We start from the raw sequence: 192,315 nt of genomic DNA on the forward strand, positions 1-192,315 counted from the left end.
GACGGGACGAGGCAGGGATGCTGGTCGCAGGCGCGGCCGAGGAATGCCAGAGCTCGTCCGCAGCGCTGCGTCGTGCCGAAGCGATGTCGCGCTTGCCGGACAACATCGGCGCCATTGCCTTCAGCCGCAGCGGAGATCCCTTGCTGGGGGAATTCTGCGACGCCCGGCTGCTGCACAAGTTCGGCGAGTTGCCCGACGATCTCGGCGAGTTGTGAGCGCCGTGCACAGCTCTGTCATCGGAGCGGACGGCCCACGAGCGTCACCGCTGGTCGCCCGACAGGGCCGTGCCGTGCGCGGGGCTCTCGTACCTCCGCTGGGCCTTGCGCATATACATCGCACGGTCGGCTTCCTCCAACGCACGTACTGGGTTGACGCGCTTGTCGAGAAGGGCAATCCCGGCCGACGCGCCGGCACGCACGGTCTGATCGCCGAAGGTGAAGGTCAGGCTGTCGATGGCCTGTTCCAGCTCCGTCGCCTTGGCATGTGCGTCCGCCGCGCTGAGGTGCCAGAGCAGCACGCCGAACTCGTCGCCGCCGAGCCGACCGATCACGTCGGAGGATCGGACATGCTCGCCGAGGACACGCGCAACCGCCTTCAGGACCTCATCACCGGCGGCATGGCCGAAAGTATCATTGATTGGCTTCAGCCGATCGACGTCCAGCACGACAAGAGCACCGGTCGCGTCGTAGCGCTTGATGAAGGCGATGGAACGATGGAGTTCGCGGGCGAAGCCGCGACGATTAAAGATGTCGAGCAGGAAATCGCGCTCAGCGGAGGCCGTCAGCTCGGCGATCCGGGCCTGTGCTGTCGCCAACTCGGCCTTGAGGCGTCGGATCGTGTGCCGCGCGCCTGCCGGTACGGAACCGGGTTCAGGAGCCCGCGCGCGCCGCGAAGGCCGATGACGGTAGCGGGTTCTTCGCTTCCCGGCTCGCCACGCGGCCGCCATGCGCTTCTTTTTCATCGGACACCTGCCGCGCCATCGTTTGGGCTTGCCGGGCTTGACCAAGACAGGATAGTCCATTCGGACCTCCATGCCATGGCTTGCCGCTGTCAGGACCGATCCTATACTCCGGCCCATGCTGATGGATTCCCGAGAAGAATTGAGGTCATGACCGCCCCGATCGCCATCATCATGGGAAGCCAGTCGGACTGGGATACCATGCGCCATACCGCCGAGACGCTTGACGCCCTGGGCGTGAGCTACGACGCCCGGATCGTCTCGGCGCACCGCACCCCGGACCGGCTGTATGCTTTCGCCAAGGGTGCCAAGGCGGCGGGCTACAAGGTCGTGATCGCCGGTGCCGGCGGCGCCGCCCATCTGCCGGGTATGACGGCCTCGCTTACGGAACTGCCCGTGTTCGGCGTTCCCGTCGAGTCGAAGGCGCTGTCGGGGGTCGATTCGCTGTATTCCATCGTCCAGATGCCGGCCGGAATTCCGGTCGGAACGCTCGCCATCGGCAAATCCGGCGCCATTAACGCAGCGCTGCTGGCGGCCAGCGTGCTCGCTCTCTCGGACTCCGCGCTCGCCAGCCGTCTGTCGGCTTGGCGGCAGGCGCAGACCAATGCGATCGCCGAACGTCCGGAGGGCACGGCGTGACCGACTCCAATCGGGTGAAGCTCAAGCCCGGCGACACCATCGGTATTCTCGGCGGCGGCCAGCTCGGCCGCATGCTGGCGCTTGCTGCGGCGCGGCTCGGGCTGCGCTGCCAGGTGTTCTCGCCGGACCCGGACTCCCCCGCCTTCGACGTCGTGCTGAACGCAACCTGCGCCGAATATGCCGACGTCGAGGCGCTCGAGCTGTTCGCCAATGATGTCGACGTCGTCACCTACGAGTTCGAAAACGTCCCCTCGGCTGCGGCCATGGTGCTGGCGGCCAGACGCCCGGTGCTGCCGCGGCGTTCGGCGCTCGAGACCACCCAGGATCGCCTCACCGAGAAGGATTTCGTCACCTCGCTGGGCATCGGCACCGCGCCCTATGCGGATGTGTCCTCGGTCGCCACCTTGCGCGAAGCTGCGTTCCGGATCGGCTTACCGGCCGTGCTGAAGACGCGGCGATTTGGCTATGACGGCAAGGGTCAGATCAAGATCCAACAGGGTGACGATCTCGAGCGGATCTGGGCCGAGCTCGGCACCAAATCGGCCATCCTCGAAGCGTTCGTTCCGTTCGAGCGCGAGATCTCGGTCGTGGCGGCCCGAGCGGCCGACGGTCAGGTCGAGTGCTTCGACGTGACCGAGAACGAGCATCGCGATCACATCCTGAAGGTGTCGCGGGCGCCGGCGCGTATCCCTGATGCGCTCGCCGACGAGGCCAGGGACATTGCCAGCCGGATCGCCACCGCCCTCGACTACGTCGGGGTGCTGGCCGTGGAGATGTTCGTGGTGTCGGACGGACCCACTCCAGGCGTCCTGGTCAACGAAATTGCCCCGCGGGTGCATAATTCCGGCCACTGGACCCTCGATGGCGCCTCGATTTCCCAATTCGAACAGCACATCCGGGCGATCGCCGGTTGGCCACTCGGCAAGCCGCTGCGCCACGGTCACGTCACGATGACGAACCTGATCGGGGACGAGATCGACAGCTACGAGCAGTGGCTCACGGTTCCTGGCGCCACCGTGCATCTCTACGGCAAGGGCGCCGCTCGTCCGGGCCGCAAGATGGGGCATGTGACCCAGGTCTCGCCACTGCCGCCGAGGCAGGGCTGAAATAAACCGCTCCGGCGAGGTTAAACTTGCGGTCAAGAGCCCGTCAGCGGGTGGACAGCGAGGATGTCCTCTGATACACGGGCGCGCTCAAGGTCAAGGGCGCGGCCATCTGCCAGCCCTGGCTTCACCAGATTTCAAACCGATAGACTGAGAAAGAGGATGCCGCGTGCAGGTTCTCGTTCGCGATAACAATGTCGATCAAGCCCTCAAGGCGCTCAAGAAGAAGATGCAGCGTGAGGGCATTTTCCGCGAGATGAAGCTTCGCGGCCATTACGAGAAGCCGTCCGAGAAGAAAGCCCGCGAGAAGGCCGAAGCCGTGCGTCGTGCGCGCAAGCTGGCCCGCAAGAAGTTGCAGCGTGAAGGCCTGCTGCCGATGAAGCCGAAGCCGGTGTTCGGCGCTGGCCCCGGCGGCGACCGTGGTGCTGGTCGTGGTCCGGGTGCAGGTGCCCGTCCCAGCGCGCCGCGCTGATCTGGCCAGATTGATCTGACGTCGTCTGAAGCGCGGGCCTTTGGCTCGCGTTTTTGTTTTGGGCGCCTCTCTTTGATTTCACGCCTCCTGCCATCCGGCGACCGGGGTCAATCCGGGTTGCGCCGCCACTCCTCGCATCGCTGCAGAGTTCGCCACTCCAAAGAAAAAGCGGCAGACCGCCCGGGCCCACCGCCTCGATCACGTCGGCGAACGATTCGGTCAGCTATTTCGGCAACACCGAGTGGAACACCGATTTGGCTGCGGACATCATGTCCTGCGCCACGTTGGACATCTGGTCCTTGATCGATGGATCAGTCCTGTCGGCGCGCAGGTCGAGCGGACGCAACTGCTGGACAGGGATCTCCGCCGGAGGCGTCGGGCGCCCGTCCGGCTGCAATGATCCCGTGTAGGGCGGGCTCGAGGCCGACGGCAAGGCAAAGCCCTGCTCGACCGGTGGCGCAGACACCGTCACGGGCGGCGGCAGCGGACGGACCGGCGACACCGGTGGCGCGACGGTCGCGATGCGCGGCGCCTCGCCAGCGCCCCGGGGTGCGTCGCTCGACGGCTTCTCGACAGCCGTCTTGCCGGTACCTTCGCTCGCGCGCAACCGCTCGATCGCCGCGCGGGCGAGATCAGCGGCATCCCGGCGATCTTCCTGCTGGGTCGCTGGGGCCTCGGCCGGAGTACCGCGCGCAATCAGCTTTTCCCGCGGCGACGCGGGATGGCGCGAGGCCTGCGGATCGGCCGGGAGGCTCGCCGTTTCGGCCGGCTTCACTTCGACTGCCTTCTCTGCAGCCTTGTCGGCCAGCGACTTCTCGGACACGCCCTTGGCCTTGATGCCGGGAGCGGGAATGCTCGAGATCTCGTTCGACGTTTCCGCCGGCTTGGCGTCAGACTTGGGATCGGCCTTCGCTTCCAGCTTGGCAGGGTCGGTCCCCTTGCCCGTGGATTTCGGAGCGTCGCTCTTTGAGCCGGTGAGCTTGGCGTAGGCAGCCGACGCCACCGACGCCACGGTCGATGGCGGCGAGTCCGGCTTGGTGTTGATGTAGTGATTGACGATGTAGGCCCCGATGATGGTGGCAACCACCGACGGGATGATCTCCATGGCGAACTTTGTGAGATATTTCAGCATGCTGACCACTCCCGCGCGGTATTTGCGGGAACTTTGAGGCACAATTAAGGGACCATCCCACACCTTCCGAAGCTCGCAGACTGCACTCCGCGCAGACGCGACCGCCGAAAAGTCGATTCCTGAAATCCTTTGAAACCGGAGCCAGCAATCCGAGGGTGTTGCCACAGCTTCCGGATCGCCGGCTCAAGATACCACAATCAGCGGCATCCCGGTAAACAATTGGTTACGGCTTCAATTCAACTTCGAGGAAAACGATCTCGGAACCGGTCTCGTTCAGCACATCGTGTTCGACACCGGCCTTTCGGAAATAGGATTTGCCGACCGCGAGCTGCGCCTTCGAGCGCTCGCCGGACGGCGCCACGATCGTCATCTCGCCCGCGGTGACCGGCACGATCACGTAATCCATCTCATGAACGTGGCGCCCCGTGGCACTGCCGGGCAATAGCCGCCACTCCGTGACGCGGACTTCGGGCGTATCGACCTGGACGTCGGACTGAGCGCTGAGCATGGGGGATCTCTTGAATCAGGGAACGAAGAGCAGGAACACGAATATCGCGAACACCACCATGTGCACCAGCCCGAACAGGATGTTCGTCCGTCCGGTGCCGAAGGTCAGCATGCTCAGGACGAAGGTCAGGACCAGCAGCACTGTTCCCTGCGGGTCCAGCCCGAGGACGAGCTGCTTGTCGAGCACATGGGCGGCGACCGCCACTGCCGGGATGGTCAGCCCTATGGTGGCGAGCGAGGAGCCAAGCGCGAGATTGATGCTCTTCTGAAGGTCGTTGGCGCGGGCGGCCGAGAGGGCGGCGACACTCTCCGGCAGCAGGATCAACAGCGCCACCAGCACGCCTGCGACCGCCTGCGGCGCCCCCGTTGCGGCAACGCCGGCGTCGACCACCAGCGAGAACTTCTTGGCAAGCAGGACCACGGCGAGCAGAGCGACCAGCAGCAGCCCGACACTGAGCAACAGCTTCGCACGCGGCAGCCGGACATCGTCATCGGCGAACCCAGCCGAGCCGCCGACGAAATAATCCCGATGGCGGGTGGTCTGCGTATACAGGAACACCGCGTAGAGCAGGATCGTCACGACGCTGACGAAGGCGATCTGCACGGCAGAATACACCGGACCAGGCGAGGTCAAGGTATAATTCGGCAGCACCAGTGTGATGGTTGCCATCGTGAACAGTACGCTGAGATACAGATTGGCACCGGAGACCAGCACGTCCTGCTCGCGATAGCGCAGACCGCCGATGAAGATGCAGATGCCGGCCAGGCCGTTGCACACGATCATGACGACCGCGAACACGGTGTCGCGGGCCAGCGCGGGCGCAGCCTTGTCGCCGAGCATGATGGTGGCGATCAGCGCCACCTCGATCACCGTCACCGCCAGGGTCAGGAGCAGCGTGCCGAACGGCTCGCCGATCTCATGCGCGATCACCTCGGCATGGTGCACGGCCGCGAACACCGTGCCGAACAGGATCACCAGCAGCACCGCGGCGAAGACCACGCCGGCGGCCGAAGGCGTGAAGTCATAATGCGTCGCCGTGACGATCGCGACGAGCGCGACCGCCAGGCCGGGAAAGATCACCGATGATGCGGGCGTTGCGCCCTTCACGCTCATGATTCGCGTCCTTCGATCCGTTCTGTCCGACTATGCGCGACCGCGAGGCGATCGTCACGCGGTCCGGCCGTGACAGGGTCAACCAGGACGGTCTCTGAAAGTGCCGTCGATCAGGTCAATGCGGGCTGAGCAGCGGATGGATCGGAAGCACGGTCAGCAGCACGAACAGCGGAATGAGGACGGCACCTGCCCGCAGCATGTAGCCGAAGAAACTCGGCATCTTGATGCCGCGCTCATTGGCGATCGCTGCGACCATGAAGTTCGGCGCATTTCCGATATAGGTCAGCGCGCCCATGTAGACTGCGCCCATCGAGATCGCCGCCAGCGTTCCCGAGAGCTCGCCCATCAGCACCTTGGGATCGCCGCCCGCCAATTCGAAGAACAAGAGATAGGTCGGGGCATTGTCGAGGAAGGCCGACATCAGCCCGGTGAACCAGAAATAGGCGACCTCCCGCGGCGCGCCGGCGGGTGTCGTCACGGCATCCAAGAGCCAGCCGAAAGAGCCACTGCGCCCCGCATTCAGCATGGCGATGACCGGGACGATCGCGGTGAAGATCGCCGCGAACAGTTTGGCTACCTCTCGAATCGGCTCCCAGTTGAACCCGTTCGCCTCGCGGTGCTCGTCCGGCGTCAGCCACAGCGACAGTCCGGCGATCGCCACGAGGACGGCATCGCGCACGAGGTTCTGAAGCTCGACATGCGTGCCGACGACGTCGAAGGAGATGCCCGGCTTCCAGGTCGCCGATAGCAGCGTATTGGCAACGATCGCGGCGATCAAAACGACATTGATGAGGCCGCGAATGCGCACCGGCTCCCTTGTTACGGACGCTTGCGACGCAAGCTTCTCCGCGCGGAAGCGCCACCAGTCGGTAGCGGCAAAGACGATGAGCAGCAATCCGGCGACGATCGCGGTCTGCAGCCAGAGATGTTGCGTCGTCCAGAAGAAGTCGACACCACGCAGAAAGCCGACGAACAGCGGTGGATCGCCGAGCGGGCTCAGTGCACCACCGACATTGGCGGCCAGAATGATGAAGAAGATCAGCACATGCACATTATGCGGCCGGCTCAGATTGGCGCGGATCAGGGGGCGCACCAGGATCATCGCGGCGCCCGTCGTGCCGACGACGCTCGCGATGATCGTGCCGAGGGCCAGGATGGCCGTATTTGTCGCAGGTGTACCTCTGATGTCGCCGGTCACCAGGATGCCGCCGGCCACCGTATAGAGAGCGAACAGCAGCACGATGAAGCTGAGATACTCGGCGAGCAGTGCGTGGACGAAGGCGGCGAGCGCCGTGCCGAGCCCTGCATTCCAGGTCAACGCCGCCAACGTCACCAAGGCCCATGCCGCGGCGATCTTTCCGTAGTGATGATGCCAGAACCTGGCAAACAGCAGCGGCCCGAGCGCAATCGACAACAGCAGTCCCGCGAACGGCAGCGCGAACGGCCAGGTCATCGCGGAGCCGTTCAGCCCGGCCGCATGCGCCTGCACTGGCAGGCTCGCAAAGACAAGGAGCAGGATGGTCCCGCGCAGGGCCGGCCACCGCGATCCACGGACGTTACGGATTGTCGATGAAGCTCTTTGCCGTCTCAGTCGCACCAAAAAGATCCAGGTCGTTATGTCCGCCGTCGGGAAACCGTACGAAGCGCTTTGGGTCATGCGCAAGTGCGAACAATCGTTCCCCGAAGCGGATCGAAATCGCCGGATCCCGTTCGCCGTGCATGATCAACAGCGGCACATGCACATTGGCGATGCGCTGGTCGGAATGGAAGCGGTCGAGCATCAGCAGGCTGACCGGGACGACCCTGAGCATCGCGGAGGCGACGTCCACGGTCGACGTATAAGGGGCTTCGAGGATCAACTTGGAGATCGGATGCTCCGCCGCGATGGCGGTGGCGACACCGCTGCCGAGGGAAAAGCCCCAGGCGACGATCCGTCCCGCCTCGTAGCGCTCTGTCGTGAACGCATAGGCGACTGCGGCATCTTGCAGCAGCCCGGGCTCACTGGGACTGCCGCTGGACCCCGCATAGCCGCGATAGGAAAGCGCAACGAGACCGGTGCCGTCGGCCGTGAGCGTCTTTAAGCGCGACGCCACGCCGGCAAGAAAATCGCCATTGCCCGGGAAGTACAGAACGACCTTGCGGCCAGGCTTCGCCGGCACATGCCAGACGATGACCCGCTCGCCATCGGCCGAGGTCAGCACATGCTCCTCAGCCTGAGGAAACCCGGCTGCAGCCGGTGCCGTGCGGCCCACCGGCGGAATGGGAAACAGCATCGCACGCTGGCGGACGAACAGGGCCGCAAGCACGATGCCGTAGACCGCCGCCACGACGATCAGGAGCCATTTCAGAAACGTCATGGCTCCCGACGCCGTGGGCTACATGCCCTTGACGATGTTCTCGGTCATCTTCTTGGCGTCGCCGAGCAGCATCATCGTGTTGTCGCGGTAGAACAGCGGATTGTCGATGCCGGCATAGCCCGAGGCGAGCGAGCGCTTGATGAACATCACGGTGCCGGCCTTCCAGACTTGCAGCACCGGCATGCCGTAGATCGGCGAGGACTTGTCCTCCTCGGCCGCCGGATTGGTGACGTCGTTGGCGCCGATCACGAAGGCGACGTCGGCCTGGGCGAATTCCGAGTTGATGTCCTCGAGCTCGAACACCTCGTCGTAGGGAACGTTGGCTTCGGCGAGCAGCACGTTCATGTGGCCGGGCATGCGGCCCGCGACCGGATGAATCGCGTATTTCACCTCGACACCTTCCTTCTTCAGCGTGTCGGCCATCTCGCGCAGCGCGTGCTGCGCCTGGGCGACCGCCATGCCGTAGCCGGGGACGATGATGACCTTGGAGGCGTTCTTCATGATGAAGGCGGCGTCGTCGGCCGAGCCGAGCTTGGCCGGCTTCTGCTCGCCTGTCGCCCCGCCGGCCGCTGCGGTCTCGCCACCGAAGCCGCCGAGGATAACCGAGATGAAGGACCGGTTCATCGCGTGGCACATGATGTAGGACAGGATCGCACCGGACGAGCCGACCAGCGCGCCGGTGATGATCAGCGCCGAATTGCCGAGCGTGAAGCCGATGCCCGCGGCCGCCCAGCCGGAGTAGGAGTTCAGCATCGAGATCACGACCGGCATGTCGGCGCCGCCGATCGGGATGATCATGAGCACGCCGAGCGCCAGCGCCAGCAGCGTGACCATCAGGAAGTCGAAGCCGCCGCCGGTCATCACCAGGCGGATCACGAAGAAGACGAGCGCGACCGCGAGCGCAATGTTGATGATGTGGCGCGCCGGCAGGATGATCGGTGCACCGCTCATCCGCGCGGACAGCTTGAGGAAGGCGATGACCGAGCCGGTGAAAGTCAGCGCGCCGATGGCGACGCCGAGCGACATTTCGACCAGGCTCTGCGGATGGATGTTGCCGGGCGTGCCGATGTCGAAGGCTTCCGGCGCGAAGAACGCGCCGGCGGCGACCAGCACCGCGGCCATGCCGACCAGCGAATGGAACGCCGCCACGAGCTCGGGCATCGACGTCATCGGCACCCGGCGCGCAATCACCGCACCGATACCGCCGCCGATCGCAACGCCGAGGATGACGAGCACCCAGGCGATCGCATCCGCCGGTGGATGCCCGGCCAGGGTGGTGGCGACCGCAATCGCCATGCCGGCCATGCCGAAGAAGTTGCCTTGCCGGCTGGAGGCCGGGCTCGACAGCCCGCGAAGAGACAGGATGAACAGCACACCTGCCACGAGATAAAGGAGTGCCGACAGATTGGCGTTCATTGCAGATGCCCCGTTGTGCCTGTCATCCCGCGTCGTGCGGCGTTGTTACCTGGACTTCTTCTTGTACATCGCCAGCATGCGCTGGGTGACGAGGAAGCCGCCGAAGATGTTCACGCAGGCGAAGATCAGCGCGACGAAGCCGAACGCTCGCGCCAGACCGCTGCCGCTCGAGAGCATGGGAACGCCGACCGCCAGCAGCGCGCCGACCACGATCACCGAGGAGATCGCATTGGTCACCGACATCAGCGGCGTGTGCAGGGCCGGCGTCACCGACCACACCACGAAATAGCCGACGAAAACCGCCAGCACGAAGATCGACAGCCGGAAAACGAAGGGGTCGACGGCTTGGACGACATGTTCCATGGCTCTGCTCCTTAGGCCTTCGGCTGGAAGTTCGGGTGGACGATGGCGCCATCCTTTGTCAAAGCCGTGGCCTTGACCAGCTCATCGTCCCAGTTGACCGCCAGTGTCTTTTCCTTCTTGTCGATCATCGTCTCGATGAAGGAGAACAGGTTGCGGGCGTACAGGCCGGAGGCGGACGCTGCGACCCGGCCGGCGAGATTGGGGTAGCCGATGATCTTGACGCCGTCGATCTCGACAGTCTCGCCGAGCTTGACGCCCTCGACATTGCCGCCGCGCTCGACCGCGAGGTCGACCAGCACCGAGCCCGGGCGCATCGACTTCACCATCTCCATGGTGACGAGGCGCGGCGCCGGACGGCCGGGGATCAGCGCGGTGGTGATGATGACGTCCTGCTTCTTGATGTGTTCCGCCGTCAGCGCCGCCTGCTTGGCCTGGTACTCCTTGGACATCTCCTTGGCGTAGCCACCGGCCGTCTGCGCGTTCTTGAACTCCTCGTCCTCGACCGCCAGGAATTTGGCGCCGAGGCTCTCCACCTGCTCCTTGGTGGCGGGGCGCACGTCGGTGGCGGAGACCATGGCGCCGAGCCGGCGCGCGGTTGCGATTGCCTGCAGGCCGGCGACGCCGACGCCCATCACGAAGACCTTGGTCGCCGGCACGGTGCCGGCCGCAGTCATCATCATCGGGAAGGCGCGACCGAACGCCTCGGCGCCCTCGATCACGGCGCGGTAGCCGGCGAGGTTCGCCTGGCTCGACAGCACGTCCATCACCTGGGCGCGGGTGATGCGCGGCATCAGTTCCATCGCGAACGAGGCAATGCCGGCATCGGCCATCGCCTTGAGCGCGGTATCGTTGCCGTAGGGATCCATGATCGCGAACACCAAGGCGCCACGCCGGTAGTTGGCAAGCTCGGAGGCTTCCGGCCGCTTCACCTTGATGATGATGTCGGCGTCCTTGAGCGCATCGGCGCTCACGGTTGCGCCCGCCGCCGTGAACTCCGAATCCGGCAGGCCGGATTTGATGCCGGCGCCGGGCTCGACCGCGATCTCGGCACCCAACGCCTTGAACTTCTTCACCGTGTCGGGAGAGGCGGCGACCCGCGGCTCCAACGGGTCGATTTCCTTGGCGACGGCAATCTTCATGAGGCCTCCGGCGCGAATGCGCGCGCGAGCTTTAAGAGGGCGGGACGTCCATGGGCTACAGCGTGACGCCTGGTCAGCAATCGGCTTCGGCAGTCAGCTGAAGGCCCGCCAGCGGGGATGCCGGCGGGCCAATCGCGACATTAAGCGAGGAAAATAGCCATCAAGATGACGATGAGAGCGACGCTGATCGTGCCGTACTTCACCAGCCTGATGAAGCCCTCGTAGGTGGCCTCATGCGCCAGATAGTCGTTGCCGTCAGCCGTCGAGTAGGCGATCTCGCCATGGTTTGCCATCGGGGTCCCCCAGAGAAAATATGCTTTGTTAAGGTCGCATACCCCAAAGCCGATGCAAGGGCAACGGCTGGCATGCAAGGCAGTTTTATCACCTTTTCCGATCGCCCTATTGGCAAGGCCAATTATCACGGATCCAGCGCGTCAGGCTGGTCTCGCTGACCTCGCCGGCGCGCCTCTTCGACCCGTTCAACACATGTTATACGCCCCTACCCCATCCGCTCCAGCTCGTCGATCATCCCGGCGATGACCGAGAGACCACCGTCCCAGAACCTGGGGTCCTTGGCGTCCAGGCCGAACGGGGCGAGCAGCTCCGAATAGTGCTTGGTGCCGCCGGCCGCGAGCATCGCCAGATAGCGCTCGGCGAACCCCTCGGCGGCATGCTCGTAGACGGCGTAGAGCGAGTTCACGAGGCAGTCCCCGAAGGCATAGGCGTAGACGTAGAACGGCGAATGGATGAAGTGCGGGATGTACATCCAGAAGTTCTCGTAACCCGGCTTGATCTCGATCGCCTCGCCGAGGCTCTCGGTCTGCACCGACAGCCAGATCTGTCCCAGCCGCTCCGCGGTCAGCTCGCCGTTCTTGCGCTCGGTGTGGACAGCACGCTCGAACGAATAGAACGCGATCTGCCGCACCACCGTGTTGATCATGTCCTCGACCTTGCCGGCGAGCAGCGCCTGGCGCTGCCTCGCGTCCTTGGTCTCGGACAGCAGGCGCCTGAAGGTCAGCATCTCGCCGAACACGCTCGCGGTCTCGGCCAGCGTCAGCGGCGTCGGCGCCATCAGCGCACCGTTCTTCGCTGCCAGCACCTGGTGCACGCCATGACCGAGCTCATGCGCGAGCGTCATGACGTCGCGCGGCTTGCCCTGGTAGTTCATCAGCACGTAGGGATGCGCCGAGGGCGTGGTCGGATGCGAGAACGCGCCCGGCGCCTTGCCCGGCCGCACCGGCGCATCGATCCAGCTCTGGTCGAAGAAGCGCTGGGCGATGTCGGCCATCTCGGGCGAGAAGCCGCGATACGCCGTCAGCACCATGTTCTTGGCCTCGGGCCAGGCGATGGTGGCATTGGCGGCGAAAGGCAGCGGCGCGTTGCGGTCCCAATGCGCGAGCTTCTTCTTTTTGAACCAGCGCGCCTTGAGCTGATAGTAGCGATGCGACAGCTTCGGATAGGCCGCGCGCACCGAGGCCACCAGCGCATCGACCACCTCGCGCTCGACGCGATTGTTGAGATGGCGCGAATCCGCAACGTCCTGGAAGCCGCGCCAGCGGTCGGAGATGTCCTTGTCCTTGGCGAGCGTATTGGTGATCAGCGCGAACGTTCGCTCATTGGCCTTGAAGGTCTTGGCCAGCGCCTCGGCGGCGGCCTTCCGCTTGGCGCCGTCACGGTCCTGCAGGAAATTCAGCGTCGGCTCGATCGCGAGCTCCTTGCCACCGACTGGAAACCGTAGACCGGCGATGGTCTGGTCGAACAGCCGGTTCCAAGCCGAATAGCCGGTCTGCGACTTCTCGTGGAACAGCTGCTCCACGCGATCCTCGAGCTGATACGGCTTGTCCTTGCGCAGATCCTCGATCCACGGCCGGTAGTGACCGAGCGCGGGCGTCTCCATCGCGCGCGCGATCACGGCGTCGTCGATGCGGTTGAGCTCGAGCGGAAAGAACAGCAGATGCGTCGACGCGGCCGTCAGGCGCTCCGAGATGTCCCCGTAGAATTTCGAGATCGCGGGATCGACGCTGTCGCCGGCATGCGCGAGACCCGCGAAGGAGCCGAGCCGTCCGGCGAGGTCGTCGATGGCCTCGTAGCGCCGCACGGCTTCTGCGAGCCATTCGCCACCGTCTTCGCGCGCCACATGCTCGGCAAGCTTGCCCTTGTAGTCGGTCTCAAACGCGACGCATTCGGCATCCATCTTCGCGAGATCGTGAGCGATCTCCGGCGCGTCGATGCCCATATAAAGATCGCCGAGATTCCATTCGGGCAGCGTCCCGATCCCCGTCTTGGCCGCGACCACCTTCTTCGCCGGCTTTGCAGACGATTTGGCCGTCGCGCCACGCTTGGTCTTGGCGGCTGCCTGCTTCGACGGAGTCTTGACGACGGACTTCTTGGCCGGCCTGGCCTTGGCAGTCTTTGACGCGGTTTTGGGCGGAGGAGCAGCTTTGGTCGGCTTGCGAAGGGCAGAAGAGGCGCGCGAGGTCATCGGATGGGTAACCTGTTGTTCGAACGTTTATCCCGATCAGCGAGGTTTAAGGTTGCGTTAATCGGCGTCGGCGAGAGTGCCCCGATTCGAGACAGATAGTCGTAGCGTGCAAGGAAAGCCATGGCTGCCAGCATTTTGATTGCCGATGATGATCCGGTCCAGCGCCGGCTGGTGGAGAACATGGTGCAGAAATGCGGCTACGAGGCGGTCGTCGTCGAGACCGGCGACGCCGTCATCGAGAAGCTGACGAATCCTGATGCCGGCCCCATCGACGCCATCGTGCTCGACCTCGTGATGCCCGGCCTCGACGGCATGGGCGTGCTCTCCAAGATGCGCGAGACGGGGATCTCGATACCCGTGATCGTGCAGACCGCGCATGGCGGCATCGACAACGTGGTCTCCGCGATGCGCGCCGGCGCGCAGGATTTCGTCGTCAAGCCGGTCGGCATCGAGCGGCTCCAGGTCTCCCTGCGCAATGCGCTCAATACCTCGGCCCTGAAGGGCGAATTGCAGCGCATCCGGCACAGCCGCGAGGGGCGCCTGACCTTCGCCGACATCATCACCCGCGCCGAGGCGATGGCGCCGATCCTGCGCATCGCGGAGAAGGCCGCGGCTTCGTCGATTCCCGTGCTGATCGAAGGCGAATCGGGCGTCGGCAAGGAGCTGTTCGCCCGCGCGATCCACGGCACCAGCGAGCGCAAGACGAAGCCGTTCGTCGCCGTCAATTGCGGCGCGATCCCGGACAATCTGGTGGAATCGATCCTGTTCGGCCACGAGAAGGGCGCATTCACCGGCGCGACCGAGCGTCACATGGGCAAGTTCGTCGAAGCCCATGGCGGCACGCTGTTCCTCGACGAGGTCTCGGAGCTGCCGCTCACCGCCCAGGTCAAGCTGCTGCGCGCCCTGCAGGAGGGCGCCGTGGAAGCCGTCGGCGGCCGCAAGCCGGTCAAGGTCGACGTGCGCATCATCTCGGCGACCAATCGCAGGCTGCTCGACCGCGTCAAGGAAGGCCACTTCCGCGAGGATCTCTTCTACCGGCTGCATGTGCTGCCGCTCACCGTTCCGCCGCTGCGCACCCGCCGCGAGGACATCCCGCATCTGTTGCGGCATTTCCTCGCGCGGTTTGCGGCTGAGGAGAACCGCGCCATTTCGGGCATCACCGGCGAGGCCGTCGCCTATCTGACCAAGCTCGACTGGCCCGGCAATATCCGCCAGCTGGAAAACGCGGTCTACCGCGCCGTCGTCATGGGCGAGAGCGACCAGCTCGGCGTTGCCGATTTTCCGCTGATTCCCACCCACGCGCCGCCGGTGGAGCCTGCGCCGGCCCTCACCGTGGAGCGGCCCGTTCCTCCCCTGCCTGCGATGGTGCCGGGGAGTGAAGTCCCCATTGCCCCCCTGCCCTCGCATGGGTTCCTGCCGCTGCTCACCGCAAGCGGCGAGGTGCGGCCGCTCGAGGAGATGGAGCATGAGATCATCCGTTTCGCCATCGCCCATTACCGCGGCCAGATGTCTGAGGTGGCGCGCCGCCTCAAAATCGGACGCTCGACGCTCTACCGCAAGCTCGACGAGGCCAATGGCGAGACGCCCGCGACGGAAAGCCCGCCGCTCGGCTGAGCCGCTCGGATCCTCACCATGGTCGCGCTCGGCTGTCGTCCGAAAAAGGCCGCAAGTCTTGGCAACACTGGAACATCTGAACCGTTGCCTTGCGGTGACAGACAAAGGAAATAACGCGTGGCACAAACGCACGATCGGTTTGGCCGGGGTTTCCCAAGAGTCAGTTTGTCGTGAGTTGTCCCGTGTGGCGCTGGCCGCAGAAGTGGGGCTTGAGTATCGTTTGGGCGTGAATCATTGCGTGCAGACGTGAACCATCCTCACCGGCGGTACCGACGCCGAAGCTGGCAGATCGACCTTGTTACACCTGTTCCAGCCGGGACAGATCATCCGAGGGATTGACGATGCGAGATTGTGTGACCACCCGTGGCGGATATGACCGCGTGCTCATGGCTGTCGCGGCGACCTTCCTCGCGGTGTCCTCGACCTCTGCTTTCGCCCAGAGCGATCCGCCCCGCAGCAGCGCGGCCGAGCTCGCCATCGATGCTGCGATCCCGTTCCCCGAGCCGGCCAACGTGCCGCCGCCGACCGCCAGCGACTTCAAACTCGACACCACCGCCACCGTGTCGCCCGACCCGGCCAAGGCGCAGGAGACGACGACCAAGCCGCTCGACTCTGCCGCGGCGCCTGCGGCCGATCCCGCCAAGACCATCGCCACGCCGCCTGCAGCAGCCCCTGCGACCGCGACAGTCCCAGAGCCGGTCAAGGCCGCCAGCACCGTTCCCGCCCCCGATCAGCCGGTTGCCGACCGTCTGCGCGACCTGATGGCGACCAAGGCGACAAGGTATTTCGACCGCAAGGCCGAACGCGCCGCCGTCGAGAAATTCTACACCGGCCGCGACTACGCGCCGATCTGGACCCAGGGCGGCAACCTGACGGCCGCCGCGAAGGGCGTCATCGCCCGTCTCAAGGATGCAGCAGCCGATGGCCTCAATCCCGGCGACTATCCGGTGCCGGACTTCGCGGCCGCAGCCTCCGCACCGGACGCACTGGCGGAGGCCGATCTCAGGCTCACCGAGAGCATGATGGACTACGCCCGCCAGGCGCAGAGCGGCCGCATGCACTGGTCGCAGGTCTCGGCGGACATCCAGTATCCCGAGCACCCGATCGACCCGAACGAGGTGCTGGCCAACGTCACCGGCGCCAAGGACGCCTCCGCGGCGCTGGAGAGCTACAACCCGCCGCACCGGCTCTACAAGCTGTTGAAGGCCAAGCTTGCCGAGCTGCGCGGCGTCACCGACGGCGCGCCCGTCATCATCGACGAAGGCCAGCCGCTGAAATACACCCCGGCCCGCGGCAAGAATGCGCAGGAAGCCGAGGCGCAGATGTCCGACCCGCGCGTGCCCAAGCTGCGCGCCAAGCTCGGTCTCACCGAGAATGCCGACGACATCCGCTACGACGCCAAGGTCGCCGCCGCCGTCCGCAAGTTCCAGGAGAGTGTCGACCTCAAGCCGACCGGGGTGCTCGACGACCGCACCGTGAAGGCGCTGAACACGCCCAAGCGTGACAAGCAGATCGATACGGTCCTCGTCAACATGGAGCGCTGGCGCTGGTTGCCGCGCGACCTCGGCGCGCCTGCGATCGGCGACGCCTATGTGATCCTCAACATTCCCGACTACACGCTGAAGGTGATGCAGCACGGCGCGCAGGTGTGGACCACCCGCGTGGTGACCGGCAAGCCCGGGCAGCATGCGACGCCGCTGCTCAGCGAGACGATGAAGTTCATCACGGTCAATCCGACCTGGAACGTGCCGCCGTCGATCATCTACAACGAGTATCTGCCGGCGCTGCAGCAGGACCCGACGGTGCTGGACCGCATGGGCCTGCGGCTGGAGCGCGCGCGCGACGGCTCGATCCACATCTCGCAGCCGCCGGGCGAGGCCAACGCGCTCGGCCGCATCCGCTTCAACTTCCCGAACAAGTTCCTGGTCTATCAGCACGACACGCCGGACAAGAACCTGTTCGCCCGTGACGAGCGCGCCTTCAGCCACGGCTGCATGCGCGTGCAGTATCCGGATCAGTACGCGTCGGTCCTGCTCAACATCACCATGCCGAACGAGCGCTACACGCCAGAGCGCATCCGCAGCATGTACGGCCGGAGCGAGATCGACCTGAAATTCCCGACGCCGATCCCGGTCAACATCACCTACCAGACCGCCTTCGTCGACGATGCCGGCAAGCTGCAATTCCGCAAGGACATCTATGGCCGCGACGCCACCATGATCGCGATCCTGAAGAACAACCGCGGCAAGGATCTCGAGAACGTCGTCGCCCACGCCCAACCCAGCTACGCGCGTCCGAAGGGGGCGCTGCCGAACTCGGTCAGCCTCAGCGACAACAGCTTCTCCTCCGGCCCGAACTTCTTCGAGCGTCTGTTCGGTGGCGGTGGCCCGCCGACGCCGCCGGCGCCGGTCGGCCGCCCTGCCCGGCGGGTCTTCACCCGCTGATCGGGCCGCCAATCACGGTCACAATTTCCATTTGGAGATCAAAGGCCTCGCCGATCGGCGGGGCCTTTGCTTTAGGTTAACCACAAGGATCAACCAAGATTCGATGGCTCTTTTTCGCCACACTCAAGAGTATATGTTAAGGGTAATTGGGGGGCGGGCCGGTCAGTATCCCTTAACCATCCCGCCTTAGGTAAGCGTTTCCTCTCTCTTCCGCCGGACGGGCCGCAAGAGGGTAATCGAGTAAACGCTCGTCGACGGGGTGGGCTGCATCTTGCTGTCTGTTTTCGCGCGCCAATCTGTTTCGCTCACGAGGGCGGGTTGGAAGGCTGGATGCCAATGCGGGCTGGCGGCGCTGCTGCTGCTCATCGGCGCCGGCTCGGTGCATGACGCAGCGGCGCTGAATGAAACCCACACCCTCTCCTTCCACCACACCCATTCCGGCGAGGACCTGACGGTCACCTTCAAGCGCGAGGGCCGCTATGACGAAGACGCGCTGAAGAAGCTCAATCACTTCCTCCGCGACTGGCGTACCCAGGACGAGACGGTCATGGACCGCCGCCTGTTCGACATCCTCTGGGAAGTCTATCGCGACGTCGACGCCAAGCAGCCGATCCAGATCATCTCGTCGTACCGGTCGCCCGCCACCAATTCGATGCTGCGCCGTCGCTCGGCGCATTCCGGTGTGGCGCGGCACAGCCAGCACATGCTGGGCCACGCGATGGATTTCTACATTCCCAATGTGCCGCTGGAGCAGATCCGCTTCGCCGGCCTGCGCCTGCAGCGCGGCGGTGTCGGCTTCTATCCGACCTCCGGCTCGCCTTTCGTGCACCTCGACACCGGCAACATCCGGCACTGGCCGCGGATGACGGCTGACCAGCTTGCCCGCGTCTTCCCGGACGGAAAGACCGTTCACGTGCCGAGCAACGGCGTTCCGCTCAAGGGCTATGAGCTGGCGAAGGCCGAGATCGAGAAACGCGGCAATGGCGATGACGCGTCGTCCAGCCGCCCCAACCTGTTTGCACGGCTGTTCCGCGGTCGTCCGAGCGAGGATGACGACGAGTCTGGCGAGAGCGAGAGCAAGGCCGACGCCAAACCGGTCCAAACCGCGGCACTCGCCGCCAAGCCGGCTGACAAGAGCTCCGACAAGGACAGCCGGACCGCCGAGCGAGCGGTGGACAGCAAAGCCGCCACCGCGCGTGGCAAGATCGCCAATGCGCTGCAGTTGGCCTCCGCGGATGCGCAATCTGCCGCTCAGCCCGTGGCGACCAGGCCCGAGACGAAGTCCGAAACGACGGGCGCTGTCGGCAGCAAATCCAGGGACGGCGCGCCGCAGAGCGTCGCCGACATCATCAATTCGCGCGGCTTCTGGGGTGACAATCCTGGGACGCCGAAGCAGGCAACCCCCGAGCAGGTTGCCGCGATCACGGCGCGCCGTGCGCTGTCGTCGATCGATCAGCAACAGACCGCGAGCCTGATGCAGGCCATGGCCTTCGCGCCCCCGGCCTCCTCTCCGCTCGATCGCGCCAATGCCGCCTCCACGACCGCCATCCCGGTGCGAAACTCCCGCCCGGCGACCCGCAGCGTCGCACCGGCGCCGGAGGCCGCCCCGGTGGCGGCGAAGAACGGGCAAGGTCAGGACGGCGCCATCACGATGGCGACGCGAATCTCGGCGGCCAAGGGCCCCGATTCGACCTGGATGCGGGCCATCATGCTGACGCCGAGCGCATCGTCATCGATGTCCGTGACGAAAATGGGCGAGGTCGACCTCACCGTGATGCGCAGCTATTTCGTCAAGCCGCAGGTCGCGCTGGCGATGAGCTTCGCCGCCGAGCCGACGCCGGGACTGAGCTATGACCAGTTCACAGGGCCGGCGATCATCAAGCTCGAAACCAAATCCTTCGCCATGCGCGCGGCAGCCTTGCGCTGACGCCGCGGCGGCCGGCTCGTCCTTCTCCTCAGCATTGACGCGTTTGGAGTGCGGCGTCGATCGCCGCAGCACGCGCATGCCGCCGGCGCGCCGAGCCGAATCGCGAGAAAGCGAATGCCCCGTCAGGGGCCGGCGGAGGTCTCCTGCTGGTGAGCGAGGCCGGCTGCTCAGATCATTCCGAGCGCCTGCATATAGGTCTCGAGGATGCTTTCCTCTTCCTGGCGCTCGTTCGGGTCCTGCTTGCGCAGCCGGATGATCGTGCGCAGCGCCTTGACGTCGAAGCCATTGCCCTTGCTCTCGGCGTAGACGTCCTTGATGTCTTCGGAGATCGCCTTCTTCTCCTCCTCGAGACGCTCGATCCGCTCGATGATCGACTTGAGCTGGTCTACGGCAAAGCGGGTCGCGGGCGAGTCGTCGTCCTTCGCGGCGGCGGAGGTGGCCATCTGATACTCCTGAGTGGAACTCTGTGTCCAAGGAAGGCGCCAAAGGGCGCTGCGTGTTCGCCGCGACCCTCAAATCTGGCGTGCCCTGCGTCAAGGCGACATCGACCTCATCCACAGAGCGCCCACATCTTGTTGGCCTGTGCAGCGTCAAGCCCGCACAAGCCGCCCGCGCCGCTTGTGTTTCGTCGCCATCGCGCGCAGCACCCGATTCGCCGTTCGAAGCCCCTGCCAAGTCTCGGCTCGCGCGTGCAAAGGCAATGCAGCGCGTCTCCTGCGCGCTCGTTCCGGACTCAGTGGCCCGGATGCGCCTTCTTGAACGTTTCGTGCTGCTCGGCGCTCGCCTCGCGCTGGTACTTCGCCTTCCATTCCTCGTAGGGCATGCCGTAGACCGCCTCGCGGCTCTCGTCCCTGGTCATTGGCGCCCCCTGGGCGTCGGCGGCGTCCTTCAGCCAATTGGAGAGGCAGTTGCGGCAGAAGCCTGCCAGATTCATCAGATCGATGTTCTGAACGTCGGTTCTGGTCCGCAGATGCTCGACAAGCCGGCGAAAGGCGGCGGCTTCGAGCTCGGTCCGGGTGGTGCTGTCCATCGTCATCTCTTTGTTCCCTGTTCCGCGCCGTGACGGATGTCTGCTATATAATGAGGCTTCGTCGCAGATTTGGCCATATCGCAGCACCGTCAGGAGGAGCGAGGCGCTGGATCGCAGCGGCTTCGCACGAGATCGTCATGACGTTGACAGCCGCAGCCAAGCCCAGCGACATCGTTCAACGGTTGATATAGCGTCGCGCAATGATCCCGAAAATCTCCTCTCTCTTGCATCGCAATCCCTTCCGCCCCGGTTACGGACTGCTTTCGCTGCTTGGGTTGGCCGCGCTCTGTCTGTGGTCGTCCCCGGCGGCCGCCGATTTTCGGCTCTGCAACAACACCTCCAGCCGGGTCGGGATCGCCCTCGGCTACAAGGACGCCGAAGGCTGGACCACGGAAGGCTGGTGGAACGTGTCGTCACGCAGCTGCGAGACGCTGCTCAAGGGCACGCTGGTGGCGCGCTATTATTACATCTATGCGCTGGACTATGACCGCGGCGGTGAATGGTCGGGACAGGCCTTCATGTGCTCGCGTGACAAGGAATTCACCATCAAGGGCACCGACAATTGCCTGGCCCGAGGCTTCGACCGCACCGGCTTCTTCGAGGTCGACACCGGCGACCAGCGTGCCTGGACCGTGCAGCTCACGGAGGCCAATGAGCAGCCGGCGCAGCAGCGCGTTCCGGGTATCCCGGGCACGCTCGGGCCCGGAGGCAACGTCCCCGGTCTGCCGAATGGGCCGCAGGGCACGCCGCCGGCGGCCGCGCCGGCCCTGCCGCCAGGGCAAGCACCCAAGCCATGAGGCGGCTGCGACGCATCAAGATCCTCGCCACGCTCGGTCCCGCCTCCTCGGACAGCACGATGATTCGCAAGCTGTTCGAGGCCGGAGCCGACATCTTCAGGATCAACATGAGCCACACCTCGCACGACAAGTTGCGGGAGCTGGTGGCCACGATCCGCAGCGTGGAGGCGAGCTACGGCCGCCCGATCGGCATTCTGGTCGACCTCCAGGGCCCGAAGCTCAGGCTCGGCACCTTCGCCGAGGGCCCGGTTCAGCTCAACAACGGCCAGAGCTTCGTGCTCGATTCGGACAAGACGCCGGGCGATGTGACGCGGGTCCACCTGCCGCATCCGGAAATCCTGGCCGCCCTGCAGCCGGGACATGCGCTGCTGCTGGATGACGGCAAGGTGCGGCTGATCGCCGAGGAGACCTCGCCGACCCGCGCCGTCACCCGGGTCGTGATCGGCGGCAGGATGTCCGACCGCAAGGGCGTGAGCCTGCCGGACACCGACCTGCCGGTCTCGGCGATGACGCCGAAGGACCGCGCCGACCTCGATGCAGCCTTGAACGTCGGCATCGATTGGATCGCGCTGTCCTTCGTGCAGCGCGCGGACGACGTGCTGGAAGCCAAGAAGATCATCCGCGGCCGCGCCGCGGTGATGTCCAAGATCGAGAAGCCGCAGGCGATCGACCGGCTCAACGACATCGTCGATGTCTCCGATGCCTTGATGGTGGCGCGCGGCGATCTCGGCGTCGAGCTGCCGCTGGAGCGCGTGCCCGGACTGCAGAAGCAGATGACCCGGCTGGCGCGCCGCGCCGGCAAGCCGGTGGTGGTGGCGACGCAGATGCTGGAATCGATGATCCAGTCGCCGGTGCCGACCCGCGCCGAGGTCTCCGACGTCGCCACCGCCGTCTATGAAGGCGCCGACGCCATCATGCTGTCGGCCGAGTCGGCCGCCGGCAAATATCCGGTCGAGGCGGTGTCGACCATGAACCGCATCGGCGAGGAGGTCGAGCGCGACGTTGTCTACCGCTCCGTGATCGCGGCCCAACGGCCGGAGCCGGAATCGACCGCGGGCGACGCCATCGCCGAAGCCGCGCGGCAGATTGCGGAGAATCTCGATCTACCCACCATCATCTGCTGGACCTCGTCAGGCTCCACCGCCATCCGTGTCGCGCGCGAGCGGCCGAAGCCGCCGGTGGTCGCGATCACGCCCAACCTGGCGACCGGGCGCCGCTTGTCGGTCGTCTGGGGCGTGCACTGCGTGGTGGCCGAGGACGCGCGCGACCAGGACGACATGGTCGAGCGCGCCGGCTCGATCGCGTTCCGCGACGGCTTCGTCCGCGCCGGGCAGCGCGTCATCATCGTCGCCGGCGTGCCGCTCGGCACGCCCGGCACCACGAACATGGTGCGGATCGCCTATGTCGGGCCGTCGAGCGACGCCCATATCTGAGACGACCTATTGGATCGTATCGATCGCGCCCAATCCGGCCGTGGACGGGGGCTTGAGCCGCGCGATCACCGGACAGGCCTCGATGGCAATGCCGGCGGCGCCAGGAATGCGCTCGCAGCCACGCGACGCATCGATCTGGAGGTCGTAGTCGGCGAGCACCTCGAGCCGCGGCGGGTTGTCGGCCGGGCTTCTGGACAGATACAGCGCCCATACGCCTCCCGGCAGCGGGTTGGCGAGGCCGTTGCGAACCCGGCGGTCCAGCACGCCGCCAGGCACGATCGGCACCACGAGCTCGGACAACTGATAGACGCGCGAGCCCTGTGGCAGGAACGACGTGACGTAGCCGAGCGGCTTCTGCAGCAGCAGGAATGTCGCCGGACGCTGCAGGTTGGCCGCGAGCTGCGGCCGATAGGGGTCCGACCACGACCGCCGCATCCAGTCGGTCGGCTGCGACGCCAGCGCGATGCCGAGCGCGGCCATCACCGTGACGGCCTGCGTCGTCCGCCGCGATGGTGACGCGACCGGCCCAGCGTCTGCACGCCAAGCATCGACCAGGCGGATGAGCAGCAGCACGATCAGCGGCGCCGACAACAGCTCGAGCGGCATCAGATAGCGCTGGATCGAGAAGGCCAGCATCCACAGGACGTAGCTGAGCCAGAAGAAGATCAGGAGGCGCCGCTCGCGCAGCGGCAGCACTTCACGCCGCTGCCATAGGCCGGTGACGATCAGCGCGATGAGCAGCACGATCACGACGGCGAAACGCGGATCGCGGAACGGCCATTCCGACGAGGGATGCTTGCCGATCACCCAGTAGAACGGATAGGCGAGCGCATCGAGCACGCCGGACGGCATGAAGCGCGTATCGGCGATCGAGATCTGCGGCGCTTCGGACGAGCGGAAGACCGTGTTGTAGAATGGAAACAGCGGGCTGCCGTAGTCGCGCGCCATCTTCAGCGCCCACGGCCCCGCGGTCACGATCGCGCCGGCCGCACTGCCGGCCCCGAACGCGACGATCGCGCGCCACGGCCGCGCCACCAGCAGCAGCGACACGCCCGCTCCGACCAGAAACGTCGCATTGGTGAGCTTCAATCCCGTGGCCGCGCCGATCAGCAGGCCAGCGGCGACGAAACGTCGGCCGCGCTCATCGTCCTCCCCGAAGATCAGCGCGATGCCGGCGAGGATCGGAATGGTCGTGAGAATGTCGGCGAAGCTGGTGCCGACCTCGGACAGCGCCATCGGACTGAGGGCGGCGATGATGAGCGCGGCGCCGAGCGTGAACGCGTCAGCCGCGCGCCGGAGCAGCACGCGGGCGACCCAATAGACCAGCGCGAGATTGAGGCCGTGCAGCGCGCCCAGTGCGACGCCCCACCACGGCGCATCGAGCCCGTGGCGGACCGCGTAAGGCAGCAGGTAGATCAGCGGATTGAGGAAGCTCTGAAAGCCGCCGGGCGCCACATCGACATCGAAGCGACCATGCAGCAGCGCGAAGCCGGCATAGTCGTGATAGTTCTGCCAGTCCCAGTTGATATCCTCGCCGGCGAGATACGCATAGACGGCGCCGGCGGCGGCCGATCCGGCGATGACGAGGCGCGTCGCCAGAGGGTTGCGTGCAATCGACATCGTCCGAGGAGACACCTGGAGTGAGGCAAGGGCGGCCTCTCGCAGCGCGCCAGCCCCCACCATCGCCGCGACGGGTGAATCCTTGCTTAAGCGCGGCATTGCCCGACAGGCACGGGTGACGCGGACTACGCGCCGACCAGGCTCCTGACCGGCAGCACGGCCTGCACGACGAGACCGCGCGCACGCGCATCCATGACGCCGACCGCGCGCAGCGCCAGCAGGGTGACCGCCTGAACGGTGTCGCGGAGTTTGGCAGGGTCGTCGGGATTCTCGGTCGCCAGCGGCCCCACCAGCGCCTCGTGCAGCGCGCCGAGCAGCGCGGTCGCGGCCAACTGGGTGTCCTGCGCCGGAAGGTGGCCGGCACGGACGGCCGCGTCGATCCGCGAGGCGATCTCGCCGACGATCTCGCGGCGGCTCGCGATCCGTGACGCCGTCACGTCGACGTCGACCGGCTCGGCCAGGATACCCCAGGCAAGCTTGCGCTGCGACAGGATGTGCACTGCCACCGTGGATACCGCGGCAGCCAGGGCCGAGGACGGACCGGGCGCGGCATCGGCGGCGCGCCGGACGGCAGCGAGTTCGTCGCGCGAGACTTCCGCGATCAGCTCCGAGATCAGATCGGCCTTGGAAGGAAAGTAGCGATAGACGGTGCCGGCTGCGACATTGGCACGGATCGCCACCGGGGCGATCTGGACGGCCGACATGCCGCCTTCCGCAGCAGTCTCGCGAGCGGCTGCGAGAATCGCACTGCGGCGGGCCGCCAGCCGCTTCACGACCTGATGGGTTCGCCGATAGACCATGGCGTTTCTCGTCCCGGACGCGCTCGTCCAGGGCACCCGGCGAACGCTGGTTCAGTGTTTTTGGAGGATCGACCTCACAAATGGCTGGGAAGAACTGAACACTTGTTCACGCGATAAGACAAGAGAAATCATGACCCTGTGCCGCGTGATCGATACGTCAGGCGTGCGCGAGCGCCATGCCGGCGGGCGCCGGCTGCCGACGCCACCACGAGCCGGCGCGCGCCAGTACCAAGCCGGCCATGATCAGATTGGCGGCGAGCCCGAGCGGAATCCCGGACAGCATGAACGTGATCTGAAGCGCCGCGATGCTGCCGAGCGCGGGCAGCTCGTAGCGGCGAAAGCCCTCGGCGAGGCCGATCCGCACCAGCCACGCCACGGCGATGGCCTGAACCATCATGTCGTACATGAACAGGTAAGGCGTCGTCAGCAGCAGTCCGACGGCCAGCGCGGCCGCCTTCAGAGCATAGCGCACGGGGCTGCGCCACAGCATCACCAGCACGATCGCAACGGCCGCGGTCAGCACCCATTGGAAGGTCCAGCCGAGCGCTTCCGAGCCGCCGAAATAGCGGACCAGCGAAAACAGGCTCTGCAGCTTCCACCAGGTCGCCTTGCCCTCGGTCAGGAACGCCTGCGAGAACATCGGCAGCCAATGGAAGAAGGCCTGCCAACTCTCCAACCCGAAGGCGAGCCATGACAGCAGCGCCAGCACGATGGCGGTGACGCTCGCAGAGATGAAGGCTGTCCAGCGCTGGGTGGCGATCAGCACGATCGGGAAGAGCAGGCCATATTGCGGCTTGTAGGTCAGCAGGCCGAGACAGATCCCCGCCAGCACCGGCCGCACCGGCAGCAGATAGAGTGTGCCGCCGACGAGCGCGGCGGTGAGGCATCCGTTCTGCCCGACCAGAGCGTTCGAGAACAGGGCCGGAAAGCCGGCTGCGAGCAGCAGGCCGAAGCCGCGGCCGACGATCGCGCGCATCGCGAGCGCATAGGGAACGAAGCTGGCATAGACCCAGCCGACAAAGGCGAGCGTGTAGGGAAATTGCGCCAGGAACGCCGCGACGAACAGGAATGGCGGCGGGTAGTGCCAGGCGAAGTAGCCCGGAAAATCCTGCCGCAGCAGAGCGAGCTCGACCTGGCGCTGCACGTCCCAGTCCCAGGCCAGCGCCGGATGTCCCTGCAGCGCGAGCTTGCCGGCCGCCCAGACATTGACGAAGTCCGTCGGAATGCCGAGCCCGGCCTGGTCCCAGATCCAGGTGCCCGACCACAGTCCGGCCGGGAAGAACGAGGCGTTGATGCAGGCGAGCGCAAAGCAGGCCGCGAACAGGCCGAGCGGAACGTCACGACGCTGCGATGGGATCGCGGCGGCATCAGGATTGTCGGCCATCTGGACCTCGCCCCGCGCTGCATGGATGCATTCCCGATCGAGACATAGGCGCGGACGCTTGAAGAAGGCTTAAACGCGGGTAACGGCGCGCGACTGCCGGCGCCGCACCGATTGTTTACTCGCAAACTGTATCGCAGGGTCCGAATGCAACCAACGGCGGCAGGCCGGGGAGATCCCATGTTCGTTCATCGCGCTCTCATCGCACTGCTCGTCTGCGTCATTTGGCCGGCCGCAACCCGCGCCCAGGACAAGGGGCCCGTGCGCGTCTCCTCCGACGTCAGCTATGAATATCTGGCCCGCTGGGACGTCGCCCGGCTGAACACCATCCTCACCGTCGACACGCCGAAATTCGCGGGTCTTTCGGTGACCTACACCCCGGCCCGCAACGCCGTCCGGCTCTATCGCGTCACCTATGCGTCCGTCATCCCCGAGCGCGGAAACAAGCCGATCACGGCGAGCGGCCTGCTCGCAGTGCCCGAGACCGGCGAGACCAGCCTGCCGATGGTGTCCTATCAGCACGGCACGGTGTACGGGAAGCAGGAGGTGCCGTCGTTTCCGGAGCAGTCGCCCGAGACCCAGCTGATGATCGCGCAGTTCGCGGGACAAGGCTATCTGCTGATCGGCGCCGACTATTTCGGGATGGGCATCTCGACCGAGCCAGAAGGCTACATGGTGAAGGCCAGCCATCAGCAGGCCACCTACGACATGCTGCGGGCGAGCCGCGCCGTGCTCGACCAGATGAAGCTGACGAGCGCCAGGCTCGACATCGCCGGCTGGTCGCAAGGCGGCTTCGTGACCATGGCCTTTCTCGAGAAGCTCGAAAGCGCCGGCGTGCCGGTGACGGCGGCGGCGACCGCGAGCGCCCCTGTCGACGTGTCCGTGGCGCTCAACGGCTTCCTCAGCTTCCCGCGCAAGAACGACGCCGCCTGGGTCAATTCGCTGTTCATCCTGTCGGCGTTCGCGTTCGAGAACTACTATGCGGTGCCGGGGCTGGCGCGCTCCGTGATCAGCGACAGCTACTACGATGTGGCGCGCAAGGCCTATGAGCGCGAGCCCTTCAACGTCGCCGACGTCCCGACCGATCTGCACAAGCTGCTCAAGCCCGACTATTTCGATGCGGAGTATTTCGCGGCGTCGGCCTACGGCCGCCTGGTCGCGCAGACGCAGGCCTATCGCTGGATCATCAAGACGCCGGTGCGCAACTATTACGGTGAGACCGACGAGGCGATCTCGACCGGTCTCGGCCGCCTGGCGATGACCTACCAGCAGGCGATCGGGGCCGGTAACAGCAAGGTCGAGGCGGTGTCGACGGGACCGACCAGCCATCGCGGCACGTTCGCGACCGCCGTCCCGCAGTGGAAGGCCTGGTTCGACAAGCCGTGATGCGCGCGGCGCCGCTGGATGCGGTCCGCGGCAACCCCGTCAACACACGGACTTCTCCCACGCTCATAACCGCGGTTCGGACCACCGCCGGCACCGATCTCCAAGCAAACAAAAGGCCCGGCTGCAAGCCGGGCCTGTCGTTTCTCTTAATCTTCCGGATCAGACGGGCTGACCGCCGGATGTCCGTTGCATATCAACCCTGGCTCACGCCTGAGGCTGCGGCTCCAGGCCCGGATCGGGCCGCGGCCGCGGCTTGCCGGCCGGCGGCACGGCCGACGCGCGCGGCGTCGACGGCTCGATCGCCGATTCGCGGTTCGGCTTCTTGCCCTTCAGGAGGTCGTTGATCTCCTCGCCGGTCAGCGTCTCGTATTCGAGCAGCGCCTGGGCGATCGCTTCCCAATCGTCGCGCTTCTCGGTGATGATGCGGCGCGCCTCCTGCTCGCCGGCCTCGATCAGGCCGCGAATTTCGGAGTCGATCAGGCGGGCGGTATCGTCGGAGATGTTGGTCGAGCGCGCCACCGAATGGCCCAGGAACACCTCCTGCTCATTGCTCTGGTAGCGGACGCGGCCGAGCTTGTCGGACATGCCCCATTCCATCACCATCGCACGAGCGAGGTTGGTGGCCTGCTGGATGTCGCCGGTGGCGCCGTTGGTCACCTTCTCCGGACCGAACTTCTGCACCTCGGCCTCGCGGCCGCCGAACATCATCGCAAGCTTCGAGACGCACCACTCACGGGTATGCGAGTGACGGTCGGCCTCGGGCAGCGACTGCACCATGCCGAGCGCGCGGCCGCGCGGAATGATGGTCGCCTTGTGGATCGGGTCGTGGCTCGGGACGTTGAGGCCGACGATCGCATGTCCCGCCTCGTGATAGGCGGTCAGCATCTTCTCTTCCTCGGTCATGACCATCGAGCGGCGCTCGGCGCCCATCAGCACCTTGTCCTTGGCCTCCTCGAACTCGGACTGCGTTACCATCCGCTTGTTGCGGCGAGCGGCGGTCAGAGCAGCCTCGTTGACGAGGTTCATCAGGTCGGCGCCGGAGAAGCCGGGGGTGCCGCGGGCGATGGTCTTGAGGTTGACGTCCGGCGCCAGCGGCACCTTGCGGACGTGAACCTTGAGGATCTGCTCGCGGCCGATGATGTCGGGGTTCGAGACAACGACCTGGCGGTCGAAGCGGCCGGGACGCATCAGCGCCGGATCGAGCACGTCGGGCCGGTTGGTGGCCGCGATCAGGATCACGCCCTCATTGGCCTCGAAGCCGTCCATCTCGACCAGCAGCTGGTTGAGGGTCTGCTCGCGCTCGTCATTGCCGCCGCCGAGACCGGCGCCGCGATGACGACCGACAGCGTCGATCTCGTCGATGAAGATGATGCAGGGCGCGTTCTTCTTGGCCTGCTCGAACATGTCGCGGACGCGGCTGGCGCCGACGCCGACGAACATCTCGACGAAGTCAGAACCCGAAATGGTGAAGAACGGCACGTTGGCTTCGCCAGCGACGGCGCGCGCGATCAGCGTCTTGCCGGTGCCGGGAGGGCCGACCAGCAGCACGCCGCGCGGGATGCGGCCGCCGAGCCGCTGGAATTTGCCGGGATCGCGCAGGAATTCGACGATCTCCTGCAGGTCCTGCTTGGCCTCGTCGACGCCCGCGACATCCTCGAACGTCACCCGGCCATGCGCCTCGGTCAGCATCTTGGCGCGCGACTTGCCGAAGCCCATCGCCTTGCCGGCGCCGCCCTGCATCTGCCGGGAGAGGAAGATCCAGACGCCGATCAGCGCGATGAAGGGCAGCCACGACACCAGCAGCGACACGAACCACGGCACGTTGTCGCCGGGCGGCTTGGCCTGGATGTTGACCTTGGCGTCGTACAGGCGCTTCACGAGGTTCGGATCGCTCGGCGCGTAGGTCTGGAACGACGAGCCGTTCTTGAAGGTGCCGTGAATCTCCGGCCCCTGGATCACGACGTCGCGCACATTGCCCTGATCGACCTCGGTCAACAGCTGCGAGAAGTTGATGTCGGTCGACGACGCGCGTTGCCCCGGGTTCTGGAAGAGTGTGAACAGCGCCAACAGCAACAGGACAATAATGACCCAAAGGGCGAAATTGCGCAGATTGGCGTTCATCGATTTTCCTTCGTGGTCGCGCGGATCGCGGCCGTTCGTCCTCGGACTCATCCCTGGGTAGCCACGAGGGAATCCCCCGGTCGACCATCTCGTAATCTAGGTACCACTCGCCGCAATGCCAAGGGAACTAGAAAGGACTATTTATCGCATCCTAGCCCGATTCCCGCTCAAAAAATGGCGCGGGAAAGCGCCGCCAAGGCAGGTGGTTAAGCGTCCGCGAAGGCGGTGAACCGCTTCAGACCCCGCGCGACCGCCGCGGCGGCGCGGGCGTGATGCGGATCGTCTCTCTCGTCATGCTTACCAGTGCACCAGCCAGGGTCTGTTTTAGCCTGCCCGGAGCAGACGTACCACCATCTGCGATCTCCGCAAGAGTCCGGTCCAGCCGCGCCAGCAGCGACTCTGCCTTGCCGAGTTCCACGGGACCTTCGGTTCCAACGCGGTTGATCGCGCGCATCAGCAGCCGCAGCCTGATTTCGGCTGGAAGTGCGACAAAGGCGCGCGCCTCGAAGGTCTCGCCGTGAATCGCGCCCACCGGCCTGCTCCCGGCCGCGCGCAGTGCAAGATAGCGTTCGGCGCCATCCACCATCAATTCGATCGCGGCATTGGCCCGTCCGAGCCGGTCGGCCAGCGTCGCCAGCGTCCGGGCATCGCCGCCCTCGGCGGCCAGAGCCGGCATCAGGGCGCGCAGCCGCGGCCGGGTGAAGGCGGGATCTTGATTGGTCGGGTCATCTGCGAAGGGGATGCCGGCCGAGCGCAGCGTCGCCACCAGCCTGGCCTTGGCAACGTCGAGCAGAGGCCGCGCCAGCAACAGCCCTTCACGCTCGCTGAGCGGTGCCATCGCCGCGAGCCCCGCAATGCCGCTGCCGCGCAAGAGCCGCATCAGCACGGTCTCGGCCTGGTCGTCACGGGTGTGGGCGGTGACGACGTGTCCGGCGCCAGCCTGCCGCGCGGCGCGTGCCAGCAGGCGATATCGTGCCAGGCGCGCCGCTTCGGGAATCCCAGTGTCCGGCTTCTCATCGTTCCAGCGCAGGGTCCGATGTGGAATTGCCAGCCTGCGCGCGGTCTCCTTCACCATGCGGGCTTCACGGGCGGACTCGCGCCGCAGCGCATGGTCGACCGTCACGGCCACAAGGCGCGGCCCCTGCGCGAGCCCCGCGCGCCACTGCGCCGCGAGCCACATCAGAGCCATCGAATCCGGACCGCCCGACACGGCGAGCACCAGCGCGGGCGCCCCCGAAAGCGGGGCGAACAGGCGCTCGGCTTCGGCTGCGGAGATCGCAGGATCGGCTTCGGAACGGGCCTTGGACATGGCGCCGCAGCCTACCCGCCCCGCCGATTATAGGCGAGAGGCTACCCTCGCCCGGGGACGTTCAGCACTTCACCCGCTTCTGCTCGCGATCGACGGTCGCCTTCACGCCCGCCGAGGCGCGCGGATATTTACGCGTCACTTCGCCGAACGCGGCGCAGGCGGCCTCCTTCTCCTTCAGCGCGGCCAGCGACTGGCCGAGCCGGAGCAGCGCATCCGCCGCCTTGCCCGACTTCTCATATTTCGTCGTCACGGCGAGGAAGACCTCGGCGGCATCGCGATATTGCTGACGCTGGTAGAAGCTCTCGCCGAGCCAGTATTGCGCGTCGCCGACCATCGGATCGTTCGGATATTTCTGGGTGAAGTTGCGCATCGTCTGCTCGGCCAGCGCGTAGTCGCGGCGCTGCATGTAGCCGATGCCGAGGTCGTATTCGTCGCGCGGCGTCTGCCGCGGCGGCGCGGTCTCCAGTCCGCCAGCGCCGGGAGCGGCGGCCGGCGGAGCACCCTGGGGATAGCGACCGCCCGTGTTGGCGAGAGTCGTGGGATCGCCGGCGGGACGGCCGGCGGGCTGGCCGCCACCCGGCTGGATCGGCAACTGGCCGCCGCCGAGCGCTTGCGGGGCGCCGGGAGCCGTCGGATTCTGGCTCGGATCGAACGCATCGCCGCGGCGGCCCCGGCCAGGGGCCGCGGGCTCCTGGACGATTTGCACCGGCGCGCCGGCCTGCGGCTGCGCGTAGCCCGGCTGCTGCTGGGGATAGGCCTGTTGCGGCTGGCCGTACGGCTGCTGGCCATATTGCTGCTGGCCGTTGGCCGGCTGAGCAGCCTGGCCGTAGGCGGGATTGGCCTGCGCCGGCGCGGCCGCGGTCGGCTGCGCCGCGGCGGCGCCCCCAGGTGCTGCGCCCTGCAGTTGTCGCAGCCGGTCCTCGAGCTGGCGATTGCGATATTGCAGCTCCTCGTTCTGACCGGTCAGTTGCCGGAGCTGATTTTCGAGCCGCTGAATCCGGATCTCGGGATCATCATCATCGGTCTGGGCGAGCGCCCGCGACGAAAATGCCTGGCACGAAAAAATGACGAGCGCGGCGAGGATCGCGGCGGCGCTCCGTGGAAGAAACATGAACGACATGCTGCCCTGACGACCAGATCGGCGAGACGTTGAAAACAGGCCTGTGAGCGTGGCTGTAAAGCAGAAATGCGACGGATACAAATGACGTTCAAGCGAAGAAAAAACCAAGTCCGGCCGAGACCCGCCGACAACAAACGACGAAGCCGGCGTCGATGGGCGACGCCGGCTTCATCAGCAACGGATTCGTTCAGCTTTATGAACTGGCGTTCAGGACCGTGACCGCACGGCGGTTCTGCGACCAGCACGAGATGTCGTTACAGACCGCCACCGGCCGCTCCTTGCCGTAGGAGATCGTGCGCATGCGGCCCTGGTCGATGCCGCGCGACGCCAGGAAGTTGCGGACCGACTGCGCGCGCCGCGCGCCCAGCGCAATGTTGTACTCGCGGGTGCCGCGCTCGTCGGCGTGGCCCTCGATCGTGAAGGAGTAGCGCGGATAGCTCTGCAGCCACTGCGCCTGCTTCTCCAAGGTCGCGATCGCCTGCGGCGTGAGATCGGTCTGATCGCTCTCGAAGAAGACGCGATCGCCGACATTCACGACGAAGTCCTGCTGGCTGCCTGGAGTCGCAGCGCTGGCCATCGCCCCGTCGGCCCCGGTGAGATTCTTGTTGGCGCAGGCGCCCATCGACAGCGCCACGGCCAGCACGGCGGCCAACTTCAATCCCTGGAGGATACGCATCTGATATTTCATTCCCGGAGCCTCCACGCTCACGTTCTTAGACTGCCATCCGGTCTACAGGGCGATGGTTAAGCGAACGTTCCGTCAACCTTGATAGGGTCTTGCCGAACCCCGTCAAATGCTAACGAAACCCGAAAAGCGACCGCGATGGTTAATGGGTTGTAAATGTGGCGCCAGGGTGAAGGCAAGCCGCTCAGCGCCTGCAGCAGGGCGCTTTTTCGCTGATTTTTGCATCGCTGCCACGGTGCGAACCGGCCGGACGGCCGAACTGGCCCCGATATCGGCCGACGATCAGCCGGCCCTCGCGACCGCGTGAATCCTGAACGAATCAGTGAAGGCGTCCGGCGCCGGACGATCGAACAGCATCCGTCGCTCGAACGCGCTCGATCGCATGAACGGAAAGCGCTGGAACACGCGATCGCGGATCGAAGGATAATGCGCCGCCACCAGGCCGACCGGCTTGGTGAGGCCGGAGTAGAGCCGCGGTTCACCCCATGGTTCCTGCAGGAACACCTTCTTGTAGAACGCACGATGCTCGGGGCGCACGTTGGCGAGACCGATATCCGCATTGAAATGGGCGCAGGCAACGTAGCCGAGCCGGACGGTCACATAGGGAAGCGCCGGAAACAGCCGCGCCTTCTCATGGTCGGCGACGAACCGAGTCGGGTCGATGATGACCTTGCCGCGATCGAGCTCGGGATGCAGCAGGTCGGCGAACATGTCCGAGGACAGCGATCGGCGCCATTGCGAGTTCAGCACGCTGATGCGGATCGAGCTGTAGAGCTCGCCATTGACGTAGACGCCGAAGATGAAGCTGTTGGGAAGATCGTCATATTCGTCGCTGACGCGTTCGCTGGGCGACGGCAGGATGGCGCCTTCACGCAGGTAGGCGCGGTAGCGCAGCCGATAGATCTCGTCCTTGTCTTCAGCAGTCAACGCCAGTCGATAGTCCACGTTCTCCAGCACATCCGACTTCTGCTCAGCAACGGCACTCACTCTAGCCGCCGACTTCATCCGCAACCCCTTTTCACACAACTCCTACGAGCAGTATGAGCTTAACAGCGGGTTAATGCCGACGCAAAGCTTTCGCCGGTACAAAGTTAACGGCACGTAGAATCCCGGAGGCGTAACCGTGACTTACGGGATTGGATGCTACGCTGGACGATTGCTTCGGATCACTTGCGTATCAAATCGAAACGGATTCGCTTGGCATGCACGTGCGATGTTTCCGAACGATGCGACGTGGGGTTGTTACATTGCCATTCCCATACGAGCCATGCTCGGACCGGCGGGATGCTGCGCACAGAGCCGCCTTCAGCACTGGTCGGTCTTTCCCGGCACCACCGCATCAAGGCGGAGGTCGGGCGATCAAGCGATCGAACGTGTCCCGCCGGCGGCCGCGATCGCCCCGTCGCTCGAACGACGCCCATGCGATGCATTCAGGAGCTGCCGGATGCGGATGGCGGGGACGGGCCGGCTGAACAGATAGCCCTGCGCCTCGGTGACCGTACCGTCGGCGCTGACCAGTTCGAGCTGCTCGTTGGTCTCGATGCCCTCCACCACCACCGACATGCCGAGATCGGCGGACAATCTTGCGACACCGCGCAACAGGGTCAGCGGCCGATCGCTGTCGATGCCTTCGAGGAATGAGCGATCGATCTTGACCTTCTCCAACGGGAAATTGTGCAGATAGCTGAGGCTCGAATAGCCGGTGCCGAAATCATCGAGCGAAATACGGACCCCGAGCATGTGGAGCTGCGACAGCACATCGTGGGTGAGCTGAGTGTTGCGCAACAGCGAGGATTCGGTGATCTCGATCTCGAGCCGATGCGGCGGCAGCCCGGACACTTCGAGCGCGTAGCGGACCTCACTGAGCACATCGCGCTGATGGAACTGCTGCGGCGAGAAGTTGACGGCGACGCTGACCGCATCCGGCCATTTCATGCATTCCAGGCAGGCCTTGCGCAGGATCCAGCGGCCGAGATCGACGATCAGGCCCATGTCCTCGGCGACGGGAATGATGTCGACCGGCGAGACCGTGCCGCGCACCGGGTGGTTCCAGCGCAGCAGCGCCTCGCAGGTCGAGATCTTGCCGGACTTCAGGTTGACCAGCGGCTGGTAGAACAGCTCGAACTCCTCGTTCGCCAGCGCCTTGCGCAGGTCGAGCTCGAGGATGCGGCGTGCTTCCACCGTCTGGGCGAGTTCATCGCGGAAGAAGCAGAAGGTGCCGCGTCCCTCCGCCTTGGCGCGATACAGCGCCATGTCGGCATTCTTCAGCAGGGTGTCGGCGCTGATCCCCGGCGCGGTCATGGCGATGCCGACACTGGCGCCGATCTCGACCAGGTGATTGTCGATCTTGTAGCGCTCGCTGAGCTGGTCGACGATCCGGCGCGCCAGCATCGCCGCGTCGTCGTTGGAGCGGATGTTGCGCTGGAACACCACGAACTCGTCGCCGCCGAAGCGCGCGACGAAGTCTTCAGGACGCAGCATGTCGCGCAGCCGCTCGGAGACCGCGCAGAGCAGTTGATCGCCGCAGGGGTGGCCGAGCGTGTCGTTGACCTGCTTGAAGCGGTCGAGATCGACGAACAGCAGCGCGGACAATTCGCCGTGCCGCTGCGGAATCCTGAGCAGCCGTTCGATCTCGTCGCGGAAGCTGACGCGGTTCGGCAAGGTCGTGAGCTCGTCGTAGCGCGCCAGATGCGAGATGCGCGCCTCGGCATGCCGGCGCTCGGTGATGTCCTCGAGCAGGACCACGGCGCCGCCGTCGGCCATCGGCTGGAAGGTCCAGGACAGCGACCGGTCGCGCGCGACGTCGGGATCGCTGGTAATGACATTATGGGTCTTGGTGTGCTCGATCTCGGCCAGGATCAGCCGGCCGCTCGAAGCGGAGATCGAGCCTGCAATCACGCAGGCGTTGATGATGTCGGCCGCCTTGCCGCCACGCTGCAGGATGTCATCCGGCAGGCTCATCATCTGGCCGAAGCGATGGTTCATCACGGCCAGACGCCCGTCGGAGCGGAACATGCACAGGCCGTGCGGCATGTTGTTCAGGGCCGTATCGAACTGCTTGGCCAGTGCGGCCTCGCTTTCGCGCGCCACGAAGGCCTGGACGAAGATCCGCTGCAGGTTGGTCGAGATGTGTTTCAGCGACACGAAGAACAGGACGCAGAACGCCGCCATGCCCAGGTAATAAGGGCTGCCGTGGATCGCGAGGGCCACTGCGAGCGGTCCGCAGGCGAGCAGGATCTGGACGTGGAAGATCCAGGGCCGCCCGTAGGTCCGGCCCGCGCCCGCCGACATGTAGCAGAGCGTCACCGTGATCGCGATCAGGTGCACCACCGGGTCGCTGTTGTCGACCAGGGCGACCACGCACCAGACGCCGAGCACCAGCGCATAGATCATGGCGCCGATCTGGTAGCGAACCTCCCAGCGCTCGACCGCCTCCTGCGTGAGGCGGCCGTTGTCGCACAGGCTTCGATAGTAGCGCATGTCGAGCGAACGGAACGCCCCTGCGATGATCAGCATCGCGGCACACGGCCACAGATTGACGTCGCCGCTCTTGATCGCGGTCATGACGGCGGCGACGGCGGCGCAGAGTGCGCCGGCGAACATCGGGCCGGGATCCTGGAAGAGGGAGTCGACGAGAGCCGCCTGGATCGCAGGCGACAACTTTCGATCGTCTTCTCCGTTCTGAGTGGCAAGCTGCATTCGTGCGCACGCGTCCTGTTCGGTGCACAAACATTACCGCTCGCAGGTGAAGTCTTTCTGAGGGAACATCGTTAGCGGAGCGTTTCCGCGTTCGCGAAGTGCACGAATTCGCTCGAAAATTCAGAGAACTAGGCAAACACTACCCGGCTACTACAACTAATAGTTCTGCCTTTCCATAGAACACGCATCGCGCGACTGGAAAAATCGCGTCCACCACGACGTGAGCGGGCCCAGAGGCTCGCTCCATCACGACAGCAGCGGCGACCAGGCCGGATCCGAGGCGAAGCCCGGCGTCGGCACCTTCTGCTCGAAGCGGCCGGAGACGTCGATCGAATATAGCGACGGACCAGCGGTGCCGCCGGGGTCACGGAAGAACATCAGCACGCGGCCGTTGGGCGAGAAGGTCGGCCCTTCGTTGTGGAAGCCGGCGGTGAGGATGCGCTCGCCCGAGCCGTCCGTCTTCATGATGCCGATCGCGAACTGGCCGCCGCCCTGCTTGGTGAAGGCGATGAAGTCGCCACGCGGCGACCACACCGGCGTCGAGTAGCTGCCCTCGCCGAACGAGATGCGCTGCGCTGCGCCGCCACTGGAGGACATCACGTAGATCTGCGGTTTGCCGCCGCGATCGCTTTCAAAGCAGATCTGGCTGCCGTCCGGCGAGTAGCACGGCGAGGTGTCGATCGCCGGCGTGTCGGTGAGCCGCGTCGTCGTGCGCGAGCGCAGATCCATCACGAACAGGTTGGAGTTGCCGCCCTGCTGGAGGCTGAGGATGATGCGCTGGCCGTCCGGCGAGAACCGCGGCGAGAACGACATGCCGGGGAAGTTGCCGACGATCTCGCGCTGGCCGGTCTCGATGTTGAACAGATAGACCCTCGGGTCACCCTGCCCGAACTCCATGTAGGTGATTTCCTGGCTCGACGGCGAGAACCGCGGCGTCAGCACGAGGTCGGCGCCGCGGGTGAGGTAGCGGACGTTGGCACCGTCCTGATCCATCAGCGCGAGCCGCTTGACGCGCCGCTCGGACGGGCCGCTCTCGTCGACGAACACGACGCGGCTGTCGAAATAGCCCTTCTCGCCGGTCATCTGGGTGTAGATCTGGTCCGAGATGATATGTGCGATGCGCCGCCAGTATTCCGGCGCCGTCACATATTGCTGGCCGGTGAGCTGCTGGCCCGAGTTCGGGTCCCACAGCCGAAACTCGGCCTTCAGCCGCCCGTCCGGCTGCCGCGTCGCGCGGCCGGTGACGAGCCCGCGCAGATCGAGCGGCTTCCAGCTCGCGAATTGCGGCGGGGCCTCGAAATTGCTGATGCGCTCGGGAAAGGCGGCCGGGTCCACCGGCGCGAACAACCCGCTGCGCTTGAAATTGTTGGTAATCACCTGTGCGATACCGTTGCCGACATCGGCGTCACCGGCACCGCCGGGCACGAAGGGCGGAATCGCGATCGGGATCGGCTTGAACTCGCCGGGGCCGATAATCACACGTTGCGCGAACGCGGGCCCCGCGCCCAAGGCTGCCATGGCGGCTCCTCCGCCCAGCAGAACCTGGCGCCGCGTGGTGGATCCTGTCTTGCGCGTCGGAGGTGTCGTCAAGTTCGGCCTCGCATCGAATTCATCATTTTGAGGTTGAATGTCGCGGGTATCAACTTCCACTCATTGTACCGGTTCTTCGGCAGAAACGCGTAGGGCGCACAGTTCTCGACCGCACGCTTGGCATTTTCCGCCATGGCCAGGCTGACGGTACGGGACGGTCCGGTCATGCCGACGACGGCGGGAGCAGCAAAGAGCGATCCATCCGGCCGTAGCTGGATATCGAGATCAACGGAGATCTTGTCTTCATCCACGCCGCTATAGGGCGCATTGAAGCAGCGGGTGACCGCCTCCTGGAACGCGGCCTGCCAGCTCGCGACATTGGCCTCTGCCGTTCCTCGCACCGAGCCCAGCGCCGCATTCGCATTGATCTCGGATCCCGTGACCGCCTGCCGCGTCGGATCTTTCTGATTGATCAAGCTCGCCATCTTCTCGGCGTCGAACTTGCGCTCGCTCTTGTGCTTGGGCGGCTCCGGCGGCGCGGCGGCGGCCTGCGGCTTCGGCGGCTGCTTCGCCTTGTCCTTGTTGAGCACGCTGGCGATCTGGTCCGGATTGAACGGGTCCGGCTTCTTCTCCTCCGGCTTCGGCTTCTCGGCCGGCGCGGGCTTCGGCGGCTCCGGCTTCTTCTCGGCCACCGGCTTCGGCGTATCCGGCTGCTTCTCGACCGGCTTCGGCGGATCGGGCTTCTTCTCGACCGGCTTCTCCGGCTTGGGCTGCGGCTCAGGCGCGGCGTCGGTCTCGGTGACCTGCTTGGTATCGACCTTGCCGACGATGTCCTCGGTCGGCTTCTTCTCGCCGATCTTGTCGGCCAGCAGCTTCTGGGATTCCTTCTTGCCCATCAGCGCGCCGGCCTTGGCCTTCGAGCTGTTGTCCTCCGAGATCACGTCGACCGGCACAAGGTCCTCCGGCGGCGCCACCATCGAGCGCGCGGAGAAGCTGAACAGGCCCCAGCACAGCACGAGCACGTGCAGGGCGACGGACAGCACTGTCCCCTTGCGCGTGCGCACGAACCGGATGAGGTCCTTCGACGTCATGAGCCCTGATCCGGCAGCACGACGATGCTGGCGCGATAGCCGGCATCGCGCGCCAGGCCCAGCACCTTCATCATGTCGGAGTAGCAGGCGTCGCGATCGCCGCGGATCTTGACGACGTTGTCGCCGCCGCCGGCGCCCGCCTCCTTCATCGCCTTGATCTTCGGCCCAAGCTCGTTGATCGCGATCGGCGAGTCACCGAGATACACGTCCACCTTCGACGCGCAGCCGCCGCCGGTCTTCTTCACGGTGACCTCGAGCGGCGGCTTGGCGTCGGCCGTCGAGGCCGAGCCGCCTTGCGCCTGGGGCAGGTCGACCTGGATGTTGACGGTGAGCAGCGGCGCCGCGACCATGAAGATGATCAGCAGCACCAGCATGACGTCGACCATCGGCGTGACGTTGATCTCCGCCATCACGGCCGCCTTGCGCCGACCGCGGCGACCACCGCCGCCGGACGCGCTGCCCATGCTCATGCCCATGCTGTGGTACTCACGATCCGGATGCCACTATACCTGCCCTCATCCCCGCTCGTCGATCTGACGGGACAAGATGGCCGAAAATTCATCTGCGAAGCCTTCCAACCGCTGCGCCTGCCGGTTCACCTCCGAAGAGAACTTGTTGTAGAAAATCGTCGCCGGGATGGCCGCGATCAGGCCGATGGCAGTGGCGAACAGCGCCTCCGCGATGCCCGGCGCGACCACCGCCAGCGAGGTGTTCTTGGAAGCCGCGATCGCCTGGAAGCTGGTCATGATGCCCCAGACCGTGCCGAACAGACCGACGAACGGGCCGGCGGAACCGACCGTGGCGAGCACCAGGAGACGGCGTTCCAGCCGCTCGACCTCGCGCGCGATCGACACGTTCATCACCTTCTCGATGCGCATCTGCAGGCCGGCGAAGGAGCGCGCGTGGCCCTCGAACGAGCGCTTCCACTCGCGCATCGCCGCCACGAAGCACGCCGCCATGGATTGCGTCGGCTTCGCCGATAGCACCCGGTACAGCTCCTCGATGGATTCTCCGGACCAGAAGGCCTGCTCGAACCGGTCCATCGAGCGACGGGTCCGCGAGAACAGGAACATCTTGTCGATCGCAATCGCCCAGACCCAGATCGAGCAGGAGATCAGGCCGAGCATGATGATCCGAACTACCCAGCCGGCATTGCCGAACAGATCGATCAGGGACAGGCCGCCGCTATCGACAGACATCTGCAGTATCCTCTCAACCAATCATCCCGGGATGCCCGGGACCATGCAGCCGCCGTTCCATGCCGGATGCCGTCGCGGCGGAAAGCGCCTGCGCGAGAAAACCCTGAACTGATCGCTTTAAGAGGCCCGCCGAAGCCATAAGCGGCCTGCTTCCTCTGCCAACGTGTCAAAACAAGGGCTCTTGGCGCGCGTAAGCGCCCCTTAACCAAACCCCCTCCGGGGTTAAGGCGGGGTTACCGCGGAGTATTGCCGAGGTCAAAGGTCCAGCCGGACCAGCCAGATAGAGCCTTTGTGATCAGCCGCTTGACCGTTTTGGCCGGCGGCGGACAGCGGCCAGCCGCCGCAGGCGGGCGGTATCGGAGAACGCAAAACGCCCGCCGGCGGGGGAACCGCAGGCGGGCGTCTTGTGCCGTCAGGGCGGGGGCTGAAAGCCCTGCGGCGTCAGGTGAGAGGCGATCAGCTCTGCGGCTGGTCGTTCGGCGGGGTCGGACGCGGCTTGTGCTGGGCCATGAACGCGTCGAACTCCTCCTTGTCCTTGGCGTGGCGCAGCCGGGTCAGGAAGTCACGGAACTCCTGCTGCTCCTCTTCGAGCCGCCGCAGGGTCTCCATGCGGTACTCGTCGAAGGCGCGGTTGCCGCTCGAAGCCGGCTGCGAGAAACCGAAGCCGAAGCCGCGGCGCTCCATCTTGTCGCGCATGCGGTCCATCTTCCACTGCATCCGTTCCATCTTGTTCGACCAGCGATCGCCGCCGTTCCAGCACGACATCTTTCTGCTCCCGAGTGTGAAAAAGAGAAGGGCAAGTCCGATCGGCCACCAGATGATGAAGCCGAGCACGGTCACGGCGATCCAGCCGGGATGCCAGGGCGACTCCATCATGCGGGGCCGGTACCTCTGCTCCTCCTCCGAACCGCGCCAACGATTGACATCTGCGGTGTAGGCCATCTCCCTCTCCATTCGCGGCGCCATGCCGTGTGAATGTAAATAACATTTACATAGCTAGCTCAACCCGGGATTTTGTCAAGGCGACCGCCTGACGCGTCGCTCGAATTATTTTTCGGCGTTCTTTGAACCTTATTTCGGGCGGCCCCAGGGCCCTGCCGGCTTGTCATCGTCCGGCAGCGGCGGCGGCTCGGCAGCGGAGGACGGCGCAGGCCGGCGGTCGGTCGGGAAGCCGAGCCCGCGCAGATAGATCAGCAGCTCGGCCTCCAGCAGCTCCTCGGGCGACATCGGCAGCTTGCGCCGGGCGGCATCGCCGCGCGCGAACAGCGAGGCGATGCCATGCGCCATCGACCAGATGTGCAGCGCCATCATCAGGGCCGGCGGCCGCGGCATCCCGGGCGGCGCCAGCGCCGCCAGCCGCTCCGCCGCGGCCCGAATGACGCCGAAAGCGCGCTCACCCGCCGCCAACAGGCCCGCGGTGGAGTCCGCCGGCACGCCGGATTCGAACATCGCCGAGTAGAACGCAGGCTCCGAACGGGCAAATGCCAGATACGCCTTGCCGACGCGCTCGAACGCCGTGACGGTGTCGGGCCGGCCGTCGTCCCACGCCGCCGAGAGCTGCGCCTCGAACTGCTCGAAGCCGCGCTGGGCGATGCTCGACAGCAGTTCGTCGCGATCGCGGAAGTGGCGATAGGGCGCGGCCGGGCTGACGCCGGCCATGCGGGCCGCATCGGCAAAGGTGAAGCCGGCAGCCCCCTTCTGCGCGATCAGGTCGAGCGCCGCCTGCAGCAGCGCCTCCTTGAGGTTACCGTGATGATAGCCGCGCTCGGCGCGGCGCTCTTCCTTGCGCCAGCTCATGTAAATGGCTTTTACATGAGCCGGGTCGAAGGAAGCCAGCGACTTTTGGGCGGGGTCAGCCGCCGACTTCCGGGACGCTCTATCGCGCCGTTCGGTTAAGCCCCCGCGAACAGGTGCCACCCTCGCCCCTTGAGGGCCCCCGCAAGGGGCAGGGTGGCACCGAAGTCGCCGCGGGATCAGCGCGCCCGGCACAAACGCCGGGCGCCCGCAGCAAGCGGGACGTTCACCTCAGCCGACGTGCTCCGCCCTGCAGGCCGCTCAACTAGCCGCCCGGAATCGGCAGCACCGGCATGATCTCGACCCGCTCGCCCGGGAAGATCGCAAAATGCGGATGGTTGACGAACATCTTCGCGGCATCCTCGTGCGACGCGGCGCGGACCACGGTGAACGCGCCCATCTCGTTGGCGATGTCGTTGACGCCGCCCTTGTCGACCCGCTTGGTCTTGCCGAGCGGCCCGCCCATCGCGACGATCGCGTCCTTGTGTTGGTCCACCCAGGCATGCCAGGCCGCCATGCCCTGCTGTCCCCTGGCATTGCGCTCCGTCTCGGACAGCGCCTCCCAGGCTTTCCAGACCGGACTGGTCTTGCTGCCGAGAAAGACGGCGAGATAGGTGTTGCTGTTGTCGCTCATTGCACTTCCCTCTCCTGCTGTGAAACGGATCGATCAGACACGGCCGGCATGCGGCAGCTCGGCGAAGCCCGCCGCCGCCTGCTGCACCTCCTCGGAAAAGTCGGCCATCTCCTGGACCTGGCGAATCTCGATGATCTCGTTGTCCGAGGCCGGGCACTGCCTGGCCCAGGCGATCGCCTCGTCGCGCGAGGCGACCTCGATCATCCAATAGCCGCCGAGCACCTCCTTGGCCTCCGCGAACGGGCCGTCGGTCACCACAGGCTTGCCGCCCGCGAACGAGACCCGCGCCCCCATCGACAGCGGATGCAGGCCCTCCAACGTGATCAGCACGCCGGCGTCCTTCAGGGCCTCGTTGTAGCGCATCATCGCTTTGACACGCTCGGGATCGAGCTGCACGTCCGGCGGCGCACTCTCGTAGCCGAGCGGGATCATCAGCATCATGAATCGCATCGCGTTTCTCCTCCTCTCCTGATCAGGGTCGGTTCAGCTCCTGGCGGCCTGCGCACGCAGCCGTTCGACCCGCTCACGCAATTCGGGCGTGAACGTCTCGCCGAAATCCTCCGCGGCATAGACCTGGCGGATCTCGATCTCGCCGCTCGGGAACGGCGCCCGCTTCATGTGCTCGATCACCTCCTCGAGCGAGCCGGCCTTGAGCATCCAGAAGCCCGCCGCGAGATCGCGGGAGAGATCGAACGGACCGCGCGCGACGCTCGGCGTCCCGTTCGAGAAGTCGATGCGCGCCCCCTTCGCGGTCGGATGCAGGCCCTCGCCGGCCTCCATCATGCCGGCCTTCACCAAGCCCTCGTTGAACCGGCCCATCGCCGCGAACTCCTCGGTGGTCGGCAGGATTCCGGCTTCCGTGTCCCTGGTCGCCTTCACGATCACCATGAACCGCATGGTTGCTCTCCCCTGATGCTGTCTGGCAGGACTGCCCTGCCCTCATCAGTAGGACGATCCGGCCCCGGTACGGCCGACACGCTCCCGCAATTATTTTGGCCGGGTTCCCGGTTCAGCCCGGCTCTTGCGGGAACATGTGGAAATAAGGCTCGGCCTCGGCGAGCACCCGCGCGACGGAGGGCCGCGTCTTGAGCCGGTCGAGATAGGCAGTGACCCCAGGCAGCCCATCACCCAGCGGCTCCACTCTGTCGGCGTAGAACAGCGCCGGCAAGGCCGCGCAATCCGCCAGGGTGAAAGGGTCGCCCATCGCCCAGCCACGCGGCGGCAGCTCGGCCTCGAGCATGGCGTAGGACGTGCGCAGCCGGCTTCGAGCGTCGGCGACGCCGAGCGGATCGCGGGCATCGGCCGGCCGCAGCCGGTCGAACACGACGGTCTGCGTCGGCATGTGCAGATAGAGGTCGAGAAAGCGATCGCGTAGACGTGTCCGCAAGGCGAGATCGGGATCATCGGGAATGAAGCGCGTCCTGCCCGCATAGTGCTGGTCGAGATACTCGATGATGATGCTCGATTCCGGAATCGTGCGCTGCTCATCGCGCAGCACGGGAAATTTACCGACCGGCCACAGCTTCAAGAACGCCGCGCGCTCATCCGCGTCCCCGAGATTGATCAGCTTCGGCGTGAACGAAACGTCGTTCTCATATAGCGCGATCAGCACCTTCCAGCAGAACGACGACAGCGGATGATAGTAAAGGGTCAGGGACATCGTACGCTCCTGCTGAGTTGAGTGAGAACAAGTCGTTTGGTCCCGAACGCGCGGCCGCAGGGAGGTGCGCTCCCACGGACCGTTGTTCACGGGGAGAGGGTTGAGCTGAGGCGCTAGAGGCACGGGTGGTGTGAGTGGAAAGACCTGCGCTGCCCCCGGAACCCGGAGCGCGCCGCGAGATATGGGCTCACACGCCCCGAACGGGGGCATAGCGCGCGATGACAACGCCGTTGGACAGCGCCCGGCTGTCGATCAGGCTGAGCTTCAAGGCCTGCCCCGGCTTGAACAGCGGCCGTCCGGCGCCAAGCACGCGCGGATTGATCGCGATTCGAAGCTCATCGATCAGGTCGTGTGCCACGAGCGTCGAGCCGAGGTCGGCGCTGCCGAACAGGAACAGGTCCTTGGCATTCTCCTGCTTGAGCTTGTCGACCTCGGCCGCGAGCTGCGGACCCAGCAGATGCGCGTTCGACCATGCCAGGCGAGATAGCGTGCGGGAGGCAACATATTTGGGGATGCTGTTCATGACGTCGGCGATCACGCCCTTCTCGGTCGGCCAATAGCCGGCCATCAGATCGTAGGTCACCCGGCCGAACAGCAATCCGCCCGCCTCGTGCAGTTGCGTCTCGGAGATCTGCTCCAGCTCCGGGCCCCACACATCCTCGTGCCAGGAGATGTCGCCGTTCGGGCCCGCAACCATGCCGTCCAGCGTCATCATGTTCCACATCACCAGCCTCGCCATCGACTGCCTCTCCCTAACTGCTTTCATTTTGCAAGCAGTTGGAGAATGCCCAGACCGGTGCAATATTGCAAGCGGTTTATGCGCGATCCCTGCTCACGAGACTTCGATGTCCGACCCTCAGCGCTCCCGCTGCCCGATCAACCTGTCGCTCGAAGTGGTGGGGGATAAATGGAGCCTCTTGATCATCCGCGACATGATGTTCGGAAATCGCCGGCACTATCGCGAGCTGCTCGGCGGCTCGGAGGAGGGCATCTCCTCGAACATTCTCGCCGACCGGCTGAAGACGCTGCTCGCGGCCGGCATCATCAGCCGTGCGGACGATCCGAGCCACAAGCAGAAGGGCATCTATTCCCTGACCGAGCAGGGCATCGAGCTGTTGCCGATCCTCGCGCAGATGGCGGGCTGGGGTTACAAGTATCTGCCCGTCTCGGAGGAGCTCGGCATCCGCGCCAAGCTATTGATGGAAGGCGGCCCGAAGATGTGGGCCGAATTCATGGACGAGCTGCGCGAAACCCATCTCGGCGCGAAACGGCGCAGGAGGGCTGGACCGAGCGTCGGCGAGCGGCTGCAGGCAGCTTACCAGAAGGTCGTCGCTGCCAAGAAGGCCGAGGCAGGCGGCCGATGATCGCACGCCTCGCGACGCGCACGGATCGTGCGCGCCGCTTCCCGCATCAGAACCGCGTGTTGTCGGCCCTGTAGCGCGATGATTTGCGCGGGGCGCGTTCGGGGGCCTGCTCGAGCTGCGCGATCGGACGGCGATAGGTCTCGGCGCGACGCAGCCAGCCCGCCTCCCACACGCGGTTCGAGGGCAGATTGCGAACCCGCTGCTGCAGCACGACCTGCACCGCGTCGGAATATTCGGCGAGCACGGCCTTGGACTCGGTGGTGGTGCCGTTCATCTTGAGCAGCACCTGCTTGAGACCCCAGCCCTGGCGCTGGCCCGTCTCCTTGTCCACGGCCGTCTCGGACGGATTAGTGCCCTCGCCCTTGAAGTTGATGTAGTCGATCAGCGGGTAGAGATCGTTGGAGGCGCGCACGACTCGCGAATATTGCGCGACGATGTGCTCGCGTTCGGCGCTGTCGGGCGTGTTGGCGAGGATCTTGTCCATCGCGCCTTGCGCACGCGCCACCAGGAACTGCGTCTGCTCCGCAATCGTGTCGAGCAGGAACTGCCGCAATTGCCGCATTTGCGGCGAGTTGAAATTCCGCTTGAAGTCGGCCCGGCTGGTCCACGGGCATGCCGGAATCGGCGTCTTGTCGAGCCATGCAGGCAACGGCGTCTTGCCCTTGCGCAGAAATGCGATCAGCCCCGGAAAACCCTCTTCATAAGGCGGCTTCGCGGTGGACGGGTACCAGATGAAATGCCCGATTCCCAGCGAGGCGAATTCTTCACCCGCATTCCACGACGTGATCGCGTCGCGCCGTCCCCCGGCCTCGTTGAGCCAGATCCTGCGGCCGATCATCTGCGCGACGTCGGCCGGCAGCGCGCGCTGAGGCACCGACAGATTCTTCGTGGTCTTGGCGTCGCTCCGCGGGTCGCCCTTGCGCTCGGCCGCGATCGGCTTCGCACGCTCGGTCGGTGGAACGACCACTTTCAGAGCCGGCGTCTGCACGTCCGACGGCCGCCCCACCGTCTCGGGCTCCGCCGTCTGCGGCTGCTGCGGCGGCGCGACATCGTGCGCAGCCTGCTCGGTCTCTGCCGGTTTCGCAGCAACGCTGCCATCCGCTCCGACGGCGCCGGACGCCGCGAGCCCGAGGACAATGCACGACAACAGCAGCGCGCCGCACCCGCGCCACAGACCATTCGACCCGTGCGACGAAGCGTGCAGCTCCGTGGTTCTGACGAGGGTGATTCGCCGGCTGATGAATAGATCGCCCATGTCGATTCTACCGAGACTCTTAAACTCTACGCCACCGGTTCAGATTCGTCCCGGACACGTCCGAGAGCCACCCGACGACGAGCAAATCAGCCGACGGCGGGACTGTCCAATTCCACGGGGGAACGCGCCTGGAGAGGCGGCTCTTTTCCTGAAGACTTTCAAGTCGATCACCCTTGTCCAGTGCTTCCCGTAAAAAATCCCTCTTTCGCCTTTCCGGAATTCATGCTCCTTTAGCCACGTCCTGTTCCCGATCGAGAGGGACGTTTCGCGGTCGTCACGAACGTGGGGAGCAGGATGCGGTGAACGCGTCGATGTTGCAGCGTGGAGCATGATTCGGAACCGGAGGCCGTTGACGGCTATTGCGCCACAGCTTTCCGACAAGATCATGCTCATATGAGGACACGCAGACGAACAACGCGGCGCGTACGGCGAAATCATGTGGTCCCTGGCATCCCGATGCTGATGCCGTGTCCGATGCGGGAGCGTATTGTGGCGGAAACGGGGGCAAAACAGCCGGTCCCCGGGCATCGCGCAGGGAGGGCCGGGATGTCTCAGCCGAATCTGTGGTTCCTGCCCCGTGCATTTTTCCCGCGGGGGCCATGGGGCGGGCAAGCTCCCGGTCTTCCCTGCGCCCTCCGACCCGAGAGGGAGGCCAGGGCGAGCATGACTCGGGTGCTTCGACACCGCGAGAACGCGAATTGACGTCGTCGTTACCACCCCTGGCTGTTTGACAACGCCCACGAAACTCGCTGGCTATACGCATCGCGCGGAGCTGGATTGAACGTACACTGACAGATGTGACGGCCTTCACAGCCGATCCGCGCAGCGCATGTTAGGACTCAACGACGAGAAGAGCCGGGCTGCCGGCCCGAGGAGTCGACCGCCGTGACGGAAACATCGACGACGACGCTGACTGACAAGGTCGCCCTGATCACCGGGGCGGCACGCGGCATCGGGCTGGCGACGGCAAAGAGATTTCTGCACGAGGGCTGGCGCGTGGCGCTTCTCGACATCGAGAAGACGCTGCTCGACGACGCCACATCGGCACTCAAATCCCCCGATCGAACGCTCGCGCTGCATTGCGACGTCGCGGACGCGGCGATGGTCGCCGATGCGTTGGCGCGCATTGCCGGCCGTTTCGGTCGTCTCGATGCACTGGTCAACAATGCCGGCGTGGCGCGTTTCGCCCCGATCATGGAAACCAGCGAAGCCGACTGGCAACGCATCCTCGACGTCAACCTGACCGGGCCGTTTCTGTGCACGCGCGCCGCGGTGCCGCTGATGCGCGAGCACGGCGGCACCATCGTCAACATCACCTCGATTTCAGCCGTCCGCGCCTCGACGCTGCGCTCCGCCTACGGCACCAGCAAGGCGGCGCTGGCGCATCTGACCAAGCAGCTCGCGGTCGAGCTCGCTTCCACCGGCATCCGCGTCAACGCGGTGGCGCCGGGCCCGGTGGAGACCGCGATGGCCAAGGACGTGCACACGCCGGAGATCCGCGCCGACTATCACGACGCCATTCCACTCAACCGTTACGGCCTCGAGGACGAGCTCGCCGAGGCGATCTTGTTTCTCAGCTCCGAACGCTCCAGCTATATCACCGGACAGATCCTGGCCGTCGATGGCGGCTTCGATGCCGCGGGAATCGGATTGCCGACCTTGCGCGGCCAACGCAGGAACACATGAAACGATGCCGAGCCGGACGCGCATCATCCTGACCTTGCTGCTCGCCGTCCTCTTGTGGGGGATCGCGACGATGCTGGCGCGCGCCGACGTCCGCATCATCTCCTCGCCCGGCGGCGAGGTGGGACCGTTCCTCGATCTGTTCGAGAAGGTGCGCGCCTCCGGGGAGCGTGTCATCATCGACGGTCCCTGCCTGTCGGCCTGCACGCTGGTGCTCAGCGTCGTGCCCGAGGACCGCATCTGCGTGACGCAGCGAGCCTCCCTCGGCTTCCACGCCGCACGCTCGGTCGACCGGCGCGGCCGCGTTTATGCGGAACCCGAAGCCTCCAAGCTGGTGCTGCAGACCTATCCCACGCCGGTGCGCGGCTGGATCGAGCGCCGCGGCGGCCTGACGTCGCGGCTTCTGTTGTTGCGCGGGCGCGAGCTCAAGGCGATGTACCCCTCGTGCCGCTAGCGGCGTCACGCCGCGTAGCCTTCCGCCGGGGAATTGATCATCCACGGAATGCCGAAGCGATCGACGCCCATGCCGAAGCCCTTCGACCAGAAGGTCTTGCCAAACGGCATGGTGACGGCACCGCCTTCGAGGAGCGCGTTGAACTTGCGCTCGGCCTCGGCCGGATCCGCGATCTGGAGCGAGACCGAGATTCCGTGCGGCTTGCCTTGATAATATTCGGGCGGCGAATCCGAGGCCATCAGGACGCCTCCGCCGATCGAGAAGCGGACATGCATGATCCTGTCCTTGTGCTCCGGCGCACACGGCATCTCCGGCGGCGCCTCGCCGTTGCGCATCATCATCTCGATCTTGGCGCCGAGCACCTCGCGGTAGTGCTTGAGCGCCTGCTCGCAATCGCCGTTGAACGTCAGATAGGGACAGATCATCGTCATCCTCCTTGGTTGAAAGATCATTCGTCAGCGCGGCAGCGGCAGCGGCAGCGGCAGCGGCAGCGGCAGCAGCGCGCGCAGCCGGCGATCGCGCAGCCACAAGCCGCCCCACAGCATCAGCCCGAGATAGAGGCCGAACAGGACGTGGCTGAACAGCGGACTGCCGATGCGGACATGAGAAGCGATGGCGCCGCCGAGATAGCCTGTCAGCAGGATCGCCCCGACGAACGACGTCGCCGGCAACGCATAGAGCACGGTGCAGACGATCGTGATCAGACCGAGCGCGCGGGCCGTGCCGTCACTCGCGCCATAGCCCATCTGATCCAGCGTCTGGGTGACGACGGACAGAGGGACGAGCTTGATCGCGCCGTCGAACAGCAGGAACAGGGTCACCAGCCCACTCAGGATGCGGCCGCTCCACAATTCGGCGCGCGAGACCGGTTCTTCCAAGGTGATCGTCGTCATCTGCAGCTCCTCCCCGTAATGCTGCTCCAAGGACGAATGAAGGAGCGTGCCGCCGACAGCCCGGTTCAAGATTTTGGATCGAATCTCAGCGGAATGTCACTGGCCGACCTGGACCTGAGCCGTTGCGCTGTCGCGCATCAGGCGATCGAGCTGCATGCGGATATGCGCGGCCTCCGCCGAGCTGTGCGCCAGCGCGATGGCGCGGTCGAAGGCGGTCCGTGCCTCGTCGGCGCGTCCGAGCTGCATCAGCAGCGCGCCGCGCACGCCGAAGAAATAGAAATAGTTGGCGAGCCGCCCTTCGAGCGGCCCGATCAGGTCGAGCGCCGCCCCGGCGCCGCGGACCTTGGACACCGCAACGGCGCGGTTGAGCGTCACCACCGGCGAGGGCTGCACCACTTCCAGCGCGCCATAGAGCAGGTCGATCTGCGTCCAGTCGGTGTCCTCCGGACGCGCGGCGCGTGAATGCAGCGCCGCGATCGCCGCCTGGATCTGGTACGGACCGCTGCGGCGATGGCGCATCGCCTTGTCGATCAGGGCTGTGCCTTCCGCGATCATCGGCTGGTTCCACAGCGAGCGATCCTGATCCTCCAGAAGAATCGGCAATCCCTCGGCGTCGAAGCGGGCGGCGGAGCGGGCGTGCTGCAACAGCAGCAGCGCCGTCAGCCCCATGATTTCGGGCTCGCTCGGAAACAGCCGCAGCAGCAACCGCGCCAGCCGGATCGCCTCCTCGGACAGCGGCTGGCGCTGCGCGGCGGTCTCGCCGCTGGCCGAATAGCCCTCGTTGAAGATCAGGTAGACCATGGCGGCGACCGCGGTCAGGCGCTCCGACCGCTCGACCGCGCCAGGGGTCTCGAACGGCACGTTCGCCTGCGCGACGCGCGCCTTGGCGCGGGTGATGCGCTGCTCCATGGCGGCCTCGCTGACCAGGAAGGCCCGGGCGATCTGCTTCACCGTCAGTCCGGACACCACGCGCAGCGCCAGCGCGATCTGCTGCGTCGCGGGCAGATCCTTGTGGCAGCAGATGAACAGCAGGCGGAGGATGTCGTCGCGATAATGCGAGCCGTCGAGCCGGTCGGCCAGCGCGCTCTCGGCGTCGTCGAGATCCGAGATCGCCTCGTCCTCCGGCAGCGGCTGCTCGCGGCGGACACGGCGGACGTCATCGATGGCCGCGTTGCGTCCGACCATGATCAGCCACGCCGCGGGATCGCGCGGCGGCCCATTCTGGGGCCAGCTCTTCAGCGCGCGCAGGCAGGCGTTCTGGAATGCCTCCTCCGCCGTGTCGAGGTCGCGGAAATAGCGCAGCAGCGCGCCGACGGCCTGGGGACGTGCTGATGTCAGGGCTGCATCGATCCAGGCCGTATCGGTCATGCCAGCGCTCCACCCGGCCTGAACGTGCCGACGGGACGGATCTCGTAGGAGCCGCCTGGATTGGCCTCACCGAGCTCGCGCGCGACCTCGAGCGCCTCGTCGAGATTGGCACAGTCGACGAGATAGAAGCCGAGCAGTTGCTCCTTGGTCTCGGCATAGGGGCCGTCGATGACGAGCGGCGGATCCTCCTTCCGGAGCGTCGTCGCGGCCGTGGTCGGCAGCAGCCGCGCCACCGGCCCGAGCCGCCCCTGCTTGGCGAGCTTCTCCTGGATGACCGCAAGCTTGGCCATGACCGCGGCATCCTGGTCCTTGCTCCAGGCGCAGACGACATCCTCGTCATGATAGCAGAGCAGCGCATACAGCATCGGAAGTCATCTCCATTCGTCTTCAAGACGGCGGAGTATGCCTCCGGCCGACAGACCCACGAAGTATTTTCGCGGGTTCCGCCTGCAGGAACAAGCCGCCTACCAAGAGATGCCGTACTTGGCCGCGATGTTGCGCGCCCGCGTCTCCTGCGCGCTCTCGCGCGGCTGCCTGGCTCGGCCCGTCTGGCGCTGCGACTGGCCTTGGCCCTGCCCCTGACCTTGCCCTGCGGCACCTTGGCCGCCCGCACCTTGCGCCATGCCGTCCGCGGCGCCCTGTTGACTGGCGGCCTGCGGCTGACCGCCGCCCTTGCCAATGGAAATGCCGTTGGCCGACAGGATCGACCCGACATCGATGGTCTGAGCCTGGACCGAGGCGGATGCGATGACGAAAGCGGCGGCGAGAAGCAATTTGCGCATGACGATGTCTCCGTGTTGATGGCTGGAGATTGGCCTGCGCGCGCGATCTGGTATGTGGAACACGTCACATAAGCTCGAGGACCCCCTGATGACCAAAGGCGCGCTGGCGCTCCTGATCCATGGCGGCACCGATAACTGGTCGCCGCAGCGCTGGAAGGCGCGTTTCGACGACGTCTGCGGCGACCGCCCGGTGGTGCTGCTGCCGGATGCGAGCCTCGATCCGGCGGAGGTGCACTACGCCGCGGTGTGGAAGCCGGTCCCCGGCGAGCTCGCCGGCTTCCCGAACCTGCGCGTGATCTTCAATCTCGGCGCGGGCGTCGACGCACTGATGGCCGACAAGACGCTGCCGAGCGTGCCGCTGGTCCGGGTCGCGGTCGATGATCTTACGGCGCGGATGACCGAATATGTCGTGCTGCACGTGCTGATGCATCATCGGCAGGAGCTGTATCTGCGCGAGTCGCAGCGCGTGAAGCGCTGGGCGCCCAAGTATCAATGGCCGGCGGCCGCGATCGGAGTCGGTATTCTCGGACTGGGTACGCTCGGCATCGATGCGGCCGAAGTGCTCAAGCGGCTCGGCTTCCAGGTCGCCGGCTGGAGCCGCAGCGAAAAGCAGGCGGACGGCATCGAGTGCTTCCACGGTGCGGCGCAGCTGGATGCGTTCCTGGCGCGGACCGACATTTTGGTGTCGCTGCTACCGCTGACGCCCGACACGCGCGGCATTCTCGATCGCAAGATGTTCGCGAGGCTTCGGCGCAGCTCGCCGCTCGGCGCCCCCGTCATGATCAATGCCGGGCGCGGCGGCCTGCAGAACGAGGCCGACATCCTCGCCTGCCTCGACGACGGCACACTTGGTTCGGTCTCGCTCGACGTGTTCGGCCAGGAGCCGCTGCCGGTCGACAGCCCGTTCTGGAGCCACCCGAAGGTGGTGCTGACGCCGCACAATGCGGCCGACACCGACGCCGACGCGATCTCGCGCTACGTCGCCGAGCAGATCGCGACCTTCGAGGCCGGCGGGGCGCTGCGCAATCTGGTCGATCGCGTCAGGGGATATTGAACCGCTATTTGTTGCCGACCATCACATCGATCGCGCCGGCGACGATCGCCTCCAGCTCCTGACGCGGCGCCCGCGCGCGCGCCCGGACAGCGATCGAGTGGATCGTCGCCGACGCCAGACGCGCCAACACGACGGGATCGGCGTCGGCCGGCAGCTCGCCTTTTTCCTTGGCGCGGCGGAAGCAATGCGCAAACGCCTTGTCGAGCTCGGTCAGCGCGTTCTGCACCATGGCGCGGATGTCGGGGTCGGCGACAGCCTCCGAGCCCGCCGTCATCACCGTGAAGCAGCCGCGCGGTCCCTCCTCGCCCGACAGATAGATGTCGAGCGCCGTGGCGAAGATCTGCTCGAGCTGCCGTCGCACCGGCCAATCGTTACTGAAGACGTCGCCCATGAGGGCGCGGGCATTGTCGCGATAGCGCTGATAGCTCTTGATGTAGAGCTCGCGCTTGTCGCCGAACGCGCCATAGAGGCTCGGCCGGTTCATGCCGGTGGCGGCGCTGAGATCGTCGAGCGAGGTCGCGGCGAAGCCGGTCGACCGGAACAGGTCGAGCGCCTTGCCGAGCGCGACATCCGGCTCATACGCCCGCGGCCTCCCGCGCCGCTTCGGCTGGTCGGGGGCACCCGCCTTTTCTATCGGACGGTCGCCTTGCGGCGGCCCTTTCTTTTTTTGTACCATTTCGCACTAAATTCCTTGACCGAGCCCATATTATGCGAGACAGTATAAAAATCAACCAATGCTCCGGTCCGGAGCCCGAGGGAGACGTCCATGGACCTGTATTTCTCGCCGCTCGCCTGCTCGCTCGCCACCCGCATCGCGCTCTACGAAGCCGGCGCGAAGGCGAACTATCTCGAGGTCGATCCCAAGACCAAGATCGTCCTCAACGACGGCTCCGATTTCCGCGCCGTCAACCCGCTCGGGCTCGTCCCGACGCTCCGCACCGATGACGGCGACCTGCTGACCGAGAACGCCGCGATCCTGCAATATGTCGCCGATCGCTTCCCCGAGGCGAAGCTCGGCACCGGCCCCGGCATGGACCGCAGCCGGCTGCATCAATGGCTCTGCTTCATCGGCACCGAGCTGCACAAGGGCCTGTTCATTCCGATCCTCGACAAGACCGCGCCCGAGGAAATGAAGGCTCATGTCCTGAAAAAAAACCTGTCGCGGCTCGATCATCTCGAGAACCATCTGCGGGATCGCGACTATCTGCTCGATCATTTCACGGTCGCCGACGCGTATCTCGTCACCGTGATCAACTGGACCATGGCAACGCCGCCGGTCCAGCTCGCGAGATGGCCGGCCGTGAAGGCGTACTACGAGCGCCTGCGCGCGCGGCCGTCGATCGCCCGTGCCATCGCCGAGGAGTTCGAGCTCTACAAGACGGAACTGGCGCGGCATAAGGCAGCGGCCTAGGAACAGGCAGCCTGGGAACATACGAGTCTCATCTCCCTCGATTGGGAGATGAGACCTCTTCATGGGGAAGATGAACCATCGCTCATTGACCGCTTCTCCACCGCGCCGGATGCTTGACCGCGATCATTCCGGGTTGCAATCCTCGAATCGCAGGAGGATTGCACGTGGCAACCACATCCGTACGAGACCGATTGCTGGCGGACCGGCGCGCGCTGCTCGATCTGGGCACGCGCAACCGGCTCGTGCACATCCCGCTCAAGACCAAGACCATCCGCACCATCGACATCGTCGGCGCGCGCTCTGCTGCGCTCTTCGAGCTTCTCGGCGAAGGCAAGCGCTTCACGTTCCTTCCGACGAAGGCAGAGACTGCGGAGGCGGAAGGCACCCTGCCCTTGAGCGTGCCGGCACCTCGATCCGACACGCCGACCACCAAGGTGGACCAGGAAGGTGATGATTCGGAGTCGCAGACGCGGCAGCCGGACACCCGGCTCAGGACCCGGCTGTCATCGGAGGCGCTGCAGAAGCGCCTGCTGGATATCTGGTACGACGCACGAACGCTCGAGGAAGAACAGGGCGTCAATATCCTCTATCTCGCCTTCGGGCTGCTGAGATGGTTCGAGGACGACAAATCCGATGTCGAGCGCTTCGCACCGCTCGTCCTGCTGCCCGTCCGCCTGGAACGCAGCAGCGCCGCCGATCGGTTTCACCTGGTCTCGCGCGCTGAGCCGCCGTCGCCGAACCTCTCGCTCCAGGCCAAGCTCGACGCCGAATTCGGACTCAAGATCGAGGATTTTGGCGACGAGGACGACGTCGACATCGCGACCTATCTTGCCGGCGTCGCGGAGACGGTCGCCACCAAGCAGCGGTGGGAGGTCAGGGCGGACGCGATCGTTCTCGGCTTCTTCTCGTTCTCCAAGTTCCTGATGTATCGCGATCTGGATCCCGAGAATTGGCCGGCAGATGGTGGCCTTGATCGTCACCCCCTCATCGCAGCGCTGCTTCAGGACGGCTTCGAGGGCGCGGAGCCGATCGTGGCCGACGACGGAAAGATCGATTCCGTCATCCAACCAGTGGCGATGAACCATGTCGTCGATGCGGATTCATCGCAGGCCGTGGTAATCGAGGAAGTGGTCCGCGGACGCGACCTCGTCGTCAAGGGACCGCCTGGAACCGGCAAATCGCAGACCATCACCAACATCATCGCGTCGGCTGCCGCCGAGGGGAAAACGGTGCTGTTCGTCGCCGAGAAGATGGCGGCGCTCGAGGTCGTGCACCGGCGGTTGAAGCATGTCGGTCTCGGCGCGCTCGCGCTGGAGCTGCACTCCAACAAGGCCAACAAGCGCGTTCTGCTCGAAGAGCTGAAACGCTGCAAATCGGCTGAGGTCCCGGTCCCGCGCGGCGAAGCCACGCTGGTGCAGCGCCTGACCGACAGCCGGGACGGCCTCAACCGGCATGCGGAGATGATGCACCAGCCGCATCAGCCGAGCGAGCTGACACCGTTCAGGCTGCTGGGTCATCTCGTGCGCTCTGGGGACAACTCCGCGCAGCATCCCTATCCGTTGCAGGGCGCCCCCTCCTGGTCTCCTCTGGATCTGGAGCGGCGGCGTGAGCTGATCGCCGAACTCGCCGAACGAATTGCGGCCGACGGCGCGCCGCACCTGCATCCCTGGCGCGGTGTCGGCCGCGACGCGCTCGATCCAGCCGAGATGACCGAGCTGCGAAAATCGCTCGACGACATTTCGAACGTTGTCGGCAGCGTATCCACTGGCGCGGCCCGCCTCGGCACGCTGCTCGATCTCCCGCCGCCCGCCACCTTGGCCGATGCCGCGGCGATACTCGCCTTCGCCGAGGCCGCGGCCGCGATGCCGGAGTGCGATCGGACGTCCTTCCGCGACGGCGTCTGGAGCCAGACCGGACTCATCACGGACATCATCGACAAGGGGCTGCGTTACGCGAAATTGAGGACGGCCTTCGAGAGCGCCTTCGTCGAGGCCGCCTGGGATGCGCCGATCGCCGAGTGCCGCAAGGTCATCGCCGAGAAGGGCCGCTCCTGGCTGCGCCTGCTCAGCCCGCGCTATCGCGAGCAGGTGGCGCTGCTGGCCTCGTACCTGAAGGTGCCGATGCCGAAAACGCTGGAGCAGCGGCTCCTGCTGCTCGACGGCCTCATCGCGGCGCAAGCCGCACGCCGGTCCTTCGCGGAGGTCGAAGCTGCCGGCAGCACCGCATTCGGAACGGCGTGGCAGAAGGAACGGTCGGACTGGGATGCGTTGTCCAGATTGGCGACCTGGTGGAGTGCATTCCCCAAGCCGTTCGCAAACGACGAAACGCGCCAGCGGCTGACGCAGCTGGCCTTGTCGGCCGATGATCGGCAATCGATCGAACAGCTCAACCACGACCTCGCAAGTCTGAGGTCCGGCCTCGGCAGGCTGATCGACTCTCTCCAGCTGGAGCCTGCCCGCATCCCGCTCGAGGCCGGCGACCAGATCCGGTTGGACGGCCTGTCGCAGACTTTGTCGGAGTGGCAGAACGCGACCGAGCGCCTCACCCGCTGGATCGCATTCATGGACCGGGTCCGCCTTGCGCGCGCGCAAGGCCTCGCCGCGCTGGTCGACCGCACGCTCGATGGCTCCTTGCCAGGCGAAGCGCTCGAAGCCGCCTTCGACCGGTCCTATTACGACGCCATGCGCAGCGTGATCTTCGCCGACCATCCTGAACTGAAACGTTTCGACGGCGAATCGCACGATCGGCTGGTCGATGGCTTCCGCAAGCTCGACGTCGCACGGATGCAACTGGCCCGCGATCAGATCGCCCACGAGCATGCCGCGGCCCTGCCGCGCAACGCCGGCGGCATCGGGCCGCTCGGTGTGCTGAACGGCGAGCTTGCCAAGAAGCGCAATCATCTGCCCATCCGCCAGCTCCTGGAACGGGCCGGTCCGGTCATTCAGCAGATCAAGCCGATCTTCCTGATGAGCCCGCTGTCGGTGGCACAGTTCCTCAAGCCTGGCGCGATCGCCTTCGATCTTCTGGTGGTCGACGAGGCCTCGCAGATCGAGCCGGTCGACGCGCTCGGCGCGGTCGCGCGCTGCCGGCAGATCGTGGTCGTCGGTGACGAGCGGCAGCTGCCGCCGACGCGCTTCTTCGCGAAGCTGACAGGTAACGACGACGAGGACAATGACGACGAGGATCAGCCGACCTTCCAGGTCAAGGACGCCGAGAGCATTCTCGACCTCTGCCTTGCCAAGGGCCTGTCGCATCGGATGCTGAACTGGCACTATCGCAGCAAGCACCAGTCGCTGATCGCCGTTTCCAACAAGCAGTTCTACGACAACCGGCTGTTCATCGTGCCGAGCCCGTACGACGCCGTCGCGGGAATGGGATTGAAGTTCAACTACACCCCCGATGCGCACTACGAACGCGGCAGCAGCCGGACCAACCCCAGGGAAGCGCGGCTCGTCGCCGAGGCCGTCATGCGCCATGCGCGCGAGACCCCGGACCGCAGCCTTGGCGTCGCGACCTTCTCGGTGGCGCAGCGCCAGGCGATCCAGGATCAGCTCGAAATCCTTCGTAAGGAAAACCCGGCAACGGAGAGCTTCTTCGTCCGCGGGGCCAGCGAACCGTTCTTCGTGAAGAACCTCGAGAACATCCAGGGCGACGAACGCGACGTCATCTTCATCTCCATCGGCTATGGGAGAACGAAGGAAGGTTTCGTCTCGATGAGCTTCGGCCCCCTCAACTCGGACGGAGGCGAGCGCCGGCTGAACGTGCTGATCTCGCGCGCCAAGCTCCGATGCGAGGTGTTCTCGTCGATCACCGGCGACGACATCGACCTGTCGCGCGCCAAGGGCCGCGGCATCGCGGCCCTGAAGACGTTCCTGACCTTCGCGCAGACGGGGCAGCTCGGCATCGCGCAGGAGACCGGGCGCGATCCCGACTCGGTGTTCGAGGAGCAGGTCGCCGCAAGGCTGCGGGCGCTCGGCCACGACGTGAAGACCCAGATCGGCACCGCCGGATTCTTCGTCGACCTCGCCGTCGTCGATCCCGACAAGCCGGGCCGCTTCCTGCTCGGAATCGAATGCGACGGCGCCCAGTACCATGCGTCTCGTTCGGCGCGAGACCGCGACCGCCTGCGGCAGAATGTGCTGGAAGCGCATGGCTGGGTGCTGCATCGCATCTGGTCGACCGACTGGTTTCTCCGTCCCAAGGAGGAAACCGAGAAAGTCCTCCGCGCGATCGACGCTGCGAAGGCGCATTGGCGGGACATCGACCAAGGGGCTGCGCGAGCTCAACCCGAGCCTCCGGCAACCTCTGATGTGCCGGCGCCGGAGCAGACCGAGCAGCGCCCTCAGGAGATCCTCGCACAGGCACCGACGGTGGCCCCCTATGAAGAGGCGAAGCTGCGCGTCCGTCGGGAGATCGAGCCGCACGAGACGCCGCTTGCCGACATGACGCGGCATGTCGTCGAGATCGTCGCCATCGAGGGGCCGGTGCATGAATCGGAAATCATCGTCCGGATCAGATCGGCCTGGGGCCTTGCCCGCGCCGGCAACCGCATCCGCGATGCCGTGCGAGCGGCGCTGACATCGGCAGTTGCGAGGGGACAGATCGCCGGAGGTCCGTTCTACGCCGTGCCGGGACAGGCGATCGTCGTCCGAACGCGCGAGGACGTGCAATCGCAGTCCTTGCGCAAGCCCGAGATGTTGCCGCCGGAGGAGATCAAGGCGGCCATCATGCAGATCGTCGAGCAGAACTTCGGCGCCGAAGAGGACCAATTGATCCAGGCGGTGGCCCGCTTGTTTGGCTTCGGGTCGACCAGCGCCCAGCTGCGGGAGACCGTGCAGGGCAGTCTCAGAAGTCTTCTCGACGCAGGACACCTGCGCCGCGAAGGAGCGCTGCTGACCAAGCCGCAGGAGGCCTCGCCGGCGGCGCAGGACTGACCGGCTGAATGCGTGCCGGGAATCAGGCTCGAACGCCGCGTCACAGCCGCCCCGCGGAGCGCACGTCGCACCGCGTTGCGCAGAGGCGCTGGCAACGACGATCTCGCGATCCATCCGCGTCCTGCAATGGCGGTGGAGCGCCGACGATGTCGGAGCTGACGCCCCGCAGGGCGGAATGTCGCCCCTCCGGCTGTCACCGCAAACCCGCGGAATCGCTGAAGGAACGGAACAGGCGAGGTCAGAATTCGTTCAGCACGGACGCTCGTCCCGGCCAATGCATCGGACCAGGATTGCACGGGTCCATCCCGGCCACTATCCTTGAGGTGAGACACGCGCTGGCCCGCATCCCGATAGGAGCGCCCCATGCCGACTGCGACCCCGGCTCAGACCCTGGCTCCCCTGGACGAGACCATCACCATCGCGGAGCTGACGCGCGATCCCTATCCGATCTACCGGCGCCTGCGCCGCGAAGCGCCGGTGTTGCGGGTCAAGTCGGTGGGCCGGACGTTCCTCACCAAGGCGGCCGACACCAAATATGTGAAGGACAATGCGGCGCTGTTCTCGTCCGACGATCCGAACACGCCGATGAAGCGCGCCTTCCTCGCGCATACCCTGATGCGCAAGGATCACGACGAGCACCGCGCCGAGCGCATGGCGATGATGCCGGCCCTGATGCCGAAGACGATCGAAGCCGTCTGGGAGCCGCTCTACACCAAATTCGCCACTGATTATCTCGACCGGCTGCCGCGCGGCGAGATCGTCGATCTGTTCCCCGCCCTCGCCGGCCCCTTGGCCGCGCGCATCCTCGCTGAAGTGATGGGCATCCCGGACGCCAGCGATGCCGACATGCAGCGCTGGTCGCAGGCCCTGATCGACGGCGCCGGCAATTTCGGCTGGACGCCGGGGCCATTCGACGCGTCCGATATCGCCAACGCGGAGATGGACCGCTGCATCCGCGCCAACATGGAGCGCGTGAAGGCGGAGCCGGATTCGTCCGCGCTCTCCTTCATGGTCAACGCGAAGAATCCGATTGCCGAAAGCCAGATCATCGCCAACATCAAGATCGCGATCGGCGGCGGCATCAACGAGCCGCGCGACGCGCTGCTGACGATCCTCTACGGCCTGCTCACCAATCCGGAGCAGCTCGCCGCCGTGCGCGCGCAGGACAAATGGCGCTCCGCCTTCGAGGAAGGCGTGCGCTGGGTGGCGCCGATCCAGGCGAGCTCACGCCTGGTGATGGAGGACACCGAGATCCGCGGCTGCCTGATCCCGAAGGGCGACACCGTGATGACCATCCAGGCCTCCGCCAACCGCGACGAGGAGCTGTTCACCGACGGCGAGCACTACAACGCCCTGCGCGACCCCAACCCCCACCAGGCCTTCGGCAACGGCCCCCACCACTGCGCCGGCGCCCACCTCTCCCGCCGCACCGTCGGCGCCATCCTGCTGCCGATGCTGTTCGAGCGCTTCCCGAAGATGACGCTGCCCGATCCCGCGAGCGTGCGGTGGCACGGATTCGGCTTCCGCGGCCCGCTCAATCTGCCGGTACGGCTGCAATAGGACCGGCACGAAGGGCGTTGTTCTTCGCGTTGTCTCAGTGCACCTGAGCCGGGCCCCGGGTTGGTTGGAATCACCACGTTCGAGTTATCGCGCTTTGGCAGGCCCGGAGGCGATCTCGACGACGGCCTTCGTGAACCTGCGGTAGATGTCGATCTGTCTGCCGGCAAACGTGGTCGCGACGCCGAACATGCTGAGAGGCGAGCGCATCGTGACGAGGCTGGCCGCCAAATCGAGATTGTCTCGCGTCATCTCCATAAGCAGGGTCTGGCAGGCCTCCATGCCGGCGAGCGCCGGCGGCGGTCCGCCCGCCACGGGCGAGGGATCGGCCGCCCTGGCTTCAGCGATCGGGGTTGGCTGGGCTTCGTGCGAGTCCGTCCCAGCGCCGACAGGCTGAACGGCATCGGGCTTCAGCTCGCTGAGAGGCGGCAGGCGCGCCGGCCCGGGTTCGGGCTCAAGAGGCGGGAGCGGCGGCAGGATCGTTTCCGTCTCCTGGGCTGGTCGTCCCGGGAGCCTCGTTTCGGTCTCCGGAACTGCCTGCAGTTCGTCTGCGTCCGAGCTTACGAACTCGGTTAGCACGCGAGCGCGCTTCTGCCTCGCTGTCGCGTCGGCGTGTTTGGGCATTGATACCGGCTTCGCCACGACGGGTTTCGCGCTGTTCCCCTTGTGGGAGCCATTTGATTTGCGCTTGTTCATTGAAAGGCCTTCCTGTGCGGCATCGCCGGAGTGGGGCCAGCCCGGTCTCGATACCAATCTCCGTGTCGGACCGTTGGTTCCTTGCGATCAGGACGCCGTCGCTCGAGCCCATCTGCACCCGGCCGCGGCCGGCATCGAGCCGCAGGAACTGATCGGTTTCCGGATGCGCCTCCAGGCCGATGTCGCCGCCGACCGGAATCGACATCAGCGTCACCTGCAGATAGCGCCCGCTCCAGGCGACCGACCGATAATTGGCATTGTCCCGCGTCGCCCGCTCGATGTCGAACGCCTGCGGCTGCGGCCCGATGTCGGTGATCTCGGCAAGCATGTCCATCACGGATCTCCCACCCGGCGGCCTTGCCGGCAAACCGTCCCGCCACGCGTCTAGCGATGATCCCGAAGCTGATCGGACACCGCCTCCTTGCCGAAGGCGTGGTCGAGCGCGCGCTTCAGCTTGTGGACCGCGCCACGCACGGCCTGCTCCATGAAGCTGTCCTGATGCGCCGCGACGATCGGCTCGCCGCCGTCACGGTGCACCTCGATCTTGCAGCTCTTGTCGTCGTGACTCGGCTTGTGGCTCACCGCGTCGCTGAGCTGCACGTCGATCCGCCTGACCTGATCCTCATAGCGGTGCAGCACCGCATGAAGCGACGCCTTCACGTCCTGCGACAACTGCTCGCCGTCCTCGACGTTTCCATCGGTTCTGACATCGATCAACATCCGTGTCTCCTTCAGGTGAAGCGTCAATCGTCACAAGATGGAATTCGCGATCATGATCAGCTCCCCGGCATGGTCGCCATCCAGGCTTCGACGTCGCCGCACGGCACGCGACGCCATGCGTCGTCCGCGGGCGGCGGCCACGAATGAACGCCCCGTGATACTGCGGGTCTGAAGCGACGCTTGATCCGCCTCGGGGCCTTTCAGGCGCGGCGAAGCGGCTGTTCAGGCGCGTCTCCCAATGTCTCCCGCAACCAGACTGCCAGAGGCGAACGCGCGCGGCTGATCAATATTGCTCAGTCAATACCGGAGAATCAGGCGCAACCTGCGGCGACCCAACTTTCGAGTCTGCACCGGAGATGGGATGATGGATTGTCCGATCACATTTCGCTGCCCCCAGACCGGGTCCGAGGTCGATGCCATCCTGCACCAGCCGAAGGACGACTGTCGGTTCGAGACCGTGACCTTCGAGACCGTGAGCTGCCCGGCCTGCACGAGATTTCACTTCATCCACGCCATGACCGGCGCGCTCATTCCTCCGACCCTGCTCGGCCCGGCGAACTGGACGCCGTAGCGGCGATCTCGAAAGGCGAACGTCCCGTCTCGCACATTCCTGTGCGGAGGCCGTTGCCGCGGCATCAACGAGCCGCGCGACGCGCTTGACGATCCTCTACGGCCTCCTCACCAACCCGGAGCAGCCTACCGCCGTGCGCGCGCAGGACAAGTGGCGCTCCGCGCTCGACGAAGGGTGCGGTGGGTGGCGCCGATCCAGGCGAGCTCACGCCTGGTGATGGAGGACACCGAGATCCGCGGCTGCCTGATCCCGAAGGGCGACACCGTGATGACCATCCAGGCCTCCGCCAACCGCGACGAGGAGCTGTTCACCGACGGCGAGCACTACAACGCCCTGCGCGACCCCAACCCCCACCAGGCCTTCGGCAACGGCCCCCACCACTGCGCCGGCGCCCACCTCTCCCGCCGCACCGTCGGCGCGATTCTGCTGCCGATGCTGTTCGAGCGGTTTCCGCGGATGGAGCTGGTGGATGCGGCCAGCATGCGGTGGCACGGGTTTGCGTTTCGGGGGCCGCTGAATTTGCCGGTGCGGATGCATTAGGATGGGCGCAGGAATTTTTGGCTACGTGACGACTCAGTGCACATGACCCAGATCCAGTCGCTGGTAATGGGATTACTCATTCACAGCGGACTATCGAGACGATCAAAAGGCCATCATTCCGAGCAACAAGTCTTCGTCACCTAACCCTTGGGACTGGATACGGCGCAACGGCATCATATGGGTGGCGCCGCTTTCTTTGCAAGCGACGACGAGAGACAGTGACTCCCGCCCCACCGTCATAGCTAGAAATACAGATCTATGCTTAGATTGATGACACAAATCAAGCGCCTGCCATTTCCAGCAACATCGTGAACTTGACGCTCCTAAGCGGCCTGCAACAACACCTCGGTTTCTCTGCTGAATATCCAATTATCATTGGCATGCGGCGCTCCGCCCCCAATAATTCCAAACCGTGCAGCGATGGCGTCTTTGAGGTCTAGCAACTGAGTTGGACAATTGTCCGACAGCTGTTGATATGTCTTATTAGCCTGAACCAATTGCCCCTGCCCAGCGTAGGCATGCAGCCTCAAGACGTTTGACAATCCCATTCCCCCAACATCTTTCAGGACATCGATTGCTTCAGCGAATTCGCCTCGACGCATTCTCGCGACGCTAAGACTCCTCTCAAAGTAACGCCGCTCCCTAGCGAAAGGCGTCTGAATCCGACCAGCCTCCAGGTGAGCAATGCCCTGCGCTATCTCTCCGCTCCTTATGAGGGCCATTCCACGGATATTCCATGCTATCCAATCATCCCTGGTCGATGGCTCTCCGCTCGGCAGCAATGAGAGCGCGGCTGCATACTCGCCGCGGACGACGAGAATGGCCGCTTTCCCGTTCTTTGCAGCAGCGAAGGTAGGTGAAACTCGAATGATCTGATCATATGCACCGAGCGCATCCTCGTACTGTCCAAGCCTTTTTAGAAGGTCCGCGCGCCCTGCCTTTGCCACCAGACTATAAGGAAATCGTCGCACATTTTCTTCGTAAAGGCGCAATGCCTCCTCAAGTTCATCGTTCACCTTTCGAATGTTCGCATATCCATTCGCAATATAAACGTCGGATGGAAACAACTTTCTAGCAGACTCGTAAGCCGCGATTGCCTCTGGATATCTCCGCATATCGCGCAGGACCTCTGCATATCCCGCATAGGCAACGGATATCGTTGGCGAGCTTCTTTTTGTTTCCTCGTAGAGCTGAAGCGCGGCCGGCAAATCTCCCCGCACGCGGTAAATTTCGGCTTGGGAGCATCTTGCTGACGGATCAGTTGGATGCAGCTCAATAGCGTAATTCGCCGCTTCTAAGGCTGCAGCAAACTTACCCATAGCTCTGAGAACCGTAGCCTTCCCACTAAGCGCGACCACCTCATCCCTCAACTGGGGAGAGCTATAGACCTCAAGGGCCTCACTTAGCTTACCGAGGTCCGATAGGACTGCCGCCATTCCACATTGAAGAAAGAGCTCATCTGGAAAGCGCTTGATTGCCTGACGATATTCATTCAAGGCGTCATCAAGCCTCCACATGTCTCGTAATGTCTCCGCGCTTCCGGACCACGCAAAAGGATCACCAGGATAAGAGCTTTGCGCAGACCGAAACGCAAGCAGAGCCTCATCCAACCGGCCCTGATGACGAAGGATTCGAGCACGCCCGGTCGCAGCAAAACCTGCATCTCCATGAGCCTCAGCCAAGTCAAACTCAGCCAATGCTTCGTCTAGTCGAGAGAACTGAATCAGGGCATCGGCAGCTTGGCCATGCGCCCAACTATCATCAGGAGCAAGCTTCACAGCCCTTTCAGCCCACTCCAACTGCAATGAGAAAAGCCCAAGCGATTTAGCTTTCTGCGCTAGGTTACAAAGCGACTTGGCAGCAAAATGGGGATCACTCGTTTTGAGCTGAGCGTCTACCAATTCATCAGTATACCGACGAGCGATCTTCACATTTCCGGCCCGCATCTTTTCAATGATCGCTTTCTGCTGCTGAATGGCATTTTGATATTCTTTGTATGCCGAAACCGTATCGATCTGTTCTTGAGACAGATCGGCTTCACGATCAAAATCCGGAACAATAATTGGTCGGATACTTGCTCGCTTAAAGTGCCTGGTCCACTCAGAGACTATTTCTCTCGAATTGGGAAGCGAACGTAGAATTCCATAGCATTCGAAGATTGCGATATTGGGATCTGTCTTGGTGGGATCTACGGACGCGAGAACTCTGAATGCCCCCCTCCTAATCGCCTCCTCTTCGAACGCTGGCTTCCCCTCAGCGAAAAGCTCTTCGCGAAGGTCGTCCCATGCACGGCGATGCAGCTCTATCGATGCCTGTTTTGCGACAAGGTCTTGGATCAAATCGGAAACCAAAGGCCAACGCTCGGGATCCCGCAAAAAAGTCGGATCGGCGTCGCTCGGCAGCACCTGTGAGTACAAGCGATTTTCTACGAATCTCTTTGCGTGACTAATGCCAATTAGTTCTTCGAGACAATCAGCAGCCTCATTTCGCAGATCGCTTTCCTCTTCTAGATCGAGGGCAATAAGCGACAAACGAAGCGCGCGATCGTCTTCCCACGCATCTTCCAACTGCGATCGAGCTTCCGATTCAGTTACTCTTGTTCTAAACACCGCATCGTTGCATCCTTGCAGAACATAGCCCGCATCCTCGCGCCGCACCAAAATCTCAGACCGGTCCCCCAATCGCACAACACGCGCCTCTGCGCCTTGCAAGAATATCAATGCCGCGGCTTGGCCAGACAGAACGGCGTCCATCACACTTCCTCCACGATAACGCCAAGCTTCTTCAGTTGGGACAGAACGCTTTTCCAGATTACCAGATCTGCTCGCTTCTTGGGTTTGGGACCGATCACCTTTTCGATGGAGGATCGGTGCAGAGGTCCAAAGATATGACACTCCACGAAGTCCGCGTCGCCAGCGGACGTACCTTGATTGAGCAAAATGGTCGCAAACTCCGCTGGAAGCGTGTTGGCGGAGATCTTGTCTGCGAGCTTCGCCATCGCGAGATCCTGCCTGCGCGTCCAATCAGCTCTAAAGCCCAGCGGAGGCCGCCTTCCAGCGACAATGTGATGTCGTTCACAGAATACGAACGGGTTCTCCTCGAAGACTGACGTACGACGTGCGATATGCGGGCTCCTCAATACAATTGAGTATTCACCCCACCAAAATACTCCTCTCCCGTCCAACGATAGGGCTGTATAATTTATTTTCTCAGTATAGTGCGGATGAATCGTACTCTCTGCCGCTATTCGCCCCTTGTCCCAGTCATTATCTTCTGGTATTCTTGAATTCGCGCGGACTTGGCTGTGGAAGCTTACATACAGCGACTTGTCGCTCTTTATGAACGAATCCAAATCGCCAAGTGAGCGAGCCAAAACTGCAGAAGATTGAGCTACCGCCAATCCGAACTCTTTGAGCCTCGCCAAGCTACCTCGAGCATTTGCTGCGGTTTGCACGTCTTGCAGACGCTTCTGCAGCGCAGAAATTTCCTCAGCGCTATCTGCAGCCCTTACGTTTGGAAATCCTACATCGGTACCGCAAACGTGGCACCTTTCCACGTGGGGGAGAACCTCCGTTTTACACGATGGTTCGGGGCAAAGCATAAACGTCTTCCCTCTAGAACACAGCCATTAGTTGCATGCGCGACGTAGATGAGCAAGAACAAGGCGAAAAATGTACCGCGAGGAAAAACTCATCTAGAACGAAATTGGGTCGTGCCATTCCGATCGCAGGTAGCTACCGACTCTGAGCTGAAGGCATCGCTTTTGCGGTCCCAAGCTGGCTAGAAGCTCGCTCCCGCATCCGCTCAGACTGCCCGTCGTGCCAGTTTGTCGCATTCCGTCGGGCAACTCCGGCCTTGTGTCGTCGGGCAAATCAGATCGATGCTCCCCGCCGTCTCCTGCTCACAGAAGGGGCGTTTCGCGATCGTCACGGACCGTGGAGCGGGAGATGCGGTGGCCGCCTGGGGTCGCAGTGCGCGTTTCGCGTGCGGACGAACGACCTCAAGCGGACGGTCAAGCCGTGTGGTCCCGACACCCCGACGCTGGTGTCTTGGTCGGCGACATCCCGATGACGGGGGCAAGCAAGCCCGGTCCCCTGGGAGAGCACGGAGCAGCCGTTCAACCCATCGCGCAGGGAAGGCCGGTTGTTCGGCCAATCCTGTGGTGACTGCCGCCTGCTTTTCTTTCTGCAGGCGGGCCATGGGTGCGGCCTGCACCCGGCCTTCCCTGCGCCCTTCTTTATGAAGGGCGTCCCGAAGAGCAAAGCTCGGACGCGCAAACGCGCCGCGAGGCTGAGGAGCCGCGCGTACAGGCCGGAGATTGAGGGGTGAGCGCCGGGAAATGGCGCTCCCTAGGGAAGAGTGAAAAAGCCAACAATTCAAGGCGTTTGCCAATTTTCCAGCCACGAGTTCCACCACTGAGCCACAACGGCTATTTCGGCGATTGGCAAACAGATTCGCTCGGCGATCTCACCCGGTTTGCCGCAACTCCGGCCCAGGCGCAGGCAACCTGCGACGCAGCGGATCTCAGCAGACTGCTGTGCCCTCAGCCCTCCTCTCGGATCCATGGCTCTTGAGCCCTTCCGGCGCCTCTGGGGGCTTCAACGGAGTTTGGCGGCAGACACAAGCCGCCAGAGCCGCTTCAGTCTCCTAGGCCCGCGCTATGGCCTTAGGGATATGGTCAGGGGCATTGAGGCGAGACACCAAGTCGGATGAAATTTCGTATCAGACTCGACGGCCTCGCCCCGCGCTCTGCCTGGCGTGGATCATCTGCAGGCCCCGCACCGGTCAGAACCGGTCAGGGGGCTCTGGAGCCCGACAGCAGCGATCACCTCTTACCCCGACGGCCACCCAGCACATGCAGGTATCGATTCCGGAGCTCAATGATCGCCGACCGATCGAGCTCACCCCGTCTGAAGCGTTGGCGCAGCTCAGCCCGTTCTTGATCCGGAAGCGCGGCCACCAATTCCCAACCTTCAGCGACGTCGTCGAAAAGCCCCACGATCGCCGGATCCAGCCGAGCCTCGTCGTCCTGGAGCTGGTCAAGCCGATCTTGCGTCACGCCGATGGCGTTCGACCAACCATCAGGTGCATAGGCCGCTGGTGGAGAAGGTCTGTTTTTATATAGTTCTTTATAGGCAGGTCCCTTAGGGCCCCGCGGCGAGTCTTTATACGCAGGTCCCTTTTGGACCCGCGGAGCCGCAGGTCCCTTTCGACCCCGCGGACGCAACGACTTATCCACAGGCACAGGCACGTCATGGACGACATAGTCGAGCTCGCCGAACCGGTGTCCGTCGACGAATCGTTGCGCTTCGCGGGCGACATAGCCGGCGGCGATTAACTCTCGAAAGATGCGCTGCAGCTTCTTGCGGCCAACAACCAGGGTCCGCCCGACGTGGTCCAGGCGGACGTGCCATTTGTGGGGACGCGACAGCAGATAGCCGAGCACGCCCTTCGCCTCGACAGATAGGCGGGGATCCGCGAAGACAGCGTTCGGGACGATGGTGAATTGCGCCCTGTGCTCGCGACGGACGATCGTCACTGGCGGTTGACCATCTAGGGGTGTCCGTCCAGATCGCTGCAATCTTCAGCCGGCCGGGGGGAACCCATTCTCCCTGCAGGATGGCGTGCGAGGCTTACACGAGTATTCGCCTCTTTCAGCAGTTTGCCGGATCTCGCATTCCCCGATATGCGCAACTCACTCCTGCAATGGCAGGGCGGCAACATAAGCCGATTGTGCCATATCCATTGCGGGCTGGCATATCGCCGAGTATTCGCTGTGCTCCGCCGCTATGCGATTGGGCTGTCCACGTCCAACCGAGGGATACGGACAGCATCAGCCGCATCGAAGCAGCCGGGACGAGGCCGGTGCGTAGAAGGTGAGCGGGCAGACGAATAGCCGCGTCGGTGGCCGGACGAGCCTCAAACTACGGCGCAGGTACTGCTCGGAGCGGGATCGACTTGCTGCCTAGCCTGCTCGTCCACCGCAATTCCAAACGTTCTCGTTTAGGAAGGCGGCTTCAGCAGATCGGAGGGCTCAACGCCCAGCGCTACGGCCAGCGCCTGGACGTTATCGAGGGTGAGATTAATCAGCCCTGCCTCAATTTCGCTGATGTGCGGCTGGTCGAGCTCGGTCAGCTCGGCCAAGCGTTCTTGGCTAAACCGTTTTGCTTTGCGAAGCCGCCTAACATTCTCCCCGAGAACGCCGCGCGCCGCCTTTGGGTCCGACCAGTTCATCTGGACGGTAGGACCAAAGCGGGGCTGGAAATTCTATAGGTTATAACCTATAATACGAAAATACCGCCACCTCTTTGGAGTTGTGGGGCGGATTCCGAATGGGCGCATGCCCCTGGATTTCGGAGACAGAGCGATGATGCAGGGGGCGCGAAGCTCAAAAAGTTAGACTCTCGAGGAGACCGGGGGGCCGGCACAACGGCCCGACAGCAGCAAGCAACAGCAGCCTGAGCGAATACATCATCGGAATCGCAGGGGCCCAGCGGCTAGGGGCGATACACGACTGTGAGGCTGTGCGCCGCACGCGACTCTTTCGGAGCTCAAATGGAAACGCGAACATCGTTTAACAGTCTTGATTCTGGGACGTCGTCGGACCCAGACGCTGGTCTCACAGCTCTTGAGGAACAGCTTATTGCGCTGGCGGCAGAACTCGATCGCAGCGTTTCCGACCTATCGAAGCAAGCTGACGAGTACGTTACGGCACATGACGAGGCGTTGCTGGCCCGCCTTGATCCTGTCGAACGAGCGATCATGGAGACGCCCGCCAGCACTTTGAAAGGCCTGAGCATAAAGGCGCGCCATTTGGCCTACGTCCTATCAGAGTATTGGGAATCTCCGATCGATCAAATTGATTGGCAAGGGCGAGCGGTACGGCTCCTCGTTGAGGAGATCTGTAAGATTGCGCACGTGCCCGTAGACATTCGCCAGCCGAACTTTGGCGAATAGTGCCGCCTGTCTCCTCGTCTTTGGCTAGCCGCGGCATAGCGAACATCCGCAAGGCGGCTAGTTGTTTATGAGGAGGGCGGAGTCGCCGTCGGCGGCTCGCCTGACGTTGCTCCCCGCCGGTCGGCCCTCCCCTGAGACAATCTCTACGCCGCTACTCGCCTTGAAGACGACCACCCCCTCCGATTTCGGGTAGTGTGATCTTCGTTGCCAATTCCTCAAACCGGCAGAACTCGCTCGCCCAGGCCATCTGGTCGGGCGTGCGGCAATCGGGTTCGAAGAGACGTGGATTCGCAACAACAATGACTATGCCGCGCGCCCGGCTAGTCGCCACATTGAACCGATGGGGGTCATAGAGGAACGCCATGCCGCGCGGCGCGTCCTCAGGTGAGGAACTTGCGCACGAATAAATCACTACTGGCGCTTGCTGGCCCTGAAATTTGTCAACAGTCCCGACGCGGACTACATCAAAGCTGGCGAGTGCACGCCTCAGCGCACTTACTTGAGAATTGTAGGGAGCGACGACTAGGATGTCCTCCGGCTCCAAAAAGCGGGCTTCCCCATCGGCGTTTGTCCACGTGTTGCCGGGTTGCAGCAACGAACGAGCGATCGCAACGACAGCCTCAACCTCCTCGAGGGATTGGGCTTGGTTGCCTTGATGGGCCACCTCCACCAGGAACAGACCTGCACCGGCGAACAGCGTGGCGCCATCGATACGTTGGCGCTCTAAACCGCGATTAGACTGCAGCCGCCCTTCGTAATAGGCCTCCGACGTGAACGCGCAAATGGCGGGGTGCAGCCGGTAAGTGCGGTCGAGGAACAGACCTTGGTCGGGGCGCAGGGTCGCCTGCCCGGGACCTAGCAGGTGCACAAGTGCAGCAACGTCCGCGCCGTCTTCGTGGGCGCCCCGCGTGGGCTGTTCAAGCTGCTGCGGGTCACCGAGTAACAGCAAATTGCGGGCCGCGCGCGCGGCCGCGAGCGCCTGTGCCAGAGCCATCTGTCCAGCCTCGTCGATGACCAGCACGTCCAGGCGGCCGATAGCGTCAGGATGCGCCCACAGCCAAGCGGTGCCGCCGACGATGGTGCCCGGGGCAATGCGATCGAGCGCGTCGCGTGACGACTTGGCAAATTCAATGCCGTCCACACCGTCGTGCTCATCATCCTTGTGTACCAAGTGCAGTTCTTGGACGCTCCGCGATGCATTGTTGGTGTTGCCTACGGCGATCAACAGGTTATCGATGACTTTGTGGCTGACGGCTGTGATGCCTATCTTCTTGCCCGCCGCGGCGAGCGCCAGGATGGCATTGGCACCTTGAGTCGTCTTGCCGGCTCCTGGCGGCCCCTGGACGGGCAGCACGCCGCCTTCGATTTCGCTAGACAGGCGTACCAGCGCCGGGCCAGCCTCTTCATCGGCACGGCGGAGCTCGTAGCCGACGCCAGCGATCCGGCGCGGCGGGCGTGCTCGCAAGAGTTCACCTGCAGCGGCGTAGGGGCTGTCGTGATCGAACCCGCTGTTGCAGACATGCTCGGCGAAAGCCAGCACGGCTTCTTCGAGCGGCTTGGCACCGACCACCGGATCTTTGAAAACCGAAATAGGGAGGGACTGCATAGCCTTTTCGCTGATACTCAGCACGATGGTTCGGTCATCAAGATCAACCGCTTCGACCGCAGCCCTGATCGTTTCGGGTTCCTGGCCCGGCTCTGCTGGGAGCGGCCATACGACGTTGTCTCCGGGCTCGACAGCTGTTTCCTGAATGGGGAAACGGAAACGGCATCGCGCATTCCGCTCGCGCCCTTTTTTCGGAAGACGTTCGACGAACTCAAGCCCGGCGAGCATATGGCGCTCGTCGAGGTGTTCATCGTCGGGAAGATCGCGAAGCCGAAAAAACTCCCACCAGGCGTTCTTTTCTTCCTGACGGTAGTACCCGAGCATCGCAGCGAGGAACGCCCGCGCCCTTTCGTCCGCCGTCCAGGTTTCGAGGTCCGCCGGCAAGCCCTGCCGCAAGACGTCCCTGATCGCCGAAATGCGCTGATCGCGGGCGCTGACGTCCTCACTTGGCGCCAGCGTACCGGGCACCGGCCGATCAATGTACTGGCCGCGCGCGAGACAATCGTCGCGCTGGCACTCGAGCCAGCCACGCAGGCTCTCCGTCGAGAGGCAGTCGTCCGCGTTGTAGGCGGCGACGCGGTCACGAACTTCGTCTGGGAGGACTTCGATATTGCCCAGTTCAAGCGCTAATTCGAGATTACGCCGTGCGATGCCGGCGTCTCGAAGGTCCAGCCGGCGCTGAAAGCCATGCAAGGCTTCCAGCTCCTTGAGACCGTAGCGCTCCACGCCTATGCGAAAGCTCTCGCGCACGACGGCGTGCAAGTCCACAAATCGCCGGCCGCGTAGCAGTTGGTCCAGCTCAGATCCCCGGGTCGCATGACGGGCTGAGAGCCTTTTCAGGGCCGCGGGCTCGTAAGCGCCGAAGTGATAGACATGGGTCCCAGGGTGCTCCTGCACGCGAGCCAGCGCAAAGTCGATGAAGGCCTCAAAAGCAGCCTTCTCCTCGCCCGTCTGTAGCGCCCACTGTTGGTTGAACTCGATGATTCCGGCCTTATTGGTGAAACACACCCCGGTGAGGTATTCCAGGCCATGCGGGGCAACGAATGGATCGCCCTCGAAGTCGAGGAAAATATCGCCGGCAGAGGGCTCTGGTAATCTTGCCAGTCCGCGGCCCGGCTCAAGCGCAAGCGCCTCGATCTGCGGCATCTCGGCACCTCGGCTTGCCACTTGCAACCGGGCTTGTTGTCCGAGCCGTCGGTAGGTTTCTTCAGCGCCTCGCTTGGGCTTGTCAGGAAGCTCTCCTTGGGCAATGGCAGTAACCGTGGGAAGTCCCTGCTGCTGGAACTCACGCACTTGAGCGCCGCTGATGCCTGCGACCAAGGAAGGGTGGTCGTCGGCGCGCCTCTGCTGGTCGCAATGGCGCCAATAGGTGCAGACGTCGCAGTGAGCCACAGGTTGCGGATACGTGCTCGGCGCCGGAACTGCGCTTACTGCGGTCAACAGGCGGGTACGTACCAGACGGTAGTACGCCGCAAACTGCGCAGTGCGGTAGGTTTCCTGCTGAAGCGGCGTGATGACGTGGATGGATTCGGGTTCAAGCCCCTGCATCGGCTTCAGCAATTCGGCGTAAGTGCACAGTTGGAGGATCGTGCCTGGCTTGGTCTGAAGTGAAAGCTTAGTGTCGGCCGGCTCGTAGGCGTAGCCGGGCAATGACGAAGTCGTGCTGCTAACGCGCAGCAACACGTCCGCAATGCCGCTGAAGACATCATTAGCTAATGTAGCCTGCACGATAGCGTCGAAGCCGGCCTCCATCGCTCGCTGGGTTGCCCTGGGATCGCGCTCGTCACGCAGGTCGCAGATCGAGCGGCCAGCACTCCGCAGCCGCTCGACGTAGGCCCCTTCGTGCTGGCGGCCTCGCTCACGCAGCGCCTCGAGGCGTGGGTCGGGGCTGTACTCGACAGACAGGAGCCCCTCACGCCTCTGGCGCTCGAGTTGAGTGAGGTGGGGACAAGCCAGATGGGCCGCGAGTTGAGTCGGAGTGAGGTGGCCGGGGCGTCCATTTGCCGACCGATTAAGGGTGACGAGCTGGTCCTCCAGCTCGTTCTGTGCCGGTGCTGTTCCCTGAGCGTCCCGCGTTTTTTCCATGGGCTCTCCCGGCCACAGTTAGGGCGCCAATCAAACTACAAAGGCGCTGACAGACTCTACCTCAAGCTCTCAGGGCTATCGACACCTTCTAGTCGTCAACAGCACCGCAAATTCTGCGCCGGCTCGGCCCGAAGTCGGACCAATCGAAATTGAGCCGCCGCCGGGATTGCTGGCTCGGCCGGCGCAGAAGGACCCCTGCTATGCCGGAGAATCGCCCTGACCAGCTGACGGATGAACCACCCAACCCTGCACTAGGGACCGAAGTTTTGAACCAGTGCCTTGGACATGGCAACGATGGCGTCTGCAGTTTCGGCCGGACTGAGAGTCGGGTGAAGATGCGTCCCGTCCAGCCGTACGACCGGCCAATCCCGATGCCGGGCTTCAGCAGCCGAATGATTGTGGATTGCTGATGTTTGAATGAACCCCGCCGGGATGTGGTCCCACTCGGAAAGCTCGATGATATCGTCGAACCATTTGATCGAAAACTCAGGCAGGTCGCTTTCGAAGGCAGCTAGCGCGGAGGGGTCGCGCCCTAAGATATCGAGCCCAAGGAGAGCATCGCGTCGTTGATCCCCCTGCCACCTGGACCAGATCGGAAGCGTCCCATCTGGTCTTGCAAACCTCTCGATGAGCTCACGCAATGCCGGTCTAATCGGGGCGGCCGCTCCCTTCGACGGCGGCACTTCGCCGTCGACCATGATCAAGCAGCGGCACGGCAGTCTCGCTGCCAGATCAGCGATCAATGCGGTGGCGGAGCTGTGCCCAACGAGGACGGCCCTGGGACTCAGGTCCACGACGGCCGCCAAATGGGAGGTCCACTCCCTCCAGGCGGGTGGCGTATGCCGATGCGCCAGAACATCGGGCAGCTGAATACGATGTCCCAGTCCCTCTAAATGGCGCGCGGTTGGCTCAAGGCTAGACGCACGAACCATGGGTCCTGGCACAAGAACAAATTCCATTGGCATAGACCTCGGCGGATTGCATTCGGCGTGCGGAAAGCTCCAATCATACCACAGAAAGTGAGCGTGACGCGCTGCCCGCTCGGCATCGGCTGCGGCCCCGTTGCGCCGGTTACGTCAGAAGGCAAATGGGCAAGCCGACTCCCTCTGTTTCATTGCTGGTGAGCCCTTGTGACGGCTCGGTCGTCACAGCCTTCAATGAGCCGTGGCCGTTGAACGTCCGCCGCTCGCGCTGAAGATCCGCACTATGAACGATCTATATGAAATGTGAACGGCCGCTCCGCGCGCCAATGAGCGATCTGCACCAACGTACGCACGACTTCGCCAATCTACTACGAGTGCCGTTCGGGAGCTTGAATCCTCATCGCTTTCTTCTGTTAGCAACACCACCATTCTCGGAATGGTGCCACGCTGTAAGAAAGCGAGACAAGAACTTACGACCGCCGATTCTACGCCGCGGAGAGGCGCTTTTATCTTGCCGGGAGTAATCGGGCGCTTCTCCGTGTTCTGCTCCGACATGATCGTCTCCTCTGCTTGATATTATACGGCTGCACACGAGCGGTCGACAACGTGGCATTGGTCCGGCTTTCGTCATGATCTGGGGGTGATGACATCTGGTGGTCCATCCAGGAGTTCGTGCTCAGCCCCGCCAGCCATGCGGGCGCACATGTCGTCGTCAGGATCGCGGGGCAACACAGACACAGTAGCGCGCTCGACGTCTCAATCGAGCTGTCGTCGCCGGCAAGATAGCGTGCTCTCCGCATCCGCTTCGATCCACCAAATGCCTCTCCGCCGATCGGCGGAAGCTCAGCCAATCTTCTGTCGTCGCACCGTCTGCCAGACGGCGCTCGCCAGAGCTCTCACATAGCGGCGGCGAGCGCCGTCGGGTTGTTAAGACTCGGTTCAGCGGCACTTTCATCTTCGGCTGCGAACCGGAACACAGATCCGTCGATCCACATGCGATGCATGACCACCGCCAGCTTACGCGCAACGGCCACCACCGCGCGCTTGTGGCCACGCTTGGCTGCGATCCGGACACCCCAGGCCTTGATGCCGCACCATTGCTTGGAACGCACCAGCATCGCGCTCGCCGTCTCGTAGAGTACGGTGCGAACCTCCCCATCGCCGCACTTCGAAATGTGCCCTTCGATGTCGATCGATGTGCCCGTCTGTATGCGCCGGGAGGTCAGCCCAAAATGCGCCCCTACGGTCTTGGACTTGCTGAACCGGTGCGGATCGTCGATCGCTGCCTTGAAGGTCAAAGCAGTCACGGGACCAACGCCTGGAATGGCGCAGAAGCGCCGGCAGAGCTCGTCCCGTCCGACCATTTGAACCAGCAAGTCGTGCAGCCTCTTGTACTCGGCCCATAGTGCTTCCCAGGCCCGTAACATGCATTCCGTTATGCCCCCAATCAGACTGTCATGAGCCACCAGGTCTCGCACCCGCGCCGTAAACGACGCCCGCTGAACCCGCGGTCCAACCAACAGACCGAACACCTTCAGCGACTGTCTGATTTCGTTTTCGATGTCGAGCAGCTTGCGCTTGAGCGTCCGGCGGTGACCGAGGAGCAGCCGTAGTTTATGGCTCTCCGGGCTCTTGACGTGGACCGGCCGATACCATCCCGCCCTCACCAGATGCGCCAGACCGCGCGCGTCATTCTTGTCGGTCTTGTTGCGCTGGGCCTGCAGGGCAGCCGCTGCCTGCCGTGCTTCCAACAGCACCATGGGAAGGCCCAGGGACACGAGCTCACGGTGCAGCCAAGGTGCTACACTGCCTGCTTCATGGCCGACCTTGTCGAGCCGCGGCAGATACGGCGCAAGCGCTTCAAAGATGATCGCCGGATCGGTCAAAACGCTGGCTTCGAACACAATGGTGCCGTCGCGGCTGTTCATGACGCAGATCGCGGTCTTCGTGCTCGAGGTGTCGAGTGCTGCTGAGAGTTTCATCGGCGGACGTCCTCTTCGGCGAATCAATGTTGATTCACCGCAATGCTGCGCCTTTGCCGCCAACACTGTCTCGTCTTGCGCGCGCCCGATTACGCCGACAGAGTAATCGGGCGCTCCTCCGCGTTCTGCTCCGACATGGTCGTCTCCTCTGCTTGATATTATACGGCTGCACACGAGCGGTCGACAACGTGGCATTGGTCCGGCTTTCGTCATGATCTTGCGGTGATGACATCTGGTGGTCCATGCAGGAGTCCGTGCTCTGCCCCGCTCGCCATGCGGGCGCAGATGTCGTCGTCAAGGATCGCGGGGCAACACAGGCACTCACGCGCGCTCGCAGCCTCGATCGGGCTGTCGTCGCCGGTGCCCTTGCCCCTGGAGCTTAATCCAGTTTGAAGTTCGTTCTGGCCCAACGAGGACCAGAGCATGAAGCGCAGCCGCTTTACGGAAGAGCAGATCATCGGGATTTTGAAGGAGCACGAGGCCGGCGTTCCGGTCGCCGATCTCTGCCGCAAGCATGGCGTGAGCGACGCCAGCATTTACAAGTGGAAGGCCAAGTTCGGCGGAATGGACGTCTCGGAGGCCAAGCGGCTGAAGACGCTGGAGGACGAGAACACGCGGCTCAAGCGGCTGCTGGCGGAGGCCATGCTGGACAATGCAGCGCTGAAGGATCTGCTGGGAAAGAAGTGGTGACGCCCGCTGCGAAGCGGAAAGCTGTCGCACATCTCGTGGGTGTTCACGGGTTGAGCGAACGGCGGGCGTGTAAAGCCATCGGATGTTGCCGCATGACGGTCAGATATCAGACGAGCCGGGCCGATGATGCCGGGCTGCGGCAGCGCATGAGGGCGATCGCCCATGAGCGCCGCCGCTTCGGCTATCGTCGCTTGCACGTCCTGCTCAAGCGGGAGGGCTACCTGGTCAATCACAAGAAGCTGTTCCGGCTGTATCGTGAGGAACGGCTCGCGGTGCGCCGCAGAGGTGGCCGCAAGCGGGCCCTCGGCACACGAGCACCGATGACGGTGCCGCTGCTCTCGAATGATCGCTGGTCGCTCGACTTCGTGTCGGATCAGATGACCGACGGCCGGCGCTTCCGCGTCCTGACCGTGGTCGACGACTGCACCCGCGAGTGCCTGGCGCTGGTGGCCGACACCTCGCTCTCGGGCGCCCGGGTCGCTCGGGAGCTGGACCGGCTGGTCGCCGAGCGCGGCAAGCCCAAGATGGTGGTGAGCGACAACGGCAGCGAACTCACCAGCAATGCCATCCTGACATGGGCCGATCAGAGCCGCATCGCCTGGCACTACATCGCGCCGGGCAAACCCATGCAGAACGCCTTCATCGAGAGCTTCAACGGCCGCCTGCGGGATGAACTGCTGAACGAGACGCTGTTCACCTCGCTCGCCCAGGCCCGCGTTGCGCTCCGATGCTGGCAGGCCGACTATAACGACGCTCGGCCGCACTCCCAGCTCGGATGGAAGACGCCATCCGAGTTCGCCGCCACCTGCAATCCGCGTCGGGATCTGGCGTTGCGCTATGCCGAGAGCTCCGCGCCAGCTCCCGCCGCTACCACCGCCCGGATGGGCACATCCAACCGCCCGAACGAACTCAGACCTGGATAAAACTTGGGGGCAAGGTCACGCCCTGCGGCAGACCGCTGTCATTGCAGCAGATGCGAGTCAGGATCTGTGCAACGCGATCGTCGATCCCCAACGCCTCGAAAAGGCCGCAGACGCGACGCTCCGTGATCGACGGAAAAAATCCCGCGACGTCCAAATTCATGACGAACTTGCTTCGGAGATGCGCCGATGCGTTCGACTTTACCGACCGTCCGTGGACGTAACCGTGCACCGTGCGTCTTGGCCGATATATCTTGTCGAGCGACGAGGCTATATTCCGCTGAAGCATTTTCAAGCGGGTATCCGGAGCCGCTATCGGACGTGTCTTCCCGTGCCGCTTTGCGATGTCGAATTGTGAATACATGCGCCCGCGGAACCACCAGATTTTCCTGAGCTCCGCCGCTGACAAGCCGAGAAATCTCAATAGTTCGCCTTCGCTGGCGAACTCGTCCGGAAGATCCACTCTGATGGTGGCGCCGAACAACGCCGCAAGGCTAGGCACGAGGTCCCCCTCCAATCACGCCAGGCAGTCCGCAGGCTTGGCGCGCAACGATCCTTACTCAGACTTTTGCTCTTACGCCGCAGTTTCGACAGCGCGTATGCGAGGGGAGACCTCGTGGGAGCACGCTACCAAGGTGCGCAGCGCTTGAATACGTGCCTGACTGGTTTGCACACATCTTTGCCCGGGCGAGAGAACTTGAGCCACTATCGACATGGAGCGTGCTGGCTGCTCCGATCAAGACTCTGCCTCGCCTTGCGCGGCCTTGGGGTCCCAAAGGACATATCCTTTCGCGAGGCGTCCTTCGAGATCGACTTCCTTTTCGAACCGATCGATCATCGACCTGTCGGTGGTCGCGTATCCGATCGCGAGATCCGAACTCGCCGCTATGCCGACTCGAACCGTGAAGGCCAGCACGCTCCCTGCCCTGATGAATTCGAGGCTCTTTGGAATGCGACGAGATCGCATCGAGCGGCTGCGCTCGAACATGTGTCGGAACCTGCGCATCACCTCGTTGTCAGTACCGTGAACATCCAAGAGCGTCGAGGAAACGGCGCTCCCCTTCGCTTCTCCGCGGACCGCGTTGTGCACTCTGGTGACCGCCGTCGGCAGATCGGGAGAAGCCCCCCATGATGTGCCGGCGGTCTTGCCCCAAATAACGCTGACCGCTTTCCCGGCGGGATCGTTGTGCCGAGATGCCAGGAGCGCGATCGCTTCGGCATTGTCGGGGAGATAGATCGAACCGATGATGCCGCGAATCGACTGCGGGGCGCCGGACGGTTGCTCGCGCTCGATCCACCTTTCGATATCGAAATATCCATTTCGCCGCAAGTATGCGGAAAACCGAGGCTCGCCCAATATTACGTCGACGAACTGCAGCGTCGCGTAGTCGGATAGCGGAGTGATCCGCGCGTTTCGAGCTGCCGACATGCCTTCGAGAAGAGGCCGAAAGCTCGCGAACTTCTCTATCCCAAGACCGTAATCCGTATCGATGCGCGGCTCTTCGGATAGATCGAGCAAATCGGAAGTCCGATACGTCGACCACCCATAGCCGACGGGCTCGACATGCCCGATCGAATAGAGGTTCACCGAGTCCGCGTCTCCTATCCCCTTCTGCGCCCGCACGAACTCCCGGAAATTCGAGCTGAAGGCCGTTTCGGCGAACCGACGCGGAATTTCTATGGACAGCGAAGACGGTTTGACCTCGATGAGGTGGCGACTACCGAAGGACCTTTCGGACGGAAGGATGGTGCTTGCCACCATGTCGAACGAGACTGTCTCGTTCCAGGTCTCGATGGAAACGATCCTGGGCATGCCGTCGGAAGACGAGGAGAAGAGCTCCTCCGCGGCGGGATCGAGAGACACGAGATCGCCATCGAGAAGGATGTGTCCGCGCGCGCCCAGATCCTTCAGCACGACCTCCATCTCCCTGACCGAGAACCCGAAGAACCTGCGCAATCTCTGGACGGGGATTCGATCGAACATCTTGAGCAGACGAAGCACGAACTCGTCCACCACGGGAAGCCGACGATCCCGCGAGACATTGAGCACGAACGAGAATCTTCGGCACGGAATTCTGAAGCCGGTGGTATCGACCAGGATCCGATCGGCGTCGGCGGTCATGGCGCACCGGACATGATGATTTCTCCGGCAGGTCGCTTCATGTCATCGATGTATTCCAGGACGAGCCGCATCGGGCTCGTCTTCGCGACTCTTCGCCACATGCGCGTCGCGCCGACGATGACCAGGCGCTCCTTCGCCCGCGACATCGCTACGTTGCACCTATTCATGCTGCCTACGTGTCCGACGTTACCCTTGGCGTTGCATCGTACGAGAGATACGATGACGATAGTGTTTTCCTTGCCCTGGTATGAATCGACAGTCTCTAGGCGGATCATCTCTCGGTACTCCGGAGTGAGATCGCTTTGCGATAGCAGGCGTTCGAGAAGCACCCGCTGCTCCTTGTACATGCAGATTATCCCGATCGGTTGATCGTCGCCGAGGCCGGCCAAGTGCGTAAACAACGTATGGTCCTTCTGGATGTCTCTCAGGAGTTTCACGATGGTGTTCGCTTCGGCGAGATTTGCGATGTCCCATGGACTTTGGGAGTCCGGCTTCTCGACGTGGGACCGCTGCTCGGAAGTATCTATCCACGTGACGCTTGATGGAAGTAGCTTGTCAGCGGCGGGGCCTGCGAAGAATGCATCTCCCTTTCTGTCCGGCGAGGTCGTTAGGACGACGCCGTTCGGTCTATAGAACACGTCCGAAACGAGATCGCAGATGGACGGCGCCATGCGATACTGCTCGTTCAGTATCTGACCTCTGTTGACCCCGTACGAAGAAATGAACGCGCGCTCGAACTCGCTCCTTTGGATATCGGCGAGCTGCGCGTGCGAGAATTCTCGACAGAGCTCGCGCGTCACCACATCGTCGACCATCGGTTTTAACTGAAAATGATCGCCGACCAGCAGCACCCTCTTCCCCAACTGCAGAGGGACGGCGAGCTCTCCTGGAGTGCAGCGGGCAGCCTCGTCGACGATGACCCAATCGAAATCCGCTTGGTCGATCCTAACGCGGGTCTGCCCGAGTCCGACGCATGTGCCGGTAACGATGGTCTTCGTCTTCGCAAGAAACTCCTCAAAATTTCTCGCGCTGGACGACAGCGCCTCGACCCACTCTCGGGAGATCCCGAGTAAGCGCTGCATGCTCGCGGCGTCGCCTTCCGGCACGTCGTGGGACGATCTGAGGTTTTCGAACGCCATTGCCAGCGCGGCGGGATTTCCCGATAGCTGCTCCGGAATTCCCGCGCTCTCCATGATCGCCGCGAAGGACTTACGGACCGTTCGCAGCGCTGTGTTGAGGCCCCTTTCGTCGTCGGATTGATGCCCTCCTCGCGCCAGCTCGTCGAGCAGATAGTGCAGTCGCCGGGATAGTGACCCAGCCTGGCGATCGAGATCGACAGAGGCCTGCGCGTAGTCTCTGTCGATACCGATCGAAGACGCCAGCGAAGAAACGCGTGATCGCATCGAGTTCGAGAAGGAGGTCGCATACCGCTCTCTGACCGACGCCGTGTGATAGGGCTTCACTGCCGCAGTTATGTTTTTGGAGCCTATTCTCAGCAGATTGGGACGATGACCGAACGCGCGAAACGTCCTCAGGATCGCCTCGATGACGTTGTTGACCGCTTCGTGCGATTGGCTCGCGATCAGAACACGATCCACCTTTCGGACAACCGCCAACCAGTGGACAAAGGCCGCGATGAATTTCGTCTTGCCCGTGCCGGGCGGACCCTGCAGCAATCCGACCGGGCCATGGCGCGTGATGTCGGCGAACGCAAGCTTCTGCCCCGCATTCAGGCCGTACTTCTCCAGATCGCCGGGCTCGACGGGATCTCCCAGGACTGACGGCTCGGCCGCCCCTCCCGTGTCGAAGTATTCGAGCAGCCCCTTGACCGGGGACTCTCTCGCGATGATTCTGTCGACCGCGCGCTTGCGTCTGTCGTACGACGTCTGCTGAAGGCGTTCCACCAGTTGAACGACGTCTCCCGGCCGGAGGTGCCACTCGAGTTCCCTGATCGCCAGTTGCGACGTATCCGTACCGGAAACATCGAGACGTCCTATTCTCCGCTTTCTGTTCGGGACATGTACGTCGACAACGTCTTCCGGATCGAAATCGAAATTTCCCCGCGAGAGATCGTACTTCGCGATCCAAGTTGAGCCCGATGGCGACATCTCCGATGCGATAATCACCTCTGGAACGAGGTTCTGCTCGAGCTCGACCGATCTCTTCCAAAATCGACCGGTGTCCAAGCGTAGAGGCGCTTGTACGGGATCCGAAACGACCGTCTCGGCGATCGGCGGCTCGACGAGTGCCTCCTCGCCTAGCGTCTCCTGCGCGCTGTCTTCGATCCTTATTTCCGAGAGTACGTCGATGAGCCGCTCTATTTCGGGTGCGTTCGACCTCCTGAATTCGAAGCTTGCCTCGAAGCGCTCGCATCTGTCGCTCTCTCGACGCATCGTTTCGAAATCGACGGCCGTGACCTTGACCTCCGGGACCGCGTCCGGGGCCCAGACGATATTCATCTGATATCCGAGGCCGAACACCAGATATCTGACGAGATTGCCGCCGAACCTGTACGCCCGTGAATAATAGAAGCCGCCGTCGGACGGAAAAGTCACGGCGGCGTCGGGCAATCCTATCGATATCCGCGGCGCAGGTGGCTTATCGAGGCTCGTAGCGAGGTCCGTCAGCAGATCGCGCACCGTGTCGAGTGTCTCGATCGCCGGCCGCCGTAGTTCCAAAGACAACCGCTGGCGGCAATCCTCGATCCGGTCGTCCTGAACATCGCCGAGAAGCTCGAGAGCGATCGACACCGCCGCGAAGCGATCGATATGTTCGATACTCAACTGCTCCGCATTTGGCGGCAAACGAGCGGCGCCGACCGCATTTTCGTCAACGAACTCTCCGGCCTCGAAGAGCTCACCGACGATCGGGAAAGGTTGGTCTCCTTCGATCCGGACGAAGACGGCCTTCGTATCGAGCTTTCCGTGTTGCAAGCCCGCGCGGTGCAGCGCCGCAATGGCCGATATCAGCCCGCATCCCGTCCTCGTGGCGACCAGCGGCGACATTGCCTCGCATTCGTCGAGTCTGGTTCCCACAATCTTGTCGTAGGTAACGAAAGCGCCCATCGCCGACAGGCCGCATGGCCCGAACTTCGGTAGTCCTTCCGACCTGGCCTCGCGCAGTTGCTTTACGCCTTCGAACAACCGGAGCAGCGCCAGGTCTGATTGTGCACTGCCTCCGCGAAACAGCCGCGGCCATACTTTGACCACGATCTTCTCGGAGTTGGCGTTCGTCGATTCGTAGACGATGCGGGGCCCTTTGCTCAATTGGAGCTCGGCGGGCCACTCGAAGACCGGATTAATTTCGCTCTCGAACGCGTCGAGAGCCGAGTGGTCCGCAAGCGGCGACACCTCGGCGTCCGATATCCGACCGAATTCATCAGACATCTCGACGACCGTCGAAAAGCCGACGGATCCCGTAGTCCCAACGGCCCTGGCCAGCCAATCCGCGGTCGGCTCGTGCTCCGGAGAACGATCGCTCTGAGGTAGGCCGCTCTCTTCCGTCCCGTGGAAGAGGATGGAGCGCGCGACCAGACCGACATGATAGACGTCGCGCTGCCAGTCGTCCTGCAACTCGACGTCGGCGGGAGGGGGCAACGCGTAGCCCGCGAGTTCGTCCAACCAATCTTGCGGAAGAGGATCGTCCGGCAGACTCGCCGATGAAAAGCCGCCGATCGCCAGACGAGTGGTTGACTCGACCCAGATGTTTCGGAGGCCGAGATCGCGATGCGCGACTCGCTTCGCGTGAAGCTCGGCAACCGCGTTCAGAAGGGTCCGAACGAGCGTCACGCGATCGTCCCATCCGATCTCGTCGCGGGTCCGCTCGAGATAGTTCGGTAGTGCGAGCAAGCCTTTGGGCAAGCGCCGGAGGTCGAAGTGATGGGTTAGGATTTCGGACCGCGAGCCACCTACCACCTCGAGGATACGTCCCTCGGGAATGAGCTTGCTCCGTACCGCGTTCAGATAGCCGATGGCTCGGATGTCGCGATTGGCGATGAGAAGCCGATTGTCGGGCGTGTTGAGATGGGGCGACAGACGATCGAAGGCCCACATCCGCAAGATGGCCGAATGCCTGGGATCCTGCTTCAGGACCGCCCGATGTTCGGACCACACCGATTTCGGATGAGTGAATATGTTCTCCTGAACGACTCGGTAGCCGTCCCAATCGATGTCCTTAGGCTTGAAGCGTCGGCCAGTCCTAGTCAGACGGTCGAACTCGGCTTCGTACGTATGAGCCTTCTTCGCTCTCAACGGCTGGCGTTCGAGCAGCGACGTCCGCCGGGTGGGATCGACGATGATTTCGAGCTGGTCGACGGTGAAGACCCTCGAGGCTTCTCCTGCCGGCAGCGTCGTCGGCCGCGCCGTGCCGGTCATCAGCACCCCGGAGTCCACGAAGAAATGGAAGCCTGGAATGGCCTCCCTTATGACCTTGCCCAGAATTCTCGCCTTGTAGGCGACCGAATGCACCGCGGATCTTCCGCGAGGCTTATCGTCGAGCAGCCAGACGTCGCCGTTGCATGTGAGCACTCCATCCCAATCCTTGACCTCGAGCAGAAGCACTCGATCGTCCATAACGATCAGTGCGTCGATGTCGATCGGTTTCTCGCGGGGCGGAAGATATTGGAAAGACGCGTAGAGCAGCCAATGTTCGGGAAGCTCCGAGGAAAGCGCGGCAAGCGCCGGGACCTCGCTCGGCGGGATTCCCGTACTGTTCAAGTACCTGATCCGACAACCCACGACGCGCCTCGAGAAATCGTCTCAACCGGCCGGAGCGATCGGCCTGAGGCCGGAGCTCCGGAATGACCACACGTTAGACGCATGGCTGCCCACATCTTCCCCTACCGCCGAGCACCGCAATTTATTGGATCTCATCGTGATTGCCTGATTTTGTCGCTTGTGGAGCCTGTCTTACCGGAGCCACGTGCGGTTGAAGAAATACTTTCGACTAACCTGAAGTCTGCTCCACAAGTATTTGGCGACGCCAACCGATCGCAGGTACGCCACCTCCTTCTTAGTGTTCTACCTTCCTCTCGGCCATTCCGACCGCCGCAGCGGCGATGACCCAGGAAAAGCAAGCGACTGCACGCCGCAGCCTGCCAAAGGGAAAGCGAGCGTCGACGGCTGATCGGTGCCGTGGGCAGGGTGTGATGGCTCCCGCGGTGCAACAAGGACATCATAGAGGGATCTGGCGGTCAGTTGGGCGCTACGTCACCCAGCGCACGATTCCCGACGTCATGTAGATGACTGCGCCGCGAGGCGCGCCGGTTACCCGAAGGTAATCCTCAAGCTGACTCGCGTGGTCACGCATATCCTTTTCCGAGGATGGACATCGCCTTTTCAGTCGACCACGACTTCGGCCCGACCCGATTCGTATGCGATCGCGTCGATGCGGCCGGCAAGCGCCTCGTGCGTCGTCTCGAAGTTGGCGTAGACGTGCCACTCCGGCACGAGCCGTTCGCGCAAAGCAGCGACTTCGGGGAGCCGCAGCGTGCGCAGACTGGTCGCGCAGATTTCTGCGGGATCGGGAAGTGAAGCGTCGCCCGAGGAGTCCATAACGAACTCTGCAAGCAGCTCGCGCGCGCGGACGAGGACCCTCTCGGCGTCGTCGGCGAGCTCGCCGGTCAACGCCTCGTCCATGATTTTATGTAGCAGTAGACCGCGGCTGCGACCGGCTCCGATGGGCGCTTCTGTCTCGGGGGCATCGCTCGGCTCGAGGGCCACTGATTCGATCATCTGGATCCGATCGGGATCGTGGTCGCTGGGACGGATCCAAGTCGTCGGAACCGCGGCGGTCTCGATGACGCTGCGCTCCGCCAGAAATCACTCGGCAGTTTGTCATTCGGTGGCTCGGGAGCGACCTCGCTCGGCGCGCGGGAAATCGGGACAGGCCGAGGGATTAGATCCCAGGATACAGCTCGTCGCTTAATCAACAAGGTTGGTCCGAAGGCCGCCCCAGAACAAGCCTGATCAAAGCGCAACGGACACGACGAAGTCGAACGAACACGCAGCAAATTCAACCAAGTTCATCGGTAGCCGACCGCTCATAACCACTGGTTGCAGGCCCAAACATCATGACAGCTTCGCGGTGGGAATAAGGGAGAGCAGGACCTGGACGCAATGATCCCGAACCATCCGGACGCCGGCGCGACGCGACACCCAGAGTTCAAGCGGCCAATTGTTTCAAAACATCGGCTCGCTCCAGAGCGGACCTCAAAGCATCGTCCGACACGTGGGTGTAGATCTCAGTGGTTGCAATACTAGAATGACCCAACAGCCTCTGCACGAAACGGATATCGACCCCGCGTTCGATCAGCAAGGTTGCGGCCGTGTGCCTCAGCATGTGTGGTGTGACCCGGCGTTCTCCGCCCTGGCGGTTGCGCCGCAAAGCTAGCCGGATCGATTGCGGCCTCATCGGCGCGCCGCGGCGATTCAGGAACATATTTCCCGCAACACTTCCGCACTCACGATGCCAAGCGAGCATCTCGACCATATCGAACCGCAGCGAGGCGTCTGAGACGTAAACCACCCTTTCGCGCGCACCTTTTCCGTAGATCCGGATCGAGCCCCCATCCGAAGCGACGTCCTGAACGCCGATCCTGCACAGCTCGCCAACACGTACCCCCGTTGCAATCATCAATCGCGCGGCTGTGAACGCATGGCGCGTACTTGGTGTCGCCTGCTGCAGCTCAGCTAAGCTCGACAGCAGCGCGGACAAGTCGGCTCGCGTCAAGGATCGCGGCAGCCGCTTGCGCTTGGGAAGTTGTAGCCGCCACCTCACAAACGGGTCCACTACAACCCCCGTCTTGGCAAGTCTCTTCATGAATGCCCGCAAGCAGGCGAAACGCCGTCGCACAGTGCCAAACGCAAGTTTTCTACGTTCGAGCAATTCGACGAGATAGTCGCCGAGCGTTTGCTCGGTAATCGATGTCACAAGCGCATCATCCGGCAAGAACCGCCGCAGCTCGCCGAGATCCGCGGTATACGCCTCGATCGTATGCACCGACAGCTGCCGTTCGACGGCACAATACCGGATGAATTCCTCGACAGCCCCCCTGACTTGCATGGCACTCCTCCAACTCCCGAATTCTACGCGGTCAGACTGAAACCCGTCACTGTCGCGGGGTTGCATCAAGCGGGTTGGTTAACTCGCGAATTTCGGGAACAGGAGAGGCGCCCCCCCGTAAGAGCACATAACTCGGAATTATGTATGCCTTCCGACCTCCCGATAAGTGAGGGATGCCTCGACGAGATTGAGAGGGAGGGGTTTGCTATCCTGGAAGTCCCGGATGCATTCCAGGAACTCATAAAGGCGGCCCTTGAAGCGGGAGATCGCTTCTTTGAGGCCGATCTAACCAGTAAGCTTCGCGACCGACTTCCTCTTGATAACGGCTATCGTCCCTACGGGACTGAATACTCCGCCTCGAGCAGTCACCCCGATGAGGTCGAATCGTTCACGGCGAGCTACCGTGTACCCAGCCCAGAGAGCAAGCTGTCTCCGCTAGGAAACTCGCTGCACATGGCAATGCTGCCGATCTTCGACAGCTTTGAGCACGTAGCAGAAAACATTGTCTCAAGACTCGCAGTCCGATTTGAAAACTACGACAATCAGACAGATCTTCTCGGCTCGTTCAAAAAATGGTCTTTGCTTCAATTCAACTACTCACGGCCATCTCTCACGAAAGCTGATTTTATAAATGACTTGCACGAGGATGGTTGCCTTCTTACGGTTATGTCAATCGCCGAAGCGGGCCTCGAACTTCAATCGGGAAGCGACTTCAGGCCAGTAACGCCTTCGGGACGACATATTCTAGTCATGGCTGGCGAAATTCTGTGGCTTATGACGGCCGGAGCGATTAGACCAGCCTATCATCGAGTTCGAACGATTGAATCGTATTCAAGCCGCAGGTCACTTCTCTTCTTTGCCGACATGAATCCAGCCCGATGTCGTCCTTGGCGAATATCTGACATTAATCGAAGCGTGAACATTGGCGATCGAGTGCTGAAAAACTCTAAGCGCTTCGGTCTCTCGGAATGGATTTCTGACCAATAGCGGCCATCGGATCATTGCGCCAAACTCAACGCTTTCGCCTCTGGTAGGACTGGGCGCCGCCGTCCAATTTTCCTTTGCTTACCCGCATTCCCGCCCCAGGGCAGATCACACAACTGCTCCCAGTTCGGAACGCACGCGAGTCGCCGAATAATTTCGTCGTGGGAAAGTGACAGCGAATACAGCCTATAGCGATCACGTCGAGCTAATGTCCCAGGCGCCAGCTGAAGTTTGAATCGCTGTAGTAGCTTGTCACCTTCTTCTGTAGCAGCTAGCGCAAATACCAAAACACTTGAACGCCCGTAATATCTATCCAAATACTTCAGCAGCGCCCAAACGAGAACGCTCGCACTACGCCGCCCGAGGTACGACTCGGGTTGCTTGGCGGCAATGCCGGAAACGAAGACATACTTGGACGCTTTCATCTCAGCCGGGGGGAGAACGTCCTCGTGAGTGATCTGGCTTTCTGTTACACGGCCCTGCAGAAGGGACTCTCCGAATGTCTCACGTAGCGGAATAACATCGAAATACCCCATAAATTGACCCTGTAGGTCAGTCAAACACGATAGAATGAGAGGGTTCTTTACGCGGAGCTGTTCGAACGTTGATGCCTCGATTGTAATACTGCCCGAGTAGCATTCTTCGGCGAGTTCACCTGCCTCTGTCGCTAGCTTGATGTCACACGGGCAATGCAAAATGTATGAAGTGGACTGCTCCGCAGGCCCGATAACATCGTCAACCGCGACTTGCGGAATTCCGAGCTTCCGAAAGTGGAACGTTCCTGACAGAATAAATGCCACGAAGGCTAAAGCCGATGTACCTAAAAGTCCGAAATGGACGTCGGCGATCCCCAGAACAGCCGAGATGCTGCCGATGATAGCAACCGTGGTTGCTAGTGTGGACAAGAGCGCACGCTTCTTGAGCGCCAGGACGATCAGCCGACGCGCTTTTCCCATAGGACAAAATCCTGGCGATACCAATGATCCGGTATGGTGCAAATCTGCCGGAATCCGTTATCAGCAAGTCTTGCCTTAGACTCCACATTATCAGTCCGTGAATCGCACCATAGCTTGTGCACTCCCATTGAGAGCGCGCGTCGATCGAGCGCCTGCAAGAGCTGATCACCGATCCCTCGTCTCCTGTAGACAGGATCTACGCCAAACCAAGACAACCAGATCGTCTCATCATCCAAATTGCTTATGACGAATCCGACAAGGCTAGTATTGAAGCGCGCGACGAGGATCGAACTTGAATCTATTGACGCACTCTGACGAAGTCGATTGGCGGAGTACTTGGATATCTCCGAGGTCTTTGCTCTTTCATTGTAGTACGGCAGCGCGTCGACAATCGTCCGGAACAAGGCGCTGACGCGCTCCGGTTCGTCGCTATCGTCGGCTATCGACATTGGTGCAATGACCAACTCTGCAACTGCGGCTGCGTGCTCCAGGATGATAATTCCGAGTTATGTTTCATTGAAATGCACTCTATGCTATCGCTTTGAGAGCAAAAAACAATCCCTCAACCACTAATTTTGGATAACCTCTCCTCGGCATATGGGCAAGCCTTGCGCCTCGTCATCAACGGTGCGGCGGGCACCGCCGAGCTCGCCCGGCGCGTTAAAATAGGACAGCGCCGTCAGATACGGATCGACCGGATCATCCTGGCTCCCACGCGACAGCGCCTCAGTTCCCGACAGCAAGGTCGGCAGCGCAAAAACACCAGCTTCGGGCCGCGGCCCGGCGAGCCGATGCCGAGAGATAGAGCCGCGACGGCTATGGGGCACGGCAAGTCGCGAGAGCATCAATTCGCAGCCTGGATGAGGATCGTGTCCCCAAGCGTGGTGTAGCTGGCGGCCCACCGCGTTCGCCGGCTGGAGCCGGGCCTGTCAGCTGGCGATAGCCGTGAGGCTGACGTTCGGATCATCGCTCAATGGCGCGATGGTTTCCAGCGTCATGTAGCGGGCGCGTTGGACCGCCCATTCATCGTTCTGTTCGAGCAGGACAGCTCCGATGAGGCGGACGATAGCGTCCTCATTGGGGAAGATGCCGACCACCTCGGTGCGCCGTTTGATCTCGCCGTTGAGGCGTTCGATCGGATTGGTGGAGTGCAACTTGGTCCGATGCTGCGGCGGGAACGTCATGTAGGCAAGCACGTCGGTCTCGGCCTCGTCGAGGAAGCCGGCAAGCTTGGGCAGCTTGGGACGGAGCTGATCGGCGACCTTGCGCCATTGGGTGCGAGCGGCCTCGGCATCGTCCTGGGCAAAGGCCGTGGCGATGAAGGCGGAGACCACGCGCCGTCCGCTCTTGCCGGCATGAGCCAGCACGTTCCGCATGAAGTGGACGCGGCAGCGTTGCCAGCTGGCGTTGAGCACCTTGGTCACGGTGGCCTTGATGCCCTCGTGGGCGTCGGACACCACCAGCTTGACGCCGCGCAAGCCGCGGCGGGCCAGCTTGCGCAGGAAGGCGGTCCAGAACGTCTCGGCCTCGGACGGCCCGATGTCCATGCCGAGAACCTCGCGCCGGCCGTCGCTGTTGACGCCGACTGCAACGATCACCGCGACGGAGACGATGCGCCCCTGCTGGCGCACCTTCACATAGGTGGCGTCGATCCAAAGATAGGGCCAGTCACCCTCGATTGGACGGCCGAGGAAGGCCTTCACTTTGTCGTCGATCTCGCCGCACAACCGACTGACCTGGCTCTTGGAGATGCCGGTCATGCCCATCGCCTGCACCAGATCGTCGACCGAACGGGTCGAGACGCCCTGAACGTAAGCCTCCTGAACCACGGCGGTGAGCGCCTTCTCGGCCATGCGCCGCGGCTCCAGGAAGCCGGGGAAATAGGAGCCCTTGCGCAGCTTTGGGATGCGCAGCTCCACCGCACCGGCGCGGGTCTCCCAGATCCGGTCGCGGTAGCCATTGCGCTGGGCCAGACGTTCGGGGCTCTTCTCGCCATAGGCAGCCCCGGTCTGGCTCTCGACCTCCAGCTCCATCAGGCGCTGGGCCGCAAAGCCGATCATCTCGCGCAGCAGATCGGCGTCTGGGGTCTTCTCTACCAGCGTGCGCAGGTTCATCATGTCTTCGGTCATCGGTGGTTCCTCGGTTGCGTTGGCGTGTCGCAACCCGATCCTACCGGAGAACTGCCGGTGACCACCGCAAAGCCGCCCGCCCGCTACGGCGCTATTTGGGAGCGCGCGTCCGGGCGGCTTTGCTCCACCGAGCTACACCACCTCCGGGGACACGACCTGGATGAGCGCCAGCCAACGCCCTTTCGCCGTCGGTAACAGCGACCTCGGGGTTCTCCCGTGCGCCTAGCGAGAATCCGGATGTCGCGACGGCTCCGGGCTTCGGCCTCCGCTCATCCAGGCTAAGATTATGTTCGTGGTCGGTGTGCAGCGCGAGAGCGAGTTATACTAGATCTGCGAACCAGCATAACTGGCACACCCGAGGGAGATGACGAATCTGCCCGATCCGATCTTCATCAGGAGAGGGAGAGCTGGCGCTACCGAGTGTTCCTCGGCGATCAAGAAGCCGGTCGAGCTTTTCGGCGTGATCTCCAGCAGAAAGGAAAGCAGCGCGACAGGTACGAATAAATCCAACTCTGCCGAACGCTCCTATTCTTTCTCAAACCCGAAGTCGGTGATACGCAGGCTCGCGGCGTTGTCGCGGACAATGTTCTCGATATCCTCCGAGAAGCCGTCGACCGTATCGGCGGCGATATCGAGCACGAGCGTGATTGTCGTTCCGCGCGCTCGGTCCAGCTCACTGAGAATCGACTGCGCGATGTTGCTGATCTGGGGCGTTGGACGGTTGGGATCGAGCGTCACCTTGGCATAGAAGCGCCGCGGACGAGCGGCCGGTGTTGGACTCGTTGGCAAGGCACCAGAGGGAGATGGCTGCCCTGTGGCAATCTCGACATAGTTGCCGGCGCCAAGCGAAGGTGTCTGCGGCACCTGCTTGGCCAGTTGCGCCTCTGCGGCCTCGCGGCGAACCAGCAGAACGTCGGAGTTGAGATCGATGGTAACCAACTGCGCGAGCCTTAGGCCGACATACTCTCCCCTGGCCTCATCGAACTGTTCTGCGATTGCGTACTTGGCGTCAGAGCGAGCCAATGCCTCGCTTATCGCTTTGGCCAAGACCTGCGGCTCGCGCAGCTTCGAGAGATAGGGAAACTGCGCAAACCAGTCGCGCAACTGCCGCACGGCGACATGCGGCTGGTTCGGCTGCCACACCTTGCTGAGGTCGTTGTCCAAGACCCCGAGGCGCGCAACGATGAGTCCATCGTCCTCGCACTTCTTCCACGCCAGTTGAGCCAATGGTACCGGGTCATTGCCACGATTGGTCAGTGCAACGGGTTCAAGGTCAAACCCACGCGCCGCGTACGAGCTTCCGGGATGGGGTTCCTGAGGCAACAACAAGTGCTTCCACCCACGACGCACCGCATTAAGAGCCGCAGCCTCTTGTTCGCCGAGCTTCTTTCTTGCATCACCCTCTTGCGCCGGCGGCAACTGCAGAACGCCGTGTGCATCCCGCACGATGGAAGCCCAAGCGAGCTTCTTGCGGACCACGTTCTGGATATCTTCGAGAGTTGCCTGGTCGGCAGCCAAGAAGGCGAGCCGATTTCGATTTCGGCGCTGGCCTGGCCCCTTATGTTCAACAATGTCGGCCGCGAGCGCCATCGCCGGGGTATCCGGGTCGCGTCCCCGCTGCCATGCCGATGGCGGAAGGAGCACAAGCGCGGCTTCATAGGCATCATCGATGCCGAGAGGATCGTCGGGCGCTCCGTGTACACGCAGAAAGCCGGTTCCCTTGTGCCGCTCCTCTGTGCGGATCAAGGTAATGATGTCTTCCTCGACGTCGTCGCTCAATATTGCTTTGGCACGGTCTTCGGCCTCCTGGTTGAGGGAGGCGATCGGCGAGAACCAGTAATTCTCGCCCGAGCTATAGAGGTATGCCGCATTTTCACCAAGCCGCCGTAGGGCTTCGGAAAACTGGGAGGGCTGCTCCCCGGGAATCGCACAGGCGAGCCGGAGACGGGCAATTTCCATTCCCTTGTTCGTCGAACCGTGGGGCGCGGTGGCCATGAGCAGCGCTGTCGCCGCACGGGTCACCGCCCTGTTCTTTCCAATCGCCGGAGATCGCGCCTCGATCTGCGCCGACTTCGAAAGGTCTCCGGCAACTTCCTTGGAAATTACCGCGTCGTATCCAGTCGGAAGCGGTACGAGGGCATTGGTACGAACCTTATCATCGGTCAGCGGCACGTCGCCCGGCAGGATCATTGGCGCTGCATGTCCGTCGCGCCATAGCCGATAGACGATCTGCGCCATCATCTTGAGAACGCCGCGGGTCTTCTGAAACCTTTCGAGGCCTGCCCAGTCGGTCTGCAACATCGAAAACAATTCGGGATGCACAGGGTATGCGGCGGTCAACTGAACCTCGTAGGCGCGTTCGCGGACGCCGCTCGGGAATTCACCCGCGTTGTTTCTATAGTAGCTCGTGAACGCCTTGACGGCTTGGTCACGCGCCTTCTCACCTTCGGGGTCGAGTTCCTGGAACAGGCGGCGGCGGATGATCTCATATGTTTCCGTGCCCTGTGCCGGAGACCAGGCCGACTGCACACGGCCGAAGACCTTCTCCAACGCCAGCAGTGCCTCGCGTCCGCGCTGGTTGCCAACCTCGGCGCCGCTCTCGGGCAGCGAGCCGACCACAAGCACACCACGTACCGCACTGGCGGCCTCGGTCAGCGATTGCAGGAACGAGACGAAGCCGTCGTACGAGATGCCTTCCAGATTCCGAGCGTAGGCGACGACCTCGTCGAGGAGGATGAGGCAAGGAGCGGCCTGCTTCAAAATGGCGATCATCGCGTCAGAGCCGGGATTGGTTCGCGCCTCGTCCGATGACTTGATAGTCTCGTAGGCCTTCCAGCCACCGAGCTTTACCGCGATGAGACCCCAAAGGGTCTTGACCGTGCGCGCGCCCTCGACTGTGAACGGCTGATTGGCACCAGCCGCCGTACCGACAAATACGACCGGCCTCGAACGTATCGGCAGTGTTGCCACAGCCGCGTCCTTGAAAATGTCGGCTAGACCTGGAAGCGTCTCGGGGTTCTTGGCACTCGCCAGATGATAGAGCGCCAGCATGGTGTGCGTCTTGCCACCACCGAACGAGGTCTGCAGCCCAATCACGGGATCGCCGCCCTTGCCGGCCAGCCGCTCAATCGCGCTCTGCAAGACCTTGCGCAAGCCGCCGGTGATATAAGTGATGCGATAGAATTCGCGGGGATCGCGGTAAGTCTCGGCACCCTCCCCCCGCGCCACGGTCGAAAGATCAGCCGCAAACTCCGCTTCCTGGAACCGTGCGGCCATCACATCGGCATGAGGTGGCGACACGTCGCGCCACGGCTTCCAACTGTATTTGCTGTCAACGAGATCGAGTGTCTGCTGTTGTGGGGCCGCGATCGTCTTGGCGGCCACCTCGGTCGTCACACCCATGGCCTCGGCCATCGCCTTGGTCTGGTCGTCGAGCAACGCCTTGATGCCCGCGACCGATTTCGGCTCGATCGCGTCCACCACTGCCTGGATGGAACGGAGGTACGAGATTGCGTCGGTGTCCGCAATCGTACCACTGGCATGCGCCATGTCGTTCCGCGCGGCAAGAGCCAGCGAGACGTGATTGCGCACGATAGGCTTCAGTCCATCACGGAATGCGTGCTGCCAGTTGTCGACCATGGTCTTCAACAGTGCGTAAGCGTCGAGCGGCTTCGATCGGTCGGTGCCGTCAGCCACCGACAGGTTCTGCTGCCAGTTGCCGCGATAGGCATCGCGCATCCGCTTTTCGACATAAGGCTGCAAGACCTTGGTCAGCAGGAGGAGCGCTTGATTGATGCGCTGGTTGGAGCCGAAACCACTCATGGCAATCCCTCTCAACGGCTGAACAGGTCGGAGTTGGATTCCGCCAACGCAGCCGCGCGCTTCTCGATTGCATCCCATTCCTGGTGAAGCCGGTTGTAAAATCGGCCCTCGGAAGCCCATTGCCTTTGCTCGCAGATATCGTAAAGGCGGCGGGCGAGCGCGTGGGCAGGCTCCGCTAGCGCGCCCAGGCAATTGTACAGGGCCGCGGCAGCTTCGATGCCGCCATCCTCTGCGCTGAGCCGTTTGATGAGGTGCTGACAAGCTTCCCAAACAGTGGCCCGGCCGGCCCTTACCGGCTCCCAGTCGTCTGGCAATTCGTCACGCCTTAGCAGACGGGCGGCGCCTCCACGCGCCTCAAAGAAGCCGGCCTCGTTCATACCGTTCAACGAAACGTTGACCGCATTTGTCATAACGATGGCATCACCCGATTTGCCATTTTCGAACCCCTTTGCGGCAAACCAATCTAGCGCGAAGCGGGTTTCGCTGTCGTAATCAGCGTCACCCGACGAAGTGATTTCCTCGCGCACCTGGTTGACGAGCCTCAAAGCATCTTTCACGATCATGGATGTGCCATCGGTGTTAAGCACATTCGCGTAGCGCGTGAAGACCCCGATGCCCGGGCCGATCGCGGCCTGCTGAATGTCGGTTGGACCCACACCAGCACGACGTATTTCGGCAAGCGCCTCCGGCAACTCGCGTCGCAACGCACGCACAAAGTCGGCGCGGGTGATTGTTAACGCTGAAGTCTCGCGGCGACGGCACACAAGGACGATGGATGACGCAAGGGCGTTGGCCTCCTTATTGCGAAATCCCCCCGCGCGCTCTGTCCTAACCGGCCATGTTCCATCGATTGCCAGTCCGCAATCGGTAACAGCTTGCAAGAAGGTCGACCAGCCGGCCGAGGTGATACCATCCTCACTAGCCTCAGATTGCTTGAATGCATAATAGATCGTCACTGGAGAACTCTCCGTTGCCGCAGCAAGGCCTCGCAGCGCAAGCTTCATTCCGTTCAAGAAGAACGCCTCCGCTTCATCTCTACCACCATGACGATACGGGGTAGCTATCAGCTCCTCCTTCTTGGGCGTTAGCACACGACGAAACAACGCTGGGTGAACATCACTCAGCGTCTGTCGAAGCCGCACGTAGAAGAAGTCAGAGAGATCGGCGTAACCTATGTTGTCGTAGTACGGTGGATCAGTTGAGATGAGTAGACCTTCGCCAAATCGATTCTCGCTGGCATTTTTCGGTTCAATAGCTCCTGCAACATCAGTTGCAATCAATGCCGTATCAAGAACCTTGGAAACCAAAACAGTCATTCGCTCAATATTGCCCGACGAAGTTGCAAACGGATTAGCTTCCGCATAATCCCAGACCATCGGCATTGCCTGTCTACCGAAAGCACTCACCACGTGAAGCTTTGTAGGAAGAGCGCTCCACGTACAAATTGTGTTACTTCCCTCGCTCACTTTGTCGACAGCGAACGCCAAATACGTTGTCACCGCATCTGCATAAGCCGCAGGGCCTAGACCCCCATCGGCGAGACGGCGAAGATCGTCGGAGTAGGCGCCGGACCAATGCTTCTTCGCGTCCGCCAGCACCTGCCCTCGCGCCTCTTTCACAAGGTCGGAGAATGTCGCCAGAGCTGTGAGCTGACGCGGAGTAAATAAATCTCTCCACCGCGAAATGCCATAATTCGGCGTCTTGAAATCCCGAGGATTGTCCGGCAAGTCCTGTTCCAGCTCCGGTACCTCGGGGGGAGAGACCAAGGCAGCATTGATGTGCTCGTCGTTCGGCGGCAGATAAATGCGAGCCCTGGAACCCTCGGCAACGATCGCCATGAGCCGTACGCCCATGCGCCCGGCCTGGCCCTCCGCTCGAATATGCGTAAACGGCATAGGCGTGCCTGTCAGTAGGCAAACGCCTCCCCGTCGATTGACCGTACCTACCTGCGCTACTTCTAAGTCCGACTTGGTCGGCTTGTCATCGATCTCGAATACCCACGTCATCTTAGCGCGGTCGACGACCGGCTTAACTATCGCTTCCTGACCCGGTCTCGCCGACAGCACGAACGAGGAGGCTAAAGGCACGTGCGTGCCCTTCGCGCGTGGATCTGGGCTGGGCACCGTGCGCGCCCACAGCCATGAGATCACGGTGGCTTCCGCCTTCCCGTCCTTCAGCTTTGCCTTGGGATAAAGATGACCGATCCTTCTCTCGGCCTCGGCACGCATCCAGCGGCCGTAGTAGCGGACGTCATCTGCGAGGCCCTGGGCGCCCTTCCATTGATGCAGCTCATTAACCTCTGGATTCACCGGCTTACGGCCGCAAAATTTTGGCGGAAACTCGATCAACGCCTTGCCAATCAAAACGGCCACAGGGTTCAGGTCCGACCCCGTTGCCTTGAGACCGAGCCGTTGAGCTTCGAGCGGGATCGAGCCACCACCCGAGAACGGGTCGTAGACCGGTGGCGCGTTGCTCTGCAGATACTCAATGATCGCTTGCGGCTTCATCTGCCCCAGCGGAGGTAGGACCTCGCCCCGCCCACGGGCCACTGATCGAGCAATCTCGTAGCGAGCTTCGGTCAGAATGACCTCGTTGGTGGATGCCTCCCATGGCACCAGACGCTCAATCAGATTGTGGAGCCGATCGCGCTCGGCCTTCTGTAGCTCGACGGTCGGAAATTCCTCCGGGCATGAGCTCGGGTCGTCGACAAGTTGCGCAAACAGTACCGCGCGGCACGCTGCAAGTGGACGCCGCGCCCACCACAGATGCAGTGTAGACGGATGCCCATGGCGTATGGATTTCTCTCGCGCACTCTCTCGGTTGATCACCTCCAGCGGGATCGAGACTTCGATGAGCTTTTTTCTGGTCTTTGCGGCTACAGCCATCAACTCTGTTCCTCGTGAAATGACCCGCCATTGAAATTCGCGAGCGCGGTCCAAAATGTGGCTTGCGAATTCTTGGCGCTCTTTCGTCTCAGCATGGCGCCGTCCCGCGACTCATAAGTTTATCGAGGTGAAAGATCGTGGCGCAAACGTCCTGCGCTGGCGCGCTATCGAAGGGCTTGCGCACGTATATCGGCTGGTTCGCGACCCCTTCTGCAGTAATAGGCACGATCGCCAGGACGAAGTGTTCCTCGGCATTCAGCGCCACAATCATCTCATTGGTCGTGACCGTGATCGTGTCTCCGCCCTCGATGCGTCCCTTCACCTCTATGAAGAGCAGGTGCCCCGTGACGGCGTCTCGGCTTTCGATATCGTAGCCAACCTTTGCTGCCGACACGTCAATCGGCTCCCGGCCCAGCGCGCGCTCGGCCGCGAACACCGCCTGCATCGCAAGACGCTCGACCTCGGCCCGCGCAAGCGCATCTTCCGCGAAGCCGTCAGGCGGTTGGGCTGTCCTGGGTCTCAGCAATCCTATTGGCACGATGAGGGCCGCTCCCTTGACCTGCGGCGGCAGAGCTTGGATGTCGCGCTCCTCGACAAGTTGCCGCAGCCGCCGGTCCAATCGCTCCGTGAGCGTTTGCGCGTACGCCCGCGCATTGCCGGAATTGAGCCGGCCACCTTTGCCAGCCTGCTCCTTGAGGGCCAGTTCCTCGGCCCGGCCATCCCAGAAATTGATCTCGCGCTTGAGCCGCGCCTTCACCTCTCCCTCCACCCGATCCACCTCCGCGAGCCTGCGCTCGCGCGTCTCCCTGAGGTGCTCCGGCACGAGATGGGCGATCGCAAAATGCATCGCCTTCTTCTCGATGTCGTCCCTGAGCCAGTCGGCTTCGAGCAGCTGACGTGCGGCATCGATCTCACCAGATTGGAGGGGTCGAAAATCGAGATAGGGTGCCGGACCGGCATCCTGGGCGTTGCCATGCTCATCGAGCATAACAAACTGCATTCTGCGGGACGCGATGCTCGGTTGCCCATTGCGGCCCGGGCGGCCGTCGCGGATCGCGTGCTCCAGCGTGACAAGCACGCGGGGGCCGCGGCCATCCTCGTTGGCTTCATCCACCAGGATGGCGCCGCGTTTCAGGACGTCGCCCGCCTCCTCAAGGGTAACGGCGATCGTGACATCGAGCAGCCCGTGGCCCGGCGTGATGATCGCGGCCTGCGGCTTATGCGTGTCGCGATATCCCTTGTCGAAGCAAACGCGTTCGTAGCGCTCGGCGATTGGCACAACGCCACCGGCAAATCGATCCCGGTCGCGCAGACGCCCAGGGACGCGGGCTATTTCATAGCGTCCGGTCTCACGCCGCCGGATCTGGCCGCCGAGCCGCACGAATGCCCTTTCGAAGAAGGCGCGGATGTAATGCGGCTGCAAGCGTCGCGCCGCAGCACGCTCCATCTTTTCCCGGATCTCCGTGACAGTTCGCGGATCGAGCCCTTCCGAGGTCAACTTCCGCTCGCGGATCAGCGTCTCGATCTTCTCCGTGTCGACGACGCCATCGACCGCCGTGAATAGCTTCTGCTTGTGCTTGGGGTCGTCGCCATAAAGTACGGCTTCCATGAGCAGCTCGCGCAGCGGCTTGCCCTCGAACAGCTCGCCGAGCACGTCATAGACGCTGTCACGTCCCCCCAGCGCCTCGCGAGCTCTCTCCAGCTTTTCGAGCAGCCGACCGTAGACCTCACCTTCCCGCGTATCGGCCGAGACAAGATTCCAGAGGTGGCAGACCTCCGTCTGGCCGATGCGGTGGATGCGCCCGAAGCGCTGCTCCAGCCGATTCGGATTCCATGGCAAATCGTAGTTGACCATCAGATGTGCGCCACGTTGCAGATTGACGCCTTCGCCTGCGGCATCGTTTGCAACGAGGACACGAACCTCGGGATCGTCGTTGAAGGCCACAATGTTCGCCTTGCGCACGTCACGGGGGACGCCGCCATGGATGACGACCACGGCCTCGGATTTGCCGATGCGCTGCCTGATCTTGTCCGCGAGGTATTCGAGCGTGTCGCGTGGCTCCGTGAAAATCAGAAGCTTGCGACGCAGGCCCGTCGCCTCGTCCACCATCGGCGGCTTGTCGAGGATTTCGCCAAGCTGGCGCCACTTGGCATCCTGACCGGATTTACGAAGTTGATCAGCGAGTCTTTCGAGCTCGCGCAGGACAACCAATTCGGCTTCAAGCTCGGGAATGGTCTGGGCTGCAGTTGCGCGATCCGCGATCTGCTGCTCGGCATCCTCCAGTTCGGCACCACCGGCTTCATCGAGGTCTTGATCTTCGTCATCGTCCAGAACGGAGGGAAATTGCTCCTGCTTCTGCAGCCGGCCGCCTCGAACGATGATGCGCTCTTCGGCCAAGCGAGCTTCGAGCCGTTCGCGGCGACGATGCAGCGAGCGATAGATCGCCGCGGGGGAGGACGCCAAGCGCCGCTGCAATATCTGCAAAGCGAAGCCAACATTGTTCCTTCGCTTATCGTCTCCGAGATTGTTGAGGTTGCGCATCTCATTGCGGACGTATTGGGTGACTGCCGCGTACAGCTGCGCTTCGAGGTCCGAGAGCTGGTATTGGATCGTGGATGCCTTGCGCTCAGGAAATAGCGGCGAGCCATCGAACTTTCGCAGTTCCTCCTTGGTCAGCCGCCGCATGAGGTCGGACACATCGACCTTGCGCGCTCCCTCACGCGGGCGTCCTTCGAACCGGTCGGCGTCGAGAAGCCCCATGAAAAGCTGGAAGTCGGCGTCGTTGCCGTTATGCGGCGTTGCCGACATCAGCAGAAAGTGGCGAGCGCGGCCGCCGACCAATTGGCCGAGCTTGTAGCGCTTCGTATATTTCACCTCGTTGCCGAACAGGCTCGCGGCCATCCGGTGCGCTTCGTCACAGATCACGAGGTCGAATTCTGGTGCGGCCTGCAGTTTGGCCTGCAATGCATCTGAGCGTGCAGCCATATCGAGCCGCATGATCAGGTGATTGCGCTCGATGAAGGGGTTCCCGGTGACCGAGGCCTCGATCTGCTCTCGCGATACGATATCGAAGGTGAGATCGAATTTTTCCTTCAGCTCATCCTGCCACTGCTCGACCAGGCTGCCGGGCGCGATGATGAGGCAGCGCTCCAGGTCAGCACGAATGATCAGTTCCTTGATGAAGAGCCCGGCCATGATTGTTTTGCCGGCGCCAGGATCATCGGCGAGCAGGAAGCGCAGCGGCTGTCTCTGCAGCATTTCGCCGTAAACGGCTGTGATCTGGTGCGGCAACGGCTCGATTCGGGAGCTGTGGACGGCAAGATAGGGGTCAAAGAGATGAGCCAGCCTGATTCGTTGCGCCTCGGAAGCCACTCGAAAGGCCTCCCCGTCGCCGTCGAAGCTAAAGGCTCGGCTGGCCTGGACCAGCTCCAGGCCAGGCTCCGAATCGCGATAGAGCAGCACCTCTGCCGGACCGTCTGCGCCTCTGTAAACGAGGTTCAGGGCATCCGAACCGATCCACTGGACGCGCACGACCTCGACGACCGCCGGGCCCGCCACCCCGCGAATCTTCGATCCCGCAACGACTTTCTCCAAAACCAGCATAGATAGTGCTCCCGCCTCCTGGCGACGAGATATCACGTTTATGTCGTTCCGGGGCTGCCCCGCGGACATCCATCGACAGGGATCTTTGACGCCCGGGTTTGGATTTCCAGAACCAATGGAGGTCTGACGGATCGGGGCGACCCCGGTCTCGCTCAGCACGTTGGCGCCGACGACCAGCCCTTCGGGCTGCAGATAATTCAGCCATTCCGAAGTTTCGTCCGGTTGGGAATGAAAGTCACCGTCGTGCGCGGTTCGTCGCCGGCCAGAGATAAACGGGACCGGCCGGCTCCAGGTGGCGCGCCTGCACCTCATAGCCCTGGCGGACTTTCTCAAGCTCGCTGTCCAGCTCCTGTGCAGCCGCAGCAGCTTGCCGCCCCAGACCGGCGATCGGCCTCGAACTGGCGCAGCTCGCGCACATGTTGCTTGCGGATGTCGTCGTCGCTCGGGCCGAACAGATCCATCTGCGCAGGGGCTCCCGGCAGCTGCTTGGTGCGCATCGCCTCGCGCGCCCGGTCGACCTGCCGCGGCCTAGCCGAAGCGCACTCGAAGCTCCTCAATTCTACGATCAAAGCGACCGGCACATTCAATACAGAATACGGGTTTGCCAGATTGGCGGGTGCCCAATCCGCCAGTCTTTGAGCAACCTCGACCGAAACCATGAAGCGCGCACCCTCGCGAATCGACATATTGCCACTTTTGCCAGTTGTATTTGGTCTTGGCGAAATCGAGGCGGCTGCGGCGATCGGCGTCTCAGCAAGTAAGTTCCGCGCACTCGTCAAAGAAGCTCGGATGCCGCGCCCTCGACGAATTGACCGACGCTTTGTCTGGGACGTCGATGAGCTGCGCGCAGCGTTCAAGGCTCTTCCTCATGAAGGAGAGAGCGAAGGATCCGATACATGGGCGGACGTGGTGTAATCCGGTTGAAGTATGTTCACGCATTTCGTGATCGTCAGGGCCGCATGCGTTACTACTTCCGCCGCGATGGAAGGCGGACGCCCCTTCCCGGCTTGCCCGGCTGTGGTGAGTTTATGGACGCATACGCGGCGCTGTTGGCCAACAGGCCAAAGCCTGCTGAGCTACGACGGGCAGCCGCCCCCAAGACCTTCGCCGCACTCGCAATCCTCTATTACGGCTCTCCACAGTATCGCTCGCTGTCCGCGTCCAGCCGCACCAATTATCGGCGAGTGATCGACGGCTTCCTGGAAGAACATGGTCATCGGCGTGTCGATCAAATGACCCGAGCGCACGTCGACGTCGTCATCGGCAAGATGGCCGACAGGCCGGGCGCAGGCATCATCTTGCTAAAGCGGATCCGAACCCTGATCCGCTACGCGATGGCACTGGGCTGGACAGATCGAGATCCAACTGCCGGCGTGCGGGGATACAAGTCGAAGGAAATTCATACCTGGAATGAAAGCGAGATAGCGGTCTTCGAGCGCCACTGGTCGGAAGGCACAAGGGAACGCCTGACCTTCGCGCTGCTCCTCTACACAGGCCAACGTGGCTCAGACGTTTATCGGATGACGTGGGCAGACATTTCGGGAGATGCGATCCGCGTTGCCCAGCAAAAGACTGCCGCGAAGCTCACCATTCCGATCCATGAGGCGCTGGATCGCGTCCTTTCGACTGCGAACCGCGATCACCCGACAATCCTGGCGACGGCTTATGGCGAGCGGTTCTCCGTGAAGGGCTTCGGCCAGATGATTTCGGCCGCGATCCGGGAAGCAGGGCTCCCCCAACGGTGCAAAGCCCATGGGCTCCGGAAAGCTGCCGCGCGACGGCTGGCCGAGGCCGGATGCTCTGCAAGCGAAATTGCGGCGATTACCGGACACAAGACATTGGCAGAGGTCGAGCGCTATACGCGCGCGGCTGACCAAGAGCGGCTGGCGAGAAAGGCGATCCAGCGACAGTCCGAAAACCAAATTGGCAAACCGCCAATCAGGGAAGTGGCAAACTCCACCGATGAAGCCTTAGAGATCAATAGCTTAGCGTGGAAAATGGCGCTCCCTAGGGGAATCGAACCCCTGTTTCAGCCTTGAGAGTTGGAGTTTTTCCTGCTCGACCAGTTCGCATCCATTCGCCGCAATCCAATATTATCATATACTTAGATGATCGAGGTTCGCGATCGACCGCCTCCGTACGCCCTCGCTTATTCGACGGATATTCGACGGTTTCGAGAAGGTTGGCATGGCGAAAACACTCTTAGAAGAACAGATCACGACGGCCAGGGCGCGCTGCAGGTTGGATCTAGGCGTACATTGGCGGCGCCTCGATGCCGAGGCGCATCTTGGCTATCGCAGAGGCAAACGAAGTGGGAAATGGCTGGTACGCTGGCGCAATCACCATGACGGAGCCAATTACAAGCAGGCGTCGATCGGGGTTGCCAACGACGTCAACGACAAACCAGCCGAAGGCACGCTGACCTTTGAACAGGCCGTGACACAAGCGCGAGAGCACGTCACCCGGTCAAGGGCAGAAGCGGCAGCGCTAGCTGCCGGACCGCCGCCCACAGTGCAAGCGGCAATTGAGATATACGTTCGCGAGCGCAACGCCCGTGACAGCCGGAGGGCCGGTCGCGAAATTCGCTCCGATGCTGGCCACCGACTGCGGCGCTACCTTCTTGGTCAAGAGCGCCGTGGTCGTCAGGAAGCCATCAAGGCTGCTCCCCTTGTCGCTGTCCGCCTGTACGCGTTGACCGAAAATCACCTTCTAACTTGGCGTGAGAGCCTGCCGGCAAAATTGAAGGCCACCACGAGGCGCCGCCTCGCAGCTGACCTAAAGGCTGCCCTGAATGCAGCATGGCTCCGCCTCCCCTCGGAACAGAAGAAGCTGAACCCGACATTCCCTTCCATTGTGAAAGACGGGCTCAAGGCTGAGCGAATCGACGATGACGACGAGACATCCGTCGCTCGAGACAACCAAATTCTCACGGATACACAGGTCAGTACCCTCCTCCGAGCTGCGCGCAAGATCGACGAGGAGCAAGGGTTTGAAGGCGACCTATATCGCATCGTCGTGTGCCTTGCGGCAACGGGTGCGCGATTTGCGCAACTGAGGCGGATGCGCGTGAGTGATGCGCAGCCGATAGAGCGACGCCTGATGGTGCCAGGGTCATACAAGGGGCGCGGCGGCAACGGCGGCTATGTGCCGGTACCCGTCGGTGAAGATGTCATTGACGTTCTGATGCCGGCAATTTCAGGCCGGCCGAAAGAAGCGCCATTGTTCGAACGCTGGCGGTACGAGCAGGCTGGTAACTTCGGGTGGAAACCGTCAGAGCGCGGTCCGTGGAGGACAGCTGAACTCACTCGGCCGTGGCAAGACATCCGCAAGCGCGCGGGGCTTCCAAAGGTCATCCCTTATGCGTTGCGGCATTCCAGTATTGTACGCGGCCTACGCAATCTGCTGCCCATTCAGCACGTTGCCAAAATGCATAACACATCGGTGCAGATGATCGAGCGCCATTATGCGAAGTACATTGCAACAGCCCTGGAAGATCTAGCCAGGGCCGCCATAATACCTCTTGTCCCCCGCGGAGAGGTGAGCCTATCGTCGATGGCTGGAAGCAGTAAGCCGCTCTCATTGCCGACAGACAATGCCTTAGATGGGCACGACTCTGCCGGCTCCGAAATGTAACGCTGCAGGCCGCTGGTTAGCTCGCGGCCATTTTCAGTTCGATACGTGAAGCGTGTACTTACTACCTTGAATATGTCCGAGCGAAACGACTATCTTCCGTTGGCGGGCGCCACATTGATGCCAAGCAGAGACAACAGAGATTGCACAACGACGAGCCTACGACGACCGACCGTCGTCGTCGTAACCCGACCATTTCCGATGAGTTCATAGATCTTGGTTCGCCCAAGCCCCGTTGCTTGACAGGCTTCCGCCACGGTACAGGTCAAGCGGTGCGCAAATGGGATGCAATCTGGCGGGGCACGGTTCGGCTCATCTGGAGCCGCAATGGACGCCGTTCGGGTACCGCATTCGAGGCGCCGGCCACGTCGCTTCAAGGTTGCGCCTCCTCCATTTTCGCAAGATTTTACCCTGAGGTCGCCTGCACTCGACGTCAACAGAGCCGAGCGAGCAGAGTGTCCTGGCGTACCCTAGAAAGCTGCGGAGGGGCTGACAAAGATGGATTGTATTTTTGGACCGAACTAGCCGAATTCGAGTCGCTCCCCTTCGTCTGCACCAATCATTAGCTTCTATGCGGTCGTCAAAGTCCAAGGCGTTATTCAGTTAGAGAGAGCGGGAGCGATGGCGCGACGATGACCTACCCTTCCAGCATCATTTCCAACCAATCTGGCACATTTCACTTATTCGATCAGGCGATGCCTGCTAAACGCCAAAGACCTAGCTCACTACGATCGCAAGACATTATCTGGCCGCCTTACCACTATTCGGCGTCTCCTGCATCTCGAGCTGGAATAAAACGCGGTTCATGCTTTTGACTACGCAGGTATTCATCAACGCGATCAGTGACCGCATATCTCATTGCCTTCTCACTAAATGCATCGAGGCGGGCCTCCAGCATCGCTATTCGCGCCTTCATCTCTGCCTCGCTCTTTGCACGATCTTTTTCTTGCGCTTCGAGCTTTTCGATCAGCCTTTCGTTCAAGCGCTTATACTCTGACAACGCGTTCTCAGTCGCATCCTTCAAAGAGTCAAAACGTGTTTTTACGACGATATGCTCATCGTAGATTTCCTTTAGCTTAGCCAGAACGGCGGCAGTCTTTTTCCCATCAAACATACGACTAGACCTTTAGCCGCGCTTGCTGCGCCCAAGATGTGAATTCCTTAAGTGTCTTGGAGAAATCGCTCATTTCCAAAAGCAATTCACGAGAGTTGGCTTTTGTCGCCTCTAGCGTCAATTGAATGTGATTTAGTATGGCTTCTTCGGCGGTCAGCTTCTTCTGCTCCCCCTTGTCGTAGATTTCAGAAGCGGGAGCCCTGGCTTGTCGCACCGGCGATCTCTTGTTCGCCGTGTCTTCGTCAAGCATAGTTGATAGTCTGATTTCATTCTCGAAAACATCTGGCTGCCCCTGTCTGGCACGATCAGAAATTTCGGATAAACCGTCACCAGTACTACTTTTCAACACCAGCCGGTTGAGCCTTGCCGTGAACTTGACCAGATCCTCCGGCAGCTCGCCGTCAAGGATCTGCGCCTGCTCCAGCAACAAGAACGAGAGATCGTCGACCTTGGCCTTGTCGGCCGCACCCATGGCGACCGCCATCACCAGCGGATGGCGTAGATTGATCTCCAAGATCGGCTTAGTGCGAGCGCCGGGCGCCTGCTGCGACAGGATCCGCTCCAGCTCGCGGTCGGGACCGTGGCTGCCGGCAACCAAGCACGAGGCGCTGGTAGTGAGCCGCGTCGAGACCTTCACGTCGGCGACGCGATCGCCGAGACTCGCCTTGATCAGCGCCACCGTGTTTGCCTCGTCGGCCGCCGGCTTCTCCGCCTCGCCGTCCTTCTGCTTATCGGCAAGCGGGATCGGATCGAAATCGATGTCGCCCTGGCTCAGCGACTTCAGCGGCTTGCCGTCGAATTCGAGCCGCGCCGAGGTCCAGAACGCATCGACCGGGTCGGTCAGCAGCAGCACCTCGACGCCGCGCGCCTTGGCCGCTTCGAGCCGGGGGTTGGACTTCAGCCGCTCGATGCTGTCGCCGACCAGGAAATAGATCTCGGTCTGGTTCTCCTTGAGACCCTCGACATACTGCTTGAGCGAGCGCCGCTCGCCTGACGTCGTGGTGAAGCGCGACAGCGCCAGCAGCTTGTCGCGCCGCTCGAAGTCCTCGTAGAGGCCTTCCTTGATCACCGCGGCGAACGCATCCCAGATCTTGTTGAAATTCTCGGGATCCTTGTCGGCGAGCTGCTCCAGCTCGCTGATGACCCGCGTCGTCACGGCTTTTCGGATCTGCGCCAGCTGCGGATTGTTCTGCAGCATCTCGCGCGACAGGTTGAGCGGCAGATCCTCGCTGTCGATTACGCCGCGGAAGAAACGCAGATAGGCCGGCAGGAGGTCGGCATCGTCGGTGATGAAGACGCGGCGGACATAGAGCTTGACCTTGCCCTTGCGCGCCGGCTCGAACAGGTCGAGCGGCTTGGTCGAGGGCGCGAACAGCAGCACGGCGTAGGAATAGCGGCCTTCGGCGCGATAATGCAGCGTCATCGCCGGATCGTCGAACGCGTGCGCAATCGACTTGTAGGCCTTGGTGTAGTCCTCCGCCGTCAGTTCGGATTTGGAGCGCTGCCACAGCGCGCTTGCCGAATTGATCTGGCGCGGCTCGCCCTCCTCCGGCACCAGCATGATCGGGAACTGGATATTGTCGGAATAGGCGGTGACGATGCGCTCGATCTCATAGGTTTCGAGATATTTCTTGGCGTCGTCCTTGAGGTGCAGCACAATCTCGGTGCCGCGCGCCACCCGCTTGGCATCCTCCTCGGACGCCGGCGCCACCTCGAAACCCGCGCCGCCCGACGAGGTCCAGGTCCAGACCTCGCTGCCGCCGGCGCGACGGCTGATCACCTGGATGCGGTCGGCGACCATGAAGGCGGAATAGAAGCCGACGCCGAATTGGCCGATCAGGCCGGTGCCGTCCTTGGCCTCGGCCAGCTTCCGCACGAACGCCTTGGTGCCGGAGCGGGCGATGGTGCCGAGATGGTCGATCAGTTCCTGGCGGTCCATGCCGATGCCGCTGTCGGCGATCGTCAGGGTGCTGACAGCCTTGTTCGGGATGATCCGGATCTGGGGAGCCTCGCCTTCGCCGATCAATTCGGGCTCGGCGATCGCCTCGTAACGCAGCCTGTCACAAGCATCAGAGGCGTTGGAAATCAACTCCCGCAAAAAGATGTTGGTCTCCGAATAGACCGAATGCACCATTAGGTGCAAGAGCTCGGAAACTTCGGCTTCAAAAGGTTGCACATCAAAGTCCGCTTTGACGGACATATCAACTCTCTTTCGGCTGCAATACTTAAGTGTATCTCGTGATGTAGTCGGGAGGAAGCATAATAAATTCGCTTGTTCCGAGACCGGAAAACTGAACCGTTTTTGGCGAGAGTCTTGCGCTGCCGAGTACCCTCGGCTGGGAGGAGCGGAAGACGATGAAAGCCTTGAAATTCTCGGACACCCCAGGCGTTCATTCTGAAGCAGGGCAATGACGGCCTGCCGGTTGCCGAGATCTGCCGCAAGGCCGGGATCAGCCAGGCGACCTATTTCAACTGGAAGAAGAGGTACGATGGGTTGCTGCCGACCGAGATGCGGCGGCTGAAGCAGCTCGACGACGAGTACGGCAAGCTGAGGAAGCTGGTGACCGATCTGTCACTCAACAAGGAGATGCTGCAGGAAGTGATCCGCCGAAAGCTGTGAAGCTTGGTCGGAAGCGCAAAGTCGTCGACAAGGTCTGTGGCGAGTGGCAGGTGTCGATCCGCAGGGCCTGCGACGCCCCCGAGTTCGACAGGTCGGCCCTCGAACAACGGATCAGGGAGATCTGTCAGGTCCGCGTCCGCCACGGTTATCGCTGCATTCACGTCGTGCTTCGTGGCGAAGGATGGCGCCACGGGCAGAACAAGACGCGGCGGGTCTATCGCGAGTTGGGCCTGCAATCGCGCAAGAGGACGCCGCAGCGTCAAGTCAGGGCCAAGCTGCGGGATGATCGGAGGCCGGCGACGCTGCGGCGAGCAGGCGGTAGGCGATTGCAAGAAGGTCCGAATGCTTCACGCAGAAGGTCCGTGCGAGGGTCCCCCGCCTTTCCGGAAAACGTGTGGAGGCGGCGCGGAGCGTTTGGATGCCTTGCGCACGCCAAGGTCGCTGCCCTTTAGAAACAGGAAGAACGTATGCGAGCGGCTCGCCGCTCTCAGAGCATCTTGCGCGAGGGATTGAAGCCGAACGACCAGGTCGCGTCTGCGGCCTAGTTCACGAAATCCCGATCCGCACTTGCGGACGCGCACGGCTAGAATCGACCAGAACTGCCTACTTATGTCTGGCTAGAACTCGCGGCTTCCGCAGAAGACTTTCTATCGCGCTGGTGTCGTCGGGCATGCGATCGGTTCATATTTGAAGCCAGCTGGCTCCGTGCATTGCCGAATGCCCTTGGCTAACGTCGCGCTCTTCTTCAGCTCGGCCAGCATATCTTTAGTAAAATAGGGCTGTTCGCACTCGAGCTGTTCGGCTGTCATCCCCGGCGCGCCAACGCAGGCTTTCTCCAGTTCCTCTACCTTCAGGCCGGTGACGCCCTTGAAGCTGACGCGTGAGATCGTTGCGTGGTCGAACTCTGCTCCGGTGAGCGTAGCGCCCGAGAAATCGGCACCTTGGATGTTGGCGTAGGAGAAATTTGCGTCCGTGAGGTTAGCATCGATGAAATGCGTGACGTAATGCCGTCGCTCGTCTCCATTCCACGTGCCCCGACACCGCGCGGGCCGCGTGTCATCCTCGGCCGGTTCGTTCAGGCGGTTGCCGATTGCCGTGCACCAGCCAGGGTTCTGCCAATCGCCCGCCTCGATGCCGATGAATTCCGCCCCCTGCATTTCCGCCTTCACGAAATTGGCGCGGTGCATCTTCGACGCCGACATGCGCGTATGGCCCAGACCTTTGACAACGCCCCATTCGTCTTGCAGGTCGAGGCCGACGTAGCAGCCGTGTTCGAGGTCAAAATGCTTTCCGGTCGGATCGTCCTGCGCTTTCCGCTCGCCGATGGCCCTCATCGCGAGTTGAATAGATCCGTCCAGTTTGAAACCCGGCTGGCGGTACTTTTCGCCGGAGCAGAGCTTGTCTGAGGCCGTCTTGACATAGGACGACAACGTATCGAATACGGCCCGATGGTAGGATCGGTCGCTTCGCGCGACAAAGGTCAGGACATGGATCGCCTCCGCCCGCGCGGGCTCCGAGCCAGCCGTCGCATCCGTCGCCAGCAGTGGCTTGATATTTGAGGCAAACAGCTCGGCTTTTTTCTGGTTGAACGCGTCTTCGGTCCCGCGGATGCCCTGCAGGCTCGTGATGACGGTCGCGAAGACGGCGAGGCCCCCTAGCGTCTGTACGACCGCTGATCGGACCTTGGATCGCATCTCGATGATCTTGCCGAGGTCCTCCGGCGGAATGGGAACGAGCCTGCCGTCGGCACCCACCGTGCGATCGATGGGCACCGCATAGACCGGAACGAGAATAATGAGGGTGATCGAAACGACCACATAGAACGCAATCGAGGTGAGGAGGACATCCACCGGGATGTACAGGCCCCACAGTGTCAGCCCTGCGTCCATCGCTCACCTATGTCTGTGTTGCGAGCTCATCAAGCGGCATCAATCTGCGAAGACACTATCGAGCAGATGCGCAAGGCGCACGCCCGCCTTTTGCAAGCGCTCCCGGATGATGACGTCGCTCTTTGCCAGATACGCCGCATCGATCGTCACGCTGCCACTGTCAGGTGGATCGCAGGATTTCCCATGGAAGGTGCAATAGCCGGTTTCGGCTGCCTCGCTGATGGCGAAGGATTCGTTCGCCCAGTCGTGAGGATCGGACGCATTCCACTCGGCGATTTGCTCGTCCGTGATCGCGTCGAACAGCTTGTCGGCCGCAAGCTTCACATCCGATCCGACCGCGTGCACCACGAGGCAATTGTCCCAGGCGGAATGAAGATTCCGGCTACAGGCGCCCGAGACGTCGATGGTGTTTCCGCCACGATCATCCGCGAACGAGACATGCAGCGGCTGGTGGACATCGCCGACCCAATGGCCCAGCGACTTAAGCGCGATCAGGCGGTCGGCGGTTTTGGAGGCCTTCGAGGCTACGTTCTCGGCATCGTTGAGAATAGCCGTTACGACGCATTCGCTCGCGCCTCCGCAGTCATCCGCGGTCAGTGGCTTGCCGTCACGGGGCAGATTGAGGAAGTGGCGCGGCGGGTGGATGCGCGGGTGGTCGGGGAAGATGCATGAATCCGCGAATGTATCGAATTCCGATCCTGATTTGATCAGTTTTCGAACAGCCGCACGCGTGTCGGGCTGAGCGAGGCGAAAGGCAATCTCGCAGACGATCTTGTGCCCCTCATCACCCCACGCGGCGGCCTGGCCGCAAAGCGCCGCCCATAGGATCACAGCAAACGAAAGAAGCCGCATGATACATCTCCCTTCGAGAGAAATAGTCGGATTTTGATCGCTCCTGCGATGGCCGCTCGGCGCCCTATTGCCCTGAGAAATAGAGGCGCCTGAGGGTTCGGTCCGTCCCCTTCGCAAAATAGCTGGCGCTCGGCCGTTCGCCGTCGATCCAGTTTGGATTGTCGATCAGGTATTTCCGCAAAAGAGCGGCGGCGGGCGTCTGATTGTCCTTGAACGAGAGCGATTCCCGGAAGGCATAGTGGGAGAAGAGCCGCATGAACTCCCCAAGATAAATATCCGCGAGGATTTCGTTGCCCTGGATCACCAGCATGTTTTCGTCGTTGGTGATGGCGGACGCATCGGAAAAGTTCGCCGACCCCACAACGATGACCGGGTTGGGACCGAGAGGATCGGAGATCATGTACTTGGTGTGCACATAGAGTACATGCTGCTCATCGGTGATCTTGTCGATCTCCGCAAGCCAACGATCGAAGTTATTGAGTTCGACCTTGTGCCCTACTGAAACGACCGTGTTGGGCAGCTTCCGAATACGGTCAATCTCGGCCGATTGCTGTTTCATCGTCTTACCGTTGCCCTTCTTCTCCATGAGGGCAAAACGCAGCACATCGTCCTCGCGATCGTAGACGTCGACGAAACGGCCGTTCATGCCGAAGGCAAAGGTCATGAAGAGAGCCCGCTCGCTCTTGCCGGCAATCTTCGCGTACCAGTCCATCGCGGCAAGCTCGGTCTGCGGCGAGAATACGGGCGTGACCTCCTTGTCCCAGGGATCCGCCGGCACGGGCGTCGCTTCGTCGTTGGCTTCGGCCGTGGGTTTCTTGGTCAGGTCCTGATCCAGCAACGTCCAGTACTCGAAATACTTCTCCGCGATGGCGGCGTCGCGCACGATATGGGCATTGTTGGAATGACCATAGATGCCGTTCTCGCTGAGATTGGTCGAGCCGGTCCAAACCTGTTCTGATGTCTCGTCTTTGCGGAGAACCAGAAACTTGTTGTGTGCGAACTGCCCGGTATGGATGCGCGGCTTGACCATCTTGCCAACGCCGGCCCCCTCCATCGCCTCCCGGTTTTTGTCGCCTTGCGTTTTTCCGTCGTAAAGGATTTTGACCGTCGCGCCGCGCTTCTTGGCCGCTTTAAGCGCAGTGTAGATCTCCTTGTTCTTGAATTCGAAGAACGCGCCGTAGAGTTCGTCGCCATCTCCTGCCTGCTCGATAAAGGTTTCGAGCCCCTCGATCAGGCCGCGCGAAAGCCAGTCGAACGCAGCTTGGCCGACCTCGTCGGGCGTCCTATTCTGAAAGCGACGTGCATATTCCTGGGACGCGACGGCCCCGCGGTTGAAGAACACGGCGTGCTTGCCGATTTTCGTGCCTTCGGTTTTGACCTTCAGCGAAACGTCGGGCCCGTCTGTCAGTGCCGTCGGCGTCCCGCAGCGCGGGACAATGCGATAGGTGTACTCGTGGACCTCCTCGACGGTATAGTCCGACCATTGGAAGGTCTGCAGCGGATGTTTGTAGGAGGTGACGGGGACCCCAGGCGCCGGGTTCGGTTCGACAGCTTGGAATGTCTTCATGCCCGGCAGCCAGATGACTTCGCCGTCCGAGTGACGGGTTCGTTGGATGGCGAACCCTAGAACCCTGTCCTTCCGGATAGAGGCGGCTGGATAATCCCATCCCAGCAGCACAACGTGGCTACCAGCGATTGCAAGAGCGGGAAAGGGATCGGTTGGCTTGCTACTTTTACGCATGGACCGGCTCAATGCTTTCCAGAATGAATTCAGGCAGAATAGGAACAGAAAGCCCCAAGCAAGCCCGTCAAGATGGGCCCTCACGGAGCTGTCAAAGAAACAACCTGTCCTCAGCGGACGGCTTCAACCGTGGATAAGCGCCCAAAAGCCCTGCACCGGATCCTCGGCGTCAAGATAATCTCAGTAGTTGTTCGGCTCTAAGCTCGGAGCCACAAAATTCTGCACAAACCACATTCAATTACAAGACGTGCCAGTGAATTTTGCACGCCTTCGATAGGTGGTCCAGTGGATTACTGGACGGCCCACGAAGTCGGATTCCAGCGCCGGTTCATCCCGTAACGTGCTGATCTCTAGGGGCTCGGCCGCAAGGGCATCGCTCAGATTTGCGCTGGGAGGGCTGCGGATGGTCTCGGAGCGTCGCGATGATACCGGTGATCAGTCGTAAAGAACATTTGCACGCATCCGCGTCGGCTTGGGCTGCTCGGCTGAGGCAAGGCCGCACGTGAGGATATTCCGAATCATTGGCTAGACGTTGACGCCGGCTTCGGTGCGCTCCCCGCGCATAGACCGGCTCCCCCCGCCAGTAACCATCCACTTCGAACAAGATGGTCGGCGTCAATTCGCCGAGTGTCTTGGCGTAGTAAAATCTCGCGAAGGGTGCCGCCGAGCGCTACGAAGCCATTCAGTCCATCCACAGCAACGCTACTTGGACCGTCCACGATGCAATACTACCGCCTCTGCTTGAATTACCAAAATCTGAAGATCACTTTCAGATAGCCCGCGACTTGCCAGACGAAGACGCTCGGTTAGCGCCATTCGATGGGACCCCTCCTTTCCGTCTTCTGATATCCCCAGTAAGGCGTTCGGTGTCGTGGTCAGCACCTTGCAAATCCGCAATAGAGTCGAGAGGTCCGGCTCACGATCGCCAGTGACGTAGAAGCCATAACGCCTTTCGCTCAAACCTGCACGGCGCGCTACCTCGGCGTTTGAAAAGCCGAGCTCTTTGGCGCGTGATCGAAGCTTTTGCCCCAGTACCTGCATAAGAACAATCTGTTCCGACGCAGCTTGTTTGGTCCATGTAACTGTTGTACTGTCTCACGTACAATACGTACCGATTACGGATAAGGTCGCGACCGGGGTAGTCGATGAACGCCAACAGCCCTCCAAAACGCCAGAAGCGAAAGTCTAGAAATGAAGGTGGCGAGGGCCCGAGTGCGCTCGACCAAGCGTCCCTGGGCGATTTCGCGCTTGTCCAGCTAGACACAGAGTTTGTCACGCTGCTGTCGGAGATATCCGCCTTAGACCCACAGCGCAGTGGCGGTCGGGGGCGACGCGCTGTGAGTGCCGGCTCTCAATTAACTAGCCGCACACAGAAGATGGAAGCAATCCTGGCTCGCTTGGAACCCGTTGAGCAAGCCATTATGGCTACGCCGGCGCGGACGATCGTAGGTCTGGGTATAAAAGCTCGTCACGCGGCATACGTGGTTTCAGAGCATTGGGAATCGCCGATCGAGCAAATTGACTGGGAGGCCCGCGCCATTCGGCTCTTGATTGAGGCGATATGCAAGGCTGCCGGCCTGCGGTTGCCGTTTCCTTGTAAAGCAGCGCAATAAGCGCGCAGGATCAGCGCAGCAGGTTGCGCATGACACGCTAGCTGGATCAAAGGCCGCCATGGTAAATTGCCAAGAGACATGTCGGAAGCGTTCGTACTATTGCCGAGCGTGATAACGAATCAATTCGCCCGACTTGTAATTTCACGCCTATTCCACGACTAACGGCAACATTCCAAAAAGAACCACAATGGGCAATCGACGTCTGCTCGGGGCGACGACCGAGCTCGTCAATGTCGTTCGTCGTTAGACATTCTGCATCTGGGCTCGCCAAATCTCCTAAAAGTTTGGTCATGCGAGACCAGAGAGGTCGGCTGAAGAACGGCCAGATCGGGCGAAGTGCCTAACACGATCTCGTGACCGATCGCCTCGGCAACTCTGTTGAGGCAATCTCATGACAGTCAAGACAAGACCAATCTCGATCCGTCTCGCAGCGAGTGAGATAGAGCAGATTCGCACACGCGCTCACAGGCTTTCAGCAAACATCACTGGCGTAGCCCGCGACTTAATCCGTACCGGACTTGCCGGCGGGGACAACAAGGCGCTCGCCGATCGCTTGATGCGGATCGAGCGTCGTATCGCCGTACTCGAACAGCAAAGCCAGCAAACGTACGTGCAGACTCAATCGACCGACAAAGCAGCGCGTGATCTGCTTGCGATGTTCGAGGCGCTTCTGAAGGCCCTGACCGGCGAAAGCTCTGGGAGGACAGCATGACCCGACGACTGCGGATCATTAGCTTTCTCTCTGCAATGGGTTGCTTTGCGGTCGCGGCGAGCATCTCGTATCTCGGATTTGAGGTCTGGCCGCCGAGCGCCACGCTGGCAGACGGAAGGAGCGCCGAATTCCAGCCAGCAGACATTCAAGCCTGCATCAGAGGGCGTGGCCTGGCCTGGCTAGCAGACCGCTCCGGCGAGGCCTATTGGCAGGCTTGCCGAGACTGGCTCGCGCGATACCAAGCTCTGAGCGGCTTCGAGCTTCGTTTCTGGAGCGTGATCGGCGCCAGTCTTGCGGGCCTGCTGGCGCTGTTCGGCTTTGCGCTGAGTCTTCGGTTAGACTCGGTCTCGCTCAAGGTCCTTCGCGGAGCACGGCTGCAAACCGGCCGTCAAGGTCTGAAGGCGTTCGCCCGGGCGGCCGCCGCGGAGTGCCAGGTCCATGGCAAGGGCGTTGAGTTGATGCCATCGGTGCCCCTTGGGCGCGAGCGGGAGGCGCGGCATTTCCTGATCGTGGGCAGCGTCGGCGGCGGTAAGACGCAGACAATGCTTCACCTGATCGATGAAGCGCTCTCTCGCGGAGATGGCCTCCTGGTGCTCGACACGAAAGGCGACATGATGGGCGGGCTCCCAGCCGATGGGGACCCCCTCCTTGTCGCGCCCCATGATCAGCGATCTCTAGTCTGGGACGTGGCAGCCGACTGCAGCATCAAGCAGGACGCCCGCGAGCTAGCCGCCCGCTTCATCCCGCCAAGTTCCGATCCGATGTGGTCCCAGGCGGCACAGGAGATCCTCGTCGCCTGTATCGTCTATCTCCAGTCGACCCGGGGCAAGGAGTGGGGGTGGGGTGATCTGCAACGAGTCGTGACCGCTGATGTCGGCACGCTCGCAGCGTACGCCAAGGATCACAATCCCAATGCGCTGCGACTGCTCGACCAGCCGGAGAGTAAGACCACGCTCAGCATCCTGACCACCTTCCAGACCCACATGCAGATCGTCTCGGTCCTGGCGGAGGCTTGGTCCGCCCCATCGGCGCGGCGGTTCTCGATTCGCAATTGGCTGCATCACCCAACACGGTATCGGCCATTGATCCTGCAGCACGACCCCGGGTATCCCGAGCTATCGCGGATCTGGATCGGCAGCATGCTCGGCCTGCTCGCCTCGGCGGTTGGAAGTCCCACCCTGGCCGAGAGCCGCGAGCGGCGGGTGTGGCTGTTCCTGGACGAATTCCCGCAGCTGCCGCCGATCAAGCAGTTCCCGACCTTCCTCGAGCTGGGCCGCTCCAAGGGCGTTGCGGTCGTGATCGGAGCTCAGGACACGGCCCAGATCCGCGCCGTCTATGGTCAGGACCAGGCCAAGTCTTGGTTCGGCATGACCGGCACCAAGATCATCACCCGCATCAACGCCAGCGAAGCGGCTGAGGACATCAGCCGCCTCATCGGCGAGCAGGAGGTCGAGCGGAGAACGAAGAGTTCAACCCATACCGGCGGCAAGACCAGCGTCACCGAGAGCACCCAACGCGAGATGCGCCGAGTGATCACGGCATCCGAGCTTGGCTCCCGCCTTGGACCGACCAAGGACGGCGTCCGAGTCCTGCTCATCGGTCTTGGCGAAGACGTCTACGAGCTGGAGCTGCCCTATCTCAAGCTGCGTCAATTGCGCGAGCCGATCATGCCGGCTGATTGGACTCGCCCCTTGTCCCGGGTGAGGCTGTCGGACCGCGCCGACGATGACACTCATCCAACTTCACCTCCTCCCCCTGCCCGCCTTTCAAAGGAGTTGGCGAAGCAGATCCTCAAACGGCGAGAGTGAGCCATGGTAGCCTCGATCTCCGCTCGCGGGAACGCCGCTTCGGCCTCGCGCTACTACGGTCATCTGCAGCGCGACGACTACTACAGCCGGGATGGCGATCCACCGGGCCGCTGGGCCGGCCGAGGGGCCGAGCGGCTCAGCCTGGACGGACCCGTCACGCGCATCGAGTTCGACGCTGCGCTGCGTGGGATCGATCCCAAGACCGGTGAGCGGCTGGCGCAGCTTGGCGGCCGCGGCCGCGAGCACGCGGCTGGCTGGGACATGACTTTCAGCGCACCTAAATCGGTCTCAGTGCTCTGGGCGCTCTCCGATGCTCCAGAGCGCCAGATCATTGCCCAGGCGCACCGTTCGGCGGTCCTCACGGCGACCGCTCAACTGGAAGCCACCGCCGGCTGGGCCAGGCGAGGCCGGGCCGGAACCACCCGAGAGCAGACCGCGGGGCTGCTGATGGCGCAATTCGATCATCACACCAGCCGCGAATCCGACCCGCAGCTGCACACCCACACCTTCGTTTTCAACCTGGCCCCGCGTCGCGATGGCAGCTGGGGCGCCATCGTCAGCCGTGAGCTCTACAAGGCCCAGAAGCAGGCTGGGGCCACATATCGCCGAGCGCTTGCCTCGGAACTGGAACGGCAAGGTGTTCGGCTGGAGCAGCAGAAGGACACGTTTCGCGTGGCGGCCATCCCGCGCCACATCGAGCGCGCATTCTCCAAGCGGCGCCAAGCCATCGAGGAAGCCGCGAAAGCCCACGGCTATAGCACGCCAAAGGGAATGGAGCTGGCAACCTTGCGCACGCGCCGCCCCAAGCGGGATGCCAAGCTCAGCGAACTCGCCAACCATTGGCGAGCCGAGGCCAAGGCGCTGGGCTTTGATCTCGGCAGGAGCCGCCATCACATACATACCACGGCTGGCGGCCGTTCTCACGTTGAGCTTGCGGGAGGGCTGGGCCAAGCCCGCTCGCCTTTCGGCCAACCAGCACCGGCGGCAGCCCGGGGCGCTGTGAGGCCCCAGCATCAAAGCGCCGCCCAACTCGGCTTTCGCCTCGGCCAGTTGCTCCGCACGATAGACCAGTCGGCCGGCATGTCTGGGATCAGGATCAAGCTCCGCCAACATGAGCATGAGCGGGATTGACCGAGAGTCGGGAAGACGATTGAACCCTCCTGGGTCAGCGGCGGCCTCTGGATCGCTGCAAGCGGAGTAGCCGGCCGGAGCAGCCTCGCCCGTCCGAATCGATCCGCGGCCACTGAGAAACAATTTGCGAGCTTCGAGTTCAGATCGCGACAGCTGACACTTTGGGACAGCTAGACCTGAACAAACTCATCACAGCTTGAGAATGAGACCGGAATTTCGTTCGTATACGCGTCCAAGCGCATGCAAGGTATTGACCACCTTGATCGATCGATCCTTCGAGAACGCAGCTGTATTCGCTCGATCCTTGTCTTGTAAACACCGCAGAACAGGATCTTTTTGTTTAATCCCAATGAGATAGCCGCATGCGGCTCGCGAAGCGTCTGCACCACAGGTGCATAGGGTGTGAAAAACTTCCTCCTTCTCGTCCCTGAACCTTACCTTGGCTTTTCATTGCCCTTCCCCGCTCGTGAAGTAGTCCAATCTCGGCCGCCAGAATGCGCAACTATTGCAATGGACGCGTTGATGAGGCCGGCGATCACGCCGCAAGCCATGGGCATTCCGAGTGCGCAATTCGTACAGCCTCGTTGCAGAGAATCGGCGAGAGTGCCAGCGTCGCCGCGACGTACGGGGATGGTATATCTTGGCAATCTTTCTGCAAACCGACTGCGGCTCAGGGCAACCCATCAATGCTAAAAATCGCGATCCCATAAAGTGCGGCTACGGGTATGCAGCGCGCCAAAGGCCAAGGTTGAAGCTGCTTCTAGCGCTTCGCGGCCGCGGCGCGGCTACCAACTTTTTGCCCGGCCTCTGTAAATCAGATGTCCGTACGCTGTCGGCCAGAAGCCAGCATAGACCTCGTCACAATGCGAGGTCGTAGACGATATCGTACCGTGCTGAATGCGCACGAAGCCGACGATCTTGAGAGATCGGCCAACCAGCGCAATCCAGAAACGTCGGACGAATTCGTCCGCCCGATTGGCAGTCGTAGCGGTCCCGCTCTCCACAATGGTTTCCACCAATTTGGCCGACATGATCGATCTCCCTTCTCTCGCTTGATGGGCGCAAAGCGCGCACACTCCGCGCCTGCGCCCCTGCCCGTCGGCCAGACCGGGGGGAGCAAGTGCCGGGGCGGCCCGAGCGGAGAGGGATCACCCGCCCGCAAGGGCCACTAGAAGAGCGGGTCTGCACAAGCGCATGCCAGGATTTCCAGTGTTGAGAATCTGAGAAAGCGCGGAAGACCGGGGAGACCGCTCGGATCGGCGCCGGCACCAGCCAGCGCTTTACCCTGGCGCGCGCGAGCGCGCGCGGAGCCCCTTCCATGTCCTTTTTCAAGTAAAAAGATGCGAAACACCGTCACCGTACCGGAGGTACGGCGTTGACGATGATTGCGAGGATTGCTGTCAGGTCGGGAGCAGAACGACGATGGCGACGGTCGATCAATCTTCCATCCGCGGATCAGAACCGCATGAGCGTTTGTCGTCGCAGGCCTACCTCGGACTTAGTGCGGGCGTCAGCATGCAAACTGGCCCGATGGGGCTCTCGAGGATTGCCTTGACCGTTCGTCCTGCTCCCGGCCAAACAGGCCGGTGGGCGCGACTATGAAGTCACCGGCTTCACCTCCCGGCTGATCGCCCAAATGAAGCCGCAGAACTCTCGCGCAATTGCGGCGACTACCACTGTCGGCTTCTTGCCTGCAGAGCTCAATGTACGAAATCGCTTGCAAAGGCGAAGCTGCGCCTTCCATGCAATATCGCGAATTGTCTTGGGAAGGCGCACGATGACTTCGGCCTTCTCCTTGGCAACACGGGGTGGATAGCGATAGCTCCAAGCGGCTTCGACGAGCATCCGCCGCACCTCACTATTGCCGGTCTTGGTGATACCGCCGCGCCAGATCCGTTCTCCGCTGGATTGCTCCGATGGCACCAGGCCGAGATACGACATCAACTGCCGAGCATTCTCGAAGCGGCCGAGATCGCCGATCGCCGCGACAAACGTCGCGGCGGAGATAAAATCGAGGCCTCGCAATCCACGCAGTGCTTCCACCAGAGGCCCCATCGACCAGTGGGCTGCCATCGCAGCTGATCCGCGCAATAAGCTGGTCGCGCCGGTCTTGGGCCGTCCAGACCGCTTCGAGGTAATCCTGAAAGACAATCTGATGCGCGGGTTGATCAAATGTCTGACCCGCGAGCCAAGAGCGATGTCGTTGGGTCCAATGCTTGCCGGCCTCGTAGGAACGACCGTGGCGCAGCAGGAATGCCAATAATTGCTGCCGAGCCCGCATGAGCTGCATCGAAGCATCCATCCGTGCCCGGGTTAGATCGCGCATTGCCTCATGCCCTTCATCAGGGACCCAAACGGGGGTGAGATTGCCGGAGCGGTGCAAAATTGCCAGCTTCTGAGAATCGCGCCGGTCCGTTTTAATCCGCTCCCCAGGCTTGCGTGGGATCATTGACGTCGCAACGACTGTGCAGCCGTGGCCCAAGCGGGTGAGCTGCCGGTAGACGCCGCACCCGCAGCAGCCGGCCTCATAGCAAAACTCCAGCCGGTTGTGACCCTCTTTGGCTAACCGCCTGGTGAGCTTCAATATGGCTGCCGGCGTGTTCGGGACGGCGCCAATAAAATTGACTGCCCCTTCGCGTCCGTCTTCAGCCGACTGACCGAAATGCTGGCTTTGTGAACGTCGAGCCCAACATAGAGAATCTTTTCCATGCCCCGTGCTCCCGATTGTCGAGACGCCGCGCCCTCATTAGCGCGGCGGCCCGACTATGCCGGAGACTGGCAGCGCCTGCTCCGGATGCCAAAGGACATACGGACTTAGATCAAGAAGACGGGGCATGTGGCTGGTGTAAGCCGTGCCGGCAGAGAACAAGGTAGCCGCAGGAGCGTCAGCATAGCGCCGATGCGGAACGCGGCGGGACGCGGGACCGACTGCAGTCGCGAGACCGGTTAACAAGGCACCCGAACGCGGAACAGTGATAGCGACGCCGGCCTGCAATGACGCCGGGGCCGCGGACGAGTGCCTCCGGCGAGCGACACACTATTCTGCGCGAGGGCTCGAAGCCGTACGGCCGAGACACCACGCGGCTCGGTTCACGAGAGTCCAATGCGGCCGATGCCGCACGCGCCTAACCGGAAAACAACGACGACTAAGCGCAAGGACTCTGGACCTCGCTACGAGCTTTAGTCTTGCGCCTCGTAGAATTGAAGCCGGAGCATTGGGAAACGCTTCTTCAGTTTTTCTCCACCTATCCTGGCACCGTCCCTGATCAAATTCGGCCTTCAGTGTCCCGCCTTCCTGACGCGGCCGCGGGCCGAAGACGATATGGCCGATGACAGCGGCAACCGCGGGCCCGCCCGGTCCGATGTTCCAAGCGTGGCACCGGCGGTCAGCACATCGCGTCACGGCCCCGGCGGCACGAAGGTGACCGAAAGGCGCGGCAGGCACGGCACCAACGCTTTGAAGATGCGGACTATTCCGCTACCGTGCATTCGTACACAGGTTGATTCCATGACACTCACAGCGATCGATCTCTTCAGCGGCTGCGGCGGACTATCTCTGGGCTTGAAAAAGGCCGGATTTCACGTGCTCGCAGCGGTCGAGCTGGATAAACTCGCGGCCGAGACCTACGCCCAAAACCTCAAAAAGACACTCGTTCTGCGCTCCGATATCCGCCGGATAACGCCATCCGCGATGATGAAAAAATGCGGCCTGAAGCGAGGCGAACTCGACCTTCTGGCCGGCTGCCCGCCTTGCCAGGGATTTTCGACGCTCCGGACGTTGAACGGACACGCCGACATCGACGAACCCATGAACGATCTCGTCTTTCAGTTTCGCCGGTTCGTCCGGGGACTTCTGCCGAAGACCATCATGATGGAGAACGTCCCCGGCCTGGCCAAGGATGACCGGCTCAAGTCGTTCTGCCGCTCGCTGAGGGCTCTCGGCTATTCCGTGAAATTCGACGTCATGGATGCTGCCGACTTCGGCGTACCCCAGCGACGCCGCCGAATGATACTGATCGGTTCGCGCCTGGGAGATGTGGCGTTCGCACCAAAGCGTAAGACGGCAGCGACGGTGCGCGACGCAATCGGCTCGTTACCAGCGCCCGGCACCGACGACGATGTGCTGCATGTCCGCGGCCCGAAGCGCGCCGCCAGGGTCGAAGCCCTGATAAGAAAGATTCCCCGAAACGGCGGAAGCCGGACCTCGCTCGGCGCGAAGCATCAGCTTCGCTGTCACAGGAAGTCCGACGGCTTCAGAGACATCTACGGTAGGATGGCCTGGGACAAACCCGCTCCGACGATCACGGGAGGGTGCATCAATCCATCCAAAGGAAGGTTTCTCCATCCCGTCGCCCACAGGGCTATCACCCTGCGCGAGGCTTCGCTCTTGCAGAACTTTCCGCGCCGGTATCGCTTCCCGCTTTCCCAAGGCACATATGCGGTAGCACAGATGATCGGAAACGCCTTTCCGCCCGCCTTCGCCGCATGCCACGCACGGAAGTTGGCGCGGCACATCCAATCGAGCGGCAAATCACGGGGCGAGAAAGGCGTTTAGCTTCCGCTTGAGCCTTTCGGGATCCCGTAGCTGGCATTCCCAAAGAATTAGTACGCTCCAACCTTCCGCGCGCAACGTTCGTACGATCCGCCTGTCTCTTCGTATGTTGTCGTCGAGCTTCTGCGACCAGAACTCGCTTCGCGTAGCCGGCCGTTTCGCGCGTCGGCATTTCGGATGCTGATGCCAAAAGCACCCGTGCACGAAAATGACCCGCCTCCTGCCCTTGAAGACGATATCGGGCTTTCCCAGGACATCCTTCGAATTCAGCTGGTATCTGATTCCGAGATCGGTAAGAGCCCGCCGCACGATCCTTTCGGGGCTCGTGTCCCTTCCGCGCACGCGAGACATCAGCGCGCTTCGCTCGGCGGCACTAAGCTTGTCCACGAAACACCCTCACGCCGAGGACCCGTCCAGAATGAAGCCCGATGATACGGGATTCCAGGTCCGGTCGGCCCAATCTATCGTCGCGCGACCCGCGATTCCCGCCACGAAGGCCGTGCGCAAACTTTCGATCTGTCCCACATTCGAGTCTAGCCTCACGTTGACGGAGCAGGTGTGCTGTAGCGCGTCGTAGTTCAGGCGATAGTCGTTTCCCGTCGCTTGTAGGCTGGTGACGAGCCACATCGCGAGTCGGTACGCCGCCCGGTCCGCGCAGGCCAAATCGGGATCCGTAAGAAGCAGCGACTTGATCTGCGCAACCACGCCCGGCGCCCCGGTCGTCAGGAAACCTCCCAAATCCGATCTGACCACGCGCGCAAACCGCTTTTTCCCTGTCAACCCACTGTGGAATCTCTTGACCACCATTACGTCCCCGTTTCCGGCGAGTGCCAAAGTCGCGAAAGCATCCCACAGTTGATCGATTCCCGACTCCAAGCGCATGAGGTCGCCCCCGTGGACGCAACTCTCCCATGCCAGCGACCAGGGGTCCTCCATCTCGCAGAGGGAAGACACCGTTCTACGCGCACCCATGGAATCTACGACCACCGTGTCCGCGTGAAAGGCACCAAAGGCGGCGCGCGTTCCGATGAAATGCTCGTAGACCACCGCATTCGAAGGAGAAACCGACACGTCCCGAGCAGACAGTCGACCGTGCCGATCGACGCCGACCGCGCTAACAGTCCCCGCTTTCGACGTTTCGATCCAGCCGCAGCAGGTCAGTAGTGTAGAGTGGGTCGTCAATACCGCCGATGGCATTATAGGCGTCTTTATTCCGTTCGATGCTGAAGCGGTCGATGAAATCCGCCAGGCCGATTCTGGCGAGCCGCGCCGCAAGATAGTAGGCCCTCGTCCAATCGCCCTTGCTCCCTCCCGGATAGAGCCGGTCGCGAATTTCCGAAATGTTGAGCTTTCCGGACGGCGGGATCATATCCAGACATTTCCGGAGAAGCACTGCGAATTCCGATCTTCCCTCGGTCGCGATGACTATCCTGAAGGGTTTCCCTCCCTCGCTCTCGCAGACGACCGCGTCCAGACGCCCGGACCTCAATTCGGCTCCCAGCAACGCGCTGAACGCCCTCTGCGAGATCTCATCGCGGGCTCGCACGCGCACGAGATAGCGTATCAGGCCGGGTACGAGCGGACCGTGCTCGCTGACCACCGCGAGTATGTCGGATCGAATGGCTTCGATCTTCGATTCCAATTCCGCTTCGCCGTATGCGTAGAGATCGATCCCGCCGAACCGGCGCTGCGCGACCGGCCTGGCGCCCTTGGGCGGCAGCCGCGACGTCGACAACGCGGTCTTGGGCCGTTTCAGGCTACGACTCCGGCCACGACAGGGACTTCAGAAGCGATTTGGCCGCGCTCGACGAGACGAGTTCGCCCGAAAGAAGATATTCGTCGTAGATCGCGGAAAGAGCCTGCAAGATGGTCCTCGGAATGAGCCTCGCATGCGTCTCCGTGGCGATGAACTCAATCGTCTCCCGAACCGTGTCCTCCTGAAGCGGATGAAAGGCGTCGCCAGAATAGCCCGGCGGGCGGAAGCCGGCGAGGCGGTCTTCGATGAAGCTTACCGCCTCTTCGACGTTCATCTCCGGCAGCGAGATCTTCGGACGAGGACCGATGAGAGTCTTGAGTTCAGCCGGCAGCAGGTCGACCGCCGTCTTTTCCAATCTCGTCGCGGCCGCAAGCACGACGGAAAGATTCGTCGGATTTTGACTGAACAGCGAACGGAGATTCGACAGCACCGGCCAACGATTCTTTTCGGCGAGCGTTCCGATCCGCTGGAACTCGTCGAACAGCAGAACGACCCTCAATCCGTGCCGGCCGAGACTTCCCAGCAGCTCGGCGAGCAAATCCGCCGCGCGCACATCGCTGTCTATGCGTGCCTGAAGACCGACGACCGTCTTGAGATCCCGCAGATTCACGGATCCCGCGAAAAGCCATTCGAATGCGAGCCCACGTTCATAATCGTTTCCGTGTTGGATCACGCGGGCGACCCGCTTTAGCTGCGAGGAGTTCGACAGATTTCCGTCCTTGCCGATGACCTCCGCGAGCCGGGTCCAGGGCAGCCGCGGCATGATCCTCTGGTAGAGATCCAGAAAGCCTCTCATGCGCTCCGGCACCTCGACGAACACGGGTATCGACGAAGGGGCCTGCCGTTGCACCGCGTGGGCGATGTAGAAGAGCACATGCGACTTGCCGCTGCCAAAGCTCGCCCATATCAGGTCAAGCGTGGAGTCGCTCCGCACGACAAACGACCGCGCCAACCGGTCGACCTTCGACTTCAGCTCGGGCCGCCCCGCCCACGTCGCTCCCGTCTCGGGCGTCGCGGTCAGCAGAAACGGCGATGTCGTGAAGCCCTCCATCTCGTCAAGCTCCGCTGCGCTTCCACAGGGCCGCGTCGATCGAGATGTACTCCGCCCTTCTCGTGGCACCCGCGGATAAGCGCGCTCGCGCGGGAAGCTCAACCGCATAACCCTCCAGACTGCGCCGGGCAGCCCCAAAGGTCACCGGCTTTCCGATGCGAAGTGAAAGCGCGGCCACCCCGTTCGCGACGACGTCCAGCGGAAGCGGCGACATCGGCCTCGACAGCACCGGCAGCAGGTCCGAGAGGAGCGGCTCAAGGTCGTTCGGAGCGATCCGGTCGTCCGACGCGCGCTCGCCCGTAAGGACGTCGACGAGATGCCGGTCGATCCATTCCGCAGCGCTCGCGGACGTTGCGAGCGCATGCTTGGCACGAAGGAGGTTTTCGGTCTGCCTGTACTTGTATTCGTACTGTTCGGAAGGCTCCTTCTTGAGCAGACCGAGATCGACGAGGTTTTCCAGCCGCGCCGCGATGCGGTGCCAGGCCGTCGACGTGATCTGATCGTCCCCGTCCCTCTTAGGCTTCACCTCGCGCCACAGAGAAAACAAATCCTGCCGGCGACCTTGCGACAGATCGCGCGAGGCTTCCGCCTTCTCGGACAGGAGGGTGACGGCCCTGACGTAGAGGCGCATCGCCGACTGCTTGCGCAAGGTTTCGTTCTCGACGGCGAGAAGATCGACCAGGGTCGCGAACATGTCGAAATCCTCACGGACGATCAGGAAGCCGAAGATCAGCCGTTCCTGGCCCAGAACGTACGGGTTCGCGTCCGGAGTGCCGACGACGTCGAAAAACTTCCCGATCAACTGCCCGAAGTTCGTCAGAGCGCCAGAATCGCTGAAGAGGCCCAGCATGCCGCCCCAGTCGAACAGATGCGACAGTCCCGTCTTCGAGCCCCGCTTTCCCCCGAACGATATCGCACCGACCTTCGAAGGCACGCCGGGATCAGCAAGGCTGACGTCCTGCCATTGTCCCCTAATCTCCCCGTCCTCCGACGCCACCGTCTCGCCCGGTTTGCCGGGATCGACGACCCGAAGCGCCGGATAGCGGTATTCGGTCTTCCTGTCCTGTACGCCCTTCGCGTTCGCCTCCACGGGGCTCAGACCCTTCACCCTAAGATAGCGGGCGAACGCCGGCTTCATCTCGTCCCGCACAGGTACGAGCTCGCAGAATTTCGATGTCACGGCCCGCTCGAACCTGAACGCGGCCCCCCCGTCCGTCGTGGCGACGCGACAGATCGCCGAGAGATGACCGGCACGCAGCATGAATTCATCGAGACCGGCGAGCGCCCGTCCTTCCAGGGGGATCAAGCTTCGTACCCTCCGTGCGCCGAAATCCGCGGCCGAACGGCGGCGACGCAGACGCGCGGAAGCGTGGGAGCGTTTCCGCACGAGAACGTCACGATGCCCGGCGTCAGCGATCGCAGCAAAGCGTCCACTCCCACCTTCTCACCATCGATCCGCGCTTCCGACGGCGGCGGAGACCGCAGGTTCTCCAGCGCCACCGCCGCGTCCTTCGGCGCCGTTAGCTGATGCACTATCAGCGTCTCGACCTGGGAGGTCAGCCGACTGTCGAGCGCGCTCGGCTGCTGGGTGGCGAGAGCAAGCGACAGTCCGTAATTTCTTCCTTCCTTCGCGTACTTGATGAAGGCGTCCCTCGCGATCGAGCCGCGGTCGGAGCCGGCGAGCACATGCGCCTCGTCCAAGAGCACCCAGGTCCGAGGTATGTTCGACGAGATCGTCGCCTTGAGCTCCTCCGTCTCGGGTCCGGTCAGTTCGGGCTGCAAATCCAGCCTCTTCTGCGCGAAGGAGGCGTCCCGCCGCTGCCGCAGGATCCTTCTCAGCAATACCGACACCATCACGTTCTTGAGATCGTCCTGCGCCCGTCCAAGCATGAGCACACTGACGCGGAACGGCTGGAGCAGCGCCGACAGATCCGTCGGTGTGCCCTGGAAAAGAGGGAGATCGCGAAAAGTCTCCAGACGCTGGCGGACGGCGCGGACGGTGTTGTCGCTGTAATTCACCGAGAAGGAGGGATCGCCCCCGAGGCAAGCCAGGAGCGCGTCGAAATCGTACGCCGTCGAAGGCGGCACCGAGCCGCCCGAACGGTCGCTGTAGCCGTAGAGCGACACCCGACCGATGAGGTCGGTCAGCAACATTCCCCGCGGTTCGGTCAGCATGTCGATGTCGAAGAGCGCGCCCCAATCGCTCGACTCGAGGTCGGAGGCGCCGATCGCGAGCGAGCGCACGGACAGCGGGTCGATCTCGGGTCTCTCGAAGCCAGCCGGAATCCATACGTCGACGTTGAGAGGCTGTGACTTCATCCCTCCCTTCCGCATGTTGGCGAACTGGCGGCGAAGCTCCGCGGACCCCTCGTCCACCAGAGGGATTTGGGTGCTCCAGAAAATATCCATGATGTCGAGAACCAATGCGGCCCGCGGAGTCTGGATGCATGCGATCGCGGTATCGCCCATTCCAGCGGCCAGACCTTCGGCGATCACGCCCAGCGAATAGGACTTGCCGGTTCCCCGCTTTCCGAAGATTGCCACGACCTGCTCGCCGGTGATGTCTAGCCAGAGCTTCCTGCGCGGCCCCGTCTCCGCCAAGGTGCCGAGCAGCACTTTGTCCTTGCCGCGACAAGAAGGGTCGCCCGCGACGATGTCGCCGGCGGTCTTGGAAATAGGGGGGTCAAGGGCAAAAGACGTCATTCTACATCCTCGCCTTCCGCAGGGAATCCGGGCCGATCAGCTTGAGATCGTCCTTCATCGCCCGAAACCCGACGTCGTCGAGCTTGTCGCATATCTCACGCGGCTTGGCCTGCTCCTGGTTGATGTTCCAATACTCGAGAAACTCCCGCCAGCCGTCGTCGGTGAAGGGATATCTGTCCCAGTCGTAGTCCGCCGAACTGATCTCGCCCGCGGCGACCGCCGCCTCGACCGCCGGCCGGTCTACGAACGCCTCGCGCAGCTTTGCCAGGAAGGTCGTGACGTCGGTTGGATCGAGGTTCTTCAATTCTATTAGATTGTTCGATCCGAGCCTGCTGATGATCTGCGCGTCCGAAATGACGGTCGGAATGTTCCTCTGCCCCTTGCCGCTCAACGTATAGATGAAGCCGAAGGCATCGTTGTTGTCGTCGAAGATCGCCCTGTTGGCCGCTATCCAGTGACGTCGGGTCGCATCGTCGTTGTCGATGTCCTCAAGCTTCGCCGCTTCGTCCGCGATGAATACGAGTTGGCGACTCTCGACCGCCCGCACCAGGATCCCGCAGGCAAGCAGGACGCCGTAGAAGTCGTCGCTCTGTACGAGCGGTTCGCCGAGCCCGATGCTGGCCGCCTCCTTCGACCGCAGCCCCCTCAGGAAATCGAAGGACGTCAGCACCGCGGGCGGCGGCGTCTCGTCGGGAGACGCCAAAAGCAACTTGCCGAAGGCCTCCGCAACGTTTCCGCTGACACCTTTCGCCTTCAGATCGGCCACCACGTGCTTTCCGGTAGCACCTTGGTAGCCGTGAACCAACCTAATCAGTTCCCTCAGGCCGATCCGTTCCAAGAAGGGGCCCACGAGCTGATCGAACCGCGACTTGCTGGTGATGTCGCCGAGCTCGACGATCACAGTCTTCGCCGGGTATTCTAGTAAGTTCTGCTCGAACCACCAAGAGACGTGATTTATCGAATGGGTCTTTCCGACGCCCCAATCCCCATACAGCACCATCTTCACGGTCTGCGCGGCGGCGAAGCGCCGCTCGATGCTCATGACGATCTCGCCGGAGATCTGGCTTTCATGGCAAAACACGGATTGCCTGTCGCGCTGAACGTTTGGCTTGAAACTCGAACGTCCCGACGACAGATGAAACCACTCGGCTAGGGTTCGCGGCATCTTTGCTCCTATTCCAGCGGGACGACGTCGTCGTGCGTCCGCAGCGTCGACGCGTACGACAACAGTTCGGATATCACGGCCGAGGTCGGATCGTCGCGGCCGGACCTGCTGCTGCGAAATTCGACCGCGAGCTCCTGGTTCTGCTCGTCCGCCGCCGGCGTGAGATTGGGGGAGCCGAATATCGCAGCCCGAAAACCGTTGCACTCGACGATGTAGAGCTTCGAATGAAGCGCCGCCGAACCGAATACTTCGTGGTTCGAATGTCGCCTCAGGCTCTGAATCGCGCGGAGGTGCCATACTGCCACGGGGGGTCTGGTGACGACGATCAGACGACAGGGCGTTCCGTTCAACGCCTGGACGATCCTGAAGACGGGATCACTCCCGGAGTCCGCCGAACCGATCCACGGAGCGATCAACCAAACCCTGTATAGGCGCCGACTGTTCGCCTGGATGAGATCGGCGAAAGCGCTCAGCACGCCGTCGGTAATTATCGTGATCGACATGTGACAAGCGAATCCCCCAATTGCAGCCTTTAAGGCATTGTCGCGAAAGTTGCATGTTTCCGCCGCCTTTCGCAATCCAGCAAAGGTTGAAATGCCGGACAGATTTCGGCGTCCCGCTGTCGCCTTGCCGAATCCGGTTACGGCATCTACGGGCGGATAGGAGGACAATTTTACCGCAACTAAGACGAGATCCGGCCGCCCCGGTTGGAGCGTCATTTTCCGTCACCCTCTGGGGCGGGACGGTCGGGGAAGACCTGGTCTCAAGATCAGACGTGGCCTGAATACGACGAAAAGTCGGGAGGGCGTTTCGAAGTGCAGCGGGCCGCGTGATCCTCGGGGCGCCCACGTGCGCAATGCGGGAAGCCGATCATGCGGCGAACCGGTCCAGTCCGCCGCAACCCGGGCTAATCCCGTTTCCAAGCTCCGCGCGCTCGATTCGGCAACGCACCGTTCCGATCTGCTGTAGGACGCCGACGGAGGAGGAAACATGAAACGTCGGACCGTCGTCGTCGATGGACCGCTCGCATTTCGCATGCGGCGGACTGCCGCTGCGCGCGATGCGGAAAGCGGCCCGCAGATGGTGACGCTGCCGCAGCTTGCCGTCCTTCTCGGAGGCGGTCTCGTCCGATCGGCCCTATCGCCGGATCTGGACGGCGCAATTCGCAAGCCATTCGCGAGCGCCGGCTTCCGGAACTCCATGGCATCCGCAATCCTTCCGGCACGACCCGCGCCGGCGCCAGCATGCTTACCCGCGTCTGGAACGCGGACTTTCGACTGGACGACCGGACCGCGGCATCAGCGCGCGGCTCGGCGACGATCGAGACGCGCGTCCGTGCAAACCTACCGCTGGCAGTTCTGTCGCCGCGCGACCTTCGCGACTCGGGCCTGGAACGGCTGGCGAACGCTCCCGTGGTCGGCGGGTTCAGTCGAATTCATCCGCGTCGCACCGGCTTGGCGCCCATTGCTAGACGGATTGGCGCGGGCAGTGTGGCTGATGTGGAGCGATCCCGGCGCCGCCGAGGCGTCATTGTTTCCGGGCGAGGTGCACCGATCACTTCCCTTAGCGCGACTGCCACCCAGCAAATGCCGGTATCGATTCCGGAGTTCCCTGATCGCCAAGCGATCAAGCTCACTGCCTCTGTACCGTTGGCTCAGCTCACCCCTGCCTAATCGGGAAGCGCGGCAATCAATTCCCAGCCTTCAGCAACATCGTCGAAAAGCTCGACGATGTCGGGATCCAGACGAGCGTCTTCATCCTGGAACTCGGGCATCCGATCATGCGACAAGCCAATTGTATCCGGCCAATCATCGGGAGCACAGGCTCCAGGCAAATAGGATCTATTTTTTGCCTAGCTCTTTATAGGCAGGTCCCTTAGGGCTCTGCGGTGAGCCTTTATACGCAGGTCCCTTTTAGACCCGCGGAGCCGTAGTTCCCTTTCGACCCTGCGGACGCGCCGAGTTATCTATAGACACGGGCAAATCGGCGGACGACATAGTCGATCTCGCCGAACCGGTGTCCGTCCACCATTAGTTGCGCTTCGCCGGTGCGGCGCAAAACGCGCCCCCGGCTCCAACATCCGCCCCAGCGTCCCTGATGATGGCGATCGCAGCAATCCGATCTCCGTCACATCCTGTCCGTCGACGAGCGCCTTTGCAGCGATCACGAGCGCGCGCCAGCATAGGTCGACCTCCGGTGGAGCCTCGCGCATCCATAGGGGGGCCGAAAACAATGTCAGCCCATCTATCAAGATGTCATGCAATGATACTCTGCATTAGATAGGTAGCAAGTTTCGCGCGATCACGGTCGCGGGCGCGCTCCACCGCTTGAGCGACCTGCGGGTCGTCCTTGTGCGACGGCCTCCAGCTCGGCAAGTTCGTTGCTCTTCCGCAGCACCGATGGGAGCGTGGCGGCTCACACATCGCCTTGGCGAACTCGGCGATCGCCCGGCGAACGTTTCACCAAGAGGCGCTCGGCGCGGGACCTCGCGCTCGGCAAGACGGGCGTCAGGAAAATTCACGATACCCGCACAACCTCACGCTGAATTGCGATGAAGACGAATATGGGCGCAATCCCAACGCACCGCTCGCCCTCAACGTGTCGAGCGACTATTGACAGCTAATACGATATCGATAGTATTTTCTCATTTTGCGTGCATTCTATTGAGGGTAGTTCGTGTTCGCTTAGGGGGTGAGGGCGGACAATGCTTCGGAACGCGATATTTGCGCTTGGCAGTCTCTCGCTGTTGGCGGGTTGCGCCATCCATCCGGCCCCGGAGGATGTTACGGGGGTCGATACCGTCGATATCGTGAAACAGATACGCTGCGAGACCCGCGAGGCCTTGACGCAGCTCATCAAGGTCAAGCTTGAGGACTGGGCCAATCGCGGCAGCCCAGAGGCCGCGAGGCTGTCGCAGCAATACGCAAGCGATCCTGAGACGATCTCCGACTTCGGTCCTGGCCAGTTTCCGGGGCCGGAATACGTGGAGGTTCGACGTTTCATCAAGGTGTTCGCCGAGACGGCCATCGCATACAATTTCGAACTCACAATGACCGAGAACAACGATCTCACGACCGATATCGGCTTAGTACGGCCGCTCCTATCCCCGAAGGTCACGCTCGGAATCAGTGCCGGAGCAAAGCGTAAGCGCAGCAATCTGCGCACGTTCACGACCGCAGACACGTTTGGCTACCTTATCAGCCAGCTGAACCGCAAGAACCGCTATGACGAGCACTATTGCGACGGAAAGGTGGTTCGGGAAAACTACATCTATCCGCTGTCGGGCCGGGTCGGCATCGACAAGACGGTCGTCACTTTCGTCGAACTGAGCGTGTTTGGCAGTCTCGGAGGCGAGAAGGGCAAGGGTCCGCCCACGATGGCTGACAAGCTGACCTTCACGACGGTCGTCAATATCTCCGCCAATCCGAAGATCGAATTTACGCCCGTCACCAGCGCTTTCCAACTGGCGAGCGCCGGTCTTAATGCAAATGCAGACCGCACTGATACCCACCAGGTCTCGGTTGGCCTCTCACTGGGTGACTCGGCCATGGCCGACCTCGGCGCATTGCGGACATTCGGGTTTTCGCCTGAACGAGGCCCGATGAGAAGCCCGGCACCGGTGAGATATGGGCTTTACCACGGCGAGCGCGTGACCGGGGGCGGCACACCAGCGGAACAGCGGGCTGTGGAGGCGATCGACCAACTCAAGCGTCGCGAATTGCAGCTGATACCACCGCCATAGCTGGAGGCTGACGTACCATGGCCAAGAAGGCAGCGAAACCGAAGAAGAAGCCCACTGCGCCAGCAGCTGGCAACAAGAAACGCAAGGTCACAATCGAAGTCTTCGACCCGTTCGGTCCGGGATTTCGGGTGTTCCACAAGCAAGGCGTCAAAAGAACCCATATCGGCGGCTCAGCCGAGCTCGCTGCCGACGATCAGACCGGAGACAAATTGACCCTCGATATCTTCGACCCGTTCGGTCCGGGATTCAGAGTGGTGAACAAGACCACGTAATCCACGGCGGCGACATGGCTCTTGGATCGGCACACGAGCAAGCCCGATGCGCCCCATAGCATCCAATGGCTCGCGTGACAGTGGTTCGCGGCTGCGCATCAGTCCGAACATGCAATGTTTCTGTTCTTAGCCCGATGTGATCATTCGATGCGACTGATCTTGCCCCCAAGTTTTATCCAGATCTGAGTTCGTTCGGGCGGTTGGATGTGCCCATCTGGGCGGTCGTAGCGGCGGGAGCTGGCGCGGAGCTCTCGGCATAGCGCAGCGCCAGATCCCGACGCGGATTGCAGGTGGCGGCGAACTCGGATGGCGTCTTCCATCCGAGCTGGGAGTGCGGCCGAGCGTCGTTATAGTCGGTCCGCCAGCATCGGAGCGCGACGCGGGCCTGGGCGAGCGAGGTGAACAGGGTCTCGTTCAACAGTTCATCCCGCAGGCGGCCGTTGAAGCTCTCGATGAAGGCGTTCTGCATGGGTTTGCCCGGCGCGATGTAGTGCCAGGCGACACGGCTCTGATCGGTCCATGTCAGGATGGCATTGCTCGTGAGCTCGCTGCCGTTGTCGCTCACCACCATCTTGGGCTTGGCGCGCTCGGCGACCAGCCGGTCCAGCTCCCGAGCGACCCGGGCGCCCGAGAGTGAAGTGTCGGGCACCAGCGCTAGGCACTCGCGGGTGCAGTCGTCGACGACGGTCAGGATGCGGAAGCGCCGGCCATTGGTCATCTGATCCGACACGAAGTCGAGCGACCAGCGATCATTCGGGAGCAGCGGCACCGTCATCGGAGTTCGTGTGCCGAGGGCCCGCTTGCGGCCACCTCTGCGGCGCACCGTGAGCCGTTCCTCCCGGTACAGCCGGAACAGCTTCTTGTGATTGACCGCATAGCCCTCCCGCTTGAGCAGGACGTGCAGGCGACGATAGCCGAAGCGGCGGCACTCATGGGCGATCGCCCTCATGCGCTGCCGCAGCCCGGCATCATCGGCCCGGCTCGTCTGATATCTGACCGTCATGCGGCAACATCCGATGGCTTTACACGCCCGCCGTTCGCTCATCCCGTGAACACCCATGAGATGTGCGACAGCTTTCCGCTTCGCAGCGGGCGTTACCACTTCTTTCCCAGGAGATCCTTCAGCGCTGCATTGTCCAGCATGGCGTCCGCCAGCAGCCGCTTGAGCCGCGTGTTCTCGTCCTCCAGCGTCTTCAGCCGCTTGGCCTCCGAGACGTCCATTCCGCCGAACTTGGCCTTCCACTTGTAAATGCTGGCGTCGCTCACGCCATGCTTGCGGCAGAGATCGGCGACCGGAACGCCAGCCTCGTGCTCCTTCAAAATCCCAATGATCTGCTCTTCCGTAAAGCGGCTGCGCTTCATGCTCTGGTCCTCGTTGGGGCCAGAACGAACTTCAAGCTGGATTAGGCCCGAGGGGGCAAGGTCATTTCCCCACCAATACCAACGTCTGAGCGCGCGGTAGTTGGCCATCCTCTCCTGTTACCAATGGGAGGTTCGTTAGCAGTGGGGTGCCGACTGCCCCCGGTTGCCGGCCCAACTTAGCAAACCGGCCCTAAGTCACCTTCGGAAGGTGCTCCTTCCACACGTCGCAGGTCGCAGTATAAGCGTCCTTGAAGAACAAGCGGACAACTAGCGCCGCGACCACCGTGGCGAGCGTTGGCGCTATACCGAATGTACTAACGATCGCTCCAACTAATGTTGTCGCAAACATTGTTTCACCGAGATTCATGGATTCCAAAATCACCTTCCGCTCAGTCGCGTTGGCGCTGTCAGTGCCGCAGACCAAGTCATAAACGTCTCGGTTAATCCGTTCAAAGAAACGCCGCCCGATATCACCCATGAATTCTAGGGGACCGGCAAACGGTGCATCGAATGTTGCATCGCTGTCAAACGCACCAGCCCGGTGCGGCTCAGCTAGCATTGCTGACTTGCGCAGCCCTAGTTCCTCAAAGAGCTGGTCTGGCTCAGACTCCAGCAGCTTTTCTACCGCCATCTTCGGATCGTTTGGCGACTTTGGCATGACTACCTCCTTGGTTGGCTTCCGGTCAAGATCCGCCGATTAGGACCGGCGGACGTAGCGCAGCGTCCGCCGCGCCGAAAAGAGTGTACGCAAGTCCAAGCGGATTATTCTTCTTGGCAGCGGCCAGCCTTATCTGACGGGTCGCCTCCCCAATGGCTTGCCCGCTGAGAAGCGACGGAAGCAATTGACGCGCAACAAAGTCTTCGAAGACCGGGCGCATTGAACACTCCGTGCCCAGCACCGCTCGTGCACCTCGCGTCAAAAAGAATTCGATGAAGCTGTCGGCGAGAGACGGGGTCACTTGCGCCGAGTCGCACATGTTCAAGATTACTATGGGGTTCGCGGTCATCGCCTTGATGTTCCTATAAAGCAGCGGCAGCTTAAGACGGCCAGAGCTCAATTCAATCCAGGAGCTGTCTTGATCAAACTCTCGTTTTCGAATTCGTTCGTAGATATCGTGCCAAGCATTCCTCGTAGGTGAGTCATGAGGAAGTTTGTCGTACAGTTCTACAAAGTCTTCTATCGTGACACCTTGGCTACGGATACGCGGCTGCCGCGTGTGGCCGTGTGTAAAAAAGTACAAGATGTGACTAGTGCCTGCTTTAAGACACAACTCGGCATCCCGAGGCCCATCGATGGGTTTACTTCCGAAGAGTGTCGCTTTTCGCTGTGTTCGGTCGAGAAGCTCATTAAGGAATCGCTGCTGGTCTGGCGTTTGAGCGAATTTCCAGTACATTGCGCCTATTTCGATATGCTCAGACCAATTCTCAGGTGGCGCAGGAAGAACTATCCGCTGTTCGACGACATACCGGAAACCCCAGAAGCCATCGACAACCGGCGTCTGCGTCACACCTATTTTATAGGGCGCGTCTTCGTAAGGTAACTCGTACAGAAGGTTCCAGGCGAAAGCAAAACCGAAGTCGTCTTGACGAGTCGAAATCTGAATCTTCCCGCCTTCCCGCAGTCGATTGGTCGTAAGCCATTCACCAATGGTCGACATTCCGCCTTTAGGACCGTGACAGAACATTACTGCCCACAAATCTCGTCCTATCGCGGCCAACTTGGCCATATGTTTCTGGAACTCATTTGTATCTCCGTCGACCCGCTGCTGCAGGGTGTCGGAAGCTGAGACTTGGAACAAGACCCGCCGAGCTTCGCGTATCTGGTCCTCGAGCTGTAGAGGCGAAAGAGAAATTGGGGACGTAAACTTCAACTCATGGAGCTCGGGGTAGGTAAAGACGATGACGTATTGGCCGTTGTCGAGTTCGATATCGATGTGGAGTTCGCTCGGGGTGATCAGATCGAAATCGTTGGGATCACACTGCCGATCCTGAGTGAGCTGCGGTCTCGCGACGTCGACTCCGTTGTCTTCAGCAGGAAGAACACCGGCGCTAAGGGTAAGTTTCTCAAGGAGATTGTAACGATAGAAGAGACGAAAACGGATTTTCGCAACATCGATGAGGTCATGTGTTGAACGAAGCGGCTGAAGCCGAAACACAGCATCAGCGGTGGAATCGCCGCTTGGAGGAAGAACAATCTTGTCCACATGCGGAGTAATCCTGAAGTCTTGCTCTACGAGCGAGTGCGCAGTGACAAAGATATCAACAGGCGCTTCTTGCTTTGGTTGCCGAATTGGCCTACGCGGAGCGCTGGTTTGCACCCCGATAGGTCTCACGCGTATCGAGACCACGGCTTGGTACCATTGCTGGGCCCGCAGTCGCCCATCTTCACTCAGTTCGGGGCCACGTTTTCCAGTCTCTTTTTCCTCGAATATCTGGACCGTTGCGTAACGTGGTTGGGGCCCTGGCGTGTCCAGAGCCACCGGAGTACGCCGCTCCTTCTCTAAGGCCACCGCACGAGCATAATCATCTGCTGGGGATGGCGCCGCAAAAACTCTTTCCGGCCGCGGGGGCCGCATCAACTCCTTCAGCAGCCACTGATCATTTAGCTCGTGCGCCGCAGCAAGCAGCTTTGGCTTCCACTCGAATGGGAAATGCGGAGCGACCGCCCTGAGCGCCTTCCGTCGAATTTCCGGATCATGGATTTGCTGTACTGCGCCCAGCAAGTCTTCATCCAGCTGCCCTAAAAATACGTGGCTAGTCGCCACGTCGATTAAGGCGTCCGCACGAGTTCCCTCGTCCTTGATTGAGCATACTGCTGCAAGCAATTCTTGCTTGGCTGCAAGTAGCTCCGACTCAAGCGTTCCGAGTAAGAACGGCGTCACCCCTTCTAGGGCCTCGCCACGAGCTTTGTAGCTTGGGATCGAACGAGCTGCAGCGAGAAGCTCAGACTTATGAGCTTTGGAAATTCTCCGTGCCACGGTTGATAGGGTCTTTGCGCGCAATTCCTCATCTTGCAAAGAGGATATTGTCACGAGAAGCTGCGAATGCAGTGTTTCGGGCAGAAAAGGTGCCACTCCTTGCAGCGCTTCCGCTCGATGGGGCTCCTCCTGCATTGTACCTACTGCCGCTAGCAGATCAGGCTGCAAGACTTTCGGCAGATATGGGGCTATAATGCTCAACAGATCGGCTCGAAGTGGTTCTGCTTGTATTGCACACGCTGCGGTGAAGACGTCTGAGTGTAACGCTTCCGGCAGGTATGGCGCGATTCCTTCTAGCTTCAGCTTGCGAACCTTTTCGTCGCGGATTGCGGAAACCCCGGCAAGTAGGTCTCTTTGTGCGGCGAGCGCCTCTGAGCCTAATGTTTGGGGCAGAAACTGAGTTGCTTCGTTCAGCGTCTTCGCTCGAAGCTCTTCATCTTGGATCGCGAGCGTCGCAGCTAGCAAGTCTGGCTTCAATTCCAATGGCAGGCTCTGCGCTACCCGTCCGAGCACCCAGCCACGGCTTTGTTCGTCTAAGGCACACGTGGCATCGAGCAAGTCCCGTTGCGAGCTCTCAGGCAAGAACTGCGCTATATTGACCAACGCCGCGTCGCGCTCGGTACCTTTAATATCAAGGGCCGCGCGAAGAAGCGCTGGCCTCAATCGCAAGTGCAAGCGTGGAGCTACGGTGCCGAGCAGACGGGCTCGAGCCGGCTCATTATTGATTTGCCTAACCAGTTTAAGCAGCTTCGGCTGCAGCTTCTCGGGTACGTAAGGCGCCACGTCCTTGAGCGCCTCAATCCGAAATTCTTCGTTCTGAATTCCACTGGCTCGGTCGAGCAGGCCTTTGATCGTGCGCATTGCGGCCATGGGAAACTCGTTGCACGCTATAAAGGACTTTAATAGAGGCGTAATCTCAAGCGCTGCTCTTGATCTGGATCAACGTCCGGTTGTCTTCTGATGGATGCAAGTGCCTAGGCCGAGAAGGTTCATCGAGCGCCGGCGCATGTTAATCGCACTGCTCAAGGTCGGCTGAGTTGCATCTATTACCCATCCCGCTCCATAGCGATGCACAGTGACTGTTGTGAGTAAATGCGTGAGTAGCCTTAGGGTAGCGAAATTATTATTCCTTTATTTGTAACCACTTATTGCAGTATCGCGATCCCGGCCAGGGGCACCAATTGTGCTGGATGGCGGCTGCGGCGTATCGCAAAGATGTTGCCGGGCAAGAAATCGGATCCCGTCCGGCGGGCAGTTGCGCAAGTAAGCGGCAGGCGCGCCGAACAGCGTACACAGCTGGCCAAAACTCCAGTGCGTCGGCGTGACAGGCTCAGTTTGTCCCGCAACGATCAAGGCCAGGCGCTCGGCATTCTCGTGGACAGCCTCCACGCGGATGGTCCGACTTTCGACGGTGCGCACCTGCGCACGTTCGGCCCGGCTGCGCACGGCGTCATAGAGGTCCGGCAAATTGAGGTAGCGTTCGTCATCTGGACGCGCAAACCACTCCGACGACACCCGGCCAATCCGCTGGCCGCGTGAGATATCTACCCGGAAACCACTGGAAACCGACTGTTCGCCGTGCTTTGACATCGTCACGTTCATTGTCACTCTCCTGTTCAGGTTGAAGCGCAGCGCTGCGCTGCAACCCTGCCCGTCGGCGAGACCTGGGGTAGCAAGGGCAAGGGCGGCCGGGAGCGAAGGGGACTCCCCACCTTTTGCAAGAGCATTCTGCTTGCGAGTGCGACCAACCATTGCAGCTTCGATTTCGCGTTAGGCAGGGTGAAGAGCGCACAAGCGCGCTCGAACCTCTGCCTCGCGGCGAGCAGCGGGTGTGCAAGCGGAGCGAGTGCTTTCGCGGGGAACCGGCTGCAGGGAGCGTGTTGAAGCCGTCGCTGATGGCCCCGTGAGCCGCGACTGAAGCTGGGCGGAAGGCACTCGGAAGCGCGCTGAGGGCGGCGCCCTAAGCCTTCGGTGTGTGAGCGAAGTGGCGCGCAAAGCACCGCCACTAAGCGACAACGCGTCAAGGTCATCGCTCGCTCATGTGAACAGACTGATCGGCGACATTCGGGCCTGTCGTCGTCGCGACGCTCCGCTATGCGAAGGCTTCGCGCCTCGCCGACGACAGGATCAAACCGCCGCGGAGTGCGGAGTTCGGTCTCTGTCGAAGAGTTCGCCGGTCCTCAGCATGGCGCAAGCAACCCCAATCAAACGGCTGCCGATCGAACGCAGCGCGCGAGCATGAGAGTCTCCGCGCTTTCGTAAGGCGGCATATCGATTGCGTGTTTGGAAGTCGTGCAGCACCGCCACGCGCGCCCAATGGTAGACAGCCGTTCTGAGACGATGCGGACAAGACTGTCGCATAACCACGAGAATCTGCTTACCGCTGCGCCGCGTGACGGGCGCGACTCCAGACAGGCCCCTAAGTGCATGGGCATCGCGGCGAGCGACCGCGTCATGTGCTTCGGACAAGAGCGCCGCGAGAACGATCGTCCCTACTCCAGGCATTGACCGCAAGATCTCGGGATCGGCCTGGGAGTTCGGTACGACGCCGATTGCTGGCCGGGAGCTCGGCGACCGCGGAACACAGGCGCTCGAACTGCTTCAGCGCGACCTTCATCTGCTGCATTACCAGTCGCAGACGCTGCAGGATCAGCTCGCAATGCGCGACGCAGGCTTCCGTAACACCGTCTGCCACCGTTATCGGCTTGCCACGAAGATGGTTGAGCAACGTGTCGGCCGTCCACTTCTTCACCCGGCTTTGCTTCAGTCGCTTTGCGACCGTCGACGCTCTCACCGTTTGTGCTTTGGCGGGTGTGGAGATCAAGTCCCAGAGCTCCAAGATCCAATGCTGCGACCAATCTTCCGCAAGGTCCAGCATCTGCGGAAAGTAGCGCCAGAGCTGATGCCGAAAGCGGTTAGCCAAACGATTGCGTTTGGCAGACAAGTCCTCTGCCATGCGTGACCACTCACGCAACTGGATGATCGTCGGATGCACCGGTTCCAAGAACCGATAGAAACGCCGATCTGTTCGCAGAGACTCGGCAAGCACGAGCGCATCGAGCCGATCATCCTTGGCACCCGCCATGGTAAATCGATCTCGAAAGCGATCAAGTTGCTTCGGATTCAAGGCATGCACGAGAAAACCAGACTCCATCAGGCTCTCGACGACTGGTCCGTGCGGGACTTCGATTCCAACAGCGATGCGCCCCGGCTCGGCACCCGCCGTTGTTCGGATCCAGTCAGCAAGTTCAGCCAACCCTTCACCGCTATGCTGAAACGAGCGATGGCCGAGCTTTGCTCCTTGGGCATCCAACGCATAAACGTAGTGCGTCGCCGATGCCCAATCGATGCCCACGTATGCAGCAATTTCTTCAGTCATTCCTTTCCTCCTGGCTCAGTCGGGCAGCTGCGCTCCTCGCCGGCCCTGTTCTGGCGCTCAAAGGCGCAACTCCCCACGGGGCGTCGAACGCAGCTCATCCGTCGGAGCACTCGTCCCCTCTAGGCGCTCACGGCGCTGGATCACCAGGTGACTCCCAACGAATCAGCCCGCAGACGACGATAGCCCGTGAGGAGCATCGTGATTGGAACAGGGATCACCCGCCTGACAAGGGCGCGCGAGGTCCGCGCGCGTCTGCACAAGCCATTCAGAGCGAGAGCAGTGAGATTGATCGAGAGGCGCGGAAGACCGGGGAAACCGTTCCGGCCGGCACATTTCGTGCGTACCCTTGCCCGCGAGGGCGGAGCCATTAGCAATCCCTTCGAAAGAAAATGTTCTTTCCGCTTCCAAGGCAGCGGCGCAAGAAGCGCAAAAGGCCCCGCTCTCGAAGAGGTAGGGCCGACGACGCGGCCGTGCATTAGTCCCCTGCGCGGCGGGACCAGATCAGCGTAATACCGTCGTCGTCCTCGACCTTGACCAGCGATGCATAGATCGGCGCGGGGAGCTCGGATCGTCGAGCTTGACCGAGAGGCATTCGCGATCGCTGTCGCGGGCGGTCTTCTTCCAGGCCGCGCCGAACTCCGTGGAGCCTGCAAGATGCGGTAGTCGGGCGCCTTATCTTTGTCTTTCTCGGATGTGACAAACTTGGCCTTGATGTTGAGCGTCAGCGTCTTGATCGAACCGTTATAGCCGTTCTCCGATGCGGTGAAGGTGCCGATGGTCGCCATGATGATCTCCGACTGTCTGCTCGGGCCGCGCCCATCGCGGCCTCGATGGCGCCCTTGCGCCCGGAGACGATCGGCCCGCAGCCCAGGGAAGATCAAGACTCCCCCATGCTGAACGCCGACGCCATGAATAGCGTCATTGCGGGTGTCCTGGACCACGTCTGCAAATAGGAGAGGGAAATGCGCACACTGCTTACCGCGATATCCTTTCTAGTCTGCCTCAACCCGGCGGCAGGAGCATCACTATCGATTGAGCAGCCCGAACAGACGTGCAAGAGCCGCAACGGCCAAGCGGCCTGCGCGGCGTATCTCATGGGCATGGTTCATGGGCTGCAGCTTGCGACGACCTGAACGAAGCGAGGAGACCTGTTCTGCATTCCGGAGAGCATCAGCGCGCCACAGGCGATTGATCTCTTCACGGGCTCGATATCGAAGGCTTACGACGTCAAGGCCTCAGCCGGATCATTTTTTGCGGCGCTGTTGTCGAACAAATATCCATGCCATTGAGGCTGCTTGCGACCCTCAAGCTCTTTCATGGCAGCCGCCTTAATCATTGCATAGCAAGTACGAGAGACTTCGCGGATGACCGGTCCTGTGACGGCATCGCTGCCGGTTTCAATCTCGCGTTTCGTCAATCGATCGGCAAGGCCGCTACCGTAACATGTACAATACTGCTGAAAGTACAGCAGCAGAATGACTTTCATTTCTGGATCGCTGTCCCGGCCTCTCAAGCAAGAATTGGAAACGCCAGCGATGAACGAGGCCCGGTCAGCGCCAACCAGGTACTGCGCCGTTGCCGGGGTCGCCAACACTGACAAAACCATATCGGCCCAAGCGGCTAGGCTCCCTATCGCAACGTCGCGCGGCGTCTTTATGAACATCGAGGATACTCGCTGGTTGCACGAGGCTGATAGCAAGCTTTAGCTATGCGTAGCCCACATTGAGCAGATCTTTCGGATCGACGCCGTTGGCTCGACAGTAGGCCTCAAGTTCGGCTCGGCCACTGGCGGAATTCTCAAAAGCCTTCCACTCATCTCGCTTCAGGGAAACCTCCAAGGTATGGAGTCCGTACGTGTTCATTTCTCGCTTATGCGGTTTAAACACATCCGCGGCCGTCACTTTTCTCTTGTTCTTCTTGGGATGAGTGTAGATTTCGTATTGTCGTTCGCGCAGCTCGCGAAGCACAAACTCCTCCAACTTCCATTTCATACTCGAAATACTTGGGCGCTGAGAATCGGGCGGTGATCGACCAAACATTTGCCGATAACCGTCGAATCCCTTGCCGTGGTATTCATAGGTTTGCAGCGCGCCCCTGATCCACTGCGATTGCCAGAGGGAATCGACGATCATAAGCGCAATTTGGCGCTCGTTTTCTTCCCGGAATTCTATCTCTTCGTCCGTTTCATCGTTGCGAGCCATGGTTTTCTCACCCCGTTCTGTCACACGTCACGGCCAATGACCGGCAGTGCCATCAGCCTAAGCCGCAATTTTACCTAACCTCTTCACTCGCGCGCACGCCTCCCGCGCGTTGCTCATGTGCTCGGCACCGCGTCCGGCGGCAGCTTCACGTCGGCGGCGATAGAGATCCCGAGCAGCTTTTGCCTCGATGACCATCGGCGCGAATTGGCCCCAATCGATTTTCCATTTCTTCTTGCTGCGCAACCGCCAAATTCTAAAAGAGCGCACGACATGCCGCTCGAACGCAGCCCTGGTGCATTTGTTGACCCGCATAAACTGACTAATCAATCGTCGCTCGTCCGCCGGCGAAATAATGCCTATGATCAGGAGCTGCTGAACACGTCCTCAATGCTGAACCGAGTGGCAAATGGTGCAGATCGCGTCGACCCCGACCAGTGTGGCAACTCCGCTGCGAGACCGTTCGACATACCTCCAGTTTTCGTGGTCGTGCAGGCGGTCCTTCCTTCCACAGATTGAACACTTGCCGAGGGCCGACCGGGTTGCTCTGCTGAGCTTTAACCAGCGACCGGGCCCTAGACCGACCACGTTGGATCGGAGATTCCGGCCCCAAAGGGGCTCTGGGATGAGTTCTAAGCGGAGCCTGTTCCTCGGCGGCATCGCTTGCCTCCCCTTGGCTAGCGGGGTCTTTGATCACATACGAGACGATAAGACGGCGATAATACCTGGCAGTGTATAGGAAAGTTCATATTCGCCACCCCCTCGAATCCGTGTTATGGCTTGATCATGACCGAGAAGCGCAAAGGCTCCAGCATCAATTCCTCCACCCGCGTCTTGGGAGATAAGACTTTTGCGGCCATTTCGGCTGTAGAAGGGTTGAAGCTTGGCAAGGCTTCTAGGGATCGCCTGTCCTCTCTCGACAAGGCAAAATTGACGCCGGCCCAAAAGCGGGCCGAGGTTTTGAGAGCGTATGTTCGGCCCAAGGGCCGCTAGCGCCGTTGAGCAGTTACGACGTCTTCGACGATCCCTACTGCTACAAGGGCACCTCGGTCCTTAAGAACCGAGCGCGCCTGAGGGACGCAAAAACCCTAGAGGCGTTCGAACTCGAAATGTCGACGTTGAGGTCACGCGAACCTCTCCCAGACGGGCAATTCAATCCTGCGCATTACAAGCGCATCCACCACCATCTGTTTCAGGACGTCTACACCTGGGCCGGCAAGTACCGCACCGTCCGCACCTCAAAGGGTGGCAACCCGTTCGCCTATCCTGAGCACATTGCCTCCTATATGGACGAGGTGTTCGGAAAGCTCGCGCTTCCGGCCCTGAAGCCTGGGTCGAGCGATGCGGACTTCCTGGATGCCGCCGCAGACTTCCTGGCCGAACTCAACGCCATCCATCCCTTTCGGGAAGGCAATGGACGATCCCAGCTCTCGCTTATGCACCTTGTCGGCCATCGGGCAGGACACCCGCTCGTCCTGACGCGTATTAACCGCGACACGTTCCTGCCGGCCATGATCGCGAGCTTCGACCGCGATCTCGACCCGCTTAAAGCCGAATTGCAAAAGCTTCTGTAACCCGCCGCTACTCTGAGCCGGCTTGCCGAGCCAGCAGACGACGCGCGCGAGCAAGCCGAGCTTTCAGGTCGTCCTGAAAGGCGGGGTCCTTGCGCCGATTCTCGATGTGCTCGCTGATCGCGGCGCGAATCACGTCCGAAACGGCTCGCTGCTCGACCGACGCAACGGTTTCGAGCGCCTCGGCCTGTTCGTCAGTGAGGCGGATGGTCATGGCTTTGGTCGTTTTCATGCGGGAAATTTGCACCTTAGCACCGGCCTTGTCAAGCGGCTTGATACCATGGTATCTTGGTATCAATCAACGGAGGTGCCACAATGTCTGAACATGAGAGAATCGGCCGGGACGACCGCGAGAAGGAACTTGAGGCTTTCAAGGAACGCCAGCTTCGCGAGCTGCGAGAATTCGAGGAACGCCAGAAGAAGGAGCTGGAGGAATTCGAGCGCCAGGAGCTGGAGGAGCTGAAGCAGCCCGAGGAGCGTCAGCACCCGTACGAGATCAAGATCGACCGCACCGAGTTCAAGGTGAAGGAGCACTTCCTCACGGGCGCCCAGCTCAGGGCACTGCCCAACCCGCCCATCGGCCCTGACCGCGACCTGTTCGAGGTCGTGCCCGGCGGTTCGGATGAAAAGATCGCGGACACGCAGAAGGTGAAAATGCGCGACGGCCTGCGCTTCTTCACGGCGCCCACGCAGATCAACCCGGGCCTCGCCTAAGGAACAACTACCGTGCTGCCTTCACACGACATCGAATATCTGAACGCCAAGGCTCCAGGCCATCAGGTCACTGCTGAAGGCGGCGTTATCTGCGTGCTCGTTCCATCGTACCGGCTTCCGAAGGGATTCGACCAGGAGGCCAGCGATCTGCTTATTCGCCTAGCTCCTGGTTATCCCGATGTGCCGCCGGATATGTGGTGGTTCGACCCGCCCGTACGCCGAACAGACGGCGTTGTCATCCCGGCGACCGAGGCCCGGGAGGGCCACCTCGGACGTCAATGGCAGCGCTGGTCGAGGCACTTCACGCCGGGCCAATGGCGCTCGGGCATCGACTCACTTCAAAGCTACTTCGCTTTGATCAGAAACGAGCTGCTGAAAGCGGCGCCGGGGAATTCATGACAATTACGCTGGTCCTGACAGAACCGCTCTTCCAGGAGATTGAGCAGACCGCCCGGCTTCCGGTGGAAACCGCAGGCGTGCTGCTCGCAGGCTTCGCCCGCGCACCGAATGGCGATATCCGGCTGCTCGGACGTGGGATGCGCTGGGTGCCGCAAGATGCCTATCTCGCGCGCGAAGGAGATCACCTGACCATCGCGTCGCAGGGGTACGTCCCTGCCCTCGCTGAAGCCGAGCGCATCGGTGCCATTCCGATCTGGTTTCACACCCATCCCGGCACGATCGGTCACCCGACACCCAGCATGGCCGACCGCAAGGTCGATCAGGATATCTCCGACCTCTTCCGGCTGCGTTCGGGCTCGGAACTGTACGTCACGCTCATCGCGTCTCCACGCGACGACGGAATCACCTTTACCGGCGAGGTACATCTCGGCGATGGCAGGAAAACGCCGATCGACCGCCTGTGGCGCGTCGGCGACAAGTGGCAGCTCCTCCATTCCTTCAATTCGGCCGCCCCGCAAATCCCCGCAATCTTTGACCGGAGCGTCCGCGCTTTCGGCGCTGACATCCAGCAGACTCTTGGCGCTTTGCGCGTGGGAATCGTCGGCTGCGGCGGCACCGGGTCGGCTGTCACCGAGCAACTGGTGCGTCTTGGCGTCCGTCATCTCACCCTAATCGATGCCGATACGCTGACCGAGAGCAACGTCACGCGGGTCTATGGCTCGACATCCACTGCCGTCGGCAGAGCGAAGACGGCCGTGTTGCAAAGCCACCTGACAGCGATCGCGCCCGATCTCGAATGCCATACCGTGGCGGCGATGGTGACCCTCGAGAAGACGGCGCGCGAACTGATCCCTTGCGATGTCGTTTTCGGCTGCACCGATGACAACGCCGGCCGCCTGGTTCTCTCGCGGTTCTCGACCTTCCTGGCTGCCCCCGTCATCGATTGCGGCGTGCTGCTGGGCGGTGATGGAGCGCTTGCGAGCATCAACGGCCGCGTCACCACGCTCACGCCGGGCGGGGCTTGCCTGGTCTGCCGCGACCGAATCGACCTCGCCCGGGCGCAAACCGAGCTGCGAACGCCGGAGGAGCGGATACGGCTTGAGAATGAAGGCTATGCGCCCGTCCTGGGAGCCGTTGAACCAGCGGTGGTGACGTTCACTACCAGCATCGCTTCCGCCGCCATTAATGAGCTGCTGGAGCGCCTGATCGGCTTCGGGCCCAGCCCGAGGCCGACGGAGGTTCTATTCCGCTGGCATGAGAGAGAAATCTCGACCAACAATGCGAAGCCTCGACCCGGTCATTACTGCGACCCGGAAAGCCAAAAGATCGGCAGGGGCGATGGCACCCCCTTCCTTGAACAAGCGTGGCCCGGCGCATGAAGATTCGTTGGTGGCAGTGGCGGTGGGTCGACTGGCTACCTCAGTGGCTGACGCCTCCGCCGCGGTGGCAGTGGCAACGGCCTGATTGGCTTCCTCAGTGGCTGATTCATCAGCCACCGTTGTACTGTCTCGGCCGGGTCGAGTCGGCTGATGAGATACCAGTGAAGCTGCCGAGAAGCACCGCCGTCGTCGTCGGCGACATATCGCGCCGGAAGTGGATCGCCTTCGATTGTCCGTGCCGAAGCGGCCATCGCATCATGCTCAACCTCGATCGCGACCGGAGCCCTTTCTGGCAATTATCTACGGTTGATGGCCCCCTTTCGCTTTCGCCAAGCGTGAACTACTATGATGGCCGGCGCAGATGCCACTACTTCATAAGAGATGGGAAGGTCGATTGGGTGGGGGATACATTCGGTGAGTGACAACAGCCAAGAATCCCTGCCGGCATCTGAGGCTGCGCCGCCCAAGGCCGAGCGTCCGCTTACGAAGACGCCCATGTACGCGGCGATGAACGCGGGTCGCTACCAACGGCAGGAGCTTATCAAACACATCAACGCAACCGAGGGCACAAAGCTCATCTGCTACGTTTCGAGCTTGGAAACCGAGATCGACCGCAACGATGTGATCGGCTTTGTGGAGATGCTCCACAACATTCCCGAAAATTCCCCGATCGATCTCCTTCTCAATACCGGCGGCGGTGACGTCGACGCCTGCGAGAAGCTGGTCAAGCTCGTGCTGGCGAAGGCAGGCACACAGCCGTTACGTGTGATCGTGCCCGACCTGGCGAAGAGTGCCGGTACCCTGATGGCACTCGCCGCCAGCAAGATAATCATGAGCAACACTTCTGAGCTTGGCATGATCGATCCGCAATTCCTCCTGAAGGACGCCCGCGGCAATGAGCTGACCTACTCAGTGATGGGCTACTTGGAAGCTTATGAAGAGCACTGCGAGGTGATGCGCAAAAACCCGAACGACCCGATTGCGCTATTGATGCTCGATAGCTTCGACGCCAGGACTGTCAAGAAGTTTCAGGGTATCCGCGACCGTGTGAGGACGTTCGCCGAAGACATGCTGAAGCGCCGTGGCGCACCGAGTTCAACGATTTCCCAGGCTCTGATGAGCGCCAGCCAATGGAAGACTCACGGCCAGCCCATTGATTACGCCGATGCCAAACAGCTCGGCCTACCGATCGAGTACCTTGCACCGGATGACGAGCGGTGGAGCCGCTATTGGGAGCTGTACTGCCTGCTTCGCCTTGAGACGGAAGAAGGCAAGAAAATCTACGAGTCGGCTTACGCGTCGCAGATCGTGTAGGCGTTCTACGGCTTGGGGGATACCGGCTGGACGAACTGCATCGTCATCGAATCGTGCGCCCTGCCGTCCTCCCAGCTCATTGTCAGCCAATTGGTCGCAGCGGGATACGCTATGACGATCCTTCCTGGTCGATATCTAGCGCCGCGCAGGAAGGGATATTTGCTTTCCTCGAGAGGTTCGAGCAGCAGCACAAAGCTTAGACCTAAGATATTCACCGCCAGCGCTTCGATATCCTCCTGGTCATTTGTCAGGGGCTGTAGCTGAAAGCGCGAATGGTTGAGAGTTCGATCGCCCGCCTTCATGGTGCAATAAAGCCCAGCACCGTCCGGCCAATAACGGGGGTCGTCGAGCATGTCCAACAGCGCTGCGTCGCGTGAGAACGCGCCAGATAGCGGCGCCCTGCCCCTGGCAAGGTTCTTCGAGACCGCAGCCGCCTTGGCCGTTTTTAGCAGCCATCGTTCGAGGTCGTGCCCCGAGACAAGGGCGTGTCTCGATCCCGCATCCTTCTCCAGGTATGACTTGAGGGAAGCGAAGAAATACTTGGCGGCATCATCGAGTGGATGAAGGGTGCTGTTATGTTTGGTGCAAAGACAGTTCGAACGCAGATTTTGGGGTGCGAGAATCTTTTCCTCGCCGGGCGCGAGCCAAGGAAGGCCGCCCACGGAGAAATCTCCGTCGCCCATCAAAAGCCTGATGACCGACTCCGAAATAATGTGCTCGCCCGAGATGGGGCCGACGCACGAACCCATACCGTTCATATAGCATCTGGAGATGTTCGATGCCTGCGGAAGCGCGCTCAATCCAAGGACAGCGGACGCCTTGTACCAGTCCTTGCCATTGAAACAGCACACCCGCCCGGGACGCGTCGAACCGCACGGGCAAGGGCCATTCAAGACGGACTCTCTTTTTCGCTTCGCCTCGCCCACTGTGGTTCTCAGGACCTCATACGAGAATTAAATACCGTAGTCCAAGCTTCATGCTCAGCTTTGAGGTTCTCGACGAGGGCGGTCACTGTCTCGTCGTTGATGGCCTGTGGCTTCCCATGGCTAAATTCGTTTCGACGCTTGTGAATGTCAGTGAGCAGGTCGGCAACTGACACAAAGCCATGGTCGCGCAGATCGTCGAAATAATTCGTGCCAAAGAATATCTTGTACAGATCGTACAGCCGGCTCCCGATCCCAGAATATCGCTTGAGTTGGTCATCGAGGACGCGCTGCGGAAGCTTTCGCATCGCTGCACGGTGAAGTCTCTCAATACGGGTCTCGAAGTAACCCCAGAACAGCAGCACCAAGGCCGCTTGCGCTGATGGACGTTCCGCACCGGCAAGTGCCTGGAACTCGACAACTGGGCGCTCCCACTCGCGCTGGAGCATCTGTAGGTAGATGTAGTCCTCGTAGCGACCTTCAGCGCCCGCGAATGTCGCATGCAGAACCATCTCCTCGCCATCTATGACAATGGTTTGAGGCGTTAAATCAAAAGGATCAGCACCGCAGCCGGGGCAGGGCCCGTGGATCGTGCGAATAGCGGGGCAGCTACCGCAAGCCACATATCCCGACCATAGGCTTGTCCATGACTTTCCCGGTAGCTTGTCGTACCACATGAGATAACCCTCGCGAGCGAGTCGGCCGCTTCAATGCGCTGCTGAAGAGCTGGGGAGGCGATTCTATATACTTCTGGCTGGAAGATGAGAGACTGAAGGCCCTCGTCGCAACAATCGGCCGTCCGCGCATCCTTGAGGTAACCGTCCCCCTCGCCAAGACAACGCATTCATATTTGGCCGGCCGTGCAGTCATCGGCGCAGTCGCACGCACACTGGGCTGTCGACCTGACCGCGAAGGGTTCGACGTCTATACCGTGGAACCGTTAGAACCGACTGCCGTACTTGCCATCCATACCGAGGGCGAGCCGAAGTTCAACAAGGTCGGTAGGGGCTACCCGGCCGCGTTCAAGGCCTGTCGGTAGAGGCCGGCAACATCGCCAAAACAGGCCCTATTCATATGCCGGCACCGGCTTTTCCGGCTTCGATCAGCAGAAATATTTTCCGCCAGAATCTGCCAAATCCAGCAGGGCGGCACGCTCATCCACCTAAATACCCAGAACGATCGGTGATCGTCTCCCTTGATTTGAGGTGCAAATCTCTATGACCAAAGGAGTTCAACGTGTACGCGTTTGCTTACGGTCTGGTGACCTTGGGTTACCTGATCCTTTTCATCAAGAGTCTGGGTCTCTGATCCAGGTCGCAGGGCAGTTTCGACTGCCCTGCCCTAGCTCCCACTCAGCAGAATTTCCTCAAGCCGTGTCTGGATGCGATGCGACAGCCCCGCCATCATGTCCCAGGATAGCTTCAGCTCGGCTGGCAGGAACCATAAATCGCGCACTGCACGACGGCCCCCCTACGGAAAGTCCGCCATTGTCCGCTAAGGCTTATTCGACGGATATTCGACGACTTTAGTGGGATCGATATAAATCATTGATTTTATTGGCGCTCCCTAGGGGAATCGAACCCCTGTTTCAGCCTTGAGAGGGCCGCGTCCTAACCGCTAGACGAAGGGAGCGTGAGGTGAACCGCATAGCCTTGAACGCGCCGCGCCGCAAGACGGGGGATGCAGAATTTGTGGGTGGAGGAGGAGAGAGTCCCCGGGGGGACCCCCACCCCCGACCCCTCCCCGCAAGGGGGAGGGGAGCTCACCGCCCGGGTGGTGAGGGGAGTGGATATCAATGGGAATGGAATCAGCCGACCGCGAGGGCGGTGGGCTCCCTCTCCCGCTTGCGGGGGAGGGTTGGGGTGGGGGCGCCGCGAGCACCGGTGCCAGAGGAGAGAGTTCCCCCACCCGCATCGCATCTTCGATGCGATGCGACCTCCCCCGCAGGCGGGGGAGGCGCTGACTGCCCGCGGGCGGGGAGATGGGCCAAAGTCAAAAAGAGAAAGGGCCGAAATGGCCGGGCGAAACCGCCCTGCCCTCACGGCTCGACCGCGAAGCGGAGGCGGCCGGTGGGCTTGAGGGTCTTGGCGTCGAAGGTGCGGATCTCGGTGGTGCCGCCCACATCGAGCGTCACCGCCAGGCGGTCGCCGGCGGTGCCGGTGGCGACGATGCGGGCGCCCTTCGGGAGCATGGCGGTGAGGTCCGGGCCCGACGCAGTGCTTCCATCGCCGCGGAAAAGGCGGTAGCCGATGGCGACCAGAAGCACTGCGATCGCGATCGAGGTGGTCACGCCCGCGATCATCATCATGCGCCGCAGCCGCGCCATCAGCTGGGCCTGCTCGGGCGAGGACGGCTCGGGCGCAACGGTAGAGTTCATGGACATCTCGACTTCACAATCCCACGGTCTGATGACGGTCATTGTCGCCGGCGACGAAGGCTCGCCGCGGCTCGATCGCGTGCTGGCAGCCAGGCTGCCGGAGCTGTCGCGGTCGCGGCTGAAGGCGCTGATCCTGGCCGGACAGGTGTCGCTCCGCGCCGAGGCCGTGCGGGACCCCGCTTATCACGTCACAGCCGGCGACACGATCACAATCGACGTGCCGGAGGCTGTCGCCGCCGAGCCCGCGGCCGAGGCGATCCCGCTGAAAATCATCTACGAGGACGACGACATCGTCGTCATCGACAAGCCGGCCGGCCTCGTCGTGCATCCCGCCGCCGGACACGAGACGGGAACACTGGTGAACGCGCTGATCGCGCATTGCGGCGCCAGTCTTTCCGGGATCGGCGGGGTCAAGCGCCCCGGCATCGTGCACCGGCTGGACAAGGACACCACCGGGCTGATGGTGGTGGCGAAGAACGATCACGCGCACGCCTCGCTGAGCGCGCAGTTCGCCGACCACGGCCGCACCGGCGCGATGGAGCGCGGCTATCTGGCGTTCGCGTGGGGGGTGCCGCACCGGCCGCATGGCACCGTCAACGCCCCGATCGACCGGCATCCGCATGCCCGCGACAAGATGGCGGTGCGGCCCAAAGGCCGCGAGGCCATCACCCATTACGAGGTGCAGGAGAGTTTTGCCGGCCGCGACGGCAAGCCGGTGGCGTCGCTGATCGCCTGCCATCTCGAGACCGGGCGCACCCACCAGATCCGGGTGCATCTGGCCCATCTCGGCCATCCGCTGCTCGGCGATGCCGTCTATGGCCCGCACTTCAAGACCAAGGCGAACCAGCTCGCGCCGGGCGCGCGGGCGGCGCTCGCGGCGCTCGGGCGGCAGGCGCTGCACGCCTATCTGCTGGTGATCGAGCACCCCCGGACGGGAGAAATAATGCGCTGGGAATCGGAGCTTCCGGAGGATCTTTCTCTTTTGGGGGAGGCCCTGCGAGCGGCGCTATGACGCAGGACCTTCAGAAAAACGCAAGCATGTCAAAAACTTAATGGAGCCACACGGGGTCGTGACCCCCGGAATCCTTCCACCGGGGGGCGAAAATGGTGTATGTTGCGCCTGCGTCGAATGGTCGACGCATGGAACGTCGCAAACCGGCCGGCTTTAACCAAGCGACCGCTTTGCCTGGCCCGCCGCTATCGGGGGCCTGAACCAACTGGAGGGCGCTCGATGGCCCGTACAGCTACACTGCCGGTTCTCAACGGAGAATCGGGACTTTCACGCTACCTCGCCGAGATCCGCAAGTTCCCGATGCTGGAACCGCAGGAGGAGTACATGCTCGCCAAGCGTTGGCGCGAGCATGACGACAGCGACGCAGCGCATAAACTCGTGACCAGCCACCTCAGGCTCGTGGCCAAGATCGCCATGGGCTATCGCGGCTACGGCCTGCCGATATCCGAAGTCGTATCGGAAGGCAATGTCGGCCTGATGCAGGCGGTGAAAAGGTTCGAGCCCGAGAAGGGCTTTCGCCTCGCCACCTACGCCATGTGGTGGATCAAGGCGTCGATACAAGAGTACATTCTGAGATCGTGGTCGCTCGTGAAGATGGGCACCACCGCGAACCAGAAGAAGCTGTTCTTCAACCTGCGCAAGGCCAAGAGCCGCATCAACGCGCTGGATGAAGGCGATCTGCATCCGGATCAGGTCAAGCTGATCGCGAAGCGCCTCGGCGTGACCGATCAGGACGTGGTCGACATGAACCGCCGCCTCGGCGGCGACGCCTCGCTGAACGCGCCGATCCGCGACGACGGCGAAGCGGGCGAATGGCAGGACTGGCTGGTCGACAATACGCCCAACCAGGAAGCCATCATGGCCGAGCACGAGGAATACGACCACCGGCGGCAGGCGCTGAACGGCGCGATCGGCGTGCTCAACGCGCGCGAGCGCCGCATCTTCGAGGCGCGGCGTCTGGCCGACGAGCCGATGACGCTCGAGGACCTGGCGGCCGAGTTCGGCGTGTCGCGCGAGCGGGTGCGCCAGATCGAGGTGCGCGCGTTCGAGAAGGTGCAGTCCGCCGTCAAGGGCGCCATCGCCAGACAGGAGGCGGCGGCCCTGGAGGCCGCGCACTAGGCGCGCGGCTTGCTTGAAGGTGGTTTTTGGATGCGATCGGAGCCGGCGGAGACGCCGGCTTCTTGTTAGGTGCAGTTAGTCGGGCGCGGCGCGGGCGAGCTCGGCGAGCGCACAGCCCTCGCAGTGGCGGGCGTCCTTGTAGTCGATCCAGTTGTGCGCATAGATCCGCTCCCGGGCGATGCCATAGCGCAGCCGGAGCAGCTTCGAGAGCACGCGCCAGGCGGCGACCTGGGCGTCCGTCGGAGGCGTGGTGACGTCGGGATAGTTGCCGGCGAACTCCACGCCAATGGAATTGTCGCGCACGACCTTGCGATAGGTGGGGCCGTTGTCGATATAGCGGCTGTCGTTGCGGTTGGCGCCGTCGCCATGCAAGGTCACCAGGGTGTCCGGCACCGCCCAATACACCGTGCCGTCGGTTTCCACCCACACGGTGACGCCGCGCCGTTTCGGATTCTTGGCCTGCGCCAGCGCCCCCGCCCGCGCCGACCCGGCCGGGCCCTCGGTCTGGTGGACGATGATGTTGGTCCAGGGATGGGCGAGGTGCGGATCGCCCCACGGCGCCAGCCAGACCATCTTCAGTCCCGGGATGTCCGGCGTGCCCGACGAACGGGCGAGCGACGTGAGATCCTCAGCCGCAACAGGCAGAGGCAGCGCGACGAGAAGCAGCGCGAGCGCTGCGCGGAGGGAGAACAGGACCGGCCTCATGGTCGGCAACGATAGCACCGGCTACCCGGCAGCGGCATCCTGCCGACGCGGCGGCGCCATCATCGGCTCGATCTGGTCCGGCGCCAATGTCGGCGTCTCGTGGTCGGCGGCGAAGACGGCATAGCGGTTCTTGCCCTCCTTCTTGGCGGCATAGAGCGCCTGGTCCGCTCGCGCCATCAGCCGGTCGGGGAATGCGCCGACATCCTCGGTCCATTCGGCGACGCCGATCGAGACCTCGATCGGCACCTCGGCGCCGGCACAGGCCTCCGCATCGTCGCGGCAGACCTGCAGGATGCGCCGCGCGATCATCGCGCCTTCGCGCAAGGCGGACGCCGGCAGCACGATGCAGAATTCGTCGCCGCCGGTGCGCGCCAGCATGTCGCCGGGGCGCAGCCGGGTCTGGGCCATCAGCGTGAAGTGCTGCAGGCAGGCATCGCCGGCGGCATGGCCATGGGTGTCGTTGATGATCTTGAAGCCGTCGAGATCGATCACCAATAGCGCGAACGGCCGCCGCGAGCGCTCGGCGCGCGCGCATTCCTCGCTCAGGCGCTGCATCAGGTGACGGCGGTTGGCGACGCCGGTGAGATCGTCGAGCAGCGCGAGGTCGGCGACCTCGTTGCGCAGCCGGTCCACCGCCATCAGCAGGAAGCCGAAATTGAGCGACATCGACAGGAAGATCAGCAGCAGCACCGCGGCGGCCTGACCGCTGGTGGAGCGGCTGAAATTGAAATCGGCGCCGATGAACGCCCCGATCGAGCGCGCGGCAAACACCGCGATGATCAGAACGGACAGCAGGCCGGCCAGCCGCGCTCCCGGATTGACGGGCCCGCGCCTCGCATCCAGCACCAGCCGCGCGATGATCGCCATGGGGACCGCCTGCCCGATCGAGTAGCACAGGATCCTCAGCGGGCCGTGGTCGTATCCGTATTGGAAAAATGCGATCGACGAGCAGGTCATCGCGACGACGGTCAAGCTCAGTCGCCACGACGCCCTGGAGCCATAGAAGCGCTCGACGCCCATCGCCGCGAGGCAGATCGCGAAGGTCATCAGCGAGCCGCCGACCAGCAGCGGAACGAACGAGCCGAAATAGAACCGCGTCAGCGCGAACGCCGCCGCCGGCGCGCACATGAACGCAGATGCCGTCCAGTACCGCGCCGAATCCAGATTGGGATAGCTGCGCATCACGTAGGCCCAGATCAGGCCCAACGCGAGGAAATTGACCACGAAGGCGGTCCACAGCGTCGGAACGTTCAGCATCCCGACAGCAGGACGCCGCAGGTCCTGTCCTCGATGTTCAATAACGCCGCGCTCATGAGCTACCCTGTTGCTCGAGGCAACATGGGCGCGGCGCAGTTAACGGTTCCTCAAGGGCCCAACCAAGGTTGCGCCTTGGTTTTGAATCAATGAAGACACCTTTTACGATCCGCTAACCTTGTCACACCCCGAGCGCCAGCGGCGCAACTGGCCGGCGAATGCATCGAGCTGTGGATAAGCGCAACCGCGCTGGTGACAGCGTGAGGCAGAGCTTCGCGAATCTGCTGGGATCGACACCCGAGGCTGATGCATGGCTGGCGTGCGCCAGCGAAGCCTCAAAGTCGCGTTGCAATCCATCAACTCCTGACGAGGATTCCATGGCGAAGAAGGCGAAGAAGGCCGCAAAGGCCACCAAGAAAGCTGCGAAGAAGACCAAGAAGGCTGCCAAGAAGAAGTAGTTGCACTTCCCGGGTGGGAGCGCGGCTTCCACCCGGCTCTCAGTCAGCTCGACCCGCTAGCCGATCCTACGTCTCCACCGGTCGGCGGTTGCCACGCAACACGCCTCACCTGATATCGGGCGTGCGCTCGAGCGTCACCTCGGCTTCGCGCAGCACGTCCAGCGGCGCCCACGGCTTGCTCCAGAACTTCGTGCCGCCCGGCAGCGGCTGCGACAACGGCCGGCCAGAAGTGACGACCACATTGATGTGGGGGTGACGCGCCTTGGCGAGATGGGCAAGCTCGACCCCGTTCATGCGGCCCGCCAGATTGACGTCGGTCATCAGCAGCACGATGCGATGACCCGGCTTGTTCAGGACGAGTTCGGCGGCCTCCGCGCTCTCACACGCGATCACGTCGTACTCGCTCTCTTCGAGCAGCAGCGTGATCATCTCGCGCTGCGCCAGATCGTCTTCCACGATCAGTGCGGTGGCGCGAAAAGGTTGCGACTGTCCCATGCAGGTCCTCCACGAATGTGTGCTCGCAAAGTAATGTGAGTTAAAAGCTGAACGGCCGGATGGTTCGGTTCCAATCAGAAAAAGTGGCCGAAAACCCAGCTGCAATTGGAACAGGCACGCAGAACCGGTCGATCAGGGGAGTGAAGCGACAATGACGATCATTCGAGGCGCATCTGCCGCCGTGACAGGCGCAGCCAGCGGCATTGGCCGTGCGCTGGCGCAGGAGCTGGCGGCCCGCGGTTGCGATCTCGCGCTCGCCGACCGCGACGAGGCGGGCCTCGCAAGCCTCGCCGCCGAACTCACCGCAAGCGGCCGCAAGGTGACCACGCACCGGCTGGACGTCAGCGATGTGGCTGCAGTCACCCAGTTCGCAGTAGACGCGACCCGCGCGCATCCCGGCCTCAACATCGTCGTCAACAATGCTGGCGTGGCACTGTTCGGCAGCTTCGCCGAGATCGATCAGGCGGAGATGGAGTGGCTGTTCAACATCAATTTCTGGGGCGTCGTGCACGGCACGCGCGCGTTCCTGCCGCATCTTTCGCGCCAGCGCGAAGCGCACGTCGTCAACCTGTCCTCGATCTTCGGCATCATCGCTCCGCCCGGCCAATCGGCCTACGCCGCGGCAAAGTTCGCAGTAAGGGGATTTTCCGAGAGCCTGCGTCACGAACTCACAGCCGCCGGCAGTCCCGTGCGGCTGTCCGTCGTGCATCCCGGCGGCATCGCCACGGCGATTGCGCGCAATGCCCGCGCCGGCCAGGGCATGACCGACAATGCGCGCCGCGTGCAGGCCATCGAGCGGTTCGAGCGGCTTGCCAGGACCAGCCCGCGCGACGCCGCGTTGCGGATCATCGAGGGCATCGAGCGCAATGAGCCCCGCATCCTGATTGGCGGCGATGCGCGCTTCATGGATCTCCTGCAGCGGTTCATGCCGGCCACCTATTGGCGCGTGATGGCGAAGCGGCTCGAGAAGGCGGCCGCGAAGCAGGGATGAGCCACGGGACAGGAGCCCCCGCCCCGGCTCGCGCCCGTGGCGGATACGCCGGAGTGATCGGCGTGTCGGCGAGCTTGTACTTCAGCCACCCAACGACCGGTCAGGCCGCCCTGATATGGGCTAGGAACTGGTTGACCTCGCTACGCAGCCGGGTCGACTGCTGCGCGAGCTCCCCGGCCGCCGACAGCACCTCGTTGGCGGCGTGGCCGGTCTGCACCACCCCGGACGTGACGCCCGCGATGTTGCGCGTGACGTCCTGGGTCTTGCCGGCGACGACGTTCACATTGCCGGCGATCTCGCGGGTCGCGGCGTCCTGTTGCGCGATCGATGAGGCGATGATGGTCGAGATCTCGTCGACCTCCTGGATCGTGGTGCAGATCATGCCGATGCTCTGGACCGCGGCGGCGGTTTCGGCCTGAACCGCGGCGATCTGAGCACCAATCTCTTCGGTCGCCTTGGCCGTTTGGGTCGCCAGCGTCTTCACCTCGCTGGCGACGACGGCGAATCCCCTGCCCGACTCGCCGGCGCGCGCGGCCTCGATCGTCGCATTCAGCGCCAGCAGATTGGTCTGGCTGGCGATCTGGGTGATGAGTGCGACGACCTCGCCGATCTTGCTGGCCGCAATGTTGAGCCGCTGCACCTTGTCGTTGGATTGCTGCCCTTCGTCCGCGGCCTTGCGAACCACGGACGACGCACGCTCGAGCGTCTTGCTGATCTCGTTCATCGAGGATGACAGCTCCTCGGCCGCCGAGGCAACGGTGTTGACATTGTCCGACGCGGAGCCGCACGCCTGCGATACCGTCAGGGCCTGCTGCTTCGACTGATCGATCGTCACCGACATCGAACGGGCGGTCGCCTCCATTTCGATGGCCGCAGCCGACACGGCGTCGACGACGCCGCGGACGCTGGCCTCGAAGCCATCGGCCACCTCCATCAGCATGCGGCGCCGGTCCTCCTCGGCACGAGCCTGGGCCTTCTCCTGCTCCGCCTGCAGATCCCTCATCCGGACGGCGTTGTCCCTGAAGATCGAAACGGCGCGTGCCATCTGTCCGACCTCGTCCTTGCGCCAGTCGGCCGGGACGCGAACGTCCAGGTTGCCGTCGGCGAGCTCGCGCATGGCGCTCGTCATCTGGACGATCGGGCGGGAGATGCTGCGCGCGATCAACAGCCCGGCGAGCGCGATCAGCACGAGGCCGGCCAGCGTCATCCCGATCGCCAACGCCCCGGCGCGATTGCGGGCCTGGATGAACTCGCTGTTGTCCATGATGATCTCGACGGCCCCGATCGGCTTGCCGGAGAAATCCTTGATCGGGCCCAGCAGCGCGACGACCGGAACACCCTTGAGCTGTCCTTGGCGCGACAGGAAGCTGCCGGCCGATGCCTCCCGATAGTCGCCGCTTGCAAAGAAGGAGGTCTCCCCGATCGTCGTCGCGAACAGCTTGAAGCCGGTGTCACCGGCCAGGCGGAACGCAACCTCGACATTCCGGCTGCGCTTGAACTCGTCGAAGAAGTTTTGGCCAAAGGTCAGGCCGAACTCGACCGAACCCAGATGTTTGCCGGCGGAAACGATCGGTACGACGCCGCGGAGGCCGAGGCCGGCAACGCCGCCCTCCAGCCCGACGATCGGCTTGCGGTCGGTGTTGGCGGCCACCACCGTCTTGCGGAATCCCGACAGATCGTCGCCGAACTTGGCGGGCTGGTGCACCCGCAGGAAGGACATCGCCGGCGGCGTGTGAAACTGAAACTGGTCGACGCCGTAATCGGATTTCAGGCTGGCCATGCCCGCGCCGAACAGCCGCATCAAGGCGTCGCGGTCGTTCTGCGCCATGGCGTCCTGGACAGCAGGGATCTTGGCGACCACCGCGCTCATCGCTTCCGCGCGGGTCGACTCCAGCTGCAGGCGCGAATTGAAGGCGTCATATTGGGCGTGGAGCTCGCGCTCATTGGCGCGGTCGATGATACCGCCGATGATCCACATGGCGACCAGCAGCACGAAGAGGGCCGTCGCTGCCGCACCGATCACCAGAGAAAGGGTGATCCGGGTTCTCAAGCCAACAAACTTCAACATGCAATCCTCGAACGTCGACCGGTGTTCGAGTATTGCAGCGTTGCAACTAATTATTCCTGAACGAGTCAACCAATGGACTGGACCAACAGCAGATTAGCTGCTGCGAGGCGAGAACGGCTATCGAAGCTTTCCGCCGCACACTTTGCTCTTAACCTGCCGCAATCCATGCTGGTTGCAGATCATTTCATCTCAACCAGAACGGATCCGCTCGGAACGTCCTGACAGAGCAGAACGTCCGACCTGTCCGGCAGGGCGCGTTCAGGCAACAGGACCGCCGCGCGCCCGCCAGCCGCTCATGCCGCCGGCATAGTGGCGGATATCCTGCCGCCCGGCCGACAGCGCCCGCCGCAGGGCGGTGGCCGAGCGGCCGCCGGCCTGGCAGATCAGAACCACCGGCTTGTCGTGCACGAGGCTGCCCGGGTCGAAACGCGACAGCGGGTGATTGACGGCGCCAGGGATGTGGCCGCCCTTGAACTCATGCGGCTCGCGCACGTCGACGATGACGCAGCTCCGCTGCTGATGCGCCCGCACCAGCTCATCATGCTCGATCGCCGGCACGCTGGTCGACCCGGTCAACCTGCTGAACAGTCCTGATAGCATGGGAGGAACCTCTCACTGTTTGACATAGGGGCATTCGGGCGACTCAGCCTAGCCCTGTGTCCGCTTCGCTTTGGCCCCGGACGCTTCGACCCAGAAGAAGAACGCACCTGCACCGATCGCCAGCGCGGCGAACCAGACGCCATCCGGCACGCCGGTGATGTCGGGCAGCCGCACCTTGCCGAGCGCCCAAACGTTCAGGACGTGGGCCTTCACCCAGTCGAAGCTCAGCGCATAGAGGATCGCACCGACGATCATGCCGAAAGCGCCCACTGCGGCATGCACGCTGCCGCTGGCGATGGCGCCGAGCGCGGTGCCCGGGCAGTAGCCGTAAACCACCATGCCGACGCCGAACAGCGCCGCGCCGAGCGCGACCGCAAGCATGTTGGCGTCCTTGACGTAATACTTGGTGTTGCCGGTATCGACCAGCAGCAGAACGCCGATACCGCCGACCACGATCGCCGTGCCCATCACCTTCAGCACGGTGAAGTCGCGCAGCCGGAACTGGTTCTCGATCACGTTGCAGCTCGTGACCTTGCCCTGCTGCAGGAGATAGCCGAACACGGCGCCCATCAACAGCGGGCCGGCGATGCTCATCAATGACGTCATGGCCCTTCTCCTATGCTTTGCGGAACATGACGCGCGACACCACCAGGCCGGTCGCGAACATCACGGCGAGGAACAGCCAGCTCGACAGCGCCAGTTGCAGACCGCCTGAAATGCCGTGGCCGCTGGTGCAGCCGCCGGCCAGACGCGCGCCATACATGATGACGATGCCGCCGAGAAACGCAGCGACGAAGCGCTTGAACACCGACGGACCAAAGCGCTCCCTCCAGACCTCCGGCACCAGCTCGAGCCGCCACGTGCCGGAGACAACCGCCGACAAGAATGCGCCGAGCGGAATGCCGACCAGAAACCAGACGCCATAGTCCCATTTCAACGGCATCGACTTCCAATAGCTGTTGGCGGCGACGGCGTCGGATCCGATCACCGGCACGGCGAACAGCGACGCGATGCGCGAGAACGCCGTCGTCACACCGAGCGGGTCGCCGAACCCGGCAAAGGCCACCCAGCTGAGGATGCCGATGCCGGCGCCGACCAGATAAGGCGACCAGTCGATGCGCCCGGACTGGCCCAGATCCTTGACCATCACATCGTTCATCATTGCCACGACGGATCCTCCCTGCTGACGCGGTCCAACGGCGCGACCGACGCACGCCACCATATGCATATATTCGAATTTATGCAATTATAAATCAGCCGGTGCCGATACGTGAAAGGCGAGGTCCTGCGGCAGCGTGACGGCGAGGACCCAGCTGCACGGACGACCTCGGGGATCGCAGGCCCGAGCAAACCGCAGCGGAGCATGATCCGCCGCAGCCCGACGCGCTGTTCATGTCGGCCCGGCCTCTCGCAGATCCACCGTCACCACACGACTCGGTCGCGCAGCTTGCCGCGGCCGCGGGAGAAGTCCTCGAGATGAGGCTCACGGGCCAACGCAGAAGCGAGGGCCCGGCGAGTGGCGGCGAGATCGGATCTGCGCGGGTCTCAGTCGCCGCGAGTTCCTAGGCGGCTCTCACGCCGGCGATGAACTTCTTCACTTCCATGCTTAGTCTGGCACTGTCGTCGGCCAGCGATTTCGCGGCGGACAGCACCTGGGACGCGGCGGTTCCGGTATCGACGGCGCCGCGCTGCACATCCGCAACGTTGGCTGAGACCTGCTGCGTTCCCGCCGCCGCGTGCTGGACGTTGCGCGAGATCTCCTGCGTGGCAGCGCCCTGCTGCTCCACGGCCGATGCGATCGTCGACGAAATCTCCTGCAATTTCTCGATGGTGATGCTGATGTCGCGGATGGCACCGACGGATTGCTGGGTGGCGGACTGGATGCCGGAGATCTGCTGGCCGATCTCGCCCGTGGCCTTCGCCGTCTGCTCGGCCAGCGCCTTGACCTCGGATGCGACCACCGCAAATCCGCGGCCGGCCTCGCCGGCGCGTGCGGCCTCGATCGTTGCATTCAGCGCGAGCAGATTGGTCTGTCCGGCAATCGTATTGATCAGCTCGACGACGTCGCCGATGCGGGCAGCGGACTTCGAGAGCTCGCTGACCTGTTCATTGGTCTTGCGGGCCTGTGCCACCGCCTCATTGGCCATCCGGGCCGAATCCTGGACTTGCCTGCTGATCTCGTTGACGGACGCCGAGAGTTCCTCGGTCGCAGATGCCACCGACTGCACATTGGTGCAGGCTTCCTCGGAAGCTGCGGTGACGGATGTGGCCAGGTTCTGTGCACGGCTCGCCGTGTTGCTGAGGCCGCCGGCGTGACCTTCCAAAGTGCTCGATGCCGTGGACACGGTGTCGACGATCTCGCCGACCACGGCCTCGAAGCGGCCAGTGATCTCGTCGAGCCGCCGGCCGCGTTCCAGTTTCACCTCTGCCTCTCTCGAAGCGATATCGTCGGCCTGCTTCTTCGCAATCAAGGCGGTCTTGAAAACCTCCAGGGCGTCGGCCATCATGCCTACTTCGGTCTTCTGACCGCGATAGGGGATCTCGATCGCCAGGTTACCCTCACCGAGCGCCTGCATCGGCCTGATGATGGAAGCGATGCACCGGGAAATGTCGCGAACGAACCAGCTTCCGACGCCGATGCCGGTGAGAACGGCAAGGACGATGACCGTCGACATCAATGCAAATGCCTCGGCATAGCCATCCGCGGCGATCTTGGTTTCGGCGTCGGCGCCACGATTGTTGAGGTCAATCAGCTTTCGAAGAAATTCGTCCGACTGATTGGCGACGCTCCGGACCGTCTTGTTGAACAGATCGCTCGCCTGCTTGGTCGCGTTGCCGTTCCCTGCGCGCAGCACCTCGAGCACACCATCGGCAGCCTTGACATATTGCTCCCAGCCCCGCGACCAGCTCTCGAACAGGCTGCGCTCCTCGGCCGACGAGATCATCGCCTCATAGGAGCGGCGCGCCGTCGCGATGACGGCGAGCGTTGCCTTCATGTTGCGGTCGAGATTGTCCTTCTCCTCAGTCGTATCTGCCGTCATGTAGGCTCGCAGCTGCGCCCGATTGAGATTGATCGCCGAACGCAACTCGCCGAGCACGCGCACGCTCGGCAGCCAGTTCTTGGCGATCTGTTCGGTATGCGTATTGATTGTCTGCATGCCGCGGACGGCCAGCAACCCGACGATGGTCATCGCCACCAGCAGCAGCGCAATGACGGCCGCCATTTTTGCTCGAATGGAGAGTTGCGACATCACGCGTGCCTTTCGTAGTCCCGGCGATTCGTATCGGTCCGCCGCATGATTGCGTCGTCCCCTCGCGACGGTATCACCCGACCTTCGCAAATTGGTTAACGGGCGGGATTTCCAGACTGGAATCTACCAACGTCATGATCGGGCACGATGGTCCGAATGCCGTGTTCGGCACGCATCTCCTGTGGCCAATCCGCGGACTACGCGATCTGCGCTCCGGCGTGACGACGCAAAGACGCGTGTCTTCGGGCTCGATCCGATCTGATCAGACAATGTTCTTCGTCGGAGGCTTGAAGTGCGCCGACACGCCACGCGTCGACGAGCCTGTGACAGACAGGTCCCGGAGATTCATGGATGCTGCGCCTTGACGCTGCATGTCCAATGCCGCTCAGCAGAAGCAGGCTCGCTTCCGCAGGATGCCTCAAGAAGGCATGACGGAGGGCGACTGAACCGGGCTCTGCGCCGGCTTGGTGGCGAACAGCCAGCGGTCGACGACAAAATCGGTGACGGCCGCACCCAACCACATGCCACCGAGCACGATCCACGCTGTGAGCGCAAACACCGATGCCCCGGTTACGCCGGCGCCAACGGCGCAGCCGCCCGCCAGCATCGCACCGAATCCCATCAGGACGGCGCCGATCATGTAACGGCGCATGCCGCGCCCATCCGAGAAGCCTTCGAGATTGAGTTCACGCGCCAGCGCAGCCGCAACGAACGAGCCGATGAACACCCCCGGAATGATGCCGAGATCGAAGCCCGGCTTCAGTTGCGGGCTGGCGAGCACCTGCATCAGCAGCTCCGCCGAAGGACCGCTGAATGTCAGGCTCTTCAGCGGCACCGGCGAGAACGAGGCCTGGCCGAGCTGATAGGTGAGGAGCCAGCCCCCGGCGACCGCCGCGCCCGCGGCCACCGCCGAGCGCAGGATCTTCGGGCCAACCTGAAACTTCGACACGGCGGCGAGCCCGGCCAGGAACCACAGCATGCCGAAGCCGAGCTTCTCGGGCGTACCCCCGCCGAACAGGCTCATGATGTCGCGCGACGGTCCGCCGTCGACGAGCCAAAGATTGGTGAGCCACTCGCGTGCCGGCGCGAGCAGGCCGCGATAGGCCGACTGCGCCGTCACCGCGAAGACGAGGCCGGACAGCAGCGCCCGCAGATTGCCGTTGGCCGAGAGCACCAGCAGACGGCTGGCACAGCCTCTCGCCAGGATCATGCCGCAGCCGAACAGCGTGCCGCCGATCATCGCGCCGGAAATGCTGCCCTGCTGCGCCAGCTGGCGCGCTTCGGAGACGTCGAGCAGGCCCATCGCCACCAGCGCCTGGGTGCCCAGCAGCGCCGAGGCGAAGGTGAGGAGCCACACCGCCAGCCGCGGACCGCCCTGCCCGCGCGCGAACTCGACCGTGGCCGCCCGGAGGCAGAAGCGGCTGCGCTGGGCGAAGAAGCCGAACGCGCCGCCGGCCGCGAGCCCGCACAGCAGCGACACCAGCTCCTCACCCAGAAGGTCGATCAATGCGGTGAGCACAGGCGCTCCCGTCGTTCAGGCCTGCCGCTCAACATGCCGGGCGGCATCGGCAAGGACGCATGCGCCCGTCACGGGCGCAGGTAGGCGTATCCACTCTGCTGCAGCTCCGTGAGGCGCACGACGCCGCCCTTCTCCGCCACCGCGAACCCTGGCAAGAGATCGTCGAGTTTCACGCCTTGCGCCTTCATGGTGTTCGCACAGGCCTCGAAGCCGACGCCGGCTTTCATGAGGCGCTCGGCCAGAGCCGAGATGGTCTGGTCGGCCGAAATCGCATGAAAGGCCCGCAAGCCCGGACCGTGGATCACCAGGCGAATGTCTGCGCGTCCAGGTCCTCCGGTGCCATCGACGTGGTTCTGGAGGTTGCCGAGAACGAACAGGGCGCGGTCCTGATCGGCGAGATGATAGGCGACGCGCTGGCGCGGAGATTCCGTCGCCGCGCGTGCGCTGCTGACACCGAAGATTCCAAACAGGCCGGCAAGACCGGCTTGCATCAAAGATCGACGTTCCATGGTGGCTCCTAACGCGCGGCTGCAATGAATCCTGCGATGCGATCAGCGGCATCCTCGGCGGCGAGATCGCGAAAGAAGTGATCTGCGTCGTCAATCGTCTCCAGTCGGACACGGCTGCCGGCGCGTGACGCCAGCGGCGCGAACGACGCTGCCACGTCCGGTACCGTCTTGTCTTGCGCTGCCGCAAGCACCAGAACCGGCAGGCTCACATCGGCGACCAGCGCCGCCGTATCCTGACGCCGGTCGGCGCGATAGAATGCTGCGAATGCGCGCGCCGTCACCTTGGCATCGCGGCAATAGATGAAGCCCGGCACCGACATCCAATCACCGCCGCGCCCGGCGGCGATCGCTGCCTCAGCCTTGTCGAGCAGCGGCGCCAATCGCTGGCCGTAGCTCTCCGCATAGGCGTCTCTCAAACCGGCCTCGATGCTCGCCGTCGCGGGCGCCAGCAGGATCGCACCGTCGACCGCCGCTTTGGGATTGGCGGCCAGATAGCGCGCGACCTGATTGGCGCCGCGCGAATGACCGAGGACGAAGACGTGCGACGACGTCTTGCGCGCTTCACTCAGCCAGGCGGCGATCTCCACGACAGCATCGTCCGTCACATAGTCATGGGGTTTGGCACAATCGTACATGCCAGTGCGGCGATCGAGACCGAGCACGAGATTGTGCGCGAGCGACGCGATCCCCCGCTCGGCCAACGCCTTGGACAGACCCTGGATGGTCTCCATGTCCTTGTGCGCGAGCGTGCCGTGCGTCATCAGCACCAGCGGTACATCCGGTCCAGACTGCGCCGGCAGTCGGAGCGTGCCGAGCGCCGTACGCCCGCCGATCGTGAGCTCGCGCGGCTCCTCGGCCGCGAAGGCGATCGACGCAATGAACGAGACGACAAGAGCGAGCCACCACCGCATCGCAAATTCCTCAGGGACGCACGATCGTCCAGTTCTTCTCGGACAGCTCCAGCAGGGTCGCGACCCCGGTCTTGACGACCGTGACACCGTCGAGCAGAGGCGGCTGCCGTCCCTCCTTGCTCGCGAGCGTCTCCAAGGTATTGCCGCAGGCGATGAAGCTCACATTGGGCATCGACTTGGCGAAGCCGAGCACCCGCTCCTTCACCGGCGAGCGGTCGGCCAGCAGCATGTCGAGGCCGCCATTGAACGCGACGATCACGATCTCGACCTCCGCGCCCTCGCCCGAATAGTGGCGGGAGACATTCGCGGCCACGTCGAGCACCGCGCGCATCTTGGCCGGATCCTCGTCGCTGATCTGCAACGCGAGCCTATGTGGCTCGGCTGCAGTGGCGACGGACGCAACCCCGCTTCCGGCCAGGGCGACGGATGCGGCCGCCAACAGCATCTGGCGGCGGCTGCATCCGGCAATCCTCACTCGACGCCTCGCGGCTTGCCGTCCTTGTCTTCCGGCGTGACGTCGACCGCTGTCGCGCGTCCGGTGATCTTGACCGGCGCGATGCAGTTCTTCATGCAAGGATCCTTCTGCCAGAACGCCTTCTCGCTCGTGCTCCGGTCATCCATGATGAACCCGCCCTCGTTCGGCATCTTGATCGTGGCGAGATTGCTGTTGCTCAGCTCGAAGTTCTGATCGGTGATCACGTCGTTCAGATACAGCACATAGGCGACCAGCGCGTAGTACTCGTCGACCTTCAGCGACTGCGGGCTGCCGAACGGCATCGCGTGGCGGACGTAGTCGAACAGCGTCGAGGCGTAGGGCCAGTAGGAACCGACCGTCTTGACCGGATTGTCTGATGTCAGCGATCCCTTGCCGCCGGCGAGCACCGGCCAGCGGCCGGCACCCTCGCCGAATTCGCCATGGCAACTGGCGCAATTGTCCATGAACAGCTTCTCGCCCTGGGCGACGGTGCCCTTGCCGACTGGCAGCCCCTGCCCGTCCGGACGCACGTCGATGTCCCAGCCGCGGATCTCCTCAGCGCTCGGCGCGCGGCCGATGTTGAAGCGCTGCGGCGCCTTGGCATCGGACTTGGCCTCGGTCTTCTCGCTCGGACCGCCGGCGAACGCCGCCGAGCCCGCAAGCGTTGCCAGCGCTGCGGCGGCAATGATGAGCTTAGGCGACCTCGACATTCTCGACCTCACCGTTTGCCTGCACATGCCAGGTCTGGATGCCATTGTTGTGATAGATGGAGTTGTAGCCGCGGACCTTGCGCAGCTCGGCCTTGGACGGCTGGACGTAGCCGGTCTCGTCCTGGACGCGCGACTGCAGCAGCAGCGGCTCGCCGTTCCAGTCGAACTCGTAGTAGAACCGGGTCAGCGCCTTGTCGAGCACCGGGCCGTCGATCCGCGCCGGCCACCAGTTGCGGCCACCATCGAGCGAGACGTCGACGCGCTTGACCTTGCCGTTGCCCGACCACGCCAGCCCTGAGACGATCGTAAAGCCCTTGCCGTGCTTGATCGGCGCCTGCGGGCTCGGGCTCGTGATCACCGACTTGGCATCCATCGCCCAGGTGAAGCGCCGCGCCTTTCCGTTCGGCAAGAGATCGGTGTATTTCGAGGTTTCCTCGCGGGTGTGCCAGGGCTGGTCGCCGACCTTGATACGGCGCAGCCACTTGACCCAGAGATTGCCCTGCCAGCCCGGCACGACCAGGCGCATCGGATAGCCCTGCTCGGGATACAGCGCCTCGCCGTTCATCTTGTAGGCGATGATGCAGTCGTCGAGCGCCTTCTCGATCGGCAGGCTGCGATCCATCGACGCGGAGTCGGCGCCCTCCACCAGCAGCCATTTGCCGTTGGTCTTGACGCCGGCCTCTTCGAGCAGGGTGCGCAGCGAGACGCCGGTATATTGCACGCAGTGGATCATGCCATGCGTGAACTGGCAGCCATTGAGCTGGGCGCCGCGCCACTCCATGCCGGAGTTGGCCGCGCATTCCATGAAGTGGATGCGGTTGACGCGCGGGTAGCGCTTGAGCTCATCGAGCGTCAGCAGCAGCGGCCGCTCGACCAGGCCATGGATCATCAGCCGGTGATCGGCCGGATCGACGTCGGCTACGCCGCCGTGATGGCGCTCGAAGCACAGCCCGTTCGGCGTGATGATGCCTTCGAGCTCATGCAGCGGCGTGAAGCTGACCGAGGATTCGCGCGAAGCCGTCAGCCATTCGACGTCGCGGCGGACGACGTCCTTCTCGAACTTCGACGGCTTGCCGTAGGGGCGCACAGCGACGCCCTCGCCGAGGGTCCGCGTCCATTCCGGCACGTTCGGCGGCTGGTTGGCGGGATTGCCGACGCCGGCACGCGCCTGCGAGGCCAGCGCCGTGGCGGCAAGACCGCCGGCTGCGGTCAGGAAACCACGGCGCGACGCGCGTGGGGCTGAGGGAAGTAGTTTGTCCTTGGACATCGTCGTCACACTCCGGAGACTTTGACGGCCCGGTTGGGCTCGAGACGAACGGTTTTCTGGCGCTGCAGATAGCTCGACACGACCTCCCAGATCGGCGGCCCCTGCGTGCCTTCGTTGACGCTGGCCCAGCCCGCGACCTGATACTCGCGCGTCGGATCGATCGCGGCCCCGGTCTTGATCAGGCGCATGTCGGAGATGCGCTGCCCCTGCGGCTTGTTGACGTCGATGGCGTAGGACATGCCGCCGATGCGGACCATGTCGCCGCCCTGCTGGTAGTAAGGATCGACGTTGAACAGGTTGTCGGCGACGTCCTCGATGATCTCCTTCAGCCGCATGCCGGTCATGCCCATGCGATAGACGGCCGGATAGGTGATCGCGGTGGCGTTGGTGACGTCCTCGAAGGTGATTTCCTGGCCCGGCATCACGCTGGTGCCCCAGCGGAAGCCCGGCGACAGCGCGATCTCCGCATCGCGCTCCTGCAGCAGCGCCTGGCAGATGAGGTCATCGAACGTGCCGTTGAAATTGCCGCGGCGATACAGCAGCGTCTCGGTCCGTCCCAGCGGGCGGGCGAGATCGGCGGCAAACGGCTTGCGCACCTCGGCGATCTTGGCCGCCATCGCCGGATCCGGCGTGATCACGTCGGAGAACAGCGGAATCAGCTTGTAACGATAGCCCTTCACCTCGCCGTCCTTGACGTCGAGATCGAGCCGCGAGACGAACTTGCCGGAGGAGCCCGACGCGATCAGCAGCGTCTTGCCGACCTTGACCGCTTCAGGCAATGCATCATGGGTATGACCCGTGAGAATGACGTCGAGACCCTTGACGCGGCTGGCCAGCTTGCGGTCGACGTCGAAGCCATTGTGTGACAGCAGCACCACGAGGCCGGCGCCGTCCTTGCGTGCCTTGTCGACTTGGGTCTGAACATCCTCCTCGCGCACGCCGAACGACCAGTTCGGAATCATCCAGCGGGGATTGGCGACCGGCGTGTACGGGAATGCCTGGCCGAGCACCGCGATCTTGACGCCGCCGCGCTCGATCATCGTCGAGGCTTCGAACGCCGGCTCGTTCCATTCGGTGTCGCGGATGTTGAGGCCGAGGAAGGGGAAGCCCAGACCATCGACCGCCTGCTTGACGCGCTCGGTGCCGTAGGTGAACTCCCAATGCCCCGTCATCGCATCCGGCTTCAGCAGCGCCATGCAGTCGATCATGTCCTGGCCGCGGGTCTTCAGCGACGACCATGAGCCCTGCCAGGTGTCACCGCCATCGAGCAGCACGACCTTGTCGCCGCGCTCGGCGCGGATGGCCTTGATGACGGTGGCGGCGCGGTCGAGCCCGCCGATCCGCCCGTAGGTCTTGGCGAGCGCCTCGAAATCCTCCGAGGTCAGCGCATAGGCCGACGACGAGCCCGGCGCGATGCCGAAGCGGGTGAGGAAATCCTTGCCGGTGACATGCGGCGGCTGGCCCTTGGCGTCACCGACGCCGAGATTGGTCGACGGCTCGCGGAAATACAGCGGCATTAGCTGGCCGTGGATGTCGGTGACATGCACCAAGGTGACGTTGCCGACCGGATCGAACGCCAGCAGCTCCTTCTCGGTCAGCTTCTGCTGAGCAAAGGCGCGGGTCGCACCCGCAAGACCGGAGCCACCCGCCAGGGCAGCCGCCGCCAATGCGACCTGAACGAATTCGCGACGCGATATCATGATGTATCTTCCTTGTGTCCGCGGCTAGTTGCGGACCGACGGTGTCTCGACGGGCAGCCCGATGCCGCGCCAGGCGACGTAGACTTCGAGCGCGAGGAACTCGTCCGACAGCGGCTTGTAGGGCACGCCGCGAACGTCGAACATGCAGCCCTCGAACCGTTCGTGCAGCGGGATCAGGCGCTGATCGCGCAGCCGGTAGGTCGGAAAGCCGTTGGTCTGGCCTTGGCTCAGAAAATCGGCGCGCATGAACTTGCCGTTGTTCTTCTCGTGGCAGGACGCGCAGGCGAGATCGAGCTGCCCGACCCGCGTATAGTAGATCTCCTTGCCCTTCTCGAACCATGGCGACATCGGACCGTCGGTCTTCACCGCCACCGGCATGCCGCGCGACTGGTAGCGGACGAACGCCGTCATGTCCGTCAGTTCCTTCGACTTGAAGGCCCAGGGCTGCGCCTTCATGTGCTCGGTGCGACAGATGTTGATCTGCTGCTCGAGATTGACCGGCTTGTTGAGCTTATCGCTCCATTTGGGCATGGCGGCGCCGACGCCCTTCATGGTCTTTTCCGCCTCGCCGTGGCAGCTCATGCACGACTTGCCTTCGCTGCCGTCGACCGTCTTCCAGACGTCGGCGGCCCGCTCCACCGCGAGGAAGCCGGGATTCTCCAGGTCGTCATCCTGGAGCGCGCGCGTTTCCTTGGTGCGGAACTGATAGCCCGAGATGATGGTCTTGAAGACGTGACCGGGAGGCGCCGGAATGCCCTTCCGTTCGGCATCCTGGCCGAAGGTCGCGACTGCCGACAGGGCCAGCGCGGCCGAAGCCAGGACGGCGAGAGAACCGTAGCGAATGGACATCCGTCACTCCTCCTAGCGATCACACGCTGCCGATCAGGCCTTCAACGCGATCTTCTCTTCGGCCGTCACCACGGAGCCATCATCATCCGTCCATGCGAACTTGAACGTGCCTTCCTCGTCGATCCTTGCGTCGAACTGGATGTACGGGTTGGCGGAGATCGCCGGCTCCAGCGCGCAGGAGAACACCGGCTTGCCGTTGAACTCGCAGGTGAACTTGTTGATGATCTTGCGCGGGATCGGCTTGCCCTGCGCATCCTTGCGCTGACCCGATTCCATCAGATGCGAGACCAGCGTCTTGATCTGGATGATCTCGCCCTTCTTGGCTTCCTTCGGAAGCTTGATGCGCGGCTTGTCTGCCATGTTCGTCTCTCCCCTGTCTCAGCCGCCGCAGCCGCCGATGGTGACCTTGACGGTCTTGCGCTCCGTGAAGAGCGAGCCGTCACTCATCTTCGCGACCGCGATCACGTTCTGGGTCTGCGCCAGACGGATGCGGATCGATGCCTCGGCCTTGCCGGACATCGGCGTGAACATCAGCGTGGCGACGCCGGCATTCGGATTGCCGTCGGCCACGAACAGCACTTCCTTGACGTAGTTCTCGGCGGTCATCGGGCTTTCGACCGAGAGCGCGAGCGGCACGGTGTTGCCGTTCTCGGCGATCTCAGGCAGATCGAGCGTGATCTTGCCCTTGGCCGCTTCCTTGCCGCCGGTGAACTTCTTGATCATCTCGGCCGCGTCGTTGCTCGGCTCGGCGTTGGCGGCCATCGGCAGCACCGTCAGGGCGACGAAACCGCCGCCGAGAAGGAACGCCTGTCGTCTGTTGATTGCGCCCATGCATCATCCTCCAGAGGCGGTTACTTCAATGTTTCGAGAAAGGCGACGACGTCCTCGACCTGCGCGGCGGTGAGGACGGGTTTGCCGACGAACTCCGGCCTGACGCGATTGAGTCCGTCGTTCTTGTAGAAGGCGGGCATCACCGTATCGGTGAAGATGCGCTTGGGATCGGCGACGATCAGGCGCAATTGCGCCGCGTTGTAGCGGGTCGCGACGCCGTCGAGCGACGGACCGAACTCGCCGTGAAACTCTTCCGACTTCAGCGACGACACCTGATGGCAGGCGAGGCAATTGCCCAGCGTCCGCGTCAAGAACACCTTCTTGCCGGCATCGGCATTGCCGGGCGCGCCCGTCAGCGATTTCGGAATGGCATAGTCGACGACATCGAGCCTGATCGGCTCGTCACCCCGCGCGGCTGCCGACAGCAACACGCAGAGCAAGGCGGCCGGAATCAAACGGCGCATGTTTCCACCCTGACCGACGAGGCGTCCCCTCGCCTTACGATGACACGACGGACTTACGATCCATCATATTCAAGAATTATGATTTGATAATGTGATTGGTGTCAAGCGTATTTCGATGCCGCACTGCACTCAACCCTTGGTCGAAGCGAGATAGTCGCGGAAGGTGCCGCGCTCGTAGGCCCTCTCGCGCACGAAGCGGAACATTGCGAGGAAATGCGGCGGCTTGAGATAGCCCGGCGCGCGCGCCACCTCGCGCGCGAGCGGCTCCTTCGCAGAGACCCCCTCGGCCGATGGCGGAAAGAACTGGAACGTCGGCGTGAAGCGGATCGCGTAGCGCTCGGCGAGCTCCTTCTCGGCAAGCTCCTTGCCATCGAAGTCGATCACCTTGCGCGCGCCGAGCAGGTTGAGCTGCAGCACTTCGAAATTGGCACGGATGTAGTCCGTGATCTCTTGATCGGCAAAGTTCACCAGATGCGTCTCGCGGCAATACGGGCAGCCGCGCAGCTCCCACATGATCGCAAGCCGCTTGCCTTCCGACGCCGCGCTTTCGAGATCCTCGCGCAGGTCCAGGAAGCTGTTGAGAAACCAGGACTGGTGATAGAGCCCGTCGTCGCCGAGCGCCGCGTCGGCCTGCGCCGGCGCCGACGCCGGGCCGACGGCCGCAGCAGCAGAGAGCAGCGCAACCAGATCGCGCCGCGTCATCGTCCGGTTCGTCGTCATCAGCCTGCTCGCGCGCTTTGCCAAGTCCACTTTGCCAAGTCCACGGAATTTCGATACATGATATTCGAATAACAGAATGTGAAAAGGACATTCGATGCTGCGCCGCGTCATCATGCTGTCGCTCGTGCTGTCATGCCTCACGCATGGCGTCCGTGGGCACGCCGAAGAGAACGCGGACGTTGCTGCCTTCATGCGCTCGGCGATGGCCAGCCTGCGCACCGCCGCGAGCTATGGCCGCACCGGCAATGTGGGCCTGGCGCAGATCGAGCTCGACGACGCCCGGATCGCCTGGGGCAGGCTCAGCCGGCTCGCCGAGCGCTCCAATGCGCCCTATTCGGCCAAATCCTTTGCAGAACTGATCGCCACCGGAAACGATCGCCTGAAGCAGGCGGACGAAGCGCTGACCGCAGGTGACGGGGCACGCGCTGCGGCGGCCATTGCCGCGTTGCGCCGGTCGCTTCACGCCCTGAGGCAGGACGCCGGCGTGGTCGAGCTCAGCGATTGCGTGTTCGACCTGTCACCCGTCATGGACGCGTTGCGCAACGCAGCTGCGCGGTTCGCTGCGGGCAAGGCCGAGCCTGGCGAGGTCGTCCAGGCCGGCACAGCGCTGCGCGACCGGCTGCAACGCTGCAACGGCCTCGCCGCGCCCGACGTGGCGAGCCAGGCCGAGTTCCGCCGCCTGATCGACGGCGCCACGACGAGTGCCGGCGAGATCGGCCGCGCGGCGCGCGAGAGCGACGCCGGCCTGGTGCATCGCTATGAGATCGAACTGCAGTCCTTCGTCAATCTATTGGACTTCCGCTTCGGCTGATCAGCCGATGGTGGCGAGCGACGGAAAGCGCTCGAAGATCCATTCCGACATCCGCGGGATCACGCCGGCGAGAAAGGCCGCGCCGGTCAGGACGAGAAAGCCGCCCATCGTCTTCTCGACCAGGGGGAGATGCGGCTTGATGCCCTTGAGCATGGTCATGAACTGTCCCGTGAAGGCAGCGGCGATCAGGAACGGGATGCCGGTCCCGACCGAATAGGCGGCGAGCAGCAGCGCACCCTTCCCCACCGTCGCCTCCGCGCCGGCCATCATCAGGACGGCGGCAAGGACCGGCCCCGCACACGGTGTCCAGCCGAAGGCGAAGGCAAGTCCCATCACGAACGCACCGAGCAGGCCGGCCGGCTTGCTTCCGACGTCGATCGTCGCGCTCCGGTACAGCAGCGGGATCCGGAGCACCCCGAGGAAATGCAGCCCCATCGTGATGATGACGAGGCCAGCGAGGATGCCGAGCTGGCTGAGATGGCCGGCAATGAACCTTCCGAACACCGAGGCGGTGGCGCCGAGACCGACGAACACCAGCGAAAAACCGCCGACGAAGCACAGCGCCGTCAGCACCGTCCGCCGCCGCTGGGCCATGCTGGTTTCGCCGATCGCGTCGGCCGCCGAGACGCCGGCCATGTAGCACAGGAACGGCGGGACCAGCGGCAGAATGCACGGTGACAGAAACGACAACAGACCCGCGGCCAGCGCGGCGCCCAGCGTGACGTCGAGATCCATCTTTCCCCCCGGTCGGCCAGCGCTACGTGCCCGGCCTGCCGGGCAGGATTCGGAAATCGCGCACTAGTACATATTCGAATTTAATGATAGATTGGCCGCCAAGTCCAGAGAGGATCTCGGCATGACCAGCAGACGTGCATCGCGCGGATTCGCAACGCTCGCAGGAGCCGTAGTGACCGGCATTTGCCTCTCGTCCCCGGCGTTCGCCTCCGAGCTCGTGATGTTCGAACGTCCGGGCTGCGGCTGGTGCGCCCGCTTCAACGCGGAAATCGGTCCGATCTATGACAAGACCGACGAGGGGCGCGCGCTGCCGCTGCGACGGGTCGACCTTGCCAAGCCGCTGCCGACGGACCTTTCCGGTATCGATCCGGGAGCGTTCACCCCGACCTTCGTGGTGGTCGATCAGGGCCGCGAGATCGGACGCATCCGCGGTTATCCCGGCGATGCGTTCTTCTTTGGGCTGCTCGGCCGCATAATGAATGCTACAAGCGGGGCTCCGGCCCGCTCCTGACGCCAACCGAGGGATTCAGAATTCATGCCGCTGCCGAAGTTGAAGGACATCGAAACCTCTGCCGAGCTCGAGCAGATGATCGAGAAGGCGCGGGAAGCCAGCGAGATGCTGAAGGCACTGTCCCACGAGTCCCGGCTTTTGCTGCTCTGCATCCTTGCCGAAGGCGAAAAATCCGTCACCGAGCTCGAGCAGTTCCTGGGCGAGCGGCAGTCGACCGTCTCGCAGCAGCTCGCCCGTCTCAGGCTCGACCGGCTGGTCACGACGCGGCGCGAGGGCAAGACGATCTACTACAGCCTTGCGAGCGAAGATGTCCGCAAGATCCTGACGGCGATCTACGACGTCTATTGCGAGCCGGTCCGCAAGCGCCGCCGCTGACCGGTTGGCCCTCGCGGTCTCGGGCTTCGCATCGGCGCGCCCCGTAGCGGCGCAAGAGGTCTGGCGTCCCCGCCGCTCCTGGCGCACAATGCCAGGAAACCAACGAGGATGTCGGAGAGGAATGCTCAGCCCATCAGCACTGACGTTCATGTGTGGGCTCCTCGCGGGCGCCGTTCTCGGCGTCGCCGGTCGCGCCGGCCGCTTCTGTACGCTCGCGATGCTGGAGGACGCGTTCTTCGGCGCCGATACCCGGCGACTCAAATCCTTCGCTCTGGCGGCCGCGGTCGCGCTGGTCGCAACCCAGCTGCTCGCCAGCTTCGGCCTGATCGACCTGTCGCGCTCGATCTACTTGACGTCGTCCATTCCGCTCGGCGGCGCCATCCTCGGCGGCTTGTCGTTCGGAATCGGGATGGCCCTGGTCGGCACCTGCGGCTTCGGGACACTGGTCCGTATCGGCGGCGGTGATTTGCGCGCCATCGTCGTGTTTCTGGTGCTGGGCGTGTCAGCCCTGGCCGCGATGCGCGGGCTCACGGGATTCCTGCGCATCTCGCTGATCGAGCCGCTCTCCATACGCCTGCCCGAAACGATGACCCAGGGCATGGATATGCTGCTGTCGCCCGCACTTGGCTCATATGCGCGGCCGGCAACCGTTTCCGTCGCAGCGGTCGCGCTCGCGGCCTGGGCATTGGCCGACGGGCGCCTCGTGAGATCGCCGCGCCTGCTGCTCTCCGGCCTCGCCGTAGGCTGCGCGGTGGCGTTCGGCTGGTTCGCCACCAGCTGGCTCGGCAATGACGATTTCGATCCGGCGCGCGTGGCATCCCTGACCTTCGTTGCCCCGCTCGGCAATACCGTGCTCTACATCGCCACGCTGTCCGGCAGCCGGGCCGATTTTGCGATCGGCTCCGTCGCCGGCGTGATCCTGGGCTCGTTCGTCGCGGCAATGTTTTCGCGCGTCTTCCGCTGGGAGGCCTGCGATGATGCGCGCGAGCTGAAGCGTCACATGACCGGCGCGCTGCTGATGGGCACCGGCGGCATCATGTCGATGGGCTGCACGATCGGACAGGGCCTGTCGGCATTCTCGACGTTGGCGGTCTCGGCGCCGCTGACGATGCTGGCGATCACCTGCGGCGCACGTCTCGGCCTCGAATACACCATGACCGGCGAATGGCGCCCTGCCGTGCGCAACCTGCTGCGTCTGACATCGTGACGGCGGCTGCGCTCGCGCAATGTGCAAGCTCGCTCCCACGCCAGGGCAATGGGGTTGTACCGCAGGCAGACGGATTGTGGATTTCGCCGTTGCCTCAATACTTCAGTTCACGCGCTTCGCAGATTGTCTGCCGGCTCGCATGGTCGCCTGAGCGCCGTCCTGGTGATAATTCCCGGATCTTCCGATGCCACGCTTCAGGGGGAGACGGCACTGTCCTCAGCTGCACAGCAGCTCACAAACCAAAACTCCCGCAGCCTCGTCGGCTACGGGAGTGTCGGTCTCAATGGTTGCGGGGATAGGATTTGAACCTATGACCTTCAGGTTATGAGCCTGACGAGCTACCGGGCTGCTCCACCCCGCGTTAACTTGTGCGTCACCTTCAGAGAAGCGCCGGGCGGTCCTGGCAGACACCGAGGCGCTGCCGATCCATCCCAAAGGCTTCCTGAGAAGGCTTGAGCCCGTTGGCCTAGCCGGCCGTCGGGTGCGGGCGGTATGTACCAATGCGAGGCCGGTTTGGAAAGGCCTTTCGGGAAGTTTTTTTGCCGGATTGTGACACCGCCTCTCTCACGACTCACATCAGAAATTACCTCAACATTACAAATACATATGAGAGCGACCTATTTGCCGGCCGGGACCACGGCACGGCCCGGGCTGGGGACAAGGACAAGTTCTTCGGGGGGCGGCGGCAGGGACCGACGACACACACCCCAAATGGATTGGCTCCACGCTCGCGCCCAGCCGGCACAAAACCGACGCCGTGCTTGCCAAGGGTCCCGCAACGCGGCAGCTTTAAGCCAACCAGAATGACGGCCCTGCACGCGGCCGCGGTACACGCGAGGAGACGTCCATGGACCAGTCCCTGAAGAGCCCAGCCCTCTCGGCGCTCGACGACGCGTTCCACGCCCAGGTCGAGGCCTCCCGCAATGCGCCCCCGCCCGCTCTCGCGGCACGGCTGGACGGCCTGAAGCGGCTGCGAGCGATGCTGTCGGACAACGAGAAGCGCCTGGAGCAGGCGATCTCGGCCGATTTCGGCCACCGCTGCGCCGTCGAGACGACGATTGCCGAAACGCTGTTCCTGCAGGCCGAGATCAGGCACACGCTCAAGGTGCTGCCGCGCTGGATGGCGCCGCGGCGCATCGCCACCGCGCTGCAGTTCTGGCCGGCGCGCAACCGCCTGATCCCGCAGCCGCTCGGCGTGGTCGGCATCATCGCGCCGTGGAATTACCCGTTGCAGCTGACGCTGGCGCCAGCAATCGGCGCGCTCGCCGCCGGCAACCGGGTCATGATCAAGCCGAGCGAGCTGACGCCGCACTTCTCCGCGCTGCTCAAGGAGCTCATCGCGGCGAATTTCGACCCGACTGAGCTCATCGTCACCGGCATCGAGGACGGCGTCGCGGAGACCTTTGCCGCGCTGCCGTTCGATCATCTGGTCTTCACCGGCTCGACCCGCGTCGGCCGCATCGTCGCTGAGGCCGCCGGGCGCAACCTGACCCCGGTGACGCTCGAGCTCGGCGGCAAGTCACCGACCATCGTCGACGTCTCCGCCGACATCGACGAAGCCGCGGAGCGCATCGCCTATGCCAAGCTGCTCAACGCCGGCCAGACCTGCATCGCGCCGGACTACGTGTTCGTGCCCGAACAGCACGCGGACGCATTCGCGAGCAAGCTGCACCGGCACATGCTGCAGATGTTCGGCACCAACCCGGCCAATGGCGACTACACGTCGATCATCTCCGAGCGGCACTATGCTAGGCTGGAAGGATTGCTGCGCGATGCGATCGCGCGCGGCGCCAGGACGCTGAGCACGACCAGCCCGGAAGATCCGGCCTGGAAGAAGCTGCGGAAATTTCCACCGACGATCGTGGTCGGCGCGAGCGCGGACATGGCGGTCATGCAGGAGGAGATCTTCGGTCCGCTGCTGCCGATCATGACCTATCGGCAATCCGACGACGTCATCCGCCACATCAACGCCCACGACCGGCCGCTCGCGCTGTACTGGTTCGGCACTGACGCTGCGGCCCGTGACACGGTGCTGGCGCGCACCGTCTCCGGCGGCGTCACCATCAACGACTGCCTTCTGCATTTTGCGCAGATGAACCAGCCGATGGGCGGCGTCGGCGCCTCCGGCATCGGCCATTATCACGGCGAATGGGGCTTCAACAGCTTCAGCAAGTTGAAGCCGGTGTTCTACCGCTCTCCCTTCAACCGCATGAAGGATCTCTATCCACCCTACGGCGCCAGCATCGCGCGGATCGAAAAGCTTCTGCGATTCCTGTCCTAGCCAATCGTCGTTCCCGGGGCGCAGAGCGCGCCCCCAGGAATCCCGAGACGATCGGGTGCAGATCAAACTCTCGATTCCGAGTTCGACGCTCAGCGCAAATGACTTCGCCACCTGCCGCGCGCCGCCGGAACGACATTCGAACAACAAGCAAAACAAACATCAGGGAGAGATGCGTGACGGACGAGGTCGATTTCATCGTCGTGGGCGGCGGCAGCGGCGGCGCAACGGTTGCCGGCCGCCTGTCGGAAGATCCGGCGACATCCGTCGCGCTGCTCGACGCCGGGGGACGCAACGACAACTGGATCGTGACCACGCCCTACATGCTGTTCCTGATGGTCGCGGGGCCCGTCAACAACTGGTCCTTCACCACCGTGCCGCAAAAGGGCCTGGACGGGCGCAGCGGCTATCAGCCGCGCGGCCGCGGGCTCGGCGGCTCCTCCGCGATCAACGCCATGGTCTACATCCGCGGCCACCGCGCCGACTACGATCATTGGGCTTCCCTCGGCAACACCGGATGGTCGTATGACGACGTGCTGCCCTACTTCAAGCGCGCCGAGAACAACGCCGAGTTCAACGGCGCGTATCACGGCCAATCGGGACCACTGCCGGTCAGCCGGCTGCGGACCGACAATCCCGTGCACGACATCTTTCTCCAGGCGGCGCGCGAAGCGCAGTTTCCGGTCCGCGACGATTTCAATGCCGACACGCAGGAAGGGCTCGGGCTCTATCAGGTCACGCAGAAGAATGGCGAGCGCTGGAGCGCGGCACGGGCCTACATCCAGCCGCATCTCGGCAGCCGCAGCAACCTGCGGGTCGAGACCTCGGCGCATGCGTCGATGATCCTGTTCGAGGGCAAGCGCGCGGTCGGCGTCAAGTATCGCCAGGGCAAGGAGGTCAAGGAGATCCGCTCCCGGCGCGAAGTGATCCTCGCCTCCGGCGCGTTCCAGACCCCGCAATTGCTGATGCTGTCGGGCATCGGCGACGCGAGCGCCCTGGCGCGGCTCGGCATCGCCGGCGTCCACCATTTGCCGGGTGTCGGACAGAACCTGCAGGACCATCCGGATTTCATCTTCGCCTACACCTCCGACAACCCCAACTTCTCTTCCCTGTCGCCGAAGGGCCTGCGCCGGCTGCTGGCGGGCATCGGCCAATATCGCCGCGAGCGCCGCGGCGTCCTGACCTCGAACTTCGCCGAATGCGGCGGCTTCCTGAAGACGCGGCCTGATCTCGACGTGCCCGACATCCAGTTGCATTTCGGCATGGCCGTCACCGACGATCACGGCCGCAAGCGCCACGGCAATGGCTTCTCCTGCCATTTCTGTCTGCTCCGGCCGAAGAGCCGCGGCATGGTCGGCTTGAAGAATGCCGATCCGCTCGCCGCGCCGCTGATCGATCCCAACTTCCTGGGCGAGGCCGACGATCTCGAAACCATGGTGGCCGGCTACAAGACCACGCTGCGGCTGATGCAGACGCCGGCGATGCGCAGCCTCGGCAAGCGCGACCTGTTCACGTCGGATGTCAGGACCGACGACGACATCCGCGCCATCCTGCGCGCCCGCGTCGATACGGTCTACCATCCTGTCGGCACCTGCAAGATGGGCGTCGACGATCCGCTCGCCGTGGTCGATCCCGAATTGAAGGTGCGCGGAATGTCCGGCCTGCGCGTGGTCGACGCCTCGATCATGCCGACCCTGATCGGCGGCAACACCAATGCGCCGACCATCATGATCGGCGAGAAGGCCGCCGACATGATCAAGCGCGAGCTGAAAGGCTGAGACCGCTCGCCATCGAGGGAAATCAACCTGCCGATCAGCAGGGCCTCACGTCAGCAGGAAGCCGCCGTCCACCGTGACGACGCTGCCGGTCATGTAGCGCGAGGCGTTGGACGCCAGCAGCAGGATCGCGCCGTCGAGGTCGCTCTCGTGGCCGACGCGCCGCTGCGGAATCCGCTTGACCAGCTTCTCGCCCGCCGGTGTCTCCCAGACCTCGTGATTGATGTCGGTGTCGATGTAGCCGGGCGCCAGTGCGTTGACGCGGATGCCGCTCGCCGCGAGCTCCAGCGCCAGCGCCTTGGTCGCCTGCACCACGCCGGCCTTGGAGATCGCATAGGGCGAGATGAACTTGACGACGCTGAAGCCGAGCACCGAGGCGATGTTGATGATGTTGCCGCCGGTCTTGCGCGCGGCCATGCGCCGAGCTGCTTCGGTTGCGGCAAAATAGGCGCCCTTCAGATTGGCGCCGATCACGGCGTCCCAATCCGCCTCGCTCTGCTCGACCGCGAGCTTCTCTACCGCGATGCCGGCATTGTTGATCAGCACCGTCACGGGTCCGAGCGCGGCCTCGGCCGCATCCATGCCCCTGACGATCGATGCCATGCTCGTCACGTCCATCTCGACCGCGGCGGCGCGACCACCCCTTGCCTTGAGCTCCGCCTCCAACGCCTTGAGCTTGCCGGTCTGGCGTGCCGCGAGCGCGACGGCGGCGCCACGCGCCGATAGAACCCGGGCGAACTGCCGGCCGAGCCCCTGGCTCGCGCCGGTGATCAGGATCACCTCGCGGCTGACGTCGAACAGCTCGGACATGGTTCCTCCCACGATTGCTCATTTGTTGCGGCGCATTGATACAGACGATTTGAAGTAGCGCAAACCGGAATCGTTTACCGGGCCCGGCCTACAACCGCGGCGGAGCAACCATGAACGCTTTCGACCTCGCCGCTTGTGCCGCACTGATGGTTGCCGTCTACAGCGGCTTCTCGACCGGGCTGTTGCGCAGCGCCATCACGATTCTGGCCTACCTGCTCGCGATGCCGCTGGCGATGGGCGCGGTTGCGGCGATGAGCCCGCAACTGCGCGACGTGCACGGCACTCCGCTGGCACAGAACTGGCTGCAGTTCTTCGCCGCCTTCGTCGTCATCGGCATGGCGCTGGGCAAGATCGGCCGCATCCTGCTCGACGAAGCGATCGGTTCCGAGGCCGGTTTTGGCGACCGGCTCGGCGGCGCTCTGCTGGGCGCCGTGCGCACCGGCATGGTCGCGACCACGCTGGTGCTGGTGTTCGACAGGATCGTTCCCCCCGAGCGTCAGCCGCGCTTCCTTGAGGGATCACGCCTGCGGCCGATGCTCTCGCTCGCAGGCGCAAAAGGCTTCCGCTCGCTGCCTCCGGAGCTCGCAAGCCTGATCGACCGGCTGAAGCAGGAACGGCGCATCTGACGGACACGGCGGCGCCGCCTCTCCCGTCATAGCGAGCCATGCAATTCGGCAGAGGCCGGCTGCTCTTATCAGCGGCAATTCGGTTGGCTAGAATGCGCCCATCTTTCTTCCAGCCTCACTGACATATCGGAGTGATCAATCGTGGATCTCGGGATCAAGGGCCGCCGCGCCATCGTCTGCGCCTCCAGCAAGGGCCTGGGCCGCGCCTGCGCCATCGCGCTGGCCAATGAAGGCGTACATGTCACGATCACGGCGCGCGGCGCCGAAGTGCTGGCGAAGACCGCGGCCGAGATCCGCGCGGCCAATCCTGGCGTCACCGTCACGGAAGTGGCGGGCGACATCACCACGCCCGAGGGCCGCGCCGCCGTGCTGAAGGCCTGCCCGGATCCGGACATCCTGATCAACAACGCCGGCGGCCCGCCGCCCGGCGATTTCCGCAACTGGACCCGCGACGACTGGATCAAGGCGCTCGACGCCAACATGCTGACGCCGATCGAGCTGATCAAGGCGACCGTCGACGGCATGATGGCGCGCAAGTTCGGCCGCATCGTCAACATCACCTCGGCCGCGGTGAAGGCGCCGATCGACATTCTCGGCCTCTCCAACGGCGCCCGCGCCGGCCTCACCGGCTTCGTCGCCGGCCTGTCGCGCAAGACCGTGATCAACAACGTCACGATCAATGCGCTGCTGCCGGGGCCGTTCGAGACCGACCGCCTGCTCTCGACGGCAAAGGGCGAGGCCGAGAAGCGCGGTGTCACGCCGGAGCAGATCCTCGCCGACCGCGCCAAGACGAACCCTGCAGGTCGCTTCGGCGATCCCGAGGAATTTGGACTCGCCTGCGCCTTCCTGTGCGGCGCCAAGGCCGGCTACATCACCGGCCAGAACATCCTGCTCGACGGCGGCGCCTTCCCAGGCACGCTGTAAGACAGACTTCCTTGGGCGGTCTGGCGCGGAAACCTGCTACGCCGATCCCGGGCTTTCACCTCGCCCCGCTTGCGGGGAGAGGTCGGATTGCATCGCGAGATGCAATCGGGGTGAGGGGGGCTCTCCGCGAACGCGGTGTCTGTGGAGAGTCCCTCTCACCCCAACCCTCTCCCCGCAAGCGGGGCGAGGGAGCGCAGTGCCGGCGCAATAGGAATTCGAATCCAACTAATAAAGCTGTGAGTTCTGTTTGCCATCCGCGCTATGAATACAGCGACTCTGCCTTTCCGAACGACCTACCGCTTCTCGTCCTCGTCGCGCTGGCTTGGGCTCGACGAATCCGCCGTGGTGCGGCCTTCGGTCCAATCGATGCCGAACGCATCGAGGCCCTCCGCCAGCAGGTCGCCGAGCATCGGCTCGCCCAGCAGATAACGCGCGGTGTGGCGGTCGCGCTGGCCGGCGGCCTCGCGGCGCAGATCGTCCCACTCGTCGATATCGCCGTCGCCGCGGCCGAGCCGCATCAAGGCGACGAGATCGGTCTGCTCGTCCTCGGTCATCGCGTTGATGAAGCCGGTGATCTCGCGCACCACGGGATCATCGCCGCTATCCTGGAGCACGTCGACCATGTCGTCATCGACGGCATTCGAGCCGGATTCCTCATCGGTCGCCTGCTCCTTGACGTCGAACTCGCGCGCCTTTTCGATCAGGAAGGCGACCTTCTCGGGCGATATCGTCAGCTCTGGCATGGCGTTCTCCTCATGGACGGACTGCAGCAACGCCTGTTCCGGGCAGTTGATCCATTGCGCCGGAACAAGCCGCGCGGCATCGTGACCGGCATCAAGAATAGGACGAGGAAGCGCGCATGTCTTGGACGATCGGCCGGGTCAGGGTCACCAAATTCGTCGAGCTGGAGACCGTCGGCGGCACCCGCTTCATCCTGCCGCAGGCAACACCCGAGACGATCCGCGAGCTGTCCTGGCTCACGCCCGATTTTGCGACCGATGAAGGTCGGCTGAAGATGTCGATCCACACCCTGGTGCTGGAAACACCGACGATGCGGATCGTGGTCGACACCGGGCTCGGCAACGACAAGCAGGGCCGCAGCGTGCCAATGTGGAACAACCGCGCGACACCGTTCCTGGAGACGATGAGCGCTGCCGGCCTCCCGCCTGAAAGCATCGACATGGTGATCTGCACCCACCTCCATGTCGACCATGTCGGATGGAATACGCGGCTGGTCGACGGCCGCTGGGTCCCGACTTTCTCCGATGCGCGCTACGTTTTCGGCCGCACCGAATATGAGCATTGGCGCGATCACAGCGAGGCCGCCGACGAGACGGCGACCTTCGCCGATTCCGTGCAGCCGATCGTCGCCGCCGGACGCGCGGAGTTCGTCGGAAGCGAAGCGGTGATCACCGACGAGATCACCCTGATCCCGACGCCGGGGCACAGCCCGGGTCATGTCAGCCTGCACATCCGCTCGGATGGCGCGCAGGCCGTGCTCACCGGGGACGTCGCCCACCATCCCTGCCAGATGGCGCGTCTCGATTGGAGCTCGACGGTCGATTCCGATCCGGCGCAGGCGATCGCGACCCGGCGGGCGCTGTTCTCGCGTTTTGCCGACACCGAGACGCTGGTGATCGGCGGCCATTTCCATGCCGGCCATATCCGGCGGGACGGCGCCGCCTTCCGCTTCGAGGCATTACAGGGCAGCGGCGACGCATAGCCCGCAAGGTTGAATTTCCTCCCGCCATGCTCCATGACAGGGCTCTGGAATACCAGGGATTTGAGGGAGAGAAACCAATGAAGCTTGTTCGCTACGGCGAGAAGGGCGCGGAAAAGCCGGGCCTGATCGACGCATCCGGCCAGTTGCGCGACCTGTCGGCGCATGTGAAGGACCTCGATGGCGCGGCCTATGCGCCGGAGTCGCTGAAGAAGCTCGCCGCGCTCGATCCGGCCTCCCTGCCCGCCGTTGCCGGCAAGCCGCGGCTCGGCGCCCCTGTCACCGGCATCTCGAAATTCGTGGCGATCGGCCTCAACTACTCCGACCATGCCAAGGAGACCGGCAACCCGATCCCGGCCGAGCCGATCTTCTTCCTGAAAGCCAACACCGCGCTGTGCGGTCCCTATGATCAGGTCGAGAAGCCGCGCGGCTCGACCAAGCTCGACTGGGAAGTCGAGATCGCCGCCATCATCGGCACTCGCGCCAAATACGTCTCAGAGGCCGAGGCGTTGAACCACATCGCGGGCTACACGATCTGCAACGACGTCTCCGAGCGCAACTTCCAGATCGAGCGCCTGGGCCAGTGGACCAAGGGCAAGTCGCACGACACGTTCGGTCCCGTAGGTCCGTGGCTCGTCACCAAGGACGAGATTCCAGACGTGCAGAACCTGTCGATGTGGCTCGACGTCAACGGCCAGCGCCGCCAGACCGGCACCACCGCGACGATGATCTTCTCGATGGCGAAGTGCATCTCCTACGTCTCGCAGTTCATGACGCTGCTGCCCGGCGACATCGTCACCACGGGCACGCCTCCGGGTGTCGGCATGGGCATGAAGCCGCCGACCTTCCTCAACGTCGGCGACGTCGTCACGCTCGGCATCGAGCGCCTCGGCGAGCAGCACCAGGAGATCATCGAGGCGTAAGGCGCGATATCGACTTGTGAGTCATTCCGGGATGGCGCGTAGCGCCAGACCCGGAATCTCGAGATTCCGGGTTCGATGCTTCGCATCGCCCCGGAATGACCAGCCAGAGGACACTTCCGATGAAACTCACCTTCTCGCCCGCCTCGCCATTCGCCCGCAAGGTGCGCATCGCCGCCATCGAACTCGGGCTGATCGACCGGCTCGAATTCGTGCCTGCAGCCGTGGTGCCGGGCCAGGCCAATGAGGAGTATTCGAAGATCACGCCGCTGAAGAAGCTGCCGGTGCTGATCCTCGACAATGGCGACGTGATCCTGGATTCCTACGTGATCGTCGAATATCTCGACGAGCTCGCCGGCGGCAACAAGCTGATCCCCGCTTCCGGCCCGTCGCGCTGGAAGGTCAAGAGCGAGCATTCCATGCTGCAAGGCATGCTCGATTCCATGCTGCTATGCCGCTACGAGGCGATGGTGCGGCCCGAGGGCCTACGCTGGCAGGCCTGGTCCGACGATCATTGGAACAGGGCCTGGATGGGCATGGCGCGCTTCAATGCGCAGCCCGACTTGATGACGCGCCCGTTCGACATCGTCGCGATCGGACTCGTCTGCGTACTCGGCTATGCCGATTTCCGCTTCGCCGATTGCGGCTGGCGCAAGGCATTTCCAGCACTCGACGCGTTCCACAACAAGATGCTCGAACGCGAATCGGTGAAGATCTCGGTGCCGCCGGCGGCTTGATCCCTGAACAGGAGCTGCCGTGACGCTGACGTTCTCGGTTGCAGACACGACCATTCATCGCATCATCGAGCAGGAAACCACGTTCCTGCCGGCGCGTGAGATGTTTCCCGAGCTGACATCGGAGATGCTGGCGGCAGAGCGCAGCGCGCTGCAGGCGGCCGGTGCCCTCGATGCGCAGGACACGCTGATCCTGTGCTTTCAGTCCTACGTGGTGAGGACGCCTCACCACACCATCCTGATCGACAGCTGCATCGGCAACGACAAGCCGCGCGCGCGGCCGGTCTGGAACATGAAGACCGACGACAGCTACATGCTTGCGCTTGCGGCCGCGGGCGTATCGGTCGACGACATCGACGTCGTGATGTGCACGCATCTGCACACCGATCATGTCGGCTGGAATACGCGGCTCGACAACGGCCGCTGGGTGCCGACCTTCCCGAATGCGCGCTACGTGTTCGCGCAGCGCGAATATGACTACTGGGTGGCGCAGAATGCCAAGGCCGAGGTGCCTCCATTCGCCGACAGCGTGCTGCCGGTGGTCGAGGCCAAGCGCGCCGACATCGTCGGCGACGCATTCGCGATCGGTGATCATGTCCGGCTGCTGCCGACGCCGGGCCACACGCCCGGCCATATCGCAGTCGCCGTCGGCAGGGGCAGAGACGATGCGGTGTTCGCCGGCGACCTGATCCACACGCCGCTGCAGCTCAGCTTTCCCGAGCTGTCACCGAGATTCGACGTCGACCCGGCTCAGGCCGGGGTGACGCGCCGCGCCTTTCTCGAGCGCTATTGCGACACGTCGACGCTGTGCTGCACGGCGCACTTCCCGTCGCCCTCGGTCGGCCGCATTACCCGCAAGGGCAACGGCTTCGCCTGCGAGGCGGTCTGAGACACGGGCGCGGCGCCGGTCACCGCGCCCGTCAATCGAACAGGCTCGGCGTATGGTTCACCGCGGCGCCTTCGATCGCCAGCATCTTCAGCTTGGTCTCGACACCGCCATTGGCGGAGAAGCCGCCGGGCTTGTTGCCCGCCGCCAGCACGCGATGGCAGGGTACGACGATCGGGCACGGGTTGCGCCCGAGCGCCTGGCCGACCTCGCGTGACAGCTCGACTCCCCCGAGCTGCTTGGCGATATCGCCATAGGTCAGGGTTCGGCCCGGCGGGATCCGGCGCGCGATCTCGTAGACGCCGCGCTGGAACGCGCTGACGCCGTCGAGATCGAGGTCGACATCGCTGAGATCATCCGGCTCTCCGGCAAGCAGCGCCGTGATCCGCGTGATGGTGCGCCGCACATGCGGCGGCGGCTCGGCTTCGCCGATGCCTTCGTAACGCTGCTGCATCCGGATGCGGATCTGCGCGACGCCGCCCATCGGCAGTTGCACCGCATTGATGCCGCGCGCTCCCCATGCGATCGCGCAAGCGCCGATCGCGGTCTCGAAAATTGCAAAGCTTTGCTCTGACATGACGGACTCCATCGCCGCTCTGCCCCGTATCATCTGCCAGTCAACTTAGGCTTGGAGAATGTTGCGATCCACCCGGATTCTGCCAATGTCGACAGCGGAAGCACCGTGATGTCCATCGGCAGGCCGAAAGGATGGGAGCACGGCGCAGGGGCAGCCCGGCGCAAAGAGCGGGCGCCTCATCCGAGGAAACCAAGGCGAGGGAGACGGCCATGAAGCTGACGCCGGAGCAGATCGCATTCTTCAACCGCGAGGGCTGGCTGTTCCTGCCCGAGCTGTTCAGCCCCGAGGAGACCGCCTTTCTCGCCCGCGAGGCCGAGGCGATCTATGCGGCTAACCGTCCCGAGGTCTGGCGCGAGAAGAGCGGCGCGCCGCGCACGGCGTTTGCCGCCCACCTCTACAACGACGCCTTCCGCGTGCTCGCGGCGCATCCGCGCATGATCGAGCCGATCGAGCAGATCTTCGGCGAGAAGGTCTACATGCATCAGTTCAAGATCAACGCCAAATCGGCCTTCACCGGTGATGTCTGGCAATGGCACCAGGACTACGGCACCTGGAAGCGCGACGACGGCATGCCGGAGCCGCGCGCGATGAACATCGCGATCTTCCTCGACGAGGTGATGCCGATCAACGGCCCCTTGATGCTGGTGCCGCGCAGCCAGCATGCCGGCGACCTCGAGGCGTCGCATGATCTCGCGACCACGTCCTATCCGTTGTGGACCTTGGACGAGGCGACGGTGACGCGGCTGGTCGCGGAAGGCGGCATCGTCGCGCCGACCGGAAAGCCCGGCGGCATGCTGATGTTCCACGGCAATCTTGTGCACGGCTCCGCCGGCAACATCACGCCTTACCCGCGCAAGATCGTGTACCTCACGCTCAACGCCGTCTCGAACCATATCCGCACCCCGACGCGGCCGGAGTACATCGCGCATCGCGACTTCACCCCGATCGCGATGCTTCCGGATGACGCGCTGCTGAAGCTCGCTCGCGCGAAAAATCGCGAGGCGGCGGAGTGAGGCTCGCACTCCACCATCTAACAGGTCGTCATGCCCGGGCTTGACGAGTGAGTATTGGCCGCATCGACCTGCGTCGAAGAAGCACTGGATCTTTCAATGAACCTCCACGCCCTCCTCCAAGCCCGCGCCGCCGCCGGCAAGCCTGTGCGCGTCGCACTGATCGGCGCCGGCAAGTTCGGCTCGATGTTCCTGGCGCAGGTGCCGCACGTCGCGGGCCTCGAGGTCCCCGTCATCATCGACCTCGATCCCGAGCGCGCCCGCGACGCGTGCCGGACGGTCGGCTGGAGCGCCGAGCTGATCGCGCGCACGAATTTCAGCCCCGACGGGTCGAAGGCGACGGGTGAGGGCATTGACGTCGTTGTCGAAGCGACCGGCAACCCTGCTGCCGGCATCCGCCACGCGCGCGCCGCGATCAAGGCCGGCAAGCACATCGTGATGGTCAATGTCGAAGCCGACGTGCTGGCCGGACCGCTTCTCGCGGAAGAGGCGCGCAAGGCGGGCGTGGTCTATTCGCTGGCCTATGGCGACCAGCCGGCGCTGACGGCCGAGCTCGTCGACTGGGCGCGCGCGACCGGCTTCCACGTGGTCGCGGCCG

168 protein-coding genes, 2 tRNA genes and 6 pseudogenes (2 of these 176 cut by a window edge) are annotated in these 192,315 nt (G+C 62.9%); 58 read left to right on the forward strand and 118 right to left on the reverse strand.

Annotated features, from left to right (window positions below):
• Nucleotides 1–215 carry the 3' portion of a hypothetical protein gene (locus QX094_RS06825; RefSeq protein WP_316171496.1) on the forward strand. It extends 37 nt beyond the left edge of the window, so only the last 215 of its 252 coding nucleotides appear in the window; the start codon falls outside the window, past its left edge; its stop codon occupies nt 213–215.
• Between the two features lie 44 nt (nt 216–259).
• Here the strand turns inward: QX094_RS06825 and QX094_RS06830 are convergent, their stop codons facing one another.
• Nucleotides 260–1,021 (reverse strand): GGDEF domain-containing protein, encoded by a 762-nt coding sequence (locus tag QX094_RS06830; RefSeq protein ID WP_316187694.1) that lies wholly within the window; start codon nt 1,019–1,021, stop codon nt 260–262.
• 87 nt (nt 1,022–1,108) lie between these two features.
• Here QX094_RS06830 and purE point away from each other — a divergent pair, with 87 nt between their 5' ends.
• The 3 genes from purE (at nt 1,109) to rpsU (ending at nt 3,172) form a co-directional block, all read left to right on the forward strand.
• A complete protein-coding gene (purE, locus tag QX094_RS06835) occupies nt 1,109–1,597 on the forward strand; it encodes a 5-(carboxyamino)imidazole ribonucleotide mutase (RefSeq protein WP_315717555.1) in 489 nt (162 codons plus the stop codon).
• A complete protein-coding gene (locus tag QX094_RS06840; RefSeq protein WP_315753912.1) occupies nt 1,594–2,703 on the forward strand; it encodes a 5-(carboxyamino)imidazole ribonucleotide synthase in 1,110 nt (369 codons plus the stop codon). Before purE ends, QX094_RS06840 begins: the two co-directional genes overlap by 4 nt.
• 166 nt (nt 2,704–2,869) lie before the next feature.
• Nucleotides 2,870–3,172: a 30S ribosomal protein S21 gene (gene rpsU / locus QX094_RS06845; protein WP_315717557.1), complete on the forward strand. Its 303-nt coding sequence runs from the start codon at nt 2,870–2,872 to the stop codon at nt 3,170–3,172.
• 223 nt (nt 3,173–3,395) lie between these two features.
• On the opposite strand, the gene QX094_RS06850 is transcribed toward rpsU, so the two are convergent.
• From QX094_RS06850 to QX094_RS06895, 10 genes are all read right to left on the reverse strand, one after another.
• A complete protein-coding gene (locus QX094_RS06850; RefSeq protein ID WP_316186044.1) occupies nt 3,396–4,304 on the reverse strand; it encodes a hypothetical protein in 909 nt (302 codons plus the stop codon).
• A 223-nt stretch (nt 4,305–4,527) separates the two neighbouring features.
• On the reverse strand, nt 4,528–4,812 hold the full coding sequence (locus QX094_RS06855; protein WP_315717559.1) for a cupin domain-containing protein: 285 nt from the start codon (nt 4,810–4,812) through the stop codon (nt 4,528–4,530).
• Nucleotides 4,813–4,827: 15 nt separating this feature from the next.
• Nucleotides 4,828–5,925: an ionic transporter y4hA gene (locus QX094_RS06860; RefSeq protein ID WP_315753916.1), complete on the reverse strand. Its 1,098-nt coding sequence runs from the start codon at nt 5,923–5,925 to the stop codon at nt 4,828–4,830.
• Nucleotides 5,926–6,040: 115 nt separating this feature from the next.
• Nucleotides 6,041–7,378: a sodium:proton antiporter gene (locus tag QX094_RS06865; protein ID WP_316186099.1), complete on the reverse strand. Its 1,338-nt coding sequence runs from the start codon at nt 7,376–7,378 to the stop codon at nt 6,041–6,043.
• 103 nt (nt 7,379–7,481) lie between these two features.
• The gene (locus tag QX094_RS06870; protein WP_316186043.1) at nt 7,482–8,282 is read right to left on the reverse strand and encodes an alpha/beta hydrolase; all 801 of its coding nucleotides are present in this window, start codon (nt 8,280–8,282) and stop codon (nt 7,482–7,484) included.
• 18 nt (nt 8,283–8,300) lie between these two features.
• Nucleotides 8,301–9,698, reverse strand: a complete 1,398-nt coding sequence (locus tag QX094_RS06875; protein ID WP_316186042.1) for an NAD(P)(+) transhydrogenase (Re/Si-specific) subunit beta — start codon at nt 9,696–9,698, stop codon at nt 8,301–8,303.
• Nucleotides 9,699–9,743: 45 nt separating this feature from the next.
• A complete protein-coding gene (locus QX094_RS06880; RefSeq protein WP_315717563.1) occupies nt 9,744–10,061 on the reverse strand; it encodes a proton-translocating transhydrogenase family protein in 318 nt (105 codons plus the stop codon).
• An 11-nt stretch (nt 10,062–10,072) separates the two neighbouring features.
• Nucleotides 10,073–11,200, reverse strand: a complete 1,128-nt coding sequence (locus QX094_RS06885; RefSeq protein ID WP_315717564.1) for a Re/Si-specific NAD(P)(+) transhydrogenase subunit alpha — start codon at nt 11,198–11,200, stop codon at nt 10,073–10,075.
• 140 nt (nt 11,201–11,340) lie between these two features.
• Nucleotides 11,341–11,493 carry an aa3-type cytochrome c oxidase subunit IV gene (locus tag QX094_RS06890; protein ID WP_316175050.1) on the reverse strand — a complete coding sequence of 51 codons (153 nt, stop codon included), beginning with the start codon at nt 11,491–11,493 and terminating at the stop codon, nt 11,341–11,343.
• 206 nt (nt 11,494–11,699) lie between these two features.
• Nucleotides 11,700–13,682, reverse strand: a complete 1,983-nt coding sequence (locus QX094_RS06895) for a M3 family oligoendopeptidase (RefSeq protein WP_316186041.1) — start codon at nt 13,680–13,682, stop codon at nt 11,700–11,702.
• 120 nt (nt 13,683–13,802) lie between these two features.
• Between QX094_RS06895 and QX094_RS06900 the strand changes: the two genes are divergently transcribed.
• The 3 genes from QX094_RS06900 to QX094_RS06910 all read left to right on the forward strand — a co-directional run bounded on the left by QX094_RS06900 (nt 13,803) and on the right by QX094_RS06910 (nt 19,667).
• Nucleotides 13,803–15,296 (forward strand): sigma-54 dependent transcriptional regulator, encoded by a 1,494-nt coding sequence (locus tag QX094_RS06900; protein ID WP_316186040.1) that lies wholly within the window; start codon nt 13,803–13,805, stop codon nt 15,294–15,296.
• Between the two features lie 386 nt (nt 15,297–15,682).
• The gene (locus QX094_RS06905; protein ID WP_316186098.1) at nt 15,683–17,740 is read left to right on the forward strand and encodes a murein L,D-transpeptidase; all 2,058 of its coding nucleotides are present in this window, start codon (nt 15,683–15,685) and stop codon (nt 17,738–17,740) included.
• A 271-nt stretch (nt 17,741–18,011) separates the two neighbouring features.
• A complete protein-coding gene (locus QX094_RS06910) occupies nt 18,012–19,667 on the forward strand; it encodes a DUF882 domain-containing protein (RefSeq protein ID WP_316187695.1) in 1,656 nt (551 codons plus the stop codon).
• 167 nt (nt 19,668–19,834) lie between these two features.
• Here QX094_RS06910 and QX094_RS06915 read toward each other — a convergent pair whose 3' ends face one another.
• Together QX094_RS06915 and QX094_RS06920 are read right to left on the reverse strand one after the other, a co-directional pair.
• On the reverse strand, nt 19,835–20,110 hold the full coding sequence (locus tag QX094_RS06915) for a DUF2312 domain-containing protein (RefSeq protein ID WP_008961835.1): 276 nt from the start codon (nt 20,108–20,110) through the stop codon (nt 19,835–19,837).
• Between the two features lie 290 nt (nt 20,111–20,400).
• Nucleotides 20,401–20,703, reverse strand: a complete 303-nt coding sequence (locus QX094_RS06920) for a DUF1244 domain-containing protein (protein WP_316187696.1) — start codon at nt 20,701–20,703, stop codon at nt 20,401–20,403.
• A 194-nt stretch (nt 20,704–20,897) separates the two neighbouring features.
• On the opposite strand from QX094_RS06920, the gene QX094_RS06925 reads away from it, so the two are divergent.
• Together QX094_RS06925 and pyk are read left to right on the forward strand one after the other, a co-directional pair.
• Complete coding sequence (locus QX094_RS06925) at nt 20,898–21,494, forward strand: DUF1036 domain-containing protein (RefSeq protein ID WP_315717570.1); 597 nt, start codon at nt 20,898–20,900, stop codon at nt 21,492–21,494.
• Nucleotides 21,491–22,927, forward strand: coding sequence for a pyruvate kinase (gene pyk, locus QX094_RS06930; RefSeq protein ID WP_316186038.1), 1,437 nt, complete (start codon nt 21,491–21,493; stop codon nt 22,925–22,927). The genes QX094_RS06925 and pyk overlap by 4 nt, the downstream gene beginning before the upstream one ends.
• A gap of 6 nt (nt 22,928–22,933) precedes the next feature.
• On the opposite strand, the gene QX094_RS06935 is transcribed toward pyk, so the two are convergent.
• The 3 genes from QX094_RS06935 to QX094_RS06945 all read right to left on the reverse strand — a co-directional run bounded on the left by QX094_RS06935 (nt 22,934) and on the right by QX094_RS06945 (nt 26,731).
• A complete protein-coding gene (locus QX094_RS06935; protein WP_316187697.1) occupies nt 22,934–24,547 on the reverse strand; it encodes a glycosyltransferase family 87 protein in 1,614 nt (537 codons plus the stop codon).
• A 125-nt stretch (nt 24,548–24,672) separates the two neighbouring features.
• Nucleotides 24,673–25,347, reverse strand: a complete 675-nt coding sequence (locus QX094_RS06940; protein WP_315717573.1) for a helix-turn-helix domain-containing protein — start codon at nt 25,345–25,347, stop codon at nt 24,673–24,675.
• 157 nt (nt 25,348–25,504) lie between these two features.
• A complete protein-coding gene (locus tag QX094_RS06945; RefSeq protein ID WP_316187698.1) occupies nt 25,505–26,731 on the reverse strand; it encodes a glycosyltransferase family 87 protein in 1,227 nt (408 codons plus the stop codon).
• 177 nt (nt 26,732–26,908) lie between these two features.
• On the opposite strand from QX094_RS06945, the gene QX094_RS06950 reads away from it, so the two are divergent.
• A complete protein-coding gene (locus QX094_RS06950; RefSeq protein ID WP_316187699.1) occupies nt 26,909–28,114 on the forward strand; it encodes an alpha/beta hydrolase family protein in 1,206 nt (401 codons plus the stop codon).
• A gap of 204 nt (nt 28,115–28,318) precedes the next feature.
• Here the strand turns inward: QX094_RS06950 and ftsH are convergent, their stop codons facing one another.
• The 17 genes from ftsH to QX094_RS07035 form a co-directional block, all read right to left on the reverse strand.
• Nucleotides 28,319–30,235, reverse strand: a complete 1,917-nt coding sequence (ftsH, locus tag QX094_RS06955) for an ATP-dependent zinc metalloprotease FtsH (protein WP_315717576.1) — start codon at nt 30,233–30,235, stop codon at nt 28,319–28,321.
• Nucleotides 30,236–30,470: 235 nt separating this feature from the next.
• Nucleotides 30,471–31,544, reverse strand: a complete 1,074-nt coding sequence (gene tilS, locus QX094_RS06960; RefSeq protein WP_315826698.1) for a tRNA lysidine(34) synthetase TilS — start codon at nt 31,542–31,544, stop codon at nt 30,471–30,473.
• Nucleotides 31,545–31,605: 61 nt separating this feature from the next.
• The gene (gene ybgF / locus QX094_RS06965) at nt 31,606–32,655 is read right to left on the reverse strand and encodes a tol-pal system protein YbgF (protein ID WP_316187700.1); all 1,050 of its coding nucleotides are present in this window, start codon (nt 32,653–32,655) and stop codon (nt 31,606–31,608) included.
• Between the two features lie 202 nt (nt 32,656–32,857).
• Entirely contained in the window at nt 32,858–33,352 is a 495-nt protein-coding gene (pal, locus tag QX094_RS06970; RefSeq protein ID WP_172133860.1) for a peptidoglycan-associated lipoprotein Pal, read from the reverse strand.
• A gap of 279 nt (nt 33,353–33,631) precedes the next feature.
• Entirely contained in the window at nt 33,632–34,354 is a 723-nt protein-coding gene (locus QX094_RS06975; RefSeq protein WP_315717579.1) for an N-acyl amino acid synthase FeeM domain-containing protein, read from the reverse strand.
• Between the two features lie 354 nt (nt 34,355–34,708).
• A complete protein-coding gene (locus QX094_RS06980) occupies nt 34,709–37,048 on the reverse strand; it encodes a putative bifunctional diguanylate cyclase/phosphodiesterase (RefSeq protein ID WP_315826695.1) in 2,340 nt (779 codons plus the stop codon).
• Between the two features lie 246 nt (nt 37,049–37,294).
• Nucleotides 37,295–38,566 (reverse strand): Tol-Pal system beta propeller repeat protein TolB, encoded by a 1,272-nt coding sequence (gene tolB, locus QX094_RS06985; protein ID WP_315717581.1) that lies wholly within the window; start codon nt 38,564–38,566, stop codon nt 37,295–37,297.
• Between the two features lie 68 nt (nt 38,567–38,634).
• Nucleotides 38,635–39,669, reverse strand: coding sequence for a protein TolA (locus tag QX094_RS06990; protein ID WP_316187701.1), 1,035 nt, complete (start codon nt 39,667–39,669; stop codon nt 38,635–38,637).
• Entirely contained in the window at nt 39,666–40,145 is a 480-nt protein-coding gene (locus tag QX094_RS06995) for a biopolymer transporter ExbD (protein WP_315717583.1), read from the reverse strand. The genes QX094_RS06990 and QX094_RS06995 overlap by 4 nt, the downstream gene beginning before the upstream one ends.
• A gap of 39 nt (nt 40,146–40,184) precedes the next feature.
• A complete protein-coding gene (gene tolQ, locus QX094_RS07000; RefSeq protein WP_315717584.1) occupies nt 40,185–40,868 on the reverse strand; it encodes a protein TolQ in 684 nt (227 codons plus the stop codon).
• Between the two features lie 456 nt (nt 40,869–41,324).
• On the reverse strand, nt 41,325–41,810 hold the full coding sequence (locus tag QX094_RS07005; RefSeq protein ID WP_315717585.1) for a DUF2852 domain-containing protein: 486 nt from the start codon (nt 41,808–41,810) through the stop codon (nt 41,325–41,327).
• Between the two features lie 129 nt (nt 41,811–41,939).
• Nucleotides 41,940–42,665 carry a TetR/AcrR family transcriptional regulator gene (locus tag QX094_RS07010; RefSeq protein ID WP_315717586.1) on the reverse strand — a complete coding sequence of 242 codons (726 nt, stop codon included), beginning with the start codon at nt 42,663–42,665 and terminating at the stop codon, nt 41,940–41,942.
• Between the two features lie 262 nt (nt 42,666–42,927).
• A complete protein-coding gene (locus QX094_RS07015; RefSeq protein WP_315717587.1) occupies nt 42,928–43,296 on the reverse strand; it encodes a hypothetical protein in 369 nt (122 codons plus the stop codon).
• A gap of 33 nt (nt 43,297–43,329) precedes the next feature.
• Nucleotides 43,330–43,746, reverse strand: coding sequence for a YciI family protein (locus QX094_RS07020; RefSeq protein ID WP_315717588.1), 417 nt, complete (start codon nt 43,744–43,746; stop codon nt 43,330–43,332).
• 33 nt (nt 43,747–43,779) lie between these two features.
• Nucleotides 43,780–44,193 (reverse strand): YciI family protein, encoded by a 414-nt coding sequence (locus QX094_RS07025; protein ID WP_315717589.1) that lies wholly within the window; start codon nt 44,191–44,193, stop codon nt 43,780–43,782.
• A 112-nt stretch (nt 44,194–44,305) separates the two neighbouring features.
• Nucleotides 44,306–44,956, reverse strand: a complete 651-nt coding sequence (locus QX094_RS07030) for a glutathione S-transferase family protein (protein ID WP_315717590.1) — start codon at nt 44,954–44,956, stop codon at nt 44,306–44,308.
• A 187-nt stretch (nt 44,957–45,143) separates the two neighbouring features.
• Complete coding sequence (locus tag QX094_RS07035) at nt 45,144–45,695, reverse strand: dihydrofolate reductase family protein (protein ID WP_315717591.1); 552 nt, start codon at nt 45,693–45,695, stop codon at nt 45,144–45,146.
• A 106-nt stretch (nt 45,696–45,801) separates the two neighbouring features.
• Here QX094_RS07035 and QX094_RS07040 point away from each other — a divergent pair, with 106 nt between their 5' ends.
• Complete coding sequence (locus QX094_RS07040; RefSeq protein ID WP_315717593.1) at nt 45,802–46,320, forward strand: helix-turn-helix domain-containing protein; 519 nt, start codon at nt 45,802–45,804, stop codon at nt 46,318–46,320.
• A 46-nt stretch (nt 46,321–46,366) separates the two neighbouring features.
• Here QX094_RS07040 and QX094_RS07045 read toward each other — a convergent pair whose 3' ends face one another.
• Nucleotides 46,367–47,575, reverse strand: a complete 1,209-nt coding sequence (locus tag QX094_RS07045) for a hypothetical protein (RefSeq protein WP_316187702.1) — start codon at nt 47,573–47,575, stop codon at nt 46,367–46,369.
• An 885-nt stretch (nt 47,576–48,460) separates the two neighbouring features.
• On the opposite strand from QX094_RS07045, the gene QX094_RS07050 reads away from it, so the two are divergent.
• Nucleotides 48,461–49,261 carry an SDR family oxidoreductase gene (locus QX094_RS07050; protein ID WP_315753952.1) on the forward strand — a complete coding sequence of 267 codons (801 nt, stop codon included), beginning with the start codon at nt 48,461–48,463 and terminating at the stop codon, nt 49,259–49,261.
• A 4-nt stretch (nt 49,262–49,265) separates the two neighbouring features.
• Nucleotides 49,266–49,712 (forward strand): hypothetical protein, encoded by a 447-nt coding sequence (locus QX094_RS07055; protein ID WP_315753955.1) that lies wholly within the window; start codon nt 49,266–49,268, stop codon nt 49,710–49,712.
• 5 nt (nt 49,713–49,717) lie between these two features.
• Here QX094_RS07055 and QX094_RS07060 read toward each other — a convergent pair whose 3' ends face one another.
• The 5 genes from QX094_RS07060 to QX094_RS07080 form a co-directional block, all read right to left on the reverse strand.
• Complete coding sequence (locus QX094_RS07060) at nt 49,718–50,137, reverse strand: VOC family protein (RefSeq protein ID WP_315753957.1); 420 nt, start codon at nt 50,135–50,137, stop codon at nt 49,718–49,720.
• Between the two features lie 30 nt (nt 50,138–50,167).
• Nucleotides 50,168–50,605 carry a DoxX family protein gene (locus QX094_RS07065; protein WP_316187703.1) on the reverse strand — a complete coding sequence of 146 codons (438 nt, stop codon included), beginning with the start codon at nt 50,603–50,605 and terminating at the stop codon, nt 50,168–50,170.
• 96 nt (nt 50,606–50,701) lie between these two features.
• Nucleotides 50,702–51,973 carry an RNA polymerase sigma factor gene (locus QX094_RS07070; RefSeq protein WP_315717599.1) on the reverse strand — a complete coding sequence of 424 codons (1,272 nt, stop codon included), beginning with the start codon at nt 51,971–51,973 and terminating at the stop codon, nt 50,702–50,704.
• The gene (locus QX094_RS07075) at nt 51,970–52,338 is read right to left on the reverse strand and encodes a YciI family protein (protein ID WP_315717600.1); all 369 of its coding nucleotides are present in this window, start codon (nt 52,336–52,338) and stop codon (nt 51,970–51,972) included. The genes QX094_RS07070 and QX094_RS07075 overlap by 4 nt, the downstream gene beginning before the upstream one ends.
• A gap of 99 nt (nt 52,339–52,437) precedes the next feature.
• On the reverse strand, nt 52,438–52,755 hold the full coding sequence (locus tag QX094_RS07080; RefSeq protein ID WP_315717601.1) for a hypothetical protein: 318 nt from the start codon (nt 52,753–52,755) through the stop codon (nt 52,438–52,440).
• Between the two features lie 88 nt (nt 52,756–52,843).
• Here QX094_RS07080 and QX094_RS07085 point away from each other — a divergent pair, with 88 nt between their 5' ends.
• Nucleotides 52,844–53,809: a glyoxylate/hydroxypyruvate reductase A gene (locus QX094_RS07085; protein WP_315717602.1), complete on the forward strand. Its 966-nt coding sequence runs from the start codon at nt 52,844–52,846 to the stop codon at nt 53,807–53,809.
• 4 nt (nt 53,810–53,813) lie between these two features.
• Here the strand turns inward: QX094_RS07085 and QX094_RS07090 are convergent, their stop codons facing one another.
• On the reverse strand, nt 53,814–54,485 hold the full coding sequence (locus QX094_RS07090; protein WP_315717603.1) for a TetR/AcrR family transcriptional regulator: 672 nt from the start codon (nt 54,483–54,485) through the stop codon (nt 53,814–53,816).
• Between the two features lie 90 nt (nt 54,486–54,575).
• Between QX094_RS07090 and QX094_RS07095 the strand changes: the two genes are divergently transcribed.
• The 3 genes from QX094_RS07095 (at nt 54,576) to QX094_RS07105 (ending at nt 61,714) form a co-directional block, all read left to right on the forward strand.
• Nucleotides 54,576–55,220, forward strand: coding sequence for a glutathione binding-like protein (locus QX094_RS07095; protein WP_316186032.1), 645 nt, complete (start codon nt 54,576–54,578; stop codon nt 55,218–55,220).
• Between the two features lie 164 nt (nt 55,221–55,384).
• Nucleotides 55,385–60,154 (forward strand): DUF3320 domain-containing protein, encoded by a 4,770-nt coding sequence (locus QX094_RS07100; RefSeq protein WP_316187704.1) that lies wholly within the window; start codon nt 55,385–55,387, stop codon nt 60,152–60,154.
• 363 nt (nt 60,155–60,517) lie between these two features.
• Complete coding sequence (locus QX094_RS07105) at nt 60,518–61,714, forward strand: cytochrome P450 (protein WP_316187705.1); 1,197 nt, start codon at nt 60,518–60,520, stop codon at nt 61,712–61,714.
• Between the two features lie 84 nt (nt 61,715–61,798).
• On the opposite strand, the gene QX094_RS07110 is transcribed toward QX094_RS07105, so the two are convergent.
• From QX094_RS07110 to QX094_RS07120, 3 genes are all read right to left on the reverse strand, one after another.
• The gene (locus QX094_RS07110; protein ID WP_316187706.1) at nt 61,799–62,026 is read right to left on the reverse strand and encodes a hypothetical protein; all 228 of its coding nucleotides are present in this window, start codon (nt 62,024–62,026) and stop codon (nt 61,799–61,801) included.
• 139 nt (nt 62,027–62,165) lie between these two features.
• The gene (locus tag QX094_RS07115) at nt 62,166–62,741 is read right to left on the reverse strand and encodes a hypothetical protein (protein ID WP_316187707.1); all 576 of its coding nucleotides are present in this window, start codon (nt 62,739–62,741) and stop codon (nt 62,166–62,168) included.
• Nucleotides 62,742–62,791: 50 nt separating this feature from the next.
• Nucleotides 62,792–63,127 (reverse strand): HPF/RaiA family ribosome-associated protein, encoded by a 336-nt coding sequence (locus QX094_RS07120; RefSeq protein WP_315717609.1) that lies wholly within the window; start codon nt 63,125–63,127, stop codon nt 62,792–62,794.
• Between the two features lie 361 nt (nt 63,128–63,488).
• On the opposite strand from QX094_RS07120, the gene QX094_RS07125 reads away from it, so the two are divergent.
• Nucleotides 63,489–63,698: a hypothetical protein gene (locus tag QX094_RS07125; protein ID WP_315756027.1), complete on the forward strand. Its 210-nt coding sequence runs from the start codon at nt 63,489–63,491 to the stop codon at nt 63,696–63,698.
• Between the two features lie 60 nt (nt 63,699–63,758).
• Nucleotides 63,759–64,238 (forward strand): annotated as a pseudogene (locus QX094_RS07130) (cytochrome P450); the annotation flags it as partial.
• Between the two features lie 323 nt (nt 64,239–64,561).
• Here the strand turns inward: QX094_RS07130 and QX094_RS07135 are convergent.
• The 4 genes from QX094_RS07135 to QX094_RS07150 form a co-directional block, all read right to left on the reverse strand.
• Nucleotides 64,562–66,991, reverse strand: coding sequence for a tetratricopeptide repeat protein (locus QX094_RS07135; RefSeq protein WP_316187708.1), 2,430 nt, complete (start codon nt 66,989–66,991; stop codon nt 64,562–64,564).
• Nucleotides 66,991–67,236 carry a hypothetical protein gene (locus tag QX094_RS07140; protein WP_316187709.1) on the reverse strand — a complete coding sequence of 82 codons (246 nt, stop codon included), beginning with the start codon at nt 67,234–67,236 and terminating at the stop codon, nt 66,991–66,993. Before QX094_RS07140 ends, QX094_RS07135 begins: the two co-directional genes overlap by 1 nt.
• A 1,827-nt stretch (nt 67,237–69,063) precedes the next feature.
• Nucleotides 69,064–69,777 carry a hypothetical protein gene (locus QX094_RS07145; protein ID WP_172185262.1) on the reverse strand — a complete coding sequence of 238 codons (714 nt, stop codon included), beginning with the start codon at nt 69,775–69,777 and terminating at the stop codon, nt 69,064–69,066.
• 464 nt (nt 69,778–70,241) lie between these two features.
• Complete coding sequence (locus QX094_RS07150; protein ID WP_315805448.1) at nt 70,242–70,472, reverse strand: helix-turn-helix transcriptional regulator; 231 nt, start codon at nt 70,470–70,472, stop codon at nt 70,242–70,244.
• Nucleotides 70,473–70,793: 321 nt separating this feature from the next.
• Between QX094_RS07150 and QX094_RS07155 the strand changes: the two genes are divergently transcribed.
• Nucleotides 70,794–71,195, forward strand: coding sequence for a hypothetical protein (locus tag QX094_RS07155; RefSeq protein ID WP_172185258.1), 402 nt, complete (start codon nt 70,794–70,796; stop codon nt 71,193–71,195).
• A gap of 151 nt (nt 71,196–71,346) precedes the next feature.
• Here the strand turns inward: QX094_RS07155 and QX094_RS07160 are convergent, their stop codons facing one another.
• From QX094_RS07160 to QX094_RS07170, 3 genes are all read right to left on the reverse strand, one after another.
• Nucleotides 71,347–74,886: a TM0106 family RecB-like putative nuclease gene (locus QX094_RS07160; protein WP_315826685.1), complete on the reverse strand. Its 3,540-nt coding sequence runs from the start codon at nt 74,884–74,886 to the stop codon at nt 71,347–71,349.
• Nucleotides 74,887–75,137: 251 nt separating this feature from the next.
• The gene (locus tag QX094_RS07165) at nt 75,138–75,851 is read right to left on the reverse strand and encodes an alpha/beta hydrolase (RefSeq protein WP_316187710.1); all 714 of its coding nucleotides are present in this window, start codon (nt 75,849–75,851) and stop codon (nt 75,138–75,140) included.
• An 854-nt stretch (nt 75,852–76,705) separates the two neighbouring features.
• The gene (locus QX094_RS07170; RefSeq protein WP_316187711.1) at nt 76,706–77,791 is read right to left on the reverse strand and encodes an IS110 family transposase; all 1,086 of its coding nucleotides are present in this window, start codon (nt 77,789–77,791) and stop codon (nt 76,706–76,708) included.
• A 423-nt stretch (nt 77,792–78,214) separates the two neighbouring features.
• Here QX094_RS07170 and QX094_RS07175 point away from each other — a divergent pair.
• A protein-coding gene (locus tag QX094_RS07175) for an IS3 family transposase (protein WP_315826682.1) occupies nt 78,215–79,404 on the forward strand; the annotation gives its coding sequence in 2 pieces (ribosomal slippage) (nt 78,215–78,464 and nt 78,464–79,404; 1,191 coding nt in all).
• On the opposite strand, the gene QX094_RS07180 is transcribed toward QX094_RS07175, so the two are convergent.
• The 5 genes from QX094_RS07180 to QX094_RS07200 form a co-directional block, all read right to left on the reverse strand.
• Complete coding sequence (locus QX094_RS07180; protein WP_315826681.1) at nt 79,391–79,903, reverse strand: reverse transcriptase domain-containing protein; 513 nt, start codon at nt 79,901–79,903, stop codon at nt 79,391–79,393. The genes QX094_RS07175 and QX094_RS07180 overlap by 14 nt on opposite strands.
• Before the next feature lie 234 nt (nt 79,904–80,137).
• Nucleotides 80,138–81,523 carry a hypothetical protein gene (locus tag QX094_RS07185; RefSeq protein WP_315826680.1) on the reverse strand — a complete coding sequence of 462 codons (1,386 nt, stop codon included), beginning with the start codon at nt 81,521–81,523 and terminating at the stop codon, nt 80,138–80,140.
• Entirely contained in the window at nt 81,520–86,238 is a 4,719-nt protein-coding gene (locus QX094_RS07190; protein ID WP_315826679.1) for an AAA domain-containing protein, read from the reverse strand. Before QX094_RS07190 ends, QX094_RS07185 begins: the two co-directional genes overlap by 4 nt.
• A gap of 621 nt (nt 86,239–86,859) precedes the next feature.
• Complete coding sequence (locus QX094_RS07195) at nt 86,860–87,255, reverse strand: hypothetical protein (RefSeq protein WP_315826678.1); 396 nt, start codon at nt 87,253–87,255, stop codon at nt 86,860–86,862.
• A gap of 430 nt (nt 87,256–87,685) precedes the next feature.
• The gene (locus QX094_RS07200; protein ID WP_315826677.1) at nt 87,686–88,585 is read right to left on the reverse strand and encodes a tyrosine-type recombinase/integrase; all 900 of its coding nucleotides are present in this window, start codon (nt 88,583–88,585) and stop codon (nt 87,686–87,688) included.
• A gap of 144 nt (nt 88,586–88,729) precedes the next feature.
• Between QX094_RS07200 and QX094_RS07205 the strand changes: the two genes are divergently transcribed.
• Nucleotides 88,730–89,572 carry a 2OG-Fe(II) oxygenase family protein gene (locus tag QX094_RS07205; protein ID WP_315826676.1) on the forward strand — a complete coding sequence of 281 codons (843 nt, stop codon included), beginning with the start codon at nt 88,730–88,732 and terminating at the stop codon, nt 89,570–89,572.
• An 11-nt stretch (nt 89,573–89,583) separates the two neighbouring features.
• Here the strand turns inward: QX094_RS07205 and QX094_RS07210 are convergent, their stop codons facing one another.
• The 8 genes from QX094_RS07210 to QX094_RS07245 form a co-directional block, all read right to left on the reverse strand.
• Nucleotides 89,584–90,525: a hypothetical protein gene (locus QX094_RS07210; protein ID WP_315826675.1), complete on the reverse strand. Its 942-nt coding sequence runs from the start codon at nt 90,523–90,525 to the stop codon at nt 89,584–89,586.
• Nucleotides 90,504–90,974, reverse strand: coding sequence for a GNAT family N-acetyltransferase (locus QX094_RS07215; protein ID WP_315826674.1), 471 nt, complete (start codon nt 90,972–90,974; stop codon nt 90,504–90,506). The genes QX094_RS07210 and QX094_RS07215 overlap by 22 nt, the downstream gene beginning before the upstream one ends.
• A 120-nt stretch (nt 90,975–91,094) precedes the next feature.
• Nucleotides 91,095–91,370, reverse strand: a complete 276-nt coding sequence (locus tag QX094_RS07220; RefSeq protein ID WP_315826673.1) for a hypothetical protein — start codon at nt 91,368–91,370, stop codon at nt 91,095–91,097.
• Between the two features lie 84 nt (nt 91,371–91,454).
• A complete protein-coding gene (locus tag QX094_RS07225) occupies nt 91,455–92,654 on the reverse strand; it encodes an IS256 family transposase (RefSeq protein ID WP_315714240.1) in 1,200 nt (399 codons plus the stop codon).
• Between the two features lie 525 nt (nt 92,655–93,179).
• On the reverse strand, nt 93,180–96,476 hold the full coding sequence (locus QX094_RS07230) for a DUF499 domain-containing protein (protein ID WP_315826672.1): 3,297 nt from the start codon (nt 96,474–96,476) through the stop codon (nt 93,180–93,182).
• 11 nt (nt 96,477–96,487) lie between these two features.
• Entirely contained in the window at nt 96,488–99,361 is a 2,874-nt protein-coding gene (locus tag QX094_RS07235; protein WP_315826671.1) for a DUF1156 domain-containing protein, read from the reverse strand.
• 88 nt (nt 99,362–99,449) lie between these two features.
• The gene (locus tag QX094_RS07240) at nt 99,450–102,965 is read right to left on the reverse strand and encodes a helicase-related protein (protein WP_315826670.1); all 3,516 of its coding nucleotides are present in this window, start codon (nt 102,963–102,965) and stop codon (nt 99,450–99,452) included.
• 329 nt (nt 102,966–103,294) lie between these two features.
• Nucleotides 103,295–103,624 (reverse strand): hypothetical protein, encoded by a 330-nt coding sequence (locus QX094_RS07245; RefSeq protein ID WP_315826669.1) that lies wholly within the window; start codon nt 103,622–103,624, stop codon nt 103,295–103,297.
• On the opposite strand from QX094_RS07245, the gene QX094_RS07250 reads away from it, so the two are divergent.
• The 3 genes from QX094_RS07250 to QX094_RS07260 all read left to right on the forward strand — a co-directional run bounded on the left by QX094_RS07250 (nt 103,623) and on the right by QX094_RS07260 (nt 106,598).
• Entirely contained in the window at nt 103,623–103,880 is a 258-nt protein-coding gene (locus QX094_RS07250; RefSeq protein ID WP_231327540.1) for a helix-turn-helix transcriptional regulator, read from the forward strand. The two genes, QX094_RS07245 and QX094_RS07250, sit on opposite strands and share 2 nt — an antisense overlap.
• On the forward strand, nt 103,862–105,004 hold the full coding sequence (locus tag QX094_RS07255) for a tyrosine-type recombinase/integrase (RefSeq protein ID WP_316187712.1): 1,143 nt from the start codon (nt 103,862–103,864) through the stop codon (nt 105,002–105,004). The genes QX094_RS07250 and QX094_RS07255 overlap by 19 nt, the downstream gene beginning before the upstream one ends.
• 148 nt (nt 105,005–105,152) lie before the next feature.
• A complete protein-coding gene (locus QX094_RS07260) occupies nt 105,153–106,598 on the forward strand; it encodes a tyrosine-type recombinase/integrase (RefSeq protein WP_316187713.1) in 1,446 nt (481 codons plus the stop codon).
• Between the two features lie 89 nt (nt 106,599–106,687).
• Here the strand turns inward: QX094_RS07260 and QX094_RS34515 are convergent, their stop codons facing one another.
• The 3 genes and pseudogenes from QX094_RS34515 to htpG all read right to left on the reverse strand — a co-directional run.
• Complete coding sequence (locus QX094_RS34515; RefSeq protein WP_410052937.1) at nt 106,688–106,852, reverse strand: hypothetical protein; 165 nt, start codon at nt 106,850–106,852, stop codon at nt 106,688–106,690.
• Nucleotides 106,853–107,355: 503 nt separating this feature from the next.
• Nucleotides 107,356–107,709, reverse strand: coding sequence for a hypothetical protein (locus QX094_RS07265; protein WP_316187714.1), 354 nt, complete (start codon nt 107,707–107,709; stop codon nt 107,356–107,358).
• Between the two features lie 328 nt (nt 107,710–108,037).
• A pseudogene (htpG, locus tag QX094_RS07270) lies at nt 108,038–109,909 on the reverse strand (molecular chaperone HtpG); the annotation flags it as partial.
• 155 nt (nt 109,910–110,064) lie between these two features.
• On the opposite strand from htpG, the pseudogene QX094_RS07275 reads away from it, so the two are divergent.
• Nucleotides 110,065–110,628 (forward strand): annotated as a pseudogene (locus tag QX094_RS07275) (transposase); the annotation flags it as partial.
• Between the two features lie 348 nt (nt 110,629–110,976).
• Here QX094_RS07275 and QX094_RS07280 read toward each other — a convergent pair.
• From QX094_RS07280 to QX094_RS07295, 4 genes are all read right to left on the reverse strand, one after another.
• Complete coding sequence (locus tag QX094_RS07280; protein ID WP_316187715.1) at nt 110,977–112,218, reverse strand: pentapeptide repeat-containing protein; 1,242 nt, start codon at nt 112,216–112,218, stop codon at nt 110,977–110,979.
• Nucleotides 112,219–112,257: 39 nt separating this feature from the next.
• Entirely contained in the window at nt 112,258–113,070 is an 813-nt protein-coding gene (locus tag QX094_RS07285) for a S1/P1 nuclease (RefSeq protein WP_316187716.1), read from the reverse strand.
• A 64-nt stretch (nt 113,071–113,134) separates the two neighbouring features.
• Complete coding sequence (locus QX094_RS07290; protein ID WP_316187717.1) at nt 113,135–114,811, reverse strand: phospholipase D-like domain-containing protein; 1,677 nt, start codon at nt 114,809–114,811, stop codon at nt 113,135–113,137.
• A 702-nt stretch (nt 114,812–115,513) separates the two neighbouring features.
• The gene (locus tag QX094_RS07295; RefSeq protein ID WP_316187718.1) at nt 115,514–115,852 is read right to left on the reverse strand and encodes a helix-turn-helix transcriptional regulator; all 339 of its coding nucleotides are present in this window, start codon (nt 115,850–115,852) and stop codon (nt 115,514–115,516) included.
• Nucleotides 115,853–116,815: 963 nt separating this feature from the next.
• Here QX094_RS07295 and QX094_RS07300 point away from each other — a divergent pair.
• The 3 genes from QX094_RS07300 to mobF are packed head-to-tail and all read left to right on the forward strand — an operon-like array spanning nt 116,816 to nt 120,075.
• A complete protein-coding gene (locus tag QX094_RS07300; protein ID WP_316187719.1) occupies nt 116,816–117,136 on the forward strand; it encodes a hypothetical protein in 321 nt (106 codons plus the stop codon).
• Nucleotides 117,133–118,944: a type IV secretion system DNA-binding domain-containing protein gene (locus QX094_RS07305; protein WP_316187720.1), complete on the forward strand. Its 1,812-nt coding sequence runs from the start codon at nt 117,133–117,135 to the stop codon at nt 118,942–118,944. Before QX094_RS07300 ends, QX094_RS07305 begins: the two co-directional genes overlap by 4 nt.
• A gap of 3 nt (nt 118,945–118,947) precedes the next feature.
• Nucleotides 118,948–120,075, forward strand: coding sequence for a MobF family relaxase (gene mobF / locus QX094_RS07310; protein ID WP_316187721.1), 1,128 nt, complete (start codon nt 118,948–118,950; stop codon nt 120,073–120,075).
• A 1,596-nt stretch (nt 120,076–121,671) separates the two neighbouring features.
• Here the strand turns inward: mobF and QX094_RS07315 are convergent.
• Nucleotides 121,672–122,784 (reverse strand): annotated as a pseudogene (locus QX094_RS07315) (IS110 family transposase).
• Between the two features lie 613 nt (nt 122,785–123,397).
• Here QX094_RS07315 and QX094_RS07320 point away from each other — a divergent pair.
• On the forward strand, nt 123,398–124,630 hold the full coding sequence (locus tag QX094_RS07320) for a DNA cytosine methyltransferase (RefSeq protein WP_316187722.1): 1,233 nt from the start codon (nt 123,398–123,400) through the stop codon (nt 124,628–124,630).
• Here QX094_RS07320 and QX094_RS07325 read toward each other — a convergent pair.
• The 8 genes from QX094_RS07325 to QX094_RS07360 all read right to left on the reverse strand — a co-directional run bounded on the left by QX094_RS07325 (nt 124,607) and on the right by QX094_RS07360 (nt 132,021).
• Nucleotides 124,607–125,014 (reverse strand): very short patch repair endonuclease, encoded by a 408-nt coding sequence (locus QX094_RS07325; RefSeq protein ID WP_316187723.1) that lies wholly within the window; start codon nt 125,012–125,014, stop codon nt 124,607–124,609. The genes QX094_RS07320 and QX094_RS07325 overlap by 24 nt on opposite strands.
• Before the next feature lie 9 nt (nt 125,015–125,023).
• The gene (locus QX094_RS07330) at nt 125,024–125,674 is read right to left on the reverse strand and encodes a hypothetical protein (RefSeq protein ID WP_316187724.1); all 651 of its coding nucleotides are present in this window, start codon (nt 125,672–125,674) and stop codon (nt 125,024–125,026) included.
• Nucleotides 125,675–125,741: 67 nt separating this feature from the next.
• The gene (locus tag QX094_RS07335) at nt 125,742–126,362 is read right to left on the reverse strand and encodes a hypothetical protein (protein ID WP_316187725.1); all 621 of its coding nucleotides are present in this window, start codon (nt 126,360–126,362) and stop codon (nt 125,742–125,744) included.
• A gap of 22 nt (nt 126,363–126,384) precedes the next feature.
• Nucleotides 126,385–127,434 carry an ATP-binding protein gene (locus QX094_RS07340; RefSeq protein ID WP_316187726.1) on the reverse strand — a complete coding sequence of 350 codons (1,050 nt, stop codon included), beginning with the start codon at nt 127,432–127,434 and terminating at the stop codon, nt 126,385–126,387.
• 4 nt (nt 127,435–127,438) lie between these two features.
• Nucleotides 127,439–128,740 carry a hypothetical protein gene (locus QX094_RS07345; protein ID WP_316187727.1) on the reverse strand — a complete coding sequence of 434 codons (1,302 nt, stop codon included), beginning with the start codon at nt 128,738–128,740 and terminating at the stop codon, nt 127,439–127,441.
• Nucleotides 128,737–130,137, reverse strand: coding sequence for an ATP-binding protein (locus QX094_RS07350; protein WP_316187728.1), 1,401 nt, complete (start codon nt 130,135–130,137; stop codon nt 128,737–128,739). The genes QX094_RS07345 and QX094_RS07350 overlap by 4 nt, the downstream gene beginning before the upstream one ends.
• Before the next feature lies 1 nt (nt 130,138).
• Nucleotides 130,139–131,179, reverse strand: coding sequence for a hypothetical protein (locus QX094_RS07355; RefSeq protein WP_316187729.1), 1,041 nt, complete (start codon nt 131,177–131,179; stop codon nt 130,139–130,141).
• Nucleotides 131,180–131,310: 131 nt separating this feature from the next.
• Nucleotides 131,311–132,021 (reverse strand): phospholipase D family protein, encoded by a 711-nt coding sequence (locus QX094_RS07360; protein WP_316187730.1) that lies wholly within the window; start codon nt 132,019–132,021, stop codon nt 131,311–131,313.
• Between the two features lie 1,985 nt (nt 132,022–134,006).
• Here QX094_RS07360 and QX094_RS07365 point away from each other — a divergent pair.
• Both QX094_RS07365 and QX094_RS07370 read left to right on the forward strand, forming a co-directional pair.
• Nucleotides 134,007–135,044, forward strand: a complete 1,038-nt coding sequence (locus QX094_RS07365) for a hypothetical protein (protein WP_316187731.1) — start codon at nt 134,007–134,009, stop codon at nt 135,042–135,044.
• 17 nt (nt 135,045–135,061) lie between these two features.
• The gene (locus QX094_RS07370) at nt 135,062–135,316 is read left to right on the forward strand and encodes a hypothetical protein (protein WP_316187732.1); all 255 of its coding nucleotides are present in this window, start codon (nt 135,062–135,064) and stop codon (nt 135,314–135,316) included.
• A gap of 172 nt (nt 135,317–135,488) precedes the next feature.
• Here the strand turns inward: QX094_RS07370 and QX094_RS07375 are convergent.
• The 9 genes and pseudogenes from QX094_RS07375 to QX094_RS07415 all read right to left on the reverse strand — a co-directional run bounded on the left by QX094_RS07375 (nt 135,489) and on the right by QX094_RS07415 (nt 145,236).
• Nucleotides 135,489–136,678 (reverse strand): IS3 family transposase gene (locus tag QX094_RS07375; RefSeq protein ID WP_316188198.1). Its coding sequence is split into 2 segments (ribosomal slippage): nt 135,489–136,429 and nt 136,429–136,678, totalling 1,191 coding nucleotides; the frame shifts between segments, so codons are not numbered across the junction.
• 190 nt (nt 136,679–136,868) lie between these two features.
• Nucleotides 136,869–137,336, reverse strand: a complete 468-nt coding sequence (locus QX094_RS07380) for a hypothetical protein (protein ID WP_316187733.1) — start codon at nt 137,334–137,336, stop codon at nt 136,869–136,871.
• Nucleotides 137,337–137,361: 25 nt separating this feature from the next.
• Nucleotides 137,362–140,526, reverse strand: coding sequence for a hypothetical protein (locus QX094_RS07385; RefSeq protein ID WP_316187734.1), 3,165 nt, complete (start codon nt 140,524–140,526; stop codon nt 137,362–137,364).
• Nucleotides 140,527–140,904: 378 nt separating this feature from the next.
• Nucleotides 140,905–141,258 (reverse strand): annotated as a pseudogene (locus tag QX094_RS07390) (DUF932 domain-containing protein); the annotation flags it as partial.
• A 525-nt stretch (nt 141,259–141,783) separates the two neighbouring features.
• On the reverse strand, nt 141,784–142,161 hold the full coding sequence (locus tag QX094_RS07395; RefSeq protein WP_316187735.1) for a transposase: 378 nt from the start codon (nt 142,159–142,161) through the stop codon (nt 141,784–141,786).
• Entirely contained in the window at nt 142,109–143,035 is a 927-nt protein-coding gene (locus QX094_RS07400) for an IS110 family transposase (protein ID WP_316187736.1), read from the reverse strand. The genes QX094_RS07395 and QX094_RS07400 overlap by 53 nt, the downstream gene beginning before the upstream one ends.
• 475 nt (nt 143,036–143,510) lie before the next feature.
• Nucleotides 143,511–143,820, reverse strand: a pseudogene (locus QX094_RS07405) (DUF736 domain-containing protein).
• 434 nt (nt 143,821–144,254) lie between these two features.
• Nucleotides 144,255–144,521, reverse strand: coding sequence for a hypothetical protein (locus QX094_RS07410; RefSeq protein ID WP_316187737.1), 267 nt, complete (start codon nt 144,519–144,521; stop codon nt 144,255–144,257).
• A gap of 220 nt (nt 144,522–144,741) precedes the next feature.
• A complete protein-coding gene (locus QX094_RS07415; protein WP_316187738.1) occupies nt 144,742–145,236 on the reverse strand; it encodes a hypothetical protein in 495 nt (164 codons plus the stop codon).
• Between the two features lie 270 nt (nt 145,237–145,506).
• Here QX094_RS07415 and QX094_RS07420 point away from each other — a divergent pair, with 270 nt between their 5' ends.
• The 3 genes from QX094_RS07420 (at nt 145,507) to QX094_RS07430 (ending at nt 146,807) form a co-directional block, all read left to right on the forward strand.
• Nucleotides 145,507–145,752 (forward strand): hypothetical protein, encoded by a 246-nt coding sequence (locus tag QX094_RS07420; protein WP_316187739.1) that lies wholly within the window; start codon nt 145,507–145,509, stop codon nt 145,750–145,752.
• A gap of 267 nt (nt 145,753–146,019) precedes the next feature.
• Entirely contained in the window at nt 146,020–146,226 is a 207-nt protein-coding gene (locus QX094_RS07425) for a hypothetical protein (protein ID WP_316187740.1), read from the forward strand.
• A 5-nt stretch (nt 146,227–146,231) separates the two neighbouring features.
• The gene (locus QX094_RS07430; RefSeq protein ID WP_316187741.1) at nt 146,232–146,807 is read left to right on the forward strand and encodes a Fic/DOC family protein; all 576 of its coding nucleotides are present in this window, start codon (nt 146,232–146,234) and stop codon (nt 146,805–146,807) included.
• 7 nt (nt 146,808–146,814) lie between these two features.
• Here the strand turns inward: QX094_RS07430 and QX094_RS07435 are convergent, their stop codons facing one another.
• A complete protein-coding gene (locus QX094_RS07435; RefSeq protein ID WP_316187742.1) occupies nt 146,815–147,036 on the reverse strand; it encodes a DUF6290 family protein in 222 nt (73 codons plus the stop codon).
• A gap of 56 nt (nt 147,037–147,092) precedes the next feature.
• Between QX094_RS07435 and QX094_RS07440 the strand changes: the two genes are divergently transcribed.
• Genes QX094_RS07440 through QX094_RS07455 form a run of 5 tightly spaced genes read left to right on the forward strand, consistent with a single transcriptional unit; the run spans nt 147,093 to nt 150,610 of the window.
• Complete coding sequence (locus tag QX094_RS07440; RefSeq protein ID WP_316187743.1) at nt 147,093–147,518, forward strand: multiubiquitin domain-containing protein; 426 nt, start codon at nt 147,093–147,095, stop codon at nt 147,516–147,518.
• Between the two features lie 12 nt (nt 147,519–147,530).
• Nucleotides 147,531–147,917: an E2/UBC family protein gene (locus QX094_RS07445; RefSeq protein ID WP_316187744.1), complete on the forward strand. Its 387-nt coding sequence runs from the start codon at nt 147,531–147,533 to the stop codon at nt 147,915–147,917.
• Complete coding sequence (locus QX094_RS07450) at nt 147,914–149,296, forward strand: ThiF family adenylyltransferase (RefSeq protein WP_316187745.1); 1,383 nt, start codon at nt 147,914–147,916, stop codon at nt 149,294–149,296. The genes QX094_RS07445 and QX094_RS07450 overlap by 4 nt, the downstream gene beginning before the upstream one ends.
• Nucleotides 149,293–149,718: a DUF6527 family protein gene (locus QX094_RS34520; protein ID WP_410052902.1), complete on the forward strand. Its 426-nt coding sequence runs from the start codon at nt 149,293–149,295 to the stop codon at nt 149,716–149,718. The genes QX094_RS07450 and QX094_RS34520 overlap by 4 nt, the downstream gene beginning before the upstream one ends.
• Nucleotides 149,711–150,610: an SDH family Clp fold serine proteinase gene (locus QX094_RS07455; RefSeq protein ID WP_316187746.1), complete on the forward strand. Its 900-nt coding sequence runs from the start codon at nt 149,711–149,713 to the stop codon at nt 150,608–150,610. Before QX094_RS34520 ends, QX094_RS07455 begins: the two co-directional genes overlap by 8 nt.
• A gap of 5 nt (nt 150,611–150,615) precedes the next feature.
• Here the strand turns inward: QX094_RS07455 and QX094_RS07460 are convergent, their stop codons facing one another.
• The 4 genes from QX094_RS07460 to QX094_RS07475 form a co-directional block, all read right to left on the reverse strand.
• A complete protein-coding gene (locus QX094_RS07460; protein ID WP_316187747.1) occupies nt 150,616–151,368 on the reverse strand; it encodes a hypothetical protein in 753 nt (250 codons plus the stop codon).
• Between the two features lie 176 nt (nt 151,369–151,544).
• The gene (locus QX094_RS07465) at nt 151,545–152,210 is read right to left on the reverse strand and encodes a hypothetical protein (protein ID WP_316187748.1); all 666 of its coding nucleotides are present in this window, start codon (nt 152,208–152,210) and stop codon (nt 151,545–151,547) included.
• An 880-nt stretch (nt 152,211–153,090) separates the two neighbouring features.
• Nucleotides 153,091–153,165, reverse strand: a tRNA-Glu gene (locus tag QX094_RS07470).
• Nucleotides 153,166–153,571: 406 nt separating this feature from the next.
• Nucleotides 153,572–153,910: a hypothetical protein gene (locus QX094_RS07475; RefSeq protein WP_315718294.1), complete on the reverse strand. Its 339-nt coding sequence runs from the start codon at nt 153,908–153,910 to the stop codon at nt 153,572–153,574.
• 31 nt (nt 153,911–153,941) lie between these two features.
• Between QX094_RS07475 and QX094_RS07480 the strand changes: the two genes are divergently transcribed.
• Both QX094_RS07480 and rpoH read left to right on the forward strand, forming a co-directional pair.
• The gene (locus tag QX094_RS07480) at nt 153,942–154,922 is read left to right on the forward strand and encodes an RluA family pseudouridine synthase (RefSeq protein WP_316187749.1); all 981 of its coding nucleotides are present in this window, start codon (nt 153,942–153,944) and stop codon (nt 154,920–154,922) included.
• Between the two features lie 219 nt (nt 154,923–155,141).
• The gene (rpoH, locus tag QX094_RS07485; protein WP_315754871.1) at nt 155,142–156,041 is read left to right on the forward strand and encodes an RNA polymerase sigma factor RpoH; all 900 of its coding nucleotides are present in this window, start codon (nt 155,142–155,144) and stop codon (nt 156,039–156,041) included.
• A gap of 75 nt (nt 156,042–156,116) precedes the next feature.
• Here rpoH and QX094_RS07490 read toward each other — a convergent pair whose 3' ends face one another.
• Both QX094_RS07490 and QX094_RS07495 read right to left on the reverse strand, forming a co-directional pair.
• Nucleotides 156,117–156,746, reverse strand: coding sequence for a peptidoglycan recognition family protein (locus QX094_RS07490; protein ID WP_316188199.1), 630 nt, complete (start codon nt 156,744–156,746; stop codon nt 156,117–156,119).
• A gap of 21 nt (nt 156,747–156,767) precedes the next feature.
• Complete coding sequence (locus QX094_RS07495) at nt 156,768–158,003, reverse strand: GGDEF domain-containing protein (RefSeq protein WP_315718296.1); 1,236 nt, start codon at nt 158,001–158,003, stop codon at nt 156,768–156,770.
• Nucleotides 158,004–158,230: 227 nt separating this feature from the next.
• On the opposite strand from QX094_RS07495, the gene QX094_RS07500 reads away from it, so the two are divergent.
• Nucleotides 158,231–158,458 carry a hypothetical protein gene (locus QX094_RS07500; protein WP_315718297.1) on the forward strand — a complete coding sequence of 76 codons (228 nt, stop codon included), beginning with the start codon at nt 158,231–158,233 and terminating at the stop codon, nt 158,456–158,458.
• A 105-nt stretch (nt 158,459–158,563) separates the two neighbouring features.
• Here the strand turns inward: QX094_RS07500 and QX094_RS07505 are convergent, their stop codons facing one another.
• Nucleotides 158,564–158,953, reverse strand: a complete 390-nt coding sequence (locus tag QX094_RS07505; RefSeq protein WP_315718298.1) for a response regulator — start codon at nt 158,951–158,953, stop codon at nt 158,564–158,566.
• 151 nt (nt 158,954–159,104) lie between these two features.
• Here QX094_RS07505 and QX094_RS07510 point away from each other — a divergent pair, with 151 nt between their 5' ends.
• Entirely contained in the window at nt 159,105–159,944 is an 840-nt protein-coding gene (locus QX094_RS07510) for an SDR family NAD(P)-dependent oxidoreductase (protein WP_315718299.1), read from the forward strand.
• Between the two features lie 100 nt (nt 159,945–160,044).
• Here the strand turns inward: QX094_RS07510 and QX094_RS07515 are convergent, their stop codons facing one another.
• From QX094_RS07515 to QX094_RS07595, 17 genes are all read right to left on the reverse strand, one after another.
• Nucleotides 160,045–162,012 (reverse strand): methyl-accepting chemotaxis protein, encoded by a 1,968-nt coding sequence (locus QX094_RS07515; RefSeq protein WP_316186281.1) that lies wholly within the window; start codon nt 162,010–162,012, stop codon nt 160,045–160,047.
• A gap of 258 nt (nt 162,013–162,270) precedes the next feature.
• Nucleotides 162,271–162,612, reverse strand: coding sequence for a rhodanese-like domain-containing protein (locus QX094_RS07520; RefSeq protein WP_315718300.1), 342 nt, complete (start codon nt 162,610–162,612; stop codon nt 162,271–162,273).
• A 48-nt stretch (nt 162,613–162,660) separates the two neighbouring features.
• The gene (locus QX094_RS07525; RefSeq protein WP_316186280.1) at nt 162,661–163,218 is read right to left on the reverse strand and encodes a YeeE/YedE thiosulfate transporter family protein; all 558 of its coding nucleotides are present in this window, start codon (nt 163,216–163,218) and stop codon (nt 162,661–162,663) included.
• Between the two features lie 10 nt (nt 163,219–163,228).
• Nucleotides 163,229–163,771 carry a YeeE/YedE thiosulfate transporter family protein gene (locus tag QX094_RS07530; RefSeq protein WP_316186283.1) on the reverse strand — a complete coding sequence of 181 codons (543 nt, stop codon included), beginning with the start codon at nt 163,769–163,771 and terminating at the stop codon, nt 163,229–163,231.
• A 403-nt stretch (nt 163,772–164,174) separates the two neighbouring features.
• On the reverse strand, nt 164,175–165,863 hold the full coding sequence (locus QX094_RS07535; RefSeq protein ID WP_316186279.1) for a methyl-accepting chemotaxis protein: 1,689 nt from the start codon (nt 165,861–165,863) through the stop codon (nt 164,175–164,177).
• A 418-nt stretch (nt 165,864–166,281) separates the two neighbouring features.
• On the reverse strand, nt 166,282–167,382 hold the full coding sequence (locus QX094_RS07540) for a YeeE/YedE family protein (protein WP_315754833.1): 1,101 nt from the start codon (nt 167,380–167,382) through the stop codon (nt 166,282–166,284).
• Nucleotides 167,383–167,450: 68 nt separating this feature from the next.
• On the reverse strand, nt 167,451–167,891 hold the full coding sequence (locus tag QX094_RS07545) for a DsrE family protein (protein WP_409978004.1): 441 nt from the start codon (nt 167,889–167,891) through the stop codon (nt 167,451–167,453).
• 8 nt (nt 167,892–167,899) lie between these two features.
• Nucleotides 167,900–168,802, reverse strand: coding sequence for an alpha/beta hydrolase (locus QX094_RS07550; RefSeq protein ID WP_315718304.1), 903 nt, complete (start codon nt 168,800–168,802; stop codon nt 167,900–167,902).
• A gap of 10 nt (nt 168,803–168,812) precedes the next feature.
• Entirely contained in the window at nt 168,813–169,247 is a 435-nt protein-coding gene (locus QX094_RS07555; RefSeq protein ID WP_316171783.1) for a hypothetical protein, read from the reverse strand.
• A 26-nt stretch (nt 169,248–169,273) separates the two neighbouring features.
• Nucleotides 169,274–170,032 carry a cytochrome c gene (locus QX094_RS07560; protein ID WP_316186278.1) on the reverse strand — a complete coding sequence of 253 codons (759 nt, stop codon included), beginning with the start codon at nt 170,030–170,032 and terminating at the stop codon, nt 169,274–169,276.
• Nucleotides 169,971–171,254: a sulfite dehydrogenase gene (gene soxC, locus QX094_RS07565; protein ID WP_315826663.1), complete on the reverse strand. Its 1,284-nt coding sequence runs from the start codon at nt 171,252–171,254 to the stop codon at nt 169,971–169,973. Before soxC ends, QX094_RS07560 begins: the two co-directional genes overlap by 62 nt.
• 5 nt (nt 171,255–171,259) lie before the next feature.
• Entirely contained in the window at nt 171,260–172,954 is a 1,695-nt protein-coding gene (gene soxB / locus QX094_RS07570) for a thiosulfohydrolase SoxB (RefSeq protein WP_316176139.1), read from the reverse strand.
• A 24-nt stretch (nt 172,955–172,978) separates the two neighbouring features.
• Complete coding sequence (gene soxA, locus QX094_RS07575) at nt 172,979–173,803, reverse strand: sulfur oxidation c-type cytochrome SoxA (protein ID WP_316171757.1); 825 nt, start codon at nt 173,801–173,803, stop codon at nt 172,979–172,981.
• A gap of 33 nt (nt 173,804–173,836) precedes the next feature.
• A complete protein-coding gene (soxZ, locus tag QX094_RS07580) occupies nt 173,837–174,163 on the reverse strand; it encodes a thiosulfate oxidation carrier complex protein SoxZ (RefSeq protein WP_315718309.1) in 327 nt (108 codons plus the stop codon).
• An 18-nt stretch (nt 174,164–174,181) separates the two neighbouring features.
• Nucleotides 174,182–174,634, reverse strand: coding sequence for a thiosulfate oxidation carrier protein SoxY (gene soxY, locus QX094_RS07585; protein WP_315718310.1), 453 nt, complete (start codon nt 174,632–174,634; stop codon nt 174,182–174,184).
• Between the two features lie 20 nt (nt 174,635–174,654).
• A complete protein-coding gene (soxX, locus tag QX094_RS07590) occupies nt 174,655–175,098 on the reverse strand; it encodes a sulfur oxidation c-type cytochrome SoxX (RefSeq protein WP_315754844.1) in 444 nt (147 codons plus the stop codon).
• Nucleotides 175,099–175,227: 129 nt separating this feature from the next.
• Nucleotides 175,228–175,818 (reverse strand): thioredoxin family protein, encoded by a 591-nt coding sequence (locus QX094_RS07595; RefSeq protein WP_316186277.1) that lies wholly within the window; start codon nt 175,816–175,818, stop codon nt 175,228–175,230.
• Between the two features lie 94 nt (nt 175,819–175,912).
• On the opposite strand from QX094_RS07595, the gene QX094_RS07600 reads away from it, so the two are divergent.
• Nucleotides 175,913–176,629, forward strand: a complete 717-nt coding sequence (locus tag QX094_RS07600; protein ID WP_315718313.1) for a hypothetical protein — start codon at nt 175,913–175,915, stop codon at nt 176,627–176,629.
• Here QX094_RS07600 and QX094_RS07605 read toward each other — a convergent pair whose 3' ends face one another.
• Nucleotides 176,630–177,364, reverse strand: coding sequence for a cytochrome c biogenesis CcdA family protein (locus QX094_RS07605; protein ID WP_315778323.1), 735 nt, complete (start codon nt 177,362–177,364; stop codon nt 176,630–176,632). It abuts the gene before it with no gap.
• Between the two features lie 121 nt (nt 177,365–177,485).
• On the opposite strand from QX094_RS07605, the gene QX094_RS07610 reads away from it, so the two are divergent.
• From QX094_RS07610 to QX094_RS07620, 3 genes are all read left to right on the forward strand, one after another.
• Nucleotides 177,486–177,875 carry a thioredoxin gene (locus QX094_RS07610; RefSeq protein WP_315754880.1) on the forward strand — a complete coding sequence of 130 codons (390 nt, stop codon included), beginning with the start codon at nt 177,486–177,488 and terminating at the stop codon, nt 177,873–177,875.
• A 24-nt stretch (nt 177,876–177,899) separates the two neighbouring features.
• Nucleotides 177,900–178,250 (forward strand): metalloregulator ArsR/SmtB family transcription factor, encoded by a 351-nt coding sequence (locus tag QX094_RS07615; RefSeq protein WP_315718315.1) that lies wholly within the window; start codon nt 177,900–177,902, stop codon nt 178,248–178,250.
• A gap of 121 nt (nt 178,251–178,371) precedes the next feature.
• On the forward strand, nt 178,372–179,457 hold the full coding sequence (locus QX094_RS07620) for a YeeE/YedE family protein (protein ID WP_315736267.1): 1,086 nt from the start codon (nt 178,372–178,374) through the stop codon (nt 179,455–179,457).
• A gap of 284 nt (nt 179,458–179,741) precedes the next feature.
• Here the strand turns inward: QX094_RS07620 and QX094_RS07625 are convergent.
• A tRNA-Met gene (locus tag QX094_RS07625) sits at nt 179,742–179,818 on the reverse strand.
• A gap of 486 nt (nt 179,819–180,304) precedes the next feature.
• Between QX094_RS07625 and QX094_RS07630 the strand changes: the two genes are divergently transcribed.
• Nucleotides 180,305–181,738 carry a coniferyl aldehyde dehydrogenase gene (locus QX094_RS07630; protein WP_316171771.1) on the forward strand — a complete coding sequence of 478 codons (1,434 nt, stop codon included), beginning with the start codon at nt 180,305–180,307 and terminating at the stop codon, nt 181,736–181,738.
• A 173-nt stretch (nt 181,739–181,911) separates the two neighbouring features.
• A complete protein-coding gene (locus tag QX094_RS07635; protein WP_316186320.1) occupies nt 181,912–183,513 on the forward strand; it encodes a GMC family oxidoreductase in 1,602 nt (533 codons plus the stop codon).
• Between the two features lie 45 nt (nt 183,514–183,558).
• Here QX094_RS07635 and QX094_RS07640 read toward each other — a convergent pair whose 3' ends face one another.
• The gene (locus QX094_RS07640; protein ID WP_315718074.1) at nt 183,559–184,320 is read right to left on the reverse strand and encodes an SDR family NAD(P)-dependent oxidoreductase; all 762 of its coding nucleotides are present in this window, start codon (nt 184,318–184,320) and stop codon (nt 183,559–183,561) included.
• 110 nt (nt 184,321–184,430) lie between these two features.
• Here QX094_RS07640 and QX094_RS07645 point away from each other — a divergent pair, with 110 nt between their 5' ends.
• The gene (locus QX094_RS07645; RefSeq protein WP_315718075.1) at nt 184,431–184,946 is read left to right on the forward strand and encodes a CvpA family protein; all 516 of its coding nucleotides are present in this window, start codon (nt 184,431–184,433) and stop codon (nt 184,944–184,946) included.
• Nucleotides 184,947–185,087: 141 nt separating this feature from the next.
• Complete coding sequence (locus QX094_RS07650) at nt 185,088–185,870, forward strand: SDR family oxidoreductase (protein ID WP_315753786.1); 783 nt, start codon at nt 185,088–185,090, stop codon at nt 185,868–185,870.
• A gap of 293 nt (nt 185,871–186,163) precedes the next feature.
• Here the strand turns inward: QX094_RS07650 and QX094_RS07655 are convergent, their stop codons facing one another.
• Nucleotides 186,164–186,613, reverse strand: a complete 450-nt coding sequence (locus QX094_RS07655) for a DUF3775 domain-containing protein (RefSeq protein WP_315718078.1) — start codon at nt 186,611–186,613, stop codon at nt 186,164–186,166.
• Between the two features lie 116 nt (nt 186,614–186,729).
• Between QX094_RS07655 and QX094_RS07660 the strand changes: the two genes are divergently transcribed.
• The 4 genes from QX094_RS07660 (at nt 186,730) to QX094_RS07675 (ending at nt 190,133) form a co-directional block, all read left to right on the forward strand.
• Nucleotides 186,730–187,593, forward strand: a complete 864-nt coding sequence (locus QX094_RS07660; protein ID WP_315718080.1) for an MBL fold metallo-hydrolase — start codon at nt 186,730–186,732, stop codon at nt 187,591–187,593.
• Between the two features lie 77 nt (nt 187,594–187,670).
• Nucleotides 187,671–188,513: a fumarylacetoacetate hydrolase family protein gene (locus QX094_RS07665; protein ID WP_316186321.1), complete on the forward strand. Its 843-nt coding sequence runs from the start codon at nt 187,671–187,673 to the stop codon at nt 188,511–188,513.
• Nucleotides 188,514–188,632: 119 nt separating this feature from the next.
• On the forward strand, nt 188,633–189,247 hold the full coding sequence (locus tag QX094_RS07670) for a glutathione S-transferase family protein (RefSeq protein WP_315753790.1): 615 nt from the start codon (nt 188,633–188,635) through the stop codon (nt 189,245–189,247).
• 19 nt (nt 189,248–189,266) lie between these two features.
• Nucleotides 189,267–190,133, forward strand: a complete 867-nt coding sequence (locus QX094_RS07675; RefSeq protein WP_315753791.1) for an MBL fold metallo-hydrolase — start codon at nt 189,267–189,269, stop codon at nt 190,131–190,133.
• A 31-nt stretch (nt 190,134–190,164) separates the two neighbouring features.
• On the opposite strand, the gene QX094_RS07680 is transcribed toward QX094_RS07675, so the two are convergent.
• A complete protein-coding gene (locus QX094_RS07680; protein ID WP_315718084.1) occupies nt 190,165–190,707 on the reverse strand; it encodes a methylated-DNA--[protein]-cysteine S-methyltransferase in 543 nt (180 codons plus the stop codon).
• Nucleotides 190,708–190,916: 209 nt separating this feature from the next.
• Between QX094_RS07680 and QX094_RS07685 the strand changes: the two genes are divergently transcribed.
• Together QX094_RS07685 and QX094_RS07690 are read left to right on the forward strand one after the other, a co-directional pair.
• Nucleotides 190,917–191,720, forward strand: a complete 804-nt coding sequence (locus QX094_RS07685) for a phytanoyl-CoA dioxygenase family protein (RefSeq protein WP_315718085.1) — start codon at nt 190,917–190,919, stop codon at nt 191,718–191,720.
• Between the two features lie 96 nt (nt 191,721–191,816).
• Nucleotides 191,817–192,315: the beginning of an NAD(P)H-dependent oxidoreductase gene (locus QX094_RS07690; RefSeq protein WP_316176001.1), read on the forward strand. 809 nt of this gene lie beyond the right edge of the window; only the first 499 of its 1,308 coding nucleotides appear in the window; it begins with the start codon at nt 191,817–191,819; the stop codon falls past the right edge of the window.

It is taken from the genome of Bradyrhizobium sp. SZCCHNS1050 (assembly GCF_032484785.1).
Classification (GTDB): domain Bacteria; phylum Pseudomonadota; class Alphaproteobacteria; order Rhizobiales; family Xanthobacteraceae; genus Bradyrhizobium.

Bases quoted from the DNA above. Each gene is read 5' to 3' on its own strand.
- QX094_RS06830 (WP_316187694.1), bottom strand. From the start codon at position 1,021: ATGGACTATCCTGTCTTGGTCAAGCCCGGCAAGCCCAAACGATGGCGC.
- purE (WP_315717555.1), top strand. From the start codon at position 1,109: ATGACCGCCCCGATCGCCATCATCATGGGAAGCCAGTCGGACTGGGAT.
- QX094_RS06850 (WP_316186044.1), bottom strand. From the start codon at position 4,304: ATGCTGAAATATCTCACAAAGTTCGCCATGGAGATCATCCCGTCGGTG.
- QX094_RS06855 (WP_315717559.1), bottom strand. From the start codon at position 4,812: ATGCTCAGCGCTCAGTCCGACGTCCAGGTCGATACGCCCGAAGTCCGC.
- QX094_RS06860 (WP_315753916.1), bottom strand. From the start codon at position 5,925: ATGAGCGTGAAGGGCGCAACGCCCGCATCATCGGTGATCTTTCCCGGC.
- QX094_RS06865 (WP_316186099.1), bottom strand. From the start codon at position 7,378: ATGACCTGGCCGTTCGCGCTGCCGTTCGCGGGACTGCTGTTGTCGATT.
- QX094_RS06870 (WP_316186043.1), bottom strand. From the start codon at position 8,282: ATGACGTTTCTGAAATGGCTCCTGATCGTCGTGGCGGCGGTCTACGGC.
- QX094_RS06875 (WP_316186042.1), bottom strand. From the start codon at position 9,698: ATGAACGCCAATCTGTCGGCACTCCTTTATCTCGTGGCAGGTGTGCTG.
- QX094_RS06880 (WP_315717563.1), bottom strand. From the start codon at position 10,061: ATGGAACATGTCGTCCAAGCCGTCGACCCCTTCGTTTTCCGGCTGTCG.
- QX094_RS06885 (WP_315717564.1), bottom strand. From the start codon at position 11,200: ATGAAGATTGCCGTCGCCAAGGAAATCGACCCGTTGGAGCCGCGGGTC.
- QX094_RS06890 (WP_316175050.1), bottom strand. From the start codon at position 11,493: ATGGCAAACCATGGCGAGATCGCCTACTCGACGGCTGACGGCAACGAC.
- QX094_RS06895 (WP_316186041.1), bottom strand. From the start codon at position 13,682: ATGACCTCGCGCGCCTCTTCTGCCCTTCGCAAGCCGACCAAAGCTGCT.
- QX094_RS06900 (WP_316186040.1), top strand. From the start codon at position 13,803: ATGGCTGCCAGCATTTTGATTGCCGATGATGATCCGGTCCAGCGCCGG.
- QX094_RS06905 (WP_316186098.1), top strand. From the start codon at position 15,683: ATGGCTGTCGCGGCGACCTTCCTCGCGGTGTCCTCGACCTCTGCTTTC.
- QX094_RS06915 (WP_008961835.1), bottom strand. From the start codon at position 20,110: ATGGCCACCTCCGCCGCCGCGAAGGACGACGACTCGCCCGCGACCCGC.
- QX094_RS06920 (WP_316187696.1), bottom strand. From the start codon at position 20,703: ATGACGATGGACAGCACCACCCGGACCGAGCTCGAAGCCGCCGCCTTT.
- QX094_RS06925 (WP_315717570.1), top strand. From the start codon at position 20,898: ATGATCCCGAAAATCTCCTCTCTCTTGCATCGCAATCCCTTCCGCCCC.
- pyk (WP_316186038.1), top strand. From the start codon at position 21,491: ATGAGGCGGCTGCGACGCATCAAGATCCTCGCCACGCTCGGTCCCGCC.
- QX094_RS06935 (WP_316187697.1), bottom strand. From the start codon at position 24,547: ATGTCGATTGCACGCAACCCTCTGGCGACGCGCCTCGTCATCGCCGGA.
- QX094_RS06940 (WP_315717573.1), bottom strand. From the start codon at position 25,347: ATGGTCTATCGGCGAACCCATCAGGTCGTGAAGCGGCTGGCGGCCCGC.
- QX094_RS06945 (WP_316187698.1), bottom strand. From the start codon at position 26,731: ATGGCCGACAATCCTGATGCCGCCGCGATCCCATCGCAGCGTCGTGAC.
- QX094_RS06950 (WP_316187699.1), top strand. From the start codon at position 26,909: ATGTTCGTTCATCGCGCTCTCATCGCACTGCTCGTCTGCGTCATTTGG.
- ftsH (WP_315717576.1), bottom strand. From the start codon at position 30,235: ATGAACGCCAATCTGCGCAATTTCGCCCTTTGGGTCATTATTGTCCTG.
- tilS (WP_315826698.1), bottom strand. From the start codon at position 31,544: ATGTCCAAGGCCCGTTCCGAAGCCGATCCTGCGATCTCCGCAGCCGAA.
- ybgF (WP_316187700.1), bottom strand. From the start codon at position 32,655: ATGTTTCTTCCACGGAGCGCCGCCGCGATCCTCGCCGCGCTCGTCATT.
- pal (WP_172133860.1), bottom strand. From the start codon at position 33,352: ATGAAATATCAGATGCGTATCCTCCAGGGATTGAAGTTGGCCGCCGTG.
- QX094_RS06975 (WP_315717579.1), bottom strand. From the start codon at position 34,354: ATGAAGTCGGCGGCTAGAGTGAGTGCCGTTGCTGAGCAGAAGTCGGAT.
- QX094_RS06980 (WP_315826695.1), bottom strand. From the start codon at position 37,048: ATGCAGCTTGCCACTCAGAACGGAGAAGACGATCGAAAGTTGTCGCCT.
- tolB (WP_315717581.1), bottom strand. From the start codon at position 38,566: ATGGCAGCCTTGGGCGCGGGGCCCGCGTTCGCGCAACGTGTGATTATC.
- QX094_RS06990 (WP_316187701.1), bottom strand. From the start codon at position 39,669: ATGACGTCGAAGGACCTCATCCGGTTCGTGCGCACGCGCAAGGGGACA.
- QX094_RS06995 (WP_315717583.1), bottom strand. From the start codon at position 40,145: ATGGGCATGAGCATGGGCAGCGCGTCCGGCGGCGGTGGTCGCCGCGGT.
- tolQ (WP_315717584.1), bottom strand. From the start codon at position 40,868: ATGTCTGTCGATAGCGGCGGCCTGTCCCTGATCGATCTGTTCGGCAAT.
- QX094_RS07005 (WP_315717585.1), bottom strand. From the start codon at position 41,810: ATGGCCTACACCGCAGATGTCAATCGTTGGCGCGGTTCGGAGGAGGAG.
- QX094_RS07010 (WP_315717586.1), bottom strand. From the start codon at position 42,665: ATGAGCTGGCGCAAGGAAGAGCGCCGCGCCGAGCGCGGCTATCATCAC.
- QX094_RS07015 (WP_315717587.1), bottom strand. From the start codon at position 43,296: ATGAGCGACAACAGCAACACCTATCTCGCCGTCTTTCTCGGCAGCAAG.
- QX094_RS07020 (WP_315717588.1), bottom strand. From the start codon at position 43,746: ATGCGATTCATGATGCTGATGATCCCGCTCGGCTACGAGAGTGCGCCG.
- QX094_RS07025 (WP_315717589.1), bottom strand. From the start codon at position 44,193: ATGCGGTTCATGGTGATCGTGAAGGCGACCAGGGACACGGAAGCCGGA.
- QX094_RS07030 (WP_315717590.1), bottom strand. From the start codon at position 44,956: ATGTCCCTGACCCTTTACTATCATCCGCTGTCGTCGTTCTGCTGGAAG.
- QX094_RS07035 (WP_315717591.1), bottom strand. From the start codon at position 45,695: ATGGCGAGGCTGGTGATGTGGAACATGATGACGCTGGACGGCATGGTT.
- QX094_RS07040 (WP_315717593.1), top strand. From the start codon at position 45,802: ATGTCCGACCCTCAGCGCTCCCGCTGCCCGATCAACCTGTCGCTCGAA.
- QX094_RS07045 (WP_316187702.1), bottom strand. From the start codon at position 47,575: ATGGGCGATCTATTCATCAGCCGGCGAATCACCCTCGTCAGAACCACG.
- QX094_RS07055 (WP_315753955.1), top strand. From the start codon at position 49,266: ATGCCGAGCCGGACGCGCATCATCCTGACCTTGCTGCTCGCCGTCCTC.
- QX094_RS07060 (WP_315753957.1), bottom strand. From the start codon at position 50,137: ATGATCTGTCCCTATCTGACGTTCAACGGCGATTGCGAGCAGGCGCTC.
- QX094_RS07065 (WP_316187703.1), bottom strand. From the start codon at position 50,605: ATGACGACGATCACCTTGGAAGAACCGGTCTCGCGCGCCGAATTGTGG.
- QX094_RS07070 (WP_315717599.1), bottom strand. From the start codon at position 51,973: ATGACCGATACGGCCTGGATCGATGCAGCCCTGACATCAGCACGTCCC.
- QX094_RS07075 (WP_315717600.1), bottom strand. From the start codon at position 52,338: ATGCTGTATGCGCTGCTCTGCTATCATGACGAGGATGTCGTCTGCGCC.
- QX094_RS07080 (WP_315717601.1), bottom strand. From the start codon at position 52,755: ATGCGCAAATTGCTTCTCGCCGCCGCTTTCGTCATCGCATCCGCCTCG.
- QX094_RS07085 (WP_315717602.1), top strand. From the start codon at position 52,844: ATGACCAAAGGCGCGCTGGCGCTCCTGATCCATGGCGGCACCGATAAC.
- QX094_RS07090 (WP_315717603.1), bottom strand. From the start codon at position 54,485: ATGGTACAAAAAAAGAAAGGGCCGCCGCAAGGCGACCGTCCGATAGAA.
- QX094_RS07095 (WP_316186032.1), top strand. From the start codon at position 54,576: ATGGACCTGTATTTCTCGCCGCTCGCCTGCTCGCTCGCCACCCGCATC.
- QX094_RS07105 (WP_316187705.1), top strand. From the start codon at position 60,518: ATGCCGACTGCGACCCCGGCTCAGACCCTGGCTCCCCTGGACGAGACC.
- QX094_RS07115 (WP_316187707.1), bottom strand. From the start codon at position 62,741: ATGGACATGCTTGCCGAGATCACCGACATCGGGCCGCAGCCGCAGGCG.
- QX094_RS07120 (WP_315717609.1), bottom strand. From the start codon at position 63,127: ATGTTGATCGATGTCAGAACCGATGGAAACGTCGAGGACGGCGAGCAG.
- QX094_RS07125 (WP_315756027.1), top strand. From the start codon at position 63,489: ATGATGGATTGTCCGATCACATTTCGCTGCCCCCAGACCGGGTCCGAG.
- QX094_RS07135 (WP_316187708.1), bottom strand. From the start codon at position 66,991: ATGGACGCCGTTCTGTCTGGCCAAGCCGCGGCATTGATATTCTTGCAA.
- QX094_RS07140 (WP_316187709.1), bottom strand. From the start codon at position 67,236: ATGGCGAAGCTCGCAGACAAGATCTCCGCCAACACGCTTCCAGCGGAG.
- QX094_RS07150 (WP_315805448.1), bottom strand. From the start codon at position 70,472: ATGAACTGGTCGGACCCAAAGGCGGCGCGCGGCGTTCTCGGGGAGAAT.
- QX094_RS07155 (WP_172185258.1), top strand. From the start codon at position 70,794: ATGGAAACGCGAACATCGTTTAACAGTCTTGATTCTGGGACGTCGTCG.
- QX094_RS07160 (WP_315826685.1), bottom strand. From the start codon at position 74,886: ATGGAAAAAACGCGGGACGCTCAGGGAACAGCACCGGCACAGAACGAG.
- QX094_RS07165 (WP_316187710.1), bottom strand. From the start codon at position 75,851: ATGCCAATGGAATTTGTTCTTGTGCCAGGACCCATGGTTCGTGCGTCT.
- QX094_RS07170 (WP_316187711.1), bottom strand. From the start codon at position 77,791: ATGAAACTCTCAGCAGCACTCGACACCTCGAGCACGAAGACCGCGATC.
- QX094_RS07185 (WP_315826680.1), bottom strand. From the start codon at position 81,523: ATGACCGCCGACGCCGATCGGATCCTGGTCGATACCACCGGCTTCAGA.
- QX094_RS07195 (WP_315826678.1), bottom strand. From the start codon at position 87,255: ATGATCGAATCAGTGGCCCTCGAGCCGAGCGATGCCCCCGAGACAGAA.
- QX094_RS07200 (WP_315826677.1), bottom strand. From the start codon at position 88,585: ATGCAAGTCAGGGGGGCTGTCGAGGAATTCATCCGGTATTGTGCCGTC.
- QX094_RS07205 (WP_315826676.1), top strand. From the start codon at position 88,730: ATGCCTTCCGACCTCCCGATAAGTGAGGGATGCCTCGACGAGATTGAG.
- QX094_RS07210 (WP_315826675.1), bottom strand. From the start codon at position 90,525: ATGGGAAAAGCGCGTCGGCTGATCGTCCTGGCGCTCAAGAAGCGTGCG.
- QX094_RS07215 (WP_315826674.1), bottom strand. From the start codon at position 90,974: ATGTCGATAGCCGACGATAGCGACGAACCGGAGCGCGTCAGCGCCTTG.
- QX094_RS07220 (WP_315826673.1), bottom strand. From the start codon at position 91,370: ATGCTCTCGCGACTTGCCGTGCCCCATAGCCGTCGCGGCTCTATCTCT.
- QX094_RS07225 (WP_315714240.1), bottom strand. From the start codon at position 92,654: ATGACCGAAGACATGATGAACCTGCGCACGCTGGTAGAGAAGACCCCA.
- QX094_RS07230 (WP_315826672.1), bottom strand. From the start codon at position 96,476: ATGAGTGGTTTCGGCTCCAACCAGCGCATCAATCAAGCGCTCCTCCTG.
- QX094_RS07235 (WP_315826671.1), bottom strand. From the start codon at position 99,361: ATGGCTGTAGCCGCAAAGACCAGAAAAAAGCTCATCGAAGTCTCGATC.
- QX094_RS07240 (WP_315826670.1), bottom strand. From the start codon at position 102,965: ATGCTGGTTTTGGAGAAAGTCGTTGCGGGATCGAAGATTCGCGGGGTG.
- QX094_RS07250 (WP_231327540.1), top strand. From the start codon at position 103,623: ATGAAGCGCGCACCCTCGCGAATCGACATATTGCCACTTTTGCCAGTT.
- QX094_RS07245 (WP_315826669.1), bottom strand. From the start codon at position 103,624: ATGGTTTCGGTCGAGGTTGCTCAAAGACTGGCGGATTGGGCACCCGCC.
- QX094_RS07255 (WP_316187712.1), top strand. From the start codon at position 103,862: ATGGGCGGACGTGGTGTAATCCGGTTGAAGTATGTTCACGCATTTCGT.
- QX094_RS07260 (WP_316187713.1), top strand. From the start codon at position 105,153: ATGGCGAAAACACTCTTAGAAGAACAGATCACGACGGCCAGGGCGCGC.
- QX094_RS07265 (WP_316187714.1), bottom strand. From the start codon at position 107,709: ATGTTTGATGGGAAAAAGACTGCCGCCGTTCTGGCTAAGCTAAAGGAA.
- QX094_RS07280 (WP_316187715.1), bottom strand. From the start codon at position 112,218: ATGGACGCAGGGCTGACACTGTGGGGCCTGTACATCCCGGTGGATGTC.
- QX094_RS07285 (WP_316187716.1), bottom strand. From the start codon at position 113,070: ATGCGGCTTCTTTCGTTTGCTGTGATCCTATGGGCGGCGCTTTGCGGC.
- QX094_RS07290 (WP_316187717.1), bottom strand. From the start codon at position 114,811: ATGCGTAAAAGTAGCAAGCCAACCGATCCCTTTCCCGCTCTTGCAATC.
- QX094_RS07295 (WP_316187718.1), bottom strand. From the start codon at position 115,852: ATGCAGGTACTGGGGCAAAAGCTTCGATCACGCGCCAAAGAGCTCGGC.
- QX094_RS07300 (WP_316187719.1), top strand. From the start codon at position 116,816: ATGACAGTCAAGACAAGACCAATCTCGATCCGTCTCGCAGCGAGTGAG.
- QX094_RS07305 (WP_316187720.1), top strand. From the start codon at position 117,133: ATGACCCGACGACTGCGGATCATTAGCTTTCTCTCTGCAATGGGTTGC.
- mobF (WP_316187721.1), top strand. From the start codon at position 118,948: ATGGTAGCCTCGATCTCCGCTCGCGGGAACGCCGCTTCGGCCTCGCGC.
- QX094_RS07320 (WP_316187722.1), top strand. From the start codon at position 123,398: ATGGCCGATGACAGCGGCAACCGCGGGCCCGCCCGGTCCGATGTTCCA.
- QX094_RS07340 (WP_316187726.1), bottom strand. From the start codon at position 127,434: ATGGAGGGCTTCACGACATCGCCGTTTCTGCTGACCGCGACGCCCGAG.
- QX094_RS07350 (WP_316187728.1), bottom strand. From the start codon at position 130,137: ATGACGTCTTTTGCCCTTGACCCCCCTATTTCCAAGACCGCCGGCGAC.
- QX094_RS07355 (WP_316187729.1), bottom strand. From the start codon at position 131,179: ATGAGCATCGAGCGGCGCTTCGCCGCCGCGCAGACCGTGAAGATGGTG.
- QX094_RS07360 (WP_316187730.1), bottom strand. From the start codon at position 132,021: ATGACGCTCCAACCGGGGCGGCCGGATCTCGTCTTAGTTGCGGTAAAA.
- QX094_RS07365 (WP_316187731.1), top strand. From the start codon at position 134,007: ATGCTTCGGAACGCGATATTTGCGCTTGGCAGTCTCTCGCTGTTGGCG.
- QX094_RS07370 (WP_316187732.1), top strand. From the start codon at position 135,062: ATGGCCAAGAAGGCAGCGAAACCGAAGAAGAAGCCCACTGCGCCAGCA.
- QX094_RS07380 (WP_316187733.1), bottom strand. From the start codon at position 137,336: ATGCCAAAGTCGCCAAACGATCCGAAGATGGCGGTAGAAAAGCTGCTG.
- QX094_RS07385 (WP_316187734.1), bottom strand. From the start codon at position 140,526: ATGGCCGCAATGCGCACGATCAAAGGCCTGCTCGACCGAGCCAGTGGA.
- QX094_RS07395 (WP_316187735.1), bottom strand. From the start codon at position 142,161: ATGCCTGGAGTAGGGACGATCGTTCTCGCGGCGCTCTTGTCCGAAGCA.
- QX094_RS07400 (WP_316187736.1), bottom strand. From the start codon at position 143,035: ATGACTGAAGAAATTGCTGCATACGTGGGCATCGATTGGGCATCGGCG.
- QX094_RS07410 (WP_316187737.1), bottom strand. From the start codon at position 144,521: ATGAAAGTCATTCTGCTGCTGTACTTTCAGCAGTATTGTACATGTTAC.
- QX094_RS07415 (WP_316187738.1), bottom strand. From the start codon at position 145,236: ATGGCTCGCAACGATGAAACGGACGAAGAGATAGAATTCCGGGAAGAA.
- QX094_RS07420 (WP_316187739.1), top strand. From the start codon at position 145,507: ATGCCGCTCGAACGCAGCCCTGGTGCATTTGTTGACCCGCATAAACTG.
- QX094_RS07425 (WP_316187740.1), top strand. From the start codon at position 146,020: ATGACCGAGAAGCGCAAAGGCTCCAGCATCAATTCCTCCACCCGCGTC.
- QX094_RS07435 (WP_316187742.1), bottom strand. From the start codon at position 147,036: ATGAAAACGACCAAAGCCATGACCATCCGCCTCACTGACGAACAGGCC.
- QX094_RS07450 (WP_316187745.1), top strand. From the start codon at position 147,914: ATGACAATTACGCTGGTCCTGACAGAACCGCTCTTCCAGGAGATTGAG.
- QX094_RS34520 (WP_410052902.1), top strand. From the start codon at position 149,293: ATGAAGATTCGTTGGTGGCAGTGGCGGTGGGTCGACTGGCTACCTCAG.
- QX094_RS07460 (WP_316187747.1), bottom strand. From the start codon at position 151,368: ATGAACGGTATGGGTTCGTGCGTCGGCCCCATCTCGGGCGAGCACATT.
- QX094_RS07465 (WP_316187748.1), bottom strand. From the start codon at position 152,210: ATGTGGTACGACAAGCTACCGGGAAAGTCATGGACAAGCCTATGGTCG.
- QX094_RS07475 (WP_315718294.1), bottom strand. From the start codon at position 153,910: ATGAACTCTACCGTTGCGCCCGAGCCGTCCTCGCCCGAGCAGGCCCAG.
- QX094_RS07480 (WP_316187749.1), top strand. From the start codon at position 153,942: ATGACGGTCATTGTCGCCGGCGACGAAGGCTCGCCGCGGCTCGATCGC.
- rpoH (WP_315754871.1), top strand. From the start codon at position 155,142: ATGGCCCGTACAGCTACACTGCCGGTTCTCAACGGAGAATCGGGACTT.
- QX094_RS07490 (WP_316188199.1), bottom strand. From the start codon at position 156,746: ATGAGGCCGGTCCTGTTCTCCCTCCGCGCAGCGCTCGCGCTGCTTCTC.
- QX094_RS07495 (WP_315718296.1), bottom strand. From the start codon at position 158,003: ATGCTGAACGTTCCGACGCTGTGGACCGCCTTCGTGGTCAATTTCCTC.
- QX094_RS07505 (WP_315718298.1), bottom strand. From the start codon at position 158,953: ATGGGACAGTCGCAACCTTTTCGCGCCACCGCACTGATCGTGGAAGAC.
- QX094_RS07510 (WP_315718299.1), top strand. From the start codon at position 159,105: ATGACGATCATTCGAGGCGCATCTGCCGCCGTGACAGGCGCAGCCAGC.
- QX094_RS07515 (WP_316186281.1), bottom strand. From the start codon at position 162,012: ATGTTGAAGTTTGTTGGCTTGAGAACCCGGATCACCCTTTCTCTGGTG.
- QX094_RS07520 (WP_315718300.1), bottom strand. From the start codon at position 162,612: ATGCTATCAGGACTGTTCAGCAGGTTGACCGGGTCGACCAGCGTGCCG.
- QX094_RS07525 (WP_316186280.1), bottom strand. From the start codon at position 163,218: ATGACGTCATTGATGAGCATCGCCGGCCCGCTGTTGATGGGCGCCGTG.
- QX094_RS07530 (WP_316186283.1), bottom strand. From the start codon at position 163,771: ATGAACGATGTGATGGTCAAGGATCTGGGCCAGTCCGGGCGCATCGAC.
- QX094_RS07535 (WP_316186279.1), bottom strand. From the start codon at position 165,863: ATGTCGCAACTCTCCATTCGAGCAAAAATGGCGGCCGTCATTGCGCTG.
- QX094_RS07545 (WP_409978004.1), bottom strand. From the start codon at position 167,891: ATGGAACGTCGATCTTTGATGCAAGCCGGTCTTGCCGGCCTGTTTGGA.
- QX094_RS07550 (WP_315718304.1), bottom strand. From the start codon at position 168,802: ATGCGGTGGTGGCTCGCTCTTGTCGTCTCGTTCATTGCGTCGATCGCC.
- QX094_RS07555 (WP_316171783.1), bottom strand. From the start codon at position 169,247: ATGCTGTTGGCGGCCGCATCCGTCGCCCTGGCCGGAAGCGGGGTTGCG.
- QX094_RS07560 (WP_316186278.1), bottom strand. From the start codon at position 170,032: ATGGCATCCAGACCTGGCATGTGCAGGCAAACGGTGAGGTCGAGAATG.
- soxC (WP_315826663.1), bottom strand. From the start codon at position 171,254: ATGTCCAAGGACAAACTACTTCCCTCAGCCCCACGCGCGTCGCGCCGT.
- soxB (WP_316176139.1), bottom strand. From the start codon at position 172,954: ATGATATCGCGTCGCGAATTCGTTCAGGTCGCATTGGCGGCGGCTGCC.
- soxA (WP_316171757.1), bottom strand. From the start codon at position 173,803: ATGTCCATTCGCTACGGTTCTCTCGCCGTCCTGGCTTCGGCCGCGCTG.
- soxZ (WP_315718309.1), bottom strand. From the start codon at position 174,163: ATGGCAGACAAGCCGCGCATCAAGCTTCCGAAGGAAGCCAAGAAGGGC.
- soxY (WP_315718310.1), bottom strand. From the start codon at position 174,634: ATGGGCGCAATCAACAGACGACAGGCGTTCCTTCTCGGCGGCGGTTTC.
- soxX (WP_315754844.1), bottom strand. From the start codon at position 175,098: ATGCGCCGTTTGATTCCGGCCGCCTTGCTCTGCGTGTTGCTGTCGGCA.
- QX094_RS07595 (WP_316186277.1), bottom strand. From the start codon at position 175,818: ATGACGACGAACCGGACGATGACGCGGCGCGATCTGGTTGCGCTGCTC.
- QX094_RS07600 (WP_315718313.1), top strand. From the start codon at position 175,913: ATGCTGCGCCGCGTCATCATGCTGTCGCTCGTGCTGTCATGCCTCACG.
- QX094_RS07605 (WP_315778323.1), bottom strand. From the start codon at position 177,364: ATGGATCTCGACGTCACGCTGGGCGCCGCGCTGGCCGCGGGTCTGTTG.
- QX094_RS07610 (WP_315754880.1), top strand. From the start codon at position 177,486: ATGACCAGCAGACGTGCATCGCGCGGATTCGCAACGCTCGCAGGAGCC.
- QX094_RS07615 (WP_315718315.1), top strand. From the start codon at position 177,900: ATGCCGCTGCCGAAGTTGAAGGACATCGAAACCTCTGCCGAGCTCGAG.
- QX094_RS07620 (WP_315736267.1), top strand. From the start codon at position 178,372: ATGCTCAGCCCATCAGCACTGACGTTCATGTGTGGGCTCCTCGCGGGC.
- QX094_RS07630 (WP_316171771.1), top strand. From the start codon at position 180,305: ATGGACCAGTCCCTGAAGAGCCCAGCCCTCTCGGCGCTCGACGACGCG.
- QX094_RS07640 (WP_315718074.1), bottom strand. From the start codon at position 184,320: ATGTCCGAGCTGTTCGACGTCAGCCGCGAGGTGATCCTGATCACCGGC.
- QX094_RS07645 (WP_315718075.1), top strand. From the start codon at position 184,431: ATGAACGCTTTCGACCTCGCCGCTTGTGCCGCACTGATGGTTGCCGTC.
- QX094_RS07655 (WP_315718078.1), bottom strand. From the start codon at position 186,613: ATGCCAGAGCTGACGATATCGCCCGAGAAGGTCGCCTTCCTGATCGAA.
- QX094_RS07660 (WP_315718080.1), top strand. From the start codon at position 186,730: ATGTCTTGGACGATCGGCCGGGTCAGGGTCACCAAATTCGTCGAGCTG.
- QX094_RS07665 (WP_316186321.1), top strand. From the start codon at position 187,671: ATGAAGCTTGTTCGCTACGGCGAGAAGGGCGCGGAAAAGCCGGGCCTG.
- QX094_RS07670 (WP_315753790.1), top strand. From the start codon at position 188,633: ATGAAACTCACCTTCTCGCCCGCCTCGCCATTCGCCCGCAAGGTGCGC.
- QX094_RS07680 (WP_315718084.1), bottom strand. From the start codon at position 190,707: ATGTCAGAGCAAAGCTTTGCAATTTTCGAGACCGCGATCGGCGCTTGC.
- QX094_RS07685 (WP_315718085.1), top strand. From the start codon at position 190,917: ATGAAGCTGACGCCGGAGCAGATCGCATTCTTCAACCGCGAGGGCTGG.